The organism is Paenibacillus sp. FSL H8-0332, assembly GCF_037963835.1.
GTDB classification, from domain to species: domain Bacteria; phylum Bacillota; class Bacilli; order Paenibacillales; family Paenibacillaceae; genus Paenibacillus_AQ; species Paenibacillus_AQ rhizoplanae.
On record NZ_CP150145.1, the window covers coordinates 1,036,778 to 1,267,463 of the forward strand.

The 230,686-nt window shown below is 52.0% G+C and carries 201 protein-coding genes, 1 tRNA gene and 5 pseudogenes (2 of these 207 cut by a window edge); 142 read left to right on the forward strand and 65 right to left on the reverse strand.

Features of this window, described 5'->3' with window-relative positions; all coding sequences use genetic code 11:
* The 14 genes from NST43_RS04570 to NST43_RS04635 form a co-directional block, all read left to right on the forward strand.
* Positions 1 to 49 carry the 3' end of a deoxyribonuclease IV gene (locus tag NST43_RS04570; RefSeq protein WP_339222816.1) on the forward strand. Its footprint begins 1,079 nt before the window's first position, so 49 of the gene's 1,128 nt are visible here — the last part of the coding sequence; its start codon lies beyond the left edge, outside the window; the stop codon is at positions 47 to 49.
* A gap of 45 nt (positions 50 to 94) precedes the next feature.
* Positions 95 to 991 (forward strand): formyltetrahydrofolate deformylase, encoded by an 897-nt coding sequence (gene purU / locus NST43_RS04575; protein WP_339222818.1) that lies wholly within the window; start codon positions 95 to 97, stop codon positions 989 to 991.
* Between the two features lie 275 nt (positions 992 to 1,266).
* The gene (locus tag NST43_RS04580; RefSeq protein ID WP_339222819.1) at positions 1,267 to 2,049 is read left to right on the forward strand and encodes an SAF domain-containing protein; all 783 of its coding nucleotides are present in this window, start codon (positions 1,267 to 1,269) and stop codon (positions 2,047 to 2,049) included.
* 30 nt (positions 2,050 to 2,079) lie between these two features.
* On the forward strand, positions 2,080 to 3,144 hold the full coding sequence (locus NST43_RS04585) for a hypothetical protein (protein WP_339222820.1): 1,065 nt from the start codon (positions 2,080 to 2,082) through the stop codon (positions 3,142 to 3,144).
* The gene (locus NST43_RS04590; RefSeq protein WP_209991647.1) at positions 3,141 to 4,715 is read left to right on the forward strand and encodes an ATPase, T2SS/T4P/T4SS family; all 1,575 of its coding nucleotides are present in this window, start codon (positions 3,141 to 3,143) and stop codon (positions 4,713 to 4,715) included. Before NST43_RS04585 ends, NST43_RS04590 begins: the two co-directional genes overlap by 4 nt.
* 15 nt (positions 4,716 to 4,730) lie before the next feature.
* Positions 4,731 to 5,780, forward strand: a complete 1,050-nt coding sequence (locus tag NST43_RS04595) for a hypothetical protein (protein WP_339222822.1) — start codon at positions 4,731 to 4,733, stop codon at positions 5,778 to 5,780.
* A gap of 50 nt (positions 5,781 to 5,830) precedes the next feature.
* Complete coding sequence (locus NST43_RS04600; RefSeq protein ID WP_339222824.1) at positions 5,831 to 6,661, forward strand: hypothetical protein; 831 nt, start codon at positions 5,831 to 5,833, stop codon at positions 6,659 to 6,661.
* A gap of 100 nt (positions 6,662 to 6,761) precedes the next feature.
* Positions 6,762 to 6,971 carry a hypothetical protein gene (locus tag NST43_RS04605; protein WP_209991644.1) on the forward strand — a complete coding sequence of 70 codons (210 nt, stop codon included), beginning with the start codon at positions 6,762 to 6,764 and terminating at the stop codon, positions 6,969 to 6,971.
* Between the two features lie 5 nt (positions 6,972 to 6,976).
* Positions 6,977 to 7,120, forward strand: a complete 144-nt coding sequence (locus tag NST43_RS04610) for a hypothetical protein (protein ID WP_155991580.1) — start codon at positions 6,977 to 6,979, stop codon at positions 7,118 to 7,120.
* Between the two features lie 15 nt (positions 7,121 to 7,135).
* Complete coding sequence (locus NST43_RS04615; RefSeq protein ID WP_209991643.1) at positions 7,136 to 7,516, forward strand: hypothetical protein; 381 nt, start codon at positions 7,136 to 7,138, stop codon at positions 7,514 to 7,516.
* A gap of 20 nt (positions 7,517 to 7,536) precedes the next feature.
* Positions 7,537 to 8,034: a hypothetical protein gene (locus NST43_RS04620; protein WP_339222827.1), complete on the forward strand. Its 498-nt coding sequence runs from the start codon at positions 7,537 to 7,539 to the stop codon at positions 8,032 to 8,034.
* A 54-nt stretch (positions 8,035 to 8,088) separates the two neighbouring features.
* Entirely contained in the window at positions 8,089 to 8,721 is a 633-nt protein-coding gene (locus NST43_RS04625) for a hypothetical protein (RefSeq protein WP_339222829.1), read from the forward strand.
* Positions 8,718 to 11,000, forward strand: a complete 2,283-nt coding sequence (locus tag NST43_RS04630) for a hypothetical protein (protein WP_339222830.1) — start codon at positions 8,718 to 8,720, stop codon at positions 10,998 to 11,000. Before NST43_RS04625 ends, NST43_RS04630 begins: the two co-directional genes overlap by 4 nt.
* 661 nt (positions 11,001 to 11,661) lie before the next feature.
* Positions 11,662 to 14,904: a hypothetical protein gene (locus tag NST43_RS04635; RefSeq protein WP_339222832.1), complete on the forward strand. Its 3,243-nt coding sequence runs from the start codon at positions 11,662 to 11,664 to the stop codon at positions 14,902 to 14,904.
* Positions 14,905 to 14,984: 80 nt separating this feature from the next.
* Here NST43_RS04635 and NST43_RS04640 read toward each other — a convergent pair whose 3' ends face one another.
* Positions 14,985 to 15,629: a hypothetical protein gene (locus NST43_RS04640; RefSeq protein ID WP_339222834.1), complete on the reverse strand. Its 645-nt coding sequence runs from the start codon at positions 15,627 to 15,629 to the stop codon at positions 14,985 to 14,987.
* A gap of 306 nt (positions 15,630 to 15,935) precedes the next feature.
* Here NST43_RS04640 and tkt point away from each other — a divergent pair, with 306 nt between their 5' ends.
* The 4 genes from tkt to NST43_RS04660 all read left to right on the forward strand — a co-directional run bounded on the left by tkt (position 15,936) and on the right by NST43_RS04660 (position 20,528).
* Entirely contained in the window at positions 15,936 to 17,984 is a 2,049-nt protein-coding gene (tkt, locus tag NST43_RS04645) for a transketolase (protein WP_339222836.1), read from the forward strand.
* A 35-nt stretch (positions 17,985 to 18,019) separates the two neighbouring features.
* Positions 18,020 to 18,337 carry a pyrimidine/purine nucleoside phosphorylase gene (locus tag NST43_RS04650; RefSeq protein ID WP_339222838.1) on the forward strand — a complete coding sequence of 106 codons (318 nt, stop codon included), beginning with the start codon at positions 18,020 to 18,022 and terminating at the stop codon, positions 18,335 to 18,337.
* Between the two features lie 343 nt (positions 18,338 to 18,680).
* Entirely contained in the window at positions 18,681 to 20,138 is a 1,458-nt protein-coding gene (locus NST43_RS04655; RefSeq protein WP_339222839.1) for a M14 family metallocarboxypeptidase, read from the forward strand.
* A gap of 165 nt (positions 20,139 to 20,303) precedes the next feature.
* A complete protein-coding gene (locus tag NST43_RS04660; protein WP_339222840.1) occupies positions 20,304 to 20,528 on the forward strand; it encodes an alpha/beta hydrolase in 225 nt (74 codons plus the stop codon).
* A 251-nt stretch (positions 20,529 to 20,779) separates the two neighbouring features.
* Here the strand turns inward: NST43_RS04660 and NST43_RS04665 are convergent, their stop codons facing one another.
* From NST43_RS04665 to NST43_RS04685, 5 genes are all read right to left on the reverse strand, one after another.
* The gene (locus NST43_RS04665) at positions 20,780 to 21,532 is read right to left on the reverse strand and encodes an ABC-2 family transporter protein (protein WP_339225333.1); all 753 of its coding nucleotides are present in this window, start codon (positions 21,530 to 21,532) and stop codon (positions 20,780 to 20,782) included.
* A gap of 48 nt (positions 21,533 to 21,580) precedes the next feature.
* Positions 21,581 to 22,411 carry a hypothetical protein gene (locus NST43_RS04670; protein ID WP_339222841.1) on the reverse strand — a complete coding sequence of 277 codons (831 nt, stop codon included), beginning with the start codon at positions 22,409 to 22,411 and terminating at the stop codon, positions 21,581 to 21,583.
* 19 nt (positions 22,412 to 22,430) lie between these two features.
* Positions 22,431 to 23,246, reverse strand: coding sequence for an ATP-binding cassette domain-containing protein (locus tag NST43_RS04675; RefSeq protein ID WP_339222843.1), 816 nt, complete (start codon positions 23,244 to 23,246; stop codon positions 22,431 to 22,433).
* 492 nt (positions 23,247 to 23,738) lie between these two features.
* On the reverse strand, positions 23,739 to 24,230 hold the full coding sequence (locus NST43_RS04680) for a GNAT family N-acetyltransferase (RefSeq protein ID WP_339222845.1): 492 nt from the start codon (positions 24,228 to 24,230) through the stop codon (positions 23,739 to 23,741).
* A 151-nt stretch (positions 24,231 to 24,381) separates the two neighbouring features.
* Positions 24,382 to 25,284 carry an NAD(P)-dependent oxidoreductase gene (locus NST43_RS04685; protein WP_209991631.1) on the reverse strand — a complete coding sequence of 301 codons (903 nt, stop codon included), beginning with the start codon at positions 25,282 to 25,284 and terminating at the stop codon, positions 24,382 to 24,384.
* 265 nt (positions 25,285 to 25,549) lie between these two features.
* Here NST43_RS04685 and NST43_RS04690 point away from each other — a divergent pair, with 265 nt between their 5' ends.
* From NST43_RS04690 to NST43_RS04700, 3 genes are all read left to right on the forward strand, one after another.
* Positions 25,550 to 26,905: a glucose-6-phosphate isomerase gene (locus NST43_RS04690; protein WP_209991630.1), complete on the forward strand. Its 1,356-nt coding sequence runs from the start codon at positions 25,550 to 25,552 to the stop codon at positions 26,903 to 26,905.
* Positions 26,906 to 27,031: 126 nt separating this feature from the next.
* A complete protein-coding gene (locus tag NST43_RS04695; protein ID WP_339222846.1) occupies positions 27,032 to 27,664 on the forward strand; it encodes a YigZ family protein in 633 nt (210 codons plus the stop codon).
* 3 nt (positions 27,665 to 27,667) lie between these two features.
* On the forward strand, positions 27,668 to 28,249 hold the full coding sequence (locus tag NST43_RS04700; protein ID WP_209991628.1) for a TetR/AcrR family transcriptional regulator: 582 nt from the start codon (positions 27,668 to 27,670) through the stop codon (positions 28,247 to 28,249).
* A gap of 144 nt (positions 28,250 to 28,393) precedes the next feature.
* Here the strand turns inward: NST43_RS04700 and NST43_RS04705 are convergent, their stop codons facing one another.
* Positions 28,394 to 28,795, reverse strand: a complete 402-nt coding sequence (locus tag NST43_RS04705; RefSeq protein WP_036727896.1) for a secondary thiamine-phosphate synthase enzyme YjbQ — start codon at positions 28,793 to 28,795, stop codon at positions 28,394 to 28,396.
* A gap of 194 nt (positions 28,796 to 28,989) precedes the next feature.
* On the opposite strand from NST43_RS04705, the gene cysT reads away from it, so the two are divergent.
* The 7 genes from cysT (at position 28,990) to NST43_RS04740 (ending at position 35,926) form a co-directional block, all read left to right on the forward strand.
* The gene (gene cysT / locus NST43_RS04710) at positions 28,990 to 29,805 is read left to right on the forward strand and encodes a sulfate ABC transporter permease subunit CysT (RefSeq protein WP_209991627.1); all 816 of its coding nucleotides are present in this window, start codon (positions 28,990 to 28,992) and stop codon (positions 29,803 to 29,805) included.
* A complete protein-coding gene (locus NST43_RS04715) occupies positions 29,802 to 30,599 on the forward strand; it encodes a sulfate ABC transporter permease subunit (RefSeq protein WP_209991626.1) in 798 nt (265 codons plus the stop codon). The genes cysT and NST43_RS04715 overlap by 4 nt, the downstream gene beginning before the upstream one ends.
* Before the next feature lie 2 nt (positions 30,600 to 30,601).
* On the forward strand, positions 30,602 to 31,666 hold the full coding sequence (cysA, locus tag NST43_RS04720; protein WP_339222847.1) for a sulfate ABC transporter ATP-binding protein: 1,065 nt from the start codon (positions 30,602 to 30,604) through the stop codon (positions 31,664 to 31,666).
* A gap of 30 nt (positions 31,667 to 31,696) precedes the next feature.
* Positions 31,697 to 32,770 carry a sulfate ABC transporter substrate-binding protein gene (locus tag NST43_RS04725; RefSeq protein WP_339222849.1) on the forward strand — a complete coding sequence of 358 codons (1,074 nt, stop codon included), beginning with the start codon at positions 31,697 to 31,699 and terminating at the stop codon, positions 32,768 to 32,770.
* 34 nt (positions 32,771 to 32,804) lie between these two features.
* Entirely contained in the window at positions 32,805 to 32,936 is a 132-nt protein-coding gene (locus NST43_RS04730; protein WP_339222851.1) for a hypothetical protein, read from the forward strand.
* Positions 32,937 to 32,949: 13 nt separating this feature from the next.
* Positions 32,950 to 33,729, forward strand: a complete 780-nt coding sequence (locus NST43_RS04735; protein WP_339222853.1) for an MBL fold metallo-hydrolase — start codon at positions 32,950 to 32,952, stop codon at positions 33,727 to 33,729.
* 433 nt (positions 33,730 to 34,162) lie between these two features.
* The gene (locus tag NST43_RS04740) at positions 34,163 to 35,926 is read left to right on the forward strand and encodes an ABC transporter ATP-binding protein (RefSeq protein ID WP_339222854.1); all 1,764 of its coding nucleotides are present in this window, start codon (positions 34,163 to 34,165) and stop codon (positions 35,924 to 35,926) included.
* A 207-nt stretch (positions 35,927 to 36,133) separates the two neighbouring features.
* On the opposite strand, the gene NST43_RS04745 is transcribed toward NST43_RS04740, so the two are convergent.
* Both NST43_RS04745 and NST43_RS04750 read right to left on the reverse strand, forming a co-directional pair.
* Positions 36,134 to 36,946, reverse strand: a complete 813-nt coding sequence (locus NST43_RS04745; RefSeq protein ID WP_209991621.1) for a Cof-type HAD-IIB family hydrolase — start codon at positions 36,944 to 36,946, stop codon at positions 36,134 to 36,136.
* 141 nt (positions 36,947 to 37,087) lie between these two features.
* Positions 37,088 to 37,999, reverse strand: a complete 912-nt coding sequence (locus tag NST43_RS04750; protein WP_209991620.1) for a DMT family transporter — start codon at positions 37,997 to 37,999, stop codon at positions 37,088 to 37,090.
* Between the two features lie 232 nt (positions 38,000 to 38,231).
* Here NST43_RS04750 and NST43_RS04755 point away from each other — a divergent pair, with 232 nt between their 5' ends.
* Positions 38,232 to 38,954 carry a metal-dependent hydrolase gene (locus NST43_RS04755; protein WP_339222855.1) on the forward strand — a complete coding sequence of 241 codons (723 nt, stop codon included), beginning with the start codon at positions 38,232 to 38,234 and terminating at the stop codon, positions 38,952 to 38,954.
* Between the two features lie 362 nt (positions 38,955 to 39,316).
* Here NST43_RS04755 and NST43_RS04760 read toward each other — a convergent pair whose 3' ends face one another.
* The gene (locus NST43_RS04760; protein WP_339222856.1) at positions 39,317 to 40,321 is read right to left on the reverse strand and encodes a lipoate--protein ligase; all 1,005 of its coding nucleotides are present in this window, start codon (positions 40,319 to 40,321) and stop codon (positions 39,317 to 39,319) included.
* 346 nt (positions 40,322 to 40,667) lie between these two features.
* Between NST43_RS04760 and cobD the strand changes: the two genes are divergently transcribed.
* From cobD to NST43_RS04820, 12 genes are all read left to right on the forward strand, one after another.
* Positions 40,668 to 41,759: a threonine-phosphate decarboxylase CobD gene (gene cobD, locus NST43_RS04765; protein ID WP_339222858.1), complete on the forward strand. Its 1,092-nt coding sequence runs from the start codon at positions 40,668 to 40,670 to the stop codon at positions 41,757 to 41,759.
* Positions 41,760 to 41,976: 217 nt separating this feature from the next.
* Complete coding sequence (locus tag NST43_RS04770; RefSeq protein ID WP_339222860.1) at positions 41,977 to 42,828, forward strand: adenosylcobinamide amidohydrolase; 852 nt, start codon at positions 41,977 to 41,979, stop codon at positions 42,826 to 42,828.
* A gap of 40 nt (positions 42,829 to 42,868) precedes the next feature.
* Positions 42,869 to 43,834, forward strand: coding sequence for an adenosylcobinamide-phosphate synthase CbiB (cbiB, locus tag NST43_RS04775; RefSeq protein ID WP_339222861.1), 966 nt, complete (start codon positions 42,869 to 42,871; stop codon positions 43,832 to 43,834).
* Between the two features lie 95 nt (positions 43,835 to 43,929).
* Positions 43,930 to 44,577 carry a histidine phosphatase family protein gene (locus NST43_RS04780; protein ID WP_209991614.1) on the forward strand — a complete coding sequence of 216 codons (648 nt, stop codon included), beginning with the start codon at positions 43,930 to 43,932 and terminating at the stop codon, positions 44,575 to 44,577.
* A gap of 457 nt (positions 44,578 to 45,034) precedes the next feature.
* A complete protein-coding gene (locus NST43_RS04785; protein WP_339222862.1) occupies positions 45,035 to 46,495 on the forward strand; it encodes a PLP-dependent aminotransferase family protein in 1,461 nt (486 codons plus the stop codon).
* Between the two features lie 9 nt (positions 46,496 to 46,504).
* Positions 46,505 to 47,581, forward strand: coding sequence for a D-alanine--D-alanine ligase (locus tag NST43_RS04790; protein ID WP_339222863.1), 1,077 nt, complete (start codon positions 46,505 to 46,507; stop codon positions 47,579 to 47,581).
* A gap of 5 nt (positions 47,582 to 47,586) precedes the next feature.
* Positions 47,587 to 48,795, forward strand: coding sequence for an aminotransferase class I/II-fold pyridoxal phosphate-dependent enzyme (locus tag NST43_RS04795; protein ID WP_339225334.1), 1,209 nt, complete (start codon positions 47,587 to 47,589; stop codon positions 48,793 to 48,795).
* A gap of 848 nt (positions 48,796 to 49,643) precedes the next feature.
* Positions 49,644 to 50,705 (forward strand): nicotinate-nucleotide--dimethylbenzimidazole phosphoribosyltransferase, encoded by a 1,062-nt coding sequence (gene cobT, locus NST43_RS04800; RefSeq protein WP_339222864.1) that lies wholly within the window; start codon positions 49,644 to 49,646, stop codon positions 50,703 to 50,705.
* Positions 50,702 to 51,259 carry a bifunctional adenosylcobinamide kinase/adenosylcobinamide-phosphate guanylyltransferase gene (cobU, locus tag NST43_RS04805; RefSeq protein WP_339222865.1) on the forward strand — a complete coding sequence of 186 codons (558 nt, stop codon included), beginning with the start codon at positions 50,702 to 50,704 and terminating at the stop codon, positions 51,257 to 51,259. The genes cobT and cobU overlap by 4 nt, the downstream gene beginning before the upstream one ends.
* Positions 51,256 to 52,068: an adenosylcobinamide-GDP ribazoletransferase gene (gene cobS / locus NST43_RS04810; protein WP_339222866.1), complete on the forward strand. Its 813-nt coding sequence runs from the start codon at positions 51,256 to 51,258 to the stop codon at positions 52,066 to 52,068. Before cobU ends, cobS begins: the two co-directional genes overlap by 4 nt.
* Positions 52,069 to 52,931: 863 nt before the next feature.
* The gene (locus tag NST43_RS04815; protein WP_339225335.1) at positions 52,932 to 54,488 is read left to right on the forward strand and encodes a cobyric acid synthase; all 1,557 of its coding nucleotides are present in this window, start codon (positions 52,932 to 52,934) and stop codon (positions 54,486 to 54,488) included.
* Positions 54,489 to 54,490: 2 nt separating this feature from the next.
* Positions 54,491 to 54,817 carry a YnfA family protein gene (locus NST43_RS04820; RefSeq protein ID WP_339222868.1) on the forward strand — a complete coding sequence of 109 codons (327 nt, stop codon included), beginning with the start codon at positions 54,491 to 54,493 and terminating at the stop codon, positions 54,815 to 54,817.
* A 107-nt stretch (positions 54,818 to 54,924) separates the two neighbouring features.
* Here NST43_RS04820 and NST43_RS04825 read toward each other — a convergent pair whose 3' ends face one another.
* A complete protein-coding gene (locus NST43_RS04825) occupies positions 54,925 to 56,535 on the reverse strand; it encodes a methyl-accepting chemotaxis protein (RefSeq protein WP_339222870.1) in 1,611 nt (536 codons plus the stop codon).
* 377 nt (positions 56,536 to 56,912) lie between these two features.
* Between NST43_RS04825 and NST43_RS04830 the strand changes: the two genes are divergently transcribed.
* Positions 56,913 to 57,620 carry a queuosine precursor transporter gene (locus NST43_RS04830; RefSeq protein WP_339222871.1) on the forward strand — a complete coding sequence of 236 codons (708 nt, stop codon included), beginning with the start codon at positions 56,913 to 56,915 and terminating at the stop codon, positions 57,618 to 57,620.
* Between the two features lie 116 nt (positions 57,621 to 57,736).
* On the opposite strand, the gene NST43_RS04835 is transcribed toward NST43_RS04830, so the two are convergent.
* A complete protein-coding gene (locus NST43_RS04835; RefSeq protein WP_339222873.1) occupies positions 57,737 to 58,831 on the reverse strand; it encodes a Xaa-Pro peptidase family protein in 1,095 nt (364 codons plus the stop codon).
* 202 nt (positions 58,832 to 59,033) lie between these two features.
* On the opposite strand from NST43_RS04835, the gene NST43_RS04840 reads away from it, so the two are divergent.
* Both NST43_RS04840 and NST43_RS04845 read left to right on the forward strand, forming a co-directional pair.
* A complete protein-coding gene (locus NST43_RS04840) occupies positions 59,034 to 59,876 on the forward strand; it encodes an SDR family oxidoreductase (RefSeq protein WP_339222874.1) in 843 nt (280 codons plus the stop codon).
* A gap of 119 nt (positions 59,877 to 59,995) precedes the next feature.
* Positions 59,996 to 60,499 (forward strand): GNAT family N-acetyltransferase, encoded by a 504-nt coding sequence (locus NST43_RS04845; protein ID WP_209991601.1) that lies wholly within the window; start codon positions 59,996 to 59,998, stop codon positions 60,497 to 60,499.
* Positions 60,500 to 60,521: 22 nt separating this feature from the next.
* On the opposite strand, the gene NST43_RS04850 is transcribed toward NST43_RS04845, so the two are convergent.
* Positions 60,522 to 60,872: a helix-turn-helix domain-containing protein gene (locus NST43_RS04850; RefSeq protein WP_339222877.1), complete on the reverse strand. Its 351-nt coding sequence runs from the start codon at positions 60,870 to 60,872 to the stop codon at positions 60,522 to 60,524.
* Between the two features lie 91 nt (positions 60,873 to 60,963).
* Here NST43_RS04850 and NST43_RS04855 point away from each other — a divergent pair, with 91 nt between their 5' ends.
* The 8 genes from NST43_RS04855 to NST43_RS04890 all read left to right on the forward strand — a co-directional run bounded on the left by NST43_RS04855 (position 60,964) and on the right by NST43_RS04890 (position 68,473).
* Positions 60,964 to 61,224 carry a YqkE family protein gene (locus NST43_RS04855; protein ID WP_339222879.1) on the forward strand — a complete coding sequence of 87 codons (261 nt, stop codon included), beginning with the start codon at positions 60,964 to 60,966 and terminating at the stop codon, positions 61,222 to 61,224.
* Positions 61,225 to 61,585: 361 nt separating this feature from the next.
* On the forward strand, positions 61,586 to 63,025 hold the full coding sequence (locus tag NST43_RS04860) for an RtcB family protein (protein ID WP_339225336.1): 1,440 nt from the start codon (positions 61,586 to 61,588) through the stop codon (positions 63,023 to 63,025).
* 2 nt (positions 63,026 to 63,027) lie between these two features.
* A complete protein-coding gene (locus tag NST43_RS04865; RefSeq protein WP_339222881.1) occupies positions 63,028 to 64,314 on the forward strand; it encodes an AAA family ATPase in 1,287 nt (428 codons plus the stop codon).
* 475 nt (positions 64,315 to 64,789) lie between these two features.
* Positions 64,790 to 65,293 carry a sigma-70 family RNA polymerase sigma factor gene (locus tag NST43_RS04870; RefSeq protein WP_339222883.1) on the forward strand — a complete coding sequence of 168 codons (504 nt, stop codon included), beginning with the start codon at positions 64,790 to 64,792 and terminating at the stop codon, positions 65,291 to 65,293.
* Positions 65,286 to 66,497, forward strand: coding sequence for an anti-sigma factor (locus tag NST43_RS04875; RefSeq protein WP_339222885.1), 1,212 nt, complete (start codon positions 65,286 to 65,288; stop codon positions 66,495 to 66,497). The genes NST43_RS04870 and NST43_RS04875 overlap by 8 nt, the downstream gene beginning before the upstream one ends.
* 248 nt (positions 66,498 to 66,745) lie before the next feature.
* Complete coding sequence (locus NST43_RS04880) at positions 66,746 to 67,252, forward strand: metallophosphoesterase (protein WP_339222886.1); 507 nt, start codon at positions 66,746 to 66,748, stop codon at positions 67,250 to 67,252.
* Between the two features lie 12 nt (positions 67,253 to 67,264).
* Entirely contained in the window at positions 67,265 to 67,726 is a 462-nt protein-coding gene (locus NST43_RS04885; protein ID WP_339222887.1) for a GNAT family N-acetyltransferase, read from the forward strand.
* Between the two features lie 36 nt (positions 67,727 to 67,762).
* Positions 67,763 to 68,473, forward strand: a complete 711-nt coding sequence (locus tag NST43_RS04890; protein WP_339222888.1) for an HAD family hydrolase — start codon at positions 67,763 to 67,765, stop codon at positions 68,471 to 68,473.
* 91 nt (positions 68,474 to 68,564) lie between these two features.
* Here NST43_RS04890 and NST43_RS04895 read toward each other — a convergent pair whose 3' ends face one another.
* On the reverse strand, positions 68,565 to 69,704 hold the full coding sequence (locus tag NST43_RS04895) for an FAD:protein FMN transferase (RefSeq protein ID WP_209991591.1): 1,140 nt from the start codon (positions 69,702 to 69,704) through the stop codon (positions 68,565 to 68,567).
* 214 nt (positions 69,705 to 69,918) lie between these two features.
* Between NST43_RS04895 and NST43_RS04900 the strand changes: the two genes are divergently transcribed.
* Positions 69,919 to 70,491, forward strand: coding sequence for a TetR/AcrR family transcriptional regulator (locus NST43_RS04900; protein ID WP_339222889.1), 573 nt, complete (start codon positions 69,919 to 69,921; stop codon positions 70,489 to 70,491).
* 201 nt (positions 70,492 to 70,692) lie between these two features.
* Positions 70,693 to 72,447, forward strand: coding sequence for an SGNH/GDSL hydrolase family protein (locus tag NST43_RS04905; RefSeq protein WP_339222890.1), 1,755 nt, complete (start codon positions 70,693 to 70,695; stop codon positions 72,445 to 72,447).
* Between the two features lie 127 nt (positions 72,448 to 72,574).
* Here the strand turns inward: NST43_RS04905 and NST43_RS04910 are convergent, their stop codons facing one another.
* Positions 72,575 to 73,507, reverse strand: a complete 933-nt coding sequence (locus NST43_RS04910) for a glycosyltransferase (RefSeq protein WP_339222892.1) — start codon at positions 73,505 to 73,507, stop codon at positions 72,575 to 72,577.
* A 252-nt stretch (positions 73,508 to 73,759) separates the two neighbouring features.
* Here NST43_RS04910 and NST43_RS04915 point away from each other — a divergent pair, with 252 nt between their 5' ends.
* Positions 73,760 to 74,485: a DsbA family oxidoreductase gene (locus tag NST43_RS04915; RefSeq protein WP_339222893.1), complete on the forward strand. Its 726-nt coding sequence runs from the start codon at positions 73,760 to 73,762 to the stop codon at positions 74,483 to 74,485.
* Between the two features lie 539 nt (positions 74,486 to 75,024).
* Here the strand turns inward: NST43_RS04915 and NST43_RS04920 are convergent.
* The 9 genes from NST43_RS04920 to NST43_RS04960 form a co-directional block, all read right to left on the reverse strand.
* Positions 75,025 to 76,605, reverse strand: coding sequence for an oleate hydratase (locus NST43_RS04920; protein WP_339222895.1), 1,581 nt, complete (start codon positions 76,603 to 76,605; stop codon positions 75,025 to 75,027).
* A 162-nt stretch (positions 76,606 to 76,767) separates the two neighbouring features.
* On the reverse strand, positions 76,768 to 77,337 hold the full coding sequence (locus NST43_RS04925; protein ID WP_339222897.1) for a TetR-like C-terminal domain-containing protein: 570 nt from the start codon (positions 77,335 to 77,337) through the stop codon (positions 76,768 to 76,770).
* 25 nt (positions 77,338 to 77,362) lie between these two features.
* Complete coding sequence (locus tag NST43_RS04930) at positions 77,363 to 77,761, reverse strand: hypothetical protein (protein ID WP_339222898.1); 399 nt, start codon at positions 77,759 to 77,761, stop codon at positions 77,363 to 77,365.
* 21 nt (positions 77,762 to 77,782) lie between these two features.
* Positions 77,783 to 78,307 carry a hypothetical protein gene (locus NST43_RS04935; RefSeq protein ID WP_339222900.1) on the reverse strand — a complete coding sequence of 175 codons (525 nt, stop codon included), beginning with the start codon at positions 78,305 to 78,307 and terminating at the stop codon, positions 77,783 to 77,785.
* Between the two features lie 58 nt (positions 78,308 to 78,365).
* Positions 78,366 to 79,337, reverse strand: coding sequence for an RluA family pseudouridine synthase (locus NST43_RS04940; RefSeq protein WP_339222901.1), 972 nt, complete (start codon positions 79,335 to 79,337; stop codon positions 78,366 to 78,368).
* An 81-nt stretch (positions 79,338 to 79,418) separates the two neighbouring features.
* Positions 79,419 to 79,604 (reverse strand): CLC_0170 family protein, encoded by a 186-nt coding sequence (locus NST43_RS04945; protein WP_339222902.1) that lies wholly within the window; start codon positions 79,602 to 79,604, stop codon positions 79,419 to 79,421.
* A 42-nt stretch (positions 79,605 to 79,646) separates the two neighbouring features.
* Entirely contained in the window at positions 79,647 to 80,873 is a 1,227-nt protein-coding gene (locus NST43_RS04950) for a Ger(x)C family spore germination protein (RefSeq protein ID WP_339222903.1), read from the reverse strand.
* The gene (locus NST43_RS04955; protein ID WP_339222905.1) at positions 80,870 to 81,967 is read right to left on the reverse strand and encodes an endospore germination permease; all 1,098 of its coding nucleotides are present in this window, start codon (positions 81,965 to 81,967) and stop codon (positions 80,870 to 80,872) included. Before NST43_RS04955 ends, NST43_RS04950 begins: the two co-directional genes overlap by 4 nt.
* Entirely contained in the window at positions 81,960 to 83,564 is a 1,605-nt protein-coding gene (locus tag NST43_RS04960) for a spore germination protein (protein ID WP_339222907.1), read from the reverse strand. The genes NST43_RS04955 and NST43_RS04960 overlap by 8 nt, the downstream gene beginning before the upstream one ends.
* A gap of 187 nt (positions 83,565 to 83,751) precedes the next feature.
* On the opposite strand from NST43_RS04960, the gene recQ reads away from it, so the two are divergent.
* The 5 genes and pseudogenes from recQ to NST43_RS04985 all read left to right on the forward strand — a co-directional run bounded on the left by recQ (position 83,752) and on the right by NST43_RS04985 (position 89,856).
* Complete coding sequence (recQ, locus tag NST43_RS04965) at positions 83,752 to 85,578, forward strand: DNA helicase RecQ (RefSeq protein WP_339222908.1); 1,827 nt, start codon at positions 83,752 to 83,754, stop codon at positions 85,576 to 85,578.
* 15 nt (positions 85,579 to 85,593) lie between these two features.
* Positions 85,594 to 87,510 carry a B12-binding domain-containing radical SAM protein gene (locus NST43_RS04970; RefSeq protein WP_339222909.1) on the forward strand — a complete coding sequence of 639 codons (1,917 nt, stop codon included), beginning with the start codon at positions 85,594 to 85,596 and terminating at the stop codon, positions 87,508 to 87,510.
* 297 nt (positions 87,511 to 87,807) lie between these two features.
* The gene (locus NST43_RS04975; RefSeq protein WP_339222911.1) at positions 87,808 to 88,380 is read left to right on the forward strand and encodes a nucleotidyltransferase family protein; all 573 of its coding nucleotides are present in this window, start codon (positions 87,808 to 87,810) and stop codon (positions 88,378 to 88,380) included.
* 27 nt (positions 88,381 to 88,407) lie between these two features.
* Positions 88,408 to 88,934 (forward strand): annotated as a pseudogene (locus tag NST43_RS04980) (histidine phosphatase family protein).
* Positions 88,935 to 89,013: 79 nt separating this feature from the next.
* Positions 89,014 to 89,856: a hypothetical protein gene (locus tag NST43_RS04985; RefSeq protein WP_339222912.1), complete on the forward strand. Its 843-nt coding sequence runs from the start codon at positions 89,014 to 89,016 to the stop codon at positions 89,854 to 89,856.
* A gap of 547 nt (positions 89,857 to 90,403) precedes the next feature.
* On the opposite strand, the gene NST43_RS04990 is transcribed toward NST43_RS04985, so the two are convergent.
* The 4 genes from NST43_RS04990 to NST43_RS05005 form a co-directional block, all read right to left on the reverse strand.
* The gene (locus NST43_RS04990) at positions 90,404 to 91,366 is read right to left on the reverse strand and encodes an alpha/beta hydrolase (RefSeq protein WP_339222913.1); all 963 of its coding nucleotides are present in this window, start codon (positions 91,364 to 91,366) and stop codon (positions 90,404 to 90,406) included.
* A gap of 89 nt (positions 91,367 to 91,455) precedes the next feature.
* On the reverse strand, positions 91,456 to 92,424 hold the full coding sequence (locus tag NST43_RS04995) for a type I phosphomannose isomerase catalytic subunit (protein ID WP_339222915.1): 969 nt from the start codon (positions 92,422 to 92,424) through the stop codon (positions 91,456 to 91,458).
* A gap of 65 nt (positions 92,425 to 92,489) precedes the next feature.
* A complete protein-coding gene (locus NST43_RS05000; RefSeq protein WP_339222916.1) occupies positions 92,490 to 93,089 on the reverse strand; it encodes a class I SAM-dependent methyltransferase in 600 nt (199 codons plus the stop codon).
* Complete coding sequence (locus NST43_RS05005; protein ID WP_339222918.1) at positions 93,089 to 94,045, reverse strand: TIGR01212 family radical SAM protein; 957 nt, start codon at positions 94,043 to 94,045, stop codon at positions 93,089 to 93,091. The genes NST43_RS05000 and NST43_RS05005 overlap by 1 nt, the downstream gene beginning before the upstream one ends.
* Positions 94,046 to 94,291: 246 nt before the next feature.
* Here NST43_RS05005 and NST43_RS05010 point away from each other — a divergent pair, with 246 nt between their 5' ends.
* Both NST43_RS05010 and trmB read left to right on the forward strand, forming a co-directional pair.
* Complete coding sequence (locus NST43_RS05010; RefSeq protein ID WP_209991569.1) at positions 94,292 to 94,465, forward strand: hypothetical protein; 174 nt, start codon at positions 94,292 to 94,294, stop codon at positions 94,463 to 94,465.
* A gap of 200 nt (positions 94,466 to 94,665) precedes the next feature.
* On the forward strand, positions 94,666 to 95,382 hold the full coding sequence (trmB, locus tag NST43_RS05015) for a tRNA (guanosine(46)-N7)-methyltransferase TrmB (RefSeq protein WP_209991568.1): 717 nt from the start codon (positions 94,666 to 94,668) through the stop codon (positions 95,380 to 95,382).
* 205 nt (positions 95,383 to 95,587) lie between these two features.
* On the opposite strand, the gene NST43_RS05020 is transcribed toward trmB, so the two are convergent.
* Positions 95,588 to 96,115 carry a phosphatase PAP2 family protein gene (locus tag NST43_RS05020; RefSeq protein WP_036696099.1) on the reverse strand — a complete coding sequence of 176 codons (528 nt, stop codon included), beginning with the start codon at positions 96,113 to 96,115 and terminating at the stop codon, positions 95,588 to 95,590.
* A gap of 415 nt (positions 96,116 to 96,530) precedes the next feature.
* Between NST43_RS05020 and NST43_RS05025 the strand changes: the two genes are divergently transcribed.
* The 4 genes from NST43_RS05025 to rplT all read left to right on the forward strand — a co-directional run bounded on the left by NST43_RS05025 (position 96,531) and on the right by rplT (position 99,204).
* Entirely contained in the window at positions 96,531 to 97,772 is a 1,242-nt protein-coding gene (locus tag NST43_RS05025; RefSeq protein ID WP_209991566.1) for a glycosyltransferase family 2 protein, read from the forward strand.
* A 285-nt stretch (positions 97,773 to 98,057) separates the two neighbouring features.
* Positions 98,058 to 98,555, forward strand: a complete 498-nt coding sequence (infC, locus tag NST43_RS05030) for a translation initiation factor IF-3 (RefSeq protein ID WP_036696103.1) — start codon at positions 98,058 to 98,060, stop codon at positions 98,553 to 98,555.
* Between the two features lie 57 nt (positions 98,556 to 98,612).
* Positions 98,613 to 98,813: a 50S ribosomal protein L35 gene (gene rpmI, locus NST43_RS05035; protein WP_036696104.1), complete on the forward strand. Its 201-nt coding sequence runs from the start codon at positions 98,613 to 98,615 to the stop codon at positions 98,811 to 98,813.
* Positions 98,814 to 98,844: 31 nt separating this feature from the next.
* Entirely contained in the window at positions 98,845 to 99,204 is a 360-nt protein-coding gene (gene rplT, locus NST43_RS05040; protein WP_036649386.1) for a 50S ribosomal protein L20, read from the forward strand.
* Positions 99,205 to 99,288: 84 nt separating this feature from the next.
* Here rplT and NST43_RS05045 read toward each other — a convergent pair whose 3' ends face one another.
* Complete coding sequence (locus NST43_RS05045) at positions 99,289 to 99,831, reverse strand: acyl-CoA thioesterase (protein WP_209991565.1); 543 nt, start codon at positions 99,829 to 99,831, stop codon at positions 99,289 to 99,291.
* Positions 99,832 to 100,139: 308 nt separating this feature from the next.
* Here NST43_RS05045 and NST43_RS05050 point away from each other — a divergent pair, with 308 nt between their 5' ends.
* From NST43_RS05050 to NST43_RS05070, 5 genes are all read left to right on the forward strand, one after another.
* Positions 100,140 to 101,225 carry a BMP family ABC transporter substrate-binding protein gene (locus tag NST43_RS05050; protein ID WP_209991564.1) on the forward strand — a complete coding sequence of 362 codons (1,086 nt, stop codon included), beginning with the start codon at positions 100,140 to 100,142 and terminating at the stop codon, positions 101,223 to 101,225.
* 177 nt (positions 101,226 to 101,402) lie between these two features.
* A complete protein-coding gene (locus tag NST43_RS05055; protein ID WP_209991563.1) occupies positions 101,403 to 102,941 on the forward strand; it encodes an ABC transporter ATP-binding protein in 1,539 nt (512 codons plus the stop codon).
* Positions 102,934 to 104,010, forward strand: a complete 1,077-nt coding sequence (locus NST43_RS05060) for an ABC transporter permease (RefSeq protein WP_339222922.1) — start codon at positions 102,934 to 102,936, stop codon at positions 104,008 to 104,010. The genes NST43_RS05055 and NST43_RS05060 overlap by 8 nt, the downstream gene beginning before the upstream one ends.
* Positions 104,011 to 104,961: an ABC transporter permease gene (locus tag NST43_RS05065; protein ID WP_209991561.1), complete on the forward strand. Its 951-nt coding sequence runs from the start codon at positions 104,011 to 104,013 to the stop codon at positions 104,959 to 104,961.
* Positions 104,962 to 105,235: 274 nt separating this feature from the next.
* A complete protein-coding gene (locus NST43_RS05070; RefSeq protein ID WP_339222923.1) occupies positions 105,236 to 105,604 on the forward strand; it encodes a hypothetical protein in 369 nt (122 codons plus the stop codon).
* 21 nt (positions 105,605 to 105,625) lie between these two features.
* Here the strand turns inward: NST43_RS05070 and NST43_RS05075 are convergent, their stop codons facing one another.
* Positions 105,626 to 106,072, reverse strand: coding sequence for a GNAT family N-acetyltransferase (locus NST43_RS05075; protein WP_209991559.1), 447 nt, complete (start codon positions 106,070 to 106,072; stop codon positions 105,626 to 105,628).
* A gap of 620 nt (positions 106,073 to 106,692) precedes the next feature.
* On the opposite strand from NST43_RS05075, the gene ilvB reads away from it, so the two are divergent.
* The 5 genes from ilvB (at position 106,693) to NST43_RS05100 (ending at position 116,105) form a co-directional block, all read left to right on the forward strand.
* On the forward strand, positions 106,693 to 108,444 hold the full coding sequence (gene ilvB / locus NST43_RS05080; RefSeq protein WP_339222924.1) for a biosynthetic-type acetolactate synthase large subunit: 1,752 nt from the start codon (positions 106,693 to 106,695) through the stop codon (positions 108,442 to 108,444).
* Between the two features lie 5 nt (positions 108,445 to 108,449).
* Positions 108,450 to 108,929: an acetolactate synthase small subunit gene (ilvN, locus tag NST43_RS05085; RefSeq protein WP_209991557.1), complete on the forward strand. Its 480-nt coding sequence runs from the start codon at positions 108,450 to 108,452 to the stop codon at positions 108,927 to 108,929.
* A gap of 188 nt (positions 108,930 to 109,117) precedes the next feature.
* The gene (gene ilvC, locus NST43_RS05090) at positions 109,118 to 110,110 is read left to right on the forward strand and encodes a ketol-acid reductoisomerase (RefSeq protein WP_209991556.1); all 993 of its coding nucleotides are present in this window, start codon (positions 109,118 to 109,120) and stop codon (positions 110,108 to 110,110) included.
* Between the two features lie 106 nt (positions 110,111 to 110,216).
* The gene (locus NST43_RS05095) at positions 110,217 to 111,758 is read left to right on the forward strand and encodes a 2-isopropylmalate synthase (RefSeq protein ID WP_339222925.1); all 1,542 of its coding nucleotides are present in this window, start codon (positions 110,217 to 110,219) and stop codon (positions 111,756 to 111,758) included.
* Positions 111,759 to 112,223: 465 nt separating this feature from the next.
* Positions 112,224 to 116,105, forward strand: a complete 3,882-nt coding sequence (locus tag NST43_RS05100; RefSeq protein WP_339222927.1) for a collagen binding domain-containing protein — start codon at positions 112,224 to 112,226, stop codon at positions 116,103 to 116,105.
* Between the two features lie 157 nt (positions 116,106 to 116,262).
* On the opposite strand, the gene NST43_RS05105 is transcribed toward NST43_RS05100, so the two are convergent.
* On the reverse strand, positions 116,263 to 117,411 hold the full coding sequence (locus NST43_RS05105) for a response regulator (protein ID WP_209991553.1): 1,149 nt from the start codon (positions 117,409 to 117,411) through the stop codon (positions 116,263 to 116,265).
* 210 nt (positions 117,412 to 117,621) lie between these two features.
* Between NST43_RS05105 and NST43_RS05110 the strand changes: the two genes are divergently transcribed.
* The 4 genes from NST43_RS05110 to NST43_RS05125 are packed head-to-tail and all read left to right on the forward strand — an operon-like array spanning position 117,622 to position 120,300.
* A complete protein-coding gene (locus tag NST43_RS05110) occupies positions 117,622 to 118,164 on the forward strand; it encodes an RNA polymerase sigma factor (protein WP_209991552.1) in 543 nt (180 codons plus the stop codon).
* On the forward strand, positions 118,161 to 118,631 hold the full coding sequence (locus tag NST43_RS05115; protein ID WP_339222929.1) for a zf-HC2 domain-containing protein: 471 nt from the start codon (positions 118,161 to 118,163) through the stop codon (positions 118,629 to 118,631). Before NST43_RS05110 ends, NST43_RS05115 begins: the two co-directional genes overlap by 4 nt.
* A 60-nt stretch (positions 118,632 to 118,691) precedes the next feature.
* Positions 118,692 to 119,192: a hypothetical protein gene (locus NST43_RS05120; RefSeq protein ID WP_209991550.1), complete on the forward strand. Its 501-nt coding sequence runs from the start codon at positions 118,692 to 118,694 to the stop codon at positions 119,190 to 119,192.
* Positions 119,193 to 119,208: 16 nt separating this feature from the next.
* Positions 119,209 to 120,300 (forward strand): DUF4097 family beta strand repeat-containing protein, encoded by a 1,092-nt coding sequence (locus NST43_RS05125; protein WP_339222931.1) that lies wholly within the window; start codon positions 119,209 to 119,211, stop codon positions 120,298 to 120,300.
* A 116-nt stretch (positions 120,301 to 120,416) separates the two neighbouring features.
* On the opposite strand, the pseudogene NST43_RS05130 reads toward NST43_RS05125, so the two are convergent.
* Positions 120,417 to 121,396: pseudogene (locus tag NST43_RS05130) on the reverse strand (aldo/keto reductase).
* Between the two features lie 227 nt (positions 121,397 to 121,623).
* On the opposite strand from NST43_RS05130, the gene leuB reads away from it, so the two are divergent.
* The 5 genes from leuB (at position 121,624) to NST43_RS05155 (ending at position 127,231) form a co-directional block, all read left to right on the forward strand.
* Positions 121,624 to 122,706, forward strand: coding sequence for a 3-isopropylmalate dehydrogenase (gene leuB / locus NST43_RS05135; protein ID WP_339222932.1), 1,083 nt, complete (start codon positions 121,624 to 121,626; stop codon positions 122,704 to 122,706).
* A gap of 237 nt (positions 122,707 to 122,943) precedes the next feature.
* Positions 122,944 to 123,483 (forward strand): peroxiredoxin, encoded by a 540-nt coding sequence (locus NST43_RS05140; protein WP_339222933.1) that lies wholly within the window; start codon positions 122,944 to 122,946, stop codon positions 123,481 to 123,483.
* A 207-nt stretch (positions 123,484 to 123,690) separates the two neighbouring features.
* Positions 123,691 to 124,098, forward strand: coding sequence for a hypothetical protein (locus NST43_RS05145; protein ID WP_209991546.1), 408 nt, complete (start codon positions 123,691 to 123,693; stop codon positions 124,096 to 124,098).
* 333 nt (positions 124,099 to 124,431) lie between these two features.
* On the forward strand, positions 124,432 to 125,535 hold the full coding sequence (locus NST43_RS05150) for an ATP-binding protein (RefSeq protein WP_209991545.1): 1,104 nt from the start codon (positions 124,432 to 124,434) through the stop codon (positions 125,533 to 125,535).
* A gap of 163 nt (positions 125,536 to 125,698) precedes the next feature.
* Positions 125,699 to 127,231, forward strand: a complete 1,533-nt coding sequence (locus NST43_RS05155; RefSeq protein ID WP_339222934.1) for a leucyl aminopeptidase — start codon at positions 125,699 to 125,701, stop codon at positions 127,229 to 127,231.
* 109 nt (positions 127,232 to 127,340) lie between these two features.
* On the opposite strand, the gene NST43_RS05160 is transcribed toward NST43_RS05155, so the two are convergent.
* The 4 genes from NST43_RS05160 to NST43_RS05175 all read right to left on the reverse strand — a co-directional run bounded on the left by NST43_RS05160 (position 127,341) and on the right by NST43_RS05175 (position 130,062).
* A complete protein-coding gene (locus NST43_RS05160; protein ID WP_339222935.1) occupies positions 127,341 to 127,472 on the reverse strand; it encodes a hypothetical protein in 132 nt (43 codons plus the stop codon).
* A gap of 110 nt (positions 127,473 to 127,582) precedes the next feature.
* Positions 127,583 to 127,774, reverse strand: coding sequence for a FeoB-associated Cys-rich membrane protein (locus NST43_RS05165; protein ID WP_339222937.1), 192 nt, complete (start codon positions 127,772 to 127,774; stop codon positions 127,583 to 127,585).
* 36 nt (positions 127,775 to 127,810) lie between these two features.
* Positions 127,811 to 129,823 (reverse strand): ferrous iron transport protein B, encoded by a 2,013-nt coding sequence (feoB, locus tag NST43_RS05170; RefSeq protein WP_339222939.1) that lies wholly within the window; start codon positions 129,821 to 129,823, stop codon positions 127,811 to 127,813.
* Positions 129,820 to 130,062, reverse strand: coding sequence for a FeoA family protein (locus NST43_RS05175; RefSeq protein WP_339222940.1), 243 nt, complete (start codon positions 130,060 to 130,062; stop codon positions 129,820 to 129,822). Before NST43_RS05175 ends, feoB begins: the two co-directional genes overlap by 4 nt.
* A gap of 218 nt (positions 130,063 to 130,280) precedes the next feature.
* On the opposite strand from NST43_RS05175, the gene NST43_RS05180 reads away from it, so the two are divergent.
* The 3 genes from NST43_RS05180 to NST43_RS05190 all read left to right on the forward strand — a co-directional run bounded on the left by NST43_RS05180 (position 130,281) and on the right by NST43_RS05190 (position 133,702).
* A complete protein-coding gene (locus NST43_RS05180; RefSeq protein WP_209991543.1) occupies positions 130,281 to 131,240 on the forward strand; it encodes an aldolase catalytic domain-containing protein in 960 nt (319 codons plus the stop codon).
* 187 nt (positions 131,241 to 131,427) lie between these two features.
* A complete protein-coding gene (locus NST43_RS05185) occupies positions 131,428 to 133,551 on the forward strand; it encodes an EAL domain-containing protein (protein WP_339222941.1) in 2,124 nt (707 codons plus the stop codon).
* A gap of 77 nt (positions 133,552 to 133,628) precedes the next feature.
* A tRNA-Gly gene (locus NST43_RS05190) sits at positions 133,629 to 133,702 on the forward strand.
* 766 nt (positions 133,703 to 134,468) lie between these two features.
* On the opposite strand, the gene NST43_RS05195 is transcribed toward NST43_RS05190, so the two are convergent.
* Positions 134,469 to 135,824, reverse strand: coding sequence for a dipeptidase (locus NST43_RS05195; RefSeq protein ID WP_339222942.1), 1,356 nt, complete (start codon positions 135,822 to 135,824; stop codon positions 134,469 to 134,471).
* 317 nt (positions 135,825 to 136,141) lie between these two features.
* On the opposite strand from NST43_RS05195, the gene NST43_RS05200 reads away from it, so the two are divergent.
* The 3 genes from NST43_RS05200 to NST43_RS05210 all read left to right on the forward strand — a co-directional run bounded on the left by NST43_RS05200 (position 136,142) and on the right by NST43_RS05210 (position 138,119).
* Entirely contained in the window at positions 136,142 to 137,092 is a 951-nt protein-coding gene (locus NST43_RS05200; RefSeq protein WP_339225337.1) for an RNA methyltransferase, read from the forward strand.
* Positions 137,093 to 137,142: 50 nt separating this feature from the next.
* Complete coding sequence (locus tag NST43_RS05205; protein WP_339222943.1) at positions 137,143 to 137,760, forward strand: NUDIX hydrolase; 618 nt, start codon at positions 137,143 to 137,145, stop codon at positions 137,758 to 137,760.
* A 203-nt stretch (positions 137,761 to 137,963) separates the two neighbouring features.
* The gene (locus NST43_RS05210) at positions 137,964 to 138,119 is read left to right on the forward strand and encodes a hypothetical protein (protein WP_155991586.1); all 156 of its coding nucleotides are present in this window, start codon (positions 137,964 to 137,966) and stop codon (positions 138,117 to 138,119) included.
* A gap of 96 nt (positions 138,120 to 138,215) precedes the next feature.
* On the opposite strand, the gene NST43_RS05215 is transcribed toward NST43_RS05210, so the two are convergent.
* Entirely contained in the window at positions 138,216 to 138,689 is a 474-nt protein-coding gene (locus tag NST43_RS05215) for an ASCH domain-containing protein (RefSeq protein WP_339222945.1), read from the reverse strand.
* Positions 138,690 to 138,733: 44 nt separating this feature from the next.
* On the reverse strand, positions 138,734 to 140,686 hold the full coding sequence (locus NST43_RS05220) for an ABC-F family ATP-binding cassette domain-containing protein (RefSeq protein WP_339222946.1): 1,953 nt from the start codon (positions 140,684 to 140,686) through the stop codon (positions 138,734 to 138,736).
* A 456-nt stretch (positions 140,687 to 141,142) separates the two neighbouring features.
* Here NST43_RS05220 and NST43_RS05225 point away from each other — a divergent pair, with 456 nt between their 5' ends.
* The 16 genes from NST43_RS05225 (at position 141,143) to NST43_RS05300 (ending at position 160,948) form a co-directional block, all read left to right on the forward strand.
* A complete protein-coding gene (locus NST43_RS05225) occupies positions 141,143 to 141,520 on the forward strand; it encodes a PH domain-containing protein (protein WP_036696174.1) in 378 nt (125 codons plus the stop codon).
* A 223-nt stretch (positions 141,521 to 141,743) separates the two neighbouring features.
* Complete coding sequence (gene ggt, locus NST43_RS05230) at positions 141,744 to 143,321, forward strand: gamma-glutamyltransferase (protein WP_339222949.1); 1,578 nt, start codon at positions 141,744 to 141,746, stop codon at positions 143,319 to 143,321.
* A gap of 181 nt (positions 143,322 to 143,502) precedes the next feature.
* Positions 143,503 to 144,816 (forward strand): amidase family protein, encoded by a 1,314-nt coding sequence (locus NST43_RS05235; RefSeq protein WP_339222951.1) that lies wholly within the window; start codon positions 143,503 to 143,505, stop codon positions 144,814 to 144,816.
* 580 nt (positions 144,817 to 145,396) lie between these two features.
* Positions 145,397 to 146,971, forward strand: coding sequence for a PucR family transcriptional regulator (locus tag NST43_RS05240; protein WP_339222952.1), 1,575 nt, complete (start codon positions 145,397 to 145,399; stop codon positions 146,969 to 146,971).
* Between the two features lie 44 nt (positions 146,972 to 147,015).
* A complete protein-coding gene (locus NST43_RS05245) occupies positions 147,016 to 147,645 on the forward strand; it encodes an NTP transferase domain-containing protein (protein WP_339222954.1) in 630 nt (209 codons plus the stop codon).
* A 212-nt stretch (positions 147,646 to 147,857) separates the two neighbouring features.
* Entirely contained in the window at positions 147,858 to 149,033 is a 1,176-nt protein-coding gene (locus NST43_RS05250; protein ID WP_339222956.1) for a BMP family ABC transporter substrate-binding protein, read from the forward strand.
* A 107-nt stretch (positions 149,034 to 149,140) separates the two neighbouring features.
* Complete coding sequence (locus NST43_RS05255) at positions 149,141 to 150,673, forward strand: ABC transporter ATP-binding protein (RefSeq protein WP_339222958.1); 1,533 nt, start codon at positions 149,141 to 149,143, stop codon at positions 150,671 to 150,673.
* A gap of 38 nt (positions 150,674 to 150,711) precedes the next feature.
* Positions 150,712 to 151,785, forward strand: coding sequence for an ABC transporter permease (locus NST43_RS05260; RefSeq protein WP_339225338.1), 1,074 nt, complete (start codon positions 150,712 to 150,714; stop codon positions 151,783 to 151,785).
* A 30-nt stretch (positions 151,786 to 151,815) separates the two neighbouring features.
* Positions 151,816 to 152,745 carry an ABC transporter permease gene (locus tag NST43_RS05265; RefSeq protein ID WP_076076879.1) on the forward strand — a complete coding sequence of 310 codons (930 nt, stop codon included), beginning with the start codon at positions 151,816 to 151,818 and terminating at the stop codon, positions 152,743 to 152,745.
* Between the two features lie 52 nt (positions 152,746 to 152,797).
* Positions 152,798 to 153,316, forward strand: coding sequence for a 2-oxo-4-hydroxy-4-carboxy-5-ureidoimidazoline decarboxylase (uraD, locus tag NST43_RS05270; RefSeq protein ID WP_339222960.1), 519 nt, complete (start codon positions 152,798 to 152,800; stop codon positions 153,314 to 153,316).
* Positions 153,317 to 153,364: 48 nt separating this feature from the next.
* The gene (gene uraH / locus NST43_RS05275; protein ID WP_339225339.1) at positions 153,365 to 153,754 is read left to right on the forward strand and encodes a hydroxyisourate hydrolase; all 390 of its coding nucleotides are present in this window, start codon (positions 153,365 to 153,367) and stop codon (positions 153,752 to 153,754) included.
* Positions 153,755 to 153,816: 62 nt separating this feature from the next.
* Entirely contained in the window at positions 153,817 to 155,214 is a 1,398-nt protein-coding gene (gene allB / locus NST43_RS05280) for an allantoinase AllB (protein WP_339222962.1), read from the forward strand.
* Positions 155,211 to 156,509, forward strand: a complete 1,299-nt coding sequence (locus NST43_RS05285) for a Zn-dependent hydrolase (protein WP_339222963.1) — start codon at positions 155,211 to 155,213, stop codon at positions 156,507 to 156,509. The genes allB and NST43_RS05285 overlap by 4 nt, the downstream gene beginning before the upstream one ends.
* Before the next feature lie 38 nt (positions 156,510 to 156,547).
* Positions 156,548 to 157,780: an alanine--glyoxylate aminotransferase family protein gene (locus NST43_RS05290; RefSeq protein ID WP_339222964.1), complete on the forward strand. Its 1,233-nt coding sequence runs from the start codon at positions 156,548 to 156,550 to the stop codon at positions 157,778 to 157,780.
* A 95-nt stretch (positions 157,781 to 157,875) separates the two neighbouring features.
* Positions 157,876 to 159,684, forward strand: a complete 1,809-nt coding sequence (locus NST43_RS05295; RefSeq protein WP_339225340.1) for an adenine deaminase C-terminal domain-containing protein — start codon at positions 157,876 to 157,878, stop codon at positions 159,682 to 159,684.
* A gap of 808 nt (positions 159,685 to 160,492) precedes the next feature.
* Positions 160,493 to 160,948: an IDEAL domain-containing protein gene (locus tag NST43_RS05300; protein ID WP_209991524.1), complete on the forward strand. Its 456-nt coding sequence runs from the start codon at positions 160,493 to 160,495 to the stop codon at positions 160,946 to 160,948.
* A gap of 78 nt (positions 160,949 to 161,026) precedes the next feature.
* Here NST43_RS05300 and hemH read toward each other — a convergent pair whose 3' ends face one another.
* Positions 161,027 to 162,049 carry a ferrochelatase gene (gene hemH, locus NST43_RS05305; protein WP_339222966.1) on the reverse strand — a complete coding sequence of 341 codons (1,023 nt, stop codon included), beginning with the start codon at positions 162,047 to 162,049 and terminating at the stop codon, positions 161,027 to 161,029.
* Positions 162,050 to 162,533: 484 nt separating this feature from the next.
* Between hemH and NST43_RS05310 the strand changes: the two genes are divergently transcribed.
* Together NST43_RS05310 and NST43_RS05315 are read left to right on the forward strand one after the other, a co-directional pair.
* Positions 162,534 to 164,837, forward strand: a complete 2,304-nt coding sequence (locus NST43_RS05310) for an FMN-binding protein (RefSeq protein WP_339222967.1) — start codon at positions 162,534 to 162,536, stop codon at positions 164,835 to 164,837.
* Between the two features lie 192 nt (positions 164,838 to 165,029).
* Positions 165,030 to 165,986 (forward strand): HD domain-containing protein, encoded by a 957-nt coding sequence (locus NST43_RS05315; RefSeq protein ID WP_209991521.1) that lies wholly within the window; start codon positions 165,030 to 165,032, stop codon positions 165,984 to 165,986.
* A gap of 187 nt (positions 165,987 to 166,173) precedes the next feature.
* Here NST43_RS05315 and NST43_RS05320 read toward each other — a convergent pair whose 3' ends face one another.
* A complete protein-coding gene (locus NST43_RS05320) occupies positions 166,174 to 167,562 on the reverse strand; it encodes a TerD family protein (protein WP_339222968.1) in 1,389 nt (462 codons plus the stop codon).
* Positions 167,563 to 167,706: 144 nt separating this feature from the next.
* Here NST43_RS05320 and NST43_RS05325 point away from each other — a divergent pair.
* Positions 167,707 to 168,228, forward strand: a pseudogene (locus tag NST43_RS05325) (TerD family protein); the annotation flags it as partial.
* A 132-nt stretch (positions 168,229 to 168,360) separates the two neighbouring features.
* Positions 168,361 to 169,026, forward strand: coding sequence for a VWA domain-containing protein (locus NST43_RS05330; RefSeq protein ID WP_339225341.1), 666 nt, complete (start codon positions 168,361 to 168,363; stop codon positions 169,024 to 169,026).
* A 559-nt stretch (positions 169,027 to 169,585) separates the two neighbouring features.
* On the opposite strand, the gene NST43_RS05335 is transcribed toward NST43_RS05330, so the two are convergent.
* Entirely contained in the window at positions 169,586 to 170,125 is a 540-nt protein-coding gene (locus NST43_RS05335; protein WP_339222970.1) for a GNAT family N-acetyltransferase, read from the reverse strand.
* Positions 170,126 to 170,400: 275 nt separating this feature from the next.
* Here NST43_RS05335 and NST43_RS05340 point away from each other — a divergent pair, with 275 nt between their 5' ends.
* The 10 genes from NST43_RS05340 to NST43_RS05385 all read left to right on the forward strand — a co-directional run bounded on the left by NST43_RS05340 (position 170,401) and on the right by NST43_RS05385 (position 179,885).
* Positions 170,401 to 171,294, forward strand: coding sequence for a LysR family transcriptional regulator (locus NST43_RS05340; protein WP_339222972.1), 894 nt, complete (start codon positions 170,401 to 170,403; stop codon positions 171,292 to 171,294).
* Between the two features lie 109 nt (positions 171,295 to 171,403).
* Positions 171,404 to 172,285 (forward strand): transporter substrate-binding domain-containing protein, encoded by an 882-nt coding sequence (locus tag NST43_RS05345; protein WP_339222974.1) that lies wholly within the window; start codon positions 171,404 to 171,406, stop codon positions 172,283 to 172,285.
* A 34-nt stretch (positions 172,286 to 172,319) separates the two neighbouring features.
* Complete coding sequence (locus tag NST43_RS05350) at positions 172,320 to 173,102, forward strand: amino acid ABC transporter permease (RefSeq protein WP_209994658.1); 783 nt, start codon at positions 172,320 to 172,322, stop codon at positions 173,100 to 173,102.
* The gene (locus tag NST43_RS05355) at positions 173,102 to 173,812 is read left to right on the forward strand and encodes an amino acid ABC transporter permease (protein WP_173130737.1); all 711 of its coding nucleotides are present in this window, start codon (positions 173,102 to 173,104) and stop codon (positions 173,810 to 173,812) included. The genes NST43_RS05350 and NST43_RS05355 overlap by 1 nt, the downstream gene beginning before the upstream one ends.
* Positions 173,809 to 174,561, forward strand: a complete 753-nt coding sequence (locus tag NST43_RS05360) for an amino acid ABC transporter ATP-binding protein (RefSeq protein ID WP_339222977.1) — start codon at positions 173,809 to 173,811, stop codon at positions 174,559 to 174,561. Before NST43_RS05355 ends, NST43_RS05360 begins: the two co-directional genes overlap by 4 nt.
* An 11-nt stretch (positions 174,562 to 174,572) precedes the next feature.
* Positions 174,573 to 175,595, forward strand: coding sequence for an LLM class flavin-dependent oxidoreductase (locus NST43_RS05365; protein WP_339222979.1), 1,023 nt, complete (start codon positions 174,573 to 174,575; stop codon positions 175,593 to 175,595).
* Positions 175,595 to 176,794, forward strand: coding sequence for an amidohydrolase (locus tag NST43_RS05370; RefSeq protein ID WP_339222981.1), 1,200 nt, complete (start codon positions 175,595 to 175,597; stop codon positions 176,792 to 176,794). Before NST43_RS05365 ends, NST43_RS05370 begins: the two co-directional genes overlap by 1 nt.
* Positions 176,787 to 177,932 (forward strand): N-methyl-L-tryptophan oxidase, encoded by a 1,146-nt coding sequence (gene solA / locus NST43_RS05375; protein WP_339225342.1) that lies wholly within the window; start codon positions 176,787 to 176,789, stop codon positions 177,930 to 177,932. Before NST43_RS05370 ends, solA begins: the two co-directional genes overlap by 8 nt.
* A gap of 42 nt (positions 177,933 to 177,974) precedes the next feature.
* Positions 177,975 to 178,466 carry a DinB family protein gene (locus tag NST43_RS05380; protein ID WP_339222983.1) on the forward strand — a complete coding sequence of 164 codons (492 nt, stop codon included), beginning with the start codon at positions 177,975 to 177,977 and terminating at the stop codon, positions 178,464 to 178,466.
* Positions 178,467 to 178,544: 78 nt separating this feature from the next.
* Complete coding sequence (locus NST43_RS05385; protein WP_339222984.1) at positions 178,545 to 179,885, forward strand: LLM class flavin-dependent oxidoreductase; 1,341 nt, start codon at positions 178,545 to 178,547, stop codon at positions 179,883 to 179,885.
* A gap of 106 nt (positions 179,886 to 179,991) precedes the next feature.
* Here NST43_RS05385 and NST43_RS05390 read toward each other — a convergent pair whose 3' ends face one another.
* From NST43_RS05390 to NST43_RS05400, 3 genes are all read right to left on the reverse strand, one after another.
* The gene (locus tag NST43_RS05390) at positions 179,992 to 180,534 is read right to left on the reverse strand and encodes a hypothetical protein (RefSeq protein ID WP_339222985.1); all 543 of its coding nucleotides are present in this window, start codon (positions 180,532 to 180,534) and stop codon (positions 179,992 to 179,994) included.
* Between the two features lie 207 nt (positions 180,535 to 180,741).
* Positions 180,742 to 181,410, reverse strand: coding sequence for a PspA/IM30 family protein (locus tag NST43_RS05395; RefSeq protein WP_339222987.1), 669 nt, complete (start codon positions 181,408 to 181,410; stop codon positions 180,742 to 180,744).
* A gap of 62 nt (positions 181,411 to 181,472) precedes the next feature.
* Entirely contained in the window at positions 181,473 to 181,691 is a 219-nt protein-coding gene (locus NST43_RS05400) for a PspC domain-containing protein (protein ID WP_339222989.1), read from the reverse strand.
* A 297-nt stretch (positions 181,692 to 181,988) separates the two neighbouring features.
* Between NST43_RS05400 and NST43_RS05405 the strand changes: the two genes are divergently transcribed.
* On the forward strand, positions 181,989 to 182,618 hold the full coding sequence (locus tag NST43_RS05405) for a YfbR-like 5'-deoxynucleotidase (RefSeq protein WP_339222991.1): 630 nt from the start codon (positions 181,989 to 181,991) through the stop codon (positions 182,616 to 182,618).
* A 40-nt stretch (positions 182,619 to 182,658) separates the two neighbouring features.
* Here the strand turns inward: NST43_RS05405 and NST43_RS05410 are convergent, their stop codons facing one another.
* Positions 182,659 to 183,291: a CPBP family intramembrane glutamic endopeptidase gene (locus tag NST43_RS05410; RefSeq protein WP_339222993.1), complete on the reverse strand. Its 633-nt coding sequence runs from the start codon at positions 183,289 to 183,291 to the stop codon at positions 182,659 to 182,661.
* Between the two features lie 51 nt (positions 183,292 to 183,342).
* Between NST43_RS05410 and NST43_RS05415 the strand changes: the two genes are divergently transcribed.
* The gene (locus NST43_RS05415; protein WP_339222994.1) at positions 183,343 to 183,975 is read left to right on the forward strand and encodes a hypothetical protein; all 633 of its coding nucleotides are present in this window, start codon (positions 183,343 to 183,345) and stop codon (positions 183,973 to 183,975) included.
* A gap of 35 nt (positions 183,976 to 184,010) precedes the next feature.
* On the opposite strand, the gene NST43_RS05420 is transcribed toward NST43_RS05415, so the two are convergent.
* From NST43_RS05420 to NST43_RS05445, 6 genes are all read right to left on the reverse strand, one after another.
* Positions 184,011 to 184,706, reverse strand: a complete 696-nt coding sequence (locus NST43_RS05420; protein ID WP_339222995.1) for a response regulator transcription factor — start codon at positions 184,704 to 184,706, stop codon at positions 184,011 to 184,013.
* Positions 184,703 to 186,145 (reverse strand): HAMP domain-containing sensor histidine kinase, encoded by a 1,443-nt coding sequence (locus NST43_RS05425; RefSeq protein ID WP_339222996.1) that lies wholly within the window; start codon positions 186,143 to 186,145, stop codon positions 184,703 to 184,705. Before NST43_RS05425 ends, NST43_RS05420 begins: the two co-directional genes overlap by 4 nt.
* Positions 186,146 to 186,214: 69 nt before the next feature.
* A complete protein-coding gene (locus NST43_RS05430) occupies positions 186,215 to 187,387 on the reverse strand; it encodes an ABC transporter permease (protein WP_339222998.1) in 1,173 nt (390 codons plus the stop codon).
* Positions 187,384 to 188,079, reverse strand: a complete 696-nt coding sequence (locus NST43_RS05435) for an ABC transporter ATP-binding protein (RefSeq protein ID WP_339222999.1) — start codon at positions 188,077 to 188,079, stop codon at positions 187,384 to 187,386. The genes NST43_RS05430 and NST43_RS05435 overlap by 4 nt, the downstream gene beginning before the upstream one ends.
* Positions 188,076 to 189,275, reverse strand: a complete 1,200-nt coding sequence (locus NST43_RS05440) for an efflux RND transporter periplasmic adaptor subunit (RefSeq protein WP_339223001.1) — start codon at positions 189,273 to 189,275, stop codon at positions 188,076 to 188,078. Before NST43_RS05440 ends, NST43_RS05435 begins: the two co-directional genes overlap by 4 nt.
* The gene (locus NST43_RS05445) at positions 189,272 to 191,842 is read right to left on the reverse strand and encodes a hypothetical protein (RefSeq protein ID WP_339223002.1); all 2,571 of its coding nucleotides are present in this window, start codon (positions 191,840 to 191,842) and stop codon (positions 189,272 to 189,274) included. The genes NST43_RS05440 and NST43_RS05445 overlap by 4 nt, the downstream gene beginning before the upstream one ends.
* 273 nt (positions 191,843 to 192,115) lie before the next feature.
* Between NST43_RS05445 and NST43_RS05450 the strand changes: the two genes are divergently transcribed.
* The 16 genes and pseudogenes from NST43_RS05450 to sigK (NST43_RS05525) all read left to right on the forward strand — a co-directional run.
* Positions 192,116 to 192,667: a TetR/AcrR family transcriptional regulator C-terminal domain-containing protein gene (locus NST43_RS05450; RefSeq protein WP_339223004.1), complete on the forward strand. Its 552-nt coding sequence runs from the start codon at positions 192,116 to 192,118 to the stop codon at positions 192,665 to 192,667.
* 135 nt (positions 192,668 to 192,802) lie between these two features.
* On the forward strand, positions 192,803 to 193,453 hold the full coding sequence (locus NST43_RS05455) for a GNAT family N-acetyltransferase (protein WP_339223005.1): 651 nt from the start codon (positions 192,803 to 192,805) through the stop codon (positions 193,451 to 193,453).
* Between the two features lie 140 nt (positions 193,454 to 193,593).
* A complete protein-coding gene (locus NST43_RS05460; protein ID WP_339223006.1) occupies positions 193,594 to 194,403 on the forward strand; it encodes a protein phosphatase 2C domain-containing protein in 810 nt (269 codons plus the stop codon).
* Between the two features lie 44 nt (positions 194,404 to 194,447).
* Positions 194,448 to 197,696, forward strand: a complete 3,249-nt coding sequence (locus NST43_RS05465) for a DEAD/DEAH box helicase (RefSeq protein ID WP_339223007.1) — start codon at positions 194,448 to 194,450, stop codon at positions 197,694 to 197,696.
* 128 nt (positions 197,697 to 197,824) lie between these two features.
* A complete protein-coding gene (gene sigK / locus NST43_RS05470) occupies positions 197,825 to 198,526 on the forward strand; it encodes an RNA polymerase sporulation sigma factor SigK (RefSeq protein WP_173130774.1) in 702 nt (233 codons plus the stop codon).
* Between the two features lie 171 nt (positions 198,527 to 198,697).
* Positions 198,698 to 199,021 carry a hypothetical protein gene (locus NST43_RS05475; RefSeq protein ID WP_339223009.1) on the forward strand — a complete coding sequence of 108 codons (324 nt, stop codon included), beginning with the start codon at positions 198,698 to 198,700 and terminating at the stop codon, positions 199,019 to 199,021.
* A 64-nt stretch (positions 199,022 to 199,085) separates the two neighbouring features.
* Positions 199,086 to 199,592 (forward strand): annotated as a pseudogene (sigK, locus tag NST43_RS05480) (RNA polymerase sporulation sigma factor SigK); the annotation flags it as partial.
* 339 nt (positions 199,593 to 199,931) lie between these two features.
* Positions 199,932 to 200,417, forward strand: coding sequence for a hypothetical protein (locus tag NST43_RS05485; RefSeq protein WP_339223010.1), 486 nt, complete (start codon positions 199,932 to 199,934; stop codon positions 200,415 to 200,417).
* Between the two features lie 50 nt (positions 200,418 to 200,467).
* Positions 200,468 to 200,893: a hypothetical protein gene (locus NST43_RS05490; protein WP_339223011.1), complete on the forward strand. Its 426-nt coding sequence runs from the start codon at positions 200,468 to 200,470 to the stop codon at positions 200,891 to 200,893.
* 44 nt (positions 200,894 to 200,937) lie between these two features.
* Positions 200,938 to 202,113 carry a cysteine desulfurase family protein gene (locus tag NST43_RS05495; RefSeq protein WP_339223012.1) on the forward strand — a complete coding sequence of 392 codons (1,176 nt, stop codon included), beginning with the start codon at positions 200,938 to 200,940 and terminating at the stop codon, positions 202,111 to 202,113.
* Between the two features lie 30 nt (positions 202,114 to 202,143).
* On the forward strand, positions 202,144 to 202,641 hold the full coding sequence (locus NST43_RS05500; RefSeq protein ID WP_339223013.1) for a hypothetical protein: 498 nt from the start codon (positions 202,144 to 202,146) through the stop codon (positions 202,639 to 202,641).
* Between the two features lie 86 nt (positions 202,642 to 202,727).
* Positions 202,728 to 204,467: an ABC transporter ATP-binding protein gene (locus NST43_RS05505; RefSeq protein WP_339223015.1), complete on the forward strand. Its 1,740-nt coding sequence runs from the start codon at positions 202,728 to 202,730 to the stop codon at positions 204,465 to 204,467.
* Between the two features lie 123 nt (positions 204,468 to 204,590).
* On the forward strand, positions 204,591 to 205,010 hold the full coding sequence (locus tag NST43_RS05510) for a hypothetical protein (RefSeq protein ID WP_339223017.1): 420 nt from the start codon (positions 204,591 to 204,593) through the stop codon (positions 205,008 to 205,010).
* A 443-nt stretch (positions 205,011 to 205,453) separates the two neighbouring features.
* Entirely contained in the window at positions 205,454 to 206,152 is a 699-nt protein-coding gene (locus tag NST43_RS05515) for an ABC transporter ATP-binding protein (RefSeq protein WP_339223018.1), read from the forward strand.
* Positions 206,146 to 210,180 (forward strand): FtsX-like permease family protein, encoded by a 4,035-nt coding sequence (locus tag NST43_RS05520; protein ID WP_339223019.1) that lies wholly within the window; start codon positions 206,146 to 206,148, stop codon positions 210,178 to 210,180. Before NST43_RS05515 ends, NST43_RS05520 begins: the two co-directional genes overlap by 7 nt.
* A gap of 57 nt (positions 210,181 to 210,237) precedes the next feature.
* Positions 210,238 to 210,739: pseudogene (gene sigK, locus NST43_RS05525) on the forward strand (RNA polymerase sporulation sigma factor SigK); the annotation flags it as partial.
* A gap of 60 nt (positions 210,740 to 210,799) precedes the next feature.
* On the opposite strand, the gene NST43_RS05530 reads toward sigK (NST43_RS05525), so the two are convergent.
* Entirely contained in the window at positions 210,800 to 211,648 is an 849-nt protein-coding gene (locus NST43_RS05530; RefSeq protein ID WP_339223021.1) for an AraC family transcriptional regulator, read from the reverse strand.
* Positions 211,649 to 211,787: 139 nt separating this feature from the next.
* Between NST43_RS05530 and NST43_RS05535 the strand changes: the two genes are divergently transcribed.
* Positions 211,788 to 214,871: a glycoside hydrolase family 2 TIM barrel-domain containing protein gene (locus tag NST43_RS05535; protein ID WP_339223022.1), complete on the forward strand. Its 3,084-nt coding sequence runs from the start codon at positions 211,788 to 211,790 to the stop codon at positions 214,869 to 214,871.
* Between the two features lie 47 nt (positions 214,872 to 214,918).
* On the opposite strand, the gene NST43_RS05540 is transcribed toward NST43_RS05535, so the two are convergent.
* Entirely contained in the window at positions 214,919 to 215,896 is a 978-nt protein-coding gene (locus NST43_RS05540; protein ID WP_339223023.1) for a nitronate monooxygenase, read from the reverse strand.
* A gap of 201 nt (positions 215,897 to 216,097) precedes the next feature.
* On the opposite strand from NST43_RS05540, the gene NST43_RS05545 reads away from it, so the two are divergent.
* Positions 216,098 to 216,748 carry a hypothetical protein gene (locus NST43_RS05545; RefSeq protein WP_339223024.1) on the forward strand — a complete coding sequence of 217 codons (651 nt, stop codon included), beginning with the start codon at positions 216,098 to 216,100 and terminating at the stop codon, positions 216,746 to 216,748.
* A 75-nt stretch (positions 216,749 to 216,823) separates the two neighbouring features.
* On the opposite strand, the gene NST43_RS05550 is transcribed toward NST43_RS05545, so the two are convergent.
* The 5 genes from NST43_RS05550 to NST43_RS05570 are packed head-to-tail and all read right to left on the reverse strand — an operon-like array spanning position 216,824 to position 222,268.
* Positions 216,824 to 217,834 (reverse strand): glycoside hydrolase family 130 protein, encoded by a 1,011-nt coding sequence (locus tag NST43_RS05550; RefSeq protein ID WP_339223025.1) that lies wholly within the window; start codon positions 217,832 to 217,834, stop codon positions 216,824 to 216,826.
* Positions 217,835 to 217,868: 34 nt separating this feature from the next.
* Entirely contained in the window at positions 217,869 to 218,822 is a 954-nt protein-coding gene (locus NST43_RS05555; RefSeq protein WP_339223026.1) for a DUF1861 family protein, read from the reverse strand.
* 29 nt (positions 218,823 to 218,851) lie between these two features.
* A complete protein-coding gene (locus NST43_RS05560) occupies positions 218,852 to 220,396 on the reverse strand; it encodes an extracellular solute-binding protein (protein WP_339223027.1) in 1,545 nt (514 codons plus the stop codon).
* Between the two features lie 47 nt (positions 220,397 to 220,443).
* A complete protein-coding gene (locus NST43_RS05565; RefSeq protein WP_339223028.1) occupies positions 220,444 to 221,316 on the reverse strand; it encodes a carbohydrate ABC transporter permease in 873 nt (290 codons plus the stop codon).
* Between the two features lie 16 nt (positions 221,317 to 221,332).
* Positions 221,333 to 222,268: an ABC transporter permease subunit gene (locus tag NST43_RS05570; protein WP_339223029.1), complete on the reverse strand. Its 936-nt coding sequence runs from the start codon at positions 222,266 to 222,268 to the stop codon at positions 221,333 to 221,335.
* 224 nt (positions 222,269 to 222,492) lie between these two features.
* On the opposite strand from NST43_RS05570, the gene NST43_RS05575 reads away from it, so the two are divergent.
* Positions 222,493 to 224,817 (forward strand): AraC family transcriptional regulator, encoded by a 2,325-nt coding sequence (locus tag NST43_RS05575; RefSeq protein WP_339223031.1) that lies wholly within the window; start codon positions 222,493 to 222,495, stop codon positions 224,815 to 224,817.
* Positions 224,818 to 224,880: 63 nt separating this feature from the next.
* Here the strand turns inward: NST43_RS05575 and NST43_RS05580 are convergent, their stop codons facing one another.
* The 5 genes from NST43_RS05580 to NST43_RS05600 all read right to left on the reverse strand — a co-directional run.
* Positions 224,881 to 225,597, reverse strand: a complete 717-nt coding sequence (locus tag NST43_RS05580) for an ABC transporter permease (protein ID WP_339223032.1) — start codon at positions 225,595 to 225,597, stop codon at positions 224,881 to 224,883.
* The gene (locus NST43_RS05585; protein ID WP_339223034.1) at positions 225,597 to 226,547 is read right to left on the reverse strand and encodes an ABC transporter ATP-binding protein; all 951 of its coding nucleotides are present in this window, start codon (positions 226,545 to 226,547) and stop codon (positions 225,597 to 225,599) included. Before NST43_RS05585 ends, NST43_RS05580 begins: the two co-directional genes overlap by 1 nt.
* 209 nt (positions 226,548 to 226,756) lie before the next feature.
* Entirely contained in the window at positions 226,757 to 227,812 is a 1,056-nt protein-coding gene (locus NST43_RS05590; protein WP_339223036.1) for a HAMP domain-containing sensor histidine kinase, read from the reverse strand.
* 1 nt (position 227,813) lies between these two features.
* Positions 227,814 to 228,509 carry a response regulator transcription factor gene (locus tag NST43_RS05595; protein ID WP_339223037.1) on the reverse strand — a complete coding sequence of 232 codons (696 nt, stop codon included), beginning with the start codon at positions 228,507 to 228,509 and terminating at the stop codon, positions 227,814 to 227,816.
* A gap of 140 nt (positions 228,510 to 228,649) precedes the next feature.
* Positions 228,650 to 230,686: the 3' portion of an amidase family protein gene (locus tag NST43_RS05600; protein WP_339223039.1), read on the reverse strand. 1,077 nt of this gene lie beyond the right edge of the window; the window shows 2,037 of its 3,114 coding nt (coding positions 1,078-3,114); the start codon falls outside the window, past its right edge; its stop codon occupies positions 228,650 to 228,652.

Sequence of the window (230,686 nt, forward strand, 5' to 3'; positions counted from 1 at the left end):
CCGGCTGATCGCCTGGCTTGCAGGCAAACAGCTGCTCGTGAAGGCATAAATCCACACAGATAACGCAAGCAGATGAGAGGATGGACGGAGAATTATGGAATTACACGTGAAAAGAGATCATTCAGCAGGCAGATTATATCCCGACCGGGCGCGTATGCTCATTTCTTGCCCTGACGGTCCGGGGATTGTAGCGGCGGTATCGCATTTTTTGTATCAGCATGGCGCGAACATCGTGCAGTCGGACCAATATACGATGGACCCGGACGGCGGAATGTTCTTCATGCGAGTAGAGTTTGATCTGCCTAAGCTGGATGAGCGGCTGGAGGAAGTGCGTACCATCTTCGGCGGCGTTGCTGAGCGCTTTAAGATGAACTGGCAGATCTTCAAGGTAAGCCATAAGAAGCGGCTGGCGATCTTCGTCTCCAAGGAGGACCATTGTCTGGTGGAGCTGCTCTGGCAGTGGCAGGCGGGTGACCTGGATGCAGATATCGCGCTTGTGGTCAGCAACCACACCGATATGCAGGCTTATGTTGAATCCTTCGGCATTCCGTTCCATCATATTCCGGTCACCGCAGAGACCAAGGCTGAAGCTGAAGTGCGTCAACTGGAGGTTATCGGTGAGGATATCGATGTAATTATACTGGCCCGGTACATGCAGATTATCTCGCCTTCATTCATCGAGCATTACCGGCACCGGATCATCAATATCCATCATTCGTTCCTGCCTGCCTTCGTCGGCGGTAAGCCGTACGCCCAGGCCTATCAGCGCGGAGTCAAGATCATCGGGGCGACTGCCCATTACGTGACTGAGGAGCTGGACGGCGGGCCGATTATCGAGCAGGATGTTCAGCGGGTCAGCCACAGCGATGATGTGAATGAGCTGAAGCGCATTGGACGTACCATTGAGCGGGTGGTTCTGGCCCGTGCGGTCAAATGGCATATTGAGGACAGAATCCTCGTGCATCACAACAAAACGGTAGTATTTAATTAATCAGCAGAGTCTTGCAGTCAACGTTATAACCACTCCGGTAAAAGTCAGCAACCCTGCGTAACGCAGGGGATATAGGACATCGTTCTGGCCTGACTTTTACCGGCATTTATCTTCAGCGGGAGCTTCCCGCAGCCTCAGGCTTCACAACCTCACAAGGATAATCTAATACACTTCTCAACCACTAAGGTAAAAAAGCATTTTACCGGCATTTTGGACATAAGCGCCAAGATGTATTTTGCTATGTGCAGAAATCACATTCAAAGGGGGTAAAGGGCTTGTCAACAAAGCGCGGGCGTCTATTAAAGCGCAATTATTTCTTCGCCGGACTCATCCTGCTCATCGGCTTCGGCGGACTGCTTGGCTATGATCTCTACTTCAAGCCTTATGTACTGTCACAGACCGTTGTCAAAATCAAGGTGGATGGCGGGGGCTTCCTGCCGAAGAATCATGAGCTGACAGCGGAGAATCTCTATCTGGATTCCGTACAGACCAAAGACATCCCGGCTGGGGTCGTCCGTAGTCTGGAGCAGGTGGATCAGAAGATTACGAATGTCAATCTGACGGATGGCAGCATTCTGACCGAGTCGCTGGTGGATGTAAGCGAGCTGGAGCCACAGCAGGACGAGGGGATTTTCCCGATTCCCAAAGACGCCATCTATGCCATCAACGGTTCTCTCCGCAGCAGGGATAAGGTAGATATTTATCTGGTCGAAGGAGACTCACCCGCAAAAGAACGCAGAGGATACAGTCCGGCTGCTGCTGCATCTGTAACTACTTCCGGAGGGGGGCAGCCTTCAGACGCTTCTTCTCTGCTGGAAGCGGAGGTTCCGCCGGAAATCCCTGCGCGCAAAGTATTCTTAAGCGGAGTGACTGTAAACTACGTGCGTACGGAAGATAACAACGATGTACTCGACTCGGAGAATGGCAATAACAATAACCGCTTTACTTCCACAGGGAAGGTGGCAGCACCGGAGCTGAAGCTGAAGAAGAGCGACGGTGAGCTGCTGGGAGCTTATCTCGAGCAGGGCAAGAAGCTATGGATTGTTCGGGTGGAGTAGAAGAGCAGACAGCAAGGAGGAGGAATAAACTTGAGAATATTCAGTCTGGGCATAGATCAGCTGACGATCAACGAGATTAAGCTGGCAGGATTCACTGTTATTGCCCAAAGTGTGCTGCCGGAGCCTGAGCATGCCGGAGGGCATCTGTTAATGGTGACAAGCGAGCAGGTGCCGGTAGCGGAATTAAGAGAGCTGAGAGGGAGGTATCCGGACTCTTCGATTTTGTACATCTATTTGCAAAAAGGGGTGCGGGGTTACCAGGCCATACATATGCAGTGTGAGAGTCTGGGCATATTTTTCATGCCTCCGCGCTGCACCTCAGCGGCCATCATCGATAAGCTGCGCTATATGCTTGAAGATGAGCATAAGGAGAGCGGTAATGTGGTAGGCTTTTTCGGCTCGGGGCCAGGTATTGGCTGCACGAGTATTGCCAAGCTGTTCGCCAGGAGAATTGCCGCTTCAGGGCTGCGGGTAATTATGCTGGGTCTCGATCTGTACGATCCGGGCTATGACCGGAAGACGGCGGTTAGTCTGGACAGGCTGCGGCCGCGGATTACCGGTAAAATGCTGCATGATGAGGATTTCAGCGCGCTGGTGAAGCAGGAAGGCTATGCCTATCTGCCCGGGAACTTCGATTATCTAAGCGCCCAGGATTATCAGGAGGAAGAGATCGAATATCTGCTGGCCAGAGCAAGTGAAAGTGCTGATGTGGTGATTGCGGATTTCGGGTCGATTCCCGAGAGCGCCGCGTGGTACGTGGGGATGCAGAAGTCGGTGCTGCGCATGATTGTTACACACCCCCGGCATGAACACAGGCTGCAGCCCCTGATGGAGCTGGCCGGGCATATGGATCTGCATCCGCAGGACTTCCTGTGGATAATCAATCGCAGCAATGTGGAGGAGCTAACGTCACCGAAGAGCCTGGCCCTGCGTTTTGGCAGCGAGCTTCTGCTGGAGCTACCGTATTATCCATCTTTTCCGGAGAGCCTGCCGTTGGGCAAAAAAGAGCTTCAGCAAGTGGACGATAAGGTCCACGCATTGCTTGTATCACTGGGCCTCGCCCAGGAAACCCGCAAGAAGGGGATATTTCAATGATTAACAACAAGGATGAAAGCTTGCCATTGCAGCGGAAGCGTGTGCTGTCCGGATGGGCTCCGCTGGACCCTGAGCAGGGAAGGCGGCAGGAACAGCGGGACGAGAGCTTACAGGCGGTGCCTGGACTCGCAGACGGAACGCAGAGCAGACGGCTATTTTCACTGAAGCAGAGCGTACTGCGTACCAGCAAGCCCGGCAAAGAGGACTTCTACAGCTTCCTGCACACCATGAAAAGTGAAATGAACGCCGGGCTGGAGCGTGAGGATGATGGCTATTTCGAACTGAATGCGAAGGCGCTGGTTGGTGATCCGCAGGCGGTCAGCTTTTTCATGAACGAGATTGAGAAATACCTGCGCCGGACCCCGTTTACCGGAAAGGTGCCGGAGGCTTACCGCACAGCCGCTGAAGCGTTGTTTCATGAATGGAAGGGCTTTGGCCCCGCCTACCGCTGGTTTACAGACCGGGCCTATAGCGAATCCACCGGACTGCAGATGATCGGGCGGCAAATTTTTTATAACCATCAGGGGAAGTTTGTGGCGTATCCCTATGAGATGCCTTCGCTCGACCGGGTGGAGCAGCTTAAGCGCTCACTCCTCAAAAGCGATCCGGGCAAGAAGCTGAACAAGGATAATCCTTCTGTTGAATTTAAAATGGATGATCCCCTCTGGCCCGGCCGGTTCATTCGTCTAGCCATCTGGGTCTCGCCAAGGGTCTGGGAGGGCTTCACTACCATCTCGCTGCGGCGGCAGGTCGTTGAATTTCTGGATCTGGATGATCAGGCCGGCACGGAATGCATTCCTGCGGAAGCGATTGATCTGATTCGTGCGCTTACCGGGACGTTTCGCAACACAATTATCGCGGGTGCCGTAGGCTCGGGTAAAACTACTTTTGCCAACACGATTGTCGGCGAGCAGCTGCTCGGCTCCTCTTCCTGCATGGGCGTCGTGATGATCGAGAAGCATCCGGAGTCGATTTTACCGTATCAGATCAAAGGCCACCGGATTATTCCCATTCAGGCATCTAATGAAGAATTGATGGAGGTCGGTGTGGAGTCGCTGCGGCATGACCCGAACATTCTCTACATGACGGAGATGCGTTATAACGAGTGGGAATTCTATTTGTGGAGCGGCGAAAAGGGTTATGACGGCATTACGGGCACCTTTCACACCGTAGATTCGGAGGATATTCCTTATCAGGGGGCATTTGCAGTATCTACACGGATCGGCGGCAGCCTGAAGGGGCATTTAATCTCAGCGCTGAAATCCTGTGAGCTGGTGTTCATTCTGGAGAGTGTCCCGGATGGCAAGAAGCGGCTCACGCGGATCTCCGAGGTCTTTTATGAAGAGGCCAGTAATTCGGTCTTCGCGAACGATCTGATGCGCTGGGAACCAGAGCAGGCAGGCTGGACCTATAATGACAAGCTAACCCAGGCGCTGATTGTGAAGATGAAGAAGAAGAATGCCAGAGCGGCCCGGATGCTGCTGCAGGAGCTAGGACATCTCGCTGCGCAGAAGCCGATGACTGACCCGCTGAAGGAAAGTCTGAAGTCCAAAATCGTTTTGAATGAATGAGAGGAGGGAGTGCCTGTGGAGCTGCTGTTCTATATTATCCAGTTTGTGCTTCACCTGCTCGTTGCCAGCGGACTCTGGCTGCTGGTCAAGCCGCTGATTGAGCGGCATCTATGGCAGTGGGGGCAAAAGCTGGATCTGCGGATGAACCTGAAGATGAGTTTGTTCGGCCAGAAGGTCAGTAGCACGAAGAGGAAAATGTGGCTGTACCGCCATCTGGATAATCTGCTGTATTTTGCCCATAAGCGATACGAGCCTGGCATCAGTGTGCTGCGCTTCGTCATCCGTTCGGGGATGCTGTTCCTCGGTGTATTTTTATCGAGTCTGCTGACTCTTAAAGAGCTGCCGGGGCAGATGAGCTTCAGCAATCCTTTTCTGGAAGGCATGGTGTTGAATGACGGCGCACCTGTGGCGAATGCCTGGAGGCTTCCGCTGTTCCTGGCGGTTCTCTCGGCCTGTATTCCTTATCTGCGGATGAGGTATACCTATGCCCAGCGCAAGGTGCGGGGGAGCTACGATCTGCTCGATGTGATCAAAATCGCCACCAAATTCACGCATTTGTCTGCGGATTCCATCTTGTCCAAGACCAGTGACCTGCTGCCGGTGGAGAATGTGCTGAAGACGCCCTTGAGGCTGCTGGGGACAGCGTTCGCCGGCTATAGCAATGAACGGGAGCTGAATGAGGAAGCAGGGCGTTTTGCCGGAGCGATTGGCACGACGTTTGCCGTAGAATTCGTATCGGACCTGCTCTATTGCGAGAAGGAGGGCACCCGTTATCTCAAAAGCTCACTCATGACGCTTAACCGCTCAATGGAGCTGCAACGGGAGACTATTTTGACGGTAAAAGCCAGCAGCAGGGATGCGATCAGCCTGGGGTTGTACGGTAATCTGATTGTGCTGGTGTCTTCTGTGGGAACGTTCATGTACATGCTGAAGCCGGATGTGTATTTCAAATTGCAGTTCGAGACAACGATTGGACTTACATTTATGATGGTGATCCTTACGGGCTTATTCATCTCGTTCATGATCAGCACCATCCTCGCCAGACCCAGACTGGACTACCATTAAGGTGATGAATGATGGATAGATTACTACTTTTAATAGCTGTAACAGGTATTGTGTATCTTGCCTTACTGGTCTTTGTCAGCAGCAGCAGCCGTCAGCAGCGGTATGTGCTCCGTCTGGGCCAGCAGTGGAAGGCCTTCGGGGAACGTGTGCAAAATGAGCGGCTGCAGCAATTGCTCAATCAGAGCGGACTTTCTATACCAGCAGCCAAAATCACACTATTCCGATATTCGGCGGCCCTCCTCTATCTGCTGGTTCAGGCAACGGGAGATTTTGTACGCTCTGAGCCAATGTCCCTATACGATCCTCTGATTGCGCTGCTGATTCTCGTGATTACCAGTCCGCAGCGGGCGCTGCCGTTTGGCTGGGTGCTGAGCTGGCTGCATCAGAAGACGCTGATTCAAAAAGACGGGGAGCTGATCTCCTTCATCCGCCTCTATGAGAACAACCGGCTGCGCAAGCGGGGGTATGTAGAATTTGGAGCCTTCTGCGCCGGAACGGCTAACCATTTCAGTTACATCCGCCAGGATCTGTATGAGCTGTCGGAGCGGGCGGTGGATGAGGGGACGGAGCGGGCGATTGAATGGTTTTGCAGCAAATTCCCGGAGAATCATATGTTCATCAACGATATCCGCTCGATTCTGCTGGCGACAGAAGGGATGGATGATGATCATGAAGCGGCGAAGTATCTGCAGGAGCAGGGTAAAATTATCACCAAAATCTCAAGTGACCAATATCTGAAGAAGTGGTCCTTTATCGGGGACATTTCCACGATCATCAATGTTGTTCCGTCAATCGCTACCTTTCTGATGATTGTGTCGCTGGCGATGCAGTACATTATGCTGATTAAAGGGAATTTTAACGGCGTAGGGATGTTCCAATGACCAGTTCAGACAGGCTTACAGCAAGAAAAAGAACCAAATGAAATTTTTGTTATATTCAAGAAGCCATTTAAAATATAAAATCAAAAGGGAGATATTAACAATGAAAAAAGATGCTATTTCTACTGGTTTGTTTATCGCTATCGGGTTCCTGTGTGTGGCTATCGTAATTGCGGTATTGATTCCTGTGGTACGGGACGTAATCGATAAAGCGGATGACAACAGACCAGATATCCCGGCGGTTAGTCTGATTCAGCCCGCAGATTCTGTGGAGGCGGCAGTAACGTACACAATCGCTGGCCCTTTGGTTTAACAGAGATGAAGAAGGACTCGATTTCCGTCGCGCTGTTTCTGGCTATTGGCTTTGTGATTGCCGGGATTTTTATCGCTGGGGCTACAAGCATTATCGGCGGCAGCCAGGATGATATTATCACCCATGTCAAAGCTGTCGAGAAGTATTAAAAGGAGGCGCTGCGCTTGAAGGCAACCGTCCTCCGGGCCTTGTTCATGTGGCTGGTGCTGTTCATCATCCTGCAGCCGATTTTTACGTACATCGATTATCTGCTCGATCTGCAGGTCAAAGCCAACACCTCGTATATTACGCAAAAGGCAGCGACAGAAGGGAGGGTCACTGCCTCCATGAAGGCAGAGGTCATTTCGAACCTGAAGGCTGTAGGATTTCCGGAAGGCTCAATTAAGATAACCAGCGGAACAGAAGTGATCCTTGAGCGCAAACAGCGGATTGATGTGTATGTGACTGCGCCGCGGGTCAACCTGTTCCCCTACAATTTCTCCGGCGTATCCCAGCCGACACAGTACTATGGACATGGCTCGATCATGAGTGAATATCTCGATTAATTAAGGGATGAAGCTAACCTATGGATTATATTATTAAGCTGGCCTTTGTCCTGTTGATCTTTATTTATTCCTGGTTTTTTCAGATTCAGAATCAGGAATGGGACCAGGTGCGCAGCATGCTTAAGGATGCCAATAATATGGCCGTCCATGACGCATCACAGGAGTTGAACGAAGCAGCGAGGGCCCAAGGCCGTCTGGTCATTGATCCCGCTGAGGCTTATGCCACCTTCCGCCACACCCTGCAGAGTAATCTGGGACTGGATGACGGCTTATCCCCCTTGGCGGGGAGCCGGCTTCAGGCTCAAGTCAAGATCGTCAAGTTCACCATCGTGGATGAATCTACGGGCGATACTTTTCCGCTGCTCTATGAGGACAGCACTTATGGTATCACCAAATACATACAAGGTCCTTCGGTCATCGCCGTTATTCAAACGCAGCACCCGGTGCTAATCTCCAGAAGCAAGGTTCAAGAGGCCATTACGGTACCGGCAGTTCAGGAATATAGGATGAATCGATAACGGCATCCGGCTGATGAAGGTGCGAAAATATGAAAACTAAGGGAGAGGTAATTTATGATGAAGTTGAAGATTAGCAAGACTATGGCGTGGAAAACAGCAGTAAAAGCTTTTCTGGCAGTGGCGTTGTTGGCCGGTCCGGCTGCTGTTCCAGCGGGGGATGTTAGTGCTGCGGGGGTTAAGGCTACGGCGGCTCCTGTAATGACAGACAACTTGGCTAAATTCGGACTGAAGAAGGCAATGAACCTGCCAGTCACTCTTGAATCGGAAGGATTGAGTTATACACTTCATAAGATTATGATTTATGATTTTAAGTCTCCGGAAGTGAAGAAGCTACAACAATTATATGGGTTTCAGGATTCAACTGGAATGATCGACAAACCAAAATACTTTATATGGACAAAGGTGACTCTTGAAAATAAAACTGGAAAAACTATGCATGGTGGGGGCGGCGATCTTCAAGGTCTTGTAAGGTTAACCTTTAAAACAGGTCAAATTATCGATGCAATCTGGCCGGAAAAATTGGCTTCTAAAACTAATAGTAAAGAAGCACTGTGGACCTATACGCTTAAACCTGGCGAGAAAATTACTTCGTATTTTGCATACGCTTATGATAATGATTTTGATTATTTTGTTGCACGCATGTTTTATGGGAAAAACTTCGTTGAAAAATACGTGGTTCCTGAATGAAAAAAATACTAAACCTTTTAATTATAGTCACTTTGATTGCTGTCTCTTTATTTGAAAATAGGGAGGTAGAAGCTGCAGAGGTTAAAACTGCTACTATTTCAATACCTGCAAATACAGGACTAATTGGGAATGATAACTCTGTAAAATCTTATAGCTTGGATCTACCCAGTGGTGTAACTGCAGCCTCTGTCAATGCAGGAAGTTTTAAATATAATGGGAATAATGCATTGAATGGGAGTATAACAATTGAAAATGGGAAGATATACCTTAAACTTAGTGGTGTAGAAAATACTAAAGTGATATCAAATATTAAGGGGTATCAGGCATCATACGAGTCATATTTTTATACTAATCCAAGTAATTCTATTTGGAGATATTCAGATGGAAGACGTTGGCAAATTAATGAGTATGATGAAGCATTAAATGGAAGTAAAACATATGATAAGCCCGCGGAGGATAGTAGTATACCTTCAACAGATCCACCTAGAACCGTTGTTTCAGCCGGCCCTGCTCAGGATGCAACTTATCTTAAATGGTATGATGGGTCGCAAAGCAATGTAATAGATTCAAAATATATTAACACTAACACTATTACACCAAATTTTTATTCAGGTAAGTCTTCAAGTTATATTAAGGAAATTCCAAAATTCAAAAACAGTAGAGTTATCGTGAATTATGCTATTCCTTATTTTATTAACTCAGATGGTATAACTGTAAGACAGCCTTACACAAATCAAGCAGCAGATACTTCTCACCCTCTTGTGGGCCATGCCGAAGGAAGAAAATATGAAGTTACAGTTTTTTACTACTACACCGCCGACGCTAAAGTCCCAACCTACAGCTACAGCGGCAGCGTATCCTTCAGCTACACGCCCATTACCGAACCCACCCTAGACGGCGGAGTAAGCATCCTCAAGCCTTCCCCCAATCCGGCGAAGTTTGAGGGGAAGGACACTGAGGTATCCTTGAGAGTCAAGGGAGACCTTTTGGCTTACAATAATTCATCTAACATCGAAGAATGGATATTTTATGCTAAAGAAACTGGCTCAAGTGATGTGAAGAAAAAGAAGGATTATGGCAAGGTTCTGAACAGCACACAGACCTTCGATAACTTTGTCATCCCTAAGAGTAGGGGCAGTAATGTGAAGCAAGAGTATACCCTTACCGTTACCGTGCGGTTCGCAAAACCGGTAGTGACCGGGAACGGCACAGTTTCATCTCTGTCCAAAACGATGAAGGCAACCGTAGAAGTATCAGATTCTCCTGTCCCTACAACACCTCCACCAGCCAATAACAACAAGCCGCCTAAAGCCATACTGGATGTATCTGAAGAGGTCATGGCAGGGGAAGAAACCTTGATCTATGGTAAAGATTCATATGATCCAGACGGAACGATTGTAGATTATAAATACAACACTCCTGGAGCTGTGGAGCCGGTTAGTGGTCCATTCGGGTGGACTTGGTATCCACTAAGTTCCCTCGGCCAGCATTCCGTGCGCCTAACCGTAACTGATAACGGAGGATTGACCGGTTCTACCAGCGCAAAAATCAACGTCATTCAGCCAGTTCCTCATGCGGAGATTGCTGTCAAGGGGACCAAAAAAGAAAACAGGAAAGTAACATTATTGAGTAAGAGCCGAAGCCCGGAGCACTATCCTATTGATGAGACTAAGACGCAGTGGACGATTTCACCTGTTTCTGGCGGTACTGCCGCAGATATTAAATACTTGGGAAATCTCTCAGGGATGAATTCCAAAGATGTGTTGTTTAAGAAGCCTGGGACGTATAAGGCAACTCTCACCGTTACCAACACTGCCGGGTTTGGGGATTCCACCAGTATGACCTTTGATATCATTCCGGATGAGCCGCCGGTCGTTTATTTTTCTGCTCCTGGAAAGATCTATCGCGATCCAGCAAATGGGAACCAGGCGGTCGCTGCCTTAACCGATATGTCCTTTTCTCCAGACTATGATTTTTTGGCCCACCGAAAATGGGAATATCGTTATGATGCTGAGAATGATGGAGATTTCTCTAATAACCCATGGGTCCCGTTTAATGATGCCAACGTAAGTACTCTGAATTTGATTTTGTATGAAGTAGGCAGGTATGAATTGCGCCTTACTGTAACGGAAGAGTTCGATCAGCCAACCATTGAAGAATTTATTACTCCAGCCGACCGGAAATCTAGAGACTCCTACAGCAGTGCGCCGCCGCAGCCGATAGCTGAACGAGTCATTGAAGTGTACAACCGTGCTCCGGCAGTCGATTGGTCATGGTAGAAGAGAGGATAACCGCATGAAAAGTCTGAGTCTGATAAAACGAATAACGTTAATGATCTTAATGGTTACAATGCTACCCTGGTATCCGTGGCTGGGAGAGCGGGCAGAGGCAGCGGGTGAGGTCCTAGAGTTCAACGATGTCCAAATTCCAGCGACTCAGTTAAATACCTCAAGACCCCCCTCCTACGAAGGAGATAATAACTGGTATGCCAGTTCAATGCGTGTAGACTTACCTGCCGTTGACTTGACGGGTATGACTTATAACAAAGTCACGGGTGAACTGCACATCAATATGAGTAACCTGCAGACGCCAACCGCATGGATACTCATGAGGGAACAGTTACCTTATTATCCCAGGAGCTCCGATCCGGGATCAAGGTGGACGCATGGTTATGTTACCGGATATGCAGGACGCATATTGGTTACCTTTACGGATGGAAGTCAAGAACAAATCGCGCAGGTTGGTGGGGGCTCGTTTCTTGATAGTACAAACAATCCAACCTACTTTGATTCAACACAATTTACCCATCCGGGATTTTACGCTAAACGAGTTTACTTCTCTCCTCCATACGATGATCAATTCTATATAGATTATTTTACCTTAACACCATCTTTTTCGACCTTTATAAGTCCAGGTAAGACACCGAAAAACATCCAATTCATGCAGTCTTTTTCAGAAGAATATTGGGTAGCAGATGTATGGCAAAATTCAGGCACCTATAAATACTTTCATACGTATACGATCAATGATGAACGAGTGTTTCCATTATCCACCAACAAAAAGCCCAATCTTACCCTTACCTCACAAAACGGGCAAAGTATCATCAATGATGCCGGACTGAGCACTTTTTATGTTGAAGGGTATGTGCAAGACCCGGATAACGATACCGTCGATGTCATTGCAGAGATCCCGAACGTGTTTTATAAAAAAATCTCCGTAGCCAATACGGGCTCTGCGAAAAATTTCACCATTCCCATAGATGTGTTGAATGAGACAATCCCGCCTGGGTGGTACAACGTCAACGTGAAGGTCGTCGATCCGTTTAACCTGAAGGCGGAAGCCTCCACTTCCTTTAGCGTGACCAACCGGCTGAGGAACAAAGCCTTCTTCCTTATTAATAGTCCGATTGATATTAGTACCTCCTATACCGATTATGAGAATGACGGCAAATATGCAGAGCGGTACCGCTATGACCAGGACCCGGCTATTTTTGACAACTCCATGGGGATGATCTGGGACAGCGGATTGTGGCGGGATAGCAAGTATCCGTCATTTCCTTTCAGCGGCGCTTACACGGCTACCTTTCAAGCGAGGGATAATCCGAAGGGCGATGACCGGTTTGATAATTACCGTATGTGGAGCCGGGACAACTTATCCAGCATGACGTTCATGGTTCACCGGAAGCCGGTTGCCCTATTTTCAGCGAAGCTGATAGGCGGCACGCTGCATCTCACAGACAGCTCATATGATCTGGACCATATGTCCAGTCCAACCAAGGGGCTGGTGACCTGGCAGTGGCAATGGCGTAAAGCCGGGGATGAAGTGTGGACGGAGGGACAGCCAACTGCACAGCTTCCATCGGGCCAAGCCCATGAGATCCGGCTGCGTGTCCGGGACATCGATGGTCCTAACGGCTTCGGAGTGTGGAGTGACTGGATGCAGCAGAGTGTGGGCAGCGCAGCCAATCTACCGCCGGTTGCTCTATTCACAGTGAGTCCGACTAATGTCTCTTACCGCAAGGCAACTGCCATTATTGATAAGTCCTTTGACCCGGACAATGATCCGCTCGATCTGTATTCCTGGACGGTTATAAAAGACGGCTGGCAGCAGGTGTGGAGTCATTCGGGCGGCGCAACTGTACCTCCGAATATCGCGGCCTTCGGCGTGGGATCTTACCAGCTTAATCTGCAGGTTCGCGATAACCGCGGACTCTGGTCGAATGTGTACAGCCAAACCGTGCAGGTCATCAATCATCCGCCAGCGGCCAGCTTCACCATGCCAAGCGAGGTCTACCGGGATACGGTCATCAGCTTGAATAACTTGACCCCTGATCCGGATGAGGATGGAGATAATTTGCAGTATGGCTGGTATACCAAGCTTAATAATGATCCCTATTACTGGCGGGGGAGCAACCGGAATCAGGTATTCAGGGTGCAGGACGTACTCAATGATTATGGGATTTCTCCGCAAAAAGCCATCTCGGACGGCTGGGAAATGAGACTGAACGCGACGGATGGAAGTCTATATTCCTATGCCACCCAGATGTTTAGCGTCAAAAACCATGTCCCGACAGCGGCGATTCAAGGTCCAGCAGCGGTCAATCAATACGATACCCATACCTTCAATTCCTCTGATGTGGATGAAGATATAGCCGATCAGAGCAGCTTGAAGTATTACTGGCGGGTAACGGGAAGCGATCATAAGATCACACTATTCCAGACTCCGAGTATCTCGCTTAATTTTGATGAACTGGGGACCTACACTCTGGAGCACTGGGCCGTGGACCAGATTGGCGACAAGTCGAACATAGCCACACTCAAGGTAACGGTTAAAGAAAACTTGGCTCCTAACATGACCCTAACGTATCCTGCAGGGACGGTGAACAACCCTACGATTATCGATGCGGAAAAAGAAGGAGATCCACTGATCAAGTGGACCTACTCCGACGCGGAGAATGATCCTCAGGAGAGCTACCGGCTAGAGTTCTTTACGAAGGACGGGCTGTTGGCCAAAACGGTGGAGAACACAGACAGTGGGGGATCGCTAAGACAGTATCAGTTGCCGGATCAATCGCTGGACAGATTCCTGCTCTATACGGTTCAGGGACGAGCATTCTCCAAACGGAAGTGGTCTGAAATCTCCAACGAAAAAGCCTTCATCATCGACAATCCGCCCAAGCCGGGATTCACCCTCATTACGGATACCGGAAAAGATGCCACGAAGGTACCGATCTACCGGACGGATGTTCTGAACATCCAAAGCACGGCAACGGACGCAGATATTCCGAAAGGAGATAGCATCAGCCATCAGTATTTCCTCAAGCCGGCGGCTGGTGCAGAGGGGCTTGTGAGCACAGAAGGCGATTTTAACAAAAAGTTTACTACAAACGGTACCTTTACGTATCGGCAGCTTGTTACGGACTCCCTGGGACTGTTCAGAGAGCTGTCCCATAGCATTACCGTGTTGAACCGGTTACCCAAGGTCGCTATTACCTATCCGACAAGTGACAGCCCCAACAAGCCGACCATTGCCAGCGCGCTGACACCAATCATCAAGTGGGATTACCAGGATGAGGACGGGGATCAGCAGCAGCGCTTCCGGGTGCGGATAATTAATCTGGCCACAGGTGCGATTAAGGTGCAGTCTGGTGACCAGGTATCAAATTCAAAACAATGGAAGGTACCGGATGGAGCCTTAGCAGAGTACGAAAAATATGCTGTAGAAGTTGAGGTCTTCGATGGATTTGATTGGAGTGTTGTGTCCGCAAGAAAGTACTTTATGGTAAACCTGCTTAGCATCAAGGGGGCTGTCCGGCACACGGAGGAATGGAATGGCAACCGTCAGGCTTATAATATGAAGCAGAGTGGATCGCCTGAAAGTCCGCGGGGGTATAGTGTCTATTGGGCTGGCGAGAAATTCGTGCTGCAGGGGACAGCGACTGGACTACCGGATACCGTGCAAATCACAATGTCTGGAGGATACACGGCTGCGCTAAGTCCGACTGGGAGCGATAAGACCATGTGGACAGGTGAACTGGCCGACCCATCGTTTGAACAGCTGCCGGATGGCCCGGTTACTTTTACCTTCACCGCTACCAACGAGTATCAGACCAAGGTGGATACAGTGGCAGTAACGATTCTCGGAGATTGGACAGAATATTATCAGAGCCATCGTGTAAAATAACGCGGGATGCATTCCTTGTGCCTTATGCTCTTGTGAGATTTTACGTTTTACACGGCATCAAGCGGGCGGAGGGTGATCGTTCAGACGATTCCCTCGGTCCGTTCTTCATGCAGCCGCAGCCTTGGGGCCGCAAAATCTGCCGGATTAGTAGTTTGGGGGTTATGTAGACTGGAACCTCTGAGGTCCGCAGAATGACTCCGGTCCATATAGTAGGAGAGTTTGCCGCTGAATATTTTGTGGGCACACAGGGATGAAGCGAAATCCTCCGGAGTCACGAAGCAGGAGGGCTTGGCTACCGGATGAACGGTGGTTTCCTCTAATACAGAGGCGACGAATTGGGAACAGAAATAGGCGTTCTCCCGGTCAATCCGGATGTTCAGCAGCACCCCGACCAGACCGAGCAGGTGATATTTATAACGCTCCTGATTCTGCATCATACCCTGGACATGGTTATACATAGTATTGTACTCTTCCTCACTGACTCTGAGCTGGTAGATGGCACAGTCTGCACTGTTGTAGAACGGATGGATGAAGTTCTCATGGATAAGTCCGGCGATAAACGGGTTGTACACTTTTTTCCGGCCGAAGCTGTAGACCTCACGCAGCTCACTGTCAAAAGCAATCGAGGCATGATTCAGCTCCGCTTTGGTGAACCATTTAATAATTCCGCTGAAGGCCGTGCCTGTTCCGGTCAGCACAATATAAATGTCTCTGTTTGCAGTCATCTTCTGAATTCCTTTCTGCTGGAAATTATGGATAATCCGGCTAAAATTCCGCTGTAGTACTTCCATCTTACTGTATAAATCCGCTTTGTAAAACAAACTTTAGTCTTAATTAGAAACTAGACTTAAGGCTAAGTCTCTTCATTCCTGTCTTGCATCTTCAAGAGCGGCGTAAATCTGGCATAGGAGTGCATAGACTCGGCAGAAGCCGCTAAATATAAGCTGCAGCAAAAACAATTGGAAATGCTTCCACTTCCGTGATACAATAATAGTCAAAATGACATTCTTGATTTGAGGAGGATTATTTTAATGACTGAACAAGCAAAAGATCAAGCCATTCATAAAGAAGAAAACTCAACGGTGGACAACCTGGCCATCACTACGATCCGTACACTTGCCATTGATGCCATTGAAAAAGCAAATTCAGGACATCCGGGTATGCCAATGGGTTCCGCACCTATGGGATACCAATTGTTCGCCAAGACCATGAATCATAACCCGGACCATCCGACTTGGGTCAACCGTGACCGTTTCGTATTGTCTGCCGGACATGGCTCCATGCTCCTCTACAGCCTGCTGCACCTCAGCGGCTATGATCTGCCTATGGAAGAATTGAAGCAGTTCCGCCAATGGGGCAGCTTAACTCCAGGACATCCGGAAGTCGGCCACACTGCCGGTGTAGATGCAACAACAGGTCCGCTTGGACAAGGTATTGGTATGGCTGTAGGTATGGCAATGGCTGAAGCTCAGCTGGGTGCCACTTATAATAAAGATGAACATAACGTGATTGACCATTATACGTACGCCATCTGCGGCGACGGTGATTTGATGGAAGGGATCTCTTCCGAATCCGCTTCGCTTGCCGGACACCTGAAGCTGGGCAAACTAATTGTAATGTACGATTCGAATGATATCTCTCTCGATGGCAAGCTGAACCTTGCATTCTCCGAGAATGTAGCTAAGCGTTTTGAAGCTTACGGCTGGCAGGTTCTGCGCGTAGAAGACGGTAACGATCTTCCTGCACTGGCTAAGGCTCTTGAAGAGGCTCAGGCAGACAGCAGCAAACCGACACTGATCGAAGTGAAGACGGTCATCGGCTACGGCAGCCCGAACAAGCAAGGTAAAGGCGGCCACGGCGGTACTCACGGCTCCCCGCTGGGTGCTGATGAAACGAAGCTGACGAAGGCATACTACAAATGGGTATATGAAGAAGATTTCTATGTACCGGATGAAGTACGCGCCAGCTTTGCTGAAGTAAAAGCCAAAGGAATCGCCGCCAACAAGGCATGGGACGATAAATTTGCAGCCTACAAAAAAGCATACCCTGAGCTTGCTGCACAGCTCGAAACTGCACTGAACGGTGAGCTTCCTGCAGGCTGGGATGCTAATCTGCCATTCTACAAAGCAGAAGACAAAGCTGTATCTACCCGTGTGGCTTCCGGTAATGCACTGAACGGCTTGACTGGCGGTATCCCGCAGCTGGTTGGGGGTTCTGCCGATCTGGAGAGCTCGACCATGACGCACTTGAACGGTCTGTCCCAGTTCACCTCCGAATCCTATGACGGCCGTAATATCTACTTCGGCGTACGTGAATTCGGTATGGCCGCAGCTATGAATGGTATTGCACTGCACAGCGGTCTTAAGGTATTCGGCGGTACGTTCTTCGTCTTCACAGATTACCTGCGTCCGGCTGTCCGTCTGGCTTCCATCATGAAGCTGCCGGTAACTTATGTGCTTACTCATGACAGTATCGCTGTCGGTGAAGACGGTCCTACCCATGAGCCGATTGAGCAGCTTGCTTCCCTGCGTATCATTCCGGGGCTGACGGTCATTCGTCCGGCTGACGCCAACGAGACCTCTGCAGCTTGGGCATACGCTATGGAGAATACAGCCAATCCGGTAGCACTGGTACTGACCCGTCAGAACCTGCCGATCCTGGCTGGAACCGTAGACGGTGTGCGCGATAACATCAAACGCGGCGGTTATGTGGTCTCTGATTCCAAGAACGGTACTCCGCAGGCACAGATCATTGCTACAGGCTCTGAAGTACAGCTGGCGGTTAAGGCTCAGGCTGCGCTCTCCGAAGAAGGCATTGATGTTCGTGTCATCAGCTTGCCGAGCTGGGATCTGTTCGAGAAGCAGGATAAAGCATACCGCGATTCCGTTATCCTGCCTGAAGTGAAAGCCCGTCTGGCTATCGAAATGGCGCAAACCTTCGGCTGGGAACGTTATACAGGCGACCAGGGCGACATTCTGGGAATCACTACCTTTGGCGCTTCCGCCCCTGGCGACACCGTAATCAGAGAATATGGCTTCACTGTAGAAAATGTAGTCAGCCGCGTAAAAGCGCTGCTATAATAGACGGATCTAAGAACAAAGGGGAGAATAAGCATATGAGTCAGTTCACCAACGCGACAATTCAAAAAGCAGCCAATATTTATTACGACGGAAAAGTGACCAGCCGTACAGTTACACTGGAAGACGGCACTAAGGTGACACTCGGCATTATGCTGCCTGGCGTATACGAATTCGGCACAGATGGCCCTGAGACGATGGAGATTCTCTCCGGCAATCTGAAGGTGCTGCTTCCCGGCACTGAGGTGTGGAAGGACATTGACGGAGCGGAGACCTTCCATGTTCCCGGCAACTCCAAATTTGCCCTGGAAGTATTCGCATTAACTGATTATTGCTGTTCTTACCCGATTGTGTAATTCAAAGCATAGTAACGAAGAAAGATCCCGGCAGCTCTAGTTGCCGGGATCTTTTTTTAAAAGATAAGAATTTATATGCTTCGCGCTATAATTATCCTTCTATTTCTCGCTGAAACGGTACCGTCCCTTAAAAGGACGGCAATGCCGTTTCCACAATTCGACAAAAGATAAATAAAACTTATCTATTATTGACGAAATATGCACATTCTCATATACTTCCATTATTCGAGAGATTCACTCTCTCAGCTAGCCATGCTAGTAAATAGATATAGGAGTTGGGGATGTGAGAAGGTCAGGCTTGCGTAAGGAAATACATACGGTTATTTGGTTTTCGCTCAGTTTCATGTTGCTAGCATCGTTATTCGTAACAGCAGGACGGGTACATGCAGCGGCAAATATTGTGAACCCCAATCAGGTCTATTCTTACACTATTATGCAGAGGGATATTGAAAGATTAGCGGCGGAGTACCCCGATCTGGTATCTATGGAATCTCTGGGGAAGAGTCCGTATGGCCGGCAGCTGTGGGCGGTGAAGCTGGGGAGAGGAGAGTCCGTGCTGTTTCTTAACGGCTCTCATCATGCCAGAGAATGGATGACAAGCTCATTATTGATGAAATTGATCGACACTTACGCCCAGGCTTATGATACTAATGTGAGAATAGGCAACTATAACGTCCGTGACTTACTGGATGAAGTTAGCATTTGGGTCGTTCCGATGGTGAATCCGGATGGAGTTACCTTGTCTCAGCAAGGTACAGCAGGCTTACCGGCTGATCTGGCCCAGATGCTGCGTAAGTATAACAAGAACAGCACTAATTTTACCCGCTGGAAAGCCAATATGCAGGGCATTGACCTTAACCGCCAGTATCCGGCGAACTGGAATACGATTAGGGATGCGGTTTCATTTCCTTCGTATCAGAATTATAAGGGAAATAGGCCGGGGCAGGCTCCAGAAGTGCAGCTGATGATGAATTTTACAGAACAGATTGATCCGGAAGTTACGATTTCCTACCATAGCTCCGGTGAAATCATATTCTGGAACTTCAAGACGCTCAGCAGCAATCTGAACCGCGACAAAACGATGGCCCGGGCGCTTGGCAATCTTACTGGTTATTCTCTGGTAGCTCCGGAGAAGAACCCTTCTGGCGGCGGGTATAAGGATTGGTTCATTCAAGAGTATGGCCGTCCCGGCTTCACGATTGAAATTGCAGATTATGCTGGGGAGAGCAGTGTACCCTTAAGACAATTCAGTACGATCTGGTCTGAAAATAAGGAGGTTGGCCTGTACTCTGCGAAGCAGACCTATTCCTTATGGCTGAATAAACAGAAGGTTCAGTATCTTCAGCAGTCCATGAGGCTGCTGGCGGGAACGGAGCTATACCCTAAACTGGGGGCTGCAGCCGGTGGGATCAGTCTGCAGCCGCAAACACTTCAGGTTATCGCAGAGAAGGGGGATTGGATTCAGGTTCAAGCCGCAGAGGGACTGGGATGGATTCATCCATCACCGGGAAAGCTGGCCGCCATCGAGGAGATCACGGCAAATGCCGTATTAAACGTACGTACACCTGTTTATAAATATCCGGATGCTTACGCCCCTAAAGTGACTTATCTCGATCCGCAGACCGTCCAGGTATCTGGAAGATGGGGTACCTGGCTGCTGGCCTCGACTCCGGGCGGAAACTGGTGGATTGACGGTCGGAAGGTGGAGCTCAACTGGCCTAAAGAGGAAACCGTCCAGGAGCCGGCAGAGGATGTTGAGGTACCAGTGGAAGTACAGAATGAGCCTGCAATTACTCCGTAAATTGAGGTCAAAATAGATTGCTGAATCTACGGGAGCTCCGCTATTTAGCGGGGCTTTTTCGTATTTACTGATAATTTTATTGTGAATAATAACCATATATTATGATATTCGCTACCGTATACAGGAACAAATGTTTGTGTTAATTATGAGTAGAGGAGTGTGTTAATGCTGTATTCCGATAACAACATAACCTTTAATTTTGAGGAAGCCGGAGCAGGCAAGCCGATCCTGATCCTTCACGGTAACGGCCCAGATCACCGGATGATGAGGGCTTGTATGGAGCCCTTATTCTCCGGACAGAAGGATTATAGACGAATCTACATTGATCTTCCCGGAATGGGATTGTCGCCTGCCGCAGAATGGCTTGCTAGGATGGGTAGCCGCAATTAAGATTCCTCCGGCGGGTAGCCACTTCACCGTCTGTCAGGCAGCACTATGTGTAATTCAGCAACGAAAAGGCGCAGCCTGTAATGAATATTGAAACTCATGGAGTAACCAAAGTTGAAGAAATAGGTAAAAAAGACGGCATCCATTCGGAGGAACCGAATAGCGTCGTCTTTTTTATGCGTTTTTTACTTTGTCTATGAAAGGTTAGTTTTTCAGTGGCCTCGGATAACCTTGGGGTGCCTTTTTTTGTTTTGTCAGCTCCCCGTGCTTTTGTAATGCCTCACGCCTATGCGCCATACCAGCAGAGACACTCCGAGGAAGGCAGCTCCAGAGGGAAGCGAGAGGAAGCCCAGCCAGCGGGGATAATCCCAGCCGCAGACGGTGGCCGCCGGATAGAAGCTGATGAACAGCATTGGGAGCACAAAGCTGAACACGGATTTTAGCATTCGCGGCAAATAGGGCTCTGGGCAGCGGGTAATCTGGTAGCTGGCGTTGGTCAGCAGAAAGATCCAGTCCAGCCCTTTGATAGTGAAAAAAGCAAGACCTGAGGTTAGCACGAACACTCCGCAGTACATCAGACAGCCTCCGGCCAGCGCCATCGCCAGAATGCCGAGTCTGCCGGGCGTCAAGGGAACGTCGAGCTGCCCCAGCGCCCAGCCCGCAGCACAGATCCCTGTAAACGGCCGGACCAGCCGGTGCAGATGGAATCTGGAAGCGGCGACCTGCACGAACAGGGACCGCGGGCGGAGCAGCAGCCGGTCGAAATCGCCGGAGCGCAGCAGATGCCACGGGAAATAATCAAACCCGCGGCATACGCTCTCGGCAAGTCCGAAGGAAGCCACCGCCAGCGAGTAAACCAGAATGATATGGGCGACGGTCCATTCGCCGATATTACCAAAGCGGGAGAACAGCAGGACGGTGGCTATGGGATCGGAGATCACCACAGTAAGCACCTGAATCAGCATCAGCCACCAGCCCTTATATTCCATGCCGGACAGCAGATGCATCCGCAAGTATTTGCAATAAATTTTACCTTCAGCAAGCATACGTTACTCTCACCCTCCCTGGACGATAATGCTGTGCAATCTGCGTTTCATGATCATCCGGCCCGCCGAGATAAAGATAAGGCTCCAGAGGAGCTGTAAGCCGATGCCGGGCAATGCGGCGGCAGGAGCCACGCTACCTATATATAGCTGCAGAGGGATATCTGCGAACCCTCCAAACGGCTGCAGGTACAGGAAGGTCTGCATGAAATCAGGCCAGAGCCGCAGGGGGAGGTAGGTGCCGGACAATATGCCGCTTAGCAGTAGAAGCATATAGGTCGGTCCGTCCCCCCAAGTGATATTCAGCCGGATCGCAGTCACAAGCATAGCGAAGGCCGAGCACAGCACAAACGCCATAACCGCCGACAGAAGGAAATAGAATAGTGCAGGCAATGAGGCGGGGCCCCCTAGGGCATATCCGGCAGGCATCAGGAGCCCGGCGAGTACGGTGGCCAGCCCCCTGATCCAACTGGTGCCGAGCTTGCCGGCCGAGCTTTTGACAAACCAGTGGGTGTACAGGTTCATGGGCCGGCACAGCTCGATACCGACGTCACCGTTGTTGATTTTGCCCATGATTTCGCTGTCGATGTTCATACTCTGGAGTACAAACAGCCCCTGAGCCAGCCAGACATAGGATATGGCCTGAGAGAGGCTGAGTCCGTTATTATTCCAGGAGCTATTCTCGCTGTATGTATAGAACACGGTGAACAGCACACATTCTATAAGCGCCCAAAACACACCGACCATCGTGCCAGATATGGCGGACACCCGGTACTGGAGCCCTTCTGCCATGCGGATTCGGAAGAGGGAGCTGCAGGCCCGCCATGTATTTCTAAAATTCATTGTGCACCTCCTGATAGGCTTAACCCAAAGCTAAGTCATTGTACATAGCAGCAATCATCGCATCCGTGTTCACTTTCATGACGACCTCCGGCGCATATTTCTGCTGCAGACCTGAGAGTTGCCCGTCATAGAGTAGTTGGCCGTGCCCGATCACCATGACCCGCTCACATAAGGCCTCAATATCATCCATGTCGTGCGTGGTCAGCAGCATCGTAACCCCGTACTGGCGGTTCTCTGCCTTTAAAAAATTGCGCAGTGCCAGCTTTGATACCGCATCGAGTCCGATGGTTGGCTCATCCAGAAACAGAATTTTCGGCCGGTGCAGCAGCGCCGCCACCAGCTCACAACGCATCCGCTGTCCCAGCGATAGTTGTCTCACCGGCGTCCTTAATAGCGCTTCCACACCAAGGGTTGCTGTTAACTCCGAAAGTCTCAGCCTGTAGTCTCCGGGGGGAATCGCATAAATATCCTTCAGCACATCAAAGGAATCAGCCACAGGTACATCCCACCATAACTGTGAGCGCTGGCCAAACACGACGCCGATCCGGGATACATGCTCTACGCGGTGCTTCCATGGAATCTTGCCCAAGATGGTGCATTCTCCGCTGTCAGGTGTCAGGATACCGCTCATTACCTTGACGGAGGTGGATTTGCCGGCGCCGTTCGGGCCAATGTAACCTACCAGTTCTCCCTCTTCAATATCAAAGCTGATGCCGCCGAGCGCGTCCACCTGGGTAACATTCCGCATAAACGCTCCTCTCAGCAGTCCCCATTTTCCTTCGGGGCGTTTGTACACCTTGAAGCTTTTGCGGATATCTCTCAGTCTGATTTGCATATCATTCGCCTCCTTCGCGCAGAAGATCATATCATCAGGGGAGGAGAGGGGGACAGCCGCGTCGGGCGCCGTCTTGATCCTTGCTGCCAGGTTGGCAGGGGGAAAATCATCTATTTTCTTCGTTTTCCATAAAAATGCTTGTTATGTTGACATTTCTGTGCTATATTAATTTTATAGTTAACGCAGGAAAAACATATGTTTTTTTGTATACGTACTGTAAAATATACTTCTCGTACCGGTGATGAAATCACCGGTACTTTTGCGTTCTCACTCCTGACAAGAAGGCCATGCTCGTATAGTAAAAGGGCGCAGCCGATACTGCCTGGCTGTGCCCTGATTACGAGTTACATAAGCAGAATGTAGGCGAAAAACCGAACACAATAGGCTGGGAGTCGGCACATGGTCCAAATGTAGGCGAAAAACCGAACACAATAGGCTGGGCGTTGGCACATGGTCCATTAGCATGGTTCGCTCGGTAAAGTGATTCTGCTCTTAGCGGCCCGCTTCTGTCAGCGGACCTGTCCGCTCATATTCCCAGATGCTCTGGCTGCTCTCCGCATCATAGATCTCTCCGATACGGATGAAGCCGTGCTTCTCATAGAAGTGATGATTCCGGACGGCCCACGAGGGAGTATCCAGCGTCCAGCGCTTGGCCGCAGGATACTGTACAAATAAGAAATGCAAAGCTTCATGCCCGAACCCTTGATTCTGATATAAGGGATCGATAAAAATCCGGCCCAGATGACATTCCTCTTCTGTGGACGACGGGAAGATTATCATCCCGCCAACAATTCCACCGTCTTTCAGAAGCTTGTAGTAATGGCCCTGCTGCATCTGTTCCGCCTGCCAGGGCACAGAATCGTAACCGGGAGGCCCGTCCTCATCTTTATTTTGATAACGCCGGGCATCATCATCGAAGGTTCGTTTTTGAACGTTTGCCAAGGTTGCTGCATCTTGCGGTTGGGATAGCTCAAAGGATACCATTTCATGTCCCTCCCTGAGAATTATACTAGTGTGAAGACTTAACTAGATGATAAGCAAATGCTAAGAATGCTGCTGTTAGAATGGTTACACACAAAGGCACAGCCGATAAATCCGGCTGTGCCTGGGTAATCACGCAATCTAGTATAGCCTGCTATTCCGTATCCCCTGTGCCGCCGATCTTACGGCCGATCCAGTCTTCGTAGGATTTGACCACAGCGGACAGATCCTCATCGCCGTAGCCGTGGTTGAAGCCTGCCTGGAACATGCTCTTGGCTACGCCGAGCATAGGGGAAGGGACGCCGGTGGAATCACTGAGCGAGGACGCCAGCTTGAGATCCTTGAGCATCAGGGCAAGGGAGAACTGGTTGCTGAAGTCGCCCTCGATGATCTTCTGGCCCTTTAGCTCAGCCTGCTTGCTGCCTGCCGATCCGTTCTTCACCAGCTCCAGAAACTTATCTGCGGGTACCCCGGACTTCACCGCAATGGAGAAGCCCTCGGCGAGCGCGACATTGTGAATGCCTACCATGGCATTGTGAGCCAGCTTGGCTACAGCGCCGCTGCCGTTAGCGCCCATATGCAGCAGCAGGCGGCCCATGGAGTCGAAGAGATCCCGGTGCTTCTCAATCACTTCGGCATGTCCGCCGACCATGAAGACCAGTGTGCCGTCGATAGCTGCCGGCTTGCTGCCGGTTACAGGGGCATCAAGGAAGCTGCCGCCCCGTGCTTCAACTTCAGCGGCGATCTCCTTTGCAAGGCCGGGGGAGATGGTACTGGAATCAATCACAGTTGTTCCCGGCTGAAGGGTAGCGAGAATACCATCGTCACTGTAGAAGACATCACGGATCGAATCATCGTTGCTGATCATGGTGATAATAACATCCTTGCCTTCCGCTGCTGCCTGTGGTGTGGCGGCTGTTTTCGCGCCTTCCTGTTCCAGAGGTTTGCATTTCTCTGCTGTACGGTTGTACACCGTAACCTCAAAGCCGCTTCGCAGCAGGTTCGACGCCATAGGTGCTCCCATTGTTCCGAGTCCGATAAAGCCGATGTGCTTCATATCATTTCCACCTTTGCTCTCCTGAGATCATATTATAGAAACTAAGTTTGTCCTTCATTCTATCAGAAGGTTGAGGCATGTTCCACAGAACAGGTATCCTTGTCTGCTTAGTAACCGCTTTCAACAAATTTTCATAAACAGGGCTCCAAAGCCGGGGGTATGCCTTAAGACCTTGCCAGTCAAGGCAAATTAAAGTATTCTAGATTATAATGTTGCAACACACGGATTCAAATCTAAAGAGATAAACAGGAGGCTACCATTACCGATGTCCAAGAAGATTAATTTTGATTACACCAAAGCCCTTTCCTTCTTCAGCCAGACCGAGATCGACTACTTCGCCGCTCCGGTGAAGCTGGCCCACGAACAACTGCATAACAAGAGCGGAGCCGGCTCCGACTACCTGGGCTGGATTGATCTCCCTACAGCGTATGACAAGGAAGAATTCGCCCGTATTCAGCAGGCTGCCAAGAAAATCCAGAGCGACTCCGAAGTGCTGATCGTTATTGGTATCGGCGGATCTTACCTAGGGGCACGCGCAGCTATTGAGGCGCTGTCACATTCTTTCTACAATAACCTGTCCAAGGACAAGCGCAAGACTCCGGAAGTATATTTTGCCGGAAACAACATCAGCTCCACCTACATTACGCATTTGCTTGATCTGGTAGAAGGCAAGGACTTCTCCGTGAATGTAATCTCCAAATCCGGTACAACTACCGAGCCTGCTATTGCCTTCCGTATCTTCCGCGCAGCATTGGAGAAGAAATACGGCAAGGAAGAAGCCCGCAAACGGATCTACGCAACAACAGACAAGGAGAAGGGCGCACTCAAGAAGCTGGCTAACGAAGAAGGCTATGAGTCGTTCATTATCCCTGATGATGTAGGCGGACGTTATTCCGTCCTGACACCGGTAGGCCTTCTGCCTATCGCCGTAGCGGGAATTAACATTGAAGAAATGATGCAGGGGGCCGCAGCCGCAGCCGATGAGTTCAACAACCCCGATGTGGCTACGAACCAGAGCTATCAATATGCTGCAGTACGTAACGCGCTCTACCGCAAAGGCAAGACGACTGAAATCCTCGTGAACTACGAGCCGTCCCTGCACTTTGTCTCTGAATGGTGGAAGCAGCTCTACGGCGAAAGCGAAGGCAAGGATTACAAGGGAATCTATCCTTCCTCGGTTGACTTCTCGACAGACCTGCACTCCATGGGTCAATTCATTCAGGAGGGTAACCGCAATATCTTTGAAACGGTTATCCAGGTAGAGCAGGTACAGCACCATGTATCTATCGAATCTGATCCTGATGATCTGGACGGACTGAACTTCCTGACAGGCAAGACGATGGATTTCGTGAACAAGAAGGCTTTCCAAGGAACCATGCTGGCGCACACAGATGGCCAAGTGCCGAACCTGATCGTTACCATCCCTGACCAGACTCCTTATACTTTTGGCTATCTGGTGTACTTCTTCGAGAAGGCCTGCGGGATCAGCGGATACCTGCTGGGTGTGAATCCGTTCGACCAGCCGGGTGTTGAAGCCTACAAGAAGAACATGTTCGCACTACTGGGCAAACCAGGCTATGAGAAAGAAAAAGCAGAGCTGGAAGCCAGACTTACCGAATAGTCCCACTCTAACCGCAGATCATTCATAGTAAGATAAGTCATCAGGGAGCAGTCCATAGGTAACCACTACCAGGGCTGCTCCTAATATATATCAAATCATCACATGTAGAGTAAGGAATGGACAACAATGCTGGAACAATACCGGACGGTACGTACCCCCGGCTCGCGGGAGGTCGTAATCCGTAAATCACGCTTCATCGGGCATGTTATGCCGGTGGAGAACGAGGAAGAAGCTGTGCAATTTATCGATTCGATCAAGAAGCAGCACTGGCATGCAACGCATAACTGCTCTGCTTATATGATCGGAGAGAGGGATGAGATCCAGAGACAGTCGGATGACGGGGAACCGAGTGGAACGGCCGGGAAACCGATTTTGGAAGTAATCCGCAGCCAACAGGTGAAGAATGTCGCTATTGTTGTTACCCGTTATTTCGGAGGCATCATGCTGGGTGCAGGCGGGCTGATCCGGGCCTATACCGATGGCGCTGTACTGGCGCTTACGGCCGGAGAGGTCATCACACGTGTGCTGAGGCGGGAGGTATTCGTGGAAATCGAGTACACTTGGCTGGGCAAGGTGGAGAATGCACTGCGGGGCCGGAATATCCAGACCGGAGAGACTTTGTTTACGGATAAAGTTACACTGCTGTGTCTTCCGCGCAATAATGAAGGTGACGCATTTATCGCATGGATAACCGATCTTACGGAGGGGCAATCCCTGGTTACGGAAGGGCGGCGGCTTTACTACAGCGAAGGGGAATAGATTATGGCAAGAAGAGCAGTGGAACAGGAGTTGTCGAGAGAAAGAATTCTGGAGGCGGCGAGGCATCTTTTCATCACCAAAGGGTACCGTGCCATTTCGATGCGCAGCATTGGTCAGCACCTGGGTTACAGCCACGGCTCCCTGTATTACCATTTCAAAGAGAAAGCCGAACTCTTCTACGCCATTGTCGTTGAGGATTTCAATCATGTGGCTTCGCTGCTGAATCAAGCTATGACCACTCCGCCTGAAGAGGGAATGACCCGGGTGGAGCAGCTGATTATGGAGTTCATCCGGTTCGGGCTGGACCATCCGTATCAGTATGAGATCATGTTTATGATCCGCGACGAAGAGCTGCTGGCTTATTGCCGGGCAGAACAGGGCCGATGTTTCGAGTTGTTTGCGAGCATTGTCCGCCGTCATATGAAGGAAGAGGGATATGTAACAGAGGACTGGCAGAAAGTTCCGCTGACCTTATTCCTGTCTGCTCACGGATTTATTTCGTATTATATCCAGGATAAAGTGTTGTTCGAAGATGTGAAGCAAGCTGCCCTGACACATGTTAAGGTATTAAGCCGCAGTTTATAAAAAGCTGTTTTTTTTAACGGCTCGTACTTTAGAGCGTTGCATTGGTATAACTTTGCATGGTGAAAGTGTTACAGGAACTATAAATTGTATAGAGAGCAGCTTCGCGGTTCATGCGTAGCTGCTCTTCTACAAGGGCAGGCAGTGCTAGCCTTCCATAATTTTGAGGTGGCACTGGCGTTGCCTTGGGCCATCGAACTCGCAAAAATAGATGCCCTGCCAACGGCCCAAGAGCACAGCCCCTTCATGAATAATTAGGGTCTGCGAAGGACCGGCCGTAATGGATTTCAAGTGGGAAGCTGTATTGCCCTCGGCATGGCGGTATTTGGGATGCTCCCAGGGATAGACCTCATCCAGACGCATCAACACATCACGCTTCACATCAGGATCGGCGTTCTCGTTAATTGCAATCCCTGCGGTGGTGTGCGGGCAATAGACAATCAGCAGTCCGTTAAGAACTCCGCTATTCTTCACATAAGCCTGAACCTCGCGGGTAATATCCCGCATTTCATCCCGTTTGCTGGTGGTGATCTCCATAGTATGCAGCATCATGAACAGCCCCTCTCTGATTTGGATATAACGAGTGCTACTTATACTTTTACCCAAAAACTAACAAAGTAATTGACGGCAGCAAGCGGTATTTGGTAAAGTAGGAATAACTTTAAACCAAGTATATTAATAGGAATAATCAAACCTTAAAGTCGAGTATACCGACCGGTTATCCGGAGGTGGGAGGTTGACCATTGAATTCGCTGATCAGGCACAAGGGCTGGACCTGGGGATTTAGATCAACGGTTGTACTGTATTTTGTCATTCTGATTGTGCTGCCGATCCTCGGGGTCTATTACAATTCATTCTCATCCGGGCTCGGAAGCTTCACTGAAAGTGTGAGCGATCCGATTGCCTGGAAGTCGGTCCTGTTAACACTCAAGCTGGCGGTCATTGCGGCTCTTACGAATGTGCTGCTGGGCACGATGATCGCCTGGGTCCTTATCCGTTATAAGTTCCGGGGCAGGGCGCTGCTGAACAGCCTTGTCGATCTCCCGTTTGCCCTGCCTACTGCGGTGGGCGGACTGATGATTCTACTGCTGCTGGGTCCGGGAAGCCTGATCGGGGGCCTTGCGGAATCACTGGGCTTCACAATTGTTTTTCACCAGCCTGCGATTGTGATTGCGATGGTCTTCGTTACATTCCCCTTCGTCATCCGGGCGGTGCAGCCGCTGCTGGAGGAGCTGGACGCTTCGGAAGAAGAGGCAGCCTATACGATGGGAGCGAAGCCGAGCCGGGTCTTCTTTCAGGTGATCTTGCCGTCTATGGCGCCTGGCATGATCGGCGGCGGGATGCTGGCCTTCTCGCGGGCGCTCGCTGAATTCGGTGCGGTTGTCCTCGTGGCAGGCAATATTCCGGGGCGCACGCTGGTGTCTTCCGTGTTTATTTTCGGAGAGGTCGAAAGTGATAATCCGGCGGGGGCCGCTGCGGTGTCGATCATTCTGTTGACCTTATCCTTCCTGATTCTCTGGCTGATCAGCCTCATGCAGATGCGGGGGAGAAGATCATGAGAAGATTGTGGATTGGACTGACCTATCTCGTGTTCTTCATTCTGATCGCAGCTCCGCTTGGCAGGATGACAATGGGGGCCTTCAGCGAAGGCTGGAGCGGCTTCTGGGACGCCCTGACCCGGCCGGAGGCGCTTCATGCGCTCCTGATGACCGGATACGTTGTGGTGGTTGTGACGCTGCTGAATACGCTGTTTGGTATTATGACGGCCCTGTATCTGGTACGGGCGAACTGGCTGGGCCGTCGTCTCAAAAGCCTGCTGAACAGCATTGTGGATCTGCCTTATGCGGTATCGCCGGTTATCGGCGGGCTGATGATCGTTTTGCTGCTCGGGCCGGATAGTGCGCTGGGTGCGTTGTTTGAGCAAATCGGAGTGAAGATTGTGTATGCTTTTCCGGGAATGGTGATTGCTACGCTGTTCGTGACGTTCCCGCTGATGGTGCGCGAGGTGATGCCGGTGCTGCAAGAGATCGGTTCCCAGCAGGAAGAAGCTGCGTCCACACTTGGCGCATATGGCTGGACGACCTTCTGGAAGGTGACCTGGCCTTCTATCCGCTGGGCGGTCATCTATGGAGTGATTCTGACGGTGGCCCGCTCGCTGGGTGAGTTTGGTGCGGTGCTCGTCGTTTCCGGCAATATTATGAACCGGACCCAGACGGCCACCACACTGGTCTATCAGGATGTCGAGAATTTCAATGTTACGGCTGCGGGCGGGATAGCGCTGGTGCTGGCCGCATTCTCCGCAGGACTGCTGCTGCTTATGGAATGGAGCAAGAGAAGAAAGGGAGGGCACTAATTATGCATGTAGAGGTCCGGGGACTCGATAAGCATTTTGGCGATTTTCATGCGGTGAAGGATGTCCATTTCGGCATTACTAAAGGCCATCTGATCGGGCTGCTCGGCCCAAGCGGCGGCGGCAAAACCTCGATCCTGCGGATGCTGGCGGGCCTTGAGACGCCGGACAGCGGCGAGATTATTTTCCACGGCCGGGCGGTGAATCATCTTCCGCCGCAGGAGCGCGAGATCGGCTTCGTCTTCCAGAATTATGCCCTGTTCAAGCATATGACGGTGTTCGAGAATATCGCCTTCGGACTGAAGGTCAAGAAAGCTAGTAAGTCTGTAATCCGTGACCGTGTCACCGAGCTGGTGGAGCTTACCGGTCTGAAGGGCTTCGAGAACCGGTATCCGCATCAGCTGTCCGGGGGGCAGCGTCAGCGGGTGGCTTTTGCCCGGGCGCTGGCCCCTGAGCCGCAGCTGCTGCTGCTGGATGAGCCGTTCGCGGCGATTGATGCGAAGATCCGTCAGGAGCTGCGTTCCTGGCTGCGGGAGCTGATCGAACGTGTCGGGATTACCTCGATCTTCGTCACCCACGACCAGGATGAGGCTATTGAAGTTGCGGATGAGATTATGATCATTAACCAGGGGCGGCTGGAGCAGAAGGGGACGCCTTGGGATATCTATAAAGAGCCGAAGACACCGTTCGTGGCCACCTTCATCGGGGAATCCACGCTGATCGGCAGTGCTTCCGAGCTGAAGGGCTTCGAGGGCGCAGGCGGCGGTAAGCCTACCAAGGCGTTGATCCGTCCCGAGTACATTGAGGTAGGCCATCTGCATGAATTCAAAATGGCTTCGGCCACGGAGCAGGGTACGGTCAAGCATCTGCATTTTCGCGGAAGTGAATGGCTCGTGGAGGTTGAGGTAAAGGGACATAAACTGGTCACCTACCGCTCTCTGGAGAAAGAAACGCTGACTCCGGGCCAAGAGATATCCGTGCTGGTGCACCGCGCTTACCTGTTCAATGAGGAGCGGAGCTGGATTCAGGAGAATGGCCTTAAGAAAGATCCGATGCCTGTATTTATCTAAAAAATAAAGGATGTGCGAGGTGTCGCTGGTATGAGGCTTATCAGAAGGAGCAGACCACTGCACGGATGGCTGACGGTCTTAATGCTGGCGGTGTTCACCCTGACCGCTGCCGGCTGCGGGAATGAGCAGCAGGCTGCAGGAGAGGCAGGTGCGCCGCCGCAGGGAGATCTAACGCTTGTGGTGGGTGCCTACAGCGTGGTGAAGGATGCCATGGGCGAGATTCTCCCCAGGTTCGCGGAGAAATGGAAGGCGGATACCGGTCAGACTATCGTATTCCAGCAGTCCTATGAGGCTTCCGGTACCCAGGCGCGGGCGATTGCCGGCGGCTTTGAGGCGGATGTCACGCTGCTTGCCATGGAAGGCGATGTCGGGAAGCTGGTCAAGGCGGGCCTTGTGGAGAAGGACTGGAAGAAGCACGGCGGTGAGGCGGGTATGGTGACGCGGTCGGTTGTGGCCCTGGGAACGCGGGAGGGCAATCCGAAGGGGATTCATGATTTTGCCGATCTGGCGAAGCCGGGGGTGAAGGTGCTCTACCCTAATCCGAAGACCTCCGGCGGTGCCCAGTGGGACATCAACGCGATCTACGGGGCCGGCCTGAAGCGTTCTGAGCAGCAGGAGGGGACGAAGGACCCTACGGTTGCCAAGGCTTTCCTGGAGAGCATACACAGGAATGTCGAATCGCTGGATAAAAGCGGGCGGGCCTCGATGGCTGCCTTCGAGTACGGGGTCGGCGATGTGATCGTGACTTATGAGAATGAGCTGCTGGCGCGGATTGCCGAGGGAGTGAAGTATGAGGTGATCATTCCGCAGAATACGATGCTGATCGAGAACCCTGCAGCCGTGGTGGATAAATACGCGGATAAGCATGGTACCCGTGCGGCCGCAGATGCGCTGGTCGATTATCTGACGACGCCGCAGGCGCAGGAGATATTCGCTAAGTTCGGCTTTCGTCCTGTGAACCAGCAGGTCTATGCGGCACATGAGAGCCAGTATCCGGTTCCTGTCGGGCTGTTCGACATCAGCTATCTTGGCGGCTGGGAGGAAGTCCGCACCACGTTATACTCCAAGCGGGGCATATGGTATCAGGTGCTGGCCGGGATCTAGGTGGATAAAGGCAGGTTCTGAGTGTGAGGTGCGTATGAGGAAGAGAGCTGTTCTATGGCCGGATGAGGCTGAAGGACGGCTCTTTGCCGTTCTTACAGGCTGGTGTGCAAAGGACCGGCTGCTGTTCTATAATGAACTGACGGATATTCGAGAAAAAAGACGATGAGGTGGGCAGGCATATGGATACATTAGTGTTCCTCGGAACAGGGGATGCCATGGGCGTACCCCGGGTCTACTGTGATTGCGAGACCTGTACGGAAGCAAGAACCACCGGGCGCAATAACCGCCTGCGTTCTTCTGTGCTTATAGATAACGGCAGCGGCTTTCTGGCGATTGACTGCGGACCGGACTGGCGGAGACAGATGGAGCTGCAGGGGCACCGCACCATGAAGCGTCTGCTCGTGACACATGCGCATTTCGATCATATCGGCGGGCTGCCGGAATGGGCGGACAGCTGCCGCTGGATGGGCTTCCGGGGAGAACTGTACGCTCCGGCGGAGGTCATTCCCGTCATCCAGCGGCAATACCCGTGGCTCAGCGGGCATATCGACATGATCCCTTGTGATGACGGCATTACGCTGGATGGCTGGCAGATTAGCACATGGCGGGTGAACCATGGCAAGAATGGTTACTCCTATGCCTACAGGCTGGAGAAGGAGGACTATGCCTGGGTGTACTGCCCGGACTCGATCTCTCTGACCACGGAGGAAACCAGGCGTATGCATGGAGCGGACCTGCTGGTGCTGGGAACCAGCTTTTATTACGAGGCAGCTGAATTGTCCACCCGCTCTGTGTATGATATGACCGAAGCTGCCGATCTGCTGGAGACCGTTCAGCCGCGCCGCGCAGTCTACACACATATGTCGCATGACATCAATCTGGACAAGGATTATATTCTGCCGGAGAAGGTTACGCTTGCTGTGACGGGGATGAGGGTTCCGCTGTGCCGGGAGCAGTGATAAGGCTATGCGCCGGACGCAGGGCATGAACACAATGATCTAAGGATAGGCTCTCTATATGGCAGACAGGTATGGTTACTGCTGCTGTACAGGGGCTTTTTTATTGTCAAAAGATAGTGCAACGTGAGGCACTGCCTATACGAGGCATGAGGTACGAGTATCGTTCATCTTAGGGTGATTTCAGCCCCAAGACCGACCCGGGAATCCGCCCCCCGCCGCTGGGTCCCTTGCCTGGGGTCTAGTAAACTAATGGCATCGGAGCCGAAGCGAGTGAGTCCACAACGGGCTTGCCTTCCAGTTTTATGTATATGATGCGTATATTTCTTTATTTTCAAAAAGAGAAGGAGGTACTATACTAAAACGATGTGCTATGGATTAGAGGAATAAATTGTTAATGCTGCGGGGTGCGGAATTCTAAAGGGGAGCTGATGATGTGAAGAAGAAAGGTGCTTTTGCCAGATTAAGTACATACATGCTAAGACATAAGCTGATTTATACCGTACTGCTATTGGTGACGTTATTCAGTATTGCGTTGGATCTGACCATGGCCTGGTTCCTGGCCCGGATTACGGATGCAGCCGTCCGTCTGGATGTGGAGTCGTTCAAGGGGCTGGCTTGGTTCGGGATTCTATTCTTGCTAGTCACGGGATTGAATACCTTCGTCAGTGCGTATCTCAAGACCAATATATCGGCCAAAATCAGAAATGAGCTGCGTCAGGATATGATGGGGCATACGCTGGCCTTGCCGCAGTCTTATTTCGACCGCAATCATTCCGGTGATTTGTTGTCCCGGTTCACGAATGACAATCAGTCGGTGGGGGAAGCCTGCGGGCAGGTGATGCTGGATCTGCTGCGCAACCCGCTGCTGGCAATCGCCTCCTTCGCCTATCTGCTCTATATTAACTGGCTGCTGGCGCTGATCTGCCTGTCCATCGGGCCGCTGCTGTTCCTGACCGGCAAAATCTTCGGCAATGCGATGCGTATCAACAGTGTGCGCGTGCAGGAAAGTATGAGCCGGACTACGGCTTTTCTGAACGATATTCTGGGCAGCAGTATGGTATTCAAGGCATTCTCCATGGAACGCAGGCTGCAGAAGCAATATGTTGGTTACAGTGAGGCTATTGCCTCAGGAGAGAAAAAGAAAGCGAGAATCGAAGGAGCAACCGGCGCGATCTCCTCCTTGCTGGGGAATCTGACCTTCCTGCTGGCTCTGGTGATTGCCGGGTGGTTCGTGGCGAATGGAAGACTTGAGGTCGGGGCGATGATCGCCTTCATTCAGCTGATGAACTATCTGGTTGGGCCGTTCTCGTCCCTGCCGGGCCTGGTCGCTTCCATGCAGCAGTCGCTGGGTGCGGCGGAGCGGATCTTCGAGGTGATGGATGCGCCTGCTGAGGTTGAGGTGCTGCCTGAAGTCCAGACGGAGCTGCCGGGGTTCGGGGAGCTTCGGCTCGCAGAGGTGTCATTTAGCTATCCGGGCAGTGAGAAGCAGAGCCTTAACAAGGTCAGTCTGGAGCTAGCACGCGGCCAGCAAATGGCCGTAGTAGGTCCGAGCGGCGGCGGGAAATCCACCCTGTTCAAGCTGCTGCTTGGTTTCTATCAGACGGATGCGGGTGAGGTTGCAATTAACGGCCGTCCGATCAGCGGAATACCGCTGGCAGAGCTGCGCAGCTACTTTGCCTATGTGCCTCAGGAGTCGGGCCTGTATTCCGGGAGCATCCGGGACAATATCGAGAGCGGCAAGCCCGGTGCGTCAGACGAAGAGATTATCGAGGCGCTGCGGCAGGCGAATGCGTACGAGTTCGTGACGGAGCTGCCGGAAGGTATACACACGGATATTGGCGAGCATGGCTCCCGGTTGTCCGGCGGTCAGAGGCAGCGGCTGTCCATTGCCAGAGCGATGCTCAAAAATGCGCCGATTCTGCTGCTGGATGAAGCTACGGCTGCCCTCGACAATGAGTCGGAGCGAATGGTCCAGCAGGCCATCCGTAAGCTCATGAAGGATAAGACAACGCTTGTGATCGCCCACCGGCTCTCAACGATTCAGAATGCCGATGTCATCCTGGTGATGGAGAACGGGGAGATTGTGGAGCGGGGCGGACATGAGGAGCTGCTTGCGGCAGAGGGACGCTACTCGGATCTGTATCATTCACAGCTTGAGCAGGAGGCGAAGGAGGAACTCTTAGCCCCTATAGCCTAGCTTCTTAGAGAGTAGGCGCTTTCGAGCCTACGGATTGTCGATTGCATAGAGGCCATAGATTGCAGTTGTTCCTCATTTGATATCTCTTCCATGAGGGCACACTTCCTTTCTATTTAGTATAAAAGGGTGGCGCACCGCAGTTCGTACCATGAACCTGCGGGGTGCCACCCTTTTTGGCATAAGATGTTCTGCTGTTGTTGTAGCAGCTTACGCTTCTTGACCTGCGTTAAGAATGAACTTATCAATGGCGTATTTCACGCCGTCCTCATTGTTGCTAAGCGTAACGAAATCAGCGATTTCCTTAAGCGCTGGAATGGCATTCGCCATGGCCACACCAAGACCCGCAGCTTCAAGCATCTCATGATCATTCCAGGAATCGCCGACAGCCATCGTCTCGGACAGCTCGCAGCCAAAGTGTGCAGCCAGGAATTCCAGGGCCAGACCCTTGGTGCCTTCATGATGCATAATCTCCAGGAAATGCGGCTTGGACTTCGTAATATGCACCGAATCGCCGAGCAGGCTGCGCAGAATCGGGGACAGTTCATCCAGGAAATCCGGATCGTCGATAATGAGCATTTTTGGTGTTTTTTGCGGAACCAGCTTGGCTTCCCAGTCCGGCTCGATATAGTACTGCGTTCCGTTCAGAGTCGAATAGTCAATCAGCTTCTGGTTCTCTTCGCGGGCATACAGCTTGTCGTCAATGTAAGTCTGCAGGTGCAGATCATGCTCTACACAATATTGGAAAAGCTTACGCACCGCCTCCTGCGGCACATAACGCTCATACAGGACCTCTTCATCGAGCAGGTTCTTCACCAGCGCTCCCTGATAGGTGATGATCGGCACATTCAGTCCGGTCTGGCGGGCAATCGCCTGGGCGGAAGCATAAGCGCGTCCGGTAGCGAGGGTGACCACAACGCCTGCGGCTACAGCCTGCTCCAGCGCGGTTTGGGTCGCCGGGGTCACTTCTTTGTCGTCGTTAATCAAGGTATCGTCAATATCAATAGCAATCAATTTGTACATTTGGGTTCTCTCCTAAGCGTGGTTTGTAGTCCGGCTGTCCGCTGAATCCTCTATAGGAAGGGCAACGGAAGCACGGCTCTCTGTCTGTAGCAATGGAACTTATTAACGTGAAGTCTGGCAAAAGGGTCCGCGGATTCCGGCTCAGCCCTCCGCCTGCGTCCCGGACGGCGCGGGGCTGAGCTCCGCCAGCAGCATAGCGGCCAGAATGCAGCCGCAGCCGAGCAGCGCGGATACGCCCAGCGTCTCTCCGCCGAAGAGCAGGCCGGTGACGGCAGCGAATACCGGTTCCATGGCATAGATGATCGCCACCCGGGACGGGGTGGTGTACTTCTGGCAGGCCGTCTGAATCCAGAAGGCGAAGGCGCTGGTCGGGCCGATGGAGATCAGCATCGCAGAGAGCACCTCCGGCTGGCGGAGCAGCTCTCCGCTGTGCAGCAGCGGAGAGCTTCCATCCACGAGCAGGGAGGCGGCGATGCTGAGCAGGCCTACGAAGCCGAGCTGAAGCGCCGCCAGCGGCAGGGCCGGGTAACGCGGTGCGTATCTGCCGGTATACGCGATCTGCAGCGCAAAAGCCACGGCGCAGAGCAGAATCAGGCCATCGCCCTTATTCAGGGAGAAGGCAGAGCCGGTAAAGGTCAGCAGATACAAGCCGCCCGCTGCAAGCCCGGCGCTCAGCCAGGTATATCTGGAGATGGCCGTCTTCAGCAGCGCCAGAGACAGGAACGGCACAAGCACCACTGACAGCCCGGTAATAAATCCGGTGTTAGAGGTGGTGGTGTACAGCAGGCCCACGGTCTGAAAGCCGTAGCCGAGGAACAGGAAGAGACCCAGCAGCAGGGCATGCATTACCATGCGCAAGCTCAGTTTACGCCATTCCTGGCGGTAGAAGACAGCGGTAATCAAGGCCAGCAGCACGGCGGCACCTGTAAACCGGATGCTGTTGAAGGCAAGCGGCGGCAGCACCCGCACGGCGGACTGCACGATCAGAAACGTGCATCCCCACATCATCGCCACCAGTAGCAGACTTAGATCGGCGATTCGGGAGCGATTCACAGGATGTCATCCTTTCAGGGCCAGTTGAGTTGTCCAAATTGTATCCTAAAACGGTGGGAACGACAAGCTGCAACTGCGCTGTTTGTATAAGGAAACAAGGGGGCTGAGCCCGGCCGGTGATTATATTCTGGACAAAAAAGGAAAGCCTTGGTATACTTCGGTAACCGCACACCTGTTCTTATTTCAAGACATCCAGAAGCATTTATACTTTCATCTAAGGAGCGGATTCACCATGATGGGCAAATCCCATTTAGTTATCAGCACCGGGGTTACCCTGTCCGCCATGAGCCTGCTAGGGCATGCCATTACCCTTCCGGCTGTTGCCGTCGCCGTGGTCAGCTCTCTGCTGCCCGATATCGACGAGCCGAATTCCATGCTGGTACGCAAGGCCGTGCCAGAGTTTTTGCTGCGTATTCTGCAGGTAGCGCTGATCGGAGCGGGCATTTATCTTTATTTTGCCGGGATAGCGGAGCCGCCCTGGAATATCGCACTGGCGCTGCTGGTCGGCAGCGTATCCTTCCTGCCCAGCCGCAGGCTGCGGCATCTGGTGATGCTGCTGATTGCGCTGGCCTTGTTTGCTTTTGCCGATGCCTATGATCCATGGAACTATATCGCCGCCTGCGTGCTGGTCGTAGCTTCCATAGTTCCGCACCGGGGAATCACGCATACGCTGTATGCCGTTGCCGGATGGGGCGCGCTGTTGTACTTCGTCTCCCTTGACATGAATGCCGGCGGCAGTCTGTGGATTGCCGGGAGCCTGTCCTACGGACTGCATCTCCTCGCCGACTCCCTGACCCAGCGAGGGATCACCCCGCTGCCTCCGATTCCATTCAAGCTGCGGCTGAAGCTGATGAGCACCGGCACGAAGAAGGGCAATGCGGTGGAGAAAGTATGCGTAATGCTTACGCTGGCGCTCGTTGTGTATGTGTTCGTGCTTACGCCATCTTTGGGATGACGTCTGATAACGAACGGGTCAGGCCAGGACGCGGTGAGGACCGGAAATAGCAGTTGGATTTCGTACACTTGCTGATGAATGAATGCTTCCTGCTGCAACAGCAGGTGGATAAACAGCACTTACAACCTCTCGTTTCACCCTAAGTAGCAAAAAGGAGCAATTATAGATGCTGTTTATCCACTTGATTCCCTGGATTCCTCAGAAACTGGCGATTTAAGATACGTTTATCCACTTGCTTGTTGAGGGGGAGCCGCAGTGCCTGGTACAATACCGGCAAGCGTGTACGGCAAAGCCCTCCGGTGCGGAGATCATCCGCGCGGGAGGGCTTTGGCTTGTAATGCCTTCTATTTTATTCCTCAAGTTTATTCCTCAAGAAACACAAGTCCGATGAAGTCTTCCGGTTCAATGCGGCCGAAGTAATGCTTCAGATCGAGATCAGCCAGCGCCTGGTGGACCTCGGCTTCCTCATAACGCTTGCCGCGCAGCGCGTTCTCCACATCTGCTACATCGCCGACGCCGAAGAAGTCGCCGTAGATTTTGATCTCCCGGATGACCGAATCTTCAATATCCATGCGGATATCCACGAGCCCTGCCGGGAATTTGCGGGTGTGCTTCACGTTGCTCTTAGGCGAAAGACCGTAGTTCCAGTCCCAATTCTGGTAATGCTCCTTGGAGATTTCATTGATCCGCACCCAGTCGTCCATTGTCAGCTTGTACTGCGGCACATCAGCGGCCTCCATGCCGAAGATCGAGCGCAGCAGCCCCTCACGGAATTGTTCAATCGTCATGTCAGGATTGCCCAGCAGCTCCTTGATATTGGCGACCCGGCTGCGTACGGACTTGGTGCTCTTCGATTTGAACTTCTCGGGATTCACGTTCAGGGAAGCCTGGACATCATCCAGATTGAGATCGAACATCAGGGTGCCGTGGCTGAACATGCGTCCGCGGGTGGAGAACTGGGCGTTGCCGGAGATTTTCTGCTCCCCGACCTGAAGATCATTGCGTCCGCTCAGCTCGGCATTCACCCCCATAGATTGCAGATAGTCGATGACGGGCTGGGTGAATTTCAGGAAGTTATGGAAGGACTGGCCGTCATCCTTGGTAATGAAGCTGAAGTTGAGATTGCCGAGATCATGATACACCGCGCCGCCGCCGGACAACCGCCGTACGACCTGGATGTTATGCTCCTTCACATACTCCTGGTTGATCTCTTCGATGGTATTCTGGTGCTTGCCGATAATGATCGAGGGGCTGTTGATATAAAAGAGCAGGTAGCTCTCGTCCATCGGCAGGTTTTTGAGCGCAAACTCTTCAATGGCCAGATTGATCGATGCGTCTGTAATTCCGGTATTATCGATAAAAAGCATTCGTGATTCCTCCGCGTGACCATAGTAAACTGCTGTACTCATTCTAAACTAAAAGAGAGATTTCTTCAAAAGACGGGCCGTCACAAATAGCATCAGCCTGGAGATCATGTCGGGGGGACGGCGCTATGCAGAAAGTTTGCGGGTTCAAGGCCGGTTGCATAGGCGATATAGCATTGACGGATTTCCGGTAATCGGCCAATAATTGGGAGAATGGCGATAGAGCTGTTGGATAGTGAAGTGAGACTTACATTGAAGTGAAGTACATGACGGAGCATTGATAGACTATGAATAGTGTGGACAGGGAGGATATATAGGATGGGGAAATTTGGACAAGGAGGATGTACATATGCTTGAAAAATATGGACACGGCGGGGATCTGCTGACCGCCGCCGAGTTATACGGGGACAGCAGCGGCGGGTTCCTGGACTTCAGCGCCAATATTAACCCGCTGGGTCCGCCGCCGGGCGTGCTGGCGCTGCTGCGGGATGCGGGCGCAGCGGTCACCGCGTACCCCGATCCAGGCCACCGCAGGCTGAAGGCACTGCTGGCGGAGGAGCTGGGTCTCGGCTCGGAGTGGATTACCGTGGCGAACGGGGCGGCAGAGTCGATGGCGCTGCTGCTGCTGGCTGTCGCGCCGCGCCGGGTGGGCATCGTGGAGCCGTGCTTCTCCGAGTACCGCCAGCTCGCGGAGCAGTTCGGTGCAGAGGTCTTGTCCGTTCAGGGGACTAGCCGGATGGATTACCGGGCTTCCGTGGACGGCATCTCCGGCCTGCTGGAGCAGGTCGATCTGCTGTTCCTCGGCCAGCCGAATAATCCGAACGGCGTCCAGTATCCGCTGGACGAGCTGCGGCAGCTCGCGCAGAAGGCAGAGGCCTGCGGGACGGTGCTGGCGGTGGATGAAGCGTTCATCGACTTCATCCCGGAGGCGGACCGGCAATCTCTGCTGCCGGAGCTGGGGGCTTATCGTCATACGGTGCTGGTGCGCTCGATGACGAAGTTTTTTGCCATTCCGGGGCTGCGGCTGGGCTTCACTGCCGCGCATCCGGCGCTTGCCGCAGCCATGACCGGCAAGCAGGTGACCTGGAGCGTGAACGGGCTGGCGCTGCTGGCCGGGGAAGCTTGCCTGCGCTGCGGCGACGGCTACGGGCAGGAGACGCGCGCGTTGATCGCAGCCGAGCGGCAGCGGCTGCGGGAGGGCTTGCTTGAGCTCGGCTGTGGCGTGCCGCCGGGCGAAGCGAACTTCCTGCTGCTGCGGCTGCCCGCTCCGTGGAGCGCGCAGGAGATGCAGCAGCGGCTGGGCGCGGGCGGCATCCTCGTCCGCAGCTGCGCGATGTACCCCGGCCTTGAGCCGGGACACATCCGCGTAGCGGTGAAGGGCCGGGCGGACAATGCCCGGCTGCTGCGGGAGCTGGGGACGCTGCTGCAGGCGGGAAGATAAAGCAGCGGCCGGAAGCGTGTAAACCCGCAGCCGGAAGACAATATTAACCTGAAGCTGCCGGATGATACCACGGATTCCCCGTACAACTTGACAGATGAGACTGACGTCCGGAATTCCGGGTGTCAGTTTTTTCTGGAAAAAATTATATGGAAACGAGATAATATAAGGATAGGACAGATTCCTGAATAGTCTTACTGTTGAAGGGAGTAGATGCAGCGTGGAAAAAGTAGAGGTAGACCTGCCTTTTAATCTTGAACACGGAGTGAAGACGTACCACAGCAAGGTGTGGCCCGGGCTGGTGCTGGAATGGCGGGAGGGCCATCTGCTGCTGGATTTTCCGGCTGAAGCGGACAGTATCTCGAGTGCGGTGTATGGCGGTGGCTCGGGGCGTCTGAAGCGGGCGGTGAACCAGTACGTCAGCCGGGACTACGAATGCAGCAATCCGGTGCAGGATCTGGAAAACAAGCTTCAGGAGTGGGGCTACCCGCTGGAAGGCTGCGCAGGTCTGATGACGGCTGTTCCCCTGGAGCACGCCGCTGTTGCCGAGAAGGATACCGGATCAGCGGGGATTTTCTGCTGTGTGACAGCAGCAGCGGGTAATGCTGCCCGGGCCGGATCGCAGCGCAGCGTATTGGCGGCCTACCGCCCGGGCACAATCAACATCATGCTTGGGATTGACGGCTGGCTGTCCCAGTCGGCCATGGTCAACGCTGTGATGACGGCTACTGAAGCGAAGGCTGCGGCGCTGGCAGACCTCGGAATCAAGGATTCCGAGAATGGGCTTAGCGCAACCGGAACCACTACGGATGCCATGGTAGTGGCGGTGAGCGGAAGCCGCCGCTATGCTGCGGAGCATGTGTATGCCGGGACGGCGACCGACCTTGGCGGAGCGATTGGCCGGCTGGTGTACAGCACGGTGACGGAGAGCCTGCGTTCGGTGAAGGCTGCGCAATCCTTGAGTAGAGCGCAAGAGGAAGAATCGCAGGCTGCACAAGGAGGAGATACGGAAGCGTTACAGGCATCACGACCTGCGCAGCCCCGTGTCTCTCAGAGCGGCGGCCGGGAATGACGAACACGGACTGCTATACAGAGCGGCAGGGTGAGCCAAGGTGAGGCTTGCTATCATTCTGCTCTCTGCTTATATTGTGGACCGGATAGTCGGTGATCCGCGCACATTTCCCCATCCCGTTATCTATATGGGGAAGGCGATTAGTGCCCTGGAGCGGGGGATTCGCCGCTTCGCCGCAACGCCCAGTGCTCTGAAGCGGGCGGGGATTCTCCTTCCGCTGCTAGTGGCAGGCGGCGCATGGGTGTTGACTGCGCTGGTTGTCGTGCTGCTCGCCCGTCTGTCCCCCTGGCTGGCCGGGATTGCCGAAGTTTGGCTAATCTCGACCACCATTGCCTCCAAAGGGCTGAAGGATGCGGGCATGGCAGTTTACGCAGAGCTGCGTTCGGAGGATCTGCCCGCCGCCCGCCGGGCGCTTGGGATGATCGTCGGCCGCGATACGGCTCATCTGGATAGCCCGGAGATTGTCCGCGGCACGGTGGAGACGGTGGCAGAGAATATCGTCGATGCGATCATCTCGCCGCTGTTCTTCGCACTGCTGGGCGGAGCGCCACTGGCCATGGCCTACCGTGCAGTGAACACGCTGGATTCTATGGTCGGCTACAAGAACGATAAATACCGCGACCTCGGCTGGGCTTCCGCCCGGCTGGATGATGTCGCCAACTACATACCGGCGCGGATGACCGCGCTGCTCTTAACCTTGTGTGCTGCGCTTCTGCGGCTGGACTGGAGCAGATGCTGGAACACGGTTCGCCGGGATGCCCGTCTTCATCCCAGCCCGAACAGCGGCTACCCGGAATCGGCAGTCGCCGGAGCACTTGGCATCCGGCTCGGCGGTGAGAATGTATACCATGGCGTAACCTCCTTCCGTGCTTACATGGGTGATCCGCTGCGGACGCTTAAGCCGGAGGATATTATTGTCACTTCACGGATGATGATGTGGTCATCCGCAATATTTGTCTGCATCTGTGCAGCCGTTGCCCTGCTATGGCACGGGATCGGGGGTTGATTGGGATGGAAAGAGTGGGGTGCGGGGGATTCCTCTCAGCTGTCCAGAAAGTTCAGAACACTCAGGAAACTTGGGGAGATCAGGAGGCTCAAAAGTTGCAGAGTACACAGTCACCTCAGACCAACCCTGCACAGCCAGAACTGGAACTGGTGTTAATCCGTCACGGCTATACCCAGTGGAATAAGGAACACCGTTATCTGGGCAGCACCGATTTGCCGCTTGTGCCGGGAGAGGCAGAGCGGCTTGAGAAGCTACAGACACAGCCGCCGCTTGGCGGGGAATTCCGCCGCGTCTATTGCAGTGACCTGCGCCGTTGCAGAGAGACTCTGGTGGCCTTGGTTCCGCATCTGATGCCGCAGGCAGTCTATGATACCCGGCTACGGGAGATGGACTTCGGAGCGTGGGAAGGCTGCACGTATGATCAGCTCAAGGATAATCCGCTGTACCGGCGCTGGATTGACAACCCTGAGGAGGCAACGCCCCCGGAAGGGGAGGCGTGGACGCAATTCGCCGCCCGGGTTGATCATTTCTGGACGCAGCTTCAGCGGGAGGTGCAGGCTCCCAAAGTATCCCGTATATTACTGGTAACCCACGGCGGCGTTATCCGGCAACTGCTGGCGCAGATCATTGAAGGCCTGACATTCTATACCGCAGCAGCGCCAGCTCCAGGTGAGGTTACGGTCCTGCGCCTGCAGAGTGATGGAGGGTGCTGGCACATGGCAGCTGAGAATGCTAACGGGTGAATGTGGCGCAACCGCTGATGTTAAGCATTCAGCTAACGTATACGCTATCGCTAACGCAGATGATTCCGCGCAACTACTAACGGGTGATTGCACTATGTACAGCAGATTGGTCTAATAACCGTGCCAGAACCCGTTCTGCTGTATTTCCTGCAACTGAATATCAGCAATTGCCCCCATAACGTGCGAAATCCACATTTCTAATGTACATAATGCAGCAGAACGCGAAAAGAGGCCAATATACGCTAATCTGATTGTACAAAATACAATAGAACCCTAAGAGGAGCGCCTAAATGGTGTCCAGAGTATACCCGATAATCAAATCCCAGCCGTATCCGCCGATATCACCCGTTCCCGCCCCTCATCCCCCACAGAACCACGCCCGGAAGAAAATCCCGGGGCGGTGGTTCTTTTTTTACGGCAGCGTCTGTGCCATGATAGCTATGGAGGCGATCACAGGATGTTTAAGGATTTCAAGCTCATTGCCGGGCGTCCGGTATCGATCCAGGTGAAGGATTACATGAAGCATCTCATCATCAAAAGCGCGCTCCAAGGCGGGCAGAAGCTGCCCTCCACACGTGAGCTGAGCACCTTGCTGAAGGTCAGCCGGAACTCGGTGATCTCGGCGTATGAAGGTCTGGAAGACGATGGTTTCGCCTACACCGTACAGGGCCAGGGCAGTTATGTCGCACAAGGTGCGGCAGCGCAGAACGGTGCGGAAGCCGCCCCATGGATGCTGGACTGGACAGAGCGGCTCAGCAGTCAGGCGCTGCTCGCGGAGGAACTGGATATTATGAAGCGGGGGATACGCGCGGAGAAGGGCACGATTTCTTTTACCAGCATCGCCCCGGATGAGCGTCTCTTCGATCTGGACCATGTGCGTAGAGCGTTTCTGGAGCGTATGTCCGTAGAGGGCAACGTTCTGCTGAACTATGGATATGCCAAAGGCTATAAGCCATTAATAGACTATCTCAAACAATATATGGAGCATAAAGGCGTGGATCTGCGCGGGAAGGATCTGCTGATTACGAACGGGTTCACGGAGGGATTCGACCTGGTGCTGTCGGCTCTCGGCAAGCGTCATGGCACAGTGGTCTGCGAGAATCCGACGCATCATACGGCGATCAAGAATCTGAAGCTGCACGGCTTCGGAATTCACGGGGTCAAGATGGAGCGGGACGGCATCCACCTCGGGGAGCTGAAGCAGGCGCTGGAGGCGCGGCCATACGACTGTGCTTATCTGGTTCCCTCCTACCACAATCCCACCGGCATCGTCATGTCCCCCGAGAAAAGACAAAGGCTAATGAAGCTGATGCAGGACTACAACGTGCCGGTGATTGAGGACGGGTTCAACGAGGAACTGCGCTATTCCGGCGCCCATGTGGCTCCGTTAATTGCGGCGGCGGGTGGCGGGAACGGCGTGGTGTATCTCGGCAGCTTTTCCAAAGTCCTGTTCCCCGGGCTGCGGGTGGGCTGGGTGCTGGCGGATGAGGAGCTGATCTATTATCTGGAGAGTGTGAAGCGGGCGCGGACCATTCATACCTCGACGCTCGACCAGTCCATTCTGTATCAATACCTGCTGGGCGGCAACCTGGAGAAGTATCTCAAAAAAGCCCGGCTGGAGTATAAACGCAAATACGAACTGACCTTAGCCTGTTGTAAAGAGCATATTCCGTATGCCTCCTTGTCGGGTGATGGCGGGCTGCATCTCTTCGTAACGTTTGCGGAAGGCTTCAATACAAGAGAATTGCTGGCGGCCTGCCATGGGCAGGGGGTTATTTTTACAGCGGGAGACATCTTCTTCACAGACGGTGCAGGACAGAATACGTTGCGGTTGGGATTCTCCAGGGTGGCGGATGAGGATATCGTGAGGGGTATTGCAATCATCGGGAAGACAGCAAGGCAAATCATGGGAGAATGAGGTGCGGATATGCTAAGAGTAGGTGTGATTATGGGCGGGGTGTCGTCCGAATATAAGGTGTCGCTGAAGACCGGCAGGGAGATGCTGAAGGCGCTTGATCCGGCAAAATACACAGCGGTTCCGGTACACATTACCTCGCGCAAAGAGCTGCTGGAAGGGGCAGCGGGACTGGACTTCGCTCTGCTCGCCCTGCATGGGGCCTACGGGGAAGATGGTACAGTGCAGGGAGCCCTGGAGACGCTCGGAATTCCATATTCCGGGAGCGGGGTGCTCGCAAGCAGCTTATGTATGGATAAAGGGCTGGCCAAGACGATCATCCGCAGCAAAAGCATTCCCACACCCGACTGGCTGTGCTGGGACAGCATGGAGGACTATGCCCCGGAAGCCGTGCAGCGGCTCGGTTATCCGGTGATGGTGAAGCCGAATTCCGGCGGGTCCAGCATCGGCATGACCAAGGTAAGAGGGCCAGAGGAGCTGCGGGAAGCGGTGGAAAAAGCTTTTGCCAGTGCGGATGGAGGGGCGGTGCTGATTGAACACTACATCCCGGGACAGGAGATTACCTGCTCCATCCTGGGGGGAGAGATGCTGCCGGTCATCGGGATTCAAGCGCTGGGTGCGGACTGGTTCGATTATGAGGCCAAATACGAGCAGGGCGGAGCGGAGGAACGGATCATCCGGCTGCCGGATGCGTTGCAGGAACAGGTGCGGACGGCGGCGTTAACCTGCTATCGGGCGCTCAAATGCGCAGTGTATGCACGGGTGGATATGCTGCTGAAGGATGGCATCCCTTATGTGCTGGAGGTGAATACATTGCCCGGAATGACGGCAACCAGCCTGTTGCCCCAGAGTGCCGAGGCAGCCGGGATAGACTTCAGCAGCTTGTTGGATGAGATTATTACCAGATCACTGCGGGAGCGCGGGGGGCTGCAAGGTGCATCTGGAGAGGGAGCGCAGACGGTTGCGGATACAGGAGTTAAGCCGCAGGGGCAAGTCAAGGAAGCGCAGCAAGCCGATCATGATTATGCCAATCATACCCATCAGGTCCCTCAAGCGCAGCCTGTAGAATATGGAGGTGTCAGGCTATGAGCACGATGAGTAGGGACAATGCCTTCATTATTAATCCACGCTTACAAGAGATTCCGCCTTCGGGCATCCGGGCTTTTTTTGATCTGGCTGCGGGTAACAACGATATTATATCACTCGGAGTAGGCGAGCCGGACTTCGCAACACCCGCGCAAGTTAGAGCTGCCTGCATCCGTGCGCTGGATCGCGGGGAGACGGGGTACACCTCTAACAGCGGACTGCCGGAGCTGCGGGAGGAGATTGCGGGCTATATGCAGACCGGCTTCGGATTGCGTTACGATCCTGCGGATGAGATTCTGGTCACGGTGGGCAGCAGTGAAGCGGTGGATCTGGCGCTGCGTGCCTTCATTGCTCCGGGCGACGAGGTGCTGATTCCTGCTCCTGGATATGTTGCCTATGCGCCTATTGCCTACCTGAACGGTGGGGCGCTGGCACCGGTGGAGACAAAGGCGGAGGAAGGTTTTAAGCTCACTGCCGAAGCTCTGCGTAAGGCGGTAACGCCGCGCACGAAGCTGCTGATCGTGAATTTTCCAAGCAATCCTACGGGGGCGGTCATGACTTATGAGGACTGGCTGCCGGTGGCTGAAGTGGTGAAGGAGCATGGCCTGATTGTCATTTCCGATGAGATCTATGCCGAGCTGACCTACGACAGCAAGCATGTAAGCATCGCCTCCCTGCCCGGGATGCAGGAGCGGACGGTGGTGATCAGCGGGTTCTCGAAGGCTTTTGCCATGACGGGCTGGCGGGTGGGCTATGCCTGCGGGAACCGTGAACTGCTCTCGGCGATGCTCAAAATCCATCAATACACCGCCATGTGCGCACCTCTGCCGGGACAGATTGCTGCGGTCGAGGCGCTGCGCAGTGCGCTCCCGGATATGGAGCGGATGAAGGCGTGCTTCAAGGAACGCCGCTCGCTGATCGTGGAGGGCCTGCGGTCCGCCGGATTGTCCTGCCATATGCCGCAAGGGGCCTTCTATGCCTTCGCTTCGATCAGCCGCACCGGGCTCGGGTCAGAAGAGTTCGCCATGCGCCTGCTGCAGGAGGCAGGGGTTGCCGTGGTGCCGGGCCATGTGTTCGGAGCTGGAGGGGAAGGCTATATCCGCTGCTCCTACGCCGCTTCTACGGCGAAGCTGACCGAAGCGCTGGAGCGGCTGGAAGACTTCACGAAGGTGACAATGCTGCATAGTGTTGCAGGTAAAAATGTAATTGTAAGATGATTTCATATCACCTATAATCCTTAAAGGAAGAAATAGGGATATTGTAACAGCATCCGGCCCGCCGCCGGATAAGGAAGCCCCCTTCTTCATTTGGAGGGGGCTTTTGGGCTTGTAATGGGGGAAGGGGAGCCGGTGGGAGCTTGATGGTGCTGAAAGTTGGCGGGCGGGTAGGCGGTTGGCAGGTAACTAGGTAATTGTGGCGGGATGTAGGCTGGTGGAAGGGTTGAGGGGGAGAAATCCCTCTGGTTATGGTGGGAGTAGGCTGGTGAAGGAGATGGGAGAAGGAAATCCCTTTGATCCTACTGTGCTCAGGTGCACAAGTGCACCTGAATTTGGTGAAATGGGGCTCGACGGTTGAATGAGGAGCATTAGTGCACCTGATTTCGGCGAAATGGGGCTAGGCGGTCAAATGAGGAGCATTAGTGCACCTGATTTCGGAGAAATGAGGCTAGTCGGTTGAATGAGGGGTATTAGTGCACTTGATTTCGGCGAAACGAGGCTAGGCGGTCAAATGAGGGGTATTAGTGCACTTGATTTCAGCTAACTTGACCTGCCACACGCCGCACCACTCCACCACCCCGCACACCCCGCACCCTGCAACTTTTACAGTGCATGCTTATACACTGCACCACCTCCATAGCAGCAATTTGACTAAATTTATCCTTCTCATACAGGCTAGGCCCTTCTGTTCGCTAATGAGCGGCATGGCCTGTAATACTTGCGAATTTAAACTTCAATGACTGTTACACAACTTCAACGTAACCTGATCAGCAGACACAGATGTATTCTTGCAGCGGGAGTCCGCATTCGCACTATCTAATTCGCACTATCTAATAGGAGGCAATATCATGATCTCAGCCATTCAAGAAGTAACCGGACGGATCGCCCCGCCTGACGAAAAAGCTACACTGCGCGCGGTGCTCCGCCTGAACAGTCTGACCAAGCCGCCCGGAAGCCTCGGGCGGCTGGAGGCGCTGGCTGTCCGGCTGGCCGGAATCTCCAAAGTAGAGCAGCCCTGCTACAGCAAACGAACGGTAGTGGTTATGGCCGCAGACCATGGGGTCTGCTGTGAAGGCGTCAGTGCTTTTCCGCAGGAGGTGACCATGCAGATGGCCTATAACTTCCTCAGCGGCGGGGCGGCGGTGAATGTGCTGGCCCGCCAGGGCGGTGCTGAGGTGCAGTTCGTGGACATCGGGATCAATGGTGATATCGACCACCCGCAGCTGATTAACCGCAAGGTCCGCCGGGGCACAGATAATATGGCAGCAGGTCCGGCGATGAGCCGGGAGGATGCGCTGCGCGCGATTCTGGCCGGAATTCATGTGGCGCAGGAGGCAGTGAAGAACGGAACGGAGATTTTTATTACCGGGGAGATGGGCATCGGGAATACGACAGCCAGTGCGGCGGTTCTGTGCGCACTCGAAGGCATTCCGGCAGAGACGGCGGCAGGACGGGGGACAGGCATTAACGATGAGCGGCTTCAGCACAAAATCTCGGTAATCGAACGTGCCCTCCAGGTGAATAACCCCGACCCTACAGATCCGGTTGATGTGCTCGCCAAGGTCGGGGGGCTTGAGATTGCCGGGCTGGCCGGGCTGATTCTCGGTGCGGCGGCCCTGAGGATTCCGGTCATTCTGGACGGCTTCATCTCCGGGGCGGCTGCCCTGATCGCCCGGGCACTGGCACCGGAATCCACAGCGTATATGATCGCTTCCCATGTCTCTGGTGAGCAGGGGCATAAGCTGATGCTGGACCGCCTCGGTCTGGAAGCGCTGATTGATATGGGCCTGCGGCTGGGTGAAGGCACCGGGGGCGCGCTGTGTCTGCATTTCATCGAAGCGGTCTGCCGGATTATGCGTGAGATGGCAACCTTCGAGAGTGCGGGTGTCTCCGGCTCGGAGAGCGTATGAGCATTCTGGTCACGGGCGGGGCACGCAGCGGCAAAAGCGGCTTCGCCGAGCGTCTGACCCGCAAGCTGGCTGACTCGCAGCAGGCGGTCTATGTGGCGACTGGACAGGCTTTTGATGAGGAGATGGAGGCGAGGATTGCCTTGCACCGGCAGCAGCGGCAGGCGGACGGCTTCCAGTGGGAGACGCTGGAGGAGCCGCTTAAGCTCGCAGCACTGCTGGGGCGGCTCTCCGGCAGTGGCCAGACTGTGCTGGTGGACTGCCTGACGCTCTGGCTGTCGAATCAGCTGCTGGCTGTGGAGGAGCGAAGTGACAGGAAGGAATTAGTAGAGGCTGCAATTGCCGAACTGGAGCAGGCTGTCTCCGGCTTCGCGGGCACGCTGATTCTGGTTACGAATGAAGTGGGCGGCGGTATTGTGCCGGAATATGCGCTGGGGCGGCTGTACCGTGATCTGGCGGGAAGAATGAACGCCAGGCTGGCTGCCCGGTGCGGACAGGTCTTTCTCGTTACCGCCGGAATCCCGGTTGAGCTGAGAAGCCGGGAGTATCTCCTGTGAGTGCGCGGGGAAATGCTGCGGCCGCGTTTCAGTTCCTGACGCGGTTTCCGGTCCGCACCAAGGAAGACTTCTCGCCGGAGCTGCTGCGCGCGAGCGTGGTCTATTATCCGCTCGTCGGGGCAGCCATCGGCCTTAGCACCGCACTGGGCGCCGCCGCAGCAGGCTGGTTGCTGCCGGCCTGGCCTGCCGCTGTAATCACCCTCATCCTGTGGGTGGGGCTGACCGGCGGGCTGCACTTGGACGGCTGGATGGACAGCGCCGACGCGCTGCTCAGCTACCGCTCCAGGGAGCGGATGCTGGAGATCATGAAAGACAGCCGTGTCGGCGCTATGGGCGTGCTGGCCTGCGTGCTGCTCCTGCTGCTGAAGGCCTCGCTGCTGGCGGCATGGCTCGAAGGCGGCAGCTTCAGCCTGCTGCCGCTGCTCCTGCTGCCGCCGGTCTGGGGCCGCTGGTACATGGTGCGGGCGATGGCCCGCTATCCCCTGGCCCGCGGCAATGAAGGGCTGGCCGCCACCTTCGGCGGGCTGCCTGCCCGGCAGGAGCGGCGCGCGGGCCTTAGCGCCGCGCTGCTGACGTTGGCCGCTGCCGCTGCGCCTCTGGCGCTGGGCGCGGGCAGCGGGGCCTGGCCGCTGCTGGCGGCTGCGGCCATCCTGGCGCCGCTGGCTGCGGCGGCCTGCGGCAGGCTCGCTGCGCGGCGGATCAACAGCCGGCTCGGCGGGCTCACCGGCGACGTCTACGGCGCGCTGGGCGAGCTGCTGGAGACGGTGGTCCTGCTTGTGCTGGTACTGGTTCAGCACAACCTGCCTTAGCGGACCGCGCGGTAACTGGCCGCGCCCGTCTGAATTATGCGCCATGCCTACGCAGCATTTATGCGCCGTTTCGCGCCGCGTTCGTAGCGAACAATCAGAGATAAATGTATTCTGTGCAACTAAAAACAGTGAACCGGCAGGCTTTCTTCTTGTACCTGTAGTCTGTACAACTAAATTTACCTGAATGGGCGAAAATCGAGATATAGAGGCGGTTTAATTGCAGAAATACAACTAAACGGGGATTCGGTGGCAGACCCGGCGATTTAGTTGTACAAACTGCTATTAAGCCACCCTTGCACCCTAAACGGGGCCCGGTGAACTCTCAGCAAGCGATAAGTTAAAGCGGTGCTCACAAGTGTAAATCTGATGATTACTAATGCATAATCAGATTTACACCAGCGGCGGGGGGACGGACCGAATATATGCGGATACCTGAATACAATGGGTGCTGCTGCGCTGAGGGATGGGACCAATCTCCACCACAGCCAGTAACATTTATAGATAAATCCTGCAAGAAGTGCAACAATGCTGCCCAATAGAAGCGGCTTATGCAGAAATCCTGCACGAAATGCAACAAATCCAGCGTTAACTTAGACTAACCACCGTAATTTCTGCAAATTATGCAACATTGTGCTTCAGCCAGTAACATTTATAGATAAATCCTGCAAAATGTGCAACAACGCTCTCCATACAAGCGGCCGATGAGAGAGAAAACCATCAGAATTAGTCGGAGTTAGTTGGAGTCTTTCCCCACAAAAATGTAGACTGAATAGAGGAGGAAGACGAACATGGAAGATACAGCCGCATACACTAGCCCAGCCAGGGCAGCGGAAGCCGGTCAGCGGCGGCCCGGCGCTGTGCTGATGATCCAGGGGACCGCCTCCGATGTCGGCAAAAGCCTGGTCACCGCCGCCATCGGGCGGATTATGACCCGGGACGGCTACCGGACCGCCCCGTTCAAGTCGCAGAATATGGCGCTGAATTCATATGTCACAGCGGACGGCAAGGAAATCGGCCGTGCCCAGGGGATGCAGGCGGAAGCATTCGGCATTACGGCTACCAGCGATATGAATCCGATTCTGCTGAAGCCCTCCGGGGAGATGAGTGCGCAGATTGTTGTGCACGGGGTGCCGCATGCCGCGCTCAGCGCAAGGGAATACCGCGAGAAGTTCCTCCCCGAAGCCAAAGGCACCGTAATGGATGCGCTCGGACGGCTGCGGGAGGATTATGATATTGTGCTGATGGAAGGCGCGGGCAGTCCGGCGGAGATCAACCTCAAGAGCCGGGATATCGTCAATATGAATCTGGCCGGATGGGCGGATGCACCCGTGCTGCTGGTCGCCGACATTGACCGGGGCGGGGTCTTCGCCTTCATCGTCGGTACCCTGGAGCTGCTGGAACCGCATGAACGCGCCCGGGTCAAGGGCTTCATCATCAATAAATTCCGTGGGGATGTCTCCCTGTTGCAGCCCGGACTGGACTGGCTGGAAGAGCGTACAGGCATACCGGTGCTGGGGGTGCTGCCGTTCCTGCCGCAGCTGCGGATTGAGGCGGAGGATTCCGTAGTACTGGAAGGAACGTCCGGCCGTCAACGGGAGGAGTCCGCGAAGGAGCTTGATATCGCGGTCATCCGTTATCCACGGATCTCCAACTTCACCGATTTCGATCCGCTGGAGGAGGAGCCGGATGCTACTGTGCGTTATGTGCAGTCAGCCGATGAGCTTGGAACACCGGATGTCATTATCCTGCCGGGCACGAAAAACACCGCTGCTGACCTGCAATATCTGCGCGAGCAGGGGTTCCCGGCAGCAATCGAGCTTGCGCTGGAGCGGGGAACGCAACAGCTTGCCGGGATCTGCGGCGGGTATCAGATGCTGGGCTTGAAGCTGCTTGATCCCTATGCCGTAGAGAGTGCGGAGCCGGGGGAGAGCGAGGGGCTGGGATATCTGCCGCTCTCGACGGCTTTTCTCCAGCACAAGACTACGGTGCGGGTGAGCGGCGGACTGGCTGCGGATCACCCCCTGCGCTTAAGCGCCGCAGCCACCGGCGTAACACCTGAAGCATTGCCTGTTGCCGGGTATGAGATACATATGGGAACAACTACGAACCACGATCCATCTTCTGTAATCAGCCTGTTTACACTGGCCGGACCGGAAGGGAATGCTGTGCCGGAGGGCTGGGGGACACGGGACGGCAGAGTCTGGGGCAGCTATCTGCACGGACTGTTCCATAACGACGGGCTGCGCCGGAACTGGCTGAACGGACTGCGCATTTCCAAGGGACTGGCACCGCTAACCGCCACCTTCTCGGCTGCTGCACTCCGTGAGCAGGAATTCGACCGGCTGGCAGATGCTGTAGAGTCCCATTTGAATATGGAGGCGGTATATGCAATCATGGGCCTGCCGGGAGGGGGAGAATAGCGATGCTGCTTGCCGTGCTGCTGTTTGTCGTAGCTGGTCTCGCTGAGATCGGCGGCGGATACCTCGTCTGGCTCTGGCTGCGGGAATCGCGCCCGTTATGGTATGGATTAGCAGGCTCGGTTATCCTGATCGGTTATGGTATAATCCCGACCTTGCAGAAGTTTCCTTCATTCGGCCGGGTATACGCTGCTTATGGCGGAGTATTCATCGTCCTGGCTGTACTGTGGGGCTGGCTGGTGGACCGCAAGACGCCGGATCTCTACGACTGGATCGGAGCCGGCATCTGCGTCATCGGGGTATCCGTCATTTTATGGGCACCAAGACACTGAGCAACATTCTTCACTTTTCCAAAAAAAAGCAGTTCCAAAGGCCGCGTAGCCTCGGGAACTGCTTTTTCTATTTGTTAGTTGAGTTGAATAGTTCTTTCTCAGCACCCTCAAATCTTAAACTGCTGAGCAGCCTTTTGCAGCTTCACGGCCTGCTGGTAGAGGTGCTCGACGGTCAGGGCGTGGCCTTCCAGCTCCTCGTGCTGGCGTGCCGAGTTGTCGGCAAGTGTGTCTGCGTTCTGCTGCGACTTGGCAGTAATCTGCGCCGTTTCTTCTACAGAGGCACTGACTTCCTCGGTGCCTGCCGAGATCTGCTGAGTGGCGGCAGAGACGGACTGGATGCTCTGATTGATGCTCTGAATGAGGATCAGCAGATGGTTGAAGGCATTACCGGCTTCGACCACCTTGTTCATCCCGGAAGCCACTTCGGCGTTGACATGGTTCATTTCGGATACGGACTGGTTCATATCCGCCTGCAGACTCAGCAGGAATTCACGGATCTGCTCATTGGATTCCTTGGACTGCTCGGACAGCTTACGCACTTCACCGGCCACAACAGCGAATCCGCGGCCATGCTCCCCGGCACGGGCGGCCTCAATGGAAGCATTAAGCGACAGCATCTGAATCTGCTTGGTAATCTCGGTAATCCCCTGCACGACCTCACCGATCATCAGCGAGCGTTCGTTCATCAAGCGGAACTGCTCCAGCGACTGTTCGGAGGCCTGCTCTACCTGGCGCATCTGCTCCACTGCACTCTGGGCAATGTCGTTGCCGCTCTGGGCTTCGGTGGAAGCCTCGCTGATCTGCTCGGTGACCTCACCGGCGGCGGAGGCAATATGCTGAATGCCCATATTGATCTCATCCATGGCCCGAGAGTTATCCATCGCGCTGCTGGCAATCATGGTGCTGCCCTTGCCGATCTCTTCCACAGAGGCCGCCGAATGTTCAGCCATCTCATTCAGGATCTGGACACGCGTCTTCAGATCATTGGAATCGGCCACTACTGTCCCGGAGGTATCCAGCACATGTCCGATCATCTCCTTCAGCCGCTCACTCATGATGCGGAAGCTTTCGGAGAGCTGTCCAACTTCATCGGTACCCCCCAGGGTGAGCGCTTCGGTGAAGTCGCCGCCCGCCAGCTTGTTGCTGTAGGCTGCAAGCTTAGTGATCGGGCGGGTAATTCTGCGGCTCATGAAGCCTGCGGCAGTGACCCCTATCACCAGCGCCAGCAGAGTAATTCCTGCGCTTGTCCACAGGATGCTGCTCATCTTGTCTTGGACGAAGTCCATATCGGCGCTTGCGGCCACAATCATGGTCGTTCCGGGAACACCTACATAAGCACTTTTATGTATACCGTGGCTATCACTATAAATTTCACTAAGTCCGGTCTTACCTTTGGAGGCTTGCTCCATGGCAGGCGATACTTCTATCGCTTCATCCGGTTTGAGCTTGGCGCCATGATCTGCGGTCAGGACAGTGGCCTGGCCATCCTTCAGATTGATGAGGAAGATAGTATCCACATCCAGTTTTTTACGCTTATCCTCCAGATAGAATTCGACATTGGTCCTGGCCTGCTCATTCTTGTTCAGGGTCTGCTGCGCACTGGTTGCATTCAGGTTCTTATAGGCATCCTGGGCGGCAGCAGTCAGAGACTTGTCGATCTGCGGAATGACATAGCTCTTAATGGTACCGATAGATATAATGTAGAAGCTGATACTCAACGTAAGAGAAGTGAGTAACAAGACGACAAACAGCAACAGCGTAAACTTGCGACTAATTGATTTTTTAAAGCCAAACATGGCATTCGCTCCTTTTCCGTGAATTGCATCTTAATCTCCATATTCTATAGAATTAACCTCCGGTTGAATAGTGAAAATTTGCTATATGCTGCATTATTTTCAGAAAAAGCTGAATATTTAACGACTCTATCACCAATTCGCCAAAAAGAAGCAACGAAATGCCGTCTTTCTGAAAATTTAAAATTCCATAGCATGTTAGCTTAGTATGTGATAGAGTAAATATGTTTTGTTTTTGACTACTGTGATCCGCGGTTCGTAACCATCCCGCGTAACCAAAACTAGGAGGAATACCAGGCATTATGTTTAACTTGTTGTGGGGCGTTTGTTTTGTTGTCGTTAATTTTGTGTTTTTTCTGCTGTGCTACCGCTTATTCGGTAAAAAAGGGCTCTACGCCTGGGTCGGCATGGCTACTGTAGTCGCTAATATCCAGGTAGCCAAGACGATTGCGATGCCGTTCGATATAGTGATGACGCTGGGCAATACGATGTATGTCACGCTCTATATGACCAGTGACCTGCTCAATGAGCGGTACGGCCGGGCTGAAGCCCGGAGTGCTGTGTGGTTCGGCTTCTTCACGCTGCTGATGACTACCGTCATTATGCAGATGGTGCTGGTGTTCAAGCCGCAGGAGACGGACATTGCCCAATCCGCGCTGCAGACGATATTCGGCCTGATGCCGAGACTGGCGTTGGGCAGTCTGACCGCTTATTTTATCAGCCAGTTCCTGGATGTACGGCTCTACGCCTGGATCCGGAAGTATTACGGCAGCTCTAAGCAGCTATGGATTCGCTCGAACGGCAGCACGATGATCAGCTCCTTTGTCGATACGCTGATCTTCTGCACGATTGCTTTTGCCGGAACCTATGACATGAAGGTGTGGACCGAGATTCTGCTGACCACCTACCTGTCCAAGTTCATCCTCACGGCCGCCGGCACGCCGGTGCTGTATCTGGGCCGTTCCTTCAAATTTGCCGAAGAAGAGCATAAGCCTGTTATCCGGGAGTAAGCCTCCCCATTATAAAGCCCCAGCCCCCGAAGATCCGGGAGACTGGGGCTTTTGTGTGCCTTGATATATAGCAGACTCGCGCACTAACTTGAAGCTTCCTGAACGCTCAGGCAAAATTACAGGTTAAGCACTGTCCATTCTTTGGGGAAGCGGGTCAGCGTCTGCGGACCTTCTGCGGTGACTAGCACATCATCCTCAATGCGCACACCGCCGAGACCCGGCACATAAATCCCCGGCTCAACAGTGAAGACGTTGCCGTTCTGGATGATATCCGTATTGAGCCCGTGCAACGAAGGATATTCATGGGTGTCCATGCCCAGCCCGTGTCCGACACGGTGCATGAAATACTCCCCGTAACCTGCGGCTTCAATCACATCACGTGCCGCCTTGTCGACAGAACCGAAGGACGCTCCGGCCACGGAGGCGGCAATGCCCGCTTCATTGGCAGCAAGCACAGCATTGTATATATCACGCAGTCTGCTGTCCACTTCGCCTACCGCGAAGGTGCGGGTAATATCGGAAGCGTAGCCTCCGGCATACACACCGAGGTCGAACATCAGCAGATCGCCCGGCTGAATAAGGCGTTCGCCCGGTACACCGTGCGGCAGGGCCGTGTTCGGACCGGACAGCACCATCGTGTCGAAGGAGGGGCCGGAGGCGCCGACTTTTTTCATCAGATACTCCAGCTCCGCTACCAGTTCAATCTCACTGACTCCGGCTTTGACATGCGCCAGGCCGCGCCTTAGAACCTCCTCCACCAGCTCGGCGGCATGCTTCATGATACGCACTTCCTCCGGGGTCTTGACCGCGCGCATCGCCCGGAGCAGATGGCCGATATCCTGGTAGGAACCGGCAGCGACCGCTTCTGCGAGGAGCTCATACCGGCTGACGGAGAAGTGTTCCTTCTCGATGCCAATGCTGCCCGGACTAACGCTGCCGAAGCGTGACTTCAGCAGAGCGTACGGGTTGTCCGTGTCGCTGTGTGTCAGAATCGTCTTCACTGAGGAAGCGGCATGTGCGGCTTCGGCGTCCAGCGCCGGAACGATCAGCACCGGTTCTTCCCCCCGGATCAGCAGCAGGCCGAGAAAACGTTCATGCGGGTTGCTGGCAAAGCCCGTCAAATAGTACACATGCTTGGGATCGGTTACGAGCAGGGCATCCAGGCTTGCGGCTGCCATGTCCTGCTCCATTTGTTGCAGAGCTGCATTCATTTCAAAAGTTCCCCTTTCATCTACAGCTTGAACAGCAATGTTCCCATTATAATTCATAATCCTGAAGCCTGCACATCCCGGACGAAGACTATGTTAACCCTCCGAAATGATGTAACATGAGCTTATCGCATATACTCGGATATGGAGTAAGGTTAGGCCGGTGCTTGAGCTGTGCTGGCCGGCGAGGAAGGGGAGGATGTCCATGCAAGGCAAAACCGTGCTGATCACCGGTGCGAACTCCGGGATGGGGCTGGCTACAACCGTAGAAATGGCCCGCAGGGGAGCAACTGTCATTATGGCCTGCCGCAGCCTTAAGCGGGGAGAAGAGGCGCTTGCTGAAGCGGTGCGGCAGAGCGGCTCCAGCAAGATCCGGCTGATGCTGTGCGATCTTGCTTCCTTCGATAGCATTCGCGCTTTTGCCGGGGAGTTCTCTGCCGAATATCCTGTACTGGATGTTCTGATCAATAACGCAGGGGTGGTCGCGCTGAAGCGTGAGCTGACAGTAGATGGCTACGAGCTGGATCTGGGCGTGAATCATCTGGGGCACTTCCTGCTGACCCTCCTGCTGCTGGATAACCTCAAATCTGCTGAACAAGGCCGGATTGTGGTTGTGGCTTCGGGAGCCTATAAGCTCGGCAAGCTGTATCTGGAGGATCATACGTTATCCCGTGGCTTCAATCCGGCTAAGGCGTACGCCCGCTCCAAGCTGGCGAATATTCTGTTCACCCATGAGCTGGCTGCTCGCCTGAAGGATACCCGGGTTACTGTGAATTGTCTGCATCCGGGCGCGGTGGGAACGAGTATCGGGGTGAACCGGGAGACCGGCTTCGGGCGCGGAGTGCTGAAGCTGCTGTCCCGCTTCTTCCTGACGCCTGAGCAGGGGGCAGATACGGCCATCCTGCTGGCGACTGCGCCGGAGCTGGACGGGGTAAGCGGGCAATATTATTACCGCCGCAAGATCAAGGAACTGACGCCACGGGCGGAGGATACAGAAGCGGCCGCACGATTATGGAAATGGAGTCTGGAGCAGACGGGGCTAGAGTAATGTGGTTTCAGTAGTGTTGCTTCAGCATTGCTGCAACTGTAGAGCTGCTGCGTAATAAGACCGGCTTGGAGTATAATTATTGTACAGATGCTCATACCACAATTAGGGGGACATACAGCATGGATTGGCAGGCTTACAGCATAGAAGATGCAGTAATAGAGGATTTGGAAGCAATTGTGGAGATCTATAATTCGACGGTTGCCGGAAGAGTGGTCACTGCGGATCTTGAACCGGTAAGCGTGGAGGAACGGGTGGGATGGTTCCATGAGCATAGCAGCCATCACAGGCCGCTGTGGGTGCTGAGACAGGGCGGCGAGATCGCGGCCTGGTTCAGCTTCCAGTCGTTCTACGGACGTCCGGCTTACAATGGAACAGCAGAGATTAGTGTCTATGTAAATGAGAAATTCCGCGGCAGCGGTGCCGGAAGTATTCTGCTCGCCAAGGCGGTGGAGGAATGTCCGCGCCTTGGGCTGCAGAATCTGGTCGGGTTTGTATTCGGCCATAATGAGCCCAGCCTCGCCCTGCTGCGGAAGTTCGAATTCAAGGAGTGGGGGCTTCTGCCGGGAGTCGCGGTGCTTGACGGCATCCCGCGCGATCTGGTCATCATTGGCCGCAAGCTGTAAATGTATAAATAGACAGGCCTTATTAAGGTTGCGGAGGAGCGCTGAAGGCGGAACGGCATTCCTCTTCCGTAATCCATGATTCCGACCAGACCTGGAGATCGCGGATGACGGATTCCAGCGCCCGGCCTTTGCCTGTAAGCGAATACTGGATGCGGACGGGGGTCTCAGGGAATACCTCGCGCAGCACGATGCCTTCCTGCTCCAGCTCCTTTAGCCGTTCAGACAGCAGCCGGCCGCTGACAGGCAGCGAGGACTCAATTTCCCCGAAGCGCTGGGGTCCCAAGAGCAGCTGATAGATGATTAAGCCCGTCCAGCGTCTGCCGATAATATCCATGCTTTTTTGTAATCTTGGACATAACTCTATGGATTTCATTAGGCTCACCTCTTACTGTACATTATAAACGAAAAGCCCTGCGCCTAAAACAAATTTGAATGAAAAGCACGGCTTGAAAGGATGATTTCTCTTGGCTAAAAAGAAGAAAAATACCCCGGCTCCGCGTCCTGCGGCAACGGATGCTCCCGCAACCCTTAAAGACATGCTCAGCCGCGAGGTGCTGGATAAGCTGAAGGCGCAGTCTGATGCGCTGAAGGCCGAAGAGCAAGGTAAGAAGGACGCAGTCCTGAAGGCGGCGGAGGACAAGCGCAAGGCTGAGCAGAAACGGCTGGAGAATGATTTCGGTCATCTGCTGGAGAACAGCAATCAGGACTGGTCCAAGTTTAAATAAAATTAAACTTTACCAGAAAAAGGGTTGACAATCTGCTGCAAGGCCATATATTATTGGGTTTATCATTTAGAGAAGGGAGGCTGATGGGTCATGATTGGAACAAATAAACGGAACAGACAGCAGGATCACCTGACAACCGCATATGTACGATCTGATCTCATCGCCTTCGTCCGGAAGACATAATACGCAGGGTATTGCTGCTGATGTCTGAACTGAATACGGGTGTGCTTTGAACGGGTGCAAGCTTCAACGGGAAGCTGCACCCTGCACGCCGGGAGCCGCATGATCAGAACTGGTCTGCGGCTCTTTTTTGTGTACCTGAAACCCAACCTGAGAGGAAATGAACAAATAGATGAATAACATGATGCCCCAAGCGGGGGAGATGTCCCGCTACAAACATGAGGTAGCCCTTCCGGGCGGCGACCTTAAGGTCTACGCCAGCGAGCAATTATTCGGCTCACTGGATTACAAGGTCCTGGAAATGGCCAACAACAATCTGCAGATTCCGGGTATTGAATATATGAGCTATACGCCCGATGTGCATGTAGGCGTCGGAACCTGCATCGGAACTACTGCCGTCTGGGACGCCGCGTCCGGCTATGTGTCGCCGTCCATCGTGGGCAGCGATATCGGCTGCGGGATGCGTGTGCATCTGACCAATCTCCATATGGATGATCTGCGTGAAGTGAAGCTGCGCCGGAAGCTGGTCCGTGCGATTGAGAAGTATTTGCCGATGGAGGCCCAGCAGCGCGGCCATTACAGTGATATCCGGCTGGAGAATATTGTCCGCAAGGGACTGCATGGCCTGCCGAACAAATATGTTCCGGACAGCTACACCCCGAAGAAATCAAGCGCGCTGTCCCATGTGGAGATCAGCAAGCTGGCCTTCGATGACGAGATCCTGAATGAGCTGCCGGATATGGCCTGGCACCGCGGCCACCGCCAGCTCGGCACGCTTGGCGGCGGCAACCATTTCGTCGAGATTCAGGCGATTGAGATCGCTGAGGAGCAGCGTGAGGTCGCTGAAGCGTGGGGACTGAAGGACGGGCAGATTGCCGTGATGATCCACTCCGGCTCCCGGGCCTGGGGAGGCATGGTCAATCAGTTCTGTACCCCGGCCTTCGCCAAGGTCATGGGCCAGCTTGGACTGGGCAGCGCCGACCCGCGCCTGATCTATGCGCCTCTGGCACATCCGCAGGCCCGGCGCTATGTTAATCTGATGTACTCGGCGCTGAACTATGCGGTGGTGAACCGCCATCTGATCGCTTATGGAGTCCGTGAGGGCTTCCGTGACGTCTTCGGCACGAAGTGCGAGCTGCGCACCCTCTACGATCTGATGCACAATTACGCCTGGGAAGAGAAGACTTCCTCAGGCAGCAAGTTCGTCCACCGCAAAGGAGCCACCCGCGCCCTGCCCGCAGACCATGCGGATAACCCGAAGGCTTATGCGGCGACCGGGCATCCGGCGCTGATTCCAGGCTCGATGGGCACCGCTTCCTACATCATGGTCGGCCAGCCCGGAGGAGAAGAGAATTATTATTCAATCTGCCATGGTGCAGGACGTATCCGTTCCCGCTCGGCAACGAAGCGGCTGGTGTCTGTCCATGAATTTTCCCGGTCGATGAAGGTGGGGACGGCAGATGAGATTGTAGTGAATCAGCATTCCCTGGAATCTATCATTGACGAATCTCCCCAGGCCTATAAGAATGTAGATGAGATCATAGAAAGCGTTACGGGCGCCGGCCTGGCTGCCGTTGTGGCCAAATGCAAGCCGCTCGCAGCGATAAAGGGGACGAAATAAAGATGGAGCAGGAGAATAAGAAACCAGCTGTGATCTATGAATATCATGAGGACAGTGCCGGAATCATCAAAGGTTATGAGGTATACGCCCGCTTGGTGGACGGTATACTTGAAGCCCTTCACACCCGTTACGGCGTCCGCTATGAGCTGTATGCCAGCGATGACCCCAACAGTGAGTACTGGAAGCTGCTGGAGAACGATGTGCAGAGCGGGAATGCCGGAGTGGAGCATGTGGCGCGGATTTTTGACCGCCTGGAGGACCGGACGTTCGTGTTCGACGATGAGAAAGAGCAGCCGGAGTACCATATCCATCTGTCGGTTCGCAATAATGTGCTGGCGTATCCGGCCATGGGCGTAGCTCTGGCACGGGTGCCGGTGTTTCAGGAGAACGGCATTAACTTTCAGGATTATGTATTTGCCGCCTCCGATGCGCAGCTGCAGTTCTTCCTTGGCAATGTGCGCAAGCGTCAGCGGGAGCAGAATATCAACAAGGTGACGGTGTTCACCGACCGGCGCAACGGGATTTCCCGGGAGGATGAGCCGATTACGCGTGCGGTTAGGCGTGAAGAGGTAATTTTGGATGCCGGGATCAAAAAAGAGATCTACCGCTCACTCGACCAGTTTTTTGATAGCGACCGCAGCTTCTATGTTACCTATGACATCCCGTATAAACGGGGGATCCTGCTCTACGGGCATCCGGGCAACGGCAAGACTACGCTGGTCAAATCCATTGCCGGAAGCGTTCCGGGACCTGTGCTCTACTGGCAGATTACGGAGTATACGAGCAGTGAATCGGTGAATGAGGTGTTCGAGGCTGCGGCCCGGCTGGCGCCGATGGTGCTGGTGATTGAGGACATCGACTCCATGCCGCAGGAGGTGCGCTCCTTCTTCCTGAACACGCTGGACGGGGCCACCTCCAAGGAGGGGATCTTCCTGATCGGCACAACCAATTACCCGGATAAAATCGACCCGGGTCTCATGAACCGCGCCGGGCGCTTCGACCGGGCTTATGAGATCAAGATGCCGAGCGAGGCGCTGCGCCTTGAATACCTGCAGCTTAGAGGCTTCTCCGCCTTCGTTGGAGAAGAAGGCACGGCCACGGCTGCGCGCTTGACCGGAGATTTCTCCCTGACCCAGCTGGGGGAGCTGTATGTCAGTGCGGCGCTGGAATGGCATGAGAACGGCACGGCTGAGGTGGAGTCGCTGGTGCGGGGGATGCGCGGCGAGCTGGACAAAGGCCGCAAACGGGAATGGATGAAGGATGCTTCGTCCAGTATCGGGTTTTATTGATTCGTCTGCTGGAGGTAGTCCCTATGCGCTCGCGGCAGGACCGTAACTGAATACGAAGCTGTACCGGAGGGAGCCTTGAGGCTCCCTTTTTCCTGGAAGGATAAGAGTTTATGTGTTTGGGGGAGGCGAAGCTTACTCCTTATTTAGTGGCTACCAGGACTGCTGGCTTAGTTGGAAAAAAGGCACTTAATTCTGCTGAAACGGAGAGTTGTGAGTGAGCAGTTGGAAAAAGTCCACTTAATCCACCGAATTCCCTGAATTCAGCTGAAATCGGACCGATTAAGTGCTGTTTTACCAACTGCTACCTATAAGTGGAACTTTGGCGCCAAATTAGATGTACTAATTCCACTTAGGTCATCCGTTAACAAGCTCCGTTTACCCTCTGTCCCCTCAGCAACGGCGCGGATACGGGGAATTTCCTGCAGAAGTGTAACTTTTCGCATGCTCATACGTGGATGGAGTAAGGGGGGAGGAGATGGAGCCGAATTCGCTGGATGAACTATATGAACTTTATGTTGACGACATCTACCGCTATCTGCGCTCCCTCTGCCAGGACCACCATGCGGCCGAAGATTTGATGCAGGATACCTTTTACCGGGCGTATCTGTATCTGGAGGATTGCCGGGAGGAACGGGTTAAGCCGTGGCTGTTCAGGGTCGCGTATAATGCATTCGTGGATTATACACGCAAGGAGAAGCGGAGTGTGGCGAAGGAAGGCGCTTATTTCAGCAGCCTGCCCCACCCGGAGACAACGGAGGGCACTCTGCTGAAGCAGGAACGCTGGGAGGAAGCGGCGCGGGCACTTAGCCTGTTGCCGGAGGGGCAGCGCCATGCGCTGCTGCTGCACGATGTGCACGGGCTGAGCTATAAGGAAGCCGCTGACATTATGGAGGTGGGCTTGTCCCAATACAAGATACTGGTATTCCGCGCCAGGCAGAAGCTGCGTGAGGCGGAGCGGAGGAGGAATGAGCATGAGTGAGGAATTCAAAGAGAAGCTGCGCAAATACAGTGAAGGTACCCTCCCGGAGGAGGAGCGTGAGGAGCTGGAGAGCGAGCTTGTGAAGCTTGAGGCATATCAGTTGTATCTGGAGGAGCAGATGGAACGGGAGGAGCAGGAAGGGCAGGCCACCGGGAATTGGACCAAGGCGGACCCGCAAGGTAGCGCAACTCCAGGGTTCAAGAAGGCGAAGAAGAAGCGAAGAGAGAAGTCCATTATTCGCCGGGGCAAATGGAAGGCGCGGATTAACAATACACTTACTGTATTTTCGGCGTTCCTGATCTTTACGGTCATTAGCAGCATTATCACAGTAGTCTTCTACAACACCGGAGACCGCGGCGACACTTACCGTGATGTGGTAGAATCAGCGATTGCCGTTACCCGCCCCAACACCACGGTGCGCCTTTCATCGGATGCACATTATTTTTTCCGGATGGAGTTATCCGGGAATCTGCTGAAGCAGGTGGGCAGCGAGAGCATTCAGGCCGGTAATTATTCACAGAATTTCCTTCTGGGACTGGCCAATAATGGTATATATAATTGGATGGATGAGCGGAACGGGTCTGGAAAAGTGTTCTATTATCCGTCAGCGAAGGGCGGCGCCGTTGGAGGGGATGATAATGACCAGTGGAAGAGGCTTGCGAAGCTTCCTGAAGGTACGGTTGCTGAGGCGTATCTGTCACTCGGCCATTTATATACCACAGATGAACTCCTGAAGCAGCTGGAGCCGCTGAACCTTCAGCCTGTCTGGTTCGGGGCGGATGCCGGACCTTTAACGAGGGATAACGATGTGGTTATATATCCGCTTGGCTTCCCCTATCAGCCTATGTGGCACAAGGACGATATGAAGAAATCCGAAGTCACCACTACCAAGACAGGCTGGTTCAGCTCGGTATCCTCCTATAGCAGCGTATCGCCTTCCGTTGAAGAATACGGGAGCGGCGCGCTGCGGGATGCCAACTTTATCAAGACGCTTAAGCTGCTGCAGCAGCATCAGACACTCGCTGGCAGAGCGGTGCATATCAATCAGTTAGATACCTCCGTGGCCTATCTGGAGCAGAACGGAGTGAAGCTCTATGGGGCCGTAGTCACCGGACCGGTCAAGGAGCTGCTGAAGCTGCGCGAGGCTTCATGGGTGAGCCACCTCCAGGTAGGGGAAGTACGGCTTTGGAACTGGACGGAGTGAGGATCGCTATATATGAAAGGTCCTCTCAAATTATAGGTATGTCCATTCATTATAAGGTTCGCAAATGCAGAAGAAAAGCACCTTGCCCGGCAAGGCGAAGCGGCGGCAGACGCCGGGCCTTCCGCTTGCATTCCCTCTTCAGGGCATCGTACAATGATAGAACGTAAACTTGGATTTGAACATAAAAATGGCTGGGAATCGCAGTTTACCGCGCTTCTTAGCCATTTTGACTAAGGAGGAGAATGCAGATGAAGATAGGAGTGGTCTCGGATACACATCTCTCAAGCAGGGCGAAGGGGCTGCCGTCCGTGCTTATTAAGGAATTCCGCCAGGTGGATATCATTCTGCATTTGGGAGACTGGGTGTCGCCCGAGATTTATGAACTGCTGGCCGAGCTTGCTCCGGTAGAGGGGATTGCCGGGAACAACGATGGCTATGAGATTATTGAGCGCTTCGGCGAGAGCAAAATCCTTACGCTTGAAGGCATGCGCATCGGAATGATTCACGGACATGCGCCATATTCCCGCAAGGGAACGGATGGGAATGCGCTGCTGGCTTTTGAAGGGGAGGATGTGGACTGCATTCTGTTCGGCCATTCCCATCAGCCGCTGATGCGCCGGGAGAAGGGGATTCTGTTGTTCAATCCGGGCTCGCCTACGGACAAACGCCGGGAGAAGCAGTATTCGTTCGGCTTGATGGATATTGAGGACGGTAAAATTACCGCCCGTCATGTCTTTTACGATTCCAGGGAATAAGGGGGCGCAGCTATGCTGAATTTTCGCTTTGAACGGGCGGCTCTTGAGGATGTGGAGGAGCTGGCACCTGTATTTGATGAATACCGCAGCTTTTACGGCCAAGCCGCTGACCTGGAAGCTGCCCGCGAGTTCCTGACGGCAAGACTGCAGCATGAGGAATCGGTTGTCTTCATGGCAGTTGCCGGTGAGGGTGAAGACAGGCGGATCTATGGGTTGGCGCAGTTATATCCCTCGTTCTCTTCCATCACGGTCCAGCCGGTATGGATTCTGAACGATTTGTTCGTAACAAAGGAGCAGCGGGGACAGGGACTGGGCTCACTGCTGCTTGAAGGCGTGAAGGGCTTCGCGCAGGGGACAGGCGCCAAGGGTTTGACGCTGTCCACCATGACAACCAATACCGGTGCACAGCGTCTATACGAAGCTCATGGTTATGAGCGGGACGAGAGCTTTTTCACTTATCATTTATATTTCTGAAGATATTTGGAAGATATAGTTAGGAGAGTTAATGTAGTGGAGACAAACCGTAAGCTGGCTGTGTTTTTTGATCTGGATGATACGCTGTATGACCACCTGGTTCCCTTCCGGGAAGCCGTACGTGAGGTGCTGGCCCCCGAGGAGGACAAGCTGGATTACGCTGAGCTGTTCTACACGGTAAGACATCATAGCGATTTGCTGTGGCCGAAGTATCTGCGCGGGGAGATGGAGCTGGAGGAGACGCGGGTGCTGCGGCTGGAGCTGGCTTTTGCCGAATTTGGCTTGCCGCTCTCCCGGGAGCAGGCTGTGCAGATACAGGCCTCCTATATTGCCCGCCAGTATACGATTGAGATGATCGAAGGCGTAGCGGAGCAGCTGCAGCGGTTCATTAATAAGGGCCATACGGTAGGCATTATCACCAACGGCCCGCAGGAGCACCAGATGGGCAAGCTGCGCGGGCTGGGCATCGACCGGATCATTCCCCCGGAGATGATCTTCATCTCGGATGCGGTCGGTCTGGCGAAGCCGGACCCGGCCATCTTCGCCCATGTCAACAGGGTGACGGGAACGACACCGGAGAACAGCCTATATGTGGGCGATACCTGGGCCAACGATGTGGTCGGGGCGCTTACGGCAGGCTGGCAGGTGTGCTGGTACAATCCACGCGGGCGGAGGCCGGGCACGGACCATACGCCGAGCTATATTTTCACGAATTACAAGGAGTTCAGCGAGCTGCCGCTGGTGTGATATTCATACAGAAAAGGTGCCCTCCGTGAGTGGAAGGCACCTTTCTGTATTTTACCTGGAAGTTACTTAGCCGCTCAGGCACCAAGCTCCGTTAATTAGCGAAGCTATAAGTCGGATCGGTCAGATTCAGCCGTTTCTTCAGCTCAGAGGTGGCATAGATCTTGTTGTCATCCGTAATGAAGAAGGCCTCAACCTTCTCTGGCATTGCTTCAAGATATTTCAGGCCTTCTTCCAGGCCCATGAGGAACACACCGGTGGAAAGAGCGTCCGCGTCTGTCGCGCTCGGGCTCATGATGGTAATACTCTTCAGCCCGTTCTGGGAAGGGAAGCCTGTACGCGGATCGAGTATATGGTGGTAACGCACCCCGTCCTGCATGAAGAAGCGCTCATACACCCCGGAAGCATCAATGACCTCATCGGTAATCTTAATCGTGCCCAGTTGGGAGCCCCGGCTCTGATCCGGGTCCTGCAGGCCGATATTCCACTGGGAGCCGTTCGGCTTGTTGCCAAGGGCGATAATGCTGCTGCCGCCGAGATTGATCATCGCGCTGTTCAGGCCCTGAGCCTTAAGATAGTCGGCGATCCGGTCAGCCGCATAGCCTTTGCCGATTCCGCCCATGTCCAGCACCATGCCTTCTTTGGCTAACTTGACCGTCTTCGCGGCTTCATCTACGATAACATCCTTATAGTTGGTCAAGCTGCGGGCCTTGTCGATCGCAGCCTGGTCAGGCACATGGTCCCCGCCTTCGCCAATCGCCCAGAGATCCACAAGCGGGCCAACCGTCGGATCATACAGCCCGTCCATTTCCTCGGCATATTTGAGGGAGAGCTTCACGATATCCAGCGTTTCATCAGACACAGCAACGGCTTCTTTGCCCGCGGCCTGATTCACTGCGTACAATTCTCCGTTTGTCTTGGTGCGGCTGAACTCGATGTCCATCCGTTCCAGCATGGCCTGAATGTCATCCATATTCTTCTGCTCCACCGTGTTACCGAACACCTTGATAGTCACGACGGTATCATAAATATAAAACGTCTGCTCCAGGGACTTCGTATCGCCGTCTTTGGAGGCAGAGGCGCCGCCAGGGGTTTCTGTAGCAGCCGGGCTGTTTTCACTCTTGTTGTTGCCTACTGTAAGCCAGATAACCACAGCCGCAGCGATAACAACAACGAGCGCGGCCAGAATTACAACGGTTTTTTTGTTCTTAGATGTTTTTTTGATTTCAGACATATTTCACCATCCATACAATTAGTTTCGTGGTTGCATCTTTACTATCATACCCCAGAAAGAACGGCAATGGATACTCATTTGATGACATTTTGTGCAGAAGAGCGGCTTGCCGAAGGGGGAGGCATGTGATATTTTCAAAATATAAGTTTATATGTTTCACGTTATAACTTATCCTTCTATTTCTCCACTTGTTTACAGTAAAGGAGCATGACCCATGTCTATTGACCGTAAAGCGTTAATCCTGCAGGCAGCAACCCTGTCTTTTGTACAATTTGGCTATAAGGCTACAACGATGGATCAGGTATCCAGAATCGCCAATGTGGGCAAGGGCACGATCTATACCTTTTTCAAAACCAAGGAAGAACTGTTCGAGGAAATTCTGGACAAGGCCACCTCCGAATTAACATCGGTGATGAGCCGTGTGGCTGCGCAGCAAACTTCCTTCGTGCATAAGCTGCTTAATCTGCTGGACTCCATTCTGGAATTCCGCCTGGACCACGAGCTGTTCGTGAAGCTGGCCCAGGAGGTACGGGATATCGGTACGGCCCAGGCGCTCGAAGGTGTGAAGCGGATGGAGGGCTACGCGCTGGACTTCCTGCAGCAGCAGATCGAGGAGGCCATCGGGAGCGGAGAAGTGAAGCCTTGCGATGCCAGTGTGGCTGCGTTTATGATTCTGCGGATGTATCTGGCTCTGACCACGGAATGGAACAAATCCCATGAGCCGCTGGATCAGGACAAGATCAAAGAGCATATGATTCTGTTCATTTCCACCGGAATGCTGCAATAGAGGCAAACTAGCGAATTGTTGTAATAACTAAACAGAGCTTTAGATTGTACGTTGAGCTGCTCCGGTACCCCGGGCTATAATGAAAGCGTTAATGTAGACGATTATGGCGCAGCTGAAGTCAAAAGCGGGCATGGCAACGGGTGAGAGCTGTCCTGCTCCTGATGGGTGAGAGCGCCTTCAGACAAAGTGAGGCTGATGGATATGGAAGAGTATAACAACGGTACCGTTTTTGGCGGGCAGGAGGGTCCGGCGGCACCTCAAGATCCAGTGGAGCGCCGTGACGGCTTCTTCGTCATGTTCGAGACGGCGATTGAGGCAACCGCCCGGGCGGAGGGCAAGCCCTCGCAAGAGGTCTATCTGGAAGGGAACTATCTGATCGATAAGGCCAAATACATAGGCGGGGTTACGGATGAGCAGATGCTGGGGATGCTTAGAGACTGGACCGGCTTCCGCAAGCTGGTGCACAGCATTGGAGTGTCCGTGAAGACGGCGGAGGAAGGGGCAGCGGTCACTTTTCTCATGCAGAATTGGGGCAGAACCAGCAAGTATGAGACCGGCACTCAGCTGCGGGTCCCTTGTCCGGGCGATGGAACGGAAATCATAGTGAGGCTGGAGGAGAACGAGTGGTCTGAGGAGGATGTGGCTCCCGGCAAATATGCCTTTGAATTCAGTAAGGAGGGGGAACTGGCGATAGCGAGCATCGTGCTCTACCTGAATGACGGGTACACGGCGCCTGAGCTGACAGCTGAACCCCCGGTAGACTTCGATTCGTCTGCCTACCGCGGGATGATTGCGAAGTCTCTGCTGCATGCGGGCAATAACCGGCGGCTGAAGCGGGCGATGGACAAGGCTGCAAGCGGCGAGGATGTGACGATTGCTTATATTGGCGGGTCTATCACACAGGGGGCCGGAGCCAAGCCGATCCATACCGAATGCTATGCTTATCAGTCGTACTTGAGATTTAAGGAGCTATTCGGCAAGGACGGAGGAGAGAATATTCACTTCATTAAGGCCGGGGTTGGCGGGACGCCCTCCGAGCTGGGGATGATACGCTATGAGCGGGATGTGCTGAAGGATGGTGCAGCAGCTCCTGACATCGTAGTGGTGGAATTTGCCGTGAATGATGAAGGGGACGAGACGAAGGGCAACTGCTTCGAGAGCCTCTGTCTCAAAATCCTGTCTGCCGAAAGCCAGCCAGCCGTCATCCTGCTGTTCAGTGTCTTCGTGAACGACTGGAACCTGCAGGACCGCCTCTCCCCGGTAGGCAGACGCTATAATCTCCCGATGGTCAGTGTCAAAGATGCAGTAACAGAGCAGTTCCGGCTTAGCAAGGCCGAAGGGAATATCATCTCCAAACGGCAATTCTTCTACGATATCTATCACCCCACGAATGACGGGCACCGCGTAATGGCGGACTCCTTAGCCTACCTGTTCTCCGAAACTGCTAGGGCGGCGATGGATAAAGAAGAGGAGGATATTCTGGCGGGACCGCCTGTGCTCGGCAATGATTTTGCCCATGTCCGGCTGCTGGACCGTATAAGTGATCTGGGCAGTGCAGGTGCTGCGATTACTATTGAAGCTGGCGGCTTCCACGGTACGGATGAGGAGCTGCAGCAGGTGGAGATGGATGCCGATCCGTTTGGCACTCCGCAATTCCCGCATAACTGGATGCACACGGCTGCGTCCGGTGAGGATGGCTTCAGGCTGACAATCACCAGCAAGAATCTGATCCTGGTCTTCAAGGATTCGGGCAGCCCGGATGTAGGCAAGGCGGAGGTTTACGTGGACGGCAAGCTGGTTCTGACGGCAGATCCGCATGTGAATAGCTGGACGCACTGCAACGCCGTGATTCTGTACAAAAATGAGCAGAGCCAGCAGCATTTGGTGGAAATCCGGATGGCGCCGGAGGATCAGGAGAAGTGCTTCACCATCCTGGGCTTTGGCTATTCGGCTTAAGAATAATATAAGGGTGCCACAGAGGCCGCATTGAAGCGGCTGCCTGTGGCACCCTTTTTGTACCGTTCATGAACAGGACGGCGTTTCAGCTTGTGGCTCAGGACTTCTGGGGTAGCGCGGAATCCGTCTAATCCAGCATGAATTCCCTGTATTTATTCTTGCGGGGATTAAGGACGAACAGAATGCCGCTGGTGTAGCCCGAGACGGCATTGAAATTTCGTTTCAGGGTAGCTTTTGCCGTCAGATAGGTCAGTGTCCAGAGCAGAGCCGCATAATTTTTCACGGGTGCTTTGCGCAGATTCAGCAGATAATAATGATTGACTGCGGTCGCCCGGGCGACCCGGCCTGCCTTGTCGCGCGAGCTGGGCGATTCATGATGCATGATTTTCAGCTCCGGGTTAATCACCAGCTTGCCGTATCTGCTCGCCAGATGGCACATATAGATGTCGTCCGCCACCGCGTAGCTGGTCATCCAGGGGTACGGCTTCATGTCCTGCAGCGCCGAGCTGCGGAAGGACATATTGCAGCCATGGAAGAAATCCGTCTCAAAAACATTCTCGGTCTCCCCCCACAAAAGAAGAGATCCGGCCAGTGTACTTGCCGATAGTCTGCCTGGCGAAGCCGACATTTGACAGGTCAGCCTGCCGAGCAGCTTGCCCGATTTACTGCTGGAGAGACCCTTGGCGATTCCGCCGACCCCGACAATGGACGGGTCTGAGGCGTAGGTATCAAGCATCCGGCGGATATAGAGCGGATCGTCCAGCTCTGCATCGTCATCGAAGCTGAGCAGAATCTCCCCGTCGATGAGTCCGAGGGCCTCGTAGCGGGAGAGCCAGACGCCAGGCTTGGTTTTGCGGTAATAACGCAGGCTGGCATCCGGAAGACGTCCGAGCACCTCGCGGAAATATTCCAGCACCTGCTCTTCGATCTCACCGTCGTCCACGATCAGCAGTTCGATGGAGACATTCTCCAGGCCGGTCTGCACGCCGATGGATTCAATACAGAGGGTCAGATCGCTGATCCGGTTACGCGTGGGAATGACTATAGACAGGTCATGCATGCCGCTGACTCCTTTCGGGACGCCATAGACCGTCCGCTTTGAATTAGTTGCTCTAATTTTACCTGCCCGGCCGGGCGGACGTATATACCTCTTTCGTTTACTTTTCTCCCGGAAGCCAGCAGAGAGGGGGGGGTACGGGGTATCCAGCGAGCGAGGGCCGTTCAGAAAGTTTGTTTGTAATTTTCGGTTTTTAACTATATAATAGTAAGTGAATTGCAATACCAATACCACTACCATTCAGGAGGAATTCCCATGAGAATAGATATATGGTCCGATTATGCCTGCCCGTTCTGCTATATCGGCAAAAGACGGCTGGAGCACGCGCTGAGCCAATTTCCCGGCCGTGACCAGGTGGAGGTCGTGTTCCGCAGCTTCCAGCTGGACCCGAATGCACGCACTGATGAGACGAGAGATATCCATGAGCTGCTGGCCGGCAAATACGGCATGACCCGTGACAAAGCCAAGGAGATGAACGCACAGCTGGCCGAGCAGGCGCAGGGTGTGGGGCTGGAGTTCAATTTCGATACGATTCAGTCTACAAATACCTTTGACGCTCACCGCTTGAGCCATTATGCCGCTACTCAGGGCAAGGCTCCGCAGCTGACCGAACGGCTGCTGCGCGCTTATTTCACCGATTCGCTTAATGTGGGTGACCGCAAAGTGCTGGCTGAACTGGCCGCCGAGGCCGGACTTGATCAGGCTGAAGTAGCAAAGGTGCTCAACAGTGAGGCTTATGGTGACCGGGTTGAGGCTGACATTGAAGCTGCCGGGCAGCTGAACATCACCAGCGTTCCGTTCTTCGTCTTCAATAATAAGTACGCCGTCTCCGGTGCGCAGCCGGGTCCGGTCTTTACTGAAGTGCTTGACACGGTATGGGCGGAGGAACAGAAGGGTCCAGAGCTTCAGGTGGTTGGCCAGCCGAAGTCCGGGGCTGCACCGTCTGCTGACGGCTGCGATGACGGTTCTTGCAGCATCTGATTGCGATCAGGTGTGGGCTTGAGTTAAGTGTAGCTGTGTGCTGCGCCGGGACGAATGAGTCTGGTTACGGACTACAGTTCTGCTAATTGCGCCAAAAGGCCATTTTGAGCGGCTTGCCGGACTCAGAGGACGCTATGCAGGTGTATTTGAAGCGAAAATGTAGGATATTCGGCACTTAAGCGCACTGGGGTCCGCAACGCTGCCGCAAAAGATGATTTGGTACAAATAAGCGCACTGGAGTCCGCTGCTTGAGTCCATGTAGCGTGCTCCAGCCAGCCAGGAGGCTTGGGCTGATCGGAACAGGCTGGAAAGTGTGATATTCCTGCCGCCACTGGCCCTTCAGAGTAAATCTGCAACATATTGACGCACCAAACCCCCGCCGCATGAAATTCATGCAGCGGGGGTTTTTTATTGCGTACAGGAAGCACTAGTCTTGAGCGGGAAATCGAACACAATGGCAATGTGCTAGCACGAAGGTGAGTGGTCCCAATGTGTGCGGAAAACCGAATACATTATGCCGCCGACGCATCTCCATTCCGTTACCGGAACGAGGTCACCAGACTGGAGAGCAGAGTGCGGACATCATGCTGGTACGCATTGATCGGCTCCACCGGACGGTTCAGGCCGAACAGAGTGTAGACGGCGATGCGGGCGGCACGGACTGAATATTCTTCTGTGAAAACGATATCGTCCGGGATTTCGCAGTATTGGCCGATAAAGGCCAGGTTGGTTGAGCCTTCAGGCACCACCTGCGGCCGGTCGCTGTTCAGGCGCGGCATGAACTGGGAGGTGATATACGGCATCATGCAAGGAATACAGTTGGCGGTAGCCATGATCTCTTCCTTATGCTCTGCGAAGTGCAGATGCCCGATCAGCTCCTCCATAATTTCCTCGCCGGTACAGTCGCACATTTTTTTGTGTACATAATCGCCGACCTTGTCCGGGTACAGGCCATATCCCCAGAAGACCTTGACATGCTCCGGCTGGTTGCGGAAATGCGGCTGGAAGGCCAGCACGACAGACATCAGCCAGCTGGAATCCTTGAAGGTGACGAGTGCACCGGTTCCGGCCCGGTTGCGGGTGAACTTTTCCATAAGGTCGAAGAACTTCGAGTCCTGGAAGGTCACTGTGAAGGATTCCCATTTGGACTCATCCACATGATCGTCGAAGGAAGAAGGATTGCCGAGACCCGGCTTCTTCGCGGCGATTGTCTCCCACAGCTTCCATGAGCTGCCCTTACCGTTCAGCCCTGGAGCGGAGGTCATCGATCCGAGGCTTGCGCCTTCGGTCATCGAGCCGTTAGTCACAATCACGCGGTCGCTTTCATGAACCTGGATCGTGTCTTCCACGCCATCGCGGACGACCTTCATCCCAGTCACTGTAATGCCGTCGCCTTCTTTGAATTCCAGATCAGTTACCGTACATTTCAAGTTGAAATCTACGCCCAGCGGCTCCAGATATTGATGCAGCGGCAGAATAATTGAATCATATTGGTTGTACGGGGTGCGGGTTACGCCTTCAAGCGTTTGAATTCTAGGGAACTCGTGCATGAAGCGGAGCATATAACGCTTGAACTCAACCGCACTATGCCAAGGCTGGAAGGCGAAGGTGGTTGCCCACATGTACCAGAAGTTCGTCGTGAAGAAATGCGGTCCGAACCAGTCGTTAATCCGCAAGGTTCCCATGGCCGGCTCTGGCGTAATGATCAGCTTGCCCAGGGCCAGACGGTCTGCCATATCGAAGCCCATTGAGGTGACATCCTGAACCTCACCCTTGCTGTTGATCAGCCGTGCCTGGCCGCGGGTTGGATTGGACTCGTCGAATTGAACAATTTCTTCCCGCAGCGTCAGCCCCGGCTGGTCAATGGACGGAATGGTACGTAATAGCTCCCACAGGTTCTCATAGGTCTCATCGTTCAGCATCCGGCCGCCGCGAATGACATACCCATGCTCTGCATCGCCGGCTCCGTCATTGCTGCCGCCAAGGATCTTCATCTCTTCAATAATGTGAATGTTCTGTCCGGGAAAATTGCAGTCTCTAACCAGATAGGCCGCACCCGCAAGGGATGCAATGCCACCGCCTACGAAATATACCTGCTCGTTACCGTACTCTTTTTTCACTGATTACCGCCTCCATAGGTTTGCTTGATTACTGGACCTGAACCGAGTGTAATCCAGTCCCGCCCTGGAGGGTATCATCAAAGCAATGGATCTGTATAAAATTTGGACATATGGAACAAAGTGTAACATTTTTGAGCAGAAAAAATGCCGTAGCCTCTAAGGTTACGACACAATGTTCTCATATTTATGCAGCGCCTTCAGAAAGTTCCCTTCAATCAGGACGCTCAGCTTCTCGATCATCGGCCCCGGCTGCTCCTTCATCCCGTCCTGCATCCACTGAATGACCAGTCCGGTGAAGGCCAGGGTGTAAAAGTTGGCAATGAACTGCTTATCCGGCGTCCCGACATCCAGCCCGGTGGCCAGCTCGTTGATGACGCCCATGACAAGATCATTCGTCACCTCATACAGATACGCGTCCAGATGCCTCCGTCCGAGGGAGTCCAAGGTATTGCAGCAGAACGCCTTATTGTTCTCGATATAGCAGAATATCCGGTAGAATCCGTCTGTCCACGTGCTGTAGCTGCGGTACTCAGCAATGCTCTCGACAGCCTCAGTCTTGTAGATCCAGCCCAACAAATCATAGATATCCTGAAAATGATAATAAAAGGTCTGCCGGTTCACGCCGCAATCCTCGACCAGATGCCGGACGGAGATTTTGCTCAGCGGAAGATGGGCCATCAGGTCTTTGAGCGAGCGGGCGAGCGCATTTTTGGTCAGCAGGGAATTGGACATAAGGGTCATCAGCTCCTAACAGGAATCAGCGTGAGCGCCAATAGTGAATCAGCAGCCGGCCGCCCTCGGCGATCAGACCCAGAGCGAAGCCGCCTGCTGTAAACAGGCCGAAGGAAAGAAAGCCCGCAAGATCCTCGAAGCCCGACATCTCACGGTAAGTGTACAGGTACATCAGGAAGAGCCCGGCCACAGTTCCAGCGGTTGAGAAAATCCACACAAGCTGCGCTCCCAACCAGCCGAACCCGTTGACTATACCGGAGATGACGAGGGCAAGGATGGCCCAGCGTACGGCAAGAATAAGGTTGAAAGGCTCACCTAACCACATGTACCGGTGCAGAATCAGCAATAGCCACAGCAGCAGCGCGTAACCGGCAGACCATGCCAGCCAGCGGCCCGTCCGGGCAGGAGGCAGGAAATTCATCATCAGCTCACCCCATGTATAGCGTTATACCTCTTCCAGTTCCTCCGCGCTCTGCAGCAGGAACTTCAGGAGGTTCGGAAGATCTTCCATTTGCTCCTCGGTAATTTGCCGTTTGAATTGCAGTTCAACACAGTTATTGTACGTATCGTCCGTCTGTCCATAGCGGAAGCTGAGCGATTGCACCGGCTGGAATTCGGGTCCCCAGATTCGGGTCAGAATCTCTTCAATGGCCGGACACTGCTCATTCACATCTTCAATCTCCATATAAAAGCGTATTAAAAGACTGCACCCCGGATCGCTGCCCGGCGTCTCCAGAATCTCATCGCCGAGGTCCTTCACTGTGGACTGCAGCAGAATCTCAGACGTCACATTCAGGCCTCCGGTCAGCTTGAACGCGAGGCTGAATTCGCGCGACATCAACGCGAGATTGAGCAGATCGGACCGGTCCGTTACAATTAGAATCCCATCCAGATTATCGTAGTCATAGATCTGGTTCTCCAGGGCGATTTTGATATTGTCAAAAACAGTAGGGTGGAACAAGAGCGGCACCTTCTATCGTTTATCTATATTATATTATGATCTGCTGTCGACACTCACAGTTTAGCAATTAGTTCGTAGGTGCCGGTGCCGTGTATTTCAGAAAAGTCTTCGGAATCGCGCTCTCAAACGTCAGAATTTCGCCTGTGGTCGGATGGACGAACGAGAGCACGCGGGCATGCAGGCCGAGACGGCCGACCGCCTTGGTCTCTGCGCCGTACTTCTTGTCCCCGGCGATCGGATGGCCGATGTCGGACATGTGGACACGGATCTGATTCTTCCGTCCGGTCTCCAGATGCACCTCCAGCAGGGAGAAGTGGCGGTTCGCCTGGATCAGCTTGTAGCGGGTTACGGCATGCAGCCCGTCTCCCTCATGCGGACTGGAGTACATCTTCAGCGTGGAGGTCTCCTTCAGCCAGGAGCTGATCGTGCCTTCGGATTTCTTAACGGCGCCTTCCACCAGAGCCACGTAGGAGCGTTCCTTGACGGTTTCTTTCCAGCTGTTCTGGAGGGACTGCTGAATTGCCTCACTGCGGGCAAACATCATGACGCCCGAAGTATCACGGTCCAACCGGTGCACCACATAGACGCGGTTCTTCGGGTTGCTCAGGCGGACATGCTCCATCAGCTGGCGGTAAGCCGTCAGTTCATTGTCTTCTCCGGTTGCGATGGACAGGAGCCCCGCATCCTTCTGAATCACGATAATATCGTCATCCTCATGGACAATGGTCAGCCCGAGCATCTCCTTGGCTTCGGTAGGCTTCTCCTGGTCAATCGTTACGGTCTGGCCGGGATGGAGCTGATGGTTATGCCTCGTCACCGGCTTGCCGTTCACAGCAACCTGCCCACGGGAGAGCATGGATTTGATCGAGTTGCGCCCCTTGTTCGTAATCGTCTTCAGCAGAAAAGCAAGCAGCTCCGCAGGCTCCGCTACCGTAAAGGATTTGGGTGCAGCTGCCGGCTTGGCCGGGGCTCCGGATCTTGCTCCCTGTTTATGGTTAGAGGTTCTGTTCCCCTGATTTCTGGTTCTTCTTGTATTCATGACCGCATTCTCCGTCCTTTAAGTAGGTTACTCCTCAATATACCATGGGCGGTGAAGAAATACTACGAAGGGAAGGGGGCGCTAGATATAGAGGAGCAGGCCGATTATAAGGAGCAGGGAGAGGAAGCCGAAGCTCCAGGCCAGGATGGTGGCGTATTTGTGCTCCCGGAGCCAGCCTCTGCTGCTGTAAATCCTGACATCTACAGCCAGCAGGAGTATAGCGGAGAATAACAGCATCCCGGCGATGCTTCCCAGTAATCGAACCATACGTTCCCTCCTCCTTGCACAGATATTGGACTGGGGCCGAACTTATTTATGCTTGAGTCCGACTCTCCGGATATGCAGGGTCAGCTTGATATCCGCACCAACGCTGCTGTACATGCTCTCCCAGTCGTTCTTGTCGTGAACATGCTCCTTCCAGTAGGCCGGATGATGGCTTCTGATCATTTCGCCCATGCCAAAGATATCGGAATGATCCTTCTGCGTCTGTTTGACCAGCCGGGTCAGTACCGTCTGAATCTGCTGCTCGAAATCCCGCTCAATCTCACGCAGCTTCAGGGGAGAGTCGATGGGAATATCGCTGCTGTAATGCTCATCCAAATCCCCCTCCAGGAAAATATGATAGCTCAAATGCGGCTTGCCGTCCCTGATCTCGCTCCGGGTCCGGGTGAAGCGTTCATTAATCTGGGTCATAACGATTCCCAGGTTCCCGGTATGGAGCATGGTGGAATACCCGCCGGGGTCCATCCCCATCATGGCCATGAACCCGCCGATTTCTATAGGGGCAGTCTTGCTGACCATTTTGCCGCCGCTGAAATAAGCCAGCCCTTTGATCAGAATATTGTCCCTGTTACGCAGTGCGACATAAGGCAGATAGGCGCTTTGTCCCCATTTAGAATCTGCTGACCAGAAGGTGCCGATATAATCGCGGGGGAACTTGCCGGAGGAGACAGATTTCTCCATCATCGACAAGATATAGAGCGTAGGTACGCGCTGCAGCGGCGGATTCACATCCATAAATGCCGAAGCGCGGCCCTCGGAGACGAGCAGCCAGGTTCTGCGCCGGATTTCCGGGTTGCGCCGGAGATAATCATTCAGCTCTGCAAGGCTGCCGCGGGCAATATCCTCGCTGATGATGACGATCCGCAGGTGGACCAGATAACGCGGGTCGGCAATCTGCTGCTGCAGGTTATTCATGGCATCGTCGAGGGAAATGCCTTGGACCGTCACCACCCAGACGGGACTGGTCTTGCTGTCGCCGGCACTCCCTCCGCCGGTGCCGGGTCCAAGGGGGACTCTGCCCGGGACGGCAATCTGTGCGGTGACACTGATCATCTCAGCCGGTAGACCGCCGTCGTGGATGTGTGTGACTCTGTCTTCCATTTGCGCCTCCTCCGCAGAGATCTTGTCAATGGACAACCCGAGAACAAGGGCGCGGTCCTCAATCTCCACCTGATCCCAGCATCCGCTGAGCAGCGGGGCAGCGATAACCAGCATGAGCAGCAGGGCGAGTGTACGCGGAAGCTGTTTGTTCATGGGGAAACCTTCTTCCCGTGTCGTCTGATGAGATAGACCGTCCATAAGAGCAGCGAATAGCCCAGCATCATTATCATACCGGCATTGCCCAGATGAAGAGACCACCTGTAGGTCTCGAACACATTGGAGGGCAGCATGGACAGGATGAACATCACCGGCAGCAATACACTTGAAGCCATACGCTGGTCGCGGAGACGCAGCAGCTTCTGCAGCAGATAAGCTGATATGTAGTAGGTCGTATAGATCGTCGTGAAGACAGAGATCACCCAGATGATAATGAAGATAGCATCCAGCCGCTCCAGGAATCCCTCGCCGAAGGCCGCCGAACGGGCCATCTCCAGTGTGGGGTAGATTAGCAGCTTGGTCTCTTCGGCACCAAACATTCCTACAGAGGCAATCACAATCAGCACGTAGATCGCCCCGGACATGAAGATGGCCCATGCTCCCGCCCGGACGGCATGATTCGGCTTCTCCATTAAAGGGATCAGCAGCACAACAACGAAGGCACTCTGGAACAGATAGGTGGCCTGCCGTGCGCCGTTCCAGAACTTAACGCCAGGTGCCATCAGCACAGGCTGCAGATTGAGCATGTCCACATTTTTGAGCGAGATGAGGATGGTAACCAGAATAGAGCCTACAATCAACGGCAGATAGAAAGAATGGATATAAGAGAACTTCAGAATATTGCGCCTGGAGGACAAGAGACTGATGAGCAGCATCAGGAATATGGTTGCTTCTATCGGCGTTTTTTTATACAGCACAGTTGTGGCCACATCCCCGAATTGGCGTACGGTGAGGCCGGTCAGCACAATGAACAACAGCATGATGGCCAGGGTGAATACAGCGGCAAGCGGACGTCCGATCAGCCGGCGGCTGAACACAAACAGGGTCTCCTGGGGGAAACGCTGGCATAGGGAGACCAGCAGCCAATAGATGATGAAGGAGATCAGCACACCGCTTAACGCAACGAATGGAGCGCTGGTGTTGCCCGCTTCTGTCATATAGCGCGGGAAGCTCAGGATTCCCACTCCGATAATCGTGCTGCTGATCACGGCTACCGCGCGTAGGGTTGTGATCTGGCGTGGCTTATTCATTCTTCTCATCTCCCTGCCTGAGAATCTGGTCTATTGCCCGGGACGGAACACTGCTGGGCAGCCTGTCACTATCCTGGGTATGCAGGAAGCTGGGACGGCGGCGCATCCACCATAGCGGCGCCCTTACCAGAGTATCCTTGAGATCGCGCCATTTGCCCGGAATGAACGGGGACATATACGGAACCCCGAAGGATTCCAGGAACAACAGATGGTTCAGAATCAGAATTGTACCAATCATGCCGCCATAGAGGCCGAACATACCGGACAGGATGATTAGCGGAAAGCGCAGCATCCGCAGGGCAATTGCCGCATTATAGGCAGGGGTGGCGAACGAACCGATCGTCGTCAGGGCCACAATAACAACAGTGATCGGGCTGGCCAGCCCGGCGCCTACCGCTGCCTGTCCGATGACAAGGACGCCTACAATAGATAATGCACCGCCGATCATCTGCGGCAGACGGATCGTCGCCTCACGCAGGACCTCCATGGACACCTCCATGATCAGCACCTCCACAACTGCCGGGAACGGTACGCCCGCTCTTCCGCCCGAGATGGCCACCGCGAAATCCGTAGGCAGCAGCTCGGGGTTAAACGAGATGACAGAAACATATAACGCCGGGAAAAAAAGCGAGCAGGCCAAAGCAATCAGCCGGATGATGCGGATCAGGCTGCCCATAATGAAGCGCTCCGTGTAATCATCCATCGTCTGAAAGAACTGATTGAACAGGGCGGGAACAATCAAGGCAAACGGCGAGCCATCGACGAGAATGGCCACCCGCCCTTCCAGGAGTGCGGCAACGGTCTTGTCCGGCCGCTCGGTGCTCTGCACCTGCGGGAAAGGGGACAGGGGCTGGTCTTCGATGAATTGCTCAATGTACCCGGCATCCAGGATGCCGTCAGTATGAATCATCGAGATTCTGCGCATGGCTTCCGCAACCAGAGCGCTGTCAGCGAGGCTGTCTATGTAACACAGAGCCACTCTAGACTGGGTACGCGTTCCGAGCGGACTGATCTCAATCCGGAAGTCCGTACTCTGCAGCCGGTAGCGCAGCAGGGAGAGGTTATTCTCCAGCTTTTCCACATAGCCTTCCCGGGGACCCCGGATCACCTGCTCCGTCTGCGGCTGCTCTACACCGCGCATCTCGATCTGCCGCATGTCCAGGTGGAGCGCTTCGGGAACCCCGTCAATCAACAGAATGAGGTCCCCCTTGACGGCGGCTGGAGGAAGCGTGGACAGGTCTGCCGTGGTTATCCCTTGTGTGACCTGGACTACTGTGCTCCAGATATAATGGGTCATTCCTGCCGCTTGATCCGGCATTCCCGGATGTTCAGACGGGCGTGCCATTAGCGGCTTCAGTACATGCTCACGCACCTGCTCCGTATTCACGAGGGAAGAGAAGAAGATCATCGCGGCCTGGCGGGTTCCGAAAAGCTGAAAGTCCCGTACGACCAGATCGCCGTTCTCCCCGAGCCGTGCCAGAAGCTCCTGGATATCGGTCTTCAGGTTGCCTGTAAGCTGGCTGCCGCTGGCCGGCTGCGGCGAAGAAGCCTGCTGCTTGTGTAAGTAGGAGGTGTATTTATCCTTCCAATCTTGCAAATAGGTTACCTCCTTAACAGGCAATTGGATTGAATCTATATAAAGTGTTGCTTGATCATGCTGTTTTTATGTAATTTCTAGGCAACAAGCTCTGAAAGAGTGCTATGATATCTGCCTCAGGCGGTTGCTTGGCAGCCGGTTGCCCGGTAAACTAAAAGGTAGAAAGCCTTAAGGAGTTTGAAGAGATATGGAGATGCAAGGATCATTAATGGAGCAGGCCCAGGCCGAGCTGCAAAAATATTATGGTTATCCCGATTTCCGGGAGGGCCAGAAAAAAATTGTGAACAATCTGCTGGAAGGCCGCGATACGCTTGGTATTCTGCCTACCGGAGGCGGTAAATCCATTTGCTATCAGGTTCCGGCGCTGCTGCAGCCGGGGCTTACCCTGGTTGTCTCGCCGCTGATCTCCCTGATGAAGGATCAGGTGGATGCTCTTACGACCGCAGGGATTCCCGCTGCTTATATCAACAGCACCCTGAGCGGCAAGGAAGTGAATGAGCGCATCCGCGCGGCCCGCCGTGGCGACTTGAAGCTGCTCTATGTAGCTCCCGAGCGTCTGGAGCTGGACTGGTTCCGCCTGGAAATGGCGGGACTGAACATTTCCTGCGTGGCTGTCGATGAGGCCCACTGCGTCTCGCAGTGGGGCCATGACTTCCGCACCAGTTATCTGGCGGTCTCCCCGTTCGTGGAGCAGCTGCCGCAGCGTCCGATTCTGGCGGCCTTCACCGCTACGGCTACCCCGGAGGTCATGGAGGATATGGTCCGGCTGCTGCGCCTGCGCGAGCCGGGCGTCTTCATGACCGGACTTGGCCGCGACAACCTGGCGATGTCCGTGCTGCGCGGAGAGAACAAGCGCGAGTTCGTGCTGGATTACGCGGCTCAGCATGCCAATCAGCCGGGCATCGTGTATGCCGCCACCCGCAAGGAGGTGGATGATCTCTATCAGCGCCTCCAGGCCGCAGGCATCACCGCCGGGCGTTATCATGCCGGAATGAATGACCAGGAGCGGGCAGATAGCCAGGAAGGTTTCCTCTATGACGATATCCGCGTCATGGTTGCCACGAATGCCTTCGGGATGGGCATCGACAAGTCTAACGTGCGTTATGTCATCCATTACAATATGCCGAAGAACATGGAGGCCTATGTTCAAGAGGCGGGCCGTGCCGGGCGTGACGGGGAGCCGAGCGATTGTATCCTGCTGTTCAGTGCGCAGGATATCATGACCCAGAAATTCCTGATTGAGCAGAACCCGCAGGACCCGGAACGCAAAGCCAACGAATACCGCAAGCTCCAGCAGATGATTGAATACTGCTATACCACGCGCTGCCTGCGCAGTGCGCAGCTCGACTATTTCGGCGAGAGCCATGACGACGATCACTGCGGGATCTGCAGCTCTTGTACCGACGAGCGTGAGCTGGTGGATATCACCGTAGAAGCGCAGAAGATCTTCTCCTGCATCCACCGGATGCGGGAGCGTTACGGGGTGGCGCTGGTCTCATCCGTGCTGAAGGGCTCGCGTAACCAGAAGGTGCTGCAATACGGCTTCGAGCAGCTGCCGACTCACGGCGCTATGTCCAGCCGCAGCGAGAAGGAGATTACCGAGATCATCAATATGCTGATCTCGGAAGGTTATCTGGCCTTGTCCGAAGGCCAGTATCCGGTGGTCCGGCTGCAGCCGCTGGCAGCCGAGGTGCTGCGCGGCCAGCGCCAGGTGCATCAGCGCGTCGCCCGGACGCTTGTCACCTCCGGCACGAGGGACCGCAGCCGCTCGCGCGATATTTCGCCGTCTGCGGTCAACGAGACGGTGTTCGAGCAGCTGCGCCTGATCCGCCGCGAGCTGGCGGGGCGCGAGCATGTGCCGTCGTACATCATTTTCAATGATGCGACGCTGCGCGAGATGAGCGTGGTCTGTCCGCAGACGGAATCGGAGATGCTGAGGGTGAAGGGTGTCGGTGAAGTGAAATACCGGAAGTACGGCAAGGCCTTCCTGGAGTTTTTTCAAAATGACATGTAAAGAAGGTTATAAGGCATGAGAATCGTCCTGGCCACATTAAATGCCAAATATATTCATACGTCGCTTGCGATCCGGCTGCTGAAGGCGTATAGCGAGCATGAATTCAAGGATATCCTTTTGGCGGAATATACCATCAAAGATCCCGCGATGAACATCGTGTCTGACCTTTTTCAGAAGCTGCCGGATGTGATTGGCTTCTCCTGTTATATCTGGAACATCGAGGAGACCATCAAGCTGGTCGGAATCCTCAAGCAGGTCATGCCGGAGGTCAAGATTGTGCTGGGCGGGCCGGAGGTATCCTATGAGCCGCTCTACTGGATGAAGCGGGAGGCCGGAGTGGACTTCGTCGTGAACGGTGACGGGGAAGAGACCTTCCACCATCTGCTGCAGGAGATCCGGGATGAACACAAGTACCATTTCGTATACGGTGCGGCTTACCGCAAGGGCGAAGAGCTGATCGTCAATCCTCCCCGTCCCAAAAGCGATCTCAACACCCTGCCGACTCCGCACCGTTTCGCGGAGGATCTGCCGGAGCTGAGCAAGCGTATCGTTTATTTTGAGACGAGCCGGGGCTGTCCCTTCAACTGCCAGTTCTGCCTGTCCAGCATTGAGGTGGGCGTGCGTTATTATGATATCGAACGGGTGAAGTCTGATCTGCTGTATCTGATCGAAGGCGGGGCCAAGGTCATCAAGTTCCTGGACCGTACCTTCAATATCAACCGCAATTATGCGATGGAAATGTTCCAGTTCCTGATCGACAATCATCAGGGCTGCGTGTTTCAGTTCGAGATAACCGCAGATATTATGCGTCCCGAGGTACTGGATTTCCTGGCACAGAATGCGCCTCCGGGCGTCTTCCGCTTCGAGATCGGCGTCCAGTCCACGAATGACGAGACGAATGAGCTGGTCAAGCGCCGCCAGAACTTCACCAAGCTGTCGCGCACCGTGATGAAGATCAAGGCCAGCGGCAATATCGACCAGCATCTCGATCTGATCGCCGGATTGCCGATGGAGGATTATGCCACCTTCCGCAAGACCTTCAATGATGTATTCGCCATGGAGCCGGAGGAGCTGCAGTTAGGCTTCCTCAAAATGCTGCGCGGAACCGGGCTGCGCGCCCAGGCTGCCAAATACGACTACACGTATATGGAGCATGCGCCATACGAAATTCTCAGCAGCCATGTCATGCCGTTCTCGGATATTATCCGGCTCAAGCGGCTGGAGGATGTGCTGGAGAAGTACTGGAACAGCCAGCGGCTGGCTCATTCCGTCAAGTACCTGATCCGCCATGTCTTCCCGTCACCGTTCGACTTCTTCCAGGAGTTCGGTGACTACTGGGAAGAACGGGGCTGGCAGAAGATCGGGCATCAGCTGGAGGATCTGTTCACCCGGCTGCATGATTTCCTGACGGACCGCGGCACGGCCTCCATGGACATTGTCACCGGCCTGATGAAGCTGGACTACTTCCTCGCCCATAAGTACAAGCCCCGCAAGATCTGGTGGGACGATGTCCTGGACAAGAGCGAGTGGACCAAATACATGAAGCAGATCGCCGAGCAGCCCGAGCGGGTTTCGGCAAAGCTCGCGGAGGCCGGACTTAGCGAGCGGGAGCTGCAAAAGTTCATCGTGCTCGACGAGCTGCCGTTCCGTCTTGCGCCGGTGCTGGAATCGATCAGCGGGCTGCGCTATGACGGGGAGCTTGGCGCTGAGGCAGGTGCACAGCCTGAAGCTGGTGCCAGGGACGGGGACGGCCGGGAGCTTCGTGGAGCGGCGGCCGAAGGAGAATCGGCGGAGCTTGCGGTAGCAGTGGCCGAGACTGGGGCGGTCCATAACGATCCGCACCCTGGTGCAAGCGATGGCCGCACGCTGCTGGTCGTCCTGTATCAGCAGGACGAGAGCCAGCGGGCGCAGTATTATATGCTGCCTTTGTAGGGAGTGGGGGATCGCCCGCGTGAAGGCTGTCTAACTGTCCAGTCAAGCAGATAGGTGTATTTCGTGCAATTAAAAGTCAGCGAACAGGCAGATTTGCCGGGTTAACTGCATTCCGTACAACTAAATATGGCGGATATGCTCTCTTTTCCACAAACTCAGGATTATAGCTGCACCAAATACAATTAAACCGTTCACACCCCAATATTTCTTTGTTTTAGTTGTACGAATTACAGTTAGGCATCTGGGTGAATAGTTGAGGTTATCACACAGAGGTAGCTTAGAGTGGAGGGTTCAGTCATGAATGAGCAGCAGCAACGTCTTACAGAACTGTTCACCCGCGATACGCTGCTAATGGATATTTTCAAGCGTGCCCAAGGCCTGGCCCCGTTCCCGTACTACATAGGTGCAGGATGCCTGGTGCAAACGGTGTGGAACGAGCGGACCGGGCGAGAGCCGGGGTACGGAATTAGTGACATCGATATTATTTACTACGATGCGTCGGATCTGAGCTATGCTGCTGAGGATGAGGTGATTGCGAAGGGCAGGGAGCTTTTTGACGGTATTGCCCTTCCGGTCGATCTCAAGAATCAGGCCAGAGTTCATCTGTGGTACCCCCAGAAGTTCGGTGTGGAGATCAACGCCTACCTCTCGCTTGAAGCGGCAATCGACAGCTGGCCGACTACAGTGACCTCACTGGGAGTAAGGCTTGAGCTGAACGGGGAATGGAAGATTTATGCTCCATTTGGTCTGGAGGATTTATTTCAATTGATTCTACGGCCCAACAAAGCACTGATCAGCGAGAAGATCTATGAAGCGAAAACGCAGAAATGGAAGTCGAAATGGCCGGAGCTTACGGTGGTTCCCTGGTAGAATATATGTGAAGTTGGGGGAATATAAGTGACGCAATTCTATCTTATCCGCCATGGTGAACCGCAGTGGGTTATTAATGAGCAGTACAAGTTGAAGGGGCATGGCCGGGATCTGGTTCCTCTTACCGCTTCAGGAGTCAACCAAGTGTTTCTGGCAGCACGGGATGAGCGTCTGCGGGATGCTGACCTGATCGTCTCTTCTCCGTATACGCGGCCGCTGCAATTTTATCCAAGGAATTAGGTTTGGACATAAGGATTGAATTCGATCTCAGGGAATGGCAGCCCGACTTAACTTTTGAATATGATTCATTAGAGCGGTTGACAGAGCTGGGGAATGATTACGATGCTCATCAAGGAGTCTATCCTCCAGGGGAAACTAAGCTTTGGGAATCCAAGGAGCTGCTGAGGAACCGAGTGGAGAAGGTGATTGACCAATATTTGGGCTTCCAAAAGGTGATTATTACCGGACACGGTATGGCTTTTCGTACCTTGGTAGGAGAAGAAGCAGAAATTCCACATGCCTCAATCAGCGAGTACACTAAAGTGAACACCTAATTGTGTTGGCTCTTTACCTGCCTGTCCTCCTAAAACGTGAATGGGGGAACGATACATGCATCCAAACATGCATCCAAAATTGATCTTAATCGAGGGTCTACCCGGCTACGGGAAGTCCACAGCGGCACAGCTGGTTTATGAAATTCTTACGGAGATGAATATGGGCGCTCAGCTTGTCCTGGAAGGGAACCTGGATCATCCCGCTGATTATGAGGGAGTAGCCTGCCTTACACAAGCAGAATACGATGAGTTGTCGAGAACCTGCGGCGGGAATCCGCGGGAAGTATTAAGCGCGCACACTACCTGCCAAGACAACTATTACCTGGTCGGGTACCGGAAAATAATAAATGATCACGGTCCTCTCCTTCCGAAGGAATGGATGGGCACATTGGCACGGAAGGATGTATATGAACTGCCGCTGGCTCAGCACAAAGAACTGATTACAGCAAGGTGGAGGCAGTTTGCGGAGAGGGCTTTAACGGGGCCGGATACGTATGTGTTTGATTGCTGTTTTATTCAAAATCCTGTGACTATGGGGATGATCAAGCACGATGCAGCCGAGGACTACATGATAAGCTACATTCAGGAACTGGAGGCCATTACAGCCGGATTGAATCCGCTGCTGATGTATATTGAACAGGACGATCTGGAGCATTCTTTCCGCAAAGCGGTCCGCCAAAGACCCCTGGAGTGGTCGGAAGGGTTCATCCAATATTACACCTCACAGGGATATGGCCTGAGACAGGGACACCAGGGCATAGAAGGAACTCTGAGGGTGCTTGAGGCCAGACAGAAACTGGAGGGAATTATATATAACCGCGTAAACATGGATAAGATCAAAGTCAATAATTCTTCGTATGATCTTCCGGCGTATAAGCAAGATTTAGCGGGGAGACTGGCAGGGTATTTAGAGCGTGAATAACGCGTCTTCGTAGAGTTACTGTTAATAGCTGCGTAATACCTGAGGTGATCATTTGGGTGTTGGCGCGGTAAGTGGGGGCTTAAGTGGTAAGTGAGGCTTAAGAAGAAGCCTGGAAATCGTGTATGAATTACAACATTCGCTGCTTCTGGAGCGTCAACATGGCGAAATCCTGCACAAAGTGGAGCGACCGATGCTCCTAAGAGCGTTAATTTGTTAGAAATCATGCAAAAAGTGCAACATTTGTTGCAATCGTGACAATTGCTGCTGCCGGATCAGAGGCATGCCTTACGTTGCAGCTAAGGGGAGAATTATCGCATACCTTAACTCGCTTACCTTAACTTACTGCCACGGCAAAATGTTACCATAGGCCTTAACTTACTGCTAAGGCCTGCTACGGCAAAACAATCGAAAGAGAGGCACTCCGTCCGGGCGGAGTGCCTCTCTTTTTCTGTAGATCAAAGTTCAGTAGTAACATTGGTCTTCACTGTGCAGACGAACGCCAGCATCAGACTAACACCAGACCAGTACGTGCGTCTGCATCAATAGGCTAATCCGCCGTAGGCTGTAGCCGCATAGATTCGGCAGGCAGGTGGCGGGCCAGCCAGTCTAGCACATCGGCCGTGACCTCGTCCCGGTTGACCTCGTTCAGCATCTCATGCCGGCCTCCCGGATACAGCTTGCACTCAACATCCTGAAGCCCCTGCTTCCGGTATAACTCAGCCAGACGCATCACCCCTTGACCGTTCATCCCCACAGGGTCCTTCTCGCCCGCGAATAGGTAAACCGGCTTGTCACTGCACAGGGTCCGCAGAGTAGACTTGGTATGAAGCTCGCGCAGCATATGGAAGAAATCCCGGAAGAAGCGGGTGGTACAGATCGCCCCGCAGTACGGGTCGGCAATGAAGTGGTCCACTTCCTCCGGGTCGCTGCTGAGCCAGTCAAAAGCCGTCCGCACCGGAGAGAAGGAGCGGTTGTATGCACCGAACACAATTCCGTTCAACAACACGCTGCGGTGATGGTCTCCCTGGAGTCTTAACTGCATCGCCGAGAGGGATTCCGCCATCCGCAGCATACTCCGGGGCCCATTGGTACCGCTGAGGATGAAGCCGCTGTAGATCTCATGGCCTTCTTCACACATCAGCTTTTGAGCCAGAAAGGAACCCATGCTGTGGGCGAACAGGTAGATAGGAGCTTGCTCATGCCGGGAGCAGGCAATGCCCCCAAGCTGCAGGAGATTGCGCCGCATCCAGTAGAAGCCGTTCTCTCCGCTGTCACCGAGCAGATTGACTCTGCCGGCGGTAAGGCCATGTCCCCGGTGGTCATTGGCATACACGGCATAACCGGCTGCGGTGAGCGCCGAAGCGAACCGGGCATATCGCGCAGCCGTCTCACACATACCGTGCGCAATCTGCACAATTCCCCGGATCTCCGTTCCCGCGTCCGGCAGCCATTCATAGACATGGATTTGGACATCTAAGGGATCAGTCATGGTAAAAGTGTTCTCAGTCATCGCCTGTCCTCCTGAAAGTGAAGTTCAGCATTCCTAGCGTAAAGAGTACCTTGTGCTACCCTAATCCAAGTGCAATGCAGTCCGGCTGCTTAAGGCAGATAAGAGCGCAGCACGGTAGATTGTCCTTCAATGCTGTAAGCGCCCAGGCTGGAAGGGAGCAGATAACATTCGCCAGCCGCATAAGGCTGGGAGCCGCCCTCCCAGATCAGGTGGCCGCTGCCCTCGCAGATCACCAGAATGGTGAAGCTGTCATCTGTAGTGGCGAGCTGCCATTCGCCGGCGACCACACCTTTTTCAACAATGAAATATGGAGAGGAGGCAATTTGCAGCCATTCCCCGGCCACGGCACCATCCGTCTTCATCGAAGTCGCGCCTGCTCCCTCATAAGCGGTCACATTCAGGGAATCCTCGATATGCAGCTCGCGCGGCTTCCCGTCGAGACCCGGACGGTCATAATCGTAAATCCGGTATGTAGTGTCAGAGTTCTGCTGGATCTCCGCTACAACGACACCTGCGCACAAGGCATGTACAGTCCCGGCAGGGATATAGAAGGAGTCTCCGGCAGCTACAGTTACTTCCTGCAGGCTGTCCATAACCGTTCCGTTCTCCAGCGCGTCCTTCAGCATCTCGCGGGTGACGCCTTCCTTCAGGCCGTAGATGATTTTGGCGCCTGGCTTGGCGTCCAGCACGTACCACATTTCGGTTTTGCCCAGCTCGCCCTTAGGCAGGCCGGCATAATCATCCGTAGGGTGTACCTGCACGGAGAGGTTATCGTTGCAATCCAGCAGCTTGATCAGCAGCGGGAATCTTCCGCCTTCTTCCGTGATGCCCTTGCTGCCGAACCACTCGTGCCCGAACTGCTCTCGGATGGCATCCAGGCCTTGTCCGGCCAGCTCGCCGTTGACAACAGAGGAGGTGCCGTTCGGATGATCGGCAATCATCCAGCCTTCGCCGATATGGCCTTCCGGCAGATCCAGGCCGAATTTCTCCAGCGCCCGGCCTCCCCAGACACGTTCTTTGAATTCCGGCTGAAATTTCAGAGGATATGGTTTCGTCATTACAACATCTTCCTTCCTGATAATAGAATGATCTTCAGTTACAGGGGGCTTGCTGCCTTCAGATGCTAGCCCCTTTGTCTCTTCTCTACAGCTACAACATACGGCGCAGACTCGCGCTGAAGCTGCCGGTACACGATAGTCTGCGCGTCCTGCTGGGCCAGTCCGGCGGCCCAGGCTTCGACAGCGGCGGCTTCGCGGCCGCCGCCTTCGTGGCCGGGATACAGCACGGCCGTGATGATCCCGCCCGGGCGAAGCAGCAGCAGCGCGGCCTCCAGCGCGGCCAGCGTGCTCTGCGGCTCGGTGATGATGGTCTTATCGGCATCGCCTGCGGGCAGATAGCCGAGGTTGAACATCACCGCCGCGACCGTTCCGCGCCAAGCGGGCGGAACGGCTTCAGCCATGGCTGCATGGCTCTGCTGCAGCAGCGTCACGGGAGCCAGCGCAGCAGGCGCTTCCTCCCGGGCCAGCCGCAGGCGCTCGCCGGCAAGAGCCAGCGCCTGTGGCTGAATGTCGAACCCGTACACCCCGCCGCGCGGCCCGGCCGCCTTGGCGAGGAACAGGGTGTCGGCTCCGGTGCCCACGGTGGCGTCGATAGCCCATCCGCCCGACGAGAGCCGCTCAGCGGTCAGCTTATGGGCGAAGCTAAGGACAGACAGGAAGCCCATCAGCCCTCCCTCCAGTACTTACCCTGCCAGGTGTCGCGTGCTGCCAACTCGTGATCTATCGCATTCAACACTTCCCATTTCTTGAGGCTCCACATCGGGCCGATCAGAGCATCGCGCGGGGCGTCACCGGTCAGCCGGTGGACGATCATGTCCGGCGGCAGAATTTCCAGCGAATCGGCAATGAGCTTCACATACTCATCCCGCTCCAGGAACCGCAGCAGCCCGGCTTCATACTGCTTCACCATCGGCGTTTTGCGCATGAGGTGAAGCAGGTGGATTTTGATCCCCTGAACCCCCATATTCGCTACAGCAGCTACGGTCTCCAGCATCATCTCATGCGTTTCTTGCGGAAGTCCGTGAATGATATGGGTACACACCCGGATGCCGTGACGGCGGAGCTTGGCAACAGCTTCAGTATAGCAGGCGGTATCATGCGCGCGGTTAATCAGATCCGAGGTGGACTGATGAATGGTCTGAAGCCCCATTTCCACCCATAGATAGGTGCGCTGGTTCAGCTCCGCGAGATACTCCACTACATCATCCGGGAGGCAGTCGGGGCGGGTGGCAATGGCGAGGCCGACAACCCCGGGCTGCTGCAAAATGACTTCATAATATTCCCTTAGCTCCTCGACAGGAGCATACGTATTAGTATAGGCCTGGAAGTAGCCGATATATTTGGCATTCGGCCATTTCTGATGCTGGCGGTCGCGGATATGGTTGAACTGGGTGACCAGGTCATCCCGGCGGCTTCCGGCGAAATCGCCTGAGCCTCTGGCACTGCAGAACGTACAGCCTCCTTTGGCGATGGAACCGTCTCGGTTCGGACAGGTGAAGCCTGCATCGAGCATGACCTTGAACACCTTGGTATCCATCTGCCCGCGCATTTCGTAGTTCCAGGTATGGAACCGTTTATCCCCCCACAGAAGCGGAGAGGAGGCCTGTAAAAGATTAGACATGTGCAGCTCCTTTCATTAACCTTCCCATTGTATCAAAAATCCGTGACGAACGTAACAATCCCTCCCGGAATTCCGCCGAAAAAAAGCTGGAAATAGGCCGTGAATTACTGCGAATTGGCTTGAAAATGCTTACACATTATGTTATATTTAAAGTGTTAAAAAAGCCGCTGCAGCAACCACAATCACATGCTTTGAATTCATAATTTCGTGTCGTCCGGTCCATACTAAACCTTAGAGGTGATAACGATGAATTCTCCAACGGTATTTGCTGATAACAAAGGTTCGATTGATGTGCAGCTGACTCCCGATGAAGCTCTCGCCCTGACAGGCGTAGAATTTAACGGCAACCACAAGATCAAGACAGAAGCGCAGCGGAAGATCCGCAGTGCGTTTGAGAAGACGTTCGAGTTCGATAAATAAATAGCAGTCCGCTGAACGGCGGGCCGGTAATGCAGATACAAGACGCACGGAACTTTCGACCAGTCCAACAGGGGCAGGATGGAGGTTCCTTTTCTTTTGCTGAAATCCCTTTACTTTTGCCGGTAAGTTCGGCACAATATTGCAAGTGGCATTTATCCTATTCACAGATAAGGCAATAAGAGATAAGCGGAGGAGTACCTATGCGTTTACGCGGAAGAAAAGGAATACGTGAAAGTCTTGAGGAGCAGACCGACCTGGTCATCCTGGAACCACGCAGCCTGAAGGGGCGCTGGTCCGAATTGTTCGGCAATGACCATCCGATTCATGTGGAATTCGGAATGGGCAAGGGGCAGTTTATCAGTCAAATGAGCTTTAAATACCCGGAGATTAATTTCATCGGCGTGGATATGTATGACGAGCTGGTGCGGCGTGCAGCCGAGAAGGCCCGGAATGTATGGGAGCCGGCAGGCGAAGCGACACCACCGAACGTGAGAGTGGCCCTGGCCAATATCGATTACGCAGAGGAAGTGTTCGCTCCGGGGGAGCTGGAACGGATTTATCTGAACTTCAGTGATCCCTGGCCGAAAAGCAAGCATGCCCGCCGCCGCCTGACGCATCCGCGTTTTCTTGATAAATACCGCGGACTGCTCAGTCCGCTTGGCGAGATCCATTTGAAGACGGATTCCCGCAGCCTGTTTGAATTCTCGCTTAATGCATTTGCCGACTACGGTCTGCAGATGAAGAATATTTCGCTTGATCTGCATGAGGACGGCGTGATCAATGAAGAGCATGTCATGACCGAATACGAGACCAAGTTCTATGGCCGCGGCGTGAACATTCACCGCTGCGAGGCGATTGTCGGAGACGAGGCGCTGAAGCAATATCAGGCCACACGTCTGGACAAGTACCGCCTCTAGGCTGCAATACCGGTAATTACAGCAAAAGGCAGTCCGGTTCATTCATCCCGGACTGCCTTTTTTGCCTTCCTTGCCTAGTTCCTTACTCTTCCAAGTGTGGTAAGACGATTGAATGATTTCTGGTAACGCAATAATATTCTTTTTTGCGCAATGTATAGTTCGCCTGTTCGCTAGAGGTATTCGCTGGCCGGACGCCCCTTAGGCATCATATCCACAGGGCAAGCGTACCGGCTGCGACTCCAGACCCAATGACCGCCCCTGCGAGGACATCAGACGGATAATGCAGTCCAAGGTAGATCCGGGAGAAGCCGACTGTGCAGGCCAGAGGAAGCAGGACCGCAGTCAGGACAGGATAGGCTATCATATAAGGAACCGTTGAGGCGAAGATAGCGGTCGTATGGCCTGAAGGAAAAGAGTGATCCTTAAGCGGATTACGGAACGTATTGGTATCCGGCAGGGCCAGATAGGGCCGCAAGCGCGGGTAGAGCTTTTTGGCGATAGCGACGGGTACATGGCTTATCGCCAGCGCGGCCAGTGCCTGAAGTCCTGTAGTTCTCCATGGCTGCGGGCACACTGCCCAGACCAGGAGATTGATGCCGATCGCGCTTGTTGCACCTCCGAGATGAGTGAGGTAGAAAAGCCAGAAGTTCAGAAACGGATTGTGCATCCGTCCGTTAATCCATTGAAACACCCGCTGCTCCAGGAGATGCAGTTTCTTGAATAAAGGTCTCATATCATGTCCCTCCGATAGTCCGGCTAAAAGAGTTCTGGCGCAGCTCAAGCAGCAGATTTCACGACCTGAAGCTGTCTTTATCATACTTTTTTAAGGTAACCCGTTCAAGAAAAAGCTCGGGTCCGCTCGAAAAATGTCTCTTTTGACTTGTGAGCCCCAAAGCGACTACAATGATTCAAGCGGGAAGTTCGCGTTTATAAGGTAACAGAGAAATAAGGAGCCAGCCAGTACACTGGAATCCATATTCATATCTTGTGAAACGGGACATAACACAATTCGGAATCCTGCCCGGAACTAAGGGGAAATTCTTGTCTACAGTAAGGGATGCAACAAAAGGGTCAGATAGAACGTTAGCAAGTTAGAGAGAGAAAGAGAAAAAACATCAAGATTTGGAAAAAGGGGGCATCTAAAGATCATGACAGACGCATTGTTTGTTACGCTCCAAGTGATCTTGGCGGCAATCGCAGTTTATCAGTTTGCATTTTCGCTGTTTGGACTGCGCAAGAAGAAGAACAAGGTTAGGCATGCGCCACAAAAGTCATTTGCCGTACTGGTCGCCGCACACAACGAGGAAGAAGTGGTCGGCGCTCTGATGGAGAACCTGAAGCAGCTTAATTATCCCCAGGAACTGTACGATGTATTTGTCATCTGTGACAACTGTACGGATAATACCGCTGCGATCGTGCGGGAGCACGGCATGAATGCCTGTGTACGTACCAACAGCAACCTGCGCGGTAAAGGCTATGCCATCGAGTGGATGCTGAAGGAGCTGTGGGCGCTGCCCCGCCAGTACGACGCGGTTGTCATGTTCGATGCCGACAACCTCGCACATACAGAGTTCCTGACAGAGATGAACAACGATCTGTGTTCAGGCGGACGGGTCATTCAAGGCTATATTGATACGAAGAATCCGGAGGATTCCTGGATTACTGCTGCTTATGGCGTATCCTACTGGTATATCAACCGGCTGTGGCAGCTGTCGCGCCATAATCTGAATATGGCCAATTTCCTCGGCGGAACGGGCATGTGCTTCGAGACGAACCTGCTCAAAGATATGGGCTGGGGCGCAACCAGTCTGGTTGAGGATTTGGAATTCACCATGCGCAGCGCCTCCAAGGGCGTATATCCAAGATTTAATTATGATGCCAAAGTATTCGATGAGAAGCCGCTTACCTTCAAGGCTTCCTCCAGACAGCGTCTGCGCTGGATGCAGGGTCATTTCACCGTGGCCCGCCGTTACTTCTTCCCGCTGCTGTGGCAGGGGATCAAGGAACGCAGCCTGACGAAGCTCGACCTGGCACTGTACGGAGCGAATGTATACATTGTGTTGCTTACGTTCCTGATGACTGCCGTAATGTTTGTGGATAATGCTGTGTTTGGCGGTCCGCATATTGCGAATATTTACGGACATCTGCCGCTGTGGCTCGGGTACTTTGCCGTAGGTGCCAATATTCTGACCTTCCTGCTGGCCATGGCGCTGGAGCGGGTGAAGTTCAAGAAGGTCTACCTGTACCTGCTGCTGTTCCCGGTCTACCTGCTCTCGTGGTATCCCATTACGTTCTATGCGTTCTTCACGCAGAACAACAAGCAGTGGAGTCATACCAAGCATACACGTGTAGTCCGGCTGGAAGAAGTGCAGAGCAAGCAGGTTTCATAATCCGCACTGCAAATTAATAATTCCAGAAGATGTTGACATCTTCGGTCTGATGTTGTATAGTATTCAAGTGTGCAAAACATAGGGATTGCAAGCAGAAGCACCGGCTTCTCACCTGACTGGCTAATTAGCCTGCTGGTTTTGATCTCAATGCTTTATGAATGGTTACAATTCATGAACGTTGATCAAACGGGGTGTCGGGGAATTACCGGCATCCCTTTTTTATGGAGAACCGTAATATATTATCTGAAAAATATTCGGAGGTGGAGGACTATCAGTAAGGAACATATGATCAATGATGAAATTCGTGCCAAAGAGGTTCGGCTGGTCGGAGCAGAGGGTGAACAAATCGGGATCAAGCCGATCCGCGAGGCGTTACAAATGGCGATCGATCTTAATCTGGATTTAGTCAACGTAGCACCACAGGCGAAGCCGCCGGTATGCCGCATCATGGATTACGGCAAGTTCCGTTATGAAACGCAGAAGAAAGAGAAGGAAGCCCGCAAGAACCAGAAGATCGTGGATCTCAAGGAAGTCTGGTTCCGTGCAAACATTGAAGAACATGATTATCAGACCAAGTTCCGCAATGTAATCAAGTTCCTGGGCGAAGGCGATAAAGTGAAGTGCTCCGTCCGTTTCCGCGGCCGTGAGATTACCCACGCTAGTATCGGCCAGAAGATCCTGGAGCGCGTGAAGAGCGAAGTAGAAGAAATTGCTGTTGTAGAGCGCCAGCCTAAGCTGGAAGGCCGCAGCATGATTATGATTCTGGCTCCGAAGCCCCAATAATCCTGGAGTCACTTGCATAGCAATCTGGCGCCGTATAATATTCAAGGAGGAAACACCATGCCTAAAATGAAAACACATAGCAGCCTGAAAGGCCGCTTCAAGATCACTGGAACTGGTAAAGTATTGCGTTATAAAGCTCACAAGAACCACTTGCTGTCCCACAAATCGAAACGTGCAAAACGCGTATTGAACGGCAATCCGGTAATGGCCCCTGGGGATGTAAGACGCTTGAAACAAGGACTCGCTAACTTGAAATAGTTAATCACACATTTTTGGGAGGTTTATTAATATGGCAAGAGTTAAGGGCGGATTTGTAGTTCGTCGTAGACATAAAAAAGTATTGAAGCTGGCAAAGGGTTACTTCGGTTCCAAGCACCGCATTTTCAAAACAGCTAAAGAGCAAGTAATGAAATCGATGGTTTACGCTTATCGTGACCGTCGTCAGACTAAACGTAACTTCCGCAGACTGTGGATCGTTCGTATCAATGCTGCAGCCCGTTTGAACGGACTGTCTTACAGCAAGCTTGTATACGGCCTGAAATTGGCTGGTGTAGAAGTGAACCGTAAGATGCTGGCTGACCTGGCAGTGAATGATCTGAACGCCTTCAACTCCCTGGCTGTTGTTGCCAAAGAGAAGATCAACGCGTAAGACGATATAAACCGAAAAGCACCGCCTGCGGGATCTCCCGTCTGACGGTGCTTTTTTGTGCGGTGGGAACGGACAGGTTCGCGGTTATTCCCAGTATTTCGTTGTGCTAAGCAGGGAAGCGAGCTTCTTGCTGCTGGTGCGTCTCAGCTTGCGCAGGGCGGAACGCTCGTCCGCCGACTGGCAGATCAGCTTCTCTTCCTCGGTCTGCGCCACGATGGCGGGAACAGGGGCTGTAGTGCCATCCTCATTCATGGCTACGAAGGTCAGGAAGGAAGTGGCGGCAACGGCGCGTTCACCTGTATACAGATTCTCCGAGATGATCTTGACGAACACCTCGATGCTGGTGCGTCCGGTCCAGGAGACAAAAGATTCGAAACAAACGGAATCCGTAGGCCGGATCGGCAGGAGGAAGTCTACAGAGTCGGCGGATGCAGTGACCACGTTGACCCGGCAGTGGCGCATGGCTGAGATAGAGGCAACCTCATCAATGGTGCTCATTAGTTTGCCTCCGAATAGTGTCTTATGATTGTTTACATCATTCGGGAAGACACGGCCGGTTTTGAATACGCGGGATTCGTGACAGTATTTGAAGTCGGGTGCAGCTTGTGGTGTGTGTTCTTGTTCCATTTTCAGTAACTCCCTTTGCGTACAATATGTAATCATACATGATAATAGAAAAGCTCTCCTTGTGCAATAATAATGTTAATGCACTTGGAGCCATAGGTAACATTTTGAGGTTTTCTAACATATAACGGACACAAAAGTAACAGGTGGTGTCAAGGTAAGCGATTTCTTGTTGAAAAATGCAAATTATTATTGACCTGAGGTCATTAATAGACTGGATTTTAGCTTTTTTTGCAGGTATAATTTGTACTAATGGTATGTCCAAAGCAGAACACAGAAGACATCCAATTTACTAAGGGGGATCACTTTCAATGAAGAAGTTTTACCAACTATCTTTGGTTATGGTTATGGCCTTCACTGTCATTCTGGCAGGTTGCGGTAACAATAACAGCGCTAATTCCGGCTCCAATGCTGGAACAGCAACTACTGCACCAACAGACGCAGCTGCAGCAACTGAAGCACCCGCAGCAACTGATGCTCCTAAGGCTGTCAAGCTTGGTCTCGTAACTGACGTAGGCGGCGTTAATGACAAGTCCTTTAACCAGTCTTCCTGGGAAGCACTGGAAGCTATGGAGAAGGATTTCGGCGCTGAGATCAAATACCTGCAGAGTAAATCCAACGCAGACTACGAGCCTAACCTTAACCAGTTCGTTAAAGGCGGTTATGACCTCACTTGGGGTATCGGCTTCGACCTTGGCGATGCCGTACTGAAGGTTGCCAAAGAGAACCCGAATGCTAACCTTGCGATCATCGACAGTGTAGTGGACGCTCCTAACGTTGAATCTGTAACCTTTGCCGAGAATGAAGGCTCCTTCCTGGTGGGTGTTGTTGCTGGCATGACAACCAAAACCAACAAAGTCGGTTTCATCGGCGGTATGGAAAGCCCGGTTATCAAACGTTTCGAAGTGGGCTTCAAAGCCGGCGTAGAAGCAGTTAACCCTACTGCAAAAGTAACTATCACTTATGCAGGTGCTTATGACAAGCCTGATACTGGTAAATCCCTGGCTGCAACGCTGTATGATGCCGGCAACGACATTATCTTCCCTGCTGCAGGCGCAACAGGCAACGGCGTATTCAACGAAGCGAAATCCCGTAACAAAGCCGGCGGCAGCAAAGTATGGGTTATCGGCGTTGACAAAGACCAGTCCCTGGAATTTGGCGATGATGTAACTCTGACTTCCATGATCAAACGTGTTGACGAAGCGGTTAAGAAAGTTTCCCAACAGGTTGTTGATGGTACCTTCAAAGGCGGAACTACAACCGTTCTTAGTCTGAAAGACAACGGTGTAGGCCTTCCTGAAACATCCAAAGCTAACGTTTCCGCTGATATTCTGGCTAAGGTTGACGAATACAGCAAACAAATCATTGATGGAACAATCGTTGTTCCTTCCAAGTAATTCATTGCATCAACTTTAACCGATTTAACATAACGACGAAGCAGGGCCGGTTCAAATACTGGCCTTGTTCTCTGTCAGCATCTGTTATAGACAATCACAACTGTACCGTCCTGTTTGGGGCGGTACAGCCGTGTCTAAAAGGCAATATTATATATATTCTGTGATGAGGGTGATTCCATGAGTGCTGCGGCTCCTGTCGTAGAGTTGAAGCAAATCACAAAACGCTTTCCCGGTATCGTTGCGAACGACTCTATTAGTCTGACGCTGGAAAAAGGGGAGATACACGCGCTGCTTGGTGAGAACGGGGCAGGCAAATCAACCTTGATGAATATCGTATTCGGACTGTACCAGCCCGATGAAGGCAGCATCGAAATCGACGGGAAACCGGTTGTTATTGATAACCCCAATAGAGCCATTGAGCTTGGCATTGGTATGGTTCACCAGCATTTCAAGCTTGTTGATCCTTTTACGGTCACTGAGAATATTGTTCTGGGTATGGAACCGAAAAAAGGTCTTAAAATTGACTATAAATCCGCTGCGGAGCAGGTTCGTAAGCTATCGGAGCAGTACGGTCTTCAAGTCAATCCAAATGCCAAAATTCATGACATTTCGGTAGGCATGCAGCAACGGGTAGAAATTATGAAAACCCTGTACCGCGGAGCGGATATACTTATATTCGACGAGCCTACCGCTGTACTGACGCCGCAGGAAATTACGGAACTGATGGCGATTATGAAGCGGCTCGTTGCAGAAGGCAAGTCCATTATTCTGATCACCCATAAACTGAAGGAAATTATGCAGATCTCCGACCGTGTCACGATTATCCGGCGCGGCAAGGTTATTGATACGGTGAAGACCTCCGAGACTAATCCCAATGAGCTGGCTGAGAAGATGGTCGGACGCGGGGTTACGTTCAAAGTGGACAAGCAGCCGCCGCATATTGGCGACAGCATCCTGAAGCTGTCAGGTGTTAACAGTAAGAGTAAGGATGGCGTGCCTGTGCTGAATGGCCTGAGCTTCGAAGTGAAGGCAGGAGAGATTCTCGGAATCGCCGGAGTGGATGGCAACGGGCAGAGTGAGCTGATTCAGGCCATTACCGGGCTGCGTAAGATTGATTCCGGCTCGATTAAGGTCTCCGGCAAGGAGATTGCCAATCTGTCCCCACGCAAGGTATCTGAGATGAATGTCTCCCATATCCCGGAGGACCGTCATAAGCATGGTCTGGTGCTGGATTTCACTGTGAGTGAGAACATGGTTCTGGAGACGTATTATAAGAGTCCTTATAATCAGAACGGATTCTTGAACAAAGATGTGATTAACCAGCATGCAGAAGATCTGGTGAAGCAGTTCGATGTGCGTACGCCTTCCATAGAGAACAAAGCCCGGTCACTATCCGGCGGTAATCAACAAAAAGCGATTATTGCGCGGGAAATAGACAAGAATCCGACTCTCCTGATTGCCGCACAGCCAACACGCGGTCTGGATGTTGGGGCAATTGAATTCGTGCAGAAGCAGCTGATTGCCCAGCGTGATCAAGGGAAGGCTGTTCTGCTGATTTCTTTTGAGCTGGATGAAATTATGAATGTGTCCGACCGGATTGCCGTGATTTATGAAGGCCAGATTGTCGGAGAAGTATACCCGCAGGATACGAATGACCAGGAGCTGGGTCTGATGATGGCGGGCAGTTTGAAGCGGGGAGGTCATGCGGATGTCTAGACTCCGGAAAATATTCGCAACAGACACTTATATCATTCCGCTTGTAGCAATTCTGCTGGGCTTCCTTGTCGGTGCTATCGTCATGCTTATTGGCGGTTATGATCCTATCGCAGCCTATTCTGCGCTGTTCCAGCGTGTGTTCGGCAGCTCTTACGATTTCGGTGAGGCTATACGCGAGATGACTCCGCTTATGCTGACGGGTCTGGCCGTAGCGTTTGCCTTCCGCTCAGGGATGTTTAACATCGGTGCGGACGGGCAGGTAATGATCGGAATGACGGCTGCCTCTGTAGTTGGCATTAAGCTTGGCGGCGTATTGCCGACCGTCCTCTTAGTTCCCCTTGCGGTCATTGCAGCCGCACTATGCGGCGGGCTATGGGCCGGTATTGCCGGATATCTGAAGGCCAAGCGCGGAATTAATGAAGTTATTACAACCATTATGTTGAACTGGATTGCGCTCTTCCTGTCGAATTATATTGTCCGGACGTTCCTGCTTCTGGAAGGGCAGAACCGGTCGGAGGATAATCCGGCCTCTCTCTCCATGACGTTCCTCTTCTCCACCTTCGATAACGCCCGTCTGCACTGGGGGACTGTAATTGCTCTTGCGGCAGCGACCTTCTTCTATATCTATCTGTGGAAGACCAAGCAGGGTTATGAGATGCGTGCAGTGGGTCTGAATCCGCATGCTGCTGAATATGCAGGAATGAATGTCGGACGTAATGTGGTGAAGGCCATGTTCATCAGTGGCGTGTTCGCAGGACTCGCAGGCGCTGGCGAAGTACTGGGCGTATTCCATTATCAATCGGTATTTGCAGCTTCACCTGGCTATGGCTTTGACGGTATCGCTGTTGCCCTGCTCGGATTGACTCATCCGCTGGGCGTCATTCTCGCTGCCATTCTATACGGCACGCTGACGTATGGTTCGGCAGGCATGAGCTTCGGTGCGGATGTGCCTCCGGAGCTGATCCGTATTGTAATCGGTTCGATCATATTCTTCATTGCTGCGCAAGGCATTGTGCGCTGGGTGCTCAAACCGTTTTACTTCAAGCGCAAGAAAGAGAAGGTGTTATAGATGGAAATCTTAGGCCAATTGCTCAATACAACGCTGGTGTTTTCCACGGCGTTAATATTTGCCGCCCTTGGCGGCATCTTCTCTGAACGATCCGGTGTCGTGAATATCGGACTTGAAGGCTTGATGATGTTTGGTGCGTTTGCAGCAGCAGTAGGCGGGTATTATGCCCAGGAAGCAGGTATGGGCGAATGGGCCCCTTGGGTCGGAGTGCTTAGCGCGATGGCTGTAGGGGTGATTGGTTCACTGATTCATGCGGTGGCTTCAATCACCTTCAAGGCTGACCAGACGATAAGCGGTACGGTTATTAACTTCTTGGCCGCAGGCAGCACTCTGTACATGGTTAAGCTGATCTTCGATGGCTCAGGCGAAACTCCGCTGATCGACGGATTCAGCAAAGTGGCGATTCCCGGACTCTCCAAGATTCCAGTCATCGGAGAGGGGATTTTCAACTCCTATCCAACCACTTATCTGGCGATTATCTTAGTCATTGTCATTTATTTCATCCTGTTCAAAACTCCGTTTGGACTTCGTCTGCGTGCAGTCGGAGAACATCCGAGTGCGGCTGATACACTGGGTGTCAATGTTAATAAGATGAGATATATCGGCGTCATGCTGAGCGGATTGCTGGCGGGTATTGGCGGAGCCACCATTACCTTGACTACTACAGGTACCTTTGCACATAATACCATCTCGGGGCAAGGTTTCATTGCCATTGCAGCGATGATCTTCGGGAAGTGGAACCCGCTCGGCGCCTTCGGTGCTGCGGTATTCTTCGGCTTGTCCCAGGCGATCCGCAACTATGTCCAGCTGTTTGAATGGTCCAAGAGCATTCCGCAGGAATTCATCTTCATGATTCCTTATGTGTTAACCATTATCGTACTGGTGAGTGCGGTGGGACGTTCCTCGGCTCCCAAGGCACTTGGTGAACCTTACGATCCGAGCAAACGCTAGGGTTATCGCGTTCCATCTCTAGAGCTTCACAGAACAGAGCGCATTTCCGGTTTTCCGGGAATGCGCTTTTTTTGATAGATAAGAATTTATATGTTTTGGGGTCCCCGCAAAGTACCTGAGTCATCATCGAAGCTAAAGCCCCACTTTGTGGGGTTATTTTGTAATCATTGCAGGCAGCAGCAGCGGATACTTCCAGCCCAGAGGCGGGCAGATGTACAGGCAAATATCAGGTGAGGCGAATAGACTGTTAAGAAACAAATATAGGAGGGATATTATGGCACACCCGGTTACGAAACAACAGGTGATCAAATTGATGGGCAAACATATCGTGGCGGTTAAAAAAGATGGGTCCAAAGTGACAGGCAAACTGGTCCGCATCTCAGGCAACCGGCTGATCCTGCAACGTATCAGTGGTAAAAAAGTACAAACCAAGGCGCTGATTCCGCTCGTGTTATTTGATCTGCTGGCCATCGGTACGGCCCCTTACGGTTACGGCGGGGGTTATGGAGGAGGCTACGGTGGAGGCTACGGAGGTGCCCCGTACGGAGGCGGTTACGGTTATGGCCATGGTCCTGTTCCCGGTCCTTACGGCGGCTATGGCCCCGGTCCTGGGTATGGTATTCCGCCCATCGGATTCTTTTAAGCCATAGGCTTGCCTGCTTCATCAGCGGAATTGTTTCTCAAGCTCATAGCAGTAATTTTGCGGTTGATAACGGGCTACGCTGTAGCCCAGTTTTTCATAAAAGGCCAGACCGGCGGTATTCCCGGTATCTACGGAGACCTTCGCTCTATGACATGCACGGGATAGTGCAAACCGCTCCGCCCTGTCCATAAGCATATTTCCGTATCGCTTACGCCTTGCACTTGGAGCAATGGCGAGCATATCGATGTATAACAAATCGCCATGCAGCATGAAATGCACGAACCCGAGCGGATCACTTTCGTAGTCGGGACAAGCAACAAGTGTGACTCCCTGTCCCAGGCGGCGGGGCAGATCCTTCCTGACCTGATTAATGATCGTCTGCGGAAGATGGGATAACGGGACAAGCTGCTTTTCAATCAAGTCATAAATAATCGTGTCATCCTGCCTGGGTCTGCGGTAACGAATCATAAATATTGCCCCCTTTCCACGCATTGTCGTACATCATATGCCCCGGGCGGTGTGGGCGTTCCGGCAAGAATAGAACAGGATTTTATGAAGAATTTAATGTATAACCTGCGAAGGGGTATTGACTAACCGTGTGAGGAATCATATAATGTGTCTAAACATTTAACGAGCATACATGTATCGGCAATGATGAGGACGAAGTTTTAAGGGCTCTTTTGTTCAGAGAGTGAGAGGAATTGCTGCAACCTCCACCAGAATCCCTTATATACGAGCTCACCTCGGAGCTGTTTCCCTGAAAGGTCCATCAGTAAGAGCGGTGGAATTATTAGGGGGAATCGTTTGGTCCGCGTTAGGGACTTCAGGTTACGAAGATTTGGGCCCTGCCTACATCGATGGATTTTTGTATCCTGATAAGGCATTGCATCGTGAGATGTAATGCAAACATGGGTGGTACCACGGAAGCTAAACCTTTCGTCCCTCACGCGCTTCTTCTGCGCGTGGGAGGCGAAAGGTTTTTTTGTTGAAACAGGAAGGATTCAAGCCTGTTCGCTAATATTAAAGGTTGGATACTGACGTCCTGTCATTTGAATAATGAATGTGAACGATCGAAGGGAGGAATACTGATGAGCGCGCAATTACCGGAAGAAGTGCGGTCGATAGAGCAGTTACGTGAGAAATGGAAAAATCCAGAGGTGGTTTCGGGTTCCGAAGTCCTCCTGCGCAGTCTTGTACTGGAAGGTGTAGATACTGTATTCGGATATCCCGGCGGGGCTGTACTCTATATCTATGATGCTCTTTATGGATTCGACGATTTCAATCATATTCTGACACGCCATGAGCAGGGAGCGATCCATGCGGCTGACGGGTACGCAAGAGCGAGCGGTAAAGTGGGCGTATGTATTGCCACTTCAGGCCCGGGGGCAACCAATCTAGTAACCGGAATCGCTACAGCTTTTATGGATTCGGTTCCGCTGGTGGTCATTACCGGTAACGTATTCTCCAGCCTGATTGGCACAGATGCTTTTCAGGAAGCGGATATTACCGGGATCACGATGCCGATTACGAAGCACAGCTATCTGGTACGGGATGTTGAAGACCTGCCGCGTGTTATTCATGAAGCCTTCCATATCGCCAATACGGGCCGTAAGGGTCCGGTACTGATTGATATTCCGAAGGATGTATCGGCGGCGATGACATTGTTCACTCCGGCAGAACACCAGGGGGTTAACCTCCGCGGCTACAATCCGCGCACGGTTCCCAATAAGCTGCAGCTCGATAAGCTGGTGAAGGCTATTGAGGCGGCGGAGCGTCCGATTATTATTGCAGGCGGCGGAGTCATCTACTCTGGAGCGCATGAGTCCATGTATGAATTCGTGAAGCGCACAGAGATTCCAATCACTACTACATTGCTGGGACTGGGGTGTTACCCGAGCGGCGAAGACTTATGGATGGGAATGCCGGGAATGCACGGCACATACACGGCCAATAATGCCATTCAGCAATGCGATCTGCTGATTAATATCGGTGCCCGGTTCGATGACCGCGTAACCGGCAAGCTGGACGGCTTCGCTCCCAAAGCGAAGATCGTGCATATCGATATTGATCCGGCCGAGATCGGTAAGAATGTAGCGACTGATATTCCCATTGTGGGCGATGTTAAGACTGTTCTGGAAATGCTGATCCCGGATGTGAAGCGCGCCTCGAAGGCCGATGCCTGGAGAACACAGATTGCCCAGTGGAAGCTGGACCAGCCGTACCGGTACAAGGATTCGGAGACAGAGCTGAAGCCGCAATGGGTGATCCAGATGATTAATGACACCACCAATGGTGAAGCGATTGTGACTACAGACGTAGGCCAGCATCAGATGTGGGCTGCTCAATATTACAAGTTCAACCATCCGCGTTCATGGATTACTTCGGGGGGGCTTGGAACAATGGGCTTCGGATTCCCGTCGGCGATCGGGGCGCAAATGGCCCATCCGCAGCGGCTCGTAGTCTCCATTAATGGTGACGGCGGCATGCAGATGTGTTCCCAGGAGCTTGCCATCTGTGCGATCAATAAGATTCCGGTCAAAATTGTTGTAATCAACAATCAGGTGCTCGGAATGGTCCGTCAGTGGCAGAACCTGATCTATGAGAAGCGTTACAGCTATACCGATCTGGCCGGCAGCCCGGACTTTGTGAAGCTGGCTGAGGCTTATGGTGTGAAGGGCCTGCGGGCAACGAACAAGGAAGAAGCCAGCGCCGCCTGGAAAGAAGCCATGGAAACACCTGGACCCGTCCTGGTAGAATTCGTTGTTCCAAAGGATGAGAATGTCTACCCGATGGTAACCCAAGGCTCTACCATTGATCAAATGCTGATGGGGGATGAATAACAGTGATGAGACATACGATTGCTGTGCTTGTAAATGACCAGCCTGGCGTACTGCAACGGGTATCCGGATTATTCGGCCGCCGCGGCTTCAACATTGAGAGTATTACGGTAGGACAATCCGAAGAGGTCGGATTGTCCCGGATGGTAATTGTAACACTGGGTGACCAGCATACCCTGGAGCAGATTGAGAAGCAGCTGTACAAGCTTATTGATGTGATCAAGGTGGTTGATCTGGGCGCAAAACCAATGGTTGCCCGGGAGCTGGCGCTGATTAAGGTGAAGGCAGAGCCGTCAGAACGGCCGGAGATTATGGGGGTAGTTGAAACCTTCCGTGCTTCCGTAGTAGATATCGGTACGGCCAGCCTGCTTGTACAGGTAGTTGGTGATACCACGAAGATTGATGCAATGATTGAGCTGCTGAAGCCATATGGCATCAAGGAGCTGTCTCGAACCGGCGTAACAGCAATGATTCGCGGGAATGCCTGATCGTCACATTTTACAGCTTTAACGAATTGCTGCTTGCGTGCATTAATTTAGTAAGATTAAAGTAGAGTTGCCCGCGAAAGAGCGGGGGCTTGAGGAGCGCGTCATTATATAGTAAGACTAATTAAGCAACGTGTTCTTGAAGCACCCGCTCTTTACGATGGGTCCCAAATTAAAGGAGGATTTTGACAATGGCAGTTACAACTTACTATGAACAGGATTCAGAGCTTAGCGTATTGAAGGGTAAGACAATTGCAGTGATCGGGTACGGTAGCCAAGGACATGCCCAGGCACAGAACCTGCGTGACAGTGGTCTTCAGGTGGTTATCGGTCTGCGTGAAGGCAAATCATTTGATACTGCCAAGAATGACGGCTTTGAAGTATTGTCTGTGGCAGAAGCGGTATCCCGTGCAGATGTGGTGCAAATCCTTATGCCGGACGAAACACAGGCATCTGTATATAAGAACGATATCGAACCGAACCTTAAGAATGGCGCGGCTCTGATGTTCTCCCACGGTTTCAACGTGCATTTTGGACAAATCGTAGCTCCTAAGGATGCGGATGTACTGTTGGTAGCTCCTAAATCCCCTGGACACATGGTCCGCCGTACTTATGTTGAAGGCTTCGGCGTTCCTGGCCTGATCGCTATTGAACAGGATGCGACTGGCAATGCCAAGGCAATTGGTCTGGCGTATGCCAAAGGCATCGGCTGTACCCGTGCCGGAGTTATCGAAACTTCCTTCCGTGAAGAGACAGAAACGGATCTGTTCGGTGAACAGGCTGTTCTCTGCGGCGGTGTGTCCGAACTGATCAAGGCTGGTTTTGAAACATTGACTGAAGCCGGATATGCGCCTGAGATGGCTTACTTCGAGTGCTTGCATGAGCTGAAGCTGATCGTTGACATGGTATATGAAGGCGGATTGTCCAGCATGCGCGATTCCATCAGTAACACTGCAGAATATGGTGACTATGTAACCGGACCACGCATCATTACAGCTGAAACTAAGAAAGCCATGAAAGAAGTGCTGTCCGATATTCAACAGGGTAAATTCGCCCGCGACTTTATCCTGGAGAACCAATCCGGCCGGGCCTTCCTGACCGCTACCCGCCGCAATGAAGCCGCTCATCCGGTAGAAGTGGTCGGCAGCCAGCTGCGCGAAATGATGCACTGGATTAAGAAATAGGTCATATACTTACAACTACAACGAACCATAGGTAATCCTCAGATGCGGCCGTAATTTTGCGAGCCGCATTTGAGGGTTTATGGACAATCTTCAGGAGGTGCTCAGCATGCGGAAAATTCATGTGTTCGACACGACACTGCGTGACGGGGAACAGTCGCCGGGTGTGAACCTCAATACGCGTGAGAAGGTAGAAATCGCTTACCAGCTGGAGAAGCTGGGAATTGACCGGATGGAGGCTGGCTTTCCAGCCGCTTCGCCAGGAGATCTGGCTGCGGTGAACGCAGTGGCCAGAGCGGTCAAGAATGTCACCGTAATCGGTCTGTCCCGTTCCAGAGAGAGCGATATTGATGCGGTCAAGGAAGCGCTGCAGGGGGCACAGGACCCATGCATTCATATTTTCCTGGCTACATCGCCGATACACCGTCAGCATAAGCTGCGCATGGAGAAGTCACAGGTGCTGGAAACGGCACAATCGGCGATCCGCTATGCCAAAAAGTATTTTCCCAAGCTGGAATTCTCCCTGGAGGACGCCGGCCGTACCGAGCGTGATTTCATGGCTGAAATGGTATCCATGGCGATCCGCGAGGGTGCGAATGTGGTGAATATCCCAGATACGGTCGGTTACCTGAATCCGGCGGAATACGGTGCCATCTTCAAATTCTTGAAGGACACGGTGCCGGATATCGAGCGGGTACAGCTTAGCGCCCATTGTCATAATGACCTGGGGATGGCTACGGCGAATACCCTCGCTGCCATTCAGAATGGTGCAGACCAGATTGAGGGTACGATCAACGGGATCGGGGAACGTGCTGGCAATACAGCCATTGAAGAGGTGGCCATGGCGCTTGAGACCCGCAGTGAGTATTTCGATGCCAAGACCTCTCTGGTCCTGTCCGAAATATCCCGTACCAGCCGTCTCGTCAGCAAGCTGACAGGGATGGTTGTACCGGGGAACAAGGCGATTGTCGGCGCCAATGCCTTCGCCCATGAATCCGGGATTCATCAGGATGGCATGCTGAAGGAGAAAACGACCTACGAGATTATGACACCGGAAACCATCGGCCTCAAAGAAAGTAAGATGGTGCTGGGCAAGCATTCGGGCCGTCACGCTTTCCGCGACAAGCTGAGTGATCTGGGCTATGACATCTCTGAGGAAGAGGTCAATGCCGCTTTTGCCAAGTTCAAGGATCTCGCAGATAAGAAAAAAGAAGTCTCAGACGAGGATATCCTTGCGCTTCTGGAAGAGAAGCTGATCGATACGCCGGAGACCTTCAGCCTGCAGACGATCTATGTTACGTATGGCAATGAGGCTACTCCAACTGCCAAGGTTATTATTCACGGCCAGGACCCGCAGCCGATTGTGGCAGTTGCCGAAGGCAACGGATCGGTAGACGCGATCTACAATGCCATTGACCAGGCAACAGGGGAAGAGGTTACACTTGGCGATTACTCGATTAAAGCCGTCAGTAGAGGGAAGGATGCTCAGGGTGAGGTACATGTCGTGCTCTCTCAAGGCGAGGTTGCTGCACAGGGCCGCGGACTTAGCACCGATATTCTCGAAGCGAGTGCCAGAGCTTACCTGGATGCACTGAACAAACTTATTGAGAAGCGCAAGACCTACACCAAGCGGGAGCATGCCAATCTCTAACTTGTTCATCTAATGAAAAGAAGCTTCACCGGACCAGTTCATTTGGTCCGGTGAGGCTTCTTTTTTTGTTCGAAAATCTGTTGAAATTTTTTTGCGCTGAGCATTCCGGGGTAGAATCCAGCTGGGGAGGATTTGAAACAAGCTTTTGCATAAAAAGAATGAACAAGATGAGTCGGAAAAATGAAAATTAGTTCACAATCCACTATGGATTCCTCATAATCTGCGTTTGAAACAGCTTTTTTGTCGATAAAAATATTTTATTTTTAAGTTATCTATGATTTATCTCATAATCTGTTCAGAAATTGTTCAGTGGCGGCAAGTAAAGTTACGAAAGTACAGTAAAGCGAAATTGAAGGCCCACATACATACTAGCGACAGGGGGACGATCGGGAAGAAGCAGGCGGGAATGGGTAATGGCGACGCTGGAACAATCATTTTTCAGAAAGAGAGAGAGGTTATAATTATATGAAGAAAAAGACGATAGGCGCCTGGCTGGTTGTTGTAATGCTGATTACACAGTTTGCCAACGGTTTCGGGTTCATGACTAAGGTTAATGCGGATGGGACGGAGATAACGGCCCCGCTGATTACGAGTGTCTCACTTGCAGTGTATAAAGATAGTAATTATACGGAGACAGTTACAGGAAATGTGTATCAGTTGGATTCCTACGCTGAACTTAACTATACGTGGGAACTTGAAGACAGTCACGGTTATTCAGCAGGCTCCACGTATAGATTTAATCTTCCTTCCCAATTTGAGCTTTTTAACGATTTGGAAGGTGAGCTTGATTTTGAGGGAGAGACTGTTGCGAATTACACTGTAAACAAAGAAACAAATGAGGTTATATTTACATTCAATGAGTTTATCACCAATTATGACAAAGTAGGGGGAACATTTAAGGTTCAATCCTTGCTTAGTTCTAAAAAAATTACCGGCTCAACGAAGCAAATCCTTGAGTTCCCAGTAAAAGGCGGCGCTCAATTCATTGAGCTTAACTTTCAGCCTACGGTTAGCAAGACGATAGAAAAGAAAGGTTCGCCTAAGCCGCAATTCTACAACCCACAAAGCATCGAATGGACTATTGATGTGAATAAGGCTTTGGATAGTGTCAGCAATGCAGTGATCACTGATAAATTGGCAGAAGGGTTGTCTCTTGATCCAAGTTCAATTGTTGTTCATGAGCTTGCAGTGGATGTTAACGGCAATGTATCGGAAGGCAGTCTTGTCAGTAGTAGTCAATATGTAACAACAGACTCCACTGCTGATAACTTGAAGCTTAGCTTTGTGAGCAGCCCGATTACGAAGGCTTATCGCATTAGCTTTTCGACCATAATTAATGCTGCCGGTGCAGATGAAACTTCATATCTGAACACCGCAGTCCTTTCCGGTGATGGGGGTTATTCCAAAGAGGCAACGGCTACTGTCACCGTGGGACGCGGCAAACCTCTGGAGAAGTCTAGTACTAATTATGATCCAGCAACTCAAGTAATTTCGTGGGCAATAAAATATAATTACAATGTTAAGACAATTCCTGCAGCTAAGGCTGTATTGGAGGATTCTTTCAATAAATCACAGGATTTAATCTTGAATTCCGTCAAGGTATATCCGGTTACTATTGATAATAGCGGTAATGGAGTAAAGGGTGCTGCTATTGATTCCAGTCAATATACAGTGACCCAGACCGATACAACCTCATTAAACGGATTTGAATTGAAATTCAATAATGAGATTAAAACCGCGTACCGGATTGAGTATCAAACTAAGGCAAACGGTCGTGTCTTTGACGATGGTAAAATCACTAACACAGTTACCTATGACGGGAAATCGGAAGAAGCTACTCGTGATGTGAAACAGCAGATTCTGCACAAGACGTACTCTAATGTGGACTACTCCAATAAAACAGTACAGTGGACAATTAATATTAATGATGACAGCCAGAAGATGAAAGACCTGGTTGTAACGGATACCTTCAATAATGCGGGACTTAAGCTTGACCGAAGCTCACTAAAAATCACGACCAAAAGCGGCGCAGCTCCAACAGTACATTCCATTGTCTACAATGAATCTACTCCACCTTCGGCGACTGACGGATTCGTGATCACATTTAATGGAACAATTAATGAACCTTATACAATTACCTATACTACAAGTTTTAATTATGACTGGCTGAATTCAGGCAAAGACAGATTTGTGAATACAGCAGCATTAAAATGGAAAGTAGACGGTAGTAACGATTGGAAAGAAAAAGAAGCTACAGCAACATTTGATCCAAGAGGCGAAGTGAAGAATAATGGTCTGAAATTTGGTTCCTATAATGCCACGACCAAGAAAATCTCTTGGACAGTAGGAGCAAACTACAATTTCAAGACGCTGGATGCCGCCGAGCTGGTGGATACCATTACAGATGGACAAATCGTCGACTTGGATTCTGTAAAGGTCAACAAATTGGAGTATGGTGCAAATGGAGACCCTTCTCCTGCTGCCAGTGTGAATGAAGCTGATTACAAGGTCACTCTGGATGTAGATAAACTGAAGGTTACCTTTAACAAAAAAATTGATTACGCATTTTATGTTACTTTTAATACAACTTTTGCAAATCAGGCGATTGATTTAGGTTCAGTTAATAATACAGCCGTATTGTATGACGGTCTGGTTAAGCAATCGAAGGATTTAAAAGCCTCCGTAAATATTCCTAACGGCGGAGAATATGTAGATAAAGCTGGAGCGCAGGACGGAAACAAAATCAACTGGACGATTTCTATCAACCGTAACCAGTCGTTTGTAAAAGAAGCTGTACTCACAGATACACCAAGTGATAATCAGATTCTCTTGTCCAATACATTCCACCTGTTTAAGACTACAGTCGCAGATAATGGAGATGTAAAAGAAACAAACGTAGAACTTGTTAGAGATATGGACTATAAACTGGAAATCACAGCAGACAGTGACGGGAAGGAAAGCTTTAAGCTAAGCTTCCTGAAGGATATTTCGGAAGCATATGTCCTTAAATATCAATCCTTGATTACTGGGATAAATGGTGAAAAGGTCTCCAACAAGGTTAGCTTGAACGGCAAAAATGTAAAAGAGATAACTAAAGACGACAACGAAGAGATTACCGTCAAGCTCTCCAACGGCTCAGGTACCGGCAGTGGGATTAGAGGAACATTAACTTTAACAAAAATCGAAGAAGGCAAGAGTAGCCATCTCCTCCCTGGAGCAAGCTTTGATCTGTACCGTGTCGTTGGTGAAGATCGGATCTGGATCAAAGATGGAACTACGAATGAACAGGGAATAATTGAATTTACGAAACTGATTGGCGGGAGCTACGTTGTAATTGAAACAAAGGCTCCTGAGGATTTTATACTTGATTCAACGCCGCGTGCAGTGCAAATTAATTCAACAACAGGATTTAAACTGGAAGTTAGCAATAAACTGAAGCCTGTACCAGCAACACCGACGCCGACAGCAACACCGACGCCGACAGCAACACCGACGCCGACAGCAACACCGACGCCGACAGCAACACCGACGCCGACAGCAACACCGACGCCGACAGCAACACCGACGCCGACAGCAACACCGACGCCAACAGCAACACCGACGCCGACAGCAACACCGACGCCGACAGCAACACCGACGCCGACAGCAACACCGACGCCAACAGCAACACCAACGCCGGTGACACCAACAGCAACACCGACGCCAGTTACAGAACCAACATCAACACCAGTACCAACATCACCGCCGGTGTACTATACACCGACACCTGAACCATCAAGCATTCCTGGAGTTATCGGTACACCAACGCCGACACCATCGGTAACGCCAGCGCCAACGGGGACTCCGGCTGCTTCCAGTACGCCAGGAGTAACAGCTACGCCACAGGCAACGCCAGCAGCAACACCGGCCCAGCCAGGAACGGTTAGCACTCCAACGCCGCAAGCCACACAGGTGACTACGATTGAGGAAGTGCCTATCGACGGCGAGATCCCGCTGGGAGGAATCCCTAGCATCGGTGAAAAGCCGGCGCATGGTACGGTAACTATTACACCGGATGGCAAATGGACGTATACTCCAGATCCAGGTTATACCGGCAAGGATAAATTCACGATTGTTGTAACAGATGAAGACGGCAATGAGGAAGAGATTACAATTGAAGTTGGAGTTGATGAAGTGCCTAAGGGCACGGTTACACAACCCACTGACAAAGGCAATAACAGCGGACTTCCCGGCAAGCTTCCGCAGACCGGAGAAGAAAGTCCTCTCCCGCTGTATCTGACTGGCGGCGGATTGATTATTCTGGGACTTGTACTGTCCAGAAGATTTAATGCCCGGAAGAAAATGTAGGAGATAATACCTCATTAAGCATTAACAGCTAATATGGCAGTATACACAAAGACACCCGCAGCAGGCTGCGGGTGTCTTTGCTTTTATAGGAATAAAAGAGTCGCTGAAATAATACCGTCCTTACAAAGGACAGCATTGCCGTTTCTACTTGCGGAAATTACATGCTTCTGAGGTTCAGATGCTTCCACTCCTCATACCAGCGCTTAATACTTGCGGGCGGCTTCACGCCGAGCTCCCGCTTCAATAATTCCGTCAGAATATGATATTGCTCCTCTACCGCTGAACGCTCTCCAATGCTGCTGTAGACCTTCATCAGCCCGAGATGCCCCTGTTCAAAATAAGGCTGGAGCTGCACCACTCTCTGGTACACGGTCACCGCTTCTGGTATCCGGCCGCTGCTGACATAGAATTCGGCGATATTCATTGCGTGATGCAGCCAGATGGTCCGCAGACGCTGCCGTTCTCCTTCTGCCCAGAGGTAATCGTAATCGTTCAGATAGTCGCCCGAATAGAAATCGAACAACCGCTGATGCTCCTCATAGTTGTCCTTATTGATGGCATCTTGAGTCAGAATGCCCTTCTCCCATTCGTAGCTGTCTATCAGCAGGCTGCCGGTCTCCAGGGTGTAGCCTTCTCCTCCGCTGGCATTGCTGATCTGCAAATCGATCTCTGCCTGCTTCAGGCATTGCCGGACCTGATAAATCGTTGTATAAAGATGAGTGGAGGCCTTCTTGAGATTGAAATCGGGCCACAGCAGATCGGTCAAAGTATCTTTGCTCACGAACCGGTTGCGGTTATGAAATAAATAAGCGAATAATTCCTGTGCCTTGGAGGTGCGCCAGCGAATATTAGGCAGCGTTTGGCCGTTCCGTTCGAATCTTAAAGACTGGAAGCTGCGGATCATGATCGTCTGTGCAGGCTTGCGGGAATCCTCCTGCGCCTGACTGACACGCTCCTCCAGCCGCTCAATGGTCTTCAGCAGGCGGCCCCGCTGTACAGGCTTCAGGACATAGTCGAGCGCATACAGCTCAAACGCCTCGATGGCGTAGCTGTTATGGGCAGTCACAAATACGATGCTTGCCTGCGGGCATAGTCTTTGCATGGCCTCCGCAGCCTGGACGCCGTTCATCTCAGGCATATCAATGTCGAGAAAAATCACATCAGGTTGGAGCTGTGAAGCTGCACTGACTGCCTCGGAAGGGTCTGTATAAGCAGCGATTACATTTATGGTTGTCAGTTCCTCCAGCATCATTTTCAGCTTCATAAGAGCAAGCCGTTCATCATCTACCAGCAAGGCCTGAATCATGTCTATCCCACCACTTCATTAAGGAATGTTGTCTTGTCATAGGCTGTTTAAGGATAATTCGACAAGAAAGTGGGTTATCCTCCCTCTGAGCTTTCACTTGAGGCTGATTTTGAATAGAAATGCTGCTATTCTAAAATAATTTAAAAACCATGCAGGGGAACCTTAAAGCCAGACGTCTAACGTTATGTAGCTGAAGGAGGGAAGAAAGACTTGGAAGAGACGGAGTGGATCAGTGCCGTGCTAAGCGGGGAGCATCAGGCCTTCGGGAATCTGGTGACCCGTTATCAAGGCATGGTATATAGCGTATGCATCAAAATTACAGGAGAAGCCGAGTCTGCCAAGGATATGGCTCAGGAAGTCTTCATCAAAGCCTATAAAGCCCTTCCCACCTTCAGAGGACAATCTTCTTTCTCCACCTGGCTGTACCGGATTGCTTACCGCACCTGTCTGGACTGGAAACGGGCCAATGACCGGGAATGGCGGCACCGGAGTGCAGCAGATTACACAGAGAATGACTGGGTGACTTCACAGACACCTGAACAGGCAGTGCTTCGCAAAGAGGCCTCCGAGGAGCTGGGTGAGAACCTGAATAGTCTGGCGGAACCGTACCGGTCGGTTGTGCAGCTGTACTATTTTCAGCGCCACTCGTATCAGGAGATTGCTGAACAAAAAGGAATTTCAGTTAAAACGGTTGAATCACAGCTCTATCGGGCCAGACAGATGATGCGCAAAAACGGGGAGGAATGGCGATGAATTGTTCAACAGTAAAAGAGTGGATGCCGCATTATATAGATGGACAGTTGTCACCCGAGGCCCAGCAGGCCATCCATTTGCATGCCCAGACCTGTCCCGGTTGCGCAGAATGGCTGGAGGAGGCGCGGGAGCTTGCGGCGATGTGGAGCGGGATGGAAGCCGGGTTGGACCGTAACGGGCAGGAACCCGTGTTACCGCATGACTTCCCAGATTTGACCGGGGATGTTATGGCTAAGATCGGCGAGCTGGAGAACGGGCGCAGAGAACGGATAGTGAAATCCACCATGTCCAGACGGCGCACGACCCGGGGGACCTCCTGGATGCATTACGGCGTGGCGGTCGGTCTGACGTTTCTCCTGCTGCAGCTTGGCGTATTTGAGAATCTGGCTTATGGCATCACTGAAATTAACGGTCATATGTCCACATCAGTCAGCTCCTGGTTCGGCCCGCAAGGTAACAATAAGTAAATCCGTAGCGGCTTCGCCGGCTATCTATTTTATTTCTAACAAACTTTGGGAGGGTAATGTATGATTAAGAAAAGACGCTGGCTCACGTTTCTCCTGGCTATGGTTCCAGGACTGGGCCACATGTATCTGGGCTTTAAAAAAATGGGTCTGGAGTATATGATTGGAGCATCGCTCTGTATTATATTCATTCCGTCCATGCCCGCAGTGTTTCCGTTCGCGCTGGCGGCGCTCTGGTTCTATCAATTATTCGATGCGCTGCAAAAGGCGGCGTGGATGAAGGTGTCGGCTGCCGAGCATGAGCGGATGATGTTCCATCCGGATAGCTTTGGAGCGCCCTGGTCGATGGGAATGTCTGCGCCCCCAATGTATCCGCATGATGATGTGAATCCGGTGTGGGTCGGTATAGGGTGTGTTATTGCAGGCATCCTGCTGCTGCTGCTCACTGCATTTCCCGATCTCTGGGAAATGCTCAGTGATATGAACATCGGGGCGATTCTGCTGTCTCTTGCTTTGATCGGGTATGGGTTCAGAATGCTGAAGAATAATTCAAAAGTACAGTGAAATGGGGAATTGAAGGATGGGGAGATGGAAAATCGGCAGCTTCACCGCCGCAATAGGGTGCATAATAGTGGGAGCTATTGTAGTAATGGCCCAATATGGTGTAATTACTTACGATGTGCTCGGCTATATCTGGCCGGCTCTGCTTATCCTGTTCGGCCTGGAGATGCTGCTTAGGCTCTTCATCAAATCCGATGTCAAGAGCCGGGTAAGCGGCTGGGCCATTGTACTGATCGTCGTGCTTGTCGCGGCAAGCGGGGCACAGACGGTGCTGGCCGGAGGGTCGCTGAGCAGTATTTTTGGCAATACCAAGCTGGTCCCGGTGAATGGTAAGGTAGAAGTGCAGCAGGATATTAAGAATGTGCGGATTGATTTGCCCCAGGGTAAGGTTAAGCTTCAGGGCGTGGAGGGGAATACGCTTACGTATGAAGGGAAACTGGAGCTGCCGGGCAATACAGACAATGAAGCGGCAAGTGCTCTGGAGCGCAAATGGAAAGTAACCACTGAAGGCGATACGCTCGTGATGGAGCTGGAGGGAGATTCAGGCTGGCTCTCCAATATCCAGATCGGATTCAATAACAATACGCCATATCTGAATGTCAGTATTCCGCAGAATCTGGCCGCTCAGGTTGAGACCAGTGACGGTTCCATCGAAGCTGCGGGGCTGGCCGCAGGCATTAATGTAGATACGAGTAACGGAACGATGGATATCCATGATGTCACCGGCGGCGTGAAGGCTCATAGCAGCAACGGCACGCTGACGGTGAAGAATGTACAGGGCGGAGTAGACCTGGTCAGCTCTAACGGTGCAATTACGCTCGGGAATATTGACGGCGCTGTATCTGCAAGAAGCAGCAACGGCAAGATTACAGTCAATTCGGGAATCACGGGTGCCTGGGAGCTGAAGTCCAGCAACGGTAAGATTGTCCTAGGTCTTCCGGCGGTAACGGATGCCAAGATCACTGCAGATACCAGTAACGGATCGCTTAAAGGCAATGTGGACTGGGGCGGCGATGATGAGGACCATGGAACGGCTGTACTTGGCAAAGGCACCCATGAGGTTACCTTGTCCACCAGCAATGGTTCTATAACAGTGGATACGGCACAATAAAGGGTACCAAACATAAAGAGCTGTTTACCGGAGGCGTTATACCGGTGAACAGCTCGTTTTGTATAAGGAGAAGCAATAATATCCGGGTTGTTATGTGGCTTGTTAGTTAGCTCTCATTACCATGCATAGGCCTTCGGGGCCGCACCACCGGGTCCGGGGAAAATCTCGTCCAGACGTTTCAGCACGGTCTCGTCCAGAACGAATTCCAGGCTGCGCAGCGCACTCTCGAATTGCTCCAGCGTACGCGGTCCGATGATCGGAGCGGTGACGGCAGGATTCGCCAGCAGCCAGGCCAGAGCGATATTATCCTGCGGCTCGCCCAGCTCCAGGCTCAGCTCTGCAAAAGCCTCCAGCTGCTTCTTGTGCTGCTCCACACGCTCCGCGTTACCGCCGCTGCGGCTGCCCTCGATCTTCTTCAGCGCGTTGCGGCCAAGCAGCCCTCCGTCAAGCGGACTCCACGGAATAATGCCTAGGCCGAGATGCTGCGCGGCAGGCAGAACCTCAAGCTCCGGCAGACGGCAGGTCAGACTGTATTTATGCTGCTCGGATACCAGTCCAAGGAACCCTCGGGCCTTCGCTTCCTGCTGGGCAACGGCAATATCCCAGCCGGCGAAGTTGCTGGAGCCGGTGTAGCCGATCTTGCCTTGGCTGACCGCAAGCTCGAAGGCGCCCCACAGCTCGTCCCAGGACACGTTACGGTCGATATGGTGCATCTGTACAGTTCAATGTGATCGGTCTGCAGACGCTGCAGAGAGCCTTCCAGATGACGGCGTATAATGTAGGAAGAGAGGCCGCCTTCATCATTGGGACCGTCCAGCTTATCACTCATCGCCCCGTAGACCTTGGTCGCCAGGACTACTTTCTCGCGGCGTCCGCCGCCCTGCTTGAACCAGCGCCCGATAATGGTCTCGGTCAGGCCTGAGTTCTCACCCCAACCATACACATTGGCGGTATCAAAAAACTGGACTCCTGCGTCCAGCGCCGCATCCATAATCCGGAAGGCTTCCTTCTCGTCGGTGATGGGGCCGAAGTTCATCGTTCCCAGACAGAGGCGGCTTACCTTCATACCAGACTTGCCAAGCTTCGTGTATTGCATCTTAAGATCACTCCTCTTCCATGTGATTAGAGATCCGAGAATATCTACTACCCATTAATTGTAATCAATTGGCGGGACAAGGGCAAATTCACGCTCCGCTCCACTTATAGGCTATAGCTATGAACGTGATAGAATCTATATCTTTGTCCTTTGCCCTCCGGTATGATACAACAATATACAGAAGAACTATGTCTGCGACCAGCAGGACTACCTAAGGAGTGACAGGAATGAGCGAGGTCAAAAAAATCGCCGTAATTGCCGGGGACGGTATCGGCCCTGAAGTTGTGGCGGAAGCGGAAAAGGTATTGAAAAGAACGGAAGAGCTGTTTGGGTATACGTTTGAAACGGAGCATGCCCTGTTCGGCGGGATCGCTATTGATGAGCGCGGAACTCCGCTGCCTGAGGATACGCTGGAAATCTGCCGCAGCGCCGATGCTGTACTGCTTGGAGCCGTAGGCGGACCGAAATGGGACAATAATTCGAAGGAGCTGCGTCCAGAGACCGGACTGCTGGGTATCCGCAAGGCGCTCGGGCTATTCTCCAATCTGCGTCCGGCGGTAGTCTTCGATTGTCTGAAGGATGCTTCGACACTGAAGCCGGAGGTACTGGAAGGCACGGACCTGATGGTCGTACGTGAATTGACAGGCGGGATCTACTTCGGGGACAAGCTGCGCCGTCAAGGCGAGCATGGGGAGGAAGCGGTAGATACTTGTGTCTACAATGTCATGGAGGTTGAGCGGATTGTACGCCAGGCATTCGAGATTGCCGGGAAGCGCCGGGGTAAGCTGGCGAGCGTAGACAAAGCCAATGTACTGGAGACCTCCCGTCTGTGGCGTGAAGTGGTAAACAGAGTGGCACCGGAATATCCGCAGGTTGAGGTTGAGCATGTGCTGGTGGATAACTGTGCCATGCAGCTGCTGCGCCGTCCTTCGAGCTTCGATGTCATCGTGACCGAGAATATGTTCGGCGATATCCTTAGCGATGAAGCGGCGATGCTGACAGGCTCGATTGGTATGCTGGCCTCCGCTTCGCTGGGAGAAGGCAGCTACGGCCTGTATGAGCCGGTTCACGGCTCGGCGCCTGATATTGCCGGACAAGGGCTGGCGAACCCGATCGCCACGATCCTGTCGCTTGCGCTGATGTTCCGCATGACCTTCGGCTACGAGAATGCAGCCGCTGCCATTGAAGCTGCAGTTGCCGAGGTACTGGATGCCGGTCACCGGACGAGCGATATCGCAGTCGATAAGAGCAAGGCGATCAGCACCTCAGAGATGGGTGACCTGATCGTAGCCGCTATCCGCAAAGCCTAGTTCTACCACATGTATCCCTTTTGACGCAGAATGAAGAAAAACTTCACAAAATGTTGCTTATTTATAATTATTATAAAAAAGTAATCAATGTAATATTGACTTTGATTTTGTCCGATGATAACATTTGGTCTGTACCCGTAAGAATGTAACCATCCAATAAAATCAAGAAAAGCATATTGCATCCGGCAACGGTCCGGTAGTTGTTTTTCTTACATAATTCAAAGGAGGATTTAAGCAATGGCAGAACGTTTGGTAGGTAAACCCGCTCCTGACTTCTTCATGGAAACAGTAACAGGTGACGGTAAGGATTTCGGTAAGGTAAGCTTGTCCGACTATCGCGGCAAATGGCTTGTATTCTTCTTCTATCCGCTTGATTTCACCTTCGTATGTCCAACAGAAATTACAGCTTTGAGTGATGCAGCTGCTGATTTCGCAGAGCTGGATACAGAAATTCTTGGTGTGAGCATCGATTCCATCCATAGCCACAAGGCTTGGTTGTCTACACCTAAGGATATGAACGGTCTTGGCCAGATCAACTTCCCGCTGGCTTCTGACATCACGAAGAAGGTTGCCAGCGATTACGGCATCCTGATTGAAGAAGAAGGCATTGCACTTCGTGGACTCTTCATCATCGATCCTGAAGGAGAACTGAAGTATCAGGTTGTTAACCATAATGATGTGGGCCGCAGCGTTGAAGAGACATTGCGTGTTCTGCAGGCTCTCCAATCCGGCGGGCTGTGCGCTATGAACTGGAAACCGGGCGACAAGAACCTGTAAGCTTCCGGACCTTATGAGCTGCGATCTTTGATATACTAAGAGGACCTCCTTGCGGGAATATTTTTCCCCTCCAAGGAGGTTTTTTGCAAAAAGTTTGAAAATGGGCATAAAGGTTAATATATAGCTTGTAAGGGGAGGAATCTCTCCAGGTGTTTTGTAATATACTAATAGGAAATCAACGACAACACTCAAGGAGGGTGAACAAAAATGAGCTTTTGCTGTGGAGCGAGTATGGTTGGAACGAAGGGGACCCTAAAGCATTATCGCACGCAAGTCCATAATGTTCCCCTGCTTTTTTGTCCGGTATGCCACCGGGTAGAGGTACATTACAAAGTCGAAAATGAATATGAAATTCTGGCGGAATATGCCCATGGTGACGGCGTCACGGATGTGGATTTCCAGGATTATGTGATGGAGGAAGAAGAGGCGATCTTCGAGAACGTCATTAATATGGAGAGCGAGGACCCGCTCGCGATCATACGCAGCCAGATCGATATGTCGCTGGACCTGCTGGGGGTTGCCAAACAGATTGGCGACTCCAAATGGGAACGTGAGCTGAAGAAGCGTCTGGCTGTCATGAGCCAGCGGCGTCACCGGCTGCAGCAAAAGGCCTGAATACCAGCATAGATCCTGCCCCCATGAAGTTATAAATTAGGGAGCTCCTGCCGAATGGTGGGGGCTCTTTTCAATGTATTTGCAGGAAACCAATCATTCCCACCCTATTAAATGTGTCTTAAGAATCATTTTAGGAATATTTTTGTCATTCGACAGATTCTCTGATTGCGTTGTCTTCTTCTCTTGGATATGATTGGAATATAGTTGAAACGGTTGGATAATATAATACGATTCTCGAATGTTCTGGCGGCTTCGTCATATACTCAGATACATAGTAATTTGATGTCGCTTAAGCGTCTTCGTCAATTGCAGTAAAAGGGGGAACTTCGTATCGTGATAAGCCAATATCAGGAAAGCTTGCTTTTATCGGCAAGAACGTTTCAATCTGGTCCATCGGATTCCACATTTGAGGATGTGCTGGAGCACATCGACAGCGGGATTCTGCTTTTTGATGATGAGGGTGTACTGACTTTCGTCAACAAGCAGATGTACGGCATTCTGGAGCTTAACCGTCATTCTCTTCTGGGCTGCACTTTGCATCATCTGTTATCCCATATTCAGCTCAGCCGCTTCAAGAAGAAGCAGGTGCTCAGGAGTTATCGTGAAATGGTGCTCAAAGGTAAGCCAAGCTATGAATTTGTGGATGAATATGGACGGTACTGGCGCGCATCTCTGTCCAGCGGAGAGGAAATGAAGGGCAGCTATCTGTTCACTCTCAAAGAGATCTCCGACTACAAGCTGATTGAACAGACGGCCTACCAGAATGACAGCCTGGCCATGCTGGGCCGGCTCTCTGCCTCCATCGCCCATGAGATCCGCAATCCGCTGACGGCTATCCGGGGGTTCATCCAACTGCTGCATCCTCACCTGCATCTGCTCGGCAAAGAGGAATATGCGAAGATTATACTAGCGGAGATTGATCGTGCCAATGACATCATTCATGAATTTCTGACTTCCTCCAAACCTTCCGTACCGCAGATTAGCATGATTCCTGTCTCCGCCCTGCTGAAGGAAGTGGTTCTGCTGACAGAGAGCGAGGCTCTGATGAAGGGCTGCCAGATTAATCTGCAGGTGCTTCAGGAGGACCTGGTCATCTCGGGGGATATTAAGCAGATGAAGCAGGTTGTACTCAATATGATCAGGAATGCGATGGAAGCGATCTTGGAGCGGGTGGATGATTCCACGGGCCGAATTGAGGTTGGCGCACGCAAAGAAGGCACAGAGGTGCGTATCTTCATCTCCGACAACGGTAAGGGAATGGATATCTGCACGCTCGACAGACTGTTCAATCCGTTTTTTACTACGAAGGAGAATGGGACGGGACTTGGACTCTCCGTCAGTGACCGGATCATCAAGAATCATGGCGGCTGCATCTCGGTTAGCAGCCGGCTGAATGAAGGAACACGGTTCGTCATTTCGCTTCCGCTTATTCATTAATGCTTATTCAAAGCCCCGTGTGCTCGTTGGAGTGCATACGGGTTATAATCAATATGTAAGGGCTGATTCCTGCAATGCACGATCGAGTGCGGGAGATCAGCCCTATCTGCGTTATTAGTGTAATAGTTATTAGTGCGGGCAACCTGGATCGGAGGGATGAAGCGTGATTGTTGAATGGAGCACTGATGCCAGTGTAGCCTCGCCGCAAGGAGATGCTGTATGTCTAATCATCTCAGAGGCACAGGCACAGGGAGAAGGGCTTCCGGCAGACTGGGCCGGGAGAATCCGCTTATTGTCTGCAGCGGGGCTGTTCAGCGGCAAGCAGGGGCAGGTGTATGTCCTGCCCGTAATGGAGCAGCCGGAGCAGTCTATGGTCATTCTGGCCGGAAGCGGGAAGGGCCAGGTTGGCTTACACGAGCTGCGGCAGTTGATGGCGCAGACCGCCAGGGCGGCTTACAGACTGAAGGCAGCTGCCCTTGTGGTGCAGATACCTGCTGCGCTGGGCGGGCTGACTGGAGCACTGAAGGCGGAACAGGCCGGCCAGGCCATTGCGGAAGGGCTGGTCCTGGGGTCGTACCGCAGAAGACAATATAAGCTGGAACAGTCAATCTACGCGGGTCTTGATACGGTTCGTCTGCATATAGGACGCAAGAGCGAAGCAGCAGAAGAGGAAGCCTGGAGACAAGGAATCAAGCGGGGGCAGGCTTTCGGGGAGGCAACTAATCTTGCCCGTGAATTGACCAACCGCCCGGGGAACCTGCTGACTCCTTCGGGTCTGGCTATGGCTGCTATCGAAATCGCTGAACGGCACGGGCTTCCGGCTGAAGTGCTGGATGAACGTGAGCTTGCGCTTAAGGGAATGGGTGGACTGCTTGCGGTTGGCAGCGGCAGCGTGAATCCTCCCCGCATGATTGTCATCCGTTATCAGGGGACTAATGAATGGGAGAACGCAGTGGGGATTGTCGGCAAAGGGGTCACCTTTGATACCGGGGGCATCTCTCTGAAGCGGGCTCCGGGCATGGAGAGTATGTTCAGTGATATGGCCGGGGCCGCAGCCGTCCTGGCGGTTATGGAGGCGCTGGGGCAATTGCGCCCCAAGGTCAATGTGGTCATGCTGATTCCGGCGGCTGAGAATATGCCGGCTGCGAATGCTTTTAAACCTGGCGATATTATTACTACCCTCAGTGGAAGAACGATCGAAATCATCAATACCGATGCGGAGGGCCGGATCATTCTGGGAGATGCGCTTACGTATGCCCGGGAGTGGGGGGTACAGCGAATCATTGACGTAGCCACGCTAACGGGGGCTGTGGTGTCTATTCTGGGCGATGTGGCTACAGGGGCAGTATCGAATGATCCAGCGTTCCTGGAAGAGATCCTGGCAGCCTCAAGGCTGTCGGGCGAGCAAATCTGGCCGTTGCCTGTCTATCCTGAATTCCGGGAGCTGCTGACAAGCGAGGTTGCGGATCTCCGCAATGCTGCCGGGAGATATGGAGCTGCCAGTGCGGCAGGACTGTTCATCGGAGAATTCGCCGAGGGACTGCCGTGGGTGCATCTCGATATTGCCGGCACTGCCTTCCTGTCTGCAGAACGGGGAGTGAATCCTAAGGGAGCCACGGGCGTAATGGTCCGCACCTTGCTGGAATATCTGCTCCGCTCTGCTGTGGAACCGGATAATCGCTCCTCTGAAGCCTAAGGGGAATATTCATATTAACAGTCAAACAGCCGCAGGTCCTCAGTTTCCTGAGACCTGCGGCTGTTTGTTGATGTAGAGTCCTGTTCGCTATAGCCGAGAGGATGGCAGCCTATTTACGGGCCTTCATCTGGGCAGTCAGGGATTGGACGCTGTTCATAATCTTATCCCGCGTATTCTTATTCTTCAGCAAGTAGGCGGCTCCCAAGGCTACCGTTGTAAACAAAGTCTTCTTGGTGTTCATCGTCATTCCTCCTTGGCAATAGTCTGGTTGTAAAAGCTTATAACTAACATACCCGCATGCCAAGGTTTCTAAACGAAATAATACCAATCTGTATCAGCTAAAGCTGCGTCCTAGCGCTTGCTGCCCATTGTAGTACTGCCGCAGGACAGAGGTGAATCCATCGCTGCTGCGGGACAGGTCTTGCCCTTGTCACAGCCGGCACAGGCCCCCTGCTTGCCCTTCTGCACATGACGGTAGATCATCCAGCCGGAGTACCCGAATATTAGCGCCACAATCACAATATTAACGATCATTGCTGTCATCGCTTCCTCTCAATATAACTTGGACTTGCTGCGGGGCTACGACCATCCGAGCAGACGTCCTCCTTGATAGATCACCAGTGACACCGCATAGGCCAATACCAGAGAGTAACCCATGGAGAAAAATGTCCATTTCCAGGAGGCAGTCTCCTTCTTGATAACGCCGACAGTGGCCAGACAAGGAATGTAGAGCAGGATAAAGGCCATGAAGCTGATTGAGCTAAGCGGTGTAAAGACTGAAGCAATCTGGCCTTCCAGTCCTGCTGCATCCGGAGCATGGTAGATGATGTTCATGGTGGAGACTACAACCTCTTTAGCGAGGAAGCCGGGTACCAGGGTAGAACCGGCCTGCCATGTTCCGAAGCCGAGCGGCTGCAGCAGCGGGGCAATGAAGCCGCCGAATTTCGCCAGGAACGAGTGATCCATCTCCACATTGAGGCCGCCAGGACCGGCATAGGACATCAGCCAGATCAGGACTGAGCCGGCGAGGATGATTGTCCCAGCTTTGCGCAGGAAGCCTTTGCCCTTCTCCCAGGTGCTGCGCCCCAGTGTCTTAAGCTGCGGCATCCGGTACGGAGGCAGCTCGATGATGAAGATGGACGTCTCATTCTTGAACAGATACTTGGAGAAGAACTTACACAGAATCAGGGCAAATACAACACCCATTACATACATAGAGAGTACAGCTGTAGCTTGCTGAGCAGGGAAGAAGACCGCTGCGAACAGCAGGTATACAGGAAGCCGGGCGGAACAGGACATCAGCGGCATGAGCAGCGTCGTCAGCAGCCGGTCCTTGGGCTGTTCAATACTCCGGGCAGCCATGATCGCCGGTACGTTACAGCCGAAGCCGATAATGAATGGAATGAAGGCCTTGCCGTTCAGGCCCATCCGTTCCATTGTGCTGTCCATCAGCAGGCAGACACGGGCCATATACCCGGAATCCTCCAGGAAGGAGATCATCAGGAACAGGATGAATATCTGCGGAACAAATACGAGCACGCCGCCTACGCCGCCGATGAGACCATCAACGATCAGAGCGTGCGTGAATTCCGAAGCCCCGATGGCTTGCAGCAGCGAATTCGTCCAATCGCTGAACTGACCGCCGATGAAGCCATCCAAGAGATCAGATAACGGTCCGCCAATCCAGTCGAAGGTAGTTTTGAACATCGCATACATAAAGACGATGAACAGGGGCAGTCCAAGAAAATGGTGGGTAAGGATGGAATCCAGACGTTCGGTCAGATTATGCGGCTTTTGCAGGGTAGAGTCTATAGCGTCAGCGCATACCTTGCGGATGTAGTCCATGCGGACGGAGCGAATCCATTGGGGAAGAGTGAGTGCAAGCTTCTCTTTCTGCAGCCGGGTCTGAGCGGCATCTGCGATTAGCAGCAAGCCGGAAATATCCATCCGCTTCTTGAGCAGTTCCAGAATTACCGGGTTCTGTTCCATCAGCTGCAGAGCCACCCAGCGCAGGTTAGGCAGACCTGAGGTCTGCTGCAATTGCGTAATGATGGAGGCTATGGCTTCTTCGGCGATTTCGCCATAATTCAACTGGAAGGTTACAGGCGGGATATGGGACGGCTGCTCCAGCACACTAAGCACCTGACTGGCACCTTTGCCTGTCCGGGCAATCAGCGGCAGCACGGGAATGCCGAGCCGGTCCTTAAGAATGTCGGGGTTCACCAGAATTCCGCGCGCCTTGGCGACATCGGTCATATTCAGTCCGAGGATCGTCGGCTTGCCGTATTCCAGCAGCTGCAGGGTAAGCAGCAGGTTCCGTTCCAATTGTGAGGCGTCGACAATATTGATAAGTGCTTCAGGTGTTTCTTCAATTAGATATTGTGCGGCAACGCCCTCATCGCGGGAGAGGGGGTGAAGGGAGTAGATTCCGGGCAGATCGATGAGCTTCCCGGCTCCGTTCTTCAGACTGCCGATTTTTTTCTCAACCGTAACGCCTGCCCAGTTCCCTACGTATTCGTAGGAAGAAGTCAGGGTATTGAACAGCGAGGTTTTCCCGGTGTTGGGGTTCCCCACAAGTGCGATAGAGCTCATGAGACCTTCACCTCTATCATAGATGCTTCCTTCCGCCGGATAGCAAATAGCTGACCGTTGCATTCAAGCGTAATGGGACCCATGAACGGCCCTTTGCCCTTGAGACGGATCATTACACCCTCAGATACTCCCAGATCGGCCAGACGGCGGCGCAAGATAGGGTTCATGCCTTCGATTCTTTGAATGGAGCCGGTAGAGCCTGGTTGCAAACGCAGCAAGGAGCAGGATGTTAGAGCCATTGTTATCCCTCCGAAAGAGACTGATAATCAATCTCAATGATTTCTTGTAATGTAGCATTTTTTTTACATATTATCTGTGATTAATATCATTGTTTCATTCTACGGAAATGGATATGGGAATTGCTGAAATTTTCTTTACAATATATTCTTCATTAAAGTATGATTGAACGATAATGTAAGCATAGTATGAAAATGATACCCCGAAGGGAGAACAGATTGTGAAGACGAATCAGAGTAAAATTGTCGATTGTACCATCCGCGATGGGGGACTGGTGAATAACTGGGATTTCAGTATTGAGTTTGTTCAGAAATTATATGCCGGACTGAATGAAGCCGGTGTTGATTATATGGAAATCGGATATAAGAACTCGCCGAAGCTGCTCAAAGGGGCAGAGGGTGCAGGCCCTTGGCGCTTTTTGAATGATGACTTCCTGCGCAAGGTAATTCCGCAAAAGGGGCATACGAAGCTGTCGGCGCTGGTCGATATCGGCCGTGTGGACGAGAATGATATTCTGCCCCGCAGCGAGAGCATGCTCGATCTGATCCGTGTGGCTTGTTACAGCAAGGATGTGGACAAGGCCCTCCAGCTGGTGCAGACGTTCCATGACCTGGGCTATGAGACGACGATTAATATTATGGCCCTGTCCAATGTGATGGAGAATGAGCTGCTGGAAGCCTTCGAGCAGATCCGCGAGAGTGTGGTTGATGTAGTCTATATCGTGGATTCTTACGGCAGCCTGGATCATAATGATTTTCATTACCTGGTAGAGAAGTTCAAGACACATCTGCCGGACAAGCGGCTCGGTGTGCATACCCACAACAATCTTCAGCTGGCCTTCTCTAATACGCTGATTGCAGCCGAGAAGGGGGTAGAGCTACTGGATGCTTCCTGTTATGGAATGGGCCGCGCTGCAGGCAACTGTCCTACAGAGCTGCTGGTGACCCATCTGAAGAATACGAATTATACGCTCCGTCCTGTTCTGGATATCGTTGAGAACCTGATGATTCCCCTGCGGGAAAAGGAAGAGTGGGGTTATATCATTCCGTATATGATTACAGGGACGCTGGATGAGCATCCCCGCTCGGCAATGGCGCTGCGATCTTCGGCCGATAAAGATAAGGCGGTTGACTTCTATGACACACTGACAACACCTGAGGTCAATTTCGGGGACAAATAACCGTCTGGAAGGAGAAAGCACTGGCCTCTATTTGTAGGCAGGTGCTTTTTTTCTGCCGGAGCTGCCTCCTTGCAATATTGTAGGTGATCAATGTAACTTTACGGAGCCATCTGGCCGATATTTATACATAGGACATCATGCACATTCATCTGATTTTATAGATATCATTTTTAGACGCGAGGGACTTATGAGACAAGAAGAGAGAAAGACGATTCATGCGGCTATTCTAGGGGCTGCGCTGTTCCTTCTGATCCAGATTTTTCGTACACCGCTGGGCCAAATAGAGGACAAGGATTTGCTGATGGCGTTTTACCTTATTTTGGGCTGCTGCACTGTGGCGTTCGGTTTTGCAATTTTTGCCCAGGGCTGGCTGCTGTTCGCTAATAGTTTATCCAAGGCCAGGCTGTACACCTCTGCATTGTTTCTGGGAGTGAGCATCTTTGACTTCCTGCATGTACTCGGGTTTGTAGGTATTCCCGGAATCATCCCTTATATCAGCCAGGGGCAGTCCTTATGGCTCCTGACGTTCTCCCGCTTGACCAGTGCACTGGGGATCATGCTGATTTTTAGCAGGGCAGATCAACCCGTAGGAACCGGGGGTAAAGGCAAGGTATTTAGAAATTCTCTTGTGGTCATTCTGCTGTCTTTGGCAGTGTTTAGTCTCGGCAACCTGATTGTCTCCGGGCTGGCAGACGAACCGTGGGCAGAAACGACAAGAGATCTGATGAATATGGCGATACTGTTCGTCTATTTGCTTGGCGCTGCGATTATCATTTATCCGGGCAAAAATGAGAAGTCGGCCTCTCTGCTGATTATTATCCGTTCCCTAGTATTCTTCTCGCTGGCTCAGGTCTTCTTCATGAATCTGTTTAGTGTCGGGGAGCTAGACTATCTCTTCGGGATGCTCAGCAGCGCAGCGGCGTATTATCTTCTGCTGACCGGAGTCTACAGATTGACGATTGAGGAGCCGTTCCAGGAGAGCCAGCAGGCGGAAGCGCGGATTAATTATCTGGCGTACCACGATGAGCTGACCGGTCTTCCGAACAGACGCCGCCTGATGCAGCGCATGGAAGAGGTGGTGCTCCAGAGCGAGCAGGACAAAAGCCGCGGCTTCTCCGGGCTGGTCATTATGAACATCAACCATTTCAAGAATATCAATGACTCTCTTGGTCACTATGCAGGAGATCAGCTGCTGCAGCTGGTCGCCCGGCGGATCGGGGACGAGGTTAGAGTCAATGAAGAGCTCTTTAGTATGGGGGCGGACGAGTTTGCTTTTCTGATGACGGAGCGTACGGGGCTGGAGAATTGTCTGGTCCGGGCGGGTGAGCTGCTGCGTCTGTTCGAGACACCGGTAGGTCTGGAGTCGGGTGAATACCATATCTCGCTTAGTCTGGGGGTAAGTATCTATCCCGGGGACGGAGATACGGCAGAGCAGTTGATACAGAATGCAGACACAGCGGTGCACAATGCCAAGGATCAGGGCGTGGAGATCCGCCGCTATATTCCGGCTATGCAGATGAAGGCGAAGGAACGTCTCAAGCTGGAGAACGATCTGCGCCGGGCGCTGGAGCGGGGGGAGTTCTATTTGGTTTATCAGCCCCAGGTACTGCTTGAGACAGAAGAGATTGTCGGCATGGAGGCGCTGCTGCGCTGGAACCATCCCAAACGCGGCTTGGTCTCTCCGGTAGATTTCATCCCTATCGCTGAAGAGAGCGGGCTAATTGTTCCCATTGGGGAATGGGTGCTTAAGACGGCCTGTATGCAGAATAAAATGTGGCAGGATGCCGGCTATCATCCGATTTGCGTGTCCATTAACCTCTCGATGCGCCAGTTTTTGCAGCCCAATCTGGCCGGCAAAATTGATGCCATTCTGAAGGATATCGGTCTCGATCCCTGCTACGTGGACTTGGAGATTACTGAGAGTATGACCCTGGACAAGGAGACCGCCTTCGACCAGTTGAACCGTCTCAAAAGACTTGGCGTATGCATCAGCATCGATGATTTCGGGACAGGTTACAGCTCGCTGCATTATCTGAAGAATATGCCGATTGACCGCTTGAAGATCGACCGTTCCTTCGTATCGGATGTCATGGAGGACAGCAACAATGCTGCGATCGTCTCTACGATTACCTCGATGGCCCACCATTTGAAGCTCAAGGTTACCGCCGAAGGCGTGGAGAACAAGGAGCAGCTGAACTTTCTGCGCCAGCAGCATTGTCATGAGGCCCAGGGGTATCTGTTCAGCAAGCCGGTTAAGGCGGCCGAATTCGAACAGTCTTTCCTCAGGCCTCTGCTGGAAATGCCGTCGTAACCTCCGGTATCTGAATTTAATAGGGTTGCAATTTATTCGTAGTGATGCTATAATGTTTCTTGTACTCAATTTGAGTCGCGGGTGTAGTTCAATGGTAGAACTTCAGCCTTCCAAGCTGATAGCGTGGGTTCGATTCCCATCACCCGCTCCATACTTAACTTCCGAAATCCTTGTCCGCAAGGGTTTTTTTTGTTATTTCGGAGTTGTTGCAGGGAACTAGAATGTGTGGATAATGCTGATGAGTGAGGATAGGGTACGGCGAAGAAGACGTAGTGGCAGGACGTGAGGGTGTACCTAGTGATACTAGTGATAGAAGATACGTGAGTACATAGGGACAGAACATAAGGGATAGTACATACTGGCAGAACAATAACTAAATCTGCTGAAAGTAGGGTGCGGCTTCATTCAAAGGTAAAAGTCCCTCTAATTCGGCCTGAATTGGGCGATAGTTGAAAATGAGAGGGATAAATCCCACTGATGCAGCTGAAAGTCAGTTACACGTGAAAATCAAGGGGATAAATCCCACTGATTCCGCCAGCTGTGGCCATACGAGAAATTAGATGGCTGGATTGCAAAGGTGAGTAGTAGCACAAAGACTGCATACGCTCCAGCATATAAAACTTAGCCGAAAGTTGACGGTAAGCAGAAATGAGGAGCATTAGTGCACCTGAATTCGCTGAAAGTTGACGGTAAGCAGAAATGAAGAGCATTAGTGCACCTGAATTCACCGGATAATACGTTAGAAAAGTCAAAATGAACCCAGCGATGTTACCTTAAAAGCTGAATAAGTAGCACAGGTGTCACAACTCACACCGGCTACACCAGCCACAGCTAATTCATCTGTTGAAAAAGCCAGGCCCCCGATCCTTCGGGGGCCTGGCTTTATGAAATGACAGGTAAGCCGTCTGCCTTGGACGTTAAACGGTCTTCAGGAACTCGACCAGGGTCAGCAGGCCTTTGTCGAAGTTCTCCAGGTTGAAGTGCTCGTCCGGTGCGTGCAGGTTCTCGTCATCGAGTCCGAAGCCCATCAGGACAACCGGCGCCTTCAGGATGCGGGCGAAGCTCTCCATGATCGGGATAGATCCGCCGTCTTTGGTGAAGAGGGCGCGGGTGCCGTAGAACTTGCCGTAAGCATCGGCAGCGGTCTGGAGGATCGGGTGCGACGGGTCGATGTTGAAGGCGCGTGCCTTCTCCATCTGCTTCACCTGAACCTTGGCGCCCTTTTGAATATTAGCCTTCAGATGGGCTTCAACGGCATCCAGGATGTGCTGAGGGTCCTGGTCGCCGACCAGGCGGCAGGTAATTTTGGCATGGGCTTCTTTAGGGATTACCGTCTTGCTGCCTTCGCCTTGGAAGCCTCCGTATACGCCGTTCAGCTCCAGTGTTGGACGAGCGCCGACCCGTTCCACGAAGGTGTAGCCTTCTTCGCCGTACAATTGCTCCAGGCCGAGGGCGGTCCGGATTTTGTCTTCATCTACGCCCTGCTTGGCGAATTCTTCGCGCAGCAGCGGGGACAGGGCAGGTACGCCTTCGTAGAAGCCTTCTACAGATACACGGCCCTTGTCATCGTGAAGGGTGCTGAGCAGCGAGACCAGCGCATGCAGCGCATTAGGAACGCCGCCGCCGTAGGAGCCGGAGTGCAAATCAGTCAAGGCGGTGTTCACTGTGACCTCCATTGAGCAGAGACCACGGAGTCCGGTACAGATGGCAGGGCGTCCGCGTTCCAGAAGGGAGGTATCCGAGACGAGAACGGCATCTGCTGCAAGCTTGTCCTGGTTAGCTTCCAGGAATGGCGGCAGGTTGACGCTGCCAATCTCTTCTTCCCCTTCGATGCAGAGCTTGATGTTGACCGGCAGAGTGCCCTCTTGCTTGAGGATAGCCTCAATAGCCTTGATATGCATGAATACCTGACCTTTGTCGTCTGTAGCGCCGCGCGCATACAGCTTGCCGTCACGGATCTCCGGTTCAAACGGAGGCGTAGTCCACAGGTTCAGCGGATCAACCGGCTGTACATCATAATGGCCGTAGACCAGAATGGTCGGTTTGCCGGGAGCGTGAAGGTAATCTGCATAGATCACCGGATGACCGGCTGTAGGGTGCAACTCGATATTCTCAAGACCCGCACGCTTTAGGGTCTCAACCAGCCAGCCGGCTGCGGTATTAATATCTTCCTTGTGGGTGGACAGGGCTGAAATGCTGGGGATAGCCAGCCATTGCTTGAGTTCATTAAGCTGGGCTTCACGCTCAGCCTGAAAATAAGTTTCGTATGACATTGTGGGTATGTACCTCCTTGGAATTCGCTGCTTAATACCACAGCTACCCGTATTATGCGGCAACATGCATAACGGAGGGTCTCTGCGGCTCAGGTTCGGCAGTGTAATGCATTCATTATACTGGAGATATCCCCTTGGATCAAAAAAGGATTGTCCCAGCCGTTAATCGGAGGGGGACCCGAGCTGCGTAGCTTGGGGAACAGTTCCTTGCAGGCTGTTGATTACTGGCAGTAACCGTGATAGACTTACTTAGTTTAAGCAAAGGAACCGCCGAGCGCGGCGGAAGCGACAGGAGCGAAATTGTAGTGTCAACGAACATACCTGCAAGTGTTGAACCGATATATATTTATACGTATGCCCATTCGCCGGATGAGACCTCGTTATGCGGAATGGAGCTGCGCTGCCTGTTCGGCCGGGAGATCCCTCCGGCTATATTTGCAAGCGGGGTAGAGGTGGATGTCAGCCGTAGTCCTTTTATCAAAGAGCGGATTGATGTGATGTACGAAGGGGACACGCTGCCTGAGATCTACAAGCAGACAGAGCAGGTAGAGCTGGGGGGGCGGAGCTTCAAGGTTATTTTTGTGAAGACTAATGATCTGACTCCTGAGCATAAAATCGAATACGCTGAGCGCAGAGTGATTGAGCGGGAAATCGGCCTGCGGATTGAGGGAGAGGCAGATGTAAACCATCCGGAGCTGGTGTACGGGATTGTAACGCTCGGCGGACGCTGGTACTTCGGCCCTTATCATAAGAACAATGCAACCTGGTTCCGGCAGATGAAAAAGCCCCGCAGTTACTCCATAGCGCTCAGCACACGGGTAGCCCGGGCGGCGGTCAATATGGCGGTTCCGCGCATACCCGGTGTGAAGCTGATCGATCCCTGCTGCGGAATTGGCACAGTAATGGTAGAAGCGCTGTCGATGGGCATCGATGTTGTCGGCCGTGATATTAACCCGCTAATTGCTGCTGGTGCACGGACGAACATCGCTCATTTCGGCTTTGAGAGCGTTGTTACGCTCGGAGATATCGCAGACATCCAGGAGCATTACGATGCGGCCATCGTGGATATGCCTTATAATCTGTATTCACGGATTACCCCCGAAGAGCAGTTTGCGATTCTGAGCCATACGCGACGGATTGCGGACAGAGTGGTCATTGTGGCGATTGAGGCGGTGGATGAGATGATTGCTGCGGCCGGTTTTACAATTATAGACCGTTGTGTGGCGCGAAAAGGTGCGTTCTCCCGTCATCTGATGCTGTGCGAGTAGAGCGTCTTGAATTAAGGGCGTAATCAAATCCGAGTGAAGGCGGTGTGCTTGTGGAACCGAAATGGTTAACCTGGGCCAAAGAAATTCAAGGGATTGCCCAGACCGGGCTGGCGTATGCCAAGGATGTATACGATATTGAACGTTATCAGGCGTTGCGGGAGCTGAGCGTGGATATTCTGGCGAATTATACGTATGAGAGCAAGGAGCGTATCCGGCTCTCCTTCGCGGGCGAAGGCGGGTATAGTACGCCTAAGGTGGACGTCCGGGGAGTTATTTTTCAGGATGATAAAATTCTGCTCGTACACGAGAAGCTCGACGGAAAATGGGCACTGCCCGGAGGGTGGGCGGACATCGGCCTGTCACCGAGCGAGGTGGTGGTGAAGGAGATTGCCGAGGAATCCGGCTACCAGGCGGAAGCGGTCCGTCTGCTTGCTGTGCTGGATAAGAAATTCCATCAGCATCTGCCGGAGCCGTATCATGTCTACAAAATGTTCATTCTCTGCAGAATTAACGGCGGGGAAGCGGCGGGTGGTGTGGAGACGAACGGTGCGGGTTTTTTTGCCGAGGATGCATTGCCCGAATTGTCGGAAGAGCGCAATACGGTAGAACAGCTGCACACTCTATTCCAATATTTACATAATCCCGAAAAAGAAGTAATATTGGACTAAAGCACTGCATATAATAGATAACCATGAGTGTATATTAGTTTTCGTCAATACAATTTTTGGTTAATACTATTTATGTAAGCCTTTACAATGATATTCCGCTGAGTCTTTATATCTAAAAAAATTATCGAAAACACTTCTTTTTGGGCCCGGCGGTCTACATTTTTTCCTCTGCTTTGACGATAAGAATTTTAGGAGGGGATCGCATGGAACAAGAAGAGTTAAGACTTCCGCTTGCGCAGGAGGGGATGACCCGGCCTACAGAGGGCAATATCGCCACGGGCCTGGTATGGGGTGTCCTGATCAGTATTCCCTTATGGATCTCGTTGATCGGCTGGATGATGGGCATCTGGAATTTCTAAGACCCGTCCGCAGAAGCTATATTCCACTACTAAACTTACACATATACAATGAAGGCTGCCTCTTCGAAGTGAAGAAGCAGCCTTTTTATGCTGAAATTACAAGTCGTTGTTGATATGCACCAGCTGGAAGGTCTCGCAGACCACCCGCATATCCGGGTTGAATGGCTTGCCCTCACGCTCCAGCTCCCTGGTGAAGAACACCTCATGCTCGTAGCGCCAGGATTCAAGGCTGCGGTCATCCTCCCCTTCGGAGTAGGCGAATTCAGCCGTTACCTCAGCGAATGGAACGACCTCCACCTTCGTCGTTTCGATGATCGCACGCGGCTGCCCCTCACTGTCCAGCAGTATGGATAACCCGCCTGTAAAAGGCATGGTCAGCCCCTGTGCTTCAATCAGCTCATAATTCTGCGCGGTCCCGGTCTTGATTCCTCTCAGAACCAGATCCAGCAGCTCATCTGCCAGCCGGGGATTGTCGCCGAATGCCCAAGCGCTGTCGAATTTGTCCGCTGCTTCCGGATGCTTAACCAGATAACTCTCCCAATATTTCGCAATTTCCGGGGTTAATGTCATTACGGTCACCTCTACCTTAGATATAGTATTTAGCTGTCTAAAATTCACATCTCAGCTTCGCTTAACCAGCCGCTATACATCTCATCGAGCTTCTGCTGCGCAGCATCTCTCATTCCTTGCAGCTCGGCCAGCTTCTCTGCATTGCTCGAAAGCTGCGGGTCCAGCATTTCAGCATCGATAAGAGCAAGCTGTGCTTCCGCTGCGGCAATGTCCTGCTCCCACGAAGCCGCCGGACGCGGCTTGCGGTTCGGACTGGCTGGGGCGGATGGGGATGCTTCTGCCCGCCCGCTTACAGAGCGGGGCTTGCCGGTGCCTCCCCCGGAAGATTCCGGCTGCGTGGCCTCTTGCCGCTGGGCGGCTTCGGCATGTTCGGCCAGCTTTTCCTTATAATACTCGTAGTTACCCGAGAAGGAGGAGAAGCGTCCGCCGTCAATATGCCAGAGCTTGCCGAAGCAGCGGTTGATGAAGTAACGGTCATGGGATACCGCCAGCACGGTGCCGGGGAACTCCTCCAACGCTTCCTCCAGCGCTTCACGGGAATCGATATCCAGATGGTTGGTCGGCTCATCCAGAATCAGCAGGTTCGGCCTCTTGTGCATCAGGATCGCGAAGCGCAGACGGGTCCATTCTCCTCCTGAGAGGTTAGTGATGCTCTTGAAGACATCGCTGCCGTAGAAGAGAAAGCGTGCCAGCTGGCCGCGGGCTTCGCCTTCTTCAAGTCCGGCCTCCTCGCGGAAATACCGCAGCACGGAGTGGCCGCCCTCCTCCGGCACAGCTTCCTGGGCCAGATAACCGACCACGGCTCTGGAAGCAAGGGTACAGCTCCCGCTGTCCGGTGTTTCCTGGCCGAGGATGATCTTCAGCAGGGTGCTTTTGCCTGCTCCGTTGCCGCCGATTAGTGCGGTGGTCTCGCCGTATCGCAGAATATCGCTGGCGGCCGAGAAGAGCCTGCGCTCCCCGTAAGACTTGCTGATCCGGTCAAGGATGACGACCTGGTTGCCGGTCCGATCCTCCTGCTGGAGCTGCAGATCCATGGACTTCCGCTCCAGAACCGGACGTTTGACTCTGACCATCCGGTCCAGTGCCTTCTGCATGGAAGCTGCCCGGCGGGGGAACGAAACGTTCTGCGGATTCAGCTTTCCCCATTCAATCAACCGCTTGATACTCTCCTGCATCTGCTTGATCTTCTTCTGCTGCTCCTGATAATCGGCGAACTGCTGAAGGAGCCGTGCTTCCTTCTCTACCTGATAGCCGCTGTAGTTCGTATGGAAGGTGAAAGCCTCCCCGTCTTCAATCTCAATGACCTTCTTCACCACGGCATCCAGGAAATAACGGTCATGGGAGATTGCCAGAACCGTGCCATCATAGCTCTGGAGGAACTTCTCCAGCCACTCGATAGCCTCCATGTCCAGATGGTTGGTCGGCTCATCGAGCAGCAGGATGTCGGGACGGCGCAACAGCAGCTCGGCCAGCCCTACCTTGGTCTTCTCTCCGCCGGAGAGGGAGGAGAAGCGGCGGTCGTACTGCTCCGTTCCAATCCCCAGCCCTGAGGCTACACGCTGGATCGAGGCTTCCAGCTCATAGCCGCCTGCCGCCTCGAACTTCTCCTGCAGGGTGCCGTATTCCTTAAGCAGCCGGTTCCAGGCCTGCTCGTCTTCGCCCGCACCGGAGGATGACATCTCCTGCTCCAGCTCCCGCAGGCGGCGCTGCCAGCCGAGCTGCTCCGCGAAGCTGCGCTGAAGGACGGCGTAGACCGTCTCGTTGTCGTTCACTTCCTGAATCTGGGCAAGCAGACCGATGACGCTGCCCCGGCGGATAGCGAGCTGTCCTTGATCCGGGCGTTCCTCCCCGCTCAGCAGGTGGAAGAGGGTGGTTTTGCCGCAGCCGTTGCGGCCGATCAGGCCGATTTTTTCGCCTTGGCGGATATCGAAGGTGACATCGCTCAGGACGAGCTGGGCACCGTGGTATTTTTGGATATTTTGACATGAGATAATCATCGTTAGGCTCCTTTTATTAGAATGCTCTCTGCTCCGCCGCTTCTGGTTATCCGAATTATCCGGTCAAAAGTACATAAAAAGGCCGCAGGGAAATTTCCCTGCGGCCTGAGAATTCTTCGGGTTAAGACATCCGTTGAAGTGTAGGCGAGAAAGGCATTTCACAATGTTGTAGTGTTATTAAGTTCGTGTAAATGGACAGACTTCTCCCGTTGTCCGATTTTACATGAACGATGCCCGCCATAATATTAATCAGCCGGCTGCTAACACTGTTGGTCCGATTGTGATCCATTCTCCTACACCTCCTTTTTGATAAATTTAAAGCTAGTGTAACCAAAAATCCCGGAATAAGCAAGGAGAATTGTTCCCGCCCAGACATAAATGAATGCTTCTGTAAGTAGTATGGAGTGTGGCGAAGGGGCGGTGCCCTTATAACGGCTGCGGGAAAAGAGGAGAGCTATGGCGATTTTTAACGGATTGCTGGGCAATGCAACTCAGGTGGAGCTGGGGGAGGTGCAGCGGGAATACGGACGGATTCTGGCTCCGAATGAAAAGATTGAGCGCGCATATAAGCTGGTCCGGGACATGTTTATTTTCACAGACAAGCGGCTGATTCTTGTAGACAAGCAGGGCATGACCGGCAAGAAAACCGAATACCACTCCGTTCCTTACAAAAGCATCACTCATTATTCCGTGGAGACGGCGGGGCATTTCGACCTGGATGCGGAGCTGTGCCTGTATATCTCGGGCGCGGGGCTTCCGCTGAAGAAAACCTTCAACAAATCGGTCGATATCTATGAAGTGCAGGCTGTGCTGTCGCAATATATCCTGAAATAAGGGGGGCGCACAGACAGGGCGTACTATGGCTGTAGTCTGCTGCAGCTCTATATAACAGACGGATAGAAGGAATGGCAGGCCCGGGCCTGCTTCCATCCTGAAATTTGTGCATGGCTCACAAAATAAGCGGCAGCAAATGTACGGTCCTGCGGAAGTCGTTGACAGGGGTTCCGGGCCTGCTGTTAAATGACACTAACTTAAGCGGCAGGGAGGGGGGCGGGATATGAGAAGAGGACCTGTAATCGGAACGAAAACGATGGTGGTCAGCCCGCACTATCTGGCCTCGGCAGCGGGCGCGCAAGTTTTGGCCAAAGGCGGCAACGCCTATGATGCGGCCGTTGCAGTCAGCGCGGCGCTGGCTGTAGTCTACCCGCATATGACCGGGCTCGGCGGCGACGCCTTCTGGCTGGGGTACAGCGCCAGCGAAGGGCGCGTGCGGGCTTACAACGGCAGCGGACGCTCGGGCTACGCCGTCCGCCGGGACTGTTATGCCGGAGAGGAGGCCATCCCCCGGCGGGGTGTGCGCAGCGCCATTACGGTGCCCGGAATGGCGGATAGCTGGTCAGCCGTCCAGCGGGAGTATGGACGGCTGACCCTGGCCGAGGTGCTGGAGCCGGCTATCGGCTACAGCGCCGGGGGCTTTCCGCTGTCGCCGGATCAGCATGGCGGCAGCGTTCTGGCTGGAGCCGCGCTGTCGCCTGAAGCGGCGGCGGTGTATCTTCCCGGCGGCCAAATTCCGGCGGCGGGAGAGCGGTTTGTGCAGCGGCAGCTGGCCGGGACGCTGCGGACGCTTGCGGCGGGAGGCCGGGATGCTTTTTATAAAGGGAGCATTGCGAAAGAAATCAGTGATTATATGCAGGCTTCCGGGGGTTATCTGACCCGCGATGATTTCGCGGACCATCAGGGGAGCTGGGAGGAGCCGCTTCAGACTGAATACCATGGGCATACCGTCTATCAGGTTCCGCCGAACTCGCAGGGCTTCACGGCGCTCATGGCGCTTAATATCCTGGAGCATTATAACTTCGCGGAGATCAGGCACGGCTCCTATGAGTATTATCATCTGCTGGTGGAGGCACTGAAGCTGAGTTTCCGTGACCGCGACCAGGTGCTCACCGACCCGTCCTTCCGCAGTATTCCGCTGGACCGTCTGCTGAGTAAGCCCTATGCGGCACAACTCGCGGCGGCGATTTCTCCCCGTAAGGCGCTTGCTCTCAGCAGCGAACCGGTTGGAAGGGATACAGCTTACGCAGCGGTGGTGGATGAAGAGGGCAACGCGGTGTCGTTCATCCAGAGTCTGTATTTCGAATTCGGGTCGGGGGTGGTGGCCGGGAATACGGGAATTCTGCTTCAGAACCGTGGCTCCTTCTTCTCGCTTGATCCCGCCCATGTCAATACGCTGGAGCCGCATAAGCGCACTTTCCACACGCTGATGCCGGCGATGGCCTGCCGGGACGGAAAGCCAGCCTATCTTTATGGCACACAGGGCGGTGAAGGACAGCCGCAGACGCAGACCCTGCTGCTCACGCGCATGCTTCACTATGGGATGGACCCGCAGACTGCGGTGAGTGAACCCCGCTTCGTCTGGGGCAGAACCTGGGGGGAGCCGACTCAGGAGCTGCGGATCGAGAACCGGGTGGCGGAAGCGGTGCGGGCGGAGCTGGCGGAGGCGGGGCATCTGGTCCGTGAGGCACAGAGCTATGACGGGGTGATGGGGCACGCCCATGCCATCTCGATTGACAGTAACGGCTACCGTAGCGGGGGGACGGACCCTCGCTCTGATGGAGCGGCTATCGGGTGGTAGAGGGAATGAATTCGTGGCAGGGAGATATGGAGTAGGGCGATAGGGAGACTGAGGGATAAGGGGATAAGGAAGTTGGGAGATGGGGAGATGGGGAGATAGGGAGATAGGGAGATAGGGAGATAGGGAGATAGGGAGATAGGGAGATAGATCCGGTTTGTCCGGGAGGGAGAGGTGGAGCAGCATGGTTCTTGATAATCGGTACGGTGCATTCCGGGTCCCGGAGCTGGAGATTCCCGGCAGCGGACACGGGGCGTTGCTCGGTCTGACCTTCACGGTAAAAGATGTCTTCGCAGTGGCCGGGCACCGCTCTTCCGCCGGTAACCCGGACTGGCTGCGCAGCCACGAACCGGCGGACTCCCATGCAGCTGCTGTACGCAGGTTGTTGGATGCCGGAGCTGCGCTGCGGGGGGCTGCCCATACGGATGAGCTGATGTACAGCCTTGGTGGAGAGAACTATCATTACGGTACGCCAGTGAATCCGCACGGGGAGAACCGGATTCCCGGCGGCTCGTCCAGCGGGTCAGCGGTGGCGGTGGCCTCGGGAAGTGTAGATTTTGCCCTCGGTACGGATACGGGCGGCTCTGTCCGGGTTCCATCCGCTTATTGCGGTGTGTTTGGTTATCGTCCATCGCACGGGGCGGTATCCCTGGAGGGGGTTATTCCGCTGGCCCCGGCTTTTGACACGGTGGGCTGGATCGCTGGAAGCACGGAGCTGCTGTTGAAGACGGGGCGTATTCTGCTCGGGCCTGTGGACAGCGGCGGAGATGCGCAGGGCGGGGAGAATCGGAAGAAGGCGGGCGATCTACTCGGGTCTATGGACAGAGGCGATATCGCCCAGGGCATGGAGAATAGTATGGAGCAGAGCAGTGGCGAGTCGGTTGAAGAGTCCGGCGCAGACCTCAGGCTGTCCCAGATGTTCTTCCCCCCGGAAGGCTGGGCGCTTGTGGAGCAGGACTGTGCAGACTACCTGAGGCGGGGGCTGGACAAGCTTCAAGCGGGCGCTTCGCTACAGGCTGCTGAAGCCGTGGTTGCCCCGGAAGGCTTGAAGACCTGGATGGACGCCTTCCGCGAACTGCAGGGTGCCGAGATCTGGGCATCCCATGGGGAGTGGATCGGGCGGGAGCAGCCGGTCTTCGGGCCGGATATTGCCGCCCGGTTCGCTTGGGCGGCAGGGCTAGCCGGGGCGGATCACAGCCCGGCCGGTATGCTGCGCAGCCGGATCACTCAGCGGCTGAGGGTGCTGCTCGGGAAGGACGGCTGTCTCGTCCTTCCGACCGTGCCGGGTCCGGCCCCGCTGCGCGGCGCCGGACCCGGGCAGCTGGAGCGGAGCCGCAGCAGCGCCATGATGCTCAGCTGCCTGGCCGGACTGGCCGGGCTGCCGCAGGTTACGCTGCCAGTGCCCGGCCCCGGCGGACTGCCGCTGGGACTGTCCGTCATCGGCGGGCACGGACAAGATCTGAGGCTCCTGTCATGGATACAGGAGGTATGGAAGTAAGAAGTCATAGCCCTGGTTCTCTGAACGAAGAGAACCAGGGCTTTTTGCTGATCGTTAGGAGATCCGTCAGTTGGGCGAGGGTGCTCGGACCATATGTATGTGGAAAACCGAATACATTGGGCTGGTACGGGGGGGAGCGGGCCGAATGCATGTGAAAAACAGCATACAATGGGCCGGTGGCGGGTGAGCGAGCCGAATGTATGCGGAAAACAGCATACAATGGGCCGGTGCGGGGATGAGCGCAGCGAATGTATGTGAAAAACAGCATACAATGGGCTGGTACGGGGGTGAACGTGCCAAATGGGCTGGTACGGGGGTGAGCGAGCCGAATGTATGTGAAAAACAGCATACATTTGGCCGGTGCGGGGATGAACAGGCCGAATGCAGCTCCAAGGGACCGAATGAGGGTCGATGCTGCCGTTTGTTACTTATACGTAATAATATATAACATAAACTAATCCTATTTTAACTTTTCTCTTTCCAACAGCGGTCATTTTATCTATAATGTTACATAAAGTAACATATGAATCGAATGAACCTATAATGGACCTATTATGAAGGTAGAGAAGGAGGGGTGGCTATGCATCTTACGGTGGAAGAAGCGTTGTCCATTTATCCTTTATCTGAAGCGAAGCTGATTGCCGGGGCCAAGGGGAAGCACAGGATTGTGAAATCGATCAATGTCATGGATGCTCCCGACATCTCGGACTGGATCAAGGAAGGGGAAATGCTGCTGACCACAGCCTATCTGATCAAGGACAGCCCGGAGGATGCCTCGGCACTGCTGCAGATGCTGAACCGGCGCGGGTCAGCGGGGCTGGGCATTAAGCTGGGCCGGTTCTGGGAGGCTGTGCCGCCGCCCTTGATTGCGGAAGCGGAGCAGCTGAATTTCCCGCTGATCGAGCTGCCGTTCCAGTTCACTTTCTCCGACCAGATGAACGGCTTGTTCCGCGCGGAGCTGTCGCGCAGCGTGGGCACGCTGCAGAGCATGATGGAGAAGCAGCGGCTGCTAATGCGTCTTGCCTTACGTTCCGGTCGCAGCCGTCCGCTGCTGGACACCGTCTCCGAGATCATCGGTTATCCGCTGGCTGTAATCAGTAGCCGCGGGACGGTAGTATTCAACAACTCGGGGTATACCGAGAGTGAGCAGTTGGAAGGATGGCCTTGGCCGCCCCGCAATCAGCGCTTCCGGCTTGGAGGGGGCACTGGCTACCGGCTTCCGCTGCTACAGGCCGGAAAATGCCTCGGTTACCTTCATTATTGCGATATTGATCCCTTGCTGCTGCCCGTGGAGGAAAGTCTGTTCGTCCAGGGGGCTGAGCTGATTTCTTATCATATGCATACCGGGCTGGAGGATTATTTCGAGCAGGCCGGACACCGGGAATTCAGCGGGCTGCTGCGGCGGTTCCTGAATGACGGGCTGAAATACGCTGAGCTGGCGCAGGCAGCGCTCCGGCTGGAGATTACGCTGCTTCAGTCCCCGTTTCAACTGCTGCTTACCGATGTGGCTGCTGCGGGAGAAGCCCGGCAGGGAGAGCTGCTGCGTCTGAAGGAGGAGTATTCGGAGCATCCGGTGCTGCATAGCCTGCAGGCGGTTCACTTCCTTGTGGAGGAGGGACTGGTGTCGCTGTACCCGGCCGGGCCGCATCAGCCGGAGGAGTTCCGGGCGCTAATTCAGGAATGCTTTGACAGCCTGAAGTTCGATAAAGGGTATTATCCGCAGGCGGCTGTCAGCAGCGTGAAGCATAAGCCGGAGGGGCTGAAGGAAGCTTTTGCCGAGATTAAGGAATGTATGGGGATGGCCCGGCAATGGGGCGCGCACGGAAATGTGGTGCATTACCGCCAGCTGGAGCTTGATTTGCTGCTGAGCAAGATTCCGGCGGAGACCATGGAGCGTTACTACAGCGGCTGCCTGCGGGGGCTGCTTAGCCGGGAGCCTGAATATGTTAAGGAGATGCTCCACACGCTGGAGGTCTACCTGGAGAATGATGGCCATGTGAACGAGACGGCCAAGAAGCTGTTCATTCACCGCAATACGGCCACTTACCGGATTGAGAAGCTCAGCGAGCTGCTGGATGTCGATTTCAAAAAAATCAATGATCTCATGAAGCTGAAGCTGGTCTTCCTGTTCCGCAGAATGCTGGAGCGCGAATAACAGCCGTCCATGAGCAGATTGCCCAAAAAAAGGAGTGAAGAACAATGAAGGTGGCCGGAATCTTTTTGGCGGCAAGCCGCAGTAATGGAGCAGGGGCCTCTGAAGGTTCTCTGAACAGGGCGGGCACGGGTTCAGCCGGTGCGGCGATGCTTAGCGAGCTGGAGACCTGCGGGCTTGCGCCGCTGGTTGTGGTGGTTCGTGCGGATGATCCTTTGGGCTGGCTGCCACCGGCCGGGAAGGCGGAGAATATGCGGCGGATTGAGACTTGTCTGACGGCCCATCTGGGCCTGTCCTTTTCACTGCGCTGCGGCTTGAATGCTGTAGCTTTGCTTCAGCCGGATGCGGTGGTCATTGCGGCGGCGGATCAGCCGTTTGTGGCAGCGGCTCAGATCCGCCGTTTCATCCAAGCGTATGAGCAGCATCCTGAGCTTGATTATGTCACAAGTGCACAGGAAGGGCTGCTGATGCCGCCAGCCCTGTTCGCCAGCACGCTGTTCAGCGGACTTCAGGAACTGGACGAGGAAGAGGGCATAGCCGCTATTATGCGGACCAAGGAGTATAAAGGGCTCATCCTGCCGCAAGAGCCTGTTCAGACGTTCGCAGAGGCCGGGCTGCCAGAGAGCTTCGGGGAATTCCGCAAAGAATGGAGCGTGCGGAGCGGCAATAGACAGTGAATTCGCTATTTTTCAAAGGCATGTAAGGTAATATCACTTAATTTAAGTTTAATTTGAGATGACTTCGTGCATGAAGCACAAAAGCGGCCCCTCTTCTTATCCAAACACACAAAGCTATGTTATATAAATTTACGTAAGTGCTGCGCCTCAGTATAGTAGAGATAAATTAATGGCTGTAGCCATTAGGAGAGATATCCTGGAGGAGGAGAATTATGAAACAAAGGGGTCTGGCATTCAAATTCAGCGTCATCACGATGTTCCTGCTGGCGGTGGTTCTGACGGGTTGCACGAAGAATAATACGGCGTCTAATACGGGTGCGGCAGCAACGACAGAGCCTTCGGCGGCAAGTACACCGGCAGGCAGCGAGGCGCCGGCAGGAGCAGAGGCAGCGGCGAAGAAGCCGACGGTTGCTTTTGTCTATATCGGGCCTCCGGGTGACGGCGGGTATACGTATCAGCATGATCAGGGCCGCCTGTATATGGAGAAGGAGCTTGGGATCAAGGCGGATTTCGTTGAAAATGTACCGGAAAGCGCCGATGCCGAGCGGATCATCACAGAGCTTGCACAGAACCATGACATCGTGTTCACCACAAGCTTCGGTTATATGGATTTCACCTTGAATGTAGCCGGTAAATTCCCTAACGTGAAATTCCTGCACGCTTCCGGCTACAAGACAGCAGAGAACATGGGGACGTACTTCGGCAAAAACTATCAGGCAAGCTATCTGTCGGGGATCGCGGCAGGCAAAATGACAAAGAAAAACCATCTCGGCTATGTGGGAGCCTTCCCGATCAGCGAGGTGATCTATAATCTGAACGCCTTCACGCTGGGCGCGCAGAGCGTCAACCCGGCGGTTAAGGTGGATGTGGTGTGGACGAATACCTGGTATGACCCTGCCACTGAACGTCAGGCGGCCATCAGCCTGCTCGACAAAGGGGCGGATGTCCTGCTGGCGTATCAGGATTCACCGGCTACCCTTCAGGCTGCGGCGGAACGGGGAGCTTTTGCCGGGGGGAATGACTCGGATATGAGCAAGTATGCACCGGACAACTACTTAACCAACCCTGTATGGAACTGGGGTCCTTATTATGTGAAAGCTGTACAGTCTGTGATGGACGGAACCTGGAAAAGTGAGCAGTATTCCGGCGATATGGCGGACGGCATGGTGGAGCTGGCGCCATTCGGCAACAAGGTTCCCGAGGATGTGAAGAAGCTGGTGGAGGACGCCAAGGCCAAAATCATCAGCGGCGAGCTGGAGGTCTTCACCGGACCAATCTCGGACAACAAGGGTAATGTAACCGTTAAGGACGGTCAGAAGCTGACCCTTGAAGAGGTGCTTGGCATGAACTGGCTGGTCAAGGGTGTCGAGGGCACGATTCCGCAATAACAGCTGCTACACATCTTCATACAGCACAGCCTTACGGGTGGGGCGGGTTCCGGATACCGGAGCCTTCCCCACCTGTACTATAACTACCCTGAAAGGAGCGTAGTACCATGCAGGACCCTTCGGTTGAAATGCGCGGGATAGTGAAGACATTCGGTGCTGTAACGGCCAGCGATCAAGTTGATTTTTCGGCAAATGCGGGGGAGATTCACGCGCTGCTCGGGGAGAACGGGGCAGGGAAAAGCACAGTCATGAGTATGCTGTCAGGAGTGTACCGGGCGGACGCCGGGGAGATTCTCATTCATGGCAAACCAGCCAGAATCCGTTCCCCGAAGGATGCGGCACTGCTTGGTGTAGGCATGGTCTTTCAGAACTTCAGACTGGTGCAGAGCCTTACAGCGGTGGAGAATATCGTGCTTGGCGAAAAGTCGTCTTTCTGGCGCGGCAGCAGATGGATTAAACGTAAGCATGAAGAGATAGAGGCGCTTGGAGAACGCTTTGGCTTGAAATTTCCCGTCGACCAGCCGATCTGGCAGCTGTCTGTCGGCGAACAGCAGCGCGTTGAGATTGTCAAAACGCTGTACCGTAGGGCAGACATCATCATTCTGGATGAGCCGACCTCGGTGCTGACGCCGGGGGAGGCGGAGCAGCTGTTCGAGACGCTTCAGGTGATGAAGCAGGCGGGTAAGACGGTGATCATGACTACGCATAAAATGAAGGAGGTCATGGCCTCCTCGGACCGGATCTCCGTGATGCGCAAGGGGAAAATGATTGCTTCGCTGATGACGGGCGAGACGGATGAGCTGGAGCTGGCCCGGCTTATGGTGGGCCGGGAGGTTACGATCAGCCGTCAGGAGCGCGAAGCGACGGCCGGAGAGCCGCTGCTGATCGTCCGCGATCTGGAGGTGGCTGCGGATCATGGCCGCAAGGCGCTGGATGCCCTGTCGCTTACTGTTCATGAAGGCGAAATTGTGGGCGTGGCCGGAGTCGCGGGCAACGGGCAGAAGGAGCTGGCGGAGGTATTGACGGGGCTTAGAACATGGCGGGCGGGCGAGATCCGGTTTGACGGCAGTCCTGTAAAAACAGCTTCGGTAAGAGGAGCCATCGATTCGGGCATCTCGCATGTGCCGGAGAACCGGATGAAGAGCGGTCTGGCCGGACGGCTGGGGTCCGTTGACAACCTGCTGTTCAAGTCTTACCGCAGCGGGGAACATTCCAGGTTCGGCTTCCTGAAGGCGGCAAGGAACCGCTCCTGGTCACAGGAGCTGGTCCGCCGCTTCAATGTGAAGACGCCGGAGCTGGATACTCCCGTGCAGCAATTGTCCGGCGGGAATCAGCAGAAGCTGCTGTTCGCCCGCGAGGTCAGCCACCGACCGAAGCTGATGGTGGCCGTGCATCCAACACAAGGGCTGGATGTCGGCGCGGCGGCAGGGGTGCATGAGCTGCTGATGGAGCTGCGCAGCTCCGGCAGCGGGGTGCTGCTGATCTCAGAGGATCTGGATGAGCTGCTGCAGTTATCTGACCGTATTCTGGTGATCTACGGCGGTTCAATTATAGGCGAGAGCGATCATGATCAGGCGGACCGGGAACAAATCGGTCTGATGATGGCCGGTATCCGGAGCAGGGAGGGAAGCGCCGTATGAGTCCGAAGCCTGGAAATGAATCTGCAACGCTTACGCCGATGACGGGGCGCAGCGGGAGGTGGTACTCCCTCAGGCTGGAATATGATTCAAGCCGTACCCGTTCACCGTGGTGGACGCCAATCCTGTCGGTTGTTCTGGCGCTCTTGCTCTGTGCGGTGTTCATCGCCGCTAATGGAATGAGCCCGCTGGTCGTCTATGAGAAAATGTTCCGGGGAGCCTTCGGCACCTCCTACGGCTTCACAGAAACCATGGTCAAGGCTATTCCGCTGCTGCTCTGTGGGCTAGGCATTGCTGTGGCTTACCGGATCTCCGTGTGGAATATCGGGGCGGAGGGCCAGTTGACGGTAGGTGCTATGGCGGCTACTGCAGTAACGATCTATTTTCCGGACCTGACTTCCTTCTGGTCCATTACGCTGATGCTGGTTTTCGGTACAGCAGCCGGAGCCTTGTGGGGCCTGATGACGGCGGTGCCGCGGACCCATTTCGGTGTCAATGAGCTGATTACCTCGCTGATGCTGAATTATGTGGCCCTGCTGGCTCTGGATTATGTAGTGTTCGGTCCCTGGAAGGACCCGAAGGGGTTCAACTTCCCGGGTTCACCGATGTTCACGGCCGCCCAGTCCCTGCCGGTGCTTGGCAGCACCCGGCTGCATATCGGGCTGGTCTTCGGCCTCGTAGCCGTGCTGATCTATTATCTGATGATCCGGTTCACCCGCTGGGGCTATGAGCTGCGCCTGATCGGTGCCAATCCCACAGCGGCCCGATATGCGGGCATTCATATTAAGAAGCATATTATCATCGTCATGCTGATCAGCGGCGGTCTTGCCGGGATTGCCGGCATGGCTGAAGTGTCGGGGGTTACGCATAAGCTAATGCAGGGGATCTCACCGGGCTATGGCTATACGGCCATCATCGTAGCTTGGCTTGCCAAGCTGAACCCGCTGGGCCTGATTGTGACTTCGATTCTGTTCGGCGGCCTGATTGTGGGCGGCTACAGTGTTCAGACGATCGGACTGCCTTCGTCCATATCGGAAATGCTGCAGGGCGCGATCCTGTTCTTCCTGATTGCCGGCGACATGATTCACCGGTTCCGCATCCGCCGGAGCGCATAACAGCATTCTCGTACAGGAGGGAGTTCACTCATGGATTTCACTACACAGTTATTAATCGCCGCTATCTCCGCCGGAACACCGCTGCTGCTGGCTACGCTGGGAGGCATTCTGACCGAACGGGCCGGGATTATCCAGCTCGGTGCGGAGGGGCTGATGCTGATGGGGGCAGTGACGACTTGTATCGTCTACATCCGCAGCGGGAATCTGATCCTTGCGCTGCTCTCAGCGGTAGCCATTACCGCCCTTCTGGGCATGGTTCATTCGTTCTTATGTGTCACGCTGAGGGCCAATCAGACGATGTCGGGCCTGGCGATGACGCTGTTCGGCAGCGGACTTAGCGCTTATGTGGGCAAGTCGATCAGCGGCATTCCGCTGCCCGGCAGTTTGCCCAAGCTGGATCTGGAGATACTGAAGCCGGTGCCGGTGCTCGGGGAGCTTTTTGGCAGGCTGGATATGCTGACCTGGTTCAGTCTTCTGCTCGTCCTTGTGCTGCATCTGCTGATTCACCATACCTCGTGGGGGCTGCATCTGCGGGCAGTCGGCGACAATCCGGCTACTGCGGACGTCATGGGCATTCGTGTGCAGCTGATACGCTACTGCTATGTTACTGCCGGAGCGGCGCTGATTGGTCTGGCCGGTGCGGATATGGTGCTGGCATATGCGCCGACCTGGAATGAAGGGCTGACCGCCGGGCGGGGCTGGATCGCCGTGGGTCTGGTGATTTTCGCCAGATGGAATCCGCTGCGCGCTCTCTTCTGCGCCTACTTCTTCGGAGCGCTCGATTCGCTGGGGTTCCGTATTCAGCTGTTGGGGAGTGCGGTGCCGTCCTATTTTCTGAAAATGATTCCTTATGTCGTAACCATTCTCGTATTGATGTATCTGGGATACCGCAACCGCAACAAACCCTCCGGTACGCCGGAATCGCTGGGAACGCCTTATATCCGGGAACAGCGGTTCTAGACCGGAAGGGCGCAGGCGGCAATATGCAAATTAGAGGGATGGAGGCTGGCCTATGACTATACCGGCGGACCGGTTAACTCTGAAACAGATTAATTCGATGGCGAAAACAGACTTCGTGGAGCAGCTCGGCGGCATCTTCGAGCATTCCCCTTGGGTAGCAGAGGGGGTGTACAGCGGGCGTCCGTTCGATTCGGTGCAGGACCTGCATGCTGCCATGATGGAGATAGCACGGCAGGCGGAGCCGGACCAGGTGCTGGCGCTGCTGAGAGCTCACCCGGATCTGGCGACAAGACTTGCAGTCAGTCCGCTCTCAGCGGCTGAGCAGCAAAGGGCCGGACTGGACCGGCTGACACCGGAGGAATTCGCCAAGCTTACCGGGCAGAATGCCGCCTATACAGCGAAATTCCGCTTTCCGTTCATCTTCGCCGTAAGGGGCAAAACTAAAGAAGAGATTCTTAGCGCTATCTGTGAGCGGGTAGACCGTTCGGTGGAGGAGGAGCAAGAGCAGGCGTTGCTGGAGATTGGTGCGATTACTCGTTTTCGGCTGGAGGATCTGCTGGCGGCGGAATAGAGGCTGGGCACTGCATATTATAGGAGGGAGGTGACGCAAATGTCTGGAATGAACGGACGGCTGACAACTCATGTGCTGGATCTGTCACAGGGCAAGCCTGCTGCGGGCCTGTCGCTTCAGCTCTGGCGGCTGGATACCGGAGGACCTGTGCTGCTATGCCAAGCGGTGACGAATGAGGACGGCAGGCTGGACGCTCCGCTGCTGGCGGGAGAAGAAATGCAGGCCGGAAGCTATGAGCTGCTGTTTATGGCCGGTGATTATTTCCGGGGCGCTCAGGCTGGTGCCGGAGAACCGGAAGCTGAGGAGGAGGGAGCAGGCGCTGTAATCCCGTTCCTGGACCAGATTCCAATCCGATTCAATATACCAGACCCCTCCGCCCATTACCATGTACCGTTACTGGTTGCACCTGGAGGATACAGCACTTATCGCGGGAGTTAACTCGGCAGTTAAGTGTACCGCTGCATCTAATCTTAAGCCAATAGACCGGAGGTGGGCCTATCATGAAGGAAGAAGGTTACGAGCTTATCATCAGGAACGGACAGGTGGTCCTGCCCGGAGAAGTCCGCAGGCTTGAGATCGGGGTGAAGGATGGCAAAATCGCTGCGCTGGGTGAAGCCTTACAGACATCGTCCGGGACCAGAATTCTGGATGCGGAAGGACAATATGTGCTGCCCGGCATGATCGACATGCATGTTCACTTCAACGAGCCTTCGCTCGGTCACTGGGAGGGCTTCCGCAGCGGGTCGGCTGCGCTTGCGGCTGGCGGCTGCACCTGTTATGCGGATATGCCGCTGAACGGGAATCCGCCGACGGTGAGTCTGGAGGCGCTCCGGCTGAAGGCGGAGGCCGCAGCCGGGAACTCGGCGGTGGATTATGTGCTGTGGGGCGGACTGGTGCCCGGGAATCTGGAGGAGCTGGAGGGACTGGCGGCTGCAGGCGTTACCGGGTTCAAGGCGTTCATCTCGAATCCTGGCGGTGAAGGCGAGGGCCGGTTCCGTGAGGTGGACGATGATACCCTGTATCAGGGAATGCTTCGGATCGCCGGAACCGGCGGGATTCTCGCACTGCATGCGGAGAGCGAAGCGATAACCTCGGCGTTGGGGGCGGCGGCACTCCGTGCCGGGCATAGCGGTGCGCGGGATTTTGCGGCTTCGCGTCCTCTGCAAGCGGAGCTGGAGGCTGTGTCCAGGGCGCTGCTGTATAGTGAGCGGACCGGCTGTAAGCTGCATTTCGTCCATATCAGCACAGCGGCAGCCCTGGAGCTGATTCATGAGGCCAAGCTGCGTGGCCTGGATGTGACCGCAGAGACCTGTCCTCATTATCTCATCCTGGATGAAGACAGTATGGAGACCCTCGGAGCGCTGGCCAAATGCGCTCCACCCCTGCGCAGCAGCGGGGAACGGGACCGGCTGTGGGGAGCACTTGCTGCGGGCCGGGTCGATCTGGTCGCCTCCGATCATTCCCCCTGTCCGCCCGACCTGAAGCTGGCGCCCGGGCTGTCGTTCATGGAAGCCTGGGGCGGGATATCGGGAGCCCAGAGCAGTCTGGAATTGATGTTCCATGAAGGCGTTCATGTACGCGGCCTGCCGGTTACGCAGATCTCGGCGCTGCTCTCCGGGCTTCCTGCCCGGCGGTTCGGGCTGGAGGGGCGCAAGGGCTCCATCGCGCTGGGGCTGGATGCCGATCTGGTACTGCTTGATCCAGGTGCAGCCTATACCCTGCGGGCAGGGGATCTGTTGTACCGCCACCGGCATAGTCCCTATGTCGGAATGACCTTATCCTGCAAGGTAACGGCGACGATCTGCCGGGGCAATAGGGTCTATACTGCCGCGGAAGGCATTGTTGCTGACAGTGGAGGAGAATGGCTGCGTATCAGACACAGCCAGCCGGGGCTATGAAGCCGCCGGTCCCGCATGTCCCGGCCGGGGAGATGCTGAAGCTGCTGGATGAACTCGCAGCCTATAGCGCCCAGGGTCCCGGAGTTACCCGGCTGCTGTATACGCCGGAGTGGCAAGGGGTTCAGCATTTTTTGCAGGAGAGAATGGCTGGACTCGGGCTTGAAGTCCGGATGGATCAGGTGGGGAATGTCTATGGCACATTGGCCGGTTCTCAGGTAAGCGATAAGGTCATCCTGACCGGCTCGCATATCGATACGGTGGTTAACGGCGGACGGTATGACGGGGCTTATGGAGTAGCGGCAGCTGTAACTGCACTGCATTATCTTCTGGAGACCTTCGGTCCGCCGCTGCGGACACTTGCGGTGGTATCTTTCTGCGAGGAAGAGGGCAGCCGCTTTCCGCTGACGTTCTGGGGCTCGGGGAATGTAACCGGGTTGTATAACGGCAAGGAAAGTATAGACTGTGCAGATGTGAATGGGATCACGCTGGCGGCTGCGATGGCGGCCTGCGGCCTGACAGGGAATGAAGGGTTGGCCGCTGAAGCTGCGGCGGGTCTGGAGCAAAGCTTCTGGCGCAATAGTAGCCCTGTGCGCAGTGATATTGCCGCTTATGTCGAGCTGCATATTGAACAGGGGATTATTCTGGAGCGGACGTCCCGGAAAATCGGGGTCGTGCAGGCTATCGCCGGACAGCGGCGGTATCTTGTCAAGGTCGGCGGGACGGCCAATCATGCAGGGACTACGCCGATGGGATTAAGACAGGATGCACTCGCCGGGAGTGCGGAGATGCTGCTGGCATTGGAGCGGTCCGCCCTGGCGGAGGGTGATCCGCTGGTAGCCACAACGGGGCGGCTAGAGGTCTATCCGGGGACATCCAATGTGATTCCCGGCGAAGTGCAGTTCACGCTGGATATCCGGCATAGCGAAGCCGGAGTGCTGGAGCGCTTCTGCGCAGCGGTCCTGGCGGAGTTCGCTGAGCTTGGGCGCAGGCGCGGCCTGACGCTTGAGGTACAGATGCTGCTGGAGACAGCCCCTGCTCCTATGGACCAGGAGCTGCGCGCGGCTCTTGAAGAGATCTGTCTCCAGCAGGAGAAGCCTTATCTGAGCATGGTCAGCGGTGCGGGGCATGACGCCCAGCTGTTCGCCCCGCGCTGCCCGGCTGCGATGATCTTCGTGCCGAGCCGGGGCGGGATCAGCCATTCTCCCGGGGAGTATACCTCACCGGAGGATCTCGCTGCTGGACTGGAAGTGCTGACAGCCATATTATATAGATTAGCTTATGCTGAGGATACGTAAAATCCCGGGAGACCGGGTTTGAGGGAGGGGAGAGAATCATGAAGCGGTACGAAGATTTGTCGCCGTCCTTGCGATGCATTATGACCCCCGGCCCCGTGGAGGTTGATCCGCGTGTACTGCGGGCGATGTCTTATCCGGTGCTGGGACAATTCGATCCAGAATTCACAGAGATCATGAATGAGACGATGGAGATGCTGCGTGAGCTGTTCGCCACCAAGAATCAGTGGGCGTATCCGGTAGACGGGACTTCGCGTTCCGGCATTGAGGCGGTGATGGTCAGCCTGATTGCACCGGGGGACCGGGTGCTGGTCCCGGTCTTTGGCCGTTTCGGTCATTTGCTCCATGAGATTGCTGAACGCTGCGGGGCTGAGGTACTCACGATAGAACAGACCTGGGGCCGTGTTTTTCCTGCGGAGGAGGTAATTGCAGCTATTCGTAGCTTCAAGCCGGATGTGGTGGCGATGGTTCACGGCGAGACCTCTACAGGCCGTGTGCAGCCGCTGGCCGAGATCGGGCGTGCCTGCCGGGAGCAGGATGCGCTGCTGATTGTGGACGCCGTGGCGACGATCGGCGGGGTGCCGGTAGAGACAGATGCCTGGATGCTGGATGCCGTGGTCGGCGGAACGCAGAAGTGCCTGTCCATCCCTTCAGGTATGGCCCCGGTAACGTATAATGACCGGGCTGAGGCCAAGCTGCTGAAGCGCAAGCAGGTAGAACGTGGACTTAGAACTGACACTGCTGCTGTCAGCGAGCTGCCCGTGGTGCGCAGTAATTACCTCGACCTGAGTATGCTGCAGGATTACTGGAGTCCCCGGCGGCTCAATCACCATACGGAGATGACCTCCATGCTCTACGCTCTGCGTGAAGGCCTGCGGCTGGTCCTGGAGGAAGGGCTGGAAGCGCGGTATGCCCGGCACAAATTCCATGAGCAAGCCCTGATTGCCGGACTGTCAGCTATGGGGCTGGAGCTGTACGGGGAGGCGGAGAGCAAGCTGACGGTAGTCACCTGTGTGCTCATTCCGGCGGGCATAGACGGGGAATCCGTCCGTTCCATGCTGCTGCACCGTTTCGGCATTGAGATCGCCAGCTCCTTCGGGCCCTTACAAGGCCAGATTTGGCGGATTGGTACCATGGGCTTCAGCTGCCGGGAGAATAATGTGCTGCGTCTGCTTGGCGCGCTGGAGGCCGTGCTTGTCCGCCATGGGTACGCGGTACCTGCCAGTCAGGGCGTTCAGGCGGCACTTGACGTATATGATTCAAAAGTAAGATAATCATACAATGCGATTTGTTTAAGTGACGGCTTGCGCCCCTTGAGGGGTGTCAGGGCCGTTTTTTCTAAATAGATAACCGGAAGGGAGTGCACATGATGACTTATACACGACAACCATTGGCCGACTGCGTGCCTGAGTTGGTAGCTACAGCCCGGGGAGATCAGAAGGCTACACTGGTAATTACAGGCGGCAAGCTGGTCAATGTATGCTCCGGTGAGATTCTGGACGGCATGTCCGTCGCTGTACAGGGCGGGCGCATTGCTTACGTCGGCAAGGACGTCTCCCATACGATTGGGGAGAGAACGCAGGTTATTGATGCGGCGGGCAGATACATTGCTCCCGGCCTGATTGATGGACACTGCCACATTGAGAGCACTCAATTGACGGTGACTGAATTCGCCCGCGCTGTACTGCCGCTGGGGACGACCGGAGGCTTCTTCGATGCCCATGAGATTGCCAACGTATTCGGGCTTAAGGGAATTAAGCTGATGCTTGACGAGATGCGGGGAACGCCGCTGGCTGCCTATATGCAGGTGGCTTCCTGTGTCCCTTCTGCGGGTGCGGAATTTGAGACAACCGGCGCGTCCATCGGACCGGAGGAAGTAGCGGAAGCCTACACCTGGGGCGAGGATGTGATCGCACTCGGCGAAGTCATGAACTTCCCGGGGGTAGTCTATGGCGATGAGAAGATGATTGGGGAGATTCAGGCCACGCTGCGTGCGGGACGGTATGTCGACGGGCATTTCACCTGGCCGGCGAGTGACTGGAGACTTCCGGTCTATGCCGCAGCAGGGGTGACCGGGGATCATGAGTGTGTGACAGCGGAGGATGTGATCGAACGCGTACGTCTGGGGATGTATGCCAAAATGCGCCGCGGCTCTGCCTGGCATGATGTCGCCAAAACTATCACGGCGCATACCGAGCATGGGCTGGACCCGCGCCGGATGATGCTGGTGACGGATGACCGCAGCTCCGAATCGCTGCGCGATGAGGGGCATATGGATTTTGTCGTACGCCATGCGATCTCCCAGGGAGTGAAGCCGGTCACGGCTTTTCAGATGGCAACGATCAACACAGCCGAGCGCTTCGGCGTAGCCCGCGATATCGGCTCCATTACGCCGGGCTCCTGCGCGGATATCATTCTGCTGGACGGGAATCTGGCTGATGTTCATGTGGTCATGACAATTGCGGCTGGCGTTGTTGTGGCTGAGAACGGAAGCATGACGGCTGAACTGAGTCCGTACACTTACCCGGATGAAGTGCTGGCCTCCGTGCATCTGCAGCAGCCTCCGGTTCCCGCAGACTTCGTGATTCACGCGCCCATTGAGGAAGGTGTGCTGGCCACGCGGGTTATCCAGGTCATTGAGAATCATGTGGAGACCGACGAGCTGATCATGAACCTGCCAGTGGCTGGATCGGAGCTGGTTGTGCAGGGCGGCCTGTGCAAAATCGCTGTTTTGGAGCGGCACAAGGGAACCGGCAACAAATCTGTCGGGGTCGTGCAGGGCATCGGCTTCCGCGAGCCTGCGGCCATAGCGATGACTGTAGCTCATGACAGCCATAATGTGCTGGTCATCGGCAACGATGATGGCCTAATGGCGCAGGCAGCAGCTGCCGTGGCGGAAGCGCAGGGCGGTGTTGCGGTGATTACCGCTGCCGGGACCACCTTGTTCCCGCTGGCGATTGCCGGACTGATGTCCGCAGAGCCATTCGAGATTGCCGCTGCGCAATCTGCTGCCATCAGCAAAGCGTTATATGATGCGGGCTGTACGCTGAACTATGCTTTTATGACCCTGTCTCTGCTGGCCCTGGCGGTTATCCCCACACTGCGGATCTCCGATAAAGGCTTGGTGCGGATCTCCCCCGAAGAGGGAATTCAACTGGTACCGTTGTTCGTCAGCTAAGGCTGCGGGACTTCCTGCCGGGGAAGATATACTAGTATTCTAATCTTGAGCCATTCAGTCTTTCACAGACTGGGTGGCTTTTTGTTTGTTGTTTAGGAAATTATAGTTCCCGTCTATGGCTCCATGCTCCACAGCCAATAACATTTATAAAGAAATCCTGCAAGAAGTGCAACAATACTGCCCCATAGAAGCTGCTAATGCTGAAATCTTGCAAAAAATGCAACAAATTCAGCGCTATCTTGCTCTAAACACCGGAATTTGTGCCAATAATGCAACATTGTACCGCAGCCAGTAACATTTGTAGAGAATTCCTGCCAGATGTGCAACAATGCTATCCATACAATCGGTCGGTGAGAGAAAACGCTTAGAATTGGCAAGAGATAGGCGGAGCAACGCCAGGAAAGGAAGAGACAACATTGGATTCCACGTATAGTTCACCTAAACTCTCCGGAGGTGGGCGAACGTAAATGGAGAGCAGCAGTGCACTTGTATTAGGGTTTGATACTCCCACTCTTAAACAGCGGAGCGGGCGGAATGATTGTGGAAAAGCGGAGCGTGCTCCTAAGCGCCGCCGTAATTCAAACTCCATATCCTGCACCGCTTTGTCCTTCGTCTGTGGGCATAAAAAAGATATTAATTAACCGATTTTTCGCAGCGTGAAACAGAAAATTTTAAGTTTTTAATGAAAAAGCATTAACAATAGGGGCGGAAAAGACGATAATACTTTTAAATTAGTTAAAATTATTGTCGAATCATGAAAATTCAGCATATACAGATAGTCCAAACCTGAGGAACGGGGTGCATGAGAATGATGAGATTAGAAACACAGGACATCTTGAATATCACCAGGAAGCAAATTACCGGTATTTTTAAAATGGAGCCGGTTGAACTGAAATTTGTCAATGATTATCAGGGTGAGCAGTATCTGCTGACCAATGATAAACTGCATCTCAGCAACCAGCATTATTGGGCTAAGGTCATGGAATGTGTGTTCGAGAACCATGTCAGACCTGTTCTGATGTGCGAGGTGCTCTACTTCCTGCGCAATGAGTTTCTGGAAAGTGACATCAAGCTGATGTTCTCCTATGATTTTGCGGAGGGCTCGGAGGGGGAAGCGGCGGCTTCGGCCGAGATCAGCTTCAAGGATTCGCCGGATCTGCAGCCTGATGAAATTGCCGAATTGATTGATTTTGCGCTGACTTTGCAGGATAAGCAGTGGTTCGAGGAACTGACTGCCAAATATAAACAGCTCACTCTTCAGTAATCATAACTCTAATAAGCCGCCCGTTCACAGGATCAAGGTACCTGTAGACCGGGCGGCTTATTGTTTAAAATATAGAATTTATATAGCGGGGTGCCACCCCTGGGCTGTGCCGCTTACCAGTTCCGCGAGGAAGCTAATCCACTCTTCCGTGTCGTTCAGACAAGGGGCCACCTCCAGCATCTCGGCGTTTCCGCCGCCCATGGCGAAGAGCTCCCGGCCTTCTACTCCCAGCTCATGCAGCGTTTCGAGGCAGTCAGTGACAAGTCCGGGTGAGAAAATCAGCGGCCGCCGGATTCCGCGTCCGCTTAGCTCTTTCAGGGTATCGGCGGTAGACGGGCCTACCCAGGTCTCCGGGCCGAAGCGGGACTGGAAGGAGAGCTGCCAGCGTTCCGGGGTCCAGCCCATCGCTTCTGCGAGCAGTCGGCCTGTCTCCTGGCACTGCTGCGGATAGGGATCTCCGGTCTCGGCATAACGGCGGGGAATGCCGTGGAAGGACAGGACATAATAATCAGGCTCTTCACTCATGGCGCGGATCTGCCGCAGCAATAAGGATCTCATCGCTGCGATGTAGCCGGGCGCATCATGGTAGGCTTCTACATACCGCAGCGCCGGTACGAACCGCTTGGATACCTGACCGGAACGGCTGTGCCGTCCCAGGGCGGCGAAGCTTGCAGCTTCATAGACAGAAGCAGTTGTAGTAGAGGAATACTGCGGGAATAAAGGAAGTACAATGATCCGGGTAATGCCCGAAGCTTCCAGCTTGCGGAAGGCTTCAGCCATGCCGGGGGTGCTGTAAGCAAGCCCCAGCTCAACTTGATAGCTGCTGCCCAGCAGTGCCTGGAGCGCTGCCTGCTGTGATCTGGAGTGGACGAGCAGAGGCGAGCCCTCTTCCATCCAGATCTCCTGATACAGCTTCGCGGACCGGCGCGGACGGGTGCGCAGAATAATACCGCGCAGCAGCGGCTGCCAGAGCAGCGGATGATAATCAATGATTCTGCGGTCAGACAGAAACCGCTTCAGATAGGGGCGGACCGCCTTGGCGCTCGGGGCGTCAGGAGTTCCGATCTGAGCAAGAATAACGCCTATACACGACTGATTCATGAGCGGCTGTTGCTCCTTTCCATGAACATGACATCGTTTAAAAATATCATATTCAAGCACAAGCACACAATATAATATATCGCACGGCTATCATATGAAGGAGGATATGGGAGATTATGAGAGGCGGAAGAAATATATATTTTATGTTATTGCAAAAAAGTGATGTTTCTTATAGGGTGTGTGATTTTCTACACAGAGAAAAGAGTTTCAATTTTGTTACCATCAAGCCAGAAATATTCACCAGCAGCTTGAAGTCCACTTATGTGAATTAATTCACTGCAATATGTGATTTTTTTCACCTTTTGAAAGATTGTATATATAGATGAATCTTTTCTTACACGGGCTGGGCCGAGCAGGATTGAAGGAAGGAGTGGGTGATGTTCAGGAAGAGTTGGCTGCTCTTCGTAATCAGAAAGAAATGAATGGACCAAAACGGTTTGAAAACGCTACATACTACTGGGGAATAATAAAGGAGCATACGCATTTGAAAAAACTAATTTCTTTGACTGTAAGCGCAGCCTTGCTGCTCGCGCCACTAGCCTACACGATTAACGCACCGGCCTTGAATCTGAAGGTGGATGCGGTTTCAGCAGCCTCGGAAGAAGCGCCGGCAGCGACTGCTAAACCCGCTCCGAAGGCAACGGCCAGACCAGTAGCCACTCCGAAGGCAACAGCCAAACCGGCAGCCACTCCGAAGGCAACAGCCAAACCGGCAGCCACTCCGAAGGCGACAGCCAAACCGGCGGCAACCCCGAAGGCGACAGCCAAACCGGCAGCCACTCCGAAAGCGACAGCTACACCAGCAGCAACAGCTAAAGCAACCACTGCACCGGCAGCATCCGCCAAGGCTTCTGCGAAGCCAGCGGCAACTGCGAAGCCTGTAGCAACAGCAGCACCAGTTACTGTGCACGAGGATGTATATCAGGACGGAGTATATGTGGCCTATGGAGATGCGTATTCCAAGGGTACAGAGGGTGCGAAGGTAACGATTAAAGACGGCAAGATCTCCGATATCGAGCTGCTCAGAACCAGCCCGAAGATCATCGACCGCAATGCCCGTGAGAATTACAGCGGCGTATGGGTAGCCTACGGTCTGATGAAAGACAGACTGATGGGCAAAACCAGAGACGGCGCGGCTGCGGTTGACGCTGTATCCGGCGCAACCCGTACCAGCAACGGCTGGAAGCTGTCTGTAGACAGAGCTTTTGAGAGATCGCTTGCGCACCAAGCGGCTGATGCCACTTATTTTGGCGGAGTCCACATGGGTGTAGACCCTGAGGCTAAATACGCAGTCTTTGCTACCTATGAAGCAAACAAGCTGACTGCGGTTAAATTGTATCCGCTGAGTGCTACCGGAGATTTCGTGGATGAGAAGACTTATACTGCTGAACAGACAGCGGCAATTGCAGCTATTACACCTGCATTGCTGGCCAAAGGTTCTGCTGCACAGCCGGTAGCCGGTTTCGAGGCCGAATCCACAGCCGCAGTTAATGCCTTCTGGGATGCAGAGCAGAATGCGAGCGTTCATAACGCGGCTGCTTATATCGATGGATTCTACTCTTCCTACGGTACAGCAAGAAGTGTAGGCGTGGAAAGAGCGGATGTTGTGATCCGCAACGGCAAGCTGGTGGATGTGAAGCTGTTCAGATTGGGCAACAACTTGATAGACAGAGGCGCAACCGCTTATGCGGAGGTTGTGAAGGCGAATGCTCCGATGACAGCCAAGCTGCTGGCTAACGGCTCTTATTTTGCCAAATATGACGAGAAGGTAGACGGGATTTCGGGCGCTACCGAGAGCAGCCACGGCTGGAACCAGGCGGTAGAGCGTGCTTTTGAGAAAGCCTTGAAGGTTCCGGGTGAAGGTCAGTATTTCGACGGTAAATTTGCCGGTGTGGATAATCAGTCCAAGGTTATGCTGCTGGTTGATATCGATGCGGATCAGGTAACGGGCATCAAGCTGAGCCTGTTTGGTACAGACGGCAAGCTGATTGCTGACGACAAGCGTACTGAAGCACAGAAATCCCTTGTAGACCAGCTGACTGCCGGTTTGCTTGCAAAAGGCGTAGACACTGCTGATATTGCCGGTCAAGAAGCTGTATCTGCCGCAGCAAAAGCAGCTCTGACTGATGCTTTGACCAATGCGTCCAAAGTACAAGGCACTTATAAAGACGGCACCTTCACCGCTTATGGTGATGCTTATGACAAAGGCACGAACAAAGCAGACGTTACACTGCGTAACGGCAAGATTGTAAATGTTGCTCTTTCCCGTGTTGGCATGAACATGGTGGATCTGGGTAAAGCCGCTTATGCTGAGGTGCAAAAAGCCATTCCGGTTCTGACCGCCAGCTTCCTGGCCGCAGGCACAAGAGAAGGTGCCCAAGGGGTCGATGCGGTATCCGGCGCTACCAGCAGCAGCAATGCGCTGAAGGCAGCCGTTGACAGAGCTTATGGTAAAGCGGAAATTACGGAAACGGATAAGGCCGCTTACTTCGACGGGATTTTCATCGGTGCAAGTGTGGATAAGACTGTAAATGTCATGGTTACTACTAAGTATAATGTGCCTGTAACTATGGCTGTGTACTACCTGGATGATAAAGGTAAAGTAAGATATAATCTGACGGATGATGAGCTGCTGGTGAAATACGAGATCGAGAATACCTCGAACGGCAAGGGACTGCATAAGTACGGGTACCGTGCAGCAGCCTTCGGAGCGAATGATGCCCAGAAAGCCATCTCCGCCAAAGCGGTAGAAGCGATCAAAGCAGCGCTCGAATCTGCCGGCAAATAACAGAATCCATTCACTGAGGGTTGTCCTTGGCCATGTAAATGGCCGGGACAGCCCTTTTTGCAGGTGTGGACATAAATAGGAATGCCAATCGTATAGTAATTTAAAGGGATTTGGGAAGGGAGTGTCAAACCTCTAATATACACACTAATATACCCAGCAGGCCCAGGCCTGTAAGTAATAGGAGGCTTCACAATGACATTAATCAAACAGCTAGCCCCGCAGGATGAATTCACCGGCTTCTATCTGCTTAGAGAACTGGTGCTGAAACAGACGAACGGGACTCCTCCCAAGGATTACTTCGATATTGTACTAGGTGATTCCAGCGGTCAGATTTCGGCTAAATATTGGGACGTCAGTGTGACGGATAAGGAGACTTTTTTTCCGATGGCACTGGTGAAGGTCCGCGGAATTGCCCATACCTACCGGGAGAAGCTCCAGGTCAAGGTCACCAAGGTCAGACTGGTGGATGAATCCGACGGAGTGTCGCTTACGGACTTCATCCGCTCGGCTCCTGTGCGTCCCGTGGACCTGGTCCATACGATCAAAAACGCGATGGCGAGCATTGCCGACCCGGAAATTGCGTCAGTTGTTAACTTCTGTGTCGGTAAGGTAGAGGAGAAGCTGATGCATTATCCGGCGGCCAAAACCCATCATCATGCTTATTTTGCCGGACTGGCTTATCACATGGTCCGTATGCTGGAGATTGGAGATTTCCTGTGCAAGCAGCGTCCGTTCCTGAATCCTGATCTGATGAGAGCGGGCATCATCCTCCATGATATCGCCAAGCCGGAAGAGATGATCTCGCAGTACGGCATTGTGTCGGATTACAGTGTGAAGGGCAAGCTGATCGGGCATATTTCCATGGCCTCCAGCTGGATTACGGAAGCGGCAATTCGCACCGGCATTGATCTGGATTCTGAGAAAATCCTGGCGCTTCAGCATCTGGTATTATCCCATCATAATCTGGGCGAGTGGGGAAGCCCGGTCCAGCCGCAGACGGCTGAAGCGGTTGCCCTGCATCATATCGATGCGATGGATGCCAAGCTGCAGATGGTGGAGGATGCCCTCGACACCACTCCGGAGACGGAGGAATGGACGCCGTTCATTAGAGGTCTGGAGAATAAGGCCGTCTACCGGCTGAAGCTATAACGATTGAGACTCTTATATCGCTGAAAAAAAGCAATTCCCCCATCCCGTAGTTGCGGTTTGGGGGGATTGCTTTTTTTAGGATTAGGATATTATGTTTCAGCGGACGCAAGCTCAATGTATGCGAAAAACCGAACACAATAGGCACCGGCGAAGGTGCATGAGCTAGATGTTCAGGCGGACATCAGCATCATTCACCCGTTAGGCGCTTATGCTCAGGACCTTCAGCCTCCGCTGCTGCGGCGGACTCTGCCTGTGCCTTCGTGGCGCTGCCCGCTTCCAGGCCGTAATGGCTGCACAGGGCTGGAAGGCTGCCCGGCAGCCACTCTCCGACAGCAGCGAATCTCCATTTGTCCTTATAGCGGTAGAACTCTCCGATAACAACAGACATGCCTGGCATAACACTCCGGCCGAAGGGGAATAAAGCCAGCCTGACTCCCGTCCGGGAATCAATCAGTGATACAGAAGCGTTCCAGACCGGGCCCGGATTCCGGTCACCGCTGAACTCCGCAACCGTGAAGGCCAGCGCAATCCGCGTGATGGCTGCCGGCAGGCTGGTCAGCTGAAGATACAGATGTCCCATGTGCGCAGAGGGCTTAGAGCAGAAGACGGAGCCGCTGGGGTCTTCCATATTCTCATGGAAGATAAGCTCCTGCTCCTGCTCACAGCGTCCGCTCTCCCGGAGCAGGAAGGCGGCGGTCTCCGGCTGGACCGCTGCCGGGTGCGAAGCCGGAGCGTCCCACTCCACAGCGGCAAGGAGTCTGGTGGCGCTGAGCTTGTCACCGATATCCACGCGCTGGCCGCGAACCAGTATGGGGACAGCCGCAGCACCGGCGGCTGGCGGTGCTGCGGCCGGAAGCTGGTCAAGTGAAGCTGCTGGCGCTTCAACTTGTGCCTGTTCAGCTACCGTTCCGCTAACCGGCAATCCCGGGCTTGCAGCAACTGTGGGCTTAGCTGCTGCCTTCTTCCCGGCAGCCGGCTTTTTCGCGGTCTTCTTGGGTGCTGCCTTGAACGGCGTATATCCGCCGTCATATATCGTCCCGGCCTTGTAGCCCTGGCTGCCGGCTAACAGTAGCGGATCGAACTGCTGCCACTGCTCCATCAATTTCAGGAGAATCAGTGCCGAAGCTCTGGCATCCTCCAGGGCATCATGGTGCTTCAGCCGGATGCCGAAATGCGCTGAGATGACATTCAGCTTATGGGAGGGGAGGTCCTGGAGCATTTTTTTGCCGAGCAGGTAGGTACATAAATATTGAAAGCCGGGATAGCAGAGAGAGTAGTCGTCCAGGCAGTACCGCAGCACACTCATATCGAAGGCGGCATTATGCGCGATCACAATCTCGCCTTGCAGCAGCGGCTCTACCGTGGGCCACAGCTCAGCGAAGGTAGGCTGGCCTCTGATCATTGAGGGCGTAATGCCATGAATGGCAATATTCATCCCGTCGAACGGTTGCTGCGGGTCAATCAGCCAGTTGTGTTCTGCTGTAACGATACCATCGCGGACCTGAACAAGCCCCAGGGCACAGGCGCTGGAGCGGCCGGAATTGGCAGTCTCAAAATCTATCGCAGTGAAATTCATCAGGTAAAGCCCCTATCTATCATCTAATACCTTTCATATTAAAGGAGCAAAGCTGGAAATACAATCTGTTCAGGTTGTGCAAGGCTGCCTCAATAGGGTATACCTTATCTATGAACTTCTGGAATAGACTGCTATGAAGAGGAGATGAGAGACTTGCAGCTGTCAAAGGGTCAAAAGGCAGATATCACCAAAGGAAGAGAGGCTCACGAGATATCCATTCAGCTCCGCTGGAACACGCAGCATAGCGGAGTGGGCGTCGATGCGGCAGCCTTTCTGTTGTCGGATCAGAACCGGTGTGAACGGGATGAGGATTTTATATTTTACGGGAATCCGGTGTCGAGGGAGGGGGGAGTAGCTCATTCTGCGGAGGGGGAGAACGGGGCGAGCCTGTCCATTTCGTTATCGAAAATACCTCAGCATTATGCCCGCATTGCGGTAACCTTGACGATCTATGAGGGCGAGCAGCGCAACCAGCGGATGAAGGATCTGTCCGGCTTGCAGCTAACGCTGACAGACCGCAGGACTGGGGAAGAGTTGTACCGCTTCGAGTATGGGGCGGATCTGTCAGAGGAGACAGCTGTCGTAGCCGGGGAGCTGTACCGCCATCAGGGGGAGTGGAAGTTCAGCGCAATCGGAAGCGGGTATAACGGAGGACTGGCTGCACTCTGCAAGAGCTACGGGCTTGAGGTTGAGGAAGAGACCGGGAGTGAGGTGGCAGCAACGGCAGAAGTGGCGGAGAGGGTGGAACGTGTAGAGCCTGCCCGGCCGCAGGCGGAAGACAGCGCACCGGTTAATGTGCTGTCTTCTATCGACTTACGCAAAAAAATAGTAGAGCTTACCCTCATCAAAAAACAGTTAACGGATGTAACGGCCAGAGTGGGGATCGTGCTGGACATTACCGGCTCCATGAGAAGCCTGTATGCCAGAGGGGTTGTCCAGGAAGTGGTGGAACGTATTCTCGCTGTCGCCAGCAAGTTCGATGACAACGGCTCATTGGATGTGTGGGTCTATGATACAGAATTCAGCAGATTGCCGCCGGTTACGGAACAGGAGCTTGGCAGCTATGTTGTCACTCATATCATGAATAACGATTCGATCCATAAATTCGGCCGCAATAACGAACCGCCGGTCATGCAGGATGTGATCCGGAAATACACCCGGGAGGAGAAGGATTCAACCCCGGTATTCATTATATTTATTAACGACGGAGGTGTAGTTAAGCCTACCAAAAAAGTAATTATGGCCTCCTCCGCCCTGCCGGTCTTCTGGCAGTTTGTAGGGATCGGTGACTCCGACTTCGAGGTGCTGAAGCAGCTTGATACGATGAGCGGCAGACTGGTGGATAACGCAAGCTTCATTCATCTGGACCGTATCGAGGAAGTATCCGATGAGGAGCTGTATGATCAGCTGTTGAATGAATTCCCGCAGTGGCTGAAGGCGGCGAAGGCGAAGCGGATTCTGTAGCGGCAGGGAGAAGAGCGAAGGGAGGAAATGGAGGGAAGGAAACGGTGGAAAGATAATAGTCTGGGTATTGACGAGACACCGGGGATTGTTGGGCCCTCTGGCCGCTGTCCGTCTGAGATTTCTTGATTTAACCAGTAATTTTGCGTAGTATGTTCACGTTCACCCCTATCTATTGTGCTTACGTTCGCAGTATATAGGCATTTTCAAAGTATATAGACATGAATGTTGCACTATTTGCAGCTTGGATTCCTAGTTACCCGGGTGTAGGGAGGAATGTTGCAGGAAATGCAGGAATTGTGCTGCTAAGCCGTCCGTAGGGGGAAGATATCCTGCTTTTTATGCAACAATGTTGGATTCTGGCTGGGATGTTGAGGGGAATGTTGTATTTTGGGCAGGATTTTGCAAAAGCTCGCGGCCGAAGCGGGGCTTTAGGGCGGCTCGCCGGAGCGCCGCCGCCGGAAGGTCGCTGCCGCACGCTGCAGCGCCCCACCCGCCCGGCCGAACGGCTAGACCGCCCATGATAGGGCGGTCTAGCCGTTTTCGCTCAGACTGCGGATGTTCATTTCGTCTGCAGACTGGCGGAGACCGGCAGCGTCAGGCGGTAGCCCTTGACCAGAGTATCCCCGTTCTTCAGATCTGTCTCATAAGCCCGCTTGAAGCCTAAGCCTTCATACAGCCTGACCGCAGACGCCATCATATCCGAAGTATGAAGATTCAAGCTGGCTGCCCCAAGCGCAAGGGACCTTCCTGCGGCTTCATGGATCAGAAGCCTGGCCACCCCGCGTCCCCGGACAGCCGGAGAGACAGCGAGCAGACGGATGATCGGCGTATGGATTCCCAGCTCGGGCCTGCCGTAAGCGGCCTCGGAAGAGGTGAACAGCAGCACGCTCCCTACAATTTGTCCATCCAGTTCGGCTACAATCCGGGAGACTGGTGCATCGCCATGGACGGAATCAAGAATGGAATCGCGGTAATCCGCCCACGAAGGCGCGGGCAGCACGGCTGAATATTCGCTGTAGGCTTCGAGTAATACTCCGGCAATGGCTTCACGGTCTGCGTCTGCGGCTTCACGGATTACAATCTCTGCGGAAATGTTCATCTGGCTCCTCCTGTTCGGAAATGGGTATGCCGCTCATTATAATCCATAAATCCGATGAGTATAAGGGGAGTTTAACAATTTCGATTAACGGATAGAAAAGTTCTATCTGCAATTGTGATCCATGTAATGGTATTGGCTGTATATTAGAGGATAAGTCTGTTGACAAAAAAAGGGCCGGTGACTAAGATATAAACAAATTCTATAGACAAGTGCGGCCCTAATTCATTGTTAGTCGATTGGAATAGTAAATTATAAACTGTGGAGGGGGACTACACTTGAACATCGAGAATATTGAGGCCTTTGTCTACATCAACCACTACGGCAGCTTCAACAAAGCGGCAGATGTACTCTATATCTCGCAGCCGACAGTAACGGCCCGCATCCAGTCGCTTGAACGGGAGCTGGACTGCAAGGTATTCGACCGGCTGGGCAAACAGATTAACCTGACGGATAAAGGCCGTCAGTTCCTCCCTTACGCGCAGCAGATTCTGCAGGTCTATCAGAACGGCAAACATCAGCTGCAATCCAAAGGTCAAATCCCGGGGGAACTGAGAGTCGGCAGTACGGTCTCGGTCTCCAATTATCTGATGCCGCATCTCCTGCTGCATTTGAAGCAGCGGTATCCCCACATCCGCATCAAGCTGACCACGGCTTCCACCGAACTATTGATTGAGAAGCTGAAGGTGAAGGAGATCGATCTCGCTTTTATCCGCAAGGTGGTTAATCCGGCCATCCAGTCGTTTCCTTTCTGTGAAGATCCCATCTCGCTGTATGTCTACGCCGGTCATCCGCTGGCCCGCAAGGGCCGTGCTTCCATCGAGGAGATCTCTGACGAGACACTGGTATTCTTCGAATGCGGCTCGCTGGACTGGATGCGCCTGCACCGTGTGTTTGAGAGCATGGAGCAGCCGCCGGGCATTGTGTATCAGGTGGATAATCTGGAGACTGCCAAGAAGCTGGTGCTGAAGCAAGCGGGGATCTGTTTCCTTCCAGCCCTGAGTGTGCAGGAGGAAGTGGAGGCAGGAACACTGATCCGGGTAGATATCGCCGAGACGGAAGGGATCTCCCTGCGAACCAGCCTGATCTCCCTGAACGGAGAGAATGCGGAATTCATTGAAGCCCTGCTGGAGCTGGGAACCCCGGGCAAGCTGAATCGACTTCTTGTATAACTGTATTAAAAAACTCTATTAGCGCATGGCAACATGCAGTGATAAAGTTAACTGCATATAATCACCACTAAACATATAGGGATTATCTAAATTGAAAGGGGACAGAGAGATGAAAAAGACCATTTCCTTCGCATCAGCACTGGCATTAACCTTGGTGATTGCCGGATGCGGCAACAATAACAGCGCGAACAGCGGCAATGGCGGGAAAGTAGCAGAAGCAGCACCGCAGAACAGTGCGGAGTCAACAACTGCAGCCGCAGAACCGGCTGAGGTGACCAAGATTGTGGTCGGCACGGGCACCGCTTTTCCAAATGTCTGCTTCATTGATGAGAACGGCAAGCTGACCGGGTTCGACGTAGAGCTGCTGAAGGAAATTGACCAGCGTCTGCCGGAGTATGAGTTTGAATTCCAGACGATGGATTTCAGCAATCTGTTGCTGAGTCTGGAGACGAAGAAGATTGACTTAGTGGCCCATGTTATGGAGAAGAACCCGGAGCGGGAGCTGAAGTATACCTTCAACAAAGAAGCCTATGCCCACTGGAGAAACCGCATTATTGTAGCCAAGGGTAATGATTCGATCCAGACGCTGGATGATCTGAAAGGCAAGAAGGTGCTGACTGGCGCAACCAGCGCACAAGCGCAAATCCTCGAGAATTACAACAAGGAGCATGGCGCGGATTCGATCAAAATTGTCTATCAGAACGGTGCGGCCAACGATACGGTGAGCCAGGTTGACTCGGGCCGTGTGGATGCCACGCTGGCTGCGGATTTCGTACTGCCGATTATTGATCCGCAGAGCAAGCTGCAGGCAGTCGGTCCTGAGCTGTCTTCCGCTGACATTCTGTATGTGTTCCGCAAGGATGATGCCCCCTCGCAGAAGCTGTCGGATGCCATTGACGGAGTGGTCAAGGAGCTTAAGACAGACGGTACGCTTGGCAAAATAAGCACAGAGTGGCTGGGGGCAGACGTCACCACCTCATCGGTTCAATAATGCGTAGACCCCTACAGCGGAAAGGAGGTGCAGGATGGGTGCGCCGTTTGATTTAGGTTTTGTGTTCTCGTTCCTGCCCAAGCTGCTGACTACGCTGAGCACCACGCTGCTGATCGTAGCCTGTTCGCTGCTGGCAGGGATGGTGGTTGGATTTATCATTGCCCTTCCCCGCCTGTATAAGGTGCCGGTCCTGAAGACCTGCGCGGAGGTGTACATTTCTTTTTTTCGGGGGACGCCGATACTGATCCAATTATTCCTGTTCTATTACGGTCTGCCTGAGGTGCTGAAGCTGGTCAATCTCGATATGACGCGGACGCCGGTGCTGGTCTTCGTGATTCTGACTTACGGTCTGCATACGGGAGCTTTCATGTCGGAGATGATCCGCGCAGCGGTAACGGCAGTCGATAAAGGTCAGGTGGAAGCAGCGTACGCCACGGGAATGACCTCTTATCAGGCTTTTACCCGGATCGTATTGCCGCAGGCGTTGGGAATTGCGATTCCCGTATTCTCGAACCTGGTCATTGCGCTGCTGAAGGATACCTCGCTGGCGTTCACGCTGGGAGTAATGGAGATGACGGGCAAGGCACAGACACTGGGCAGCGCGACTCAGCATTTTATCGAAACCTATATTGCCCTTGCACTTATCTATCTCGTAATCAGCTTATGCGTGGAGAAGCTGCTGCTGGTGGCGGAACGCCGGTTACTGCGGCATGAAGACCAGGGCAGCCCGGTGAAGAAGAGGTTCACTCTGCACAAAAAATCGTCCTTCCGCACTATCGTCGCAGAACTAGGATCAGGCAAAGGAGGCGGCGCGTAATGAAGCTGGACCCATCATTTATCTGGACGGCGTTCGTGCAAATTCTGAGTGCTATCCCTACGACGCTGTATATCACGGTAGTCTCGGTATTGGCAGGATTCGTAATAGGCATTGTGGTAGCGCTGATCCGCATATATAGAACACCCGGGCTGTATCCGCTGGCGGTGGGGTATGTCACCTTCATCCGCGGCACCCCGATGCTGACCCATCTGCTGCTGATTTATTTCGGGCTGCCGATGATCATCGACGGGCTTGCCGTACAGTTCGGCTGGAGCTTCCGCTCGGTATCCATTCCGATGATCGGCTTCGCCTATATCGCTTTCTCGATCACGGCTGGGGCGTATATGTCCGAAGTGGTCCGTTCCGGCCTGCTGGCGGTGGACCGCGGTCAGATTGAAGCTGCGCATTCCATAGGGATGAGTACGCCCCAGGCGCTCCGGCGGATTGTGTTCCCCCAGGCGCTGGCGGCGAGCCTGCCCAACCTGTCGAATTCGGTGATCGGGATGCTGCACGGGTCTACGCTGGCTTTTACCGTGTCGGTTGTGGATATCAATGCCCAGGCGCAGATTGTGGCTTCAACGAACTGGAAATTCTTCGAGGCTTACTTAGCGGCGGCGCTGATCTTCTGGGGGTTGACCTTCCTCATTGAACGGGCCACCGCCTTGATCGAGAAACGGATAAATCTGTATAACCGGGGGGGAGTCGCATGATTAAGCTGGAGCGTATATCGAAGTCCTTCGGGCGCCATCAGGTGCTGAACAATATTGATCTCAAGGTATCCAAAGGGGAAGTGGTCGTCATTCTCGGCCCCAGCGGTTCCGGCAAAACGACTCTGCTGCGCTGCGTGAATTATCTGGAGAAGCCCAGCGGCGGGGAAATCTCGATCGGTGAGTTCAAGCTGGACTGCCGCCATGCCCGCAAGAAGGATATTCACCAGCTGCGGCAAAAGACGGCTATGGTCTTCCAGCAGTATAATCTGTTCCGGCACAAAACAGCGCTCGAGAACGTGATGGAGGGTCTGCTGATCGTCAAGAAGCTCCCGAAGGAAGGGGCCAGGGAGAAGAGTATTGCCCTGCTGGAAAAGGTCGGACTCGGCGCCAAGCTGGATGCCTATCCGAGCCAGCTCTCCGGCGGCCAGCAGCAGCGGGTCGGTATTGCCAGAGCACTTGCCCTGGAGCCAGAGGTCATTCTCTTCGATGAGCCTACCTCGGCACTGGACCCGGAGCTGGTGGGCGAAGTGCTTGAGGTGATCCGCAAAATCGCCAAGGAAGGAATCACGATGATTGTGGTGACGCATGAGATGGGCTTCGCCCGCGATGTGGCGAACCATGTGGTATTCATGGATGGCGGGGTGATTGTCGAGGAAGGGACACCAAGCGAGGTATTCAACCATCCACGCGAAGAACGCACGAAGCAGTTCCTGAAGCGGATCACGCCGGAGCTGAACTATTCCATCTAGGAGGCATATCTATGGCAATTACAATCAGCGTATTGGACCAAAGCCCGATCTATCCCGGGGAGACGCCGGAAGAGGCTTTTCAGCATACGATCGAGCTGGCGCAGCTATCTGAGCGGCTGGGCTTCCGCCGGTTCTGGGTATCCGAGCATCATGATTCCGAGCAGGTGGCGGGTTCCTCTCCCGAGGTGCTGATCTCGCATCTGCTCGCCAGGACAGAGCGCATCCGCATCGGCTCCGGCGGAATTATGCTTCAGCATTATAGCCCTTATAAGGTGGCAGAGAACTTCAATGTGCTGGCTTCGCTGGCCCCGGGACGGGTGGACTTAGGCGTCGGCCGCGCTCCCGGCGGCCTGCCGCGCAGCACACAGGCCTTGCAGCAGGGAGGCGGTGAAGCCTCTTCGCTGACGGACAAGATTGTGGAGCTGGACCAATATGTCCATAACCGGCTGGAGGCGGATCATCCGCTCACCGGGCTGAAGGCAGGCCCGCTGCCGGGAACGCCGCCGCAGCTGTATGTGCTTGGCGCGAGTGTCGCCAGCGCCGGGATTGCGGCGGAACTGGGACTGCCATATGTATTCTCTTTGTTCATCGGCGGCGATCCGGCCGTTGCCCTGGACGCGGTGCGGACGTACCGCAGCGCCTTCGATACCAGTAGCGGGAAGGAGCCGCAGGTCATTATCGCGCTGGCTGTAATCGTGGCGGATACGGAGGAGGAGGCCGGGGAGCTTGCGGGAGCGCAGAAGCTGATCCGTATCCGCTTCGCCAGCGGCAAGACGCTGACACTGGCCAGCCGGGAACAGGCGGAGGAGTTCACCCGCCAGAGTGAAGAATCCTACACGCTGGAGGAGCGGGAGCCTGAGATTACCAAGGGAACGAAGGAGAGCGTCCGTGAGCAGCTGCTGGCATTAGCCGAAGCCTCCGGGGTGGAGGAGTTCATCGTCACGACCAATGTGCAGCCCTTCGGCAAGCGGCAGCGTTCCTTCGAGCTGCTCAGCGAGGCACTGGCTGAAGTGCCGGCGGAGGCATCCCGCTAATGACAAATTCAGCCACGGAATCTGCGGCGCAGGAAGTACAAGCGTTATCGTTCAAGGAGCGGCTGGTTGCGATCCGCCGTCATCTGCACCGGCATCCTGAACTCTCCAATGAAGAAGTTGAAACTAGCGAATATATCACCTCACTGCTCAAGCAGGCAGAGGTGAAGATAGTGGATTACGGGTTGAAGACGGGAGTGATTGCCGAGATCGGCGGCTTGCAGGGCGGTCCGGTGATTGCCCTGCGGGCTGACATTGATGCTCTGCCGATTCAGGAAGAGACCGGACTGCCTTATGCTTCGCAGGCTCCCGGCAGAAGCCATGCCTGCGGGCATGACTTCCATACGGCGGCGCTGCTTGGGGCTGTCTATCAGTTGAAGGAGCAGGAAGACAATCTCAAGGGGACGGTCCGCTTCTTGTTCCAGCCTGCCGAGGAGAAGGCGCAAGGCGCGCAGCAGATTATCGCTGCCGGAGGACTGGAGAAGGTCCGCGCCGTTATCGGGATGCACAATAAGCCCGATCTGCCGGTAGGGACCATCGGCATTAAGGAAGGTCCGCTGATGGCAGCCGCTGACGGATTCAGAGTGGGGATCCGCGGCTTCGGAACCCATGCGGCGGTGCCGGAAGCCGGGATAGATCCTATCGTGGCAGCCTCGCATATCGTAACGGCGCTGCAATCCATCGTCAGCCGCAATGTGGGCAGCCTAAGCAGCGCTGTCATCAGTGTTACGCAGATTCACAGCGGGAACTCGTGGAATATCATCCCGGAGACGGCGGTGCTGGAAGGGACGATCCGTTCATTCGATGAAGCGGTACGCGCCAAGGTGCTGAGGCGGTTCGAAGAAGTGGTGCTGGGTGTTGCAGCCGCCTTGGGGGCCGAGGCCAGCGTGCGCTGGATTAGCGGACCTCCGCCGGTCATCAATGATCCGCTGCTGGCCCGGCTGGGAGAAGAAACGGCTGCGAATCTGGGGTATACCTCCGTGAAGCCGGTGCCCTCACCAGCCGGGGAGGATTTCGCCTTCTACCAGCAGGAGGTTCCCGGTTTGTTTGTCTTCACCGGCACAGCGGGGAGACAGGAATGGCATCACCCGGCGTTTGATCTGGACGAAGCGGCGCTGCCTGTAGGCGCCGGGTTCTTCAGCGATCTGGCGGTACGTGTACTTGAGCATCTCTCGGCTGAAGGGGGTGCAGATTATCGCTGAATCTCCCGTATATGATGTGATTATTGTCGGCGCAGGCTCAATGGGGATGAGCACAGGCTACCATCTGGCCCGGCGCGGTGTGAAGACGCTGCTGATCGATGCCTTCGATCCGCCGCATACCGAAGGAAGCCATCACGGGGATACCCGGCTGATCCGGCATGCCTACAGCGGTGACCCGGCCTATATTGACCTGGCGCTCCGTGCCCAGGTGCTGTGGGAAGAAGTCGAAGCGGAGAGCGGCCTGGAGCTGCTTGTCCCTTCGGGCGTGCTCAATCTGGCAGACAGCGGCGTGTATTCCTTCTCCGGCCGCCTGGCGGAAGCGCACAAGCGGAAGGTCCGGGCCGAGCAATTGGATGCGGAGGAGATCCGCCGCCGCTGGCCGGCCCTGAACCTTCCGGAATCCTTCGAAGCTATGTATGAGCCGGATGCCGGTTACCTCTACAGCGAGCGCTGCGTTACCACCTACCGGCAGCTTGCCCTGGCTCACGGTGCGGAGCTGCTGACGAATACACCCGTGCTGCATGTGACCGCCCGCGAAGGAAGTGTCACCGTTCACACGAAGCACGGCGATTATCACGGAGCGGCTGCTGTTCTCAGCGCCGGTGCCTGGTTCCATTCATTGTCCCCCTTCATCAGCCTGCCGATTAAGGCGGTCCGCAAGGTAGTGGGCTGGTTTGGGAGTACGCCGGACTTCGAGGCCGGGAGGTTCCCCGGCTTCACGCTCGGTTCAGAGGAAGGCGGGTTCTACGGGTTCCCGGGCATCGGCGGGGCAGGGCTGAAGATCGGCCGCCATGACACAGGCGAGGAATGGAAGCCCGGTGAACCGCTGGCACCGTTCGGCAGTCTGGAGAGTGACGAACGCGACCTCCGCCGCGTGCTGGAAGCCTATATGCCCGGAGCAGCCGGGCGGCTGCTGAAGGGCTCCGTCTGCAAATATGAACATACGCCGGATGAAGATTTCATTATTGACCGCCACCCGGATTACCGCCACGTGCTGCTGGCCGGAGGCTTCTCGGGACATGGCTTCAAATTCTGCAGTGTAGTCGGAGAGATCCTTGCGGATCTGGCTGTGCAGGGACATACCAGGCAGAACATAGCTCCGTTTGCGTTGTCACGCTTCAATAAAAGGCCTGAGTAGGCTTGGCCAGCCGCAACCGAAACTTACATTGGAGGAGATCGAATGAGCAGTGTGGAGCTAACGGAGTACTTGAATACGCACGGGCAATTAGTGCAGGCGCTGGAAGGCTTATCCGATGAGCAGCTGAAGTGGAAGGCGGAGCCGTCAAGCTGGAGCGTAACCGAGGTGCTGGCGCACCTGGCGGATCACAGCATCGTGGTATCCTTCCGCATCCGTGACATTCTGGCGGATACGAAGGTTCAGCTCCCGGCGTTCCAGCAGGATGCGTGGGTCAGCGGACAGCATAGTAATCAGGGGAAGGCTGCAGACATCCTGGAGCTGTTCCGCAGCCTGCTGCATTACAACAGTCTCGTGCTTGGAAGGTTGAGCGATGCAGAATGGGAGAAAAGCGGGATCAACCCTAAGGGGGAGAGTGTGCGGATTGCCGATATCGTCCGCGGCTTCACCGCCCATGTGCAGAACCATCTGGCTCAGATTGAACGGATCAAGCGCGGAGCCGAGGCCGGTGTAACTACGCAGCAAGCAGCACTATGAACTGTCTGTAACCTGCTATAAGGCTGCTCTGAACGGCCGCAAGCGAACGATAATACACCATCTTGAGGAGGAATGAACATGACTACACCGAGACAATTGAAGCTGGGAGCACTGCTGCACGGCGTGGGGGGAAGCACCTCCATGTGGCGTCATCCCGATGCGCAGCCTGATGCCAGTGTGAATTTTGAGTTATACAAGGAATGGGTACGCAAGGCGGAGGAAGGGAAGCTGGATCTGATCTTCATTGCAGATGGTCTGTTCATTAATGAGAAATCCATTCCTCATTTCCTGAACCGCTTCGAGCCGCTGACGATTCTTAGTGCGCTGGCAGCTGTCAGCAGCCGGATCGGTCTGGTCGGCACCTTGTCCACTTCCTACAGTGAGCCGTTCACAGTGGCCCGGCAATTCGGCTCGCTGGATGTCATCAGCGGCGGACGGGCCGGCTGGAATGTGGTAACCTCACCGCTTGAAGGCTCTGCGCTCAATTACAGCAAGCAGGAGCACCCGGACCATGGCAAGCGTTACCGCATCGCCGCTGAATATCTGGAGGTGGCACGCGGGCTGTGGGATTCCTGGGAGGACGATGCCTTTGTCCGCAATAAGGAGACGGGCGTCTTCTTCGATCCGCAGAAAATGCACACGCTGGATCACAAGGGAGAATTCTTCTCGGTGAAGGGTCCGCTGAATATCGCCCGCTCGAAGCAGGGGCAGCCGGTTATTTTCCAGGCAGGCTCCTCCGAGGTCGGCAAGGATTATGCTTCAAGCGTGGCGGACGCCATCTTCACGGGTCATGACTCGCTGGAATCTGCCCAGGCGTTCTATAAGGATGTGAAGACCCGGGTAGCTTCATTCGGGCGCAATCCCGAAGAAGTGCTGATCTTTCCGGGCATCGCACCGATACTGGGGGCTACCCCGGAGGAGGCAGAACGCAAATACCAGGAGGTTGCCGGGCTGGTAACGATAGAGAATGCGCTGAACTATCTGGGCCGTTTCTTCGAGCATCATGATTTCTCGCAGTATCCGCTGGATGAGCCATTCCCGGATGTCGGCGACCTGGGCCGAAACAGCTTCCAGAGCGGCACGGACAAAATCAAAAAGGATGCCAAAGAGCAGGGCCTGACCCTGCGGCAGGTTGCCCTGCAATCGGCAACGCCGCGCAGCAGCTTCATCGGGTCGCCGGAGCAGGTGGCCGATCAGCTTCAGGCTTGGTTCGAGGGCGGAGCTGCCGACGGCTTCATGCTGGCCGCCGCCGTACCGGACGGGCTGGAGGATTTCGTGGATCAGGTCGTTCCGATTCTGCAGGAGCGCGGGCTGTTCCGCACCGAATACGAAAGTGATACCCTGCGGGGGAACCTTGGACTCCCGGTACCGGAGAACCGATATTCCAAGGCTTCTGAACCGGCCGGGCAACACCTGTAAAACTTATTTCGGGTAGACTGGGAGATTGGGGAATCCGCCCGATCGTAAAGGGAATAAGTTCTTTGCATTATATACGGCAAAGAACTTGTTTCCGATTCTAGTAAAATTATTTGAACTCTCCTGTCTCAGGCATCGCAGGATCGTAAGGGATGGTAATAGAGCCTTTAAGAATTCGTTCATCCCAAGGTCGGGTTGGACACTCCGTATTTAACGGGGTAAGTTCGTAGACGAAATTACCTAGTGGGAACTGCTGGTACAGGCATAGCTTGACTAAGGATTTCCCGGATGGTAATGTTCCTGCGGGTACACCGTCAGGGGAAAGACTCAGGGAGTCAGAGATTGGCGAATGGCATACATACATCGTGATATAAGCCAAGTCGACGGTGATTTGCTGATAATAGAATCTGCCGCTCCAATCCTGGAACAAGGCACAGCCGGTTAAGGTGTTTCGTTTACCTTGAATGACTCGCTGAACATAAACCCAGAGATTCCCCACATTGGTATTTGTCCAGATATACACCCAGGTGTTTGTACACAAGGTTTCGGGAGTCGGGGGAATCGGGATGATTGGCGGGCTGGGATTGGACTGCGGCGGTAGGCCAATAGTCTCTGCATTGCAGACTTGCAGGGATAACATTTGATTTTCCAACAGAATCGCTCCTTGGCATTGAAATAGTTGTAGAATATATCTATGCCAATGCCCAGAGATAGTTCCAAATAATGGTAAAATAGAGCAAGCAATAGTACAGAAAAAGGTTGTTCCTTCTGCCATTATGGCGGGGGAACAACCTTTTATTATTATTGAATAAGAATCGTTAGGCATCCTTGTTGTTATTGCTGGATTCACGCCGTCAGCTTATTTGCGGTTGCGGAGGCGTTCCAGCTCGGCTTCAACCGCGCTATTCAGCGGAGCGTCAGGCACGGCAGCGGCCGCCAGTCCGGATTGCTCGGCCAGTGCTTCCTGCATGGCGATTTTGTCTTCCATCCGTTCGAACCCGCGGGCTGCGGCACCTGCGTTCAGCACCTGACCGCCGTATCCGGCCGGGGAGCATGATGCGCTGGCTTGGGCAGCCTGCTTGATCTCCGCAGCTTTGCGGGCACGTTCAGCCAGCTCGGCTCTTTTGGCTTTGAGGCGCGTATGTTCTTCCTTAACACCGGCAAGCTGTACCTCCAGCGAGGCAAGTGCTGCCTGCGTCTCTTGAAGTCCGGCGGTGCATTCCTGTCCGCTCTCTGTGTAGCGGAGCTTAGCCATAACCGCAGTGCGGGCAGCAGCTTCATTGCCCTCGCTCATGAACTGGACCGCTTCCGCTTCACTGCGCTCTGCAAGCACCTGATATTCATAGATGCGGCGCTCCAGTACGCTGGCTGCGGCTTTGAATTCACGCTGTTTGCCTTCGGCATTAGCGATCTTGTCCTCCAGATCCCGCAGGTATTGACCGGTTAGCAGGATCGGATCTTCCAGTTTGTTCAGTCCTTCATGAATAGCAGCCTTGGTTAGTGTAGTGATTCTTTGGAATATGCTCATAATAATGATCTCCTTTTTATGTGGGTTGGTTAAGGTATGACGCAAGTATTTAATAGAAGGAATTAGTAGTTGAAGCCATCATCGAAGCCGCCGTAGGATTCCTGGGGAACAATTAGGCTACCGATAATATACAGAAAGACTACAGTGCCGAAGCTGAATATCGTAGCGATAGCAACAATCAATCTTACAAGGGTTGCATCAACTTTGAAATAGCGGGCCAGTCCTCCGCATAAACCTGTGAGCTTCTTGTCTGTTACGGAGCGGGTTAATTTTTTTGTCATAGTGATATCTTCCTCTCTTATATGGTGATCGCCGGTTCGGCGTGTTCACTGCGTTGTCTATGTATGTATTGTACGAATATTTCCGGTTTGGCAAAACGGCCTGCAGACTGTTCTTTGTTCCCGACCTTAGTCGGGGATGCGGACCGCAATAGGGCGGGGAGAGGCTGGGAAATAACTTTAGATGCGCGCAGCCGTGCGCATTTTACACAATGGTGTGCTGCGGTTCATCCGGGGAAAACACTGGAGGATTACACTCTAATCTAGAGCATATCCAAACATACGGGAGGACAAGGCCTCATGGGAATTCACAAGTATTTTCGCTCGCTGAATGAGCTGGAACGCATTATCCGTTGTCCGGGCAAATTCAAATTCGAGGAGCATAGCGTAGCGGCCCATTCCTGGAAGGTCGTACAGTATGCCAAAACGCTGGCGGACATTGAAGAGAAGCACGGCGCGGTGATCGACTGGAAGAAGCTGTACGAGATTACGAGCAGCCATGATTATGGAGAGATTTTTATCGGGGATATCAAAACGCCGGTGAAGCACTCCTCGCTCCAGCTACGATCGCTCATTCAGCAGGTGGAGGAGGGCATGATCGACAACTTCATCAAGGAGCATATCCCGGACGAGTTCAAAAGCATCTTCTACCAGCAGCTGCGCGAGGGTAAGGATGAGTCGATCGAAGGCTTGATTCTGGAGGTTGCCGATAAGATGGATCAGGTGTACGAAGCTTTTGCCGAGCTGCAAAGGGGGAATACAGAGAAGGAATTTGTGGTGATGTACCGCAATGCCCTGATCAAGATCAAGAATATTGACCTGAACTGTGTGGATTACTTCCTGGCAGAGATTCTGCCGGATATGGTGAACGAGGAGACGTTGTCTCCGATTGATATCAGACAGATTACGGAAGAGGCGCTGGCTCTGTAGATGAGCTGTGGCTCTTTTTTCATACATATATAGTTATACGTCAGGCCTGTAGGTGCTTGCTTGCAGAGGCCCGGGCATACAGCACGGCTGATCCGTTAAAAGCGATATGGAGTGGAATCGTCAGCAGGATGGAACCGGTAACCTGTGCGATCAGCCCAAAGAATATTCCTCCGCTAAAAGCAAACAGCATAAACCTGACGCTCTCGCGGTTCAGCCGGTAATACTGCAAATGGGACACCGCAAACAGCAGTGAGGTAAGGAGGATCGCCCCGCTGACATCAATGACCGAAGTTGAATGCAGCTGACCGAGTACCGGATGGCTCGCAAGTATCGGCAGGATAAGTCCCCGGAAGGCGATCTCCTCAAAGACAGGGAAGGCAAGCACGAAGTTGACCGTATTATAAGTTCCCGCAGGATTATAGCCGGAGGATCTGGAGATGATCAGGTTCACAAGCAGAATAATAAGGAATAGCGGGAGCACCCTCATCACATGCTGTGGAGCGTTGAACGTATAACTGTTGCTCCAGAGAAGACTCCCACCGATCATGGCGGCTCCCCAATAATAAATCGTGTACCGTTCTTGCGGTTTAGAGATAACCCCGAGTATCCTCTCGAATATCCGGTATGAAAAAGAAAGCAGTACAGCGATAACGCATAATTTCAGCAACAGCATGAGTGATTAGCCTCCATATATAATTGATGTGTGTGAAAATGAAGGAGATGAATGTTACGGCGGGCAGACCGGCAGAAATGCTATGATAAAAGGAAAAATAAGGATGGTGCATTCCTGTTGCAGTATTTCAATCCTATACCCATTTCCACTACGTTAGTCTGGTTCAGTGTTCTGCTACTGATCGTATGGATCGTAGACTTCTTACAGGCTGGGTTCCTGGAACAGCTTCAAGCGCGCAGTATCCGGGAGCGGACTAAATCTATCATGGCGGATATTCTGATCTTTGCGGCCTTGAACGGCTTGCTTATGTATGTTCTTCATCCGATGGATCATCTGCTGCTGATTTCGCTGGCGGCTGCGGGACTGCTTGTAACATACTACTTGTCTTCAAAAGCGGACAGGAAGCGCTTACCTTTCCGGCCCTGGATCTTGTTGATCCACGTTTTGCTCGGCATAGGCTTCTACCTGCTGTTCGGGATGCTGCTAATGGGCAAGCTGATCATTACCTATAACCTTAACATGACGAATCAGTTTGATATACTCTTTTTTGTCTATAGCCAGAACCGGCCGGTGGTGTACGGGGTACTGCTGATCATGGCTGTGCTCTATTTCGTAATAGGGAAGCTACTGATGCAGCCTCTATATCGCTGGTATGCAGCGATTTATTACAGAGGTTCCAAATAGCCCCCGGACCATAGGGATGGCCGGGGGCTGCTTTTTTACACCTGAAACCGGTACCCCGCTCCCCACACAGTCTGGATATATCGCGGGTTGCCGGGGTCCTGCTCGATCTTCTCCCGCAGCCTGTTGATATGGACAGCTACGGTAGCGTTATCGCCCATGGCATCGAAGCCCCAGATCCGTTCATACAGGGAATCCCGGCTGAAGACGATATCCGCATTGACAATCAGGAAGTGCAGCAGGTCGAATTCCTTCTTCTTCAGCTCCAGCTCCCGGCCGTGCAGATAGGCTCTGTGAGATAAGGTATGGATGATGAACGGACCGCTCTCGATCCGGCTGCTCTCTGCGCTGCTACCGCTCATGCCCTTAAGACGAGCATACTGAGCCAGATTGGATTTGACCCGGGCCACTAGTTCACCTGGTGAAAAAGGCTTGACAATATAATCATCGGCCCCAAGCCCCAGGCCCCGGATCTTGTCGATGTCCTCCTGCTTGGCCGTGACCATAAGGATAGGAATGTCGAGCTGGCTCCGCAGCTTGCGGCACACCGAGAAACCGTCTTCCCCAGGCAGCATCAGATCGAGCAGAATAAGCTGGAATTGTCCCGAGAGCGCCAGTTCAAGCCCGGTGATTCCATCCTCGGCAACCTCTACCGTGAAATCATTAATTTCCAGATAATCCCGCTCGATCGCTGCAATTGCACTATCATCTTCAATGATTAATACTTTGGTCATAGCAAGGCCCCTTTAACCAGCACTGGCAGTGTGATGATGATGCACAGGCCCCCTGCGGGGGAGGGCTGCGCCTGAATACTTCCGCCCATCCGGCTGACGGCTTTGGCTGTGATTGCCAGCCCCAAGCCGCTGCCCTTAGTCGGGTTATTGCGCGAAGGATCGCTGCGGTAGAACACATCAAACAGTTTATCCAGCGCGTTCTCCGGTACACCGGGTCCGTCATCCTCCAGATAGATGAACACATCGCTTCCTTGTACTTCGGTACGGATGGATACCTGGACACGCTCCTTGAGCTTGTATTTCCAGCTATTCTCCAGAATGTTGAAGACGATGCTGCTGAGCTGTGCCGGATCGGCGTAAATATACACATCCGCAGCCAGTGAGGCAATGACTACGTCCAGGCCCTTCTCCCTGTATTCTTCAGCAGTGACCTTGATTAAGGAGAGGAGCTCCTGATCGACCTCCAGCACCTCTGGTTCATAGGGATAATCGCCCAGATCCATTTTGGAGAAAAGAAAGATTTTACCGACCATCCGGTCAATATCCTCCGCCTTGGTCTTGATCATATGTATATATTTCTTCTGGGATTCAGGGGTTGTAGCCACCCCATCAAGAAGCCCTTCTGAATACGCCCGGACCGAGGTCAGCGGGGAGCGGAGATCATGCGATATACCGGCAAGCAGTTCCCTGCGGCTCTCGTCCTGCTTCTGAATCATCCGCTGTGACTCTTTCAGGCGTATGGCCATGTCATTGAAATCTTCGCATACGGGAGCGAATTCATCCTTGTTCTCGTAGTGAATTCTGACATCCAGATTGCCGTCCCGGATCTGATGCACCCCGTCTGCCAGGGTATCCAGCGGCTGCTTAATCCGCTTGAACACAAACCGGGTAAGAAATTGATTCGTTATAAATACCGCAGAGATGATCCCCAGCGTGATCAGAATCAGGAAGGTAACCATCGCCGGAGTGACTCGTCCGTCTGTATAGTCCGAGGCCCTGCCGATAATGCTGACAGTATAAGTGCTGCCCTTAACCCGGATCTGTTCAGCATAGACCTCCTTGTTCGAGGTAGAAGCGAACCCTTGTCCATCCATGGCGCTGACGGTCCGCAGCAGCTGCTCTGTCTCCGGGGTCTCCTTAAAATTGAAGCTGATCAGCCTTGTCGCGGAATCGTAAACGGCCAGACTCATGTCCTCCGGCTTCAATATTTCTTCGATCTGGCGGCGGAGCTCATCCTGTTCCTGCTTCTCCCCGTTCTTCAACAGCCCGGCAGACAACTGAATCAGATCGTCGTATCCGGTATAGAACGGGCTCTGCTTATCATGCTTCGATACCTTGAACAGGAGGGACACGCTAACAAAAGCAATGAACAAGGAAATACATACGGGGATTACAATCATCAGGATATTTGAGATAAATAAGCGCCGCTTAATGGTCATACCCGGTTCCTTCCTGAAGACAATTTATCGTACCGTTTCTTCCATCATAACATCCCTGCTGCAGCACGGCTAATCGGTACGCAGAGCTTGAATCGGCCGGAGTCTCGCGGCTTTGCTGGCGGGCAGGATGCCGAAGAACACACCGATAAAGAGCGAGAAGAGGAATGAAATGTTCACCATGTTCCAGGCATAGCCAACCTGAAGGGCGGTCAACTGGCCGACCAGCCAGGTTAGTCCTAAGCCCGCGCCGATTCCGAGGATTCCGCCCAGCGTGCTGAGCACCATCGACTCAATGATGAATTGCAGCAGAATATCTATTTTTTTGGCGCCAATGGCTTTGCGTATGCCGATCTCCCGGGTGCGTTCGTTCACCGAAATAATCATAATGTTCATAATGCCGATTCCGCCAACGAAGAGCGAGATTCCGGCGATTCCAGCGAGGGCAAGGGACAGGGTACCGGAGGTTTTCTTCAGCGTATCCAGCATCTGTTTGGAATCGAACACACTGTAGGCATCCTTGGCACGGAGGAACTTGCGGTCCAGAATCTGTCCGATAGCTGTCTTCACAGACGCTACATCCTTGTCGCTCAAGGCAGTGACGGTAAAAGTCTGAATTCCCTTGCTCTGAAGCAGCCGCTCGGAGGTGGATAAGGGGATGAGAATCTTCTTATCGTTTGATCCGCTGAGTGAGGTTCCCTTCGCCTGGAGCAAGCCTACAATCTGGAAGGAGCTACCGTTCAGCTGAATTTCACGGCCCACCGGGTTGTCGGCGCCAAACAGCTTCTTCGCCGTCTCGGTTCCGATCAGGGCAGCCTTCTGCCGGTATTCATTGTCGATATCGAGCAGGAAGCGGCCGGACTGCACATGAAAGTTCTGTACCTTCTCATAGCTTGGGGTGATGCCTTCAAGCGAGACATTAGTATGAACGTTACGATATTTGGCGGTTACATTGCTGCTGATCGTTGGCGATACCTGATCTACACCGGGAACCCGGCTGAATGCGGCAACCTCCTCAGCCGTGAGGGAAGTGACTGCCCCCCGTCCTGTAATCATGACGGTCAGCTGATTCGTGCCCAGGTCACTGAACTGACTGGTGATCTGACCCGTAACTCCCTGCCCCACCGAGACCAGCAGGATGACCGAGGATACTCCGATGACAATGCCCAGCATGGTGAGGAAGGAACGGACCTTATTGCCGACGATGCTCATTACCGCCATTCGGATACTCTGCGCAAGAATCATTGGTCATTTCTCCGATCTTCGACCAGGTGGCCATCCTGAATCCGGATGACCCGCTTCGCTTGTTCCGCAATGCTGAGGTCATGTGTGATGACAATAATGGTATGTCCCTGATCATTCAGTCTTTTGATCATGTGCATGACCTCTTCTCCAGTCTTGGAATCGAGTGCGCCGGTAGGCTCATCTGCCAGTAGAATGGGAGGATTGCCGGCAAGTGCTCTGGCGATGGCAACCCGCTGCTGCTGGCCCCCGGACAGCTCGCTCGGACGGTGGTGCATCCGCTCATGCAGGCCAACCTTCTCTAGGGCAGCAGCGGCCAGCGTTCTTCGCTCCCGTTGTGACAAGCCCCGGTAGACCAGGGGCAGTTCGACATTCTGGACAGCAGATAACTTAGCGAGCAGGTTGAAGTTCTGGAAGATGAAGCCTATTTTCTCATTGCGGATCCGGGCCAGCTGGTTATCGGATAATCTGCGGACATCCTGTCCATCCAGAGAATAGCTCCCTTCATTCGGGATATCCAGGCAGCCGATCATGTTCATCAAGGTGGATTTGCCAGATCCGGACGGGCCGATAATGGCAACGAATTCGCCGCGATGGATCTCAAAAGAGATATCCTTCAGCACCGTCATCTGTTCCTTAGCCATCATGTATCCGTGGACCATATGCTCAATCCGGATCAGGGGCTCTGTATTCATTGTGGCCCTCCTCCGGCACCGCCGCCATCGCTGCCGTCAAAGCCGCCCTCGTCACCGCCCATATCGAACATACCCGGGGCTGCGGGAGCAGGCGTACTGACAGCAATAATGGTCGGGAGAATGACCTGTTCCCCTTCGCGCAGACCACTGACGATTTCGATCCGGCTCTCATCATGTACACCTACAGTGACAGGCTTCAGCTGAACGGGCGGAGGTGTGGCAGGGCTTCCTGTGCCGGAGCTGCCCTTGGGCGAGGGGGTCTGCTCCGGCACGGAGTCCTGCACTTGAACATAATATTTTTTATCCTTTTGGGTCACAGACTCGACGGGAAGCAGCAGAACCTGGTTCTTCTCTTCAATAGTAACGACTCCTTGTGCTGACATACCGGCTCTGGCTCCGGTGGAGTCCGTGAGCAGAAGGGTCACTTCAAAGACGGAGACACCATTCGTCACCGTTCCTTCATCCGCAATCCGCGTGACCTTGGCCGGATAGGCCTTAGCGGGCAGGGCATCCATTTTAATGGCTGCGGACATACCCGGCTTAATCTTGGGGATGTCCAGCTCGTCAATTTTAATCGTAGCGCTCAGATGCTTGTAGTCCGTTATGGAGAAGACCTCGGCTCCTTTAGTCACCATCCCGCCTGAGGAGCCGCTGACCTTGGTAACCGTTCCATCCATCGGCGCTGTCAGGGAAGCGGGAGGGATATGATCTTTCTTCAGTGCTTCCAGTTCGGTTAATGTGGCTGTAATGGTATCCTTGGTTCTCTCGATGGCCAGCTTAGCCGCATCAATGTCGGTTAAGGCAGCACCATCCATGATTAGCTTCTTGTACTGGTCTTGTTTCTCCAGCAGGTCATTCTGCGACTGCTTGAGCGTATTCTGCTGGATTCTGACATTGCTGGCTACATTGGCTCCCTCATAGGTCAGCAGGACCTGACCCTTCTTGACTTGTTCATTCTCCTTAACGAGAACCTTGGCAACATTCCCCGTATCCTTGGCATAGACGATCGTGGTATTCGTGGCCTTCACGGTGCCGGAGCCTTTGACGGTGACAGATATATCGCCCTTGGTCACTACAGTAGTCTGAGCAGCAGGAGGGCTGTCCTGCGTGCTCTTATCTGGCCATAAGCTATATACAACAATTCCAGCAGAGACAATGACTGCGGCAGACAGCCCTAAGGTTTTTTTGACGTTCATAGCGATCCTCCGGGATCTGGATTTGCCGCGTTTTTCGGGGCAGTGGTTATCTCTGGGGCTTTGGCCGCAGGGGTGTAGGTTAAGCTGTAGCTCTGGCTGCCCAGGAGAATCCGTTCTCCCTGGAACTCGTCATAGAGAGTTACGAGGAATTTGCCGCTGCGGAGCGTTTTATAGGCATTGCTTGTAAGGGTCATGGAATAGCTCAGGAATTTCCCAGTCACCAGATCCGTCCCGGGCACCAGCGTTCTCTCCTGTGTCTGTCCGAGAGGATCGGTAAGCTGTACGACCAGCTTATGCGCATTAGCACCCATATCATACTGGTTGTCCTTGGCAAGCGTGTAGGTCAGATTGACACTCAGCGTATCCTGGCCCTCAGACACAGCACCTGTGGCCTGAGTAACTGTAAATGTATAAGGGAACAATGGCACCCCGCTACCAAGAGTGACTAGTGCAGCCGGAGTCTGAATATGAAGGGTGAGTGCTTTAGGATTAATATAAGCGGTTGGCGTTCCGTCCGGCGTTGTCAGCTTGTTCTCGCTAACCCCTTCTCCCGCGAAAAGCGTCAGCTGCGAGGCATCGATGCTTGCAGGCAGCTTGCTCCATACACTCACCAGACTCTTGCCCTTAGGCCCGGCCGCCAGTGCAGATTGACTGACTTCTGCTTCATAATAGGTATTGTCCGGTGTCTTATAATAAGCCACAAGTTTGGACAGCTCTGCCCTCCGGGCTTCAAGACTGCTCACCTCAAGCTCAGTATATAGAATGTTCTGGCTTGCTCCGGGATAGAGGAGGGTCCGGCGCTCTTTAACCTCTGCCCGCTTGCCTGCAGTATCGATCTTGAAGGTGGTGTTATCACCTGTGGCAGACATGCCCGGAACAACTTGCTGTGTTTTGAGGGAGAGGAACGGCTCTGTGGTGTCGCCTGTCCCGCTATTTAGTCCGATACGGAGCTGGTCCAGAGATTGCTCATAGGGGAGCTTGCCGATCACATAATACACAGCGCTTGCTCCTGCGGCTAGCTGCTGGCTGGAGGCGGCTGCAACGACTTGAACCGGAGCGTCCAAGGCGGTCTGCCCTGCATGGATGGTCCCTGTAAAGGCAGGGAGGGTTACTGCCGCATCCCTGACATTACGGATACGAATGGTGCCGACAAGCAAATCCTCAGTTGTCCAAGGCATACGCTGCACTGACTCCAGTACGGCACCGAAGGTTCCGAAGCTGCTATCCAGGATGTACTCCGAAGCAATGGAGTTGGTCATCTCTAAGGAATAGGGAATCTTGTACATAGCTGTAGGGAAGATTGTCTTGCCTTCTGCGGCCGGCTCCACCATCTGGAGCTTCAGCGTACTCTGGTTCACATTCAGCGGCACTTCGGCAGAGAATTGCAGGATCTTCTCCTCAAGCGGCTTCAAGGTGAGGCTGGCCAGTGCTTTGCTGTTGACCGGGAAGGAGTAGCCTTCCTTGGCGGTTACAGATAATTCATAGGCTGGCAGAGTAACCGCCTTGTTGCCGGCATTTCTGATCCGCAGCTTAAGTGTCCACAGTGCCTTCTCGCCTGTTGAGGATACGGATGCCTGCTTCAGCTGGGTCTCAATGGTATTGCTGCTCACCCCGAATTTCTTCACCGCGTAAGCATTCACCTCAAGACTTGGATAGCTTGCTTCCGGGAGACGGAAGGAGACTACCGGAAGATCCGCCTTCAGCTCTGCATTCTCCCGGGTGATAATCAGCGACATGCGGGTGGTCGGTATGTAAGCCGGGAGCTCTGCCAGATAAAATATCTTCTTATTCTCACCGGACTGTACCTTGTAATCGCGGCTGGCACTGTCAAGCATCAGCTCAAACGCGGAGCCGCCGGAGGATTCGAGGAATACCCGGTGGCCGGGTGTAGCGAGTACCTTGGCTCCTTGATTCGTCAGGCTCAGAGCAACCTTGGCATAGATTTTATTATTGAAGCTGAAGATTTGCAGACTCTCGGGCTTCAGGCTAACCGGAAGGTTGCTGATCGTAATCTGCTTGCTAAGACCCTGCTGCACATAAGGGGTATAAGCGGCCGGGACCGTGAAGCTGCCCAGCTTCTTCTGGTAATCAGAGCCGCTGAAGTCGAAGCCGAACAGCGAGATGGAGAGGCCTTGGAGTGAAGCCGTCTTGCTGACGTTCACATAGTAGGTGATAGCTAGCTGCTCCTTGGGGGGAACCTCCAGTTTGGTTTTATCCTCGGGAATGGGGCTGCTCTTCAGTGATGCTCCCGCCGGAGTTGTAATCTTGGAAAAGACGTTGAACAGCTTATAGGTGCTGCTGCTTGTATTGCTGTACAACAGGGTATAGGTCAGGCTGTTGCCGCCATCGCCCTTGGCTAATTGCACATTGGCCAGTCTTACGCTGATTCCGGCCTGGATAGCCACAGCGGGCAATTGCGATAAGACGTTGACTTGATTCTGCTGCATAGGGTTCGCCGTCTTGTTTGCCGTAACGCTGCCGGGCGCCGCAGATGCGGATAACGCCAGGTGCTGACTGGCAATAATCGCCCCTAATACCAGAGCGGCACAGGTACGGTAATTCTTCATTTCATTCCCTCCCAACATTCATCATCCGATTGACGGCTTAAGGCAGCCGCTAGAAGATGTTTCCTATCTTACGGGAAAGGCTTAACACAGGGATAAATAAAAGGGGGAAGAACCCGGGGAAAAGATAAATAGGAGTTAAACTTTTTATAAACTGAAAGTCCTCCATGCCGCTGAGTCATCCTTCCGCCGGGAGACAGGCATACAGTCTTGCTATTCCCCTGGTTCGGGCTGTAGAATAGAAGCATTTACTCAAACCGCAGGGGGAGCTAACAAGTGTCTGAAGAGGATATCCGCATCACCAAGAGCAGGGAAGCGATTGTTAAGGCGATGGAGACTTTACTTGAACAGAAGCCTTTCCGCAAAATCACCGTAAATGATCTATGCCGGACAGCCGTCGTAGGTCGCACCACATTCTATGCCCATTTTGAGGATAAATATAAGCTCATCTCCTATATTCTGCAGCAGGAGCAGCAGGGACTGGAAACCATCCTCCTGAGTGACTCGCCCCCGGAGGAGCTGATTCTGGAGGTCCTGCTGGATATTCGCGGCAACAAGAAGCTGTATCATAATCTCTTCGTCGCCGAAGCCTCAGATGAGTTAGAGAAGCTGCTCCAGGATACGTTCACCAGTTTTTTTACCAATATACTCACAGTCTGCCAGGCAGAAGGTGTGCAACTCGCCAGTAGTTCACTGCCGCCTCTGCTCGCTTTTTATTCTTCCGGCGTGGTCGGCATGATCATGTGGTGGATGGAGACCGATTTCTCCATGCCGCCGGAGGAAGTCACCTCATGTCTGTCCAATCTGTTCGGCTTCCTATGGAAATAGGCCGGCTACACTATCCGTTAACGGACACTTTGCCCTGCATTGTTCGTTAACGGATATTTTGCTTACGATTGTGTATTATCAGGGGTCTGCGGGATAGATAGAATTTAAATAAAAAGAACCCAGGAGGGAACCCGCATGATCACGTACAGAAGACCAAGACCCGAAGAATTGTCCGCAGTAGCCCGCCTCAATGCCCTGTCTTTTGCAGATTATCCGTTATGCCGTGAGATCCGCAGCGAATTCAGAACCGGGGAGAGGTTTGTAGAGTTCCTGACCGAGGTTTTCAAGGTATACATTGGGGCCTATTATAAGAAGAGTATCGTCTTCGTAGGAGAAGAGAATCAGCAGATTAAAAGCTGCGCAATCATCGAACGCCCATACAGTAAGGGAATTGGGATATGGGACTATCTTCATGCCGGTGCACTCGGGTTATTCAGAACCGTCAGTATCCCAAAGGTGCTTAGATTCCTGAAGACTCTCAATGAAGGCCATGAACCCAGCAAGGCGCTCAAAAAGCAGTCCTGGTTCCTGGAATCCCTGGCTGTAGACCACTCCTCCAGAGGCCAGCAGCTCGGGAGCAGAATGCTTCGGGACTGCGTGATCCCCTATATTCAAGAGCAGACCAAAGGGAAACCGCCTGAATCATTTGTCACCTTCACGAACAGTGAAATCAACAGAAGATTCTATACCAAAAACGGATTTACAGAGTTTGACTATACCTCCATTAAACGAAAAGGAATCACCATTGGTAACTGGAGCTTCAAGATGTCGGTGGTAACGGGGTAAGTCCCATTTAGATGTATAATAAATATGGAAATGTGAAAAAGCAGCAGGAGCAATTGAAAAAATTGCTTCTGCTGTTTTTTTGATGGGGAATGAGTATAGTAGATACATAGAATCCGGCAAGCCGGGACAGGGAGATCAGCATGGAGCATGAAGTACATACGTTCAGCTGGGTGGGCAGCGAGGAGAGGTATCTGGATCATCCAACTACATATGCGCATGAGAGGATGGTTATCGGCCGGTACGGCGGGAACACGGCGGCGAACGCTAATAAAAACGAAGATGGAGCCTATGTGTTAAGTGAGCCGGACGGTGGCTGGGAGTTCGCAATGCTCTTGGATGCGCACCATACGGCGGAAAGTGCCGAACTGCTGGTCCGCACAATCGACAATGAAGCTGATGAGATCATCAGGCTGCTGTCGCTGCCGGTTCAGCAGGCGTTCCGGGAAGTGGAGGCTTTTCTGCTGGCGATTTTCCAATCAGAGTCGTTCCTGAATCAGTGCAAGCAGGTAACAGGGGAGACCGCATGTCTGATCTGTGTTCGGATGGAGAATTATCTCTGGTGGTTCTCGGTAGGAGATAACTCGCTCTATGTACTCCATCCTGAGCTGGCTGCCCGCGGGCAATATCTGCTGAATCAGCGTAATTACTACGAATGGATCGGCTTCGTCAACACCTTCGCGCAGCCTGTTGCCTGTTATTCCTCGGGCATCCGTGAGCTGCGGCAGGGGAATAACATCATCGTGATGACCACGGACGGTCTTTTGGAGGTTGGAGCAAGGGTAATGGAGGACCCGCGCAGGCTGTATGAAGCTTTTACGGGTAGAGAGGATCTGGAGGAATGTGTGGACAAGGTATTAGCGGGTGTACATGAGCAGTTAGGCCGGGACAGTGCTACGGTTGTTGCCTGGAGCTATTATAATAGTAGAGAAGCGGCGATGCCGAGTGATTAGATATAAATGATGAAGATGAATTTTATATTGAGAAGGTGCTTAATATGAAGATTACAATGAGAGCAATTAGAGACTTCTGCGGAACTGAATTTTATAACCGGGGGAAGTCTTATTATGAACAGGGGTGTGTCCGCAGCCTTACCTTCTATCCGGATGATAGCAGCTATGGTGCACAGGTGAAGGGAAGGAAAGTATATGAGGTGAATATTGATATTTATGACCGTACCGATACCTTCAAAGCAGACTGTTCTTGTCCTGCCTTTGAGAACTATAGTAACTGTAAACATGTGGCGGCAACACTTATTGCTATACACATGCAGCAGATTAAGGAGCCTACCGATGCACAAGCTGCTCCATCCAGACGCGTAAACAAGTCTAAATACAACCAGATGGAGCAGCTTATTTCTTCTTTTCAGAAATCAGTTCTTACCAGAGAGAGTGAGCCTGTGCTATTCGGTCATGCAGATTCGCTGCAGTTTGAGTTCACGCTTAACGTTCATGGTGGTTACAATAGCAATCCGCACTTCTCCGTTGAAATGCGTGTGGGAATCAAACGTCTGTATGTAGTGTCCAAAATAAACGAGTTTCTGGAGCATTTCGAGCAGCGTAAGCCGCTATACTTTAAGAGTATATTTACCTTCGATTCTGAAAACCAGCATATTAATCCTACGGATATGAAATTCCTTGAACTGCTGCTTCTAATGAAAAACACTGAGAAAATTTATAGAAATGATCTCCCCAGCTATCATAATAGCTCCTTAAAGGACGGGAAAACAATTGTCGTCACCCCGCTGGCCTGGGACAAGCTTAAACTGCTTTTTTCAGAGGTGAATGTCATTATGGGGCGATCGGGGAACCCGGGAATTCGGGCTGAGCTTGCAGGAAAGGCACCTCCGCTTGAATTTACGATTGGACCAGGGCAGAAGAAGGACTACGTTCTGTCAGCTTCAGCACTGGATAAGCTGATGTTGTTTCCAGACTACTCCACTATGATCATGAACGGGAAGATATATTCAATAAACAGTGATGTTATAAGCATGATTTCACTATTAAGGCAGCAGTTTGCGGCATCGCAGAACATTGAGATTGCTCCCGCACAAATCGAATCGGTCGTACAGCAGGTGCTCCCAGCCTTAAGAAAGCTAGGGAAAGTAAGTGTGGAACAGGCAGTAAGCGAGCGAATTGTGGAACCTGAACTGCAGGCTAAGCTGTATCTGGATTATGCGGACGGTACCTTAACGTTCCGGCTGGAATTTCATTATGAGGAGATTGTGATCAATCCGCTGGAAGAGAACAGTGTAGATGCAGCACGCAAGCAGAAGATCCTGATCCGGAATGTGCAGCAGGAGAACAAGATCATTGCTATTCTGGACCATTCTCCACTCAGGCGGGAACAGCAGCACTGGGCTTCAGTTAGTGAGCCGGTCATCTACGAGGCGTTATATGAGCTTGTGCCGGTTTTGGAAGAGGTTGCTGAGCTGTTTGTCACCCCTGCTGTTCAGAGACTTGTACAAGAGCGTAAAGCATTTCCCAAAGTGAAAGCGGAGCTGAGCGAAGGTCTGGATTGGCTGGATATCTCTTTTGAGCTGGAGGGCTTGAATGAGGAGGAGACCGTTCGGGTCATGCAGGCGATTGTGGAGAAAAGGAAGTATGTCCGCCTGCGCAGCGGGGCTTTTCTGCCTATTGCCGTGGACAGCTTCAGCGAATTCGGCACCGTTGCCGAACGGCTGAATCTCAGGCAAAGGGATCTTAAACACTCGGTAATCCGCCTGCCCTCCGTACAAGCTCTTCAGCTTCCAGAGCGGGGCCATGGCTTCAAGCATACGAAGTGGGGCAAGTCCTTACGGGAATTCCTGGACCAGCTGCGGGAGCCGGACAGTCTGGAATTCGAGCTGCCCGCTGAGCTGAAGCCGGTTCTCCGCGATTATCAGGCCCGAGGCTTCCAGTGGATGAAGACATTGTCGAAGTTCAGGTTCGGCGGAATTCTGGCGGATGACATGGGGCTGGGTAAAACCATCCAGAGTATTGCTTATATCTGCTCCGAGCTGGCTGAGATGCCGTCCAAGGTACAGGGGAGAGCTCCAGTGCTGATTCTGTGTCCGGCTTCCTTAACCTATAACTGGAGCCATGAGTTCGCCCGGTTTGCACCAGCAGTTAACGTATTAGTGGCGGCAGGGCAGAAGGAGGAGCGCAGCGGACTGCTGGAGAGTAAGGCTATGGAAGAAGCGGATGTGATCATTACCTCGTACCCTCTTCTCCGCAGGGATATTGATCTGTATTCCGGCACAACCTTTCATGCGTTAATTTTGGATGAAGCCCAGGCGATCAAAAACTCGGCCTCCCAAACCGCCCAAGCGGTTAAATCGCTTAAGGCTGCACGGAAATTTGCGTTGACGGGCACGCCGATCGAGAATTCGGTGGATGAGCTGGAAGCTATTTTCAGCACCGTCTTCCCGGCGCTGTTCACCGGACGATTGACCTTCAAGGAGCTGCCTGCCGGACGTATCGCCAGCATCGTGTCTCCCTTTATAATGCGGCGGCTCAAAAAAGAGGTTCTGGAGGAGCTGCCAGACCGCATTGATACTGAACAGCGTACGGAGCTGCTGGACGAACAGAAGCAGGTGTATCTTGCTTACTTAGCGAGGCTCCGTGACGATACCGAACAGGATTTGCTTACGGACGGATTCCACAAGAGCCGGATGAAGATACTGGCGGGAATCACCCGTCTGCGGCAAATCTGCTGCCATCCTTCCCTGTTCCTCGAAAATTATACAGGCGGCTCCGGCAAGCTGGAGCAATTGCTGGAGACCGTGCAGGAATGCCGCGATTCGGGCCGGAGAATGCTGGTGTTCTCGCAATTCTCCAGTATGTTGGCGTTGATCCGGCAAAGCTTAGACGATGCGGGGGTCCAGCCCTTTTATCTGGATGGCTCGACTCCGGCCAGAGAGCGGGTGGAGCTGTGCAGGCGTTTTAACGAAGGAGAAGGAGAAGTCTTCCTGATCTCGCTCAAAGCAGGCGGAACGGGTCTTAATCTGACCGGTGCCGACACCGTTATTTTATACGACCTGTGGTGGAATCCGGCAGTAGAAGAGCAAGCCATTGGAAGAGCGCACCGGATGGGGCAACGGAATGTGGTGCAGGTGATCCGGCTGATCACAGAAGGCTCTATCGAGGAGAAGATTCTGGAGCTGCAGCAGCGCAAAAAGGATCTCATCGAAGAGGTCATCGAAGCTGGCGAGAACAAGACCACCCGGCTGTCGGAGGAGGATATCCGTGAGCTGCTCCGGGTGTAGGAAGCCCGTACCTATTTTCCCCGTACATGCACTTCTAGGCACCTACCCACATACAATAAAAGGACCATGAACCCGTTGTTCTCCTTGCTGACCGGTTTCATTGTACATGTGCGGGAGGTGTCGCCAAGTTGCCTGGAATCATAAGCACGATTGCGCTGCTGATCAAAGAACTGACGCTGCTGGTATCTTACGTAAGGAACAACGCTTTTCCCCAACCTCTATCGGAGCAGGATGAGAGCAAATACTTAGGGATGATGGCCGAAGGAGATGCCAAAGCGCGAAACCTGCTGATTGAGCATAACCTGCGGCTGGTTGCCCATATAGTGAAGAAATTCGACAACACAGGCGAAGATATGGAGGACCTGATCTCCATCGGCACCATCGGCCTGATCAAGGCCATTGAGAGCTACCGCCCGAACAAGGGCACGAAGCTGGCTACTTTTGCGGCTAGATGTATAGAGAACGAAATCCTGATGCACTTACGCTCGCTGAAAAAGACCCGCAAAGACGTATCCCTCCACGATCCAATCGGAACGGATAAGGAAGGTAACGAGATCACCCTGATCGATATCCTCGGTTCAGAGGCCGATGATGTGATCAAGGAAGTTGATCTTAAAATCGAGAAGAGCAAGATTTATCGGAACCTGGATATATTGGATGAACGCGAGAAGGAAGTCGTGGTAGGGCGATTTGGTTTGGATACAGGCGGAGAAGAGCGGACGCAGCGGGAGATTGCGAAGGACTTAGGAATCTCCCGGAGTTATGTGTCGCGGATTGAGAAGAGGGCGCTGATGAAGCTGTATCATGAGTTTTATAAGGTGAAGCGATGAGGTAGGAAATTGCCTGTAGGAATGAGATGTTAGATGTCTCGATCCTGCAGGTTATTTGTGTTTTTTTTTATAAAAAATTCCAAAATCACTGAATTATCTGTGTAGCTTGAAGCAGATATAAATTGCACTGCACCGTGGTATACTCGAACTATAAGTGGAAATGAGGTCAGTGTGAACATTGATCCTGATGCACTAGCCCGCAAAATCAATAATGGGAATCCTGAAAGAAGTAAAGTATCTGCAGGAAAAGAAGCTATAAGAATAGCCAGGGAATGCATCCGAAATAAGTGGGACTTCACCGTGGAAACTACTTTAGTTGGTGGTAACGTTTTAAGGCAGATGAGGGACGCAAAGGAGCAGGGCTATAAAATCATTATGTTTTATGTGGGACTAGGTGATGTTCGGCTAAACGGGATAAAGTATCATTTAAATGAAATTCCCGAATGGACACAATTAATTGATAGACAATTACAAATTAAATATAAAGAAGCATAAAAACCAATTCGATCGGAAAGGATCGTAATTGGTTTATTTTTTGACATCGTATCGTGTCCATAACCTCAAGAAATTCGACAACACCGGCGAAGACATGGAGGACCTGATCTCCATCGGCACGATTGGGCTGATCAAGGCCATCGAGAGCTACCGCCCGAACAAGGGAACGAAGCTGGCTACTTTTGCGGCTCGTTGTATAGAGAATGAGATATTGATGCATCTCCGTTCGCTGAAAAAAACCCGCAAGGACGTATCCCTCCACGATCCGATTGGGACAGATAAGGAAGGCAATGAGATCACGCTGATCGATATCCTCGGCTCCTAGGCAGATGATGTGATCAAGGAAGTGGATTTGAAAATTGAGAAAAGTAAGATCTATCGTAACCTCGATATTCTGGATGAGCGGGAGAAGGAGGTCGTCGTGGGCCGCTTCGGCTTGGACACGGGAGGAGAAGAGCGGACGCAGCGGGAGATTGCGAAGGACCTGGGGATCTCGCGGAGCTATGTGTCGCGGATTGAGAAGAGGGCGCTCATGAAGCTGTATCATGAGTTTTATAAGGTGAAAAGGTGAAACGCAAATCAATTAGTTTTGCTAACAATAGAGTTTTAAAAAGCAACTTATCGGTGGATGAGTTGCTTTCGTTTTGTTGTGGGATGATGGATTCGGTTGTTGTGTAAAATTAATGCCGTTTCTACATTCTCAGAGGCAGAAAGAAGATCCTGTAGAAATTGGATTAACGCTGCTGTATCTACCCTTTTCTAACTCTTAATAATTTGATTTTTTTTCATTGACATATAAAAAGGGTAATAGTAATATTATGACATGTAAATAAAAGTTAATATAATGAAAAATAGATATCATAAGTATTTATTTGGATCATATGTTTCTTTAAACAAGGAGTTGTTTAATTTGGTTTATTTTTTAAGTTTTTTTGGTGCTCTAATAACATTGTTTTTATTGATATATATAAAATGGGATTTTGGCCGCCTCTCTATAAGGAGAAAGGCATCCGTTCGAAATAAGCAATATGAGCTTGAGAGAGGTCAGAATTTCCCTATTGTTTTAACCTCTAATAAGGATGCTGTAGCATTATTTTTATCGGCTAGTTGTTTGACCTGTCATGAAGTTATGGAAAATTTCAATGCTTTAAGACAAAAATGGTGTGATATGGAGTTTGAGTTGTTCATTCGCGGAAGTGAGGAGGAGATTTTATATCTGATAGACAAACACAAAATTTCTACTCACTTCGTTAAACTTAATGAAACAGACAAGAAAGTATACGGTGTAAGGGTATTGCCCTATATGTACTATATTTGCAGAAATAATAAGGTCTTATCGGGAGGGATTATAAATGAAATAAAAGATATAGAAAAGATTATTTCTCTTGGTACATAGACGTTGAAATAGTAGTTTTTAAAAGCTTTTGTGAGGAGGATGAAATAAGGATGTTTGAAGATAACTTAAGAATTAAGAAGTTAGTTCCGCAGAAACAGTTTTTAAATGATAAAAACAAAAAAAAAAACATATTTAATAGTAAGAAAGAAACTTTGTTAATCTTTCTTTCTACATACTGTATTCGTTGCCTTAACCTTCTGCCTAATATAAATAAGCTAAAGTCACTACCTAATGTATCCGTGCTTCTCTTCACTGACGGAGATAAAAGCGATCATTCTGATATAAAAAAGATGTATTCTATAAAATTTGACATGATTTGTATTGATGAGGATCAGTTAAGTGAAGATTTTCATGTTAATATCCATCCATTTTTTATGTTAGTTGATACGAAGGGAGAGATTTATCATAAAGGTGAGTTGAAAACTATAGAAGACTTAATAGATCAGATCAGTACATTGAATCAGTTCACTGACTAGTTAGTTTTTAATAGCAAATTTTTTAAAGAGAGAAGAGGAAAAAAATGAGGCTTCTTTATCTGGATTACTGTGCTTCTGCTCCTATCCACCCAAAGGTATACGAGCATTACATAAAAGCATCCAAAGAATTGTATGCAAATCCTTCTTCGGCACATCAGTTAGGATTTGAATCTAACGGAATCGTAGAAGAGGCGAGAGAGGATATAGCAAGTATTCTAGAAATTTCACCGAGAGAAGTTATCTTTACTTCTGGAGCAACAGAAAGCAACAATTTAGCGATTATAGGAGTCGCTAGAGCAGCGAGAAAGAGTTCAACTGAGAAAGTACATATTATTACTTCAGTGATTGAGCATTCCTCTGTCTTCAATTGTTGCAAATATCTAGAGGAGGAAGGTTTTGAGATTACTTATGTGCCTGTTGATATGGATGGTAGGGTCAGCGTTGAGACAATAAAAAATTCAATTAAAAGCAATACTATTTTGGTTAGCATTATGCATGTCAATAATGAAACTGGTACAATCCAACCCATAGACGAAATTTCCAAAATGATAAAGGGTAAGGGGAATATTTTCTTTCATGTCGATGGGGTTCAAGGATTCACTAAAGCTGCAATAGATTTAAGTGACATAGATCTTTACACGCTTTCAGGTCATAAAATAGGGGCTGCGAAAGGAGTAGGTGTTCTAATCGTTAAAGAAAATATTAAGTTGAAACCTATGATATTTGGAGGTGGGCAGGAAGCTGGGCTGAGGTCTGGAACAACTAATGTTCCAGGTGTTATTTCATTAGCAGAAGCGATAAAAATAGGGATTTTGGAGAAAAACGAAAAAATGGAATATATAAAAAAATTAAATGCGTTTATAGTTGATGGATTAAAAAGTATACCTGGTATTGTAATTAATAGCCCGGGAGGAGAAATTTCATCACCCCATATCTTGAACATCTCTTCTACAGAACCAGGGTTAAATTCAGCGATCATATTAAATCTACTTTCAAAGAAAGGCATTATTGCCTCATCTCAGTCGGCTTGCTCATCGAAATCCAATAAGCAAAGCAGAATTTTGATGGAGATGACAAACGATACTCTCATCTCTTCAAATAGCGTTAGATTTAGTTTCAATGAATCAGTAAACCGGGAAGATGCAGAGTACTTACTTGACTCGCTTGAAAAAATTATTATTCAGGTTAGAAAAAATGGAAGGTTTGCTGTTTCTATCTAGAAAAATGATGGGATTGTGAGCTTATTGCTAATGATTTTTTTTCTTTCAATTGTTCTGTTGTTGGCTTTGATTTTTATTATCCTTGTGTCTAGGAAGATAAGTTACGTTCTTCCTATGGTAGAGGAAAAGAAAAAATTTCAAAAGCCTCTGGATAATACCTTAAGTCAGTATAAAGTGCATGACTTGATTGACTTGCCGGATGACTATCGTAACTTTCCATACATAGTATTGATATTAAGTGCTACTTGTGGTGAATGTGCTTTAGCGATAGATGAGTTATTAGATGGAAATAAGGAGATAAAGGCCAAACTTATTGCTTTTCTGCTAGATGATGGAAGTAGTAAAGCGATGAAAGATTTTCATGATTTATTTGATAAGCAAATTACGATCATTGATATTAGCCTTGAAACATTTTATAAACTGAACTTAAGCACAATTCCAAGCTTTTTGATTATTGATGGAACTGGTCAAATTGTTTCGAAGAAAATCACTATGAAGGCTACAGTGATAAGATGGAAGGAATTATGACATGAAGTTGAATTGGTATCCAGTGTTGTTGAGGGGAGAAAGCGATGGATTTCAAGACTATCATACGTAGCAGTAGATACGTATGGATGAAACGGAAAAGTTTAATTTATACTTCTGTTCTTTTTAGTCTCATATTTGGAGTGCTACCTTATTTCAATTTACTAACAACAAAACATTTACTTAATGAAATAACTGAATTGTTTACAAATGGTAACCATGTTTTTTCCACAATTATTCTATTGTTATGTGCTCAGTTTATTTTGCAAGTGGTGAGTTTCGCATGTAGTTACATTCAACAGTATTTGGAAAAAAAAAATATTACTCTGCTTGAACATAGCTTAAGACTTGATGTTTTCAATAAATTAAATGAGATGCCTTTATGTATGTATGATGATCCTGAATTCCATAATCACTTAAATAGAATAAACAGCAACCTAGGAACCAGATTCTGGGAACCGCTGAAGAATTTCTCGGGTATGATTAGTGTTGTAATTACATTATCTTCTTATGCTGTGATTTTATTTTCAGTTCATTGGTCGTTAATTATTCTTTGTATTGTGGCCTCTATTCCTTCTTTTATTTTGTATTCTTTTCTTGAAAAGAAGAGGTACAAATTTAACGTCAAGAATGTTCTTTTGAGCAGGGAAATCAATTTTATTAATGGTATTTTAACTGAACGGGATAATGTCAAAGAATTAAAAGTCTTTGCGTTAGGAAGATACTTTCAGGAAAGGTGGAGTCAGAAATATTTAGAATATACTAAAGGGATAAATAATTTGGACAAGGAACAAAGTAGATCGAGAATGATCTTAGATACAATTAATTCAGTTTTTTACATATTATTCGCGGTTTTTCTTGTTTATATAATAAAAAGAAACAAAAATATGCTTATCGGTAATTTTGTAATAGCTAATCAAGCTCTCATTAATACTCAAACTTCTTTAAGGCAATTGTCAAATTTTTTTTCTGAAACAAAAGGAAATGTACTATTTTTGAATGACTATTTTGAATTTTTGAATATTCCTATTAATGAGAAGAATATTATCGCTGACGAAAAGGTTGAATACAGGCAAGAAGCACCCTATATCTGTTTCAAAAATGTTTATTTTAAATATAAGAATCAAGGCACATATACATTAAGAGACATCAATCTTTCAATTAATCAAGGTGAGAAGATTGCTATAATTGGCGAGAATGGTTCTGGAAAAAGTACTCTTCTCAAATGTTTAGCTGGTCTATACACGGAGACTGAAGGAGATATTCTTCTGGAGGGTAGAAAGATCCGTGAAATGCCTGAAGATGAGATTCAGGATAAATTCTCAGTTATTTTCCAGGATTTTATTAAGTACCCTTATTCTATAAAAGAAAATATTATGTTTGGAAATATACAGAACTCAAATGATAGCGACATTATAGAGGCTGCTCAACACTCCAATATACATAGCTTCATTAATGGTTTACCTGATGGCTACGATACGTATTTAGGTAACTATTTAAAGATTGGAATTGATTTTTCAGGGGGGCAATGGCAAAAATTAGCTATTTCACGTGCGTTGTTCAAGAATTCAGATATATTAATTCTTGATGAACCAACCTCATCATTAGATTCAAAATCGGAAATTGATATTTATAACCATTTATTCAATGTGATAGAAAATAAAACTATCATATTTGTCTCGCACAGAATAGCTGCGGCCAGAAATGCGGATAAAATAATTATGATTAAAGACGGTGTAATTCTAGAAGAAGGCAATCATGAAGCACTATTAAATGCAAGAGGAGAGTACTATAAGCTTTATCATATGCAATTAAAGTACATCAACTAATGTCATTTTTTCAAGGAGAAAACCATGAATAATTTTTTGTTGATCTCTAACATAATTCTATGGGTTGTTGTGTTGATTGTAATCATATTGATGTATTTCTTAATAAGAACGATAGCTTCATTTGTGGACAAGTTTACGGATAAAATCCCTTCTACATCCGATTTAGCCGGAATAAAAACGGGGGACTTAATTCCAAAGTTTAAAGCTAAAAATCAAAGAAATGAAATTATTCTATCCAGCAATTATTACGGTAAAAAATTGGTGTTTTTAAGCGACGAATGTGGAACATGTGTAGAAGTCTTGAAACGTATGAGTTTGTATACCAATCTCAATGATTTCCTTGTTATCAAATCAATTTCATTTGGAGATAGTTTAAGTGATATAGAATATCCAATTTCAATTATCAGATCTAAAAAGATTATTAAATTATTTGGTGTAGTAAAAGTGCCTACAATTATGACTGTAAATGATGCCGGAAGAGTAAGTGGCATTGATGAACTAACACACATGGATAATTTAGTATCTCTTCTTAGGTTCTCATAATTTAATATGCTGAAAGGAGGTGAAGAAACGTATGGATAAGAAACTTTGGATTACATAAATTTGTGAATTGAAGATATTAAGTAGTTAAAAAAACTTAAAAAAGGATGAGATGATTATTATGAGTATGTTATCCAAAGCTTTGGGAATTCAACCGAGGGTAGCAATTTGTTCTTGTACTGTTACAAAAAATCTCTGTAAAACAAGTTATTTGACTTGTGATGGTTATACCAATTTCAAGCACAAATCCAGTGTTCAAGTAGATTGCACTACAGGTGAGGAATGTTCAAGTTGGAGAATTGAAGGATGTTGCTATTAATTTTGGTAGTAGGCTGGGTATTATAGCTTAGTTATACGAAGCTCTTTGATCATAGGGCCCTTAGGTGTCATTCATGCCTAAGGGTCAGTTCCATTTTGTATTAAACCTAATGATAAGAGGTGCAAAAATGACCATTATACTTCAAGATGTGAATAAATCCTACAAAGGGAAAGGGATTGAGACACAAATTTTGCATAATATTAATGCTACGTTTGACCGTAACGATCTATCGGTGATCGTAGGCGCATCAGGCTCAGGAAAATCAACTCTTTTAAATTTAATTGGTACATTAGATAGCCCTACTTTAGGAAAGATAGAATTCGATTGCATTGACATTTCTACATTAAAAGGAAAACAAATGGCGGATTTTCGCTTTGATAATATAGGTTTTATATTTCAACAATTCAATTTAATTCCTTCGTTAACGGCAATTGAAAATGTATGCTCGCCGTTCTTCGGCAGGCGTACATTAACTGCTTTTAAAAAAAGGGCGATGGATTTACTAGAAATAATGGGTATTCCATCTAAAGCTAATTTTATGCCATCCCAATTATCCGGCGGCGAACAGCAGAGAGTGGCGATTGCCCGTGCTCTAGTAAACGAACCTAGTTGGTTACTAGCTGATGAACCAACCGGCAACTTGGATTCCAAGAACAGTGAAATTTTTTATCAAACTCTACATCATATAAAATCAAACCTTGGCTGCGGAATAATTGTTGTAACTCATGATGCCGTACTTGCAAGCAAGGGGGATTGTGTCATTGAAATCAAGGACGGCCGAATAATTGATCAAGAACGGGATGTCGTGGGAGCTCCGCTATGTTGAGAACATTATTTTCATTTTGGCGTTACTATAAAGAAAGATTGTTGACTATACTTGTAGGACTATTAATTGTAAGTTCAGGCTTAGGTTTCTTAACAGGGCTATCAGAATCTAATAAAGGTACGGTAGTATCAACCTTACAAAATAAATGGAAAGTTTCCTATCATATTCTCGTTCGCCCTGTTGGAACAACGATAACAGATCCACTGAATCAATTATTGGAACCGAATATTCAATCAGGCATTGCCAATGGAATTACAATGGATCAATGGGAACAAATAAAACAAATCTCTGACATTGAGATCGCAGCTCCGCTTTCTATTGTTGGTTACAGACCACTAATATTCAAGTTGAACGCAGAGGCAGGGCTTGATGAATATGGGATTTACCGTGTTCATCAAGAGGTTATTGCAGACAATGGTATGCAGCAACAGTTAGTATCATCAGAAAATCACTATATAGCTTACGGTCCTTGGGAAGGAGATGATGCATTCACAGAATACGGTGTCTCTGTCTCAGGTCTTAATAATTCTAAAGCCCAATTTGCTGAAGATAATGTGTTATTGGTGGGTATCGACCCTTCCGAAGAAAATAAATTGGTCGGCCTTGATCAAGCCTTGGTTTCTCTTCCACAGGGCCAGAGCAGATACTTTAACAACACTGATTACTCCAAGATGGAACAAGAAGATCATTATAAAGTGATCCATTTGCCTATTTTGCTCAGCAATGGAAGTTTGGCAAAGAAGACGTATACCTACAAATATGAGAAGCTGAACCTGCCCTTTAATGATAATCAAAAAGCAGTGTCCACCATGCAGAGGATTAAGGAAATGGGGGGCAAAAATTATTTGGATGATGTCTCGGCATCTTCGCAAATCATGCATTCCTATACATCGGACCAGTTGCTTCCACAGATGATCTCAAGCCTGTTTGATGCGGAATTGCAGTTACAGCCAGCAAGAACCTTTCAAAAACCGATGCCGCTCTTATATAATGCAGTACTTTCTCCATATAAAGATAGATGGGAGAATGCTTACGAACTGAAAAGTTATACAACAAACGACGAAATGGTCCAACAATCTTTCCCTGAGTTCTATCGTTCTTATGAAACACCCGTTGATTCCAAGACTAAAGCAGCGTCTAATCATTTTATGTTAATACCTAATTACATCGGTATATATGATAGTTCCAAGCTTCAAATCAAAAGTGATATTGATCAGCAATTTCCTATGGACACCTACAATTCTCCCATAGCAAAAGCTGTGCTCGACCCCAAAGGCAGGCCTATAAACCCGCCGGTCACAATTCGTTCCATTAATAACCCGCTCGGATTTATGAGTAATCCACCTATGATGATGACTACTATTGAGGCTGCTTCGCAGATTATCGGTGAGCAACCTATATCTGTAATTCGCGTAAAAGTGACAGGTATTGATAAAGTTAATGATCAAAATTATAAAAAAATTGAAAAAATTGCCTCAGAGATTCGGGAGAAAACCGGATTACTAACAGATATAACTTTTGCTTCGGCCCCGGAGCCTGTAATCATCCATGTTCCAACCAGCAAAACTCAGACAAAACTTGGGTGGATCGAAGAGTATTGGATTAAGCTTGGAACGAGTATAACTTTACTAAATGAAGTCACAGCCGGTTTCTCGGGCATGGTGGTTCTAATCCTTCTTGTGGCCCTTATATATGTATTTGTCAGCAATACAATATCTTTTCTTGTACGTAAGAAGGAAATCGCGATTTTGCTTTGTTTAGGCTGGAGAACAGGCCAAATACGAAGAATGCTTCTGCTGGAAGCCATAATCCTCGGTTTGTTTGCATCTCTTGTAATATGGAGTATACAGGGATACTTTATCTTCTTCCAGGAGCGGGATGTTTCCATTGTTAAATTCATATGCATTGGACTCAGTGGCATGTTCATCTACATAATTGGTGCTGTAGCACCGCTAGTTATGGTCAATACAATCCGGCCGATATCAGCTATTCATTCCGGAGAACACTCTGAAGCTTCGAGGCGAGTGATTCCAGTACGGGGCCTGTTCGGGCTTGCGCTGGCTTACTTCAATGGAAGATTAAAGAGGAATCTGCTCTCCGTACTCTCTATGACTCTTCCGACAGTTCTTTTAACGTTCTTTATATTTGTAACCGTACGCCTCAAAGGAACTTTTTATTCATCTTGGTTTGGGCAGTATGTTGTGGCAAAGGTCGGGGTTCTTCACTATATTACAATAGGAATAACATTATTCATTGCTATACTAACCATATCAGAAATTATATGGCAGAATATATCTGAGAGAAAAGATGAAATATCCATACTAAAAGCCTTAGGCTGGAGAAATGGTAATATTCGCAGATTAATTTGGTTGGAGGGGACTTTAACGGGGGCAATATCCGGTATCGTATCGTTTCTCATCAGTCTTGTTGTAATTATTATCATTTACCGAAAGTTCCCTGCATCTGAATTAATCGAATTAACCCCTGCGCTAGTTGTTCCGTTGGTAGGAGGTTTGTTAAGTTCAATTATCCCTGCTGAGAGAATTGTACATATGTTAACTAAGCCTGGGGTGATGCAAGCTAATGAAGGGCCGAGTCTATGGAGTAAAATAATGAGTGGGGCAATCGTACTGAGCAGTTTATTTTTTCTCTTGATAACTGTTTTTACAGCGATACATGTAATTGGAAGGGGAATAACGACACAGCCAATTTATACAGATACTGCGGATGTAACTCAAAAAATAAAGGAAGAGCCCTCAACTCAAATAACGAATGAAAACCGGGCTGAATACCATTTACAGTTAACAATGAATGAGCAGAAGACCTTTAGTGTAGACGCCAAGATTACTGTTTCGAATCTGTCGTCAGACGATTGGAATCAGCTTGTCTTCTACATGATTCCAAATGTTTTTACACAAAAAGATGACTTGAAGGTTTTTAAAGCAGATGCTTACTTTTCAATTGAAAAAGTGTTGGTTAACGGAATTGTGGCTGAGTATTCCCTAGTGGGAGATACGCTGCAAGTATCTTTATCGGGACAATTACATCCTGGTGTCGCGGCAGACGTACAGATATTGTATAATTTCAGGGTTCCACAAGAAGGAATTCGTCTTACTCAAATTGAGGAATCCTTTGTACTGGCACAATGGTATCCAATGCTGGCGACTTATCAAAATAGTGCGTGGAATAAGAAGCCTTACGATTCTAAGGTAGAATCTTATTTTACTGATTTTAGTGACTTTTATGTAAATTACTCCCTTCCTGGAGAATATCAGATCATAAGTTCAGCAGATTCAGATCCATTAGCCCCTGTTACAAGCGGAAGCATTGAAGCTAAGCGAATCAAGGAAATGACGATTATTCTTTCGAGAAAATTGTCCATGATAAGTGATAACATCGAGGGTATTAATGTAAGGGTATGGGGGGATGAGAATAAAGGTGTAACAGAGCAGTTAATGAAAGAATCACTGGAAAAGGCTGTTAATGCATTGGGATACTTCCAAACCGAAATAGGAGGTTATCCTCATAAACAAATAGATATATTTCTTGGGGGAAAACTATCAATGGAGTACCCGGGTCTGGTAACCGTCTATCCAAATGGTCATTGGGAGCATTCGCTTGTGCATGAACTGGCGCATCAGTGGTTCTATGGTGTGGTCAGCAATGATCCTTACATCGAAGGTTATTTGGATGAAGGCATGGCCGAACTAGCGACCTCCTTATATTTGAATGATTTTACGTTTTCTGAAGATTTTGAGAAGTTGAGGGAGGGGAAAGTAAAGTATTCCAATTTACCATTGAGTGATTATAGTGCTGGAGAAACAGGTGTGTATCTCTATTCTCAGCCTGTGCTAAAAATGAAAAGCCTGTTCTGCAAATATGACGTTGATGGGATGAACTTTTTGAAGGATTATTTTGAGTTTTTCCAATACAAGCAAGTAACCACACAAGAGTTTGTTAACTTTACGGTTGATTATTTTAAAATGCAAGACAAAACTTTTTTTGAACAGTGGCTTGATTTGAGATAGGGAAAATTAAAATAGCGGAACTTTCGTTGCTTTTTTACATCGCATCGTGTCCACAACCTCAAGAAATTCGACAACACCGGCGAAGACATGGAGGACCTGATCTCCATCGGCACGATTGGGCTGATCAAGGCCATCGAGAGCTACCGCCCGAACAAGGGCACGAAGCTGGCTACTTTTGCCGCCCGTTGTATCGAGAATGAAATCCTGATGCACCTCCGGTCGCTGAAAAAAACCCGCAAAGACGTATCCCTGCACGATCGGAACGGATAAGGAAGGCAACGAGATCACCCTGATCGATATCCTAGGCTCTGAAGCGGATGATGTGATTAAGGAAGTTGATTTGAAGATTGAGAAGAGCAAGATTTATCGTAACCTGGACATTCTGGATGACCGGGAGAAGGAAGTCGTGGTCGGGCGTTTCGGCCTGGACACTGGCGGGGAAGAGCGGACGCAGCGTGAGATCGCGAAGGAGCTGGGGATCTCACGGAGTTATGTGTCGCGGATTGAGAAGAGGGCGCTGATGAAGCTGTATCATGAGTTTTATAAGGTGAAGCGATGAGAGAATAATCAATTTCTAAAGCAACTTGTCTGCGGATGAGTTGCCTTTTGTTGTTCAGACTTAATTTTGAACAGGTTTTGTTTTACGGATATATCGTCCTGGAGATACCCCTTCTGACTTCGTAAATTGTTTGGTGAATGAATATATATCCCCGTAACCCAGACTAACGGCTACGTGTTTGATGGGAAGTCCGGAGAGCAGCATCATTTTGGCCTGTCTCATTAAATGCTCAGTGTGGTATCGTTTAGGGGAAATCCCCGTAGTATCTTTGAAAAATTTTCGAAAGTTCTCGTAGCCCATATTCACGGCAGCAGCCACTTCCTGAATATCAAAGTGAATATCATTGGAGACACTAATCAGCTCGCAGGCTTTTGTTATTTTACTATCATTTTCATTGCTATGAGCATTATGAATGCTACTGTGTAATCGGATAATCAAATCCTGAGACTTCATCAGCAGGGAGGGAAGACTTTCATCTGTTGCACTTTTCAAGGCTTTCAGCAAGGAAACAAAATCAAAGAAAAAATCATTCGTATGCAGTGTCGATTGGACTTCCTTATCGGAATTAATAATTCCAAGTGTCTTTAAGTATGAATAGACAGGATACCCGACACTGATATAGAACTCGATCCAATTCCCATCTGGTTCAATTGCAGTAGTGTGCAAACGTTCAGGTAGACGTTGAACCAGATCACCTGCTTGCATAGGAGTAACGGTACCGTCCATAGAAATAAACGTTCCACTGCCTTGCAATACTACAAAACAGCTGTAATAGCCTATCTTAAAATCATATTGAGAACGCTCTGCTGATCTTTTTCGCATAAAGCCGCAAGATACAATCCCCTGATTAAAATCTTTGCCGATACAGCGGTAGATTACATCATTTTCATTAATGTCTTCAAAATTCATGTATTCACACTCCTACCAAAATGGATAAATGAAATACCATACTCAACATTTAATACAAGGGATTTTCCTTATATTATAGGGGTATCTACATTGAAAGATCAACCAATTAGAACAATGGATGGGAGTGTTATTTAAGCCAATGAAGCTAAGCAGAGATTGGGAAAATCAATATGTTACTCAAAAAAACCGTTATCCCATGCATGAGCCCTACGGAGTATACGAAACCGTTGAACAGGCTTTAAGCGGAGACCGGAGAAAGTCTAAATACGTAAATAGCCTGAATGGAATGTGGAAGTTTAAATTGTTTGGGTCTCCCGATGAAGTACCGGATGAATTCTATAGTCCTGAACATGATGTTTCCCATTGGGATCATATTCCGGTTCCTTCCAATTGGGAGCTTTCGGGTTATGGAAAACCTGTATACACCAATATGTTGTATCCCTTTGTTCAAAAAGGGGAGGGTTCAAGTCACGAAATTCAACTCAGGAATAATGAATACATTTTGAATCCGCCTCATGTGCCAGAGAGTAACCTTACCGGTTGTTATGTCCTTACGTTTGAAGTTGACGAACATTTTAACGAAAGGGATATATTTATCGATTTTGGAGGTGTAGAATCGTGTTTTTATCTTTGGTTAAACGGCAAAATGGTTGGTTATTCTCAGGACAGTAAGCTTAACGCTTCTTTTGATATCACGGATTACATTCAAAAGGGACAAAACCGTATAGCGGTTCAGGTGATGCGGTTTGGAGCCGGTACTTATCTGGAGGATCAGGATTACTGGCATCTCTCGGGGATCTACCGGGATGTTCTCATTTATGCAAAACCACGTATGCGCATTCATGATTATAAGATCGAAACCCTCTTTTCAGGGAATTACAACAATGCCGAATTAAGTGTAACGGTTTTACCTAATAATCAAGTGAATGGTTATGGTGAGGCCCATGTGCGGTTGTCCCTGTATGATAACGAACAGCAATTGGTTACTGAGTTTGAAACGCCAAAGTTTGCGGATTGTGATTTCTACCTGCGAGAAAAATATGTAGCAAAGGTTACGAAAACCATTTCAAATCCTCAATTGTGGAGCGACGAGAGCCCTTATCTCTATAAATTGGTGTTAGAAATGATTGATTTGTCTGGAAATGTAGTTGATATTGAAAGTGCGAATGTCGGCTTCCGTGAAGTGAATATCGATCGAAAAGGGGTCCTGAGAATTAATGGGAAGCGTCTCATTATACGGGGAACCAATCTTCACGCCTTTTGTCCTGAAACAGGACGAGCCGTAACAACAGAATATATGCGCGAGCAGATCAAGGTCATGAAATCGCTGAATATCAATGCGGTAAGAACAAGTCACTATCCGCACGCCATCGAATGGTATGACTTGTGTGATGAACTGGGTATTTACTTGGTGGATGAAGCCAATATTGAAACACACGGTCTTGGCGGCCAGTTAAGCGCATCCCCCGAATGGACAAATGCGTATATGGAACGGGCTACACGGATGGTTCTGAGAGATAAAAATCATCCATCCATTATTCTCTGGTCTCTGGGTAATGAATCCGGTTATGGAGCGAATCATGCTGCGATGTATGGCTGGATTAAGGAGTATGACAAAACAAGGTACGTTCAGTATGAGTCTCTGAATCCTCCGGCAAACATCTCCGATATTATGGCGCCTATGTATCCTCAGAAAGATTGGATCCTGGATGTCATGGCTGAAAGCGAGGATTTGCGTCCTTTTATTATGTGTGAATATGCGTACGCGAAAAGTAACAGTAACGGAAACTTTAAGGAATTTTGGGATCTCATTCATAAATTCCCGCGGTTTCAAGGAGGATTTATTTGGGATTTTCAGGATAAAGCGCTGGTTAAGCAGGATAAAGACGGAAATAAAAAGTATGTCTATGGCGGGGCATTCCAGGAAGAAGTTACTGATCCTGCACCTGATATGTGCCTGAATGGTATTGTTTTCCCAGATCTCACTCTCAAGCCGGCTGCGAATGAAATAAAAAATGTACAAGCTCCTATCCAAATGGATTACATGCCTGGGAATGATGGCTATCGAATTTATAATCATTACACGCATCGGGATTTAAGCCATTTGAATATGACATGGGAGCTGGTTTGCGATGGCGATGTGATGGAAAGCGGTAGTTTGCCTAAATATCACACAGCACCCGGATCCGTTGATAAGCTTCAAGCGCCATACGATTCGTCTAAAGTCTCCGGGGAAGCTTTTCTTAATTTCTATGCTTATTTGGACGAGGACACCTTCTATTCTAAGAAGGGAACCTGTATTTATGCCTGCCAGATAGAGATTAAGGATTCTGTGAATAAAGTGCATACCGGAGATATAGAAAAGGATAGCTTGAAGTATGATGAAACGACAAATGAAATTCGTATCTATAATGAAAATACAACAGTTCTTTTCTCGAAAAAAACGGCAGAGTTCATCTCTGTACGATACAATAACAAGAATTATTTCACGGGAGGAACCAATAACTTCTATCGCCCTCCAACAGGAATTGATGGAGGTATTCATCTCGAAACGTCCAATTATGCAGATGAATGGAAAGCTCTCGGGCTCCATTCCAATCACAAAGAAATCAAGAATATTCGGGTATTTGCAGCATCGGCTGCTGTTATCATTCAAGTTCATGGTATATATCATGGATGCATTGAAACCAAAACCAATTATACTGTCGGCGGCAAAGGGATAGAAATCACAAATACCGTTGTGAACAATGCCAAGGTCGATACCCTCCCGAGAATTGGGCTTAGCTTTAAGTTCTCTGATGCCTGGAAGAATATGAAATGGTATGGCCGCGGGCCATGGGAGAACTACGCGGATCGTAAATCTGCCGCATTCGTTGGAGTCTATGAGAGCACTGTAGAACAGCAGCACGTACCCTATATCTTACCGGTAGAATGCGGCGGTAAGGAGGATGTCCGGTATTTATATTTGTCATCCGAAGAACAAGCAGTAAAAGTATCGGCAGCGGGACATTTCCATTTCGATATTCATGGGCACAGTATTGAGCAATATGACAACGCCGCCTATGAAGATGAGCTGGGAAATTCAGATTCTGTTTATCTTAATATTGATTACAAACATGCAGGTCTTGGCGGAGATACCGGCTGGACTAAAAATATTCACGATCCCTATAAAATTAAGAAAGGTGTCTATGTTTACACGGTAACTATAGAAATCATTTCTTAAGAAAAACTAATAGGGGTAATGGCCTGTAGGGATGAGAGAATAACGTCTCATCCCTGCAGGCTATTTGTGTTTCTCAATGCCCTTTGATACTCACTCATTAAATTGTCGATAATCTGCTGGACGGACAAAATCTCTGTAATCTCATGGACTCTGGACCCGGCAAAAACCAAGCCGTTCTTAACATCCCCTCTAAGGGAAGTGAGCAGGGACTCCATTGTACAGAAGCGATGTGAACACACCTTTAGACAATCATAGCATTTGGCTATCTTTAATCTGGCATCATTACGGATGCTGTCCGTAAATTCATTGCGAATCGCTCTTCCTTCCAGACCCACAGTAGATTTGATCAGGACCGTATCTCCTTGCTGAGCATCTACATACTTTTGCTTGAAGGCCAAGGGGGCATCACACTCGTGGCTTGCCACAAAACGGGTACCCATTTGAACACCGGAAGCGCCCATCCGAAGGGCTTTTGCGATATCATCCCCTGTCAGAATTCCACCCGCAGCAATAACCGGAATCGAAACGGCCTCTAAGACTTCAGGAAGGATATCAAACATGGGTCTGTCTGTACCTAAATGGCCCCCGGCCTCGAATCCTTCTACAACGACTGCGGAGGCACCAAGTTTTTGGGAGATTCGGGCTAATTTGGCGGATGAAACAATAGTTACGACCGGAGTATCATATTCTCTGCCCCAAGCATAAATATCTCTAGAAATTCCGGCTCCGGAAATAATAAAGTCAACCTTTTCTTCCAAAGCAACCTTCATTTTCTCGGCAAAATCCTTCACTGCGAAGAGTACATTCACACCGACATAGCCAATTCCATTAGAGAGTTCTCTTGTTTTGCGAATATGTATTCTCAGCTCTTCAGCAGTGATTCCTGTACCAGAGATGGTGCCGATCCCGCCTGCATTGGCTACAGCAGCGGCTAGTCCGCTTAAGGATATACCTACACCCATTCCACCTTGAATAACAGGAACTCTCGATGTAATCTGTCCGAATTGGATTGTTGGAAGTTTCAATTACACACCTCTTTCGCAAGTTATTGACATATCGTAACACAGTTAAGTCTTTCCGGGATGTGACTGTAAACATGCTCAAACTATGTTAAATATCATGTCTTTCAACTGGAGTGATGTTTCTACTGATATATTTTGGATTGTGATACAATATTTTAAATGGAAGTTGTGCTTGTTAATAATGATATTCAAAGGAGTTTTAGAATGAAACGTTTTCGCTGGAGCATTGCAGTTTATTTCGTGCTGTTCGTGTTTGTCTTATTCGTATTATTCAACGACTATTCATCAATCCTGATAGTAGTTGGGGCTGTGGTGGCTTGTATCATTGCTTTAATAGCCCAATTCTATTATCCTGCTATTTTGGAGAAGCGGGTGGACCGCGTGGAGTCCTTTTTACGCAGCCAGAAAAACAATCCTGCCCTATATATTCAGTCTGTTCTTGCGAACAGACTTGACGATGAATCAAGAATGGTTATGGAGAAGCTAATGAGCAAACATAAGCAGGTGGCGGTACAGGCAACATTCAAGGCGGCTTACGGACTGTACCGCAATGACATGGCTGCTGTTCGGGAAGCCGTGCCGCATATCCGCCATGCTGATTACCGGACATACTATGAAACGGTTCTGCTGTTGGAGGAAGGGGAAAGTGCTCAGGCGCGGGAACATCTTGAGTCAATTAAGAAGCAATGGATGAGATCAGCTCTGCTCGCAGAAATTGAACTCAAAGCAGGTAACAGTGAAACTGCTATCACTCATGCGAGGGAAGCAGTAAGCGCTTCGAGAGGCGTCCAACGTTATGTGTTACATAAGGAATACGAACGAACGTTACCGCAAGCTCTTGAAGCTGTATCATGAGTTTTACAAAGTAAAAAGCGGGAATCCTCCTCATTCAAGGATGATACCCGCTTTCTGTTAGTTAGAAGGCCAGTCTCACTGTCCCAAACAAAGCCGGATCAAATCATCTACATGGGCGGTAACCAGACATTCTACGGTGTCGGCGGCGCCGTAATAGATTTTGACTTCGCCATCGTCCTCCAGGATCATGCCGCCGGGGAAGATGACATTATTGCGGAAGCCTCCGTCTATTTCGTAGGGGGCTTCAGGGGCAAGCAGCGGCGATGCACTCATCCCGAGAATCTTCTTCGGATTGTCCAGGTCAAGCAGCATAATACCTGCGGTATACCGCTTCTTCCAGGACGGCTCCCAGCCGTGCTTCCCTCTGGCGGGATCGATATCCACCGCATGGAAGGTGGTGAGCCAGCCCTTATCCGTCTTCACTGGCGGCGCTGCCGGACCGATCTTATCATTGGCGAACGGTACCTGCTCCACCGCCAGCAGCAGATCCGAACGTCCCCAATAGATCAGATCCGGCGACTCCGAGATCCAGGTGTCGAACCGGTCCTTGCCTCCGCGGCTGTATACGGTGAACGGGCGTTCCAGCCGCACATAGTTACCGTTGATCTTCTCCGGGAACAGTACCATGTTCCGCAGGTCCGGCGTAGACAGGCTCAATATTTCAAAGGATTCGAAGTCATCCGTGACTGCGACCCCTCCCCGGATACCATGCCGTGTATCTACAGCGAAGCACATGTAGCAGCGGCCGTCAATCACCGTCAGACGCGGATCGTAAGCGCGCACGACCTCTTCGTCATGCAGCTTGAATACCGGCTTGGGCCCTGCCGTCCAGTGAATTCCGTCTTCACTGAAGGCGATGCCCAGATCCGTTGTATGAGTCTGTTCAAGGGTCTGCTTGCCGAGTGAGCCATAGTCATTGCGGAATACCATCACATACCGGCCGCCGAACTTAACCACTCCTGCATTGAACACAAGTGCGGTGGGATAAGGGACCCGGGCCGCATCCAGCACAGGATTGGCCGGGTGACGGCGGATGAGCGTGCTGGATGTCAAAGCTCCTATGATGGGTGTATTTGTATTAGTCATCGTAGAATATCCTCCTTGAATGTTGAACTGCGTGCTAGACAATGCTTCCATAGGGTGCGAACGGATAGTCGATCGTAATACGCCCGGCCTGGCAATCACCAACACCGCTGTACAGATCAGCCTTGCCGTCCCCCCGCATCACGATCCCCGAAGAAAAGACGCAGTCCGTCAAATATGGGAACTTGGCGGGTCCCGGCGGGTAGCAGGAACGGCTTCCAATCAGATGCAGGTTATTGGATTCCCGGGTGATGGGATCAAAGATAAAGGCCATGTTCAGATATACCTTGATTTCCTGCCCGTTCTCATCCTTATGCGAATAACAAATATGGCCGATAATTCCGATCTTGCCGCTGTCCAGCAGATAAGCCTGATTAACGCCTCCCCATTCGCCTGCACCAAAAATACCATGAAGGTAAGGTGCATTCTCAATGATGTCTGCAGTTAACTCTTCCAGCTTGTCAATAACTGTGAAGCCGATCATGGATTCGCTGCCGTATTGGCCCTTCATCTCACTGCCCCGCGGGCGTGAGAAGACGCCAATCCTGCCGTCTGCCAGAGCAACAAGGCGGATATCTTTCATTTTGTTAGGACCGGTAGTGAAGTAGTACAAATCGTGGAGGTCAGTCCCCCGGTAAAAATATCCGAAAAACGTGCTGTATTTGCCGCTTTGATATTGCACATGCGTTCCGCCCAGGACAAGCTCATCACCGATTTCACTGATAAACGGGTCCTCCAGCGTATAGATCATACTATTATCTACCACGGTCCACTCATCCTGACCGGTCTCCTCGAATAGGCGGACCCAGGAGCGGGCCCATTCTTCGCGGCGTTCTACCCGGCCGAACAAATAACGTTTGCCATCCCGTTCAAAAGGAATCGAAATATTATAGACATCAAACCCTTTCACGTTTTTAAATGATAAGGTTGCGCTTTCATAAATAGTTTTTGACGCTTCAAATTCTATTTTTTGCTTATGCAGGCTCAACATTTCCGCACTCCTTTTTGTAACAGCTCATTTTATTGAAGAGAAGCTTGATATTCCTTGAACTGCTTTTGGTATTCGGCAACGACCTTGTCCAGACCCGCCTTCTTCATTTTGTCCAGCGCTTCCGGGAATGCCTTATCGTAGTCCAGAACCCCCATATAGATCGGAGTGATGCTGGCTGAAGCTTCTGAGAGAATATTGGTATATTCCGTTCTCACATTCGTTGGATCAAAAATAAAGTTGGCTGCAATACTATTAACCGCTTTGGGATTTGGCTCAAATAAGACTTTGTTATTGTCAGGAATACTATTCTCCAGGTCAAAGCGCATAAAGTTCACATTCCCGTTCTGCGAATCGGAGCCCCTGTACCTTGGATTGTTATTGTTATTCGGATCTTTGATCGGCTTTAGGCCCTTTTCGCCATCTTTGGTGTAGTGCTCACCCTCTATGCCATATTGAACCAGATCATAATTGTCCTGACTGGCCAGCATCCAATCCATGAATTTAACGGCTGCCTCCGGATGTTTGCTGTTCGCCGGTACGGCATTTCCGTTCTTGAAGGAGAGGGGACGCAGATATTCTTTCTCCGGGTTAAACCATACCACTCCGATATCGTCTACTGTAGCTTCCGGATTGTATTTCTGGAGCCCGTTCAAGCTTCCGCCGGTTCCCAGGCGTACGAACCACTCCCCGCTGTCAAGCTGAGCATCTACCTGCTCCTGCTTCATAACTAAGATATCAGGATTCGTAATTTCCTTGGTGTACAGCTCGCGCATGAAGGCGGCATCCTTCTTGAATTCTTCCGTCTCAATCCAGGATTTGACCTCACCGTTCTGATTGACATAAAAGAACTTATCCTTAACGGTGAACGGGAAGCTGTCATAACTCCGGTGTAAGATGGAGGTATGCAGGGATATCGGGTCAAAATCGGCCCGGGTGCCGAGATAAGGCTTGTTTTTGCCCTTCCAGTTCTTCATCACAATCTCCCAGGCGCTAATCAATTCAGCCGGAGTTGTCGGCTCTTTCAGATTGTTCTCGCGGAGAATATCGCGGCGGATATTGAATTGCCCCTCGCTCGCCATTTCAACCCAGTAGGAGGGGACGATATAATATTTCCCGCCGATGGTTGCGCCGCTAAAGATATCCTCTGGGATATGCTTTTTCAGGTTAGCTCCATATTTTTCAATTTCCTCTGAGATATCTGCCAGCGCCCCCCGGGTATAGTAGTTGGAGAACGGAGTGCGGTCCTGCATGACATGGAACAGATCGAACTCTTCACCCGTGGACAGCATCAGGTTCAGCTTCTGGTCCCACGCATCCCAGGGGATGAAGATTTTCTCCACTTCAACGCCAACACCGTCTGCTGCCAGCTTCTCATTGACTTTTTGGAATACCTGTTGGTAGTCTTTGGGCTCGGTGCCGGGAACCACGTATTTGATCCGGACGATATTGTCTGACTTCGGGGATGAAGTGTTATTCTCCCCGGTTGCGGCAGGGCTGTCGGACGCCTTGCCGCACCCGATCAATGTAGAAAGGGCAAGCACCACAGCACATAGAATGGCATAATGTTTTTTCATGAATAATATAGACCTCCTCTATTTATGTTAACCCCTTAGGGATGACATCAGCCTTTAACTGAACCTATAACCAGCCCTTTCACGAAGTACTTTTGCAGATACGGATAGAGGAGGACGATCGGCCCGATCGTCACGATGGCTGTCGCCATCTTGACCGACTCCGAAGGAAGCGTAACGTCGCTTGTTCCGGCCAGTATAGCCATATCGTTCAGCATACTGATCTCCGATTGCATCTGCAGCAGCATGAATTGCAGCGGATACAAATCTTTGGTGTCAATCAGCATGATCGCATTCCACCAGTTATTCCAGTAATCCAGTCCATAGAAGAGGGCAATGGTCGCGAGTACCGGCTTACATAACGGAAGGTAAATCTTAAAAGCAATAACAATATCACTCGCTCCGTCTATGGTAGCTGATTCCCGCAGCGAGTCGGGAATTCCGTTCATGAAATTGCGTACTAGGAAGAGGTTGAACGGGCTGAACAGGAGCGACGGAATAATCAGAGCCAAGATATTATTGGTTAATCCGAGCGACCGGTTCATCAGATACCAGGGCACAATCCCGGCTGTGAAAATCATGGTGATAAAGAAGTAAAGAGCCAGCAGATTGCGGTTCTTCACATTTTTGTTCGCTAGAGTATAGCCTGCCATAGAAGTAATCAGAATAGCCAGTGTGGTACCGACGACCGTGACAAAGATAGAAATTCCGTAGCTCTGAATGACTTGGGAGCCGCCCGTGAAGATCAGCTTATAGGCATATAGAGAGAATTTCTCCGGAAAGAGGCTGTAGCCGTTCTTAAGAATAGCATCCTCATCCGTGATAGAGATCATCAGCACGAGCAGCATCGGAAGCAGGCAAAGCGCCGAATACACCGCAGTCAGCGTGTACATGACCGTCTTGCTGATTGATAATTTTTTCATAGTTACTCCTCCGGATTTAGTATAATGCGCCATCTTTGAAGAACCTGCGGGTAATGGCATTGGCACCAAAAACTAGGATAAATCCGATGACCGACTGGAAAAGTCCAACAGCCATGGCTTCGGAGGGGTCGCCAATCTGACGCAAGGAACGGAATACATACGTATCAATGATATCCGTGGTCGAATACAGGGTACCGTTGTCACCGATGAGCGCATAGATCATTCCGAAATCGCCGTACATAATTTTGCCGACGGAGAGCATCGTCAGGATAATAACCGTGGGCATCATTAGCGGAAGCGTAATCCGGAAGCACATCTGCAGGCGGTTAGCCCCGTCAATCTCGGCTGCTTCATACAACGTCTCGTCGATACCGGTAATGGTCGCCAAGTAGATAATGGCACTCATTCCGGCCCCCTTCCACACATGCATGACGGTAAGAATCGCCGGCCAGGACTGCGCCTCGGTATACCAGTTCACAGAGGACATGCCGAGCTGGTTCAGCGTTTTGTTCACAATTCCCATATCCATTGAGAATAGCGCATACAGCACATAGCTAATGACGATCCATGAGATGAAATTCGGGAATAACATCAGGGATTGACTGATCTTAACAAATAGCTTCTTGCGCAGCTCGTTTAGAACCAGTGAAATAGCCAGCGCCATCAGCGTACCGAAAATAATAAAGAGTAAATTGAGGTAAATGGTGTTGAAGGTGACCGTAAGCGCTTTGTTGGACTTGAAGAAAAACTCAAAGTTCTTGAATCCCACCCATTCGCTATGGAATATTCCCTTGGTATAATTGAAACGCTGGAAAGCAATGATCATATAAGGATACGTCATATAGCCAAAAATAAAAGTGTAGGCCATTGCCGGCAAAACCAACAAATAGGATGTACCATTTCTGCGGATGTCAGAAAGTATGCCCAATCCCGGACGCCGTTTTTTTGTCAATTTCCTGTTCCCCCCATTTGTTATAAATGACGCTTGCCTTGATTCCAGATTAGCCATCGTATCACAAAGTGTCTATTTTAAAAGCTGGCAAACGCTTTCAATTCGGCTCAAAAGGCTTTCAAAAAAACGGAATGGCTTTCACTTTCGCCTGATTCAGTACCTTTTCGGCCCGAAATATACTATAGTTTAGAAATGATAACGAGCAGTGTGGGGAGGAATTCAACATGCGGACAACCATCAACCGGCTTGTTCGATACAAGGCATTTCAAAAGCTCACCATCTCATATTTCCTTCTCGTTCTTCTGACCGTAAGCCTGCTATCCGGTGTGCTTTTCTCACTATTCTCCAGAAGTGCTATTAAGGAGATAGAACGTAATTCCCGGGCGATGTTATCCCAGATCACCTACGCCTCCGATGTAGTCTATAATCAGGTCGTTACTATAGGAAATACACTGCTGATTCAACCGGAAATCCTGTCCTTTCTGAATGAGACGGTGGAGGACAAGGTCAGAAATTATCATATTTTTCAGCAGATCGAACAAATTACAAATGTGAACCCATATATACACAGTATCGGGATACACCGGCCTTCCACAGGAACTACCATTGATACAGCCGGGCTTCCGTTTGATGCTTCGCTTACCACCCTCAGCGCGAAGCAGTATATGGAGTTCCATCCGCGCAGTCTGAAGGTTCCGGGCCGCAACAACGGGAAGTCATTACAGTTCCTGACCTTCTTGCTGTACCCGAATTTCTCACCCCGGACCACAGGCAATCCGCTGATCTATATCAATGTGGAGGAGCAGTCCATTCTGACGACCATCCGCAAGATCAGCAGTGCGGACGCCGCTAATAATGTTTTTGTAATCAATAATGAAGGTAAAGTGCTGTCTCATACCGATTCCAACCTGTTTCTGGAGGATTTATCCGAAGAGGAGTATGTGCGGAAGATATTAATCGAGAACCACAAGGAGAGCAGTTTCACTACAACGATTTCAGACCAAAGGAATCTGGTCACTTATGTGAAGTCAGAGGAACTGGACTGGTATTTTGTAAGCGTTTCACCGTATTCTGAGCTCATCTCTAACATCGACCAGCTCCGGGGGATTACGCTGCTGGTTACCGCCGGAATTGTACTCGCAGGTCTGTTGCTCTCTGTCCTATTGACCTCCAACATGAATAGACCCTTATCGGCGCTGCTCGAAAAAGTCATGCCTAACCCGGCCCATCCGGCCTCCGGTATGGCGCCTATTGATGAATACAAGCTGATGACCGAGGTGTTCCATTCCTATCATGAACGTGAGAAGTCGATGCAGTTTGTAATTAACCACTCCTCCCGGACCGTCCGTGAGCATTACCTGCATGCCTTGCTGCGTGGTCATTCCCTGGAGCACTATGTTTCGAGCGAAATTCTTAAGGATATCGGCGAGGAGGTGGCGGGGCCATATTTTGGCGTGCTGGTGTTCAGGATCAATGAGCTTGAAACACTAGAGGAGAGGATGGAGGGGAAACAGCAGTCTTTGCTGCGCTTCGCACTCGGGAATATCGCCAAAGAGATGCTGGAGCCGATCGGCCCATGTGATGTGCTCATTATGGGAGGAAGTGAAGCCGTGGCTATCCTTCAATACACGGACAATCAGCTTCCGGAGGAGCTGTGGCCTGCCTTGCGCAATATTCAAAGCTTCCTGAACCGCTACTTCAAGGTGACGGTATCTATAGGGATAGGAGATATATCCTGCGGAAAAGGTAATATTCCGTCCTCGTACACTTCTGCACAGCAGTATGTGAAATATCGGCTCATCTATGGGAAGGAAGCGATTCTGGATGCTATAGCGACACGCCGCCATGTGTTGACGGCCCTCAGTTATCCCGGCGCCTACGAGAAGAAGCTGATTGATGCTGTGCAGGACGGCAAGCCGGAAGCAATGGTTAGTGCAATCGAAGAATTTATAGTTAAAATATCCGGCGGTTCCGTTCATCAGGTCATCACCTTTAGCACTCAACTCATGTTGTCTTTGCTTAAACATTTTGACTATTTACAGCATGTGCCGGATTCTAATTTCAATGATTACCTGCAAGCGGTAACCGATATTGAACGGGCTGAAGATCTGACGGAGATCCGTAACCTGTTCAACCGCTATTGCAGCACCATCTGCACATTAATTGAAGACAAGAATCACTGGCTGAATGCTCAAAAGCATAATATCCTCATTGAAAAAGCACAGAATTACATTCATGAGCATTATGCCGAGCCTAACATCTCCCTCGATCTGGTGTCGAGCATCGCCGGACTGTCGCCCAGCTATCTGGGGAAACTGTTCAAAGGAGCGACCCGGCAATCCTTCAGTGAATACTTGAACAACACCCGGCTGGAAAAGGCAAAGGATCTGCTTGCTTCTACCTCGGAGACTGCGGCCAGGATCAGTGAAGCGGTAGGGATATACAACATTACTTACTTCTCCACCTTGTTCAAGAAAAAGTACGGGCTGACCCCTTCGGCGTTCCGGGAACAGGAGGCGATGAAGAGCACTGCAGGTGATGATGAGTGAGCAGGGTAACGTGAGCACTTAGATGGACGCTCCGCGAACGGACCGTTGTTCCATCCGGTCCGATTACGGCTGCTCCGCATATCTCCACCAGGCAAAGGTTCCGGCTATTCCGACTATCCCTGTATACGCAAGTATCAATATACTGCTGAGCTGTAAGGAACCGGTGCTTTGAAATACCGACGGGATGGTCCATGGGAAATAGGGTGCAAATCCAAAGGAGGCGAGCACATTGGACAGAATAACGATGATCAGGATGAGCCCCAGGGGTGCCAGATAGCCTTTGGTCACATTGGCCAAAAGAATGGTTGGTGCGGTCACGAAAATGTACAATAGCGAGGTGATCAGGAACTTAAAGAACAAGCCCGAAATGAAAGCAGCGGACCCGCCTTGGACGCCCAGGATGGCTCCAACGGCAAAACCTACGGCAAACATATAAACGGAAAGTAACAGGCACCATGCTAAAATGACAAGGAATTTGGACAATACAATTTTCGCTCTGGACACGGGCTTTGCCAGCAAATCCTTGATGGTTCTATCCGCAAACTCCCGTCCGAATACCCATGCCGCAACAAAGGTATATCCGATAAGCCCCAGCGGGGCAAGTGTATCCAGCAATCCGGTTAAATACTGCTCCCAGTTGACACCGCCTGCCTCACTGGATAATACATTTCCGACGCCCATCATGATGGGCCCGAAGCCTAACACAAGAAACATGATCCAGAACACATTGGAGCGGATAATCTTGCGAATCTCACAATGTAACACAGATAGAATATTCATTATTTAATCCCCCTGGTCATCCCAATGGTGCGGAGAAAATACCCTTCCAAATCCTCCGTAACCACCCGGAGCGATGTTGGCGGCTGATTGCGTTGTACGAGCAGTTCAGCCAGCCGTTCAGGATGATCTGCCGCGTGCTCGTTGGTTAGTTTGATATAGCCGTCCGAGGTATCCTCAAAGGTATAGCCATGCTCTTCCAGCACCTTCTTTAAGGCAGGTTTGTTCAGTCCGTTCACCACCAGGTTTTTCTGTAAGGATTGCTCCAGCTTATCCATTGCGACCTCCTTAACAAGGCGGCCATTATGAATAATTCCTATGCGTGTGGACACCTTCGAGAGCTCCTCTAACAGATGGCTGGATATAAAAATAGTTACGCCGAAATTGGTTGCCAGATTATATAACATATTCCGTATCTCCGCTACGCCTGCGGGATCAAGGCCGTTGATCGGCTCGTCCAGGATTAGAATTTCCGGATTGTGGATCATCGCTTTGGCAAGTCCCAGGCGCTGCTTGTTACCGAGTGAGAGATGTTTTGCTTTTTTCTTTTGGTGCGGCTCAAGTCCCAGCTTATAGATCACCTGATGTACGGCATCCTTGTCAGCCACCCCTTGCATACGCCGTGCGATGTCAAGATTCTCAGTTACCGTGAGATCGGGATAAAAAGTAGCCTCCTCCAAATATCCGACCTTACTCCATAATGTAGAGTTTCCGGCATCGACCTTTTCACCTAACATATAGAGCTTGCCGGAGGTTGGCTTCAGCATCGCCAGGAGCATCTTGATCGTCGTTGTTTTCCCGGCGCCATTCAGTCCCAGGAATCCAAAAATCTCACCGCGGCTCACCTCCAGCGAAAGATTGTTTAATATGGTATAGTCGCCAAACTTTTTGTGCACACCGTCAATCTGTATAGCAGGCGTGCTGCCGCTTTTCTTCTCTGATAAAATTTGCATAGCCGTTAACTCCTCCTATGACAATCCCTAATATATACAAGTTATTTTCACATGTAGAGATGAAGCTCCGGTAAAAGAAACATAAAGGTTTATAAAGAGAATATAAAAAACTATAAACTGCTAAAAAAACAAACAGGCTGTTGTCTGGGTGTCACACCCGGCAGCAGCCTGTAATCTTTGGTTGTTGAAGAAGAAGTGCTTACCTACAATCAGTGAAGTGAAGCCAGGGGGAGGCTGAATCTTATCCCCAAACCGCCATATTCGGAAGGGAAGGCCATAATCTCTCCCCCGTGATGCTCAATAATAGATTTACAGCTTGCCAGACCCAGCCCAAGGCCGCCCTTTTGGATTTGCCGCGATTTATCCACCGTGAAGAATTTAAGGAACAGAGAAGAGAGATCCTTATCCGGCACGCCAATTCCGTTGTCCTCGATTTGGAAATAGGCATGATGCTCCCGCAGGTATCCGGTCATATACACGTTCAGCTTATTCTTCCCCCCATATCTTACAGCATTGCTGAAGAGGTTGCCGAACACCCGGCGGATCATCGGTTCATTGACCCTTAGCCATATACTGTCCGTGAATGAATGGCGGCAAGTCAGTTCGTTGTCAAGTCCAGCCAGCTCAACCTCATATTCAAAAGCAATGTCTTCAAATAACTCTGTTGCCCTTACAGGCCCGGCTACCATGGATTCCAGCTCCAGTTTTTGTTTGGTGAAGCTGGAGAGATCATTGAGGAGCTCAACCATATAGGCGGACTTTTTTTGAATCAGTTCATAATACTCCTGCTTTTCAATGTCGGGTAAGTCCCCATGTGTAGCCAGCAGTTCGGTGAAGCCGTTAATAGAGGTAAGAGGTGTCTTCAAATCGTGGGCGATGGCTGCAATCATATCGGTTTGTTCTCTGTGGGCGAGCTGCAGCTTATGCTCCATCTTATTGAAGTGCTTATACAGCTCTCCGATCTCGTCATTACCTCTCGAAGCCAGCGGAGGCAGGGGATGGACCACATTGACTTCCCCCAGCCGGGTATTCAGAAGCCGGATGGGCTTCTCTATGCTTCTATAAATATAGATGATCAGAATGAGAAATATGCAACCCGCGATGGCAAGGATGGGCAGCAGCAAGGCTATATATCGGGAGTCCAGCAATGTAGTGCGTATAGGAGAATACACTGCAAAGATAAACTTCAGGTAGATTCCAATGGAAAACATAAGAATGAGAAGCATCAGCAGGAATAAGAGGGGAAGTTTTATTTTCAGTTTCATCCTATTGCTCTCTTTCCGTATATTTATAGCCTATACCCCAAATGGTTTTAATGAAGTTATGTTCAGGACCCAGCTTCTTGCGGATATTCTTAATATGAACCGTTACGGTATTGATTTCTCCGTACTCGTCCCCCCAGACCTTCTCATAGATCTGCTCACGGCTGAGTACCTGATTGGGATGACGCATAAGGATAGACAGAATTTGAAATTCTTTCGCGGATAAGTCGAGCTTCCGGTTATGCAGGAAGGCTTCAAACGTTTTATCATTCAAAATAAGCGGAGCATCCGCCTTTTCTTTACCGGGGCTAAGCTCATCCCACTCTTTATGCAGCCTGTCCACTTTCCGGAAATGGGCCTTGATCCTGGAGGCCAGCTCCTGAATACTGAACGGTTTGGTCATGTAATCGTCTGCTCCTATTTCGAGACCGACGATTTTATCAATATCCTGATCACGCGCACTTAAAAAAAGGATGGGAACATTATAGGAAGTCCGGATATTCCTGCAGACATCAAGCCCATTCATATCAGGCATCACTATATCCAGAACGATGAAATCAATGTGGTTATCATTCACTACAGATAAGGCTTCTTCCCCGGAACGGGCTGTGATGACTTCAAATTGCTCGTATCTTAAACTTTTGGTGATGAGTTTTACGATTTCTTGATCATCGTCTACAACCAAGATCGTTTTTGTCATTTTACACCTCCCAACCTCATCATACCGCAACCCTGACATTCAACGCCAGATACGCTCAGAGCAAGCTTGCCCGGATGTCTTGAAAACAGGAGAAAGACCATCCTTTTCGGGATGGCCTTGTCTTTTATGGATTGAACCTCTTAATTCGCAGTCTCCAGTAATCTGGAAACCACTGTTGCAAACTCTGCTCTGGTAATATCTTTTTCAGGCTTAAATGTGCTGTCTGCGTATCCTGTAATGATCTTATTGGAGGCGAGTGCATCAATGGAGTTATAATACCAGGCCTCTTTTTTAACATCTTTGAATGTTGTATTTCCTGTACCTGTAAGCTTGAAGGCTCTGGTGATTAGTGCCGCTAATTCACTGCGGCTAATCTTCTCATTGGGGCGGAAGGTGCCATCGCTATATCCGTTCATCAGGCCGGCACCGGCTGCTGCGCCGATATACTTGTTGGCCCAATGCGCACCAGATACATCGGTGAATTTACTTGCTTGTCCATCAAGTCCCATGTGCGTTGTAATGACCTTGATGGCTTCGGCACGGGTCAAGCCTGCATCCGGACGGAAGGTGCCATCGGCATAACCTGTCAGTAATCCTTTGGAAATCAGCAGGTCAATGCTTGCCTTTGCCCAATGATTCAGTGTATCTGTGAAACTTACCACTTCCGGCTTAGGTGTTGGTGTTGTTGTTTCTGCTGGTGCTGGTGTTGCTGTAGGAGCCGGTGTTGGTGTAGGCGTTGCTGTTGCCGGGGGAGTTACGGAACCTCCACCAGGACCTGGATTGCTTGGTCCATTATCTACCGGATCAGGATTAGTAGGGTTAGAAACGTACTGAAGTGCCGGCGCATAGGCTGTAAGTAGTCTGGCATGACTTTGTTGCTCAAGCGCATAGCCCATACCTAGAACTTTGGCATCGTCCCACGCTCTACCCACAAGCTGCATCGAGACCGAATATCCGCTGTCGTTCGTTCCTACAGGAACCACTACCGTAGGGAGACCCACGTTAGAAGTTAATACGCCTGTATTGCGGTCCGAACTTAATTGAGAGGCTGAGGCGTCATTGTTGTATACGTCACTGATAAATCCTGCATACACAACAGCATCCACGCCATTCTCGTCCATCCAGCCTTTAATGACTTCCTTATAATCAGTTCTGTACTTGATGTAATCTTGTACTGCCTGTTCCGTCATCCGCGTAGGCTTGGTATATCCTCTCTGATTATAGATAAGCACCTTGTCGGAAGCGAGTACACTTGCTCCATCAATGTAAGGGAAGTCCTTATGAAGCTCGATATAACGCGCCCAGCCTTCAGTAGATCCGTTAATACCTGACGGACGGGCAGGGGCTGCTGGCATTTTTGACATTTCCACCATTGATGCACCCGCTGCTTGAAGCTCTGAGAACTTATCCTTTACGACTTGTCCGGTATCATCATCCGCATAGCTAGAGATGAAGGATGCCGGGATATATCCAATCTTCTTTCCTTTCAATGCATTGGTATCCAGAGCTTCTTTCCAGTTCGCTGGACGTTTATGATCAGCATCAGCAGTTACTGTGAAAATATCCTGCGGATCAGTACCCGTTGTAGCATTTAGCATAATGGCCAGGTCCGTTACGGTTTTGGCAATGGGCCCTGCATAATCCTGTCCCCAAGTGAGTGGCAGCACCCCAGTCGTACTTGCCATGCCGTCTGTACCACGGAAGCTTTTTAAGCTGGCGCCTGTCGTAGGTGCATAGAGGGAGACGCCTGTCTGCGATCCCATCGCTGCTGCTGCAAAATCAGCTGCAACCGATACGGCCGATCCGCCGCTGGAGCCAAAAGAGGTTTTGGATGGATAGAGTGCATTCCATGTTTGCTGCCAGCCACTTTCACTAAAGCTTCCGCTATTTGCAAACTCAGAAGTATTTACTTTACCAATAATGATAGCGCCTGCTTCCCGCAGCTTATTCACCTGGAAGGCATCCGATTCAGGCCGCCAGCCGTCAAGTGCTTTACTGCCGCCTGTAGTCGGCATATCCTTGGTGTCATAGATATCTTTGATCGCAATCGGAATCCCCAGCAGATCGCCTGAGGCGCCTTGTGCACGGGCATCGTCCGCAGCTTTGGCTTGAGCCAGCGCGGTTTCGGATACATGCAGGAAGGCATGGAATCCGAGTTGCCCTTCATCGTACACCTT

Excerpts from the sequence above, each read along its gene's own strand:
- purU (WP_339222818.1), top strand. The coding sequence starts at position 95 with ATGGAATTACACGTGAAAAGAGATCATTCAGCAGGCAGATTATATCCC.
- NST43_RS04590 (WP_209991647.1), top strand. The coding sequence starts at position 3,141 with ATGATTAACAACAAGGATGAAAGCTTGCCATTGCAGCGGAAGCGTGTG.
- NST43_RS04605 (WP_209991644.1), top strand. The coding sequence starts at position 6,762 with ATGAAAAAAGATGCTATTTCTACTGGTTTGTTTATCGCTATCGGGTTC.
- NST43_RS04610 (WP_155991580.1), top strand. The coding sequence starts at position 6,977 with ATGAAGAAGGACTCGATTTCCGTCGCGCTGTTTCTGGCTATTGGCTTT.
- NST43_RS04620 (WP_339222827.1), top strand. The coding sequence starts at position 7,537 with ATGGATTATATTATTAAGCTGGCCTTTGTCCTGTTGATCTTTATTTAT.
- NST43_RS04625 (WP_339222829.1), top strand. The coding sequence starts at position 8,089 with ATGATGAAGTTGAAGATTAGCAAGACTATGGCGTGGAAAACAGCAGTA.
- NST43_RS04630 (WP_339222830.1), top strand. The coding sequence starts at position 8,718 with ATGAAAAAAATACTAAACCTTTTAATTATAGTCACTTTGATTGCTGTC.
- NST43_RS04635 (WP_339222832.1), top strand. The coding sequence starts at position 11,662 with ATGCAGTCTTTTTCAGAAGAATATTGGGTAGCAGATGTATGGCAAAAT.
- NST43_RS04640 (WP_339222834.1), bottom strand. The coding sequence starts at position 15,629 with ATGACTGCAAACAGAGACATTTATATTGTGCTGACCGGAACAGGCACG.
- tkt (WP_339222836.1), top strand. The coding sequence starts at position 15,936 with ATGACTGAACAAGCAAAAGATCAAGCCATTCATAAAGAAGAAAACTCA.
- NST43_RS04650 (WP_339222838.1), top strand. The coding sequence starts at position 18,020 with ATGAGTCAGTTCACCAACGCGACAATTCAAAAAGCAGCCAATATTTAT.
- NST43_RS04655 (WP_339222839.1), top strand. The coding sequence starts at position 18,681 with ATGTTGCTAGCATCGTTATTCGTAACAGCAGGACGGGTACATGCAGCG.
- NST43_RS04660 (WP_339222840.1), top strand. The coding sequence starts at position 20,304 with ATGCTGTATTCCGATAACAACATAACCTTTAATTTTGAGGAAGCCGGA.
- NST43_RS04665 (WP_339225333.1), bottom strand. The coding sequence starts at position 21,532 with ATGCATCTGCTGTCCGGCATGGAATATAAGGGCTGGTGGCTGATGCTG.
- NST43_RS04670 (WP_339222841.1), bottom strand. The coding sequence starts at position 22,411 with ATGAATTTTAGAAATACATGGCGGGCCTGCAGCTCCCTCTTCCGAATC.
- NST43_RS04675 (WP_339222843.1), bottom strand. The coding sequence starts at position 23,246 with ATGCAAATCAGACTGAGAGATATCCGCAAAAGCTTCAAGGTGTACAAA.
- NST43_RS04680 (WP_339222845.1), bottom strand. The coding sequence starts at position 24,230 with ATGGTATCCTTTGAGCTATCCCAACCGCAAGATGCAGCAACCTTGGCA.
- NST43_RS04685 (WP_209991631.1), bottom strand. The coding sequence starts at position 25,284 with ATGAAGCACATCGGCTTTATCGGACTCGGAACAATGGGAGCACCTATG.
- NST43_RS04690 (WP_209991630.1), top strand. The coding sequence starts at position 25,550 with ATGTCCAAGAAGATTAATTTTGATTACACCAAAGCCCTTTCCTTCTTC.
- NST43_RS04695 (WP_339222846.1), top strand. The coding sequence starts at position 27,032 with ATGCTGGAACAATACCGGACGGTACGTACCCCCGGCTCGCGGGAGGTC.
- NST43_RS04700 (WP_209991628.1), top strand. The coding sequence starts at position 27,668 with ATGGCAAGAAGAGCAGTGGAACAGGAGTTGTCGAGAGAAAGAATTCTG.
- NST43_RS04705 (WP_036727896.1), bottom strand. The coding sequence starts at position 28,795 with ATGCTGCATACTATGGAGATCACCACCAGCAAACGGGATGAAATGCGG.
- NST43_RS04715 (WP_209991626.1), top strand. The coding sequence starts at position 29,802 with ATGAGAAGATTGTGGATTGGACTGACCTATCTCGTGTTCTTCATTCTG.
- cysA (WP_339222847.1), top strand. The coding sequence starts at position 30,602 with ATGCATGTAGAGGTCCGGGGACTCGATAAGCATTTTGGCGATTTTCAT.
- NST43_RS04725 (WP_339222849.1), top strand. The coding sequence starts at position 31,697 with ATGAGGCTTATCAGAAGGAGCAGACCACTGCACGGATGGCTGACGGTC.
- NST43_RS04730 (WP_339222851.1), top strand. The coding sequence starts at position 32,805 with ATGAGGAAGAGAGCTGTTCTATGGCCGGATGAGGCTGAAGGACGGCTC.
- NST43_RS04735 (WP_339222853.1), top strand. The coding sequence starts at position 32,950 with ATGGATACATTAGTGTTCCTCGGAACAGGGGATGCCATGGGCGTACCC.
- NST43_RS04745 (WP_209991621.1), bottom strand. The coding sequence starts at position 36,946 with ATGTACAAATTGATTGCTATTGATATTGACGATACCTTGATTAACGAC.
- NST43_RS04755 (WP_339222855.1), top strand. The coding sequence starts at position 38,232 with ATGATGGGCAAATCCCATTTAGTTATCAGCACCGGGGTTACCCTGTCC.
- NST43_RS04760 (WP_339222856.1), bottom strand. The coding sequence starts at position 40,321 with ATGCTTTTTATCGATAATACCGGAATTACAGACGCATCGATCAATCTG.
- cobD (WP_339222858.1), top strand. The coding sequence starts at position 40,668 with ATGCTTGAAAAATATGGACACGGCGGGGATCTGCTGACCGCCGCCGAG.
- NST43_RS04785 (WP_339222862.1), top strand. The coding sequence starts at position 45,035 with ATGTTTAAGGATTTCAAGCTCATTGCCGGGCGTCCGGTATCGATCCAG.
- NST43_RS04790 (WP_339222863.1), top strand. The coding sequence starts at position 46,505 with ATGCTAAGAGTAGGTGTGATTATGGGCGGGGTGTCGTCCGAATATAAG.
- NST43_RS04795 (WP_339225334.1), top strand. The coding sequence starts at position 47,587 with ATGAGTAGGGACAATGCCTTCATTATTAATCCACGCTTACAAGAGATT.
- cobT (WP_339222864.1), top strand. The coding sequence starts at position 49,644 with ATGATCTCAGCCATTCAAGAAGTAACCGGACGGATCGCCCCGCCTGAC.
- cobU (WP_339222865.1), top strand. The coding sequence starts at position 50,702 with ATGAGCATTCTGGTCACGGGCGGGGCACGCAGCGGCAAAAGCGGCTTC.
- NST43_RS04815 (WP_339225335.1), top strand. The coding sequence starts at position 52,932 with ATGATCCAGGGGACCGCCTCCGATGTCGGCAAAAGCCTGGTCACCGCC.
- NST43_RS04820 (WP_339222868.1), top strand. The coding sequence starts at position 54,491 with ATGCTGCTTGCCGTGCTGCTGTTTGTCGTAGCTGGTCTCGCTGAGATC.
- NST43_RS04830 (WP_339222871.1), top strand. The coding sequence starts at position 56,913 with ATGTTTAACTTGTTGTGGGGCGTTTGTTTTGTTGTCGTTAATTTTGTG.
- NST43_RS04835 (WP_339222873.1), bottom strand. The coding sequence starts at position 58,831 with ATGAATGCAGCTCTGCAACAAATGGAGCAGGACATGGCAGCCGCAAGC.
- NST43_RS04840 (WP_339222874.1), top strand. The coding sequence starts at position 59,034 with ATGCAAGGCAAAACCGTGCTGATCACCGGTGCGAACTCCGGGATGGGG.
- NST43_RS04845 (WP_209991601.1), top strand. The coding sequence starts at position 59,996 with ATGGATTGGCAGGCTTACAGCATAGAAGATGCAGTAATAGAGGATTTG.
- NST43_RS04850 (WP_339222877.1), bottom strand. The coding sequence starts at position 60,872 with ATGAAATCCATAGAGTTATGTCCAAGATTACAAAAAAGCATGGATATT.
- NST43_RS04860 (WP_339225336.1), top strand. The coding sequence starts at position 61,586 with ATGATGCCCCAAGCGGGGGAGATGTCCCGCTACAAACATGAGGTAGCC.
- NST43_RS04865 (WP_339222881.1), top strand. The coding sequence starts at position 63,028 with ATGGAGCAGGAGAATAAGAAACCAGCTGTGATCTATGAATATCATGAG.
- NST43_RS04870 (WP_339222883.1), top strand. The coding sequence starts at position 64,790 with ATGGAGCCGAATTCGCTGGATGAACTATATGAACTTTATGTTGACGAC.
- NST43_RS04875 (WP_339222885.1), top strand. The coding sequence starts at position 65,286 with ATGAGTGAGGAATTCAAAGAGAAGCTGCGCAAATACAGTGAAGGTACC.
- NST43_RS04880 (WP_339222886.1), top strand. The coding sequence starts at position 66,746 with ATGAAGATAGGAGTGGTCTCGGATACACATCTCTCAAGCAGGGCGAAG.
- NST43_RS04885 (WP_339222887.1), top strand. The coding sequence starts at position 67,265 with ATGCTGAATTTTCGCTTTGAACGGGCGGCTCTTGAGGATGTGGAGGAG.
- NST43_RS04895 (WP_209991591.1), bottom strand. The coding sequence starts at position 69,704 with ATGTCTGAAATCAAAAAAACATCTAAGAACAAAAAAACCGTTGTAATT.
- NST43_RS04900 (WP_339222889.1), top strand. The coding sequence starts at position 69,919 with ATGTCTATTGACCGTAAAGCGTTAATCCTGCAGGCAGCAACCCTGTCT.
- NST43_RS04905 (WP_339222890.1), top strand. The coding sequence starts at position 70,693 with ATGGAAGAGTATAACAACGGTACCGTTTTTGGCGGGCAGGAGGGTCCG.
- NST43_RS04910 (WP_339222892.1), bottom strand. The coding sequence starts at position 73,507 with ATGCATGACCTGTCTATAGTCATTCCCACGCGTAACCGGATCAGCGAT.
- NST43_RS04915 (WP_339222893.1), top strand. The coding sequence starts at position 73,760 with ATGAGAATAGATATATGGTCCGATTATGCCTGCCCGTTCTGCTATATC.
- NST43_RS04925 (WP_339222897.1), bottom strand. The coding sequence starts at position 77,337 with ATGTCCAATTCCCTGCTGACCAAAAATGCGCTCGCCCGCTCGCTCAAA.
- NST43_RS04930 (WP_339222898.1), bottom strand. The coding sequence starts at position 77,761 with ATGATGAATTTCCTGCCTCCTGCCCGGACGGGCCGCTGGCTGGCATGG.
- NST43_RS04940 (WP_339222901.1), bottom strand. The coding sequence starts at position 79,337 with ATGAATACAAGAAGAACCAGAAATCAGGGGAACAGAACCTCTAACCAT.
- NST43_RS04945 (WP_339222902.1), bottom strand. The coding sequence starts at position 79,604 with ATGGTTCGATTACTGGGAAGCATCGCCGGGATGCTGTTATTCTCCGCT.
- NST43_RS04950 (WP_339222903.1), bottom strand. The coding sequence starts at position 80,873 with ATGAACAAACAGCTTCCGCGTACACTCGCCCTGCTGCTCATGCTGGTT.
- NST43_RS04955 (WP_339222905.1), bottom strand. The coding sequence starts at position 81,967 with ATGAATAAGCCACGCCAGATCACAACCCTACGCGCGGTAGCCGTGATC.
- recQ (WP_339222908.1), top strand. The coding sequence starts at position 83,752 with ATGGAGATGCAAGGATCATTAATGGAGCAGGCCCAGGCCGAGCTGCAA.
- NST43_RS04970 (WP_339222909.1), top strand. The coding sequence starts at position 85,594 with ATGAGAATCGTCCTGGCCACATTAAATGCCAAATATATTCATACGTCG.
- NST43_RS04975 (WP_339222911.1), top strand. The coding sequence starts at position 87,808 with ATGAATGAGCAGCAGCAACGTCTTACAGAACTGTTCACCCGCGATACG.
- NST43_RS04990 (WP_339222913.1), bottom strand. The coding sequence starts at position 91,366 with ATGACTGAGAACACTTTTACCATGACTGATCCCTTAGATGTCCAAATC.
- NST43_RS04995 (WP_339222915.1), bottom strand. The coding sequence starts at position 92,424 with ATGACGAAACCATATCCTCTGAAATTTCAGCCGGAATTCAAAGAACGT.
- NST43_RS05000 (WP_339222916.1), bottom strand. The coding sequence starts at position 93,089 with ATGGGCTTCCTGTCTGTCCTTAGCTTCGCCCATAAGCTGACCGCTGAG.
- NST43_RS05005 (WP_339222918.1), bottom strand. The coding sequence starts at position 94,045 with ATGTCTAATCTTTTACAGGCCTCCTCTCCGCTTCTGTGGGGGGATAAA.
- NST43_RS05010 (WP_209991569.1), top strand. The coding sequence starts at position 94,292 with ATGAATTCTCCAACGGTATTTGCTGATAACAAAGGTTCGATTGATGTG.
- trmB (WP_209991568.1), top strand. The coding sequence starts at position 94,666 with ATGCGTTTACGCGGAAGAAAAGGAATACGTGAAAGTCTTGAGGAGCAG.
- NST43_RS05020 (WP_036696099.1), bottom strand. The coding sequence starts at position 96,115 with ATGAGACCTTTATTCAAGAAACTGCATCTCCTGGAGCAGCGGGTGTTT.
- NST43_RS05025 (WP_209991566.1), top strand. The coding sequence starts at position 96,531 with ATGACAGACGCATTGTTTGTTACGCTCCAAGTGATCTTGGCGGCAATC.
- infC (WP_036696103.1), top strand. The coding sequence starts at position 98,058 with ATGATCAATGATGAAATTCGTGCCAAAGAGGTTCGGCTGGTCGGAGCA.
- rpmI (WP_036696104.1), top strand. The coding sequence starts at position 98,613 with ATGCCTAAAATGAAAACACATAGCAGCCTGAAAGGCCGCTTCAAGATC.
- rplT (WP_036649386.1), top strand. The coding sequence starts at position 98,845 with ATGGCAAGAGTTAAGGGCGGATTTGTAGTTCGTCGTAGACATAAAAAA.
- NST43_RS05045 (WP_209991565.1), bottom strand. The coding sequence starts at position 99,831 with ATGGAACAAGAACACACACCACAAGCTGCACCCGACTTCAAATACTGT.
- NST43_RS05050 (WP_209991564.1), top strand. The coding sequence starts at position 100,140 with ATGAAGAAGTTTTACCAACTATCTTTGGTTATGGTTATGGCCTTCACT.
- NST43_RS05055 (WP_209991563.1), top strand. The coding sequence starts at position 101,403 with ATGAGTGCTGCGGCTCCTGTCGTAGAGTTGAAGCAAATCACAAAACGC.
- NST43_RS05060 (WP_339222922.1), top strand. The coding sequence starts at position 102,934 with ATGTCTAGACTCCGGAAAATATTCGCAACAGACACTTATATCATTCCG.
- NST43_RS05065 (WP_209991561.1), top strand. The coding sequence starts at position 104,011 with ATGGAAATCTTAGGCCAATTGCTCAATACAACGCTGGTGTTTTCCACG.
- NST43_RS05070 (WP_339222923.1), top strand. The coding sequence starts at position 105,236 with ATGGCACACCCGGTTACGAAACAACAGGTGATCAAATTGATGGGCAAA.
- NST43_RS05075 (WP_209991559.1), bottom strand. The coding sequence starts at position 106,072 with ATGATTCGTTACCGCAGACCCAGGCAGGATGACACGATTATTTATGAC.
- ilvB (WP_339222924.1), top strand. The coding sequence starts at position 106,693 with ATGAGCGCGCAATTACCGGAAGAAGTGCGGTCGATAGAGCAGTTACGT.
- ilvN (WP_209991557.1), top strand. The coding sequence starts at position 108,450 with ATGAGACATACGATTGCTGTGCTTGTAAATGACCAGCCTGGCGTACTG.
- ilvC (WP_209991556.1), top strand. The coding sequence starts at position 109,118 with ATGGCAGTTACAACTTACTATGAACAGGATTCAGAGCTTAGCGTATTG.
- NST43_RS05095 (WP_339222925.1), top strand. The coding sequence starts at position 110,217 with ATGCGGAAAATTCATGTGTTCGACACGACACTGCGTGACGGGGAACAG.
- NST43_RS05100 (WP_339222927.1), top strand. The coding sequence starts at position 112,224 with ATGAAGAAAAAGACGATAGGCGCCTGGCTGGTTGTTGTAATGCTGATT.
- NST43_RS05105 (WP_209991553.1), bottom strand. The coding sequence starts at position 117,411 with ATGATTCAGGCCTTGCTGGTAGATGATGAACGGCTTGCTCTTATGAAG.
- NST43_RS05115 (WP_339222929.1), top strand. The coding sequence starts at position 118,161 with ATGAATTGTTCAACAGTAAAAGAGTGGATGCCGCATTATATAGATGGA.
- NST43_RS05120 (WP_209991550.1), top strand. The coding sequence starts at position 118,692 with ATGATTAAGAAAAGACGCTGGCTCACGTTTCTCCTGGCTATGGTTCCA.
- NST43_RS05125 (WP_339222931.1), top strand. The coding sequence starts at position 119,209 with ATGGGGAGATGGAAAATCGGCAGCTTCACCGCCGCAATAGGGTGCATA.
- leuB (WP_339222932.1), top strand. The coding sequence starts at position 121,624 with ATGAGCGAGGTCAAAAAAATCGCCGTAATTGCCGGGGACGGTATCGGC.
- NST43_RS05140 (WP_339222933.1), top strand. The coding sequence starts at position 122,944 with ATGGCAGAACGTTTGGTAGGTAAACCCGCTCCTGACTTCTTCATGGAA.
- NST43_RS05145 (WP_209991546.1), top strand. The coding sequence starts at position 123,691 with ATGAGCTTTTGCTGTGGAGCGAGTATGGTTGGAACGAAGGGGACCCTA.
- NST43_RS05160 (WP_339222935.1), bottom strand. The coding sequence starts at position 127,472 with ATGAACACCAAGAAGACTTTGTTTACAACGGTAGCCTTGGGAGCCGCC.
- NST43_RS05165 (WP_339222937.1), bottom strand. The coding sequence starts at position 127,774 with ATGACAGCAATGATCGTTAATATTGTGATTGTGGCGCTAATATTCGGG.
- feoB (WP_339222939.1), bottom strand. The coding sequence starts at position 129,823 with ATGAGCTCTATCGCACTTGTGGGGAACCCCAACACCGGGAAAACCTCG.
- NST43_RS05175 (WP_339222940.1), bottom strand. The coding sequence starts at position 130,062 with ATGGCTCTAACATCCTGCTCCTTGCTGCGTTTGCAACCAGGCTCTACC.
- NST43_RS05185 (WP_339222941.1), top strand. The coding sequence starts at position 131,428 with ATGAGACAAGAAGAGAGAAAGACGATTCATGCGGCTATTCTAGGGGCT.
- NST43_RS05195 (WP_339222942.1), bottom strand. The coding sequence starts at position 135,824 with ATGTCATACGAAACTTATTTTCAGGCTGAGCGTGAAGCCCAGCTTAAT.
- NST43_RS05210 (WP_155991586.1), top strand. The coding sequence starts at position 137,964 with ATGGAACAAGAAGAGTTAAGACTTCCGCTTGCGCAGGAGGGGATGACC.
- NST43_RS05215 (WP_339222945.1), bottom strand. The coding sequence starts at position 138,689 with ATGACATTAACCCCGGAAATTGCGAAATATTGGGAGAGTTATCTGGTT.
- NST43_RS05220 (WP_339222946.1), bottom strand. The coding sequence starts at position 140,686 with ATGATTATCTCATGTCAAAATATCCAAAAATACCACGGTGCCCAGCTC.
- NST43_RS05225 (WP_036696174.1), top strand. The coding sequence starts at position 141,143 with ATGGCGATTTTTAACGGATTGCTGGGCAATGCAACTCAGGTGGAGCTG.
- ggt (WP_339222949.1), top strand. The coding sequence starts at position 141,744 with ATGAGAAGAGGACCTGTAATCGGAACGAAAACGATGGTGGTCAGCCCG.
- NST43_RS05235 (WP_339222951.1), top strand. The coding sequence starts at position 143,503 with ATGGTTCTTGATAATCGGTACGGTGCATTCCGGGTCCCGGAGCTGGAG.
- NST43_RS05240 (WP_339222952.1), top strand. The coding sequence starts at position 145,397 with ATGCATCTTACGGTGGAAGAAGCGTTGTCCATTTATCCTTTATCTGAA.
- NST43_RS05245 (WP_339222954.1), top strand. The coding sequence starts at position 147,016 with ATGAAGGTGGCCGGAATCTTTTTGGCGGCAAGCCGCAGTAATGGAGCA.
- NST43_RS05250 (WP_339222956.1), top strand. The coding sequence starts at position 147,858 with ATGAAACAAAGGGGTCTGGCATTCAAATTCAGCGTCATCACGATGTTC.
- NST43_RS05255 (WP_339222958.1), top strand. The coding sequence starts at position 149,141 with ATGCAGGACCCTTCGGTTGAAATGCGCGGGATAGTGAAGACATTCGGT.
- NST43_RS05260 (WP_339225338.1), top strand. The coding sequence starts at position 150,712 with ATGACGGGGCGCAGCGGGAGGTGGTACTCCCTCAGGCTGGAATATGAT.
- NST43_RS05265 (WP_076076879.1), top strand. The coding sequence starts at position 151,816 with ATGGATTTCACTACACAGTTATTAATCGCCGCTATCTCCGCCGGAACA.
- uraD (WP_339222960.1), top strand. The coding sequence starts at position 152,798 with ATGACTATACCGGCGGACCGGTTAACTCTGAAACAGATTAATTCGATG.
- uraH (WP_339225339.1), top strand. The coding sequence starts at position 153,365 with ATGAACGGACGGCTGACAACTCATGTGCTGGATCTGTCACAGGGCAAG.
- allB (WP_339222962.1), top strand. The coding sequence starts at position 153,817 with ATGAAGGAAGAAGGTTACGAGCTTATCATCAGGAACGGACAGGTGGTC.
- NST43_RS05285 (WP_339222963.1), top strand. The coding sequence starts at position 155,211 with ATGAAGCCGCCGGTCCCGCATGTCCCGGCCGGGGAGATGCTGAAGCTG.
- NST43_RS05290 (WP_339222964.1), top strand. The coding sequence starts at position 156,548 with ATGAAGCGGTACGAAGATTTGTCGCCGTCCTTGCGATGCATTATGACC.
- NST43_RS05295 (WP_339225340.1), top strand. The coding sequence starts at position 157,876 with ATGACTTATACACGACAACCATTGGCCGACTGCGTGCCTGAGTTGGTA.
- NST43_RS05300 (WP_209991524.1), top strand. The coding sequence starts at position 160,493 with ATGATGAGATTAGAAACACAGGACATCTTGAATATCACCAGGAAGCAA.
- hemH (WP_339222966.1), bottom strand. The coding sequence starts at position 162,049 with ATGAATCAGTCGTGTATAGGCGTTATTCTTGCTCAGATCGGAACTCCT.
- NST43_RS05315 (WP_209991521.1), top strand. The coding sequence starts at position 165,030 with ATGACATTAATCAAACAGCTAGCCCCGCAGGATGAATTCACCGGCTTC.
- NST43_RS05320 (WP_339222968.1), bottom strand. The coding sequence starts at position 167,562 with ATGAATTTCACTGCGATAGATTTTGAGACTGCCAATTCCGGCCGCTCC.
- NST43_RS05335 (WP_339222970.1), bottom strand. The coding sequence starts at position 170,125 with ATGAACATTTCCGCAGAGATTGTAATCCGTGAAGCCGCAGACGCAGAC.
- NST43_RS05345 (WP_339222974.1), top strand. The coding sequence starts at position 171,404 with ATGAAAAAGACCATTTCCTTCGCATCAGCACTGGCATTAACCTTGGTG.
- NST43_RS05350 (WP_209994658.1), top strand. The coding sequence starts at position 172,320 with ATGGGTGCGCCGTTTGATTTAGGTTTTGTGTTCTCGTTCCTGCCCAAG.
- NST43_RS05355 (WP_173130737.1), top strand. The coding sequence starts at position 173,102 with ATGAAGCTGGACCCATCATTTATCTGGACGGCGTTCGTGCAAATTCTG.
- NST43_RS05360 (WP_339222977.1), top strand. The coding sequence starts at position 173,809 with ATGATTAAGCTGGAGCGTATATCGAAGTCCTTCGGGCGCCATCAGGTG.
- NST43_RS05365 (WP_339222979.1), top strand. The coding sequence starts at position 174,573 with ATGGCAATTACAATCAGCGTATTGGACCAAAGCCCGATCTATCCCGGG.
- NST43_RS05370 (WP_339222981.1), top strand. The coding sequence starts at position 175,595 with ATGACAAATTCAGCCACGGAATCTGCGGCGCAGGAAGTACAAGCGTTA.
- NST43_RS05380 (WP_339222983.1), top strand. The coding sequence starts at position 177,975 with ATGAGCAGTGTGGAGCTAACGGAGTACTTGAATACGCACGGGCAATTA.
- NST43_RS05385 (WP_339222984.1), top strand. The coding sequence starts at position 178,545 with ATGACTACACCGAGACAATTGAAGCTGGGAGCACTGCTGCACGGCGTG.
- NST43_RS05395 (WP_339222987.1), bottom strand. The coding sequence starts at position 181,410 with ATGAGCATATTCCAAAGAATCACTACACTAACCAAGGCTGCTATTCAT.
- NST43_RS05400 (WP_339222989.1), bottom strand. The coding sequence starts at position 181,691 with ATGACAAAAAAATTAACCCGCTCCGTAACAGACAAGAAGCTCACAGGT.
- NST43_RS05405 (WP_339222991.1), top strand. The coding sequence starts at position 181,989 with ATGGGAATTCACAAGTATTTTCGCTCGCTGAATGAGCTGGAACGCATT.
- NST43_RS05410 (WP_339222993.1), bottom strand. The coding sequence starts at position 183,291 with ATGCTGTTGCTGAAATTATGCGTTATCGCTGTACTGCTTTCTTTTTCA.
- NST43_RS05415 (WP_339222994.1), top strand. The coding sequence starts at position 183,343 with ATGTTACGGCGGGCAGACCGGCAGAAATGCTATGATAAAAGGAAAAAT.
- NST43_RS05420 (WP_339222995.1), bottom strand. The coding sequence starts at position 184,706 with ATGACCAAAGTATTAATCATTGAAGATGATAGTGCAATTGCAGCGATC.
- NST43_RS05425 (WP_339222996.1), bottom strand. The coding sequence starts at position 186,145 with ATGACCATTAAGCGGCGCTTATTTATCTCAAATATCCTGATGATTGTA.
- NST43_RS05430 (WP_339222998.1), bottom strand. The coding sequence starts at position 187,387 with ATGATTCTTGCGCAGAGTATCCGAATGGCGGTAATGAGCATCGTCGGC.
- NST43_RS05435 (WP_339222999.1), bottom strand. The coding sequence starts at position 188,079 with ATGAATACAGAGCCCCTGATCCGGATTGAGCATATGGTCCACGGATAC.
- NST43_RS05440 (WP_339223001.1), bottom strand. The coding sequence starts at position 189,275 with ATGAACGTCAAAAAAACCTTAGGGCTGTCTGCCGCAGTCATTGTCTCT.
- NST43_RS05445 (WP_339223002.1), bottom strand. The coding sequence starts at position 191,842 with ATGAAGAATTACCGTACCTGTGCCGCTCTGGTATTAGGGGCGATTATT.
- NST43_RS05455 (WP_339223005.1), top strand. The coding sequence starts at position 192,803 with ATGATCACGTACAGAAGACCAAGACCCGAAGAATTGTCCGCAGTAGCC.
- NST43_RS05460 (WP_339223006.1), top strand. The coding sequence starts at position 193,594 with ATGGAGCATGAAGTACATACGTTCAGCTGGGTGGGCAGCGAGGAGAGG.
- NST43_RS05465 (WP_339223007.1), top strand. The coding sequence starts at position 194,448 with ATGAAGATTACAATGAGAGCAATTAGAGACTTCTGCGGAACTGAATTT.
- NST43_RS05490 (WP_339223011.1), top strand. The coding sequence starts at position 200,468 with ATGTTTGAAGATAACTTAAGAATTAAGAAGTTAGTTCCGCAGAAACAG.
- NST43_RS05495 (WP_339223012.1), top strand. The coding sequence starts at position 200,938 with ATGAGGCTTCTTTATCTGGATTACTGTGCTTCTGCTCCTATCCACCCA.
- NST43_RS05500 (WP_339223013.1), top strand. The coding sequence starts at position 202,144 with ATGATTTTTTTTCTTTCAATTGTTCTGTTGTTGGCTTTGATTTTTATT.
- NST43_RS05505 (WP_339223015.1), top strand. The coding sequence starts at position 202,728 with ATGAAACGGAAAAGTTTAATTTATACTTCTGTTCTTTTTAGTCTCATA.
- NST43_RS05515 (WP_339223018.1), top strand. The coding sequence starts at position 205,454 with ATGACCATTATACTTCAAGATGTGAATAAATCCTACAAAGGGAAAGGG.
- NST43_RS05520 (WP_339223019.1), top strand. The coding sequence starts at position 206,146 with ATGTTGAGAACATTATTTTCATTTTGGCGTTACTATAAAGAAAGATTG.
- NST43_RS05530 (WP_339223021.1), bottom strand. The coding sequence starts at position 211,648 with ATGAATTTTGAAGACATTAATGAAAATGATGTAATCTACCGCTGTATC.
- NST43_RS05535 (WP_339223022.1), top strand. The coding sequence starts at position 211,788 with ATGAAGCTAAGCAGAGATTGGGAAAATCAATATGTTACTCAAAAAAAC.
- NST43_RS05545 (WP_339223024.1), top strand. The coding sequence starts at position 216,098 with ATGAAACGTTTTCGCTGGAGCATTGCAGTTTATTTCGTGCTGTTCGTG.
- NST43_RS05550 (WP_339223025.1), bottom strand. The coding sequence starts at position 217,834 with ATGACTAATACAAATACACCCATCATAGGAGCTTTGACATCCAGCACG.
- NST43_RS05555 (WP_339223026.1), bottom strand. The coding sequence starts at position 218,822 with ATGTTGAGCCTGCATAAGCAAAAAATAGAATTTGAAGCGTCAAAAACT.
- NST43_RS05560 (WP_339223027.1), bottom strand. The coding sequence starts at position 220,396 with ATGAAAAAACATTATGCCATTCTATGTGCTGTGGTGCTTGCCCTTTCT.
- NST43_RS05565 (WP_339223028.1), bottom strand. The coding sequence starts at position 221,316 with ATGAAAAAATTATCAATCAGCAAGACGGTCATGTACACGCTGACTGCG.
- NST43_RS05575 (WP_339223031.1), top strand. The coding sequence starts at position 222,493 with ATGCGGACAACCATCAACCGGCTTGTTCGATACAAGGCATTTCAAAAG.
- NST43_RS05580 (WP_339223032.1), bottom strand. The coding sequence starts at position 225,597 with ATGAATATTCTATCTGTGTTACATTGTGAGATTCGCAAGATTATCCGC.
- NST43_RS05585 (WP_339223034.1), bottom strand. The coding sequence starts at position 226,547 with ATGCAAATTTTATCAGAGAAGAAAAGCGGCAGCACGCCTGCTATACAG.
- NST43_RS05590 (WP_339223036.1), bottom strand. The coding sequence starts at position 227,812 with ATGAAACTGAAAATAAAACTTCCCCTCTTATTCCTGCTGATGCTTCTC.
- NST43_RS05595 (WP_339223037.1), bottom strand. The coding sequence starts at position 228,509 with ATGACAAAAACGATCTTGGTTGTAGACGATGATCAAGAAATCGTAAAA.